Annotated in this window: 226 protein-coding genes, 5 tRNA genes and 1 pseudogene (2 of these 232 only partly in view); 102 read left to right on the top strand and 130 right to left on the bottom strand. The window is 67.2% G+C overall.

Annotated features, from left to right (window positions below; all coding sequences use genetic code 11):
* The 10 genes from A2G96_RS07890 to A2G96_RS07845 form a co-directional block, all read right to left on the bottom strand.
* A protein-coding gene (locus A2G96_RS07890; RefSeq protein ID WP_062798324.1) for a hypothetical protein crosses the window boundary here: on the bottom strand, window positions 1–468 show its 5' portion. It extends 387 nt beyond the left edge of the window; 468 of the gene's 855 nt are visible here — the first part of the coding sequence; its start codon is at window positions 466–468; its stop codon lies off the left edge, out of view.
* Window positions 465–797, bottom strand: coding sequence for a hypothetical protein (locus tag A2G96_RS07885; protein WP_062798322.1), 333 nt, complete (start codon window positions 795–797; stop codon window positions 465–467). The genes A2G96_RS07890 and A2G96_RS07885 overlap by 4 nt, the downstream gene beginning before the upstream one ends.
* Window positions 794–1,975: a phage Gp37/Gp68 family protein gene (locus A2G96_RS07880; protein WP_062798320.1), complete on the bottom strand. Its 1,182-nt coding sequence runs from the start codon at window positions 1,973–1,975 to the stop codon at window positions 794–796. The genes A2G96_RS07885 and A2G96_RS07880 overlap by 4 nt, the downstream gene beginning before the upstream one ends.
* Window positions 1,968–2,849: a hypothetical protein gene (locus A2G96_RS07875; protein WP_174549299.1), complete on the bottom strand. Its 882-nt coding sequence runs from the start codon at window positions 2,847–2,849 to the stop codon at window positions 1,968–1,970. Before A2G96_RS07875 ends, A2G96_RS07880 begins: the two co-directional genes overlap by 8 nt.
* Before the next feature lie 35 nt (window positions 2,850–2,884).
* Window positions 2,885–3,304 (bottom strand): recombination protein NinB, encoded by a 420-nt coding sequence (locus tag A2G96_RS07870; protein WP_062798318.1) that lies wholly within the window; start codon window positions 3,302–3,304, stop codon window positions 2,885–2,887.
* 2 nt (window positions 3,305–3,306) lie between these two features.
* The gene (locus A2G96_RS07865) at window positions 3,307–3,507 is read right to left on the bottom strand and encodes a hypothetical protein (protein WP_062798316.1); all 201 of its coding nucleotides are present in this window, start codon (window positions 3,505–3,507) and stop codon (window positions 3,307–3,309) included.
* Between the two features lie 94 nt (window positions 3,508–3,601).
* Window positions 3,602–4,165, bottom strand: a complete 564-nt coding sequence (locus A2G96_RS07860) for a hypothetical protein (protein WP_062798314.1) — start codon at window positions 4,163–4,165, stop codon at window positions 3,602–3,604.
* Between the two features lie 2 nt (window positions 4,166–4,167).
* Entirely contained in the window at window positions 4,168–4,713 is a 546-nt protein-coding gene (locus tag A2G96_RS07855; protein ID WP_231909626.1) for a hypothetical protein, read from the bottom strand.
* Window positions 4,714–4,720: 7 nt separating this feature from the next.
* Complete coding sequence (gene dnaB / locus A2G96_RS07850) at window positions 4,721–6,112, bottom strand: replicative DNA helicase (protein ID WP_062798312.1); 1,392 nt, start codon at window positions 6,110–6,112, stop codon at window positions 4,721–4,723.
* Entirely contained in the window at window positions 6,109–6,321 is a 213-nt protein-coding gene (locus A2G96_RS07845) for a hypothetical protein (RefSeq protein ID WP_062798310.1), read from the bottom strand. Before A2G96_RS07845 ends, dnaB begins: the two co-directional genes overlap by 4 nt.
* Between A2G96_RS07845 and A2G96_RS07840 the strand changes: the two genes are divergently transcribed.
* Window positions 6,320–6,589 carry a hypothetical protein gene (locus A2G96_RS07840; protein ID WP_150124073.1) on the top strand — a complete coding sequence of 90 codons (270 nt, stop codon included), beginning with the start codon at window positions 6,320–6,322 and terminating at the stop codon, window positions 6,587–6,589. The genes A2G96_RS07845 and A2G96_RS07840 overlap by 2 nt on opposite strands.
* Window positions 6,590–6,591: 2 nt before the next feature.
* Here the strand turns inward: A2G96_RS07840 and A2G96_RS07835 are convergent, their stop codons facing one another.
* Genes A2G96_RS07835 through A2G96_RS07830 form a run of 3 tightly spaced genes read right to left on the bottom strand, consistent with a single transcriptional unit; the run spans window position 6,592 to window position 8,068 of the window.
* Window positions 6,592–7,548 (bottom strand): hypothetical protein, encoded by a 957-nt coding sequence (locus A2G96_RS07835; protein ID WP_062798306.1) that lies wholly within the window; start codon window positions 7,546–7,548, stop codon window positions 6,592–6,594.
* Window positions 7,548–7,709 carry a hypothetical protein gene (locus tag A2G96_RS33810; RefSeq protein ID WP_167354350.1) on the bottom strand — a complete coding sequence of 54 codons (162 nt, stop codon included), beginning with the start codon at window positions 7,707–7,709 and terminating at the stop codon, window positions 7,548–7,550. The genes A2G96_RS07835 and A2G96_RS33810 overlap by 1 nt, the downstream gene beginning before the upstream one ends.
* On the bottom strand, window positions 7,706–8,068 hold the full coding sequence (locus A2G96_RS07830; RefSeq protein ID WP_150124072.1) for a hypothetical protein: 363 nt from the start codon (window positions 8,066–8,068) through the stop codon (window positions 7,706–7,708). Before A2G96_RS07830 ends, A2G96_RS33810 begins: the two co-directional genes overlap by 4 nt.
* A gap of 134 nt (window positions 8,069–8,202) precedes the next feature.
* On the opposite strand from A2G96_RS07830, the gene A2G96_RS07825 reads away from it, so the two are divergent.
* Window positions 8,203–8,412 (top strand): hypothetical protein, encoded by a 210-nt coding sequence (locus tag A2G96_RS07825; RefSeq protein WP_062798302.1) that lies wholly within the window; start codon window positions 8,203–8,205, stop codon window positions 8,410–8,412.
* 111 nt (window positions 8,413–8,523) lie between these two features.
* Here the strand turns inward: A2G96_RS07825 and A2G96_RS07820 are convergent, their stop codons facing one another.
* Window positions 8,524–8,748: a transcriptional regulator gene (locus A2G96_RS07820; protein WP_062802107.1), complete on the bottom strand. Its 225-nt coding sequence runs from the start codon at window positions 8,746–8,748 to the stop codon at window positions 8,524–8,526.
* 114 nt (window positions 8,749–8,862) lie between these two features.
* On the opposite strand from A2G96_RS07820, the gene A2G96_RS33085 reads away from it, so the two are divergent.
* The 6 genes from A2G96_RS33085 (at window position 8,863) to A2G96_RS07790 (ending at window position 14,211) form a co-directional block, all read left to right on the top strand.
* Entirely contained in the window at window positions 8,863–9,258 is a 396-nt protein-coding gene (locus A2G96_RS33085) for a hypothetical protein (RefSeq protein ID WP_150124071.1), read from the top strand.
* A 399-nt stretch (window positions 9,259–9,657) separates the two neighbouring features.
* Window positions 9,658–10,749, top strand: coding sequence for a hypothetical protein (locus A2G96_RS07815; RefSeq protein WP_062798300.1), 1,092 nt, complete (start codon window positions 9,658–9,660; stop codon window positions 10,747–10,749).
* 857 nt (window positions 10,750–11,606) lie between these two features.
* A complete protein-coding gene (locus A2G96_RS33805) occupies window positions 11,607–12,137 on the top strand; it encodes a P63C domain-containing protein (protein ID WP_167354349.1) in 531 nt (176 codons plus the stop codon).
* Window positions 12,138–12,285: 148 nt separating this feature from the next.
* Entirely contained in the window at window positions 12,286–13,275 is a 990-nt protein-coding gene (locus A2G96_RS32255; RefSeq protein WP_082818870.1) for a DUF4214 domain-containing protein, read from the top strand.
* 49 nt (window positions 13,276–13,324) lie between these two features.
* The gene (locus A2G96_RS07800) at window positions 13,325–13,513 is read left to right on the top strand and encodes a hypothetical protein (protein WP_062798297.1); all 189 of its coding nucleotides are present in this window, start codon (window positions 13,325–13,327) and stop codon (window positions 13,511–13,513) included.
* 407 nt (window positions 13,514–13,920) lie between these two features.
* Window positions 13,921–14,211, top strand: a complete 291-nt coding sequence (locus tag A2G96_RS07790; RefSeq protein WP_150124069.1) for a hypothetical protein — start codon at window positions 13,921–13,923, stop codon at window positions 14,209–14,211.
* A 126-nt stretch (window positions 14,212–14,337) separates the two neighbouring features.
* On the opposite strand, the gene A2G96_RS07785 is transcribed toward A2G96_RS07790, so the two are convergent.
* Complete coding sequence (locus A2G96_RS07785; protein WP_062798293.1) at window positions 14,338–14,550, bottom strand: hypothetical protein; 213 nt, start codon at window positions 14,548–14,550, stop codon at window positions 14,338–14,340.
* An 818-nt stretch (window positions 14,551–15,368) separates the two neighbouring features.
* Here A2G96_RS07785 and A2G96_RS07780 point away from each other — a divergent pair.
* The 20 genes from A2G96_RS07780 (at window position 15,369) to A2G96_RS07700 (ending at window position 27,627) form a co-directional block, all read left to right on the top strand.
* Window positions 15,369–15,581, top strand: coding sequence for a hypothetical protein (locus A2G96_RS07780; protein ID WP_062798292.1), 213 nt, complete (start codon window positions 15,369–15,371; stop codon window positions 15,579–15,581).
* Window positions 15,578–15,751, top strand: a complete 174-nt coding sequence (locus A2G96_RS33700; protein WP_154676080.1) for a hypothetical protein — start codon at window positions 15,578–15,580, stop codon at window positions 15,749–15,751. The genes A2G96_RS07780 and A2G96_RS33700 overlap by 4 nt, the downstream gene beginning before the upstream one ends.
* Window positions 15,748–15,981, top strand: a complete 234-nt coding sequence (locus tag A2G96_RS07775; protein ID WP_062798291.1) for a hypothetical protein — start codon at window positions 15,748–15,750, stop codon at window positions 15,979–15,981. The genes A2G96_RS33700 and A2G96_RS07775 overlap by 4 nt, the downstream gene beginning before the upstream one ends.
* Window positions 15,981–16,313: a hypothetical protein gene (locus tag A2G96_RS07770; RefSeq protein ID WP_062798290.1), complete on the top strand. Its 333-nt coding sequence runs from the start codon at window positions 15,981–15,983 to the stop codon at window positions 16,311–16,313. The genes A2G96_RS07775 and A2G96_RS07770 overlap by 1 nt, the downstream gene beginning before the upstream one ends.
* Window positions 16,310–16,546 carry a hypothetical protein gene (locus tag A2G96_RS07765; RefSeq protein WP_150124068.1) on the top strand — a complete coding sequence of 79 codons (237 nt, stop codon included), beginning with the start codon at window positions 16,310–16,312 and terminating at the stop codon, window positions 16,544–16,546. Before A2G96_RS07770 ends, A2G96_RS07765 begins: the two co-directional genes overlap by 4 nt.
* Window positions 16,543–16,677 carry a hypothetical protein gene (locus A2G96_RS34255; RefSeq protein WP_257733296.1) on the top strand — a complete coding sequence of 45 codons (135 nt, stop codon included), beginning with the start codon at window positions 16,543–16,545 and terminating at the stop codon, window positions 16,675–16,677. The genes A2G96_RS07765 and A2G96_RS34255 overlap by 4 nt, the downstream gene beginning before the upstream one ends.
* Window positions 16,674–16,820 carry a hypothetical protein gene (locus tag A2G96_RS33695; protein ID WP_154676079.1) on the top strand — a complete coding sequence of 49 codons (147 nt, stop codon included), beginning with the start codon at window positions 16,674–16,676 and terminating at the stop codon, window positions 16,818–16,820. The genes A2G96_RS34255 and A2G96_RS33695 overlap by 4 nt, the downstream gene beginning before the upstream one ends.
* Before the next feature lie 23 nt (window positions 16,821–16,843).
* Window positions 16,844–17,116 (top strand): KTSC domain-containing protein, encoded by a 273-nt coding sequence (locus A2G96_RS07760; protein WP_062798286.1) that lies wholly within the window; start codon window positions 16,844–16,846, stop codon window positions 17,114–17,116.
* 106 nt (window positions 17,117–17,222) lie between these two features.
* The gene (locus A2G96_RS07755) at window positions 17,223–18,110 is read left to right on the top strand and encodes a hypothetical protein (RefSeq protein WP_150124067.1); all 888 of its coding nucleotides are present in this window, start codon (window positions 17,223–17,225) and stop codon (window positions 18,108–18,110) included.
* Complete coding sequence (locus A2G96_RS07750; protein ID WP_062798282.1) at window positions 18,111–19,721, top strand: YqaJ viral recombinase family protein; 1,611 nt, start codon at window positions 18,111–18,113, stop codon at window positions 19,719–19,721.
* Window positions 19,722–19,755: 34 nt separating this feature from the next.
* On the top strand, window positions 19,756–20,259 hold the full coding sequence (locus A2G96_RS07745; protein ID WP_062798280.1) for a hypothetical protein: 504 nt from the start codon (window positions 19,756–19,758) through the stop codon (window positions 20,257–20,259).
* Between the two features lie 401 nt (window positions 20,260–20,660).
* A complete protein-coding gene (locus tag A2G96_RS07740; protein ID WP_062798278.1) occupies window positions 20,661–21,533 on the top strand; it encodes a hypothetical protein in 873 nt (290 codons plus the stop codon).
* Between the two features lie 2 nt (window positions 21,534–21,535).
* Window positions 21,536–21,793 carry a hypothetical protein gene (locus A2G96_RS07735; RefSeq protein ID WP_062798275.1) on the top strand — a complete coding sequence of 86 codons (258 nt, stop codon included), beginning with the start codon at window positions 21,536–21,538 and terminating at the stop codon, window positions 21,791–21,793.
* Window positions 21,794–21,798: 5 nt separating this feature from the next.
* The gene (locus A2G96_RS07730) at window positions 21,799–22,272 is read left to right on the top strand and encodes a hypothetical protein (protein ID WP_062798272.1); all 474 of its coding nucleotides are present in this window, start codon (window positions 21,799–21,801) and stop codon (window positions 22,270–22,272) included.
* A 4-nt stretch (window positions 22,273–22,276) separates the two neighbouring features.
* Window positions 22,277–22,690, top strand: coding sequence for a hypothetical protein (locus tag A2G96_RS07725; protein WP_062798270.1), 414 nt, complete (start codon window positions 22,277–22,279; stop codon window positions 22,688–22,690).
* A 4-nt stretch (window positions 22,691–22,694) separates the two neighbouring features.
* Window positions 22,695–23,027, top strand: coding sequence for a hypothetical protein (locus A2G96_RS07720; RefSeq protein WP_062798267.1), 333 nt, complete (start codon window positions 22,695–22,697; stop codon window positions 23,025–23,027).
* 1 nt (window position 23,028) lies between these two features.
* Complete coding sequence (locus A2G96_RS34015; protein WP_197672302.1) at window positions 23,029–24,687, top strand: hypothetical protein; 1,659 nt, start codon at window positions 23,029–23,031, stop codon at window positions 24,685–24,687.
* Window positions 24,684–26,477: a DNA cytosine methyltransferase gene (locus A2G96_RS07710; RefSeq protein ID WP_062798265.1), complete on the top strand. Its 1,794-nt coding sequence runs from the start codon at window positions 24,684–24,686 to the stop codon at window positions 26,475–26,477. Before A2G96_RS34015 ends, A2G96_RS07710 begins: the two co-directional genes overlap by 4 nt.
* The gene (locus tag A2G96_RS07705; RefSeq protein ID WP_062798264.1) at window positions 26,474–27,334 is read left to right on the top strand and encodes a DNA adenine methylase; all 861 of its coding nucleotides are present in this window, start codon (window positions 26,474–26,476) and stop codon (window positions 27,332–27,334) included. The genes A2G96_RS07710 and A2G96_RS07705 overlap by 4 nt, the downstream gene beginning before the upstream one ends.
* Window positions 27,331–27,627, top strand: a complete 297-nt coding sequence (locus A2G96_RS07700; RefSeq protein ID WP_231909625.1) for a hypothetical protein — start codon at window positions 27,331–27,333, stop codon at window positions 27,625–27,627. The genes A2G96_RS07705 and A2G96_RS07700 overlap by 4 nt, the downstream gene beginning before the upstream one ends.
* A gap of 21 nt (window positions 27,628–27,648) precedes the next feature.
* Here A2G96_RS07700 and A2G96_RS07695 read toward each other — a convergent pair whose 3' ends face one another.
* Entirely contained in the window at window positions 27,649–27,909 is a 261-nt protein-coding gene (locus A2G96_RS07695; RefSeq protein ID WP_150124066.1) for a hypothetical protein, read from the bottom strand.
* Between the two features lie 44 nt (window positions 27,910–27,953).
* Between A2G96_RS07695 and A2G96_RS07690 the strand changes: the two genes are divergently transcribed.
* From A2G96_RS07690 to A2G96_RS07630, 14 genes are all read left to right on the top strand, one after another.
* On the top strand, window positions 27,954–28,430 hold the full coding sequence (locus tag A2G96_RS07690; RefSeq protein ID WP_062798262.1) for an ASCH domain-containing protein: 477 nt from the start codon (window positions 27,954–27,956) through the stop codon (window positions 28,428–28,430).
* Complete coding sequence (locus A2G96_RS07685; RefSeq protein WP_062798261.1) at window positions 28,427–29,086, top strand: hypothetical protein; 660 nt, start codon at window positions 28,427–28,429, stop codon at window positions 29,084–29,086. Before A2G96_RS07690 ends, A2G96_RS07685 begins: the two co-directional genes overlap by 4 nt.
* On the top strand, window positions 29,083–29,448 hold the full coding sequence (locus A2G96_RS07680) for a hypothetical protein (RefSeq protein WP_062798259.1): 366 nt from the start codon (window positions 29,083–29,085) through the stop codon (window positions 29,446–29,448). Before A2G96_RS07685 ends, A2G96_RS07680 begins: the two co-directional genes overlap by 4 nt.
* A 14-nt stretch (window positions 29,449–29,462) precedes the next feature.
* A complete protein-coding gene (locus tag A2G96_RS07675) occupies window positions 29,463–30,020 on the top strand; it encodes a YfbR-like 5'-deoxynucleotidase (RefSeq protein WP_062798251.1) in 558 nt (185 codons plus the stop codon).
* A complete protein-coding gene (locus A2G96_RS07670) occupies window positions 30,017–30,541 on the top strand; it encodes a DUF1643 domain-containing protein (protein ID WP_062798248.1) in 525 nt (174 codons plus the stop codon). The genes A2G96_RS07675 and A2G96_RS07670 overlap by 4 nt, the downstream gene beginning before the upstream one ends.
* Window positions 30,542–30,571: 30 nt before the next feature.
* The gene (locus tag A2G96_RS33690) at window positions 30,572–30,733 is read left to right on the top strand and encodes a hypothetical protein (protein ID WP_154676078.1); all 162 of its coding nucleotides are present in this window, start codon (window positions 30,572–30,574) and stop codon (window positions 30,731–30,733) included.
* Entirely contained in the window at window positions 30,721–32,397 is a 1,677-nt protein-coding gene (locus A2G96_RS07665; protein WP_082818868.1) for a recombinase family protein, read from the top strand. Before A2G96_RS33690 ends, A2G96_RS07665 begins: the two co-directional genes overlap by 13 nt.
* A gap of 93 nt (window positions 32,398–32,490) precedes the next feature.
* Window positions 32,491–33,075: an NUDIX hydrolase gene (locus A2G96_RS07660; RefSeq protein ID WP_062798246.1), complete on the top strand. Its 585-nt coding sequence runs from the start codon at window positions 32,491–32,493 to the stop codon at window positions 33,073–33,075.
* Window positions 33,076–33,115: 40 nt separating this feature from the next.
* Window positions 33,116–33,868 carry a leucyl/phenylalanyl-tRNA--protein transferase gene (aat, locus tag A2G96_RS07655; protein ID WP_062798244.1) on the top strand — a complete coding sequence of 251 codons (753 nt, stop codon included), beginning with the start codon at window positions 33,116–33,118 and terminating at the stop codon, window positions 33,866–33,868.
* A gap of 77 nt (window positions 33,869–33,945) precedes the next feature.
* Window positions 33,946–34,743: an arginyltransferase gene (locus tag A2G96_RS07650; protein ID WP_062798242.1), complete on the top strand. Its 798-nt coding sequence runs from the start codon at window positions 33,946–33,948 to the stop codon at window positions 34,741–34,743.
* A 121-nt stretch (window positions 34,744–34,864) separates the two neighbouring features.
* Window positions 34,865–35,905, top strand: a complete 1,041-nt coding sequence (locus tag A2G96_RS07645) for a quinone-dependent dihydroorotate dehydrogenase (protein WP_062802104.1) — start codon at window positions 34,865–34,867, stop codon at window positions 35,903–35,905.
* Between the two features lie 331 nt (window positions 35,906–36,236).
* The gene (locus A2G96_RS07640; RefSeq protein ID WP_062798240.1) at window positions 36,237–37,214 is read left to right on the top strand and encodes an ABC transporter substrate-binding protein; all 978 of its coding nucleotides are present in this window, start codon (window positions 36,237–36,239) and stop codon (window positions 37,212–37,214) included.
* A 178-nt stretch (window positions 37,215–37,392) separates the two neighbouring features.
* Entirely contained in the window at window positions 37,393–38,289 is an 897-nt protein-coding gene (locus tag A2G96_RS07635; RefSeq protein WP_062798238.1) for an ABC transporter permease, read from the top strand.
* 1 nt (window position 38,290) lies between these two features.
* Window positions 38,291–39,085, top strand: coding sequence for an ABC transporter ATP-binding protein (locus A2G96_RS07630; RefSeq protein ID WP_062798235.1), 795 nt, complete (start codon window positions 38,291–38,293; stop codon window positions 39,083–39,085).
* Window positions 39,086–39,153: 68 nt separating this feature from the next.
* Here the strand turns inward: A2G96_RS07630 and A2G96_RS07625 are convergent, their stop codons facing one another.
* Genes A2G96_RS07625 through A2G96_RS07615 form a run of 3 tightly spaced genes read right to left on the bottom strand, consistent with a single transcriptional unit; the run spans window position 39,154 to window position 41,588 of the window.
* On the bottom strand, window positions 39,154–39,423 hold the full coding sequence (locus A2G96_RS07625; RefSeq protein WP_062798233.1) for a hypothetical protein: 270 nt from the start codon (window positions 39,421–39,423) through the stop codon (window positions 39,154–39,156).
* Window positions 39,420–40,832, bottom strand: a complete 1,413-nt coding sequence (locus A2G96_RS07620) for a LutB/LldF family L-lactate oxidation iron-sulfur protein (protein WP_062798231.1) — start codon at window positions 40,830–40,832, stop codon at window positions 39,420–39,422. Before A2G96_RS07620 ends, A2G96_RS07625 begins: the two co-directional genes overlap by 4 nt.
* 30 nt (window positions 40,833–40,862) lie before the next feature.
* On the bottom strand, window positions 40,863–41,588 hold the full coding sequence (locus tag A2G96_RS07615) for a (Fe-S)-binding protein (protein WP_062798222.1): 726 nt from the start codon (window positions 41,586–41,588) through the stop codon (window positions 40,863–40,865).
* Between the two features lie 236 nt (window positions 41,589–41,824).
* On the opposite strand from A2G96_RS07615, the gene A2G96_RS07610 reads away from it, so the two are divergent.
* The 3 genes from A2G96_RS07610 to A2G96_RS07600 all read left to right on the top strand — a co-directional run bounded on the left by A2G96_RS07610 (window position 41,825) and on the right by A2G96_RS07600 (window position 44,928).
* Entirely contained in the window at window positions 41,825–42,610 is a 786-nt protein-coding gene (locus A2G96_RS07610; protein ID WP_012352591.1) for an IclR family transcriptional regulator, read from the top strand.
* A 140-nt stretch (window positions 42,611–42,750) separates the two neighbouring features.
* A complete protein-coding gene (locus tag A2G96_RS07605) occupies window positions 42,751–43,500 on the top strand; it encodes a FadR/GntR family transcriptional regulator (protein ID WP_062798221.1) in 750 nt (249 codons plus the stop codon).
* A 15-nt stretch (window positions 43,501–43,515) separates the two neighbouring features.
* On the top strand, window positions 43,516–44,928 hold the full coding sequence (locus tag A2G96_RS07600; RefSeq protein WP_062798220.1) for an FAD-binding oxidoreductase: 1,413 nt from the start codon (window positions 43,516–43,518) through the stop codon (window positions 44,926–44,928).
* 67 nt (window positions 44,929–44,995) lie between these two features.
* On the opposite strand, the gene pbpG is transcribed toward A2G96_RS07600, so the two are convergent.
* The 5 genes from pbpG to A2G96_RS07575 form a co-directional block, all read right to left on the bottom strand.
* Window positions 44,996–46,231 (bottom strand): D-alanyl-D-alanine endopeptidase, encoded by a 1,236-nt coding sequence (gene pbpG / locus A2G96_RS07595; RefSeq protein WP_150124065.1) that lies wholly within the window; start codon window positions 46,229–46,231, stop codon window positions 44,996–44,998.
* 272 nt (window positions 46,232–46,503) lie between these two features.
* Window positions 46,504–47,229, bottom strand: a complete 726-nt coding sequence (locus A2G96_RS07590) for a nitroreductase (RefSeq protein ID WP_062802102.1) — start codon at window positions 47,227–47,229, stop codon at window positions 46,504–46,506.
* A 25-nt stretch (window positions 47,230–47,254) separates the two neighbouring features.
* Complete coding sequence (locus A2G96_RS07585; RefSeq protein ID WP_062798218.1) at window positions 47,255–47,737, bottom strand: acyl-CoA thioesterase; 483 nt, start codon at window positions 47,735–47,737, stop codon at window positions 47,255–47,257.
* Between the two features lie 84 nt (window positions 47,738–47,821).
* Window positions 47,822–48,748 (bottom strand): DMT family transporter, encoded by a 927-nt coding sequence (locus tag A2G96_RS07580; RefSeq protein WP_062798216.1) that lies wholly within the window; start codon window positions 48,746–48,748, stop codon window positions 47,822–47,824.
* A complete protein-coding gene (locus tag A2G96_RS07575; RefSeq protein ID WP_062798214.1) occupies window positions 48,745–49,671 on the bottom strand; it encodes a histone deacetylase family protein in 927 nt (308 codons plus the stop codon). The genes A2G96_RS07580 and A2G96_RS07575 overlap by 4 nt, the downstream gene beginning before the upstream one ends.
* A 365-nt stretch (window positions 49,672–50,036) precedes the next feature.
* On the opposite strand from A2G96_RS07575, the gene phaP1 reads away from it, so the two are divergent.
* Window positions 50,037–50,615, top strand: a complete 579-nt coding sequence (gene phaP1 / locus A2G96_RS07570) for a TIGR01841 family phasin PhaP1 (RefSeq protein ID WP_062798212.1) — start codon at window positions 50,037–50,039, stop codon at window positions 50,613–50,615.
* A gap of 361 nt (window positions 50,616–50,976) precedes the next feature.
* Here the strand turns inward: phaP1 and lpdA are convergent, their stop codons facing one another.
* The 4 genes from lpdA to aceE form a co-directional block, all read right to left on the bottom strand.
* Entirely contained in the window at window positions 50,977–52,764 is a 1,788-nt protein-coding gene (gene lpdA / locus A2G96_RS07565) for a dihydrolipoyl dehydrogenase (RefSeq protein ID WP_062798210.1), read from the bottom strand.
* 33 nt (window positions 52,765–52,797) lie between these two features.
* Entirely contained in the window at window positions 52,798–53,502 is a 705-nt protein-coding gene (locus A2G96_RS07560) for an Ntn hydrolase family protein (protein ID WP_062798208.1), read from the bottom strand.
* A gap of 72 nt (window positions 53,503–53,574) precedes the next feature.
* On the bottom strand, window positions 53,575–55,248 hold the full coding sequence (gene aceF / locus A2G96_RS07555) for a dihydrolipoyllysine-residue acetyltransferase (protein WP_062798206.1): 1,674 nt from the start codon (window positions 55,246–55,248) through the stop codon (window positions 53,575–53,577).
* A gap of 167 nt (window positions 55,249–55,415) precedes the next feature.
* A complete protein-coding gene (gene aceE, locus A2G96_RS07550) occupies window positions 55,416–58,103 on the bottom strand; it encodes a pyruvate dehydrogenase (acetyl-transferring), homodimeric type (protein WP_062798203.1) in 2,688 nt (895 codons plus the stop codon).
* 425 nt (window positions 58,104–58,528) lie between these two features.
* Here aceE and A2G96_RS07545 point away from each other — a divergent pair, with 425 nt between their 5' ends.
* Both A2G96_RS07545 and A2G96_RS07540 read left to right on the top strand, forming a co-directional pair.
* The gene (locus A2G96_RS07545; RefSeq protein WP_062798201.1) at window positions 58,529–61,141 is read left to right on the top strand and encodes a PAS domain S-box protein; all 2,613 of its coding nucleotides are present in this window, start codon (window positions 58,529–58,531) and stop codon (window positions 61,139–61,141) included.
* 159 nt (window positions 61,142–61,300) lie between these two features.
* A complete protein-coding gene (locus A2G96_RS07540) occupies window positions 61,301–61,933 on the top strand; it encodes a response regulator transcription factor (protein ID WP_012352577.1) in 633 nt (210 codons plus the stop codon).
* Window positions 61,934–62,044: 111 nt separating this feature from the next.
* On the opposite strand, the gene A2G96_RS07535 is transcribed toward A2G96_RS07540, so the two are convergent.
* Window positions 62,045–62,725 carry a hypothetical protein gene (locus A2G96_RS07535; protein ID WP_062798198.1) on the bottom strand — a complete coding sequence of 227 codons (681 nt, stop codon included), beginning with the start codon at window positions 62,723–62,725 and terminating at the stop codon, window positions 62,045–62,047.
* A gap of 161 nt (window positions 62,726–62,886) precedes the next feature.
* On the opposite strand from A2G96_RS07535, the gene folD reads away from it, so the two are divergent.
* The 5 genes from folD to A2G96_RS07510 all read left to right on the top strand — a co-directional run bounded on the left by folD (window position 62,887) and on the right by A2G96_RS07510 (window position 69,227).
* The gene (gene folD, locus A2G96_RS07530; RefSeq protein ID WP_062798196.1) at window positions 62,887–63,738 is read left to right on the top strand and encodes a bifunctional methylenetetrahydrofolate dehydrogenase/methenyltetrahydrofolate cyclohydrolase FolD; all 852 of its coding nucleotides are present in this window, start codon (window positions 62,887–62,889) and stop codon (window positions 63,736–63,738) included.
* A 139-nt stretch (window positions 63,739–63,877) separates the two neighbouring features.
* A complete protein-coding gene (locus tag A2G96_RS07525) occupies window positions 63,878–65,962 on the top strand; it encodes a M3 family metallopeptidase (protein ID WP_062798193.1) in 2,085 nt (694 codons plus the stop codon).
* Window positions 65,959–66,789 (top strand): exodeoxyribonuclease III, encoded by an 831-nt coding sequence (gene xth, locus A2G96_RS07520; protein ID WP_174549298.1) that lies wholly within the window; start codon window positions 65,959–65,961, stop codon window positions 66,787–66,789. The genes A2G96_RS07525 and xth overlap by 4 nt, the downstream gene beginning before the upstream one ends.
* Before the next feature lie 109 nt (window positions 66,790–66,898).
* Window positions 66,899–67,414, top strand: a complete 516-nt coding sequence (gene hpaR, locus A2G96_RS07515) for a homoprotocatechuate degradation operon regulator HpaR (protein WP_062798191.1) — start codon at window positions 66,899–66,901, stop codon at window positions 67,412–67,414.
* A 19-nt stretch (window positions 67,415–67,433) separates the two neighbouring features.
* Window positions 67,434–69,227 (top strand): SulP family inorganic anion transporter, encoded by a 1,794-nt coding sequence (locus A2G96_RS07510; RefSeq protein WP_062798189.1) that lies wholly within the window; start codon window positions 67,434–67,436, stop codon window positions 69,225–69,227.
* A gap of 201 nt (window positions 69,228–69,428) precedes the next feature.
* Here the strand turns inward: A2G96_RS07510 and A2G96_RS07505 are convergent, their stop codons facing one another.
* Window positions 69,429–69,692, bottom strand: a complete 264-nt coding sequence (locus tag A2G96_RS07505) for a DUF1488 family protein (protein ID WP_018006788.1) — start codon at window positions 69,690–69,692, stop codon at window positions 69,429–69,431.
* Window positions 69,693–69,919: 227 nt separating this feature from the next.
* On the opposite strand from A2G96_RS07505, the gene A2G96_RS07500 reads away from it, so the two are divergent.
* A tRNA-Lys gene (locus tag A2G96_RS07500) sits at window positions 69,920–69,995 on the top strand.
* A 113-nt stretch (window positions 69,996–70,108) separates the two neighbouring features.
* On the opposite strand, the gene A2G96_RS07495 is transcribed toward A2G96_RS07500, so the two are convergent.
* Both A2G96_RS07495 and A2G96_RS07490 read right to left on the bottom strand, forming a co-directional pair.
* Window positions 70,109–71,497, bottom strand: a complete 1,389-nt coding sequence (locus tag A2G96_RS07495) for an 8-oxoguanine deaminase (protein WP_062798187.1) — start codon at window positions 71,495–71,497, stop codon at window positions 70,109–70,111.
* Window positions 71,498–71,638: 141 nt separating this feature from the next.
* The gene (locus A2G96_RS07490; protein WP_062798185.1) at window positions 71,639–72,547 is read right to left on the bottom strand and encodes a LysR substrate-binding domain-containing protein; all 909 of its coding nucleotides are present in this window, start codon (window positions 72,545–72,547) and stop codon (window positions 71,639–71,641) included.
* Between the two features lie 141 nt (window positions 72,548–72,688).
* Here A2G96_RS07490 and A2G96_RS07485 point away from each other — a divergent pair.
* From A2G96_RS07485 to A2G96_RS07475, 3 genes are all read left to right on the top strand, one after another.
* Window positions 72,689–72,764 (top strand) — tRNA-Lys (locus tag A2G96_RS07485).
* A gap of 350 nt (window positions 72,765–73,114) precedes the next feature.
* The gene (locus A2G96_RS07480; RefSeq protein WP_062798183.1) at window positions 73,115–74,095 is read left to right on the top strand and encodes a tripartite tricarboxylate transporter substrate binding protein BugE; all 981 of its coding nucleotides are present in this window, start codon (window positions 73,115–73,117) and stop codon (window positions 74,093–74,095) included.
* Window positions 74,096–74,415: 320 nt separating this feature from the next.
* Complete coding sequence (locus A2G96_RS07475; RefSeq protein WP_062798181.1) at window positions 74,416–74,775, top strand: hypothetical protein; 360 nt, start codon at window positions 74,416–74,418, stop codon at window positions 74,773–74,775.
* Between the two features lie 67 nt (window positions 74,776–74,842).
* Here the strand turns inward: A2G96_RS07475 and A2G96_RS07470 are convergent, their stop codons facing one another.
* Entirely contained in the window at window positions 74,843–76,360 is a 1,518-nt protein-coding gene (locus tag A2G96_RS07470; protein ID WP_062798179.1) for an acetyl-CoA hydrolase/transferase family protein, read from the bottom strand.
* A 388-nt stretch (window positions 76,361–76,748) separates the two neighbouring features.
* Between A2G96_RS07470 and A2G96_RS07465 the strand changes: the two genes are divergently transcribed.
* Together A2G96_RS07465 and A2G96_RS07460 are read left to right on the top strand one after the other, a co-directional pair.
* On the top strand, window positions 76,749–77,318 hold the full coding sequence (locus A2G96_RS07465) for a hypothetical protein (RefSeq protein WP_062798177.1): 570 nt from the start codon (window positions 76,749–76,751) through the stop codon (window positions 77,316–77,318).
* 166 nt (window positions 77,319–77,484) lie between these two features.
* Entirely contained in the window at window positions 77,485–82,338 is a 4,854-nt protein-coding gene (locus A2G96_RS07460; protein WP_062798175.1) for an NAD-glutamate dehydrogenase, read from the top strand.
* 21 nt (window positions 82,339–82,359) lie between these two features.
* Here A2G96_RS07460 and A2G96_RS07455 read toward each other — a convergent pair whose 3' ends face one another.
* Window positions 82,360–82,725, bottom strand: a complete 366-nt coding sequence (locus A2G96_RS07455; RefSeq protein WP_062798173.1) for a hypothetical protein — start codon at window positions 82,723–82,725, stop codon at window positions 82,360–82,362.
* Between the two features lie 511 nt (window positions 82,726–83,236).
* Window positions 83,237–83,623: a hypothetical protein gene (locus A2G96_RS07445; protein WP_062798169.1), complete on the bottom strand. Its 387-nt coding sequence runs from the start codon at window positions 83,621–83,623 to the stop codon at window positions 83,237–83,239.
* A 163-nt stretch (window positions 83,624–83,786) separates the two neighbouring features.
* Between A2G96_RS07445 and A2G96_RS07440 the strand changes: the two genes are divergently transcribed.
* The 3 genes from A2G96_RS07440 to A2G96_RS07430 all read left to right on the top strand — a co-directional run bounded on the left by A2G96_RS07440 (window position 83,787) and on the right by A2G96_RS07430 (window position 85,091).
* On the top strand, window positions 83,787–84,047 hold the full coding sequence (locus A2G96_RS07440) for a hypothetical protein (RefSeq protein WP_062798167.1): 261 nt from the start codon (window positions 83,787–83,789) through the stop codon (window positions 84,045–84,047).
* Between the two features lie 44 nt (window positions 84,048–84,091).
* A complete protein-coding gene (locus A2G96_RS07435) occupies window positions 84,092–84,598 on the top strand; it encodes a cupin domain-containing protein (protein ID WP_062798164.1) in 507 nt (168 codons plus the stop codon).
* Between the two features lie 268 nt (window positions 84,599–84,866).
* Window positions 84,867–85,091 carry a DUF2188 domain-containing protein gene (locus A2G96_RS07430; RefSeq protein ID WP_062798162.1) on the top strand — a complete coding sequence of 75 codons (225 nt, stop codon included), beginning with the start codon at window positions 84,867–84,869 and terminating at the stop codon, window positions 85,089–85,091.
* A gap of 15 nt (window positions 85,092–85,106) precedes the next feature.
* On the opposite strand, the gene A2G96_RS33685 is transcribed toward A2G96_RS07430, so the two are convergent.
* The 14 genes from A2G96_RS33685 to A2G96_RS07365 all read right to left on the bottom strand — a co-directional run bounded on the left by A2G96_RS33685 (window position 85,107) and on the right by A2G96_RS07365 (window position 97,638).
* Window positions 85,107–85,247 (bottom strand): hypothetical protein, encoded by a 141-nt coding sequence (locus A2G96_RS33685; RefSeq protein ID WP_154676077.1) that lies wholly within the window; start codon window positions 85,245–85,247, stop codon window positions 85,107–85,109.
* A 175-nt stretch (window positions 85,248–85,422) separates the two neighbouring features.
* Window positions 85,423–85,499: transfer RNA gene (locus tag A2G96_RS07425), tRNA-Pro, on the bottom strand.
* 55 nt (window positions 85,500–85,554) lie between these two features.
* A complete protein-coding gene (locus A2G96_RS07420; protein ID WP_062798161.1) occupies window positions 85,555–85,980 on the bottom strand; it encodes a MerR family transcriptional regulator in 426 nt (141 codons plus the stop codon).
* 116 nt (window positions 85,981–86,096) lie between these two features.
* Complete coding sequence (locus A2G96_RS07415; protein ID WP_026200608.1) at window positions 86,097–86,507, bottom strand: integration host factor subunit alpha; 411 nt, start codon at window positions 86,505–86,507, stop codon at window positions 86,097–86,099.
* 89 nt (window positions 86,508–86,596) lie between these two features.
* On the bottom strand, window positions 86,597–89,044 hold the full coding sequence (pheT, locus tag A2G96_RS07410) for a phenylalanine--tRNA ligase subunit beta (protein WP_062798160.1): 2,448 nt from the start codon (window positions 89,042–89,044) through the stop codon (window positions 86,597–86,599).
* Between the two features lie 59 nt (window positions 89,045–89,103).
* Window positions 89,104–90,135 carry a phenylalanine--tRNA ligase subunit alpha gene (gene pheS, locus A2G96_RS07405; protein ID WP_062798159.1) on the bottom strand — a complete coding sequence of 344 codons (1,032 nt, stop codon included), beginning with the start codon at window positions 90,133–90,135 and terminating at the stop codon, window positions 89,104–89,106.
* Between the two features lie 250 nt (window positions 90,136–90,385).
* A complete protein-coding gene (gene rplT, locus A2G96_RS07400; RefSeq protein ID WP_008650487.1) occupies window positions 90,386–90,742 on the bottom strand; it encodes a 50S ribosomal protein L20 in 357 nt (118 codons plus the stop codon).
* A 28-nt stretch (window positions 90,743–90,770) separates the two neighbouring features.
* Entirely contained in the window at window positions 90,771–90,968 is a 198-nt protein-coding gene (gene rpmI / locus A2G96_RS07395; protein ID WP_006575466.1) for a 50S ribosomal protein L35, read from the bottom strand.
* Window positions 90,969–91,135: 167 nt separating this feature from the next.
* Window positions 91,136–91,657: a translation initiation factor IF-3 gene (gene infC / locus A2G96_RS07390; RefSeq protein WP_081479471.1), complete on the bottom strand. Its 522-nt coding sequence runs from the start codon at window positions 91,655–91,657 to the stop codon at window positions 91,136–91,138.
* Between the two features lie 47 nt (window positions 91,658–91,704).
* Window positions 91,705–93,612, bottom strand: a complete 1,908-nt coding sequence (gene thrS / locus A2G96_RS07385) for a threonine--tRNA ligase (RefSeq protein ID WP_062798158.1) — start codon at window positions 93,610–93,612, stop codon at window positions 91,705–91,707.
* A 357-nt stretch (window positions 93,613–93,969) separates the two neighbouring features.
* A tRNA-Val gene (locus A2G96_RS07380) sits at window positions 93,970–94,046 on the bottom strand.
* 21 nt (window positions 94,047–94,067) lie between these two features.
* The gene (locus A2G96_RS07375) at window positions 94,068–96,296 is read right to left on the bottom strand and encodes a RelA/SpoT family protein (protein WP_062798156.1); all 2,229 of its coding nucleotides are present in this window, start codon (window positions 96,294–96,296) and stop codon (window positions 94,068–94,070) included.
* A 15-nt stretch (window positions 96,297–96,311) separates the two neighbouring features.
* Window positions 96,312–96,674 (bottom strand): RidA family protein, encoded by a 363-nt coding sequence (locus tag A2G96_RS07370; protein WP_062798154.1) that lies wholly within the window; start codon window positions 96,672–96,674, stop codon window positions 96,312–96,314.
* Window positions 96,675–96,756: 82 nt separating this feature from the next.
* Window positions 96,757–97,638: an alpha/beta fold hydrolase gene (locus A2G96_RS07365; RefSeq protein WP_062798152.1), complete on the bottom strand. Its 882-nt coding sequence runs from the start codon at window positions 97,636–97,638 to the stop codon at window positions 96,757–96,759.
* A 206-nt stretch (window positions 97,639–97,844) separates the two neighbouring features.
* Between A2G96_RS07365 and A2G96_RS07360 the strand changes: the two genes are divergently transcribed.
* Together A2G96_RS07360 and A2G96_RS07355 are read left to right on the top strand one after the other, a co-directional pair.
* Window positions 97,845–98,621, top strand: a complete 777-nt coding sequence (locus A2G96_RS07360) for a 3-hydroxybutyrate dehydrogenase (RefSeq protein WP_062798150.1) — start codon at window positions 97,845–97,847, stop codon at window positions 98,619–98,621.
* A 52-nt stretch (window positions 98,622–98,673) separates the two neighbouring features.
* Window positions 98,674–99,165, top strand: a complete 492-nt coding sequence (locus A2G96_RS07355; protein WP_062798148.1) for a DUF411 domain-containing protein — start codon at window positions 98,674–98,676, stop codon at window positions 99,163–99,165.
* 41 nt (window positions 99,166–99,206) lie between these two features.
* On the opposite strand, the gene A2G96_RS07350 is transcribed toward A2G96_RS07355, so the two are convergent.
* The 3 genes from A2G96_RS07350 to A2G96_RS07340 all read right to left on the bottom strand — a co-directional run bounded on the left by A2G96_RS07350 (window position 99,207) and on the right by A2G96_RS07340 (window position 101,145).
* Window positions 99,207–99,587, bottom strand: a complete 381-nt coding sequence (locus A2G96_RS07350) for a putative zinc-binding protein (RefSeq protein WP_062798146.1) — start codon at window positions 99,585–99,587, stop codon at window positions 99,207–99,209.
* A 206-nt stretch (window positions 99,588–99,793) separates the two neighbouring features.
* Window positions 99,794–100,432, bottom strand: a complete 639-nt coding sequence (locus A2G96_RS07345; RefSeq protein WP_025582158.1) for a CoA transferase subunit B — start codon at window positions 100,430–100,432, stop codon at window positions 99,794–99,796.
* Between the two features lie 11 nt (window positions 100,433–100,443).
* Window positions 100,444–101,145, bottom strand: coding sequence for a CoA transferase subunit A (locus tag A2G96_RS07340; RefSeq protein WP_012352543.1), 702 nt, complete (start codon window positions 101,143–101,145; stop codon window positions 100,444–100,446).
* Between the two features lie 180 nt (window positions 101,146–101,325).
* On the opposite strand from A2G96_RS07340, the gene A2G96_RS07335 reads away from it, so the two are divergent.
* A complete protein-coding gene (locus tag A2G96_RS07335) occupies window positions 101,326–101,871 on the top strand; it encodes a PAS and helix-turn-helix domain-containing protein (RefSeq protein WP_018006818.1) in 546 nt (181 codons plus the stop codon).
* A 12-nt stretch (window positions 101,872–101,883) separates the two neighbouring features.
* Here A2G96_RS07335 and A2G96_RS07330 read toward each other — a convergent pair whose 3' ends face one another.
* From A2G96_RS07330 to A2G96_RS07310, 5 genes are all read right to left on the bottom strand, one after another.
* Window positions 101,884–102,285 carry an acyl-CoA thioesterase gene (locus tag A2G96_RS07330; protein WP_062798141.1) on the bottom strand — a complete coding sequence of 134 codons (402 nt, stop codon included), beginning with the start codon at window positions 102,283–102,285 and terminating at the stop codon, window positions 101,884–101,886.
* A 52-nt stretch (window positions 102,286–102,337) separates the two neighbouring features.
* The gene (locus A2G96_RS07325; protein WP_062798139.1) at window positions 102,338–103,366 is read right to left on the bottom strand and encodes a DctP family TRAP transporter solute-binding subunit; all 1,029 of its coding nucleotides are present in this window, start codon (window positions 103,364–103,366) and stop codon (window positions 102,338–102,340) included.
* A gap of 65 nt (window positions 103,367–103,431) precedes the next feature.
* Complete coding sequence (locus A2G96_RS07320; RefSeq protein WP_174549297.1) at window positions 103,432–104,736, bottom strand: TRAP transporter large permease; 1,305 nt, start codon at window positions 104,734–104,736, stop codon at window positions 103,432–103,434.
* On the bottom strand, window positions 104,733–105,335 hold the full coding sequence (locus tag A2G96_RS07315; RefSeq protein ID WP_062798137.1) for a TRAP transporter small permease: 603 nt from the start codon (window positions 105,333–105,335) through the stop codon (window positions 104,733–104,735). The genes A2G96_RS07320 and A2G96_RS07315 overlap by 4 nt, the downstream gene beginning before the upstream one ends.
* Window positions 105,336–105,602: 267 nt before the next feature.
* Entirely contained in the window at window positions 105,603–106,388 is a 786-nt protein-coding gene (locus A2G96_RS07310) for an SDR family oxidoreductase (protein WP_018006823.1), read from the bottom strand.
* A gap of 351 nt (window positions 106,389–106,739) precedes the next feature.
* Between A2G96_RS07310 and A2G96_RS07305 the strand changes: the two genes are divergently transcribed.
* Window positions 106,740–108,428 carry an electron transfer flavoprotein-ubiquinone oxidoreductase gene (locus A2G96_RS07305; protein ID WP_062798135.1) on the top strand — a complete coding sequence of 563 codons (1,689 nt, stop codon included), beginning with the start codon at window positions 106,740–106,742 and terminating at the stop codon, window positions 108,426–108,428.
* 190 nt (window positions 108,429–108,618) lie between these two features.
* Here the strand turns inward: A2G96_RS07305 and A2G96_RS07300 are convergent, their stop codons facing one another.
* The 4 genes from A2G96_RS07300 to A2G96_RS07285 form a co-directional block, all read right to left on the bottom strand.
* Entirely contained in the window at window positions 108,619–109,731 is a 1,113-nt protein-coding gene (locus A2G96_RS07300; RefSeq protein ID WP_062798133.1) for an IS481 family transposase, read from the bottom strand.
* 130 nt (window positions 109,732–109,861) lie between these two features.
* Entirely contained in the window at window positions 109,862–110,908 is a 1,047-nt protein-coding gene (locus A2G96_RS07295; protein WP_231909623.1) for a lipase secretion chaperone, read from the bottom strand.
* Window positions 110,895–112,016 (bottom strand): esterase/lipase family protein, encoded by a 1,122-nt coding sequence (locus A2G96_RS07290; RefSeq protein ID WP_062798130.1) that lies wholly within the window; start codon window positions 112,014–112,016, stop codon window positions 110,895–110,897. The genes A2G96_RS07295 and A2G96_RS07290 overlap by 14 nt, the downstream gene beginning before the upstream one ends.
* Before the next feature lie 89 nt (window positions 112,017–112,105).
* A complete protein-coding gene (locus A2G96_RS07285) occupies window positions 112,106–113,005 on the bottom strand; it encodes a flagellar brake protein (protein ID WP_062798128.1) in 900 nt (299 codons plus the stop codon).
* 244 nt (window positions 113,006–113,249) lie between these two features.
* On the opposite strand from A2G96_RS07285, the gene A2G96_RS07280 reads away from it, so the two are divergent.
* Together A2G96_RS07280 and A2G96_RS07275 are read left to right on the top strand one after the other, a co-directional pair.
* Window positions 113,250–113,966: a FadR/GntR family transcriptional regulator gene (locus A2G96_RS07280; RefSeq protein ID WP_062798126.1), complete on the top strand. Its 717-nt coding sequence runs from the start codon at window positions 113,250–113,252 to the stop codon at window positions 113,964–113,966.
* 45 nt (window positions 113,967–114,011) lie between these two features.
* Window positions 114,012–115,118: an NAD(P)/FAD-dependent oxidoreductase gene (locus A2G96_RS07275; protein ID WP_062798124.1), complete on the top strand. Its 1,107-nt coding sequence runs from the start codon at window positions 114,012–114,014 to the stop codon at window positions 115,116–115,118.
* On the opposite strand, the gene A2G96_RS07270 is transcribed toward A2G96_RS07275, so the two are convergent.
* The 5 genes and pseudogenes from A2G96_RS07270 to A2G96_RS07250 all read right to left on the bottom strand — a co-directional run bounded on the left by A2G96_RS07270 (window position 115,040) and on the right by A2G96_RS07250 (window position 120,794).
* Entirely contained in the window at window positions 115,040–116,311 is a 1,272-nt protein-coding gene (locus A2G96_RS07270; protein ID WP_062798122.1) for an MFS transporter, read from the bottom strand. The two genes, A2G96_RS07275 and A2G96_RS07270, sit on opposite strands and share 79 nt — an antisense overlap.
* 1 nt (window position 116,312) lies before the next feature.
* Window positions 116,313–117,422: a chorismate synthase gene (gene aroC / locus A2G96_RS07265; protein WP_062798120.1), complete on the bottom strand. Its 1,110-nt coding sequence runs from the start codon at window positions 117,420–117,422 to the stop codon at window positions 116,313–116,315.
* Window positions 117,423–117,516: 94 nt separating this feature from the next.
* Window positions 117,517–118,250, bottom strand: a pseudogene (locus A2G96_RS07260) (glutathione S-transferase family protein).
* Between the two features lie 21 nt (window positions 118,251–118,271).
* Entirely contained in the window at window positions 118,272–120,170 is a 1,899-nt protein-coding gene (locus A2G96_RS07255; RefSeq protein WP_062798118.1) for an MFS transporter, read from the bottom strand.
* A 177-nt stretch (window positions 120,171–120,347) separates the two neighbouring features.
* A complete protein-coding gene (locus A2G96_RS07250; RefSeq protein WP_012352517.1) occupies window positions 120,348–120,794 on the bottom strand; it encodes a CBS domain-containing protein in 447 nt (148 codons plus the stop codon).
* A gap of 258 nt (window positions 120,795–121,052) precedes the next feature.
* Here A2G96_RS07250 and A2G96_RS07245 point away from each other — a divergent pair, with 258 nt between their 5' ends.
* From A2G96_RS07245 to A2G96_RS07235, 3 genes are all read left to right on the top strand, one after another.
* Window positions 121,053–122,363, top strand: coding sequence for an O-acetylhomoserine aminocarboxypropyltransferase (locus A2G96_RS07245; protein WP_062798116.1), 1,311 nt, complete (start codon window positions 121,053–121,055; stop codon window positions 122,361–122,363).
* Window positions 122,363–123,187, top strand: a complete 825-nt coding sequence (locus A2G96_RS07240) for an alpha/beta fold hydrolase (RefSeq protein ID WP_062798114.1) — start codon at window positions 122,363–122,365, stop codon at window positions 123,185–123,187. Before A2G96_RS07245 ends, A2G96_RS07240 begins: the two co-directional genes overlap by 1 nt.
* Window positions 123,188–123,285: 98 nt before the next feature.
* Window positions 123,286–123,603 (top strand): Mpo1-like protein, encoded by a 318-nt coding sequence (locus A2G96_RS07235; RefSeq protein WP_062798113.1) that lies wholly within the window; start codon window positions 123,286–123,288, stop codon window positions 123,601–123,603.
* A 170-nt stretch (window positions 123,604–123,773) separates the two neighbouring features.
* Here the strand turns inward: A2G96_RS07235 and A2G96_RS07230 are convergent, their stop codons facing one another.
* Window positions 123,774–125,120, bottom strand: a complete 1,347-nt coding sequence (locus A2G96_RS07230) for a YihY family inner membrane protein (protein WP_025582191.1) — start codon at window positions 125,118–125,120, stop codon at window positions 123,774–123,776.
* A 197-nt stretch (window positions 125,121–125,317) separates the two neighbouring features.
* Between A2G96_RS07230 and wrbA the strand changes: the two genes are divergently transcribed.
* From wrbA to A2G96_RS07215, 3 genes are read left to right on the top strand one after another with little or no spacing between them, the layout of a single operon-like run.
* Window positions 125,318–125,920 carry an NAD(P)H:quinone oxidoreductase gene (wrbA, locus tag A2G96_RS07225; protein ID WP_062798111.1) on the top strand — a complete coding sequence of 201 codons (603 nt, stop codon included), beginning with the start codon at window positions 125,318–125,320 and terminating at the stop codon, window positions 125,918–125,920.
* Window positions 125,917–126,321, top strand: coding sequence for a DUF2069 domain-containing protein (locus tag A2G96_RS07220; RefSeq protein WP_062798108.1), 405 nt, complete (start codon window positions 125,917–125,919; stop codon window positions 126,319–126,321). Before wrbA ends, A2G96_RS07220 begins: the two co-directional genes overlap by 4 nt.
* Window positions 126,322–126,340: 19 nt before the next feature.
* Window positions 126,341–127,759 carry an FAD-binding oxidoreductase gene (locus A2G96_RS07215; RefSeq protein ID WP_062798107.1) on the top strand — a complete coding sequence of 473 codons (1,419 nt, stop codon included), beginning with the start codon at window positions 126,341–126,343 and terminating at the stop codon, window positions 127,757–127,759.
* Between the two features lie 12 nt (window positions 127,760–127,771).
* Here the strand turns inward: A2G96_RS07215 and A2G96_RS07210 are convergent, their stop codons facing one another.
* From A2G96_RS07210 to A2G96_RS07175, 8 genes are all read right to left on the bottom strand, one after another.
* Window positions 127,772–128,635, bottom strand: coding sequence for an N-formylglutamate amidohydrolase (locus tag A2G96_RS07210; protein WP_062798106.1), 864 nt, complete (start codon window positions 128,633–128,635; stop codon window positions 127,772–127,774).
* Window positions 128,636–128,637: 2 nt separating this feature from the next.
* On the bottom strand, window positions 128,638–129,675 hold the full coding sequence (locus A2G96_RS07205) for a porin (protein WP_062798104.1): 1,038 nt from the start codon (window positions 129,673–129,675) through the stop codon (window positions 128,638–128,640).
* A gap of 173 nt (window positions 129,676–129,848) precedes the next feature.
* The gene (locus tag A2G96_RS07200) at window positions 129,849–130,808 is read right to left on the bottom strand and encodes an ABC transporter ATP-binding protein (protein WP_062798102.1); all 960 of its coding nucleotides are present in this window, start codon (window positions 130,806–130,808) and stop codon (window positions 129,849–129,851) included.
* Window positions 130,805–131,767 (bottom strand): ABC transporter ATP-binding protein, encoded by a 963-nt coding sequence (locus A2G96_RS07195; RefSeq protein WP_062798100.1) that lies wholly within the window; start codon window positions 131,765–131,767, stop codon window positions 130,805–130,807. Before A2G96_RS07195 ends, A2G96_RS07200 begins: the two co-directional genes overlap by 4 nt.
* Before the next feature lie 10 nt (window positions 131,768–131,777).
* Entirely contained in the window at window positions 131,778–132,725 is a 948-nt protein-coding gene (locus tag A2G96_RS07190; RefSeq protein ID WP_062798098.1) for an ABC transporter permease, read from the bottom strand.
* 60 nt (window positions 132,726–132,785) lie between these two features.
* Window positions 132,786–133,757, bottom strand: a complete 972-nt coding sequence (locus A2G96_RS07185; RefSeq protein ID WP_062798096.1) for an ABC transporter permease — start codon at window positions 133,755–133,757, stop codon at window positions 132,786–132,788.
* 39 nt (window positions 133,758–133,796) lie between these two features.
* Window positions 133,797–135,443 (bottom strand): ABC transporter substrate-binding protein, encoded by a 1,647-nt coding sequence (locus A2G96_RS07180; RefSeq protein WP_062798093.1) that lies wholly within the window; start codon window positions 135,441–135,443, stop codon window positions 133,797–133,799.
* Between the two features lie 197 nt (window positions 135,444–135,640).
* The gene (locus A2G96_RS07175; protein WP_062798091.1) at window positions 135,641–136,399 is read right to left on the bottom strand and encodes an IclR family transcriptional regulator; all 759 of its coding nucleotides are present in this window, start codon (window positions 136,397–136,399) and stop codon (window positions 135,641–135,643) included.
* Window positions 136,400–136,644: 245 nt separating this feature from the next.
* Between A2G96_RS07175 and A2G96_RS07170 the strand changes: the two genes are divergently transcribed.
* Together A2G96_RS07170 and A2G96_RS07165 are read left to right on the top strand one after the other, a co-directional pair.
* Window positions 136,645–137,811, top strand: coding sequence for a thiolase domain-containing protein (locus tag A2G96_RS07170; protein WP_062798089.1), 1,167 nt, complete (start codon window positions 136,645–136,647; stop codon window positions 137,809–137,811).
* 17 nt (window positions 137,812–137,828) lie between these two features.
* Window positions 137,829–138,227, top strand: coding sequence for a Zn-ribbon domain-containing OB-fold protein (locus A2G96_RS07165; protein ID WP_062798087.1), 399 nt, complete (start codon window positions 137,829–137,831; stop codon window positions 138,225–138,227).
* A gap of 55 nt (window positions 138,228–138,282) precedes the next feature.
* On the opposite strand, the gene A2G96_RS07160 is transcribed toward A2G96_RS07165, so the two are convergent.
* The 10 genes from A2G96_RS07160 to cysS form a co-directional block, all read right to left on the bottom strand.
* Window positions 138,283–139,158: a pirin family protein gene (locus tag A2G96_RS07160; protein ID WP_062798085.1), complete on the bottom strand. Its 876-nt coding sequence runs from the start codon at window positions 139,156–139,158 to the stop codon at window positions 138,283–138,285.
* A 132-nt stretch (window positions 139,159–139,290) separates the two neighbouring features.
* Window positions 139,291–139,866 carry an acyloxyacyl hydrolase gene (locus A2G96_RS07155; RefSeq protein ID WP_062798083.1) on the bottom strand — a complete coding sequence of 192 codons (576 nt, stop codon included), beginning with the start codon at window positions 139,864–139,866 and terminating at the stop codon, window positions 139,291–139,293.
* Window positions 139,867–139,967: 101 nt separating this feature from the next.
* Window positions 139,968–140,096: a hypothetical protein gene (locus A2G96_RS34250; RefSeq protein WP_257733267.1), complete on the bottom strand. Its 129-nt coding sequence runs from the start codon at window positions 140,094–140,096 to the stop codon at window positions 139,968–139,970.
* Between the two features lie 55 nt (window positions 140,097–140,151).
* Window positions 140,152–141,081, bottom strand: coding sequence for an adenylate/guanylate cyclase domain-containing protein (locus A2G96_RS07150; RefSeq protein WP_082818867.1), 930 nt, complete (start codon window positions 141,079–141,081; stop codon window positions 140,152–140,154).
* 245 nt (window positions 141,082–141,326) lie between these two features.
* Window positions 141,327–141,420, bottom strand: a tRNA-Ser gene (locus A2G96_RS07145).
* Between the two features lie 129 nt (window positions 141,421–141,549).
* Complete coding sequence (locus tag A2G96_RS07140) at window positions 141,550–142,803, bottom strand: aspartate kinase (RefSeq protein WP_062798081.1); 1,254 nt, start codon at window positions 142,801–142,803, stop codon at window positions 141,550–141,552.
* A 77-nt stretch (window positions 142,804–142,880) separates the two neighbouring features.
* On the bottom strand, window positions 142,881–144,338 hold the full coding sequence (tilS, locus tag A2G96_RS07135; RefSeq protein ID WP_417926425.1) for a tRNA lysidine(34) synthetase TilS: 1,458 nt from the start codon (window positions 144,336–144,338) through the stop codon (window positions 142,881–142,883).
* On the bottom strand, window positions 144,304–145,275 hold the full coding sequence (locus tag A2G96_RS07130; RefSeq protein ID WP_062798076.1) for an acetyl-CoA carboxylase carboxyltransferase subunit alpha: 972 nt from the start codon (window positions 145,273–145,275) through the stop codon (window positions 144,304–144,306). Before A2G96_RS07130 ends, tilS begins: the two co-directional genes overlap by 35 nt.
* A gap of 115 nt (window positions 145,276–145,390) precedes the next feature.
* Window positions 145,391–146,218: a DNA-3-methyladenine glycosylase family protein gene (locus A2G96_RS07125; protein ID WP_062798074.1), complete on the bottom strand. Its 828-nt coding sequence runs from the start codon at window positions 146,216–146,218 to the stop codon at window positions 145,391–145,393.
* Window positions 146,215–147,603, bottom strand: coding sequence for a cysteine--tRNA ligase (gene cysS / locus A2G96_RS07120; protein ID WP_062798072.1), 1,389 nt, complete (start codon window positions 147,601–147,603; stop codon window positions 146,215–146,217). The genes A2G96_RS07125 and cysS overlap by 4 nt, the downstream gene beginning before the upstream one ends.
* A 263-nt stretch (window positions 147,604–147,866) precedes the next feature.
* Between cysS and A2G96_RS07115 the strand changes: the two genes are divergently transcribed.
* The 4 genes from A2G96_RS07115 (at window position 147,867) to A2G96_RS07100 (ending at window position 150,659) form a co-directional block, all read left to right on the top strand.
* The gene (locus tag A2G96_RS07115; protein ID WP_062798070.1) at window positions 147,867–148,592 is read left to right on the top strand and encodes a tetratricopeptide repeat protein; all 726 of its coding nucleotides are present in this window, start codon (window positions 147,867–147,869) and stop codon (window positions 148,590–148,592) included.
* 83 nt (window positions 148,593–148,675) lie between these two features.
* The gene (locus A2G96_RS07110; RefSeq protein WP_062798067.1) at window positions 148,676–149,260 is read left to right on the top strand and encodes a peptidylprolyl isomerase; all 585 of its coding nucleotides are present in this window, start codon (window positions 148,676–148,678) and stop codon (window positions 149,258–149,260) included.
* A gap of 22 nt (window positions 149,261–149,282) precedes the next feature.
* Window positions 149,283–149,783: a peptidylprolyl isomerase gene (locus A2G96_RS07105; protein WP_012352488.1), complete on the top strand. Its 501-nt coding sequence runs from the start codon at window positions 149,283–149,285 to the stop codon at window positions 149,781–149,783.
* Window positions 149,784–149,861: 78 nt separating this feature from the next.
* The gene (locus A2G96_RS07100) at window positions 149,862–150,659 is read left to right on the top strand and encodes a UDP-2,3-diacylglucosamine diphosphatase (protein WP_062798065.1); all 798 of its coding nucleotides are present in this window, start codon (window positions 149,862–149,864) and stop codon (window positions 150,657–150,659) included.
* A gap of 25 nt (window positions 150,660–150,684) precedes the next feature.
* Here the strand turns inward: A2G96_RS07100 and cysE are convergent, their stop codons facing one another.
* Window positions 150,685–151,428 carry a serine O-acetyltransferase gene (cysE, locus tag A2G96_RS07095; protein WP_062802097.1) on the bottom strand — a complete coding sequence of 248 codons (744 nt, stop codon included), beginning with the start codon at window positions 151,426–151,428 and terminating at the stop codon, window positions 150,685–150,687.
* Window positions 151,429–151,731: 303 nt separating this feature from the next.
* On the bottom strand, window positions 151,732–152,550 hold the full coding sequence (locus A2G96_RS07090; protein ID WP_062798064.1) for an RNA methyltransferase: 819 nt from the start codon (window positions 152,548–152,550) through the stop codon (window positions 151,732–151,734).
* Between the two features lie 203 nt (window positions 152,551–152,753).
* Between A2G96_RS07090 and A2G96_RS07085 the strand changes: the two genes are divergently transcribed.
* From A2G96_RS07085 to A2G96_RS07060, 6 genes are all read left to right on the top strand, one after another.
* Window positions 152,754–153,587: an inositol monophosphatase family protein gene (locus tag A2G96_RS07085; protein ID WP_062798063.1), complete on the top strand. Its 834-nt coding sequence runs from the start codon at window positions 152,754–152,756 to the stop codon at window positions 153,585–153,587.
* A 220-nt stretch (window positions 153,588–153,807) separates the two neighbouring features.
* Window positions 153,808–154,023: an HP1242/YdcH family protein gene (locus A2G96_RS07080; protein WP_062802096.1), complete on the top strand. Its 216-nt coding sequence runs from the start codon at window positions 153,808–153,810 to the stop codon at window positions 154,021–154,023.
* A gap of 14 nt (window positions 154,024–154,037) precedes the next feature.
* Window positions 154,038–155,168 carry a polyphosphate kinase 2 gene (gene ppk2 / locus A2G96_RS07075; protein WP_062798062.1) on the top strand — a complete coding sequence of 377 codons (1,131 nt, stop codon included), beginning with the start codon at window positions 154,038–154,040 and terminating at the stop codon, window positions 155,166–155,168.
* An 80-nt stretch (window positions 155,169–155,248) separates the two neighbouring features.
* Window positions 155,249–155,683 carry a universal stress protein gene (locus A2G96_RS07070; RefSeq protein ID WP_062798061.1) on the top strand — a complete coding sequence of 145 codons (435 nt, stop codon included), beginning with the start codon at window positions 155,249–155,251 and terminating at the stop codon, window positions 155,681–155,683.
* 215 nt (window positions 155,684–155,898) lie between these two features.
* Window positions 155,899–158,613: a DNA mismatch repair protein MutS gene (mutS, locus tag A2G96_RS07065; RefSeq protein ID WP_062798060.1), complete on the top strand. Its 2,715-nt coding sequence runs from the start codon at window positions 155,899–155,901 to the stop codon at window positions 158,611–158,613.
* Window positions 158,610–159,650, top strand: coding sequence for a hypothetical protein (locus tag A2G96_RS07060; RefSeq protein WP_062798058.1), 1,041 nt, complete (start codon window positions 158,610–158,612; stop codon window positions 159,648–159,650). Before mutS ends, A2G96_RS07060 begins: the two co-directional genes overlap by 4 nt.
* 109 nt (window positions 159,651–159,759) lie before the next feature.
* Here the strand turns inward: A2G96_RS07060 and A2G96_RS07055 are convergent, their stop codons facing one another.
* Entirely contained in the window at window positions 159,760–160,287 is a 528-nt protein-coding gene (locus tag A2G96_RS07055; RefSeq protein WP_025582242.1) for an FKBP-type peptidyl-prolyl cis-trans isomerase, read from the bottom strand.
* An 11-nt stretch (window positions 160,288–160,298) separates the two neighbouring features.
* Between A2G96_RS07055 and A2G96_RS07050 the strand changes: the two genes are divergently transcribed.
* Both A2G96_RS07050 and A2G96_RS34070 read left to right on the top strand, forming a co-directional pair.
* Window positions 160,299–161,504, top strand: coding sequence for a cupin domain-containing protein (locus tag A2G96_RS07050; protein WP_174549296.1), 1,206 nt, complete (start codon window positions 160,299–160,301; stop codon window positions 161,502–161,504).
* 198 nt (window positions 161,505–161,702) lie between these two features.
* On the top strand, window positions 161,703–161,948 hold the full coding sequence (locus A2G96_RS34070) for a hypothetical protein (RefSeq protein ID WP_082818866.1): 246 nt from the start codon (window positions 161,703–161,705) through the stop codon (window positions 161,946–161,948).
* A gap of 101 nt (window positions 161,949–162,049) precedes the next feature.
* Here A2G96_RS34070 and A2G96_RS07045 read toward each other — a convergent pair whose 3' ends face one another.
* The 7 genes from A2G96_RS07045 to A2G96_RS07015 all read right to left on the bottom strand — a co-directional run bounded on the left by A2G96_RS07045 (window position 162,050) and on the right by A2G96_RS07015 (window position 168,096).
* Window positions 162,050–162,838: an MBL fold metallo-hydrolase gene (locus A2G96_RS07045; protein WP_062798053.1), complete on the bottom strand. Its 789-nt coding sequence runs from the start codon at window positions 162,836–162,838 to the stop codon at window positions 162,050–162,052.
* Between the two features lie 67 nt (window positions 162,839–162,905).
* On the bottom strand, window positions 162,906–164,156 hold the full coding sequence (bamC, locus tag A2G96_RS07040) for an outer membrane protein assembly factor BamC (RefSeq protein ID WP_062798051.1): 1,251 nt from the start codon (window positions 164,154–164,156) through the stop codon (window positions 162,906–162,908).
* 49 nt (window positions 164,157–164,205) lie between these two features.
* Window positions 164,206–165,090: a 4-hydroxy-tetrahydrodipicolinate synthase gene (gene dapA, locus A2G96_RS07035; RefSeq protein WP_062798050.1), complete on the bottom strand. Its 885-nt coding sequence runs from the start codon at window positions 165,088–165,090 to the stop codon at window positions 164,206–164,208.
* Between the two features lie 137 nt (window positions 165,091–165,227).
* Window positions 165,228–165,806 (bottom strand): class I SAM-dependent methyltransferase, encoded by a 579-nt coding sequence (locus A2G96_RS07030; RefSeq protein ID WP_062798048.1) that lies wholly within the window; start codon window positions 165,804–165,806, stop codon window positions 165,228–165,230.
* Between the two features lie 11 nt (window positions 165,807–165,817).
* Complete coding sequence (locus A2G96_RS07025; RefSeq protein ID WP_012352471.1) at window positions 165,818–166,483, bottom strand: site-2 protease family protein; 666 nt, start codon at window positions 166,481–166,483, stop codon at window positions 165,818–165,820.
* 76 nt (window positions 166,484–166,559) lie between these two features.
* Window positions 166,560–167,183 carry an L-threonylcarbamoyladenylate synthase gene (locus A2G96_RS07020; RefSeq protein ID WP_062798045.1) on the bottom strand — a complete coding sequence of 208 codons (624 nt, stop codon included), beginning with the start codon at window positions 167,181–167,183 and terminating at the stop codon, window positions 166,560–166,562.
* A gap of 67 nt (window positions 167,184–167,250) precedes the next feature.
* Window positions 167,251–168,096 carry a 3',5'-nucleoside bisphosphate phosphatase gene (locus A2G96_RS07015; protein ID WP_062798043.1) on the bottom strand — a complete coding sequence of 282 codons (846 nt, stop codon included), beginning with the start codon at window positions 168,094–168,096 and terminating at the stop codon, window positions 167,251–167,253.
* Between the two features lie 169 nt (window positions 168,097–168,265).
* Here A2G96_RS07015 and A2G96_RS07010 point away from each other — a divergent pair, with 169 nt between their 5' ends.
* Window positions 168,266–169,360: an NAD(P)/FAD-dependent oxidoreductase gene (locus tag A2G96_RS07010; protein ID WP_062798041.1), complete on the top strand. Its 1,095-nt coding sequence runs from the start codon at window positions 168,266–168,268 to the stop codon at window positions 169,358–169,360.
* 26 nt (window positions 169,361–169,386) lie between these two features.
* Here A2G96_RS07010 and A2G96_RS07005 read toward each other — a convergent pair whose 3' ends face one another.
* Complete coding sequence (locus A2G96_RS07005; protein ID WP_062798040.1) at window positions 169,387–170,286, bottom strand: alpha/beta fold hydrolase; 900 nt, start codon at window positions 170,284–170,286, stop codon at window positions 169,387–169,389.
* Window positions 170,287–170,446: 160 nt separating this feature from the next.
* Here A2G96_RS07005 and A2G96_RS07000 point away from each other — a divergent pair, with 160 nt between their 5' ends.
* Window positions 170,447–172,177 (top strand): acetate--CoA ligase, encoded by a 1,731-nt coding sequence (locus A2G96_RS07000; protein WP_062798038.1) that lies wholly within the window; start codon window positions 170,447–170,449, stop codon window positions 172,175–172,177.
* Window positions 172,178–172,180: 3 nt separating this feature from the next.
* Here the strand turns inward: A2G96_RS07000 and A2G96_RS06995 are convergent, their stop codons facing one another.
* Window positions 172,181–173,083, bottom strand: a complete 903-nt coding sequence (locus A2G96_RS06995) for a LysR family transcriptional regulator (protein WP_062798036.1) — start codon at window positions 173,081–173,083, stop codon at window positions 172,181–172,183.
* 206 nt (window positions 173,084–173,289) lie between these two features.
* On the opposite strand from A2G96_RS06995, the gene A2G96_RS06990 reads away from it, so the two are divergent.
* Window positions 173,290–174,495 carry an MFS transporter gene (locus A2G96_RS06990; RefSeq protein WP_062798034.1) on the top strand — a complete coding sequence of 402 codons (1,206 nt, stop codon included), beginning with the start codon at window positions 173,290–173,292 and terminating at the stop codon, window positions 174,493–174,495.
* 17 nt (window positions 174,496–174,512) lie between these two features.
* Here the strand turns inward: A2G96_RS06990 and A2G96_RS06985 are convergent, their stop codons facing one another.
* Window positions 174,513–175,394, bottom strand: a complete 882-nt coding sequence (locus A2G96_RS06985) for a ferritin-like domain-containing protein (RefSeq protein WP_082818865.1) — start codon at window positions 175,392–175,394, stop codon at window positions 174,513–174,515.
* A gap of 129 nt (window positions 175,395–175,523) precedes the next feature.
* Here A2G96_RS06985 and A2G96_RS06980 point away from each other — a divergent pair, with 129 nt between their 5' ends.
* From A2G96_RS06980 to A2G96_RS06970, 3 genes are all read left to right on the top strand, one after another.
* Window positions 175,524–176,048 carry a gamma carbonic anhydrase family protein gene (locus A2G96_RS06980; RefSeq protein WP_018006882.1) on the top strand — a complete coding sequence of 175 codons (525 nt, stop codon included), beginning with the start codon at window positions 175,524–175,526 and terminating at the stop codon, window positions 176,046–176,048.
* Window positions 176,049–176,085: 37 nt separating this feature from the next.
* Window positions 176,086–177,087: an Hsp33 family molecular chaperone HslO gene (gene hslO, locus A2G96_RS06975; RefSeq protein WP_062798032.1), complete on the top strand. Its 1,002-nt coding sequence runs from the start codon at window positions 176,086–176,088 to the stop codon at window positions 177,085–177,087.
* 155 nt (window positions 177,088–177,242) lie between these two features.
* Complete coding sequence (locus A2G96_RS06970) at window positions 177,243–177,674, top strand: hypothetical protein (RefSeq protein ID WP_062798030.1); 432 nt, start codon at window positions 177,243–177,245, stop codon at window positions 177,672–177,674.
* 61 nt (window positions 177,675–177,735) lie between these two features.
* Here A2G96_RS06970 and ftsB read toward each other — a convergent pair whose 3' ends face one another.
* From ftsB to edd, 12 genes are all read right to left on the bottom strand, one after another.
* Complete coding sequence (gene ftsB, locus A2G96_RS06965) at window positions 177,736–178,077, bottom strand: cell division protein FtsB (RefSeq protein ID WP_062798029.1); 342 nt, start codon at window positions 178,075–178,077, stop codon at window positions 177,736–177,738.
* A gap of 231 nt (window positions 178,078–178,308) precedes the next feature.
* Window positions 178,309–179,598: a phosphopyruvate hydratase gene (gene eno / locus A2G96_RS06960; protein WP_012352460.1), complete on the bottom strand. Its 1,290-nt coding sequence runs from the start codon at window positions 179,596–179,598 to the stop codon at window positions 178,309–178,311.
* Between the two features lie 115 nt (window positions 179,599–179,713).
* Window positions 179,714–180,007 carry a DUF1330 domain-containing protein gene (locus tag A2G96_RS06955; RefSeq protein ID WP_062798027.1) on the bottom strand — a complete coding sequence of 98 codons (294 nt, stop codon included), beginning with the start codon at window positions 180,005–180,007 and terminating at the stop codon, window positions 179,714–179,716.
* Window positions 180,008–180,098: 91 nt separating this feature from the next.
* The gene (gene kdsA / locus A2G96_RS06950) at window positions 180,099–180,968 is read right to left on the bottom strand and encodes a 3-deoxy-8-phosphooctulonate synthase (RefSeq protein ID WP_062798025.1); all 870 of its coding nucleotides are present in this window, start codon (window positions 180,966–180,968) and stop codon (window positions 180,099–180,101) included.
* 27 nt (window positions 180,969–180,995) lie between these two features.
* Window positions 180,996–182,648 (bottom strand): CTP synthase, encoded by a 1,653-nt coding sequence (locus A2G96_RS06945; protein ID WP_062798022.1) that lies wholly within the window; start codon window positions 182,646–182,648, stop codon window positions 180,996–180,998.
* Between the two features lie 139 nt (window positions 182,649–182,787).
* Window positions 182,788–183,594, bottom strand: coding sequence for an alpha/beta fold hydrolase (locus tag A2G96_RS06940; RefSeq protein WP_062798019.1), 807 nt, complete (start codon window positions 183,592–183,594; stop codon window positions 182,788–182,790).
* A 12-nt stretch (window positions 183,595–183,606) separates the two neighbouring features.
* Window positions 183,607–184,428 carry a proteasome-type protease gene (locus tag A2G96_RS06935; RefSeq protein ID WP_062798017.1) on the bottom strand — a complete coding sequence of 274 codons (822 nt, stop codon included), beginning with the start codon at window positions 184,426–184,428 and terminating at the stop codon, window positions 183,607–183,609.
* A gap of 127 nt (window positions 184,429–184,555) precedes the next feature.
* Window positions 184,556–185,395, bottom strand: coding sequence for a transglutaminase family protein (locus A2G96_RS06930; RefSeq protein WP_197672301.1), 840 nt, complete (start codon window positions 185,393–185,395; stop codon window positions 184,556–184,558).
* Between the two features lie 46 nt (window positions 185,396–185,441).
* Complete coding sequence (locus A2G96_RS06925; protein ID WP_062798012.1) at window positions 185,442–186,416, bottom strand: alpha-E domain-containing protein; 975 nt, start codon at window positions 186,414–186,416, stop codon at window positions 185,442–185,444.
* Between the two features lie 22 nt (window positions 186,417–186,438).
* Window positions 186,439–187,914 carry a circularly permuted type 2 ATP-grasp protein gene (locus A2G96_RS06920; protein WP_062798009.1) on the bottom strand — a complete coding sequence of 492 codons (1,476 nt, stop codon included), beginning with the start codon at window positions 187,912–187,914 and terminating at the stop codon, window positions 186,439–186,441.
* Between the two features lie 343 nt (window positions 187,915–188,257).
* Window positions 188,258–188,764, bottom strand: a complete 507-nt coding sequence (locus A2G96_RS06915) for a gluconokinase (protein ID WP_062798006.1) — start codon at window positions 188,762–188,764, stop codon at window positions 188,258–188,260.
* Window positions 188,765–188,834: 70 nt separating this feature from the next.
* Window positions 188,835–190,739 carry a phosphogluconate dehydratase gene (gene edd / locus A2G96_RS06910; protein ID WP_062798004.1) on the bottom strand — a complete coding sequence of 635 codons (1,905 nt, stop codon included), beginning with the start codon at window positions 190,737–190,739 and terminating at the stop codon, window positions 188,835–188,837.
* 263 nt (window positions 190,740–191,002) lie between these two features.
* Here edd and A2G96_RS06905 point away from each other — a divergent pair, with 263 nt between their 5' ends.
* Window positions 191,003–191,956 carry a MurR/RpiR family transcriptional regulator gene (locus A2G96_RS06905; protein ID WP_062798001.1) on the top strand — a complete coding sequence of 318 codons (954 nt, stop codon included), beginning with the start codon at window positions 191,003–191,005 and terminating at the stop codon, window positions 191,954–191,956.
* Between the two features lie 21 nt (window positions 191,957–191,977).
* On the opposite strand, the gene A2G96_RS06900 is transcribed toward A2G96_RS06905, so the two are convergent.
* From A2G96_RS06900 to A2G96_RS06885, 4 genes are all read right to left on the bottom strand, one after another.
* A complete protein-coding gene (locus tag A2G96_RS06900; RefSeq protein ID WP_062797999.1) occupies window positions 191,978–194,410 on the bottom strand; it encodes a DNA internalization-related competence protein ComEC/Rec2 in 2,433 nt (810 codons plus the stop codon).
* 71 nt (window positions 194,411–194,481) lie between these two features.
* On the bottom strand, window positions 194,482–195,342 hold the full coding sequence (locus tag A2G96_RS06895) for a TatD family hydrolase (RefSeq protein WP_062797997.1): 861 nt from the start codon (window positions 195,340–195,342) through the stop codon (window positions 194,482–194,484).
* 13 nt (window positions 195,343–195,355) lie between these two features.
* On the bottom strand, window positions 195,356–196,096 hold the full coding sequence (gene lolD / locus A2G96_RS06890) for a lipoprotein-releasing ABC transporter ATP-binding protein LolD (RefSeq protein WP_062797995.1): 741 nt from the start codon (window positions 196,094–196,096) through the stop codon (window positions 195,356–195,358).
* Window positions 196,089–197,339, bottom strand: a complete 1,251-nt coding sequence (locus A2G96_RS06885) for a lipoprotein-releasing ABC transporter permease subunit (RefSeq protein ID WP_062797992.1) — start codon at window positions 197,337–197,339, stop codon at window positions 196,089–196,091. The genes lolD and A2G96_RS06885 overlap by 8 nt, the downstream gene beginning before the upstream one ends.
* Before the next feature lie 91 nt (window positions 197,340–197,430).
* Here A2G96_RS06885 and A2G96_RS06880 point away from each other — a divergent pair, with 91 nt between their 5' ends.
* Together A2G96_RS06880 and recJ are read left to right on the top strand one after the other, a co-directional pair.
* Complete coding sequence (locus A2G96_RS06880) at window positions 197,431–198,561, top strand: hypothetical protein (RefSeq protein ID WP_062797989.1); 1,131 nt, start codon at window positions 197,431–197,433, stop codon at window positions 198,559–198,561.
* Window positions 198,562–198,620: 59 nt separating this feature from the next.
* Window positions 198,621–200,327, top strand: a complete 1,707-nt coding sequence (gene recJ, locus A2G96_RS06875; RefSeq protein ID WP_062797986.1) for a single-stranded-DNA-specific exonuclease RecJ — start codon at window positions 198,621–198,623, stop codon at window positions 200,325–200,327.
* Window positions 200,328–200,338: 11 nt separating this feature from the next.
* Here the strand turns inward: recJ and A2G96_RS06870 are convergent, their stop codons facing one another.
* Entirely contained in the window at window positions 200,339–201,064 is a 726-nt protein-coding gene (locus A2G96_RS06870; protein WP_062797984.1) for a peptidoglycan DD-metalloendopeptidase family protein, read from the bottom strand.
* A gap of 214 nt (window positions 201,065–201,278) precedes the next feature.
* Between A2G96_RS06870 and prfB the strand changes: the two genes are divergently transcribed.
* From prfB to lysS, 3 genes are all read left to right on the top strand, one after another.
* Window positions 201,279–202,383, top strand: a protein-coding gene (prfB, locus tag A2G96_RS33075; RefSeq protein ID WP_150124062.1) for a peptide chain release factor 2 whose coding sequence is annotated in 2 segments (ribosomal slippage) — window positions 201,279–201,359 and window positions 201,361–202,383 — 1,104 coding nt in all. Because the reading frame shifts where the segments join, the coding sequence is not laid out codon by codon here.
* Between the two features lie 111 nt (window positions 202,384–202,494).
* On the top strand, window positions 202,495–203,253 hold the full coding sequence (locus tag A2G96_RS06860; protein WP_062797982.1) for an SDR family oxidoreductase: 759 nt from the start codon (window positions 202,495–202,497) through the stop codon (window positions 203,251–203,253).
* A 62-nt stretch (window positions 203,254–203,315) separates the two neighbouring features.
* On the top strand, window positions 203,316–204,869 hold the full coding sequence (lysS, locus tag A2G96_RS06855; RefSeq protein WP_062797979.1) for a lysine--tRNA ligase: 1,554 nt from the start codon (window positions 203,316–203,318) through the stop codon (window positions 204,867–204,869).
* A gap of 96 nt (window positions 204,870–204,965) precedes the next feature.
* Here lysS and iscX read toward each other — a convergent pair whose 3' ends face one another.
* From iscX to uvrB, 14 genes are all read right to left on the bottom strand, one after another.
* Window positions 204,966–205,160 (bottom strand): Fe-S cluster assembly protein IscX, encoded by a 195-nt coding sequence (gene iscX, locus A2G96_RS06850; protein WP_062797976.1) that lies wholly within the window; start codon window positions 205,158–205,160, stop codon window positions 204,966–204,968.
* Between the two features lie 34 nt (window positions 205,161–205,194).
* Window positions 205,195–205,533, bottom strand: a complete 339-nt coding sequence (gene fdx / locus A2G96_RS06845; protein ID WP_062797973.1) for an ISC system 2Fe-2S type ferredoxin — start codon at window positions 205,531–205,533, stop codon at window positions 205,195–205,197.
* Window positions 205,534–205,574: 41 nt separating this feature from the next.
* Window positions 205,575–207,440: a Fe-S protein assembly chaperone HscA gene (gene hscA, locus A2G96_RS06840; RefSeq protein WP_062797971.1), complete on the bottom strand. Its 1,866-nt coding sequence runs from the start codon at window positions 207,438–207,440 to the stop codon at window positions 205,575–205,577.
* A gap of 108 nt (window positions 207,441–207,548) precedes the next feature.
* On the bottom strand, window positions 207,549–208,067 hold the full coding sequence (hscB, locus tag A2G96_RS06835; RefSeq protein ID WP_062797969.1) for a Fe-S protein assembly co-chaperone HscB: 519 nt from the start codon (window positions 208,065–208,067) through the stop codon (window positions 207,549–207,551).
* A gap of 56 nt (window positions 208,068–208,123) precedes the next feature.
* Entirely contained in the window at window positions 208,124–208,348 is a 225-nt protein-coding gene (locus A2G96_RS06830) for a DUF3565 domain-containing protein (protein ID WP_062797967.1), read from the bottom strand.
* Between the two features lie 34 nt (window positions 208,349–208,382).
* Window positions 208,383–208,703 (bottom strand): iron-sulfur cluster assembly protein IscA, encoded by a 321-nt coding sequence (iscA, locus tag A2G96_RS06825; protein ID WP_012352433.1) that lies wholly within the window; start codon window positions 208,701–208,703, stop codon window positions 208,383–208,385.
* A 40-nt stretch (window positions 208,704–208,743) separates the two neighbouring features.
* Window positions 208,744–209,142, bottom strand: coding sequence for a Fe-S cluster assembly scaffold IscU (gene iscU, locus A2G96_RS06820; protein WP_010809025.1), 399 nt, complete (start codon window positions 209,140–209,142; stop codon window positions 208,744–208,746).
* 66 nt (window positions 209,143–209,208) lie between these two features.
* The gene (locus A2G96_RS06815) at window positions 209,209–210,432 is read right to left on the bottom strand and encodes an IscS subfamily cysteine desulfurase (RefSeq protein ID WP_269465678.1); all 1,224 of its coding nucleotides are present in this window, start codon (window positions 210,430–210,432) and stop codon (window positions 209,209–209,211) included.
* 65 nt (window positions 210,433–210,497) lie between these two features.
* Complete coding sequence (gene iscR / locus A2G96_RS06810) at window positions 210,498–211,052, bottom strand: Fe-S cluster assembly transcriptional regulator IscR (RefSeq protein WP_011614910.1); 555 nt, start codon at window positions 211,050–211,052, stop codon at window positions 210,498–210,500.
* A gap of 131 nt (window positions 211,053–211,183) precedes the next feature.
* The gene (locus tag A2G96_RS06805) at window positions 211,184–213,280 is read right to left on the bottom strand and encodes a site-specific recombinase (protein WP_062797963.1); all 2,097 of its coding nucleotides are present in this window, start codon (window positions 213,278–213,280) and stop codon (window positions 211,184–211,186) included.
* A 79-nt stretch (window positions 213,281–213,359) separates the two neighbouring features.
* Window positions 213,360–213,848, bottom strand: a complete 489-nt coding sequence (locus A2G96_RS06800) for a low molecular weight protein-tyrosine-phosphatase (RefSeq protein ID WP_062797960.1) — start codon at window positions 213,846–213,848, stop codon at window positions 213,360–213,362.
* Window positions 213,849–213,944: 96 nt separating this feature from the next.
* Window positions 213,945–214,187 (bottom strand): hypothetical protein, encoded by a 243-nt coding sequence (locus tag A2G96_RS06795; RefSeq protein ID WP_062797958.1) that lies wholly within the window; start codon window positions 214,185–214,187, stop codon window positions 213,945–213,947.
* Between the two features lie 38 nt (window positions 214,188–214,225).
* On the bottom strand, window positions 214,226–214,447 hold the full coding sequence (locus tag A2G96_RS06790) for a hypothetical protein (protein ID WP_062797957.1): 222 nt from the start codon (window positions 214,445–214,447) through the stop codon (window positions 214,226–214,228).
* A 90-nt stretch (window positions 214,448–214,537) separates the two neighbouring features.
* The gene (gene uvrB, locus A2G96_RS06785; RefSeq protein WP_062797956.1) at window positions 214,538–216,631 is read right to left on the bottom strand and encodes an excinuclease ABC subunit UvrB; all 2,094 of its coding nucleotides are present in this window, start codon (window positions 216,629–216,631) and stop codon (window positions 214,538–214,540) included.
* A 172-nt stretch (window positions 216,632–216,803) separates the two neighbouring features.
* Between uvrB and A2G96_RS06780 the strand changes: the two genes are divergently transcribed.
* Together A2G96_RS06780 and A2G96_RS06775 are read left to right on the top strand one after the other, a co-directional pair.
* Window positions 216,804–218,000 carry an amino acid aminotransferase gene (locus tag A2G96_RS06780; RefSeq protein ID WP_062797955.1) on the top strand — a complete coding sequence of 399 codons (1,197 nt, stop codon included), beginning with the start codon at window positions 216,804–216,806 and terminating at the stop codon, window positions 217,998–218,000.
* Window positions 218,001–218,309: 309 nt separating this feature from the next.
* Complete coding sequence (locus A2G96_RS06775) at window positions 218,310–219,578, top strand: polyhydroxyalkanoate depolymerase (RefSeq protein WP_062797953.1); 1,269 nt, start codon at window positions 218,310–218,312, stop codon at window positions 219,576–219,578.
* Between the two features lie 51 nt (window positions 219,579–219,629).
* On the opposite strand, the gene A2G96_RS06770 is transcribed toward A2G96_RS06775, so the two are convergent.
* Window positions 219,630–219,638, bottom strand: partial view of a TetR/AcrR family transcriptional regulator gene (locus tag A2G96_RS06770; protein WP_062797951.1) — the end only. The gene runs 627 nt beyond the window's last position; 9 of the gene's 636 nt are visible here — the last part of the coding sequence; the start codon falls outside the window, past its right edge — the gene reads right to left on this strand; its stop codon occupies window positions 219,630–219,632.

Raw genomic sequence — 219,638 nt, 5'->3', positions numbered from 1 at the left:
AATCAGGCGGTACTCGTCGCGGCGCGTCGGCAGGCTCAGCTCCACCAGCCGGCTCACGCCGTCCATCAGCAGCTTCAGCCACGCGTCCAGCGGCAGGTTATCGACGGCGCGTAGTGTCGGCGCCTTTACGGTGCGCCATCCGGTGTCGTTGCGGACCATCAGCCCGCACCCGCTGGGAATGTCATCCTTGCCGATCAGACCGGTCGGCACTGCGAAGGTGACAGCCGAGGCGTAGCGAAGGTAGCTCTGCCACTTTCCCGCCGTCACGTCGCGGCGGAAGTCCGATGTGGAGATCTTGACCTCGTAGGCCAGCGGCGTGAATCGGCTGAAGCTGAAGGCCAGACTGTAGGCATCGGGCCGCGGGGAGCCAACAGGCCCCAGCTGCATGTTGGTCCAGACCATGCGCTGGGTCTTCTCGCGCAGGTACTGGGCCAGATCCTCCTGCAGAGCGTCATGCGTCCACTTCATGGCATCACCCCCGCGCGCTGCTGCGCCTCCCGCGCCTTCTCACAGGCCTTGCAGCGCGGGTAGTTGCCCGGCAGGTGAAGCTGGGCCGGAGACGACCACACGCGCCCGCAAAGCGAACGCTTGTCTGGCGTACTATTCATCTCCAGAAACCAATGCGCCTTATTGCCGCCGAATAGCTGCAGCGCCCACTGCGGAAAGCCACGGCCGTGAGTCGCCTCGCCGCTATAGAACCCTTCCCGGACCTTGCCGTCAGGCCACAACACCGGTTGCATTTCGCCCGGCACCATGGGCGTCAGCCGCTTCAGGTGCTTCGATCCGGCGGCGCTCATACCGGGAATCCATCGTGCTGCACGCCGTCCAGCAGGCGGCCGGCGGCCTTCTTGCCGACGCGCCCCATGCACTGCAAGTCGTCGATCACGCCGTCCGCGGAATCCGCCCAGGTCGGATAGCCGACGTGCTCCCAATGGTCGTCTTGCCACTCCATGGTGCCGAATCGCGTTTGCTCGGGCGGGTCATCGATCTTGGCAACATTGAAATGCGTCCACGGCAGATACTCACCCCACTGCTTAAACAGGAGCGGCACGCCGGCCGCTGCGCACTGGTCGCGCAGGCTCCGGGCCCAGTCGGGATGCATCGGCCGCGCTCCGAGGCCACTTTCCCCACCCACGATGATCCAGTCCAATAGCTTTTTCTCGCTGTCAAACTTGAAGCCGTAGTCGCGACCCCATCCTCTGACGCTTGCGCACTTAGGGCAGGTGTCGCCAACATCGTCGGATGTACCATCGTCCTTGCTGCACTGCGCGCACCGGGCACTACCGATCGACTCGTCGTACTGCGCCTCGATGCCGCAATCGGCGCACATACAGGCGCCGCTATCGTTCTCGCTGCCGTGGTACGCGCAGTCCGAGCACGTCCAAGGCTCTAGCCATTTCGCAATATCGACGGGACCAAGCAGCGGCTCCATGGAGAGGAAGCGCACGCGCGCCGGGATCTCCACTAGCTTCGGGATGTCGCGGTCAGCCTCGGCCTGGTTGACGATGGTGGCGCCCAGCCAGACGTTGGGCAGGTAGTTATCGCGCCATCCTTCGCGCCCGTGCGTGAGCGCGCGCATGGACTGTTCGAGCATTGGCTCTGCATTGCCGATCCGCTTCGTCAGCAGAAGCCAGTCTAGATTGGGCGTGTCCATAATCAAGCGCAGCAAGTCATAGCGCCATTGGACGCTGACGGCGTTGTCAAACACGTCAGCCAGCGAGGCGCAGAAGACGCGCTGCCGGCGACCATGCTCCGCGAAGAAGGATTCGTGCCGGGCATTCCAAGCCAACGGCTTGCGCCAGTTGGCAGCGCTGGTGCGGACGCGCTCGCCGTGCGGGCCCCAGACGACCTTATGCATTCGCTTGTCCATCAGGTGCTCTGCGTAGCAATTGTCGCAGCCGGGACCGACCTTCGTGCACCCGATAAATGGATTGAACGTGTGATCGGTCCATTCGATGGTTGAGTTCTCAGCCATTTACCTTTCCCCCTTCGTTTGGCGCTGACGCATCCACGCGTCGAACGAAAGTGATGCGGTACTTCCGATACTTGCTGTTGAGCTCGTCCTCGCAGTAGCGGCGGAAGGCTTCCTCGTGCAGCTCGCCGGGCAGCATGTCGATGCCGGTGCCCATCAGTCCGCCCTTCCACGAGCCCTTCTCCGGGCCGACCTCGCTGTCGAAGTCGATGGACAGCGAGCGGCGGACTTTCGGGCGGCAGAACAGCGACAGCCACTTGAACCAGCCTTCGCCGAATCGCCATTCGCTCTCCTCGATGTGCGTGGTGGCCTGGATGCGCTTGCCGTCGTAGTCCTCGATCTCGAACACCGCCTTGGGCATCGTCTTTTCGAACTCGCGCTGCTGGGTGAATCGGTCGTAGCCGCTGCCATCGAGCTTGCGGCGCTTGGGCTCGAGCCACGTACGCAGATGCTCGCCGTCCAGTCCGAAGAGGCTGAACCGGATGAAGCGCCATTGCGTCCAGGGCAGGTGCTTGCACCAGCTCTTGGTCGTGAGGCTGTCGTGCGTCTGCGGACCGAGGTACACCTGCAGGAAGCCATCGTCGACGCTGAAGCCGTATTCGCACGGGAACACCTCGGCCCACCAGTCACGACCCATCCGCTCGATGGTGGCCGCGTCCCACGTCTCGGCCTTGTGCCGAATCTCGAACGGCTTGATGATCTGCGGCAGGCGAAGGCGAAGCGTCCAGCCAAAGGCACGCGCAATGAGAGCGCAGCCCAGGTGCTCCCCGCTCCCCGACTGCAAGACCAGGCTGATCGGGCGCCAGTCCGTGTGGCGCTGGCCAAGGTCAAAGGGGCCGAAGCGGCGATCGTTGTCGGTCAAGCGGTTGTATTGCATCGAATGGTTCCCCTATTTGATGGTCATTTGACAGGTCACTGCACGCCGTCAAACGCGACTCCAAACTCGTTGGCCGCGTGCGCCTGCACTTTGGCCACGTATTCGCTGAATTCGCCGACACTGAACTCCGACGTCGACTTCCGCCGCGTGAACAACCGGCCATCGGGCAGCGCAATCTCAACCTTCGGCGCGAACATGTCTGCGAAGTACTCGTGCCAGGTGGCGCGTTTGAACTGTTGCCCGTCGATCCAGGCCTGCTCCTCGATGTCGCGCAGCACCGGGCCGAAGTAGAAGGCGTTCTGCTCGGTCGTGCGCCGCCGTTCCTCGGCCGTCACGATGATGCGCAGCGGGCTACCCTTGTCGGCGCACGCTGCGGCATTGGCCTTGATGAACGCGAGCACCGTCGGCCAGATGCCGGGCGACTTGAGGGTGAACTCGCGGTATAGCGCTGCCATGGTCAGTCGTCCCTCGCTTCGTCCGGATCGCCCCAGCCAGACATGACCTTCGCCTGGTAGCGCGAGTGCCCTTCCTCGATCAGATCGCGGTACCGCTGGTAGCCGTCGTCGATTCCGGGGTACCAACATTCTTGGCACCAGCGCGAGCCGAACACCTGAACATCGCCCCGGCACTTCAAGCAGGTTCCGTGACCGTTGCTCATAGCGGCCTCGCCAATCGCACGCCGCGATTCCAGCGGCAGTTCTCGGGCCGGTGGCCGATCGCACCGCAGTAGCAGCATTATCCGTTCCAGTTGCTCATGTTCTGGTTCCTCCCATTCCAAAAAGCGCGCGCACTACGGCGTGCTGCGGCTTCACCTTCCCAGCCTTCAGCGCGGCGCGCGTTGTAGCCCGTGCCAGGTAGGCGCGGTATGCAATTGGGTCGTTCTCGCGGAGCCGGTCGCGGAAGCGCTTCGACACCTCAGCCGGTGTCAGCGTCGATGGCCGACGTGCGCTCCGCCCCGGTACCGGCAGCCAGTACGGCACCGGCGCCCCGTGGCCGGCCAGCCAGCGCGCCACGTGCGCCTGCTTCGACTTCTTCCGCTCCCAGAACAAGCATTCGACGGTGTGCCGCGCTGCGCCGGTGGCCATGGCTAACTCATGCACCGTGCGCGGAATCCCGTCGGCACAGATCCGCAGGATGGCGATCCAGGTGGGCGAGCGTTCGCCGGTAAGCGGCTTCGGGCCGAGCCCCATCGCCTTGGCCTTGGCAAACACCGTGTCACCGGCGCGACCCAGATGAGCCCCGATCACGCGATACGACTGGCCAGTGGCCACCAGTTCGCGCAGCTTCTGTTCCTCTTTGGGAGTCCAACGCGGCATGGTCAGGCCTCCTGCTTGCGGGCGTGCTCGAGCAGAGCCAGCGCGTCGGCGTGGTTGTCGTCGACCACTCGATAGCCGCGCGCGCGCATGGCGGCGATCATGGCGTCCTTGTCGGCGTTGCCCTTCCCCGTCGCCGCCTTTTTTATTACTGGCACCGGGACACCGACCAGGCGGATCCGGTTGCGGTCGGCCCAAGCCTGCAGGTGCGCCTCGAATCCGCCGTACACGTGCGCGGCCTGCACCGCGGTGTGGCGCAGCACCAGCTCGTAGTAGACGGCGTGGATCTCGCCGGCCTGCCGCGCGCGCTCGCCGAGCCACGCAGAGAACTTCAGCCAGCGCTGGCCGGGCCCGTCGTTGCGGCGGGGCGCGAAGGACTCGCTACCGCTGTGCAGCGCGCCGTCGTGCATGCCCAGCGCCCAGCCGGTGGTGGTGCCGATGTCGATGGCCAGGATGTTCAGGTTGCAGGCCGGCGTACCCAACGCTGCGGGGACATTCCCTTGCGAATCAGGCGCTTCCGTGGCGGTCGCGGTTTCGAAGAAGTCGCTCATGCTGTCCTCACAGATCCGCGGCGATGCCGCGCTTGCGCGCCGCCGCGCCGGCAGAAACCATCGGCAGCGGGCCCGTCCAATCCTCGAACTTGGTCACTGGCCCCTTGTAGAGCAACGGCACGTCGCAGAGCGCTCCATTCCGGTTTTTGCGAATCAGCACCTCGGCGTAACCCTTCAGCGCCTCGTTGTTCGGGTCGTACATCTCTGGCCGGTGCACGAAAAGCACCACGTCGGCGTCTTGCTCGATGTCCCCGGAGTCGCGCAGGTCCGACAGCATGGGCCGCTTGTCTGGGCGTTCCTCGTTCTTTCGGCTGAGCTGCGACAGCGCAACCACAGGAATGTCCAGTTCCTTGGCCAGCGCCTTCAGGCCGCGCGAATAGGCGCCGATCTGCTGGGTGCGCATCTTTTCTTCGCCGCCGGACATGAGGCCCAGGTAATCGACGATCAGCAGGTCCAGCCCATGCTTGCGCTTGTGGGCTTTAGCCTTGGTCTTCACCTCGAGCAGCGACATCGCGGGCGTGTCATCGATGGCAAAACGCATGTCGCCCATGTTTTGCACCGCCCAGGTCAGGCGGGGCCAGTCGCTGTCCTCCAGGCGCCCGCGCAGAAGTGCCGACAGGTTGATGCGACCGCGGTTGGCCAATGCGCGCGCAACGATCTCGGCGTCGGACATCTCCATGGAGTCCAACAGGACGCTTAGGCCGGCGTCCGCTATGTTCAGGCCGATGTCAGTGGTTAGCGCAGTCTTCCCCATTGAGGGACGCCCGGCGACGATAACCAGGTTGCCGGCATGCAGACCGCCGTTCAGCGCGCGGTCGATGGATTCGATGCCGGTTGATATGCCGGGTTCGATCCCGCTGTGGTACCGCTCGTCGACCTGCGTGATGACCGACTCCATCAGCTCGCCGATCATCTTCGGCCCACGGCGCACGCCGACCTGCGCAAGGTCCGCGAATAGCCCTTGCGCGCGATCGACGGCTTCTGCCCCTTTCGTCGGGCCCGGCGACTCGACGAGCTCAAGCACTTTGCGTGCGGCCACAGCAGTCTCGCGCAGCAGCGCGCGGTCCCGGACGATTTCGGCGTAGCGGGCAATGTTCGCCGCGCTGGGTGTGCGCTGCGCTAGGTCGGTCAGGTAACCCAGTCCGCCGCAGCGCTCGGATTTGCCCTGCGATTGCAACGCCTCGAACACGGTCACGACGTCGGCAGGACGGTTGGCCAACACCAGGCGGTAGATTGCGCCAAACACCTCCCGGTGGTCGTCGCGGTAGAAGTGCGCCGGCTCCAAGCCGTTGATGCGGTCGATTGCGCCGTTGTCGAGCATCAGACCACCCAGCACCGCCTGCTCTGCCTCGATGCTGAACAGCGCGCGGGGCTGCGGGAAATCGTCGGGGGCGTTCATACCGGCGCCCCGCTGTACTCGGCGGTGATTTCGCCAGTCTTTCCATGCCGGTTCTTGACGATCCGATCGCCCCACACCAGGAAGTGGGCAGTCAACGACGCGTCAAAAGCCTCGGGCTTCAGACGGTACTGGACCGGCGTTGATTCGTCGTGAATCAGCTCGGGCTTAAAATCGTCGTCATGCAACCAAACAACACGTCCGTCGAACATGTCAGGAATCTCCAAAAAATTGTGGGCCGTTCTGGCTGAGAACTACGAAGCGCCGTCGCGATTCGCAGTGACCGTCATCGAAGTGAAGGATCTGGTTCGCGAAAACGTGAAAGCCTTTCAGGCAATGAAGCCGCTGCCGAGCAGCACGGTGCTTGGCCTCTTCACCGACGAGATTGAAGCTCGCGATGTTGCCCGTCGCGTTCAGGACATACGCGACAGCCGAGCCGGCATCCAGGACAAGCTGTTGCGCCCACCGAGCGAGGAATAGGCTCATGGCGCGGATTCCTCGTTGTGGTAGCGCTCCTCACGGATCTTGGTGAAGTTCTCGGCCTTCACGATCCAGTCCAGGCTGGCAAGGAATGGCTTGCGGCCTTCCTGCGTCTTCGCTCGACCCGTGAGGAACTTGGACTCTGCAACGTAGGTGAAGAAGGTCCGCCAGTAGTCGAGGTTCTGCCGCTTGGGATCCTCGTTCCAACGAGTGCGCAGGTTCGCCTGACGCGCGCCTTTCCACTCGCGGATGGACGGGCACATCGGCAGAATCTCGTGGTACAGGGCGATGATTTCCTGATGCGGGCAGTCAGGGCGAGTTGCCTTTCCCCCGCCTTCGCCGAGGACGAAGTCGTCAGCGGGGTCGCTGTCGACGAGTAACCCGTCAGGGTTACTTCTTTTATCCTGCTCCTGCTCCTGCTCCTGCTCCTGTTCCTGATTAGGGCATGTCTTGCCAGTAGGCTTTGTGGAAGGCTTTTCGGAAGGCTTACCGAAAGCCTTGTCGAATGCCTTTGCGAAACCCTCTCCGAGCGCGTAGATGCTGGCTTTCAGGGCTTCGTAGGCTTCCCGCTTAAGGTCGCACTCTGGGATCAAGTCCCACTCTCCACCCCAGGACAGCACCACGTTCGGAGACTCGGGCCGATTGCAGTGGATCGCGTTCGGAATCCACACCACCTTAGCCTTCCAGTCGGCTTTCGCCATACCTTGCTGGAAGACTTCCCCGAAGGCTTCCTCGAAGGCTTCCACGTCCCAGTCCAGTTCTTCCGCCATCGCCGCGCGCCCGGCTCGGAACAGGCCGGGGATGGGCCCGGTGTGCGGGCCGGTCAACAGAAAGACCCATAGGCCCTGACCGCTAGGCTGCAACGGGGACAGGTTGCGGAACTTCTCGTCCCCCCACATGCGCACCTCGATCTTTCGGTACCGGTTCTTCTGCGGTGGCTTCGTGACATCCTTAGCCATTACTGCTTGCTCCCTACTTGCCCTTCCAGCAGCTCGGCAATTTCCCGCTTGAGTTCCGCGCACAGCTGGACACGCACGGCTTGGGTATTGGCCATGGTCATCCTGTGCAGCAGCTCGTTGATCCAGGCGCGCTGCGCCTTTTGAAGGTTGCGCGCATTCATGCCGCCCTCCCGAGGAGCTTGGCCCGCAGCGCCGCGGCCTTCTGCTCCGCATCATGCAGCTCGCGCAGGTCGTCGCTGAACATCAGGTCTCGCTGGTAGGTGATCCACTGCGTCAGCAGCGTATGGCCGACCAGGCATTCGAAGCGCGCAATGGCGGTGATGGGCAGATGCCAGACCTTCCCGGCGCCGTCACGGCCGTGCTTGATCTTGGAGAACTGAGACGGCGACAGCCCCAGGTAGCCCGCATAGGTCTTCTCCATGAACTTGAATCGACTCAGTTCGATTGCCTTGCGGATCAGGCTGGACTCGTCGGAGATGGACGAGATGACACCTTGCTCAATGGCGCGCGGCTTCTCCATCAAGCACATCAGCGGCAACTCTGTTTGAGTGGCAACACTTGACACTGGAGTTGACACTTGGTTCTCCCGTAAAAAGAAAGGCATCGAAGCGATGCCGCTAAACTGCCCAGCACAAGCCATGGACCGCTACCGCCATGCCCTCAGCCAAGAAACCACCAGACGATCGTCGCGCCTGGCACTGCTACACCTGCCTCCAGTCCAGCGAGGCCAAGGAAGGCTCGCCGTGTCCTCTCTGCGGCGGCCAGGTCATCTACGAAGATCCGTGGAAGACCATGATGCGAAAGAAGATCGCGGAGGTCCGAGCGCTGCTCGGTCAGTACATCGACCTGCCGCCGAAGGACTAAGGCACGTGCTCCCCTCGCCGCCGAATCTCCACACCCGATTTGGGCAAGAGGCGGGATCGCCAGTGCCTGCCGAAGCAATGAGCAAACGCGCTTCAGCATCGCTGGCTCCGGCTAGGCGGCCAGCTCCGGCCAGATCTCAAACCAATCGTTGCGCAGATCTCTGCGAGTGACCGCCTTACCGGATTCACGCTCCAGCGCCACGCATAGCTTTTCACCAGGGGTGCGCTGGCCGTACATGACGTTCCTTAAGAACGGCCAAGTTGTCCCACAGCGCTCCGCGAAGGGGGCGCGTTCCTCCTTGGGGATGGTCATGAGGAATGTTTTGAGCTTTTCCATTCCCTGAATCATACACCAAACGGTGAATATTGACACCATACGGTGAATTCACCGTTTGGTTGCAAAATGCTCTAATGCCTCATGAGTAAACTTCCTGAAACAAGGCGCCGAAACTTGGCCCGCCTGGTCGACCAGCACGGGCTTGCCCCTGTCTCGAGGCGGCTAGGCAAGCCCGCCAGCCAGATCAGCGATATGCTGGCTGGCAGGAAGTCATTTGGCGAAAAGATCGCGCGGGCAATGGAAGTCGCGTGGGATAGTGACCGCCCAACGGGATGGCTTGATTCCGAAGCCGCATCGGACCTGCGCTCGACTGACCTTCCTGCCAAAGAACCAGCTACCGCCAGCAACGGTGATTGGCCGTTCGTGTCGATCACCCGCGAGCAGTGGAAAAAAGCACCGAAGCGGACCAGGGAGAGGATTGAAATCTATGCTTTGGGGGCGCTGGAAAACGTTGCTGCAGACGATGAGCCGCCTCCAAAGCCAGCGCACGCAAAAAGTAACGCAGCTTGATGACTGGCGTCCGTTCTTTCGCGGATAGTGATGCCCGTCACAAGATTTGCCGCGAAAATGAACTAGGTTGACAGCCCTCCCCCCGATTTTCCTCTAGCTCGATTCCGATGCGTAATCTCGCTTGTGCGTTATTTCCCTCAGCCTATCGGCGCATCAAATAACCCCCCTCAGACGTCATGGCAAAGCTATTTGCCTAGCGTTCCTTGCAAGCCAACTACAAGAATTCGTATGGACCGTATGTTGAAAGCCACATCTATTGCAGTTGCAGGCCTCCTGTCCGCATGCGCAATAATCCCACGCCAGACTTGGCAGGACAGAGCCGAACTTGCGGTTCAGGACAAGGTTAAACAGGGAGAATATTTTGAAGCGGCTCGAGCACTAGTTGACTTGGATAGGTCGATGCCCGAGCGCACCGGTGATCTATGGACCAAAGTCGCCACGCAAGAAGGGAAAAAGGCCTTCTATACTCAGGGCTCCGAATACATGGCCAAAACTACTGAGTTCAGTGAGCCGGGCATTGAACAAACGTTCAAAACAATCTCGGCCATCGAAGTGCGTGGCCTTGTAACGACTGAGGAGGCCGAGACACTCCGAAGCAGTCTCGCAAATAGAGTGCGGCCAGAGATAGTGGCGGGGAAGTACGTTTACTCGACCACCTTAATCGGGGCGCTTTACGGTGAACAACGTCAAGGCCTAAACGCAGAGCGCTACTTTACTATCAAGAAGCGAGTCGTCGAAGCGCAATCCACCAAGCCATTCCCCCCGACCTTCTACGTCGCTGATGTCGAGGCAATGGCAGACATCGCTAGCGAAGAATCTCCCCACGGGAAAATCCACAACGACTTCACAGCCACGTTGCCGACCCTAAGATTGACTCCATCTCAAGCGAGCACCGGTTCGGTAGCTCGGAATTTCGGACCTGAAGCCGAGAAGTCACTTGCGAAGCGGCGAGGCAAGATTCACCTCCAAATTTCCCCGGAGGACCCGCTGCTCCAAACCGATCTATCAGAAGCTCTGGGAAAAAAACTGCCGCTGGCGCAGTTTGTAGACAGTTCCCCAGGCGCAATCCCAGTGGTAGTTAAAAAGCTCCGTCACGAGGAACGCGTACAGCCCGAACGGACGGAGACGGTGACGGTAGCGCAACATAACGTCAACTTCGTTGCGGCAGCACTGTTGATGCCAAGGAACGCATCCTATCTTTACGATAAGAGGACTGGCGGCATCACTCTCGAGTACGCGTATGAGATAAAGGCGGGTCCTTCCAAGGCCGAGCTCGTACGCGGCACACTCAATCGGTCATACTCCACCTGCGCGAACTCGCGAATCGTAAATGTCTTTGGCGGAGTATCTTCCGCCGACTTTATCGCTAATGACAATATGCGAGCTGATTGCAGCGGGACGCCAGTGGAAGTTTCTGAGGTGCGCAAGGAGGTCGAGGCTCTCCTCCTTGAGGCTATCGCGAAGCAGCCTGCGCTCTTCGATATGCAATAACACTACTAACCAGCAATAGCTAAGCCCGCTGCGCGCAGGCTTCTGTTATCGCGGCGAGCAGCTCGCACCAGCAACTCATGGTCGGCCCGTACCACACCGTGCGCGCACTTGCAAGAGCCGTAACTGACACAACCGTGGGTAGCTCCGCGAGGCAGATGGGCCACGGTAGTCAACGGTCCGCGTGACCATATCCTGCGGCTTGTGAGATTGGTCACTGCATCTTCGCGGTGCATCGATACGTCACAGCGGGCTAGCCCCGCCCCTCCGAGGGCTGCAACTCGTTCTTGCCATCGTGTTTGCAAGCATCCTAGCACTCTACCTTAGTATGCTTGCAAATCCACTAAATGACGGATACGATGCCAGCATCCAACCTCAAGATGACAATCATGGGTGAACCTACGGGTCGTGCGAAGGGAGCGAAAGCCAGGGCGGAAGCGTTGTCGCCGGAAGAAAGGAAGACGATTGCCCAGAAGGGAGCGGCAGCCCGATGGGGGGCTGTGCCGAAGGCAACCCACATCGGGGAATTGGCGATAGGTAACCTTCGAATTCCATGTGCCGTACTACCGGACGGCCGGCGAGTCCTTTCCCAGCGAGGCGTCGGTAAAGCCCTGGGCAGGTCATACGGTGGATCTGATTGGAGTCGACAGGAAAGTGATTCCGACGGCGGTGGGAAACTACCCTTTTTTCTATCATCAAAGGCGATAAATCCCTTTATTTCCAATGACTTGCTGCTGCTGGTAACGGATCCAATCCTTTATCGCGGAGCTGGCGGTGGGGTGGCTCACGGTGTTGAAGCAACAGCGCTACCCAAGATTTGCGATGTATGGCTCAAGGCTAGGGAAGCCGGAGCGCTACGGATGAGACCGCAACTCGCAGTTGCGCAAAGAGCTGAAATCTTGATGCGTGCGTTGGCTCAGGTCGGCGTGGTTGCGCTCGTCGATGAAGCCACCGGTTACCAAGAGGTGCGCGACCGCCTGGCTCTGCAGGCGATTCTTGACCAGTACCTCAGAAAGGAACTGGCTGCCTGGGCCAAGCGATTCCCGGACAACTTCTATCGAGAGATTTTCCGACTGCGCGGATGGAAATGGGATAGTCTTCGCCGCCCAGGCATCGTCGCAGGCTACACCAAGAATATTGTTTACGCACGCATCGCACCTGGCATCCTGGAAGAGCTCGAACGAAAGAATCCCAGGACCGAGAAAGGGTATAGGAAGGCCAAGCATCACCAATGGCTTACGGAGGAAGTTGGGCACCCCGCGCTCGAACGGCACTTGGAGGGCGTGATGCTTCTCCTGCGGATCTCCGATACCTGGCAAGATTTCAGGGTCGCTCTCGAACGAGGCTACCCGCGCCTTGACGGGAATCAGCTGAATTTGCCTTTCAACTGAGACCAAGAGTTCAGTGGCCGCCTAGAGCGGCCTTTTTGTTATCCCCCCTTGCACCAGTTCGTTATTCAACGACTTGTGAGATTCATCACTGCGCCCAGCGCCGGCCTTTGCTAGGGTTTCCCGACCTACCACAAGAGAGGAACGGGACATGCCAGCAAGCAAGCCGATTTATTTCAACCCTGAATTGCCCGTAGTATTCCCAGCTACAGACGGCCAGATCCGCATTACGCCAGATGGCTACAGGTACACACGCGACGCAGTAGTCAGCGGCACCCTCAACTATTACCGTGACACCGGTCCGACTCCGAGCAGCGACACTTACTCGGTAACTGTGAAGCCGGGGGTAAATTACGAATTTGAGTTCGCCGGGCCTGGCAACTTGGAAATGAAGATCTTTGACACTGCCACAGGAGGAGTCTATTACGATTACAAATATCAGACAGGCGATACATCTCAGGCATCTGGAAGTGGGTATCTGACATTTACAAAGGAGACAACGCTTTCGCTATCAGTTTCCACAACAAACGACTTCACGCCAACCTTCTACAACGTGCTGATATATGCTGAGCCGAATCCATTCCATCGGCCGCCCAGCAGCACTGGCCGTGATAGCTACGTCATTCTCGAGCCAATCAAAGACTGCCTGGTTACTTGGGAGGGGAGTGAACGCGTTATTTACACGCCCGCATTAAACTACTATGTGAATGGCATTGAGCGGATCATTTTTTCCGATAAGCGCCTTGCCTTCGACTTCGAGGATTCTGCCGGCGACGCATTTCGCCTCTACAAGGCAGCTTTCGACCGCTCACCCGACCAGGTTGGCCTCGGCTTCTGGATCAGCAAGCTCGATGGCGGCATGAGCACAGTTGAGGTCGCAGCCAACTTCATCAACTCCGACGAGTTCCGAGGCCTCTATGGGGCCAATCCGACGACTACCGAGTTCGTGACGGAGCTGTACGACAACATCCTGAACCGCGCGCCGGACCAAGCCGGACTCGACTTCTATGTGCAGCAGATCGACTCTGGCGCTAAGGGTCGTGATGTGGTGCTGGCCGATTTCGCGGATAGCCAGGAAAACCATGTGCAACTGCTGGGCCAGATGCAGAACGGAATTGAGTACATCACCTGGCTGGGATAACCCCGCGACAAGCCCGCTTTGGCGGGCGCACCAAACAGCTTAACGAACCATGACGATCTCGGAACTGCGCGACGCCCTGGATCAATTGATGGAAGCCGGCAAAGGCGAAATGCCAGTGACCTTTGCCGTGCGCGGTCACATGGACGATGTTTGTCTGGAATACATTGAGGTGCTGGAGATTCGGTCTAGTACCGACCTCCAGAAAGGCGCCACGGCCGATGTGCTGCTGCTCCGGTAGAGCGCTCCGTCCCTAGCTTGGAAACGTTGAAATGGCAGAGCAGAGTGCCTTCCCGTCGGCCTCGGATATAGAGGCCGCCCTTGCAAGAAGGGCCACGAAATTCGTGTGTCCGATGTGCCACCACGAGAACTGGTCAGCGATATCCGGTAAGGACTTCCGCCTGACCATAGGCTGGCAGCGCATGTTCTCGCCCGACAGCTCCCCTGAGTCGCGCCATACGCCAGTGTCTGGGCTGACATGCCTGACATGTGGCTTCGTTGCACACTTCCTACCGGAAACCTTCCGAAAGTTCATCTATGGCGGTAACTGACATGGTTACCCGCCGCGAGTTCGAAGTTCCTCCTGGCGGCGGAGAACCTCCTTATACTGAGGCTATGGAACCCCGCGTCAAAGCCCTCGAAGACACCATGGCCGCCCTCCAGCAGGACGTGGCAGTCATGCGCGCAAACTACGCCACCAAGGCAGACGTTGCGGAGATCCGCGCCGACATCAACAAGGCCATAGCCGAGAACAATCGCTGGACTCATACAGCAACGCTTGGCATGTTCGGGACCTTCGTTCTCGGTATCCTTGGCTTGATGTTCACCATCTGGAACGCGAGCAAGCCACCCTCCGCGCCTGCGGCTCAAGTGGCGACGCAGCCACCCATCATCATCAACGTGCCCGGCCAAGCGCCGCAGACACCCGCCAAGAAATAGGCCAGTCCGAACGCCCATTGATCAGCCCGCCCCTAGCGGGCTTTTTCACGCCCTCGCCCTGGTGGTTTGGTGGCCGCTTCCCCGCCAACCCTTGTAGCGAAAGGACTTGCCCGTGGTGGTCAAGTCCTACCCCTCCTCACCCACCGGCCCCATCCGCCGCTCCAACCCCACCCGGTAGAGCGTAGCACCCACCATCTCCAGCGCCACCCTAACCTCCTCCGGCATCCGCTCGTCGGCCAGGATCTGCGCCAGGCCGGCCACAGCGTCATCCACATCTAGTTCCAGTTCCTCGTCCAGCGCCAGCTGCTGGAAGGCGGCGATCACGTCTGCGGGATCCATAGCGGCTCCTGTCTATTGCGTCGAGCCAGTTTAGACGATACCGACCGTAGCTTCGCTTGTTCCGCCACTCCCCCTTCTCGGCACTAGGCACGTTGTGCGGCAGCGCCTTCTCCTTGGACGTGGGCGAACATTGTGACATTAGTCACAATTCACCATTCATTCACCGTTTGGTGTTGACGATCTATTCACCGTTTGGTGTAATAACTCCATCAACTCACCGAGCAGCACGAAGCCGTGCCAGGTGAGCGTTCTTTGACAAGTCGGGATTCAGGAGAGGGCGCGCAGGGATGCGTGCTTGTGACGACGGGCCGGTGTCGTGACCACCGGCCCGCCAGCGAGAGCCCAGCCCCAAAGGGGCCGGGGTACAACTAGCTGAAGAACAGCATGAGCAATCCGATTAGAGCTTGGAGTTGCTTGCCGCTGAGCTTCAGTTTTACCGTCAGTTCCAACATGGCGAGTGGCCCTGTCTTCGCTGGCAGCGCTGCCAACTGGTTTAGGGTTGGCTTGCGGATCGCCGCCTAGGATAGCGACCCGCAGCGGCTCACCCCTACGGCAACTGGTGCACGGGCTTGCGCCCTGCCGGACATCCATCCGGTACCGCCAGATGTTTTCGAGGATCACCGTTACGCGGCACTCAACCGCGTCCGGGAGCTGAGTGCTCGTCGGCTCGGCGAGCATAGCAGAACTGTCGCGCCCTCCCCTGAATCCCGGCTTCGTCGAAGGTAACCCCGATGGAGCTCGCAATGCCCTCCCCGATCCCACCCACTCGCATCTGCCCCCGTCGGCAGCTGCGCGCAGACGAAGTCAGCACTGTGGTCATGACCGCCGGCCTGTTCTGGTCGGTCACCGGCGAATTCAGCACGCCCGGCATCGGCCAGACGCCGATGTTCGAGGCCAGCGACATCCGGCTGATCAACGACGACGGCAGCGAGTCCGCCCCCATGCAGGACATCTTCTCCAAGGCGTTCATCGAGCAGCTCGAAGCCGACGCCGTGGAATCGCTGACTGAGGGCGGAAGGGCTGCGGCATGACCTGCGATCAATCTCTATCTCAAACCGATCGGGACAAGCTGATTCGAGAACTAGCGGAGGTGGTCGAGCGCTATGTCCAGTGCGACGACATGCGCGGCAAAGGCGTGCAGCAGACCAGCCTGTACCGCACCGCAAAAGCAGTACTCTCCCGCGCCAAGGAGCAAGCATGAACACCACGGAACTCTCTTACGGCACAGCCGCAGAGCGCGCGTTTCTCAATCAGTTGGCGCTCGGACGTAAGGCCGCCCTACTGCTGCGCAACTACATCGCTGCAGCGGAGAAGCGCGTGGCCTGGGGCTCGATCGACAAGACCCAAGTCGTTTCCTACGCCGAGCAGCTGCTCCGCGAAGTCGTGGCCGAGGAAGCCGCTGAAGTCCAACAAGTCTCGAAGGCTGCGTGATGGAAGCCAAGTTCACACCGGGGCCGTGGCAGTGGGACGGCTACAAGCTGCGGCCGACTGATCCCGACCCGAACAACAACGCGGTTCACACGATCGTCGATGCGGAATACATCGGCTGGGGATTTCTGTGCTCCGACCCTAAGAAGACCCTGGCGGAAAGCAACGCGAATCTCCTGCTGATCCAGGCCGCGCCTGATCTCGTGGACGCCGCAACGGCAGCTGAAGCGGTGTTGGCAAAGGGTGGATGGCTGGAGTCCTCCACCGATCCGGAGGCTATTGCTTTGTTCAAGTTGCGTGCCGCCCTCGCCAAAGCCTGCGGAGACCAATCGTGATGACCCCCCAAATCGCAGCAGAAAAGGCAGATCAGCTGATCGGTCAGTACGTGCGCGAATTAGGCGCCTATGGCGATCGCGACATGGTGCGGCAGGCCTTGATCATGCTGATCAGCAAAGCCGCGCTCGGCATCGAGTGCGTGGCTGGCCTGGAGCGCACCACGAAGATCCTGATGGAGACGGCACTCAACGTCGCGACCGTCGTGGAGAAGCGCAAGGAGCCGCAATCGTGATCGACATCGACGACTTCAACAAGCTGCGCGAGCGCCAGGCCCGCAACATCTCGCGCCTGCGTACCGCAACCTGGACGGCGATCGGCATCCTGCTGCTGGCCAACGCGCTTCAGGCGCTCGGACTCGTATGACCTACGACCCCAACACCAATCAGCTGCTGGCGTTGGCAAAGCGTAAGCGCTCAATCGAATACGCCTGTGCGGCCGGCTTCTGCATCGCTGCGCCCGTCGTCTGGTTTTTCGCTGTCGCCATCCGCGCCGGCGCCCTGTTCTAACCCTTTCGCACCTGGAGACCATCATGGAAACCACCGCACCCGCGATCGGCATGCAGCCGGTCGATTCGTCAAAGATTCACAGCATCGGTCACGACGCGGAGACCAACACCCTGGCCGTCCGCTTTAAGAACTACAAGGGCGAGGCCACCAGCCTCTACCACTACAGCAACTTCACCGCTGAGGACTTCGTCGCGCTGCGCGATGCCGAATCGATTGGCTCGCACTTCCACAAGCAAATCAAGCCGTACGACAAGAAATACCCGTACGTGAAGGTCGAGGCTGCCCCGGCCGTCTGATCCGTTTCAGCCATCCGCCCCACTCCAAGGAAATACCGTGAGCGAACTAGAACTCGTCACCGCCGAATCCGGCACGGCCGCGCTGCTCAACAAGAGCGAGATCGACATGCAGATCGCGACGGCACACAAGTTTCCGCGCAGCATCAAGCGCTTCCGCGATGAGGCTTTGGCGATGGTCACCTTGAACGAGAACATCGCGCAAGAGTGCATCTACGCGTTGCCGCGGGATGGCAAGACCATCGAAGGGCCGAGCGCGCGCTTCGCCGAGGTCGTCGCCTCCGCATGGGGAAACAGCCGCGCTGGCGCTCGCGTCATCAACGACCAGGGCGAGTTCGTGACCGCGCAAGGCGTATTCCATGACCTGGAGCGCAACGTCGCCATCACGTACGAAGTTCAGCGCCGCATTACCGACAAGAACGGCAAGCGCTACAAGCCCGACATGATCGGCGTGACAGCCAACGCTGCATGCTCGATCGCGCTGCGCAACGCCATCCTGAAAGGCGTTCCGAAGGCGTTCTGGTCGGACATGTACGAGCAAGCGCGTGAAACCGCGATCGGTAACGTGCAGACCCTGGCCAACCGCCGCGCGCGCGCCCTGTCGGTGTTGCAGCGCTACGGTGTCTCGCCCGAGAAGGTCTTCGCGTTCCTGGGCGTGGCTGGTCAGGAAGACATCACCGTCGAGCATCTGACCACCCTCTTCGGCATCACTACTTCGCTGAAGGAAGGCGAGGCCACTGCTGAGGACGTCTTCACCGGCGAGGTCCGAAACGCCGCGCCGGCCGCTGAAGGCCAGGCACCGCGCGCCGATGCCAAAAAGCCGGCATGCACCCCGGAGGCATTCGAAAAGAAGAAAGGCGGCTGGAAGAAGGCCATAGAGTCCGCACAGAAGACCGTCAACGAGGTCATCGCCATGATCGAAACCAAGGAAACCCTGAGCGACGACCAGAAGATGGAAATCGCATCGTGGGCCGCCCCCGCCGCAGAGGACAACTAAATGCAGATCCAGAACCTGGTGCAAGGCACCACCGAATGGCAACACTTCCGCCTCTCGTACCACGGCGCGAGCGAGGCAGCCGCCATGCTCGGCCTGTCGCCATACATGAAGCGCACCGAGCTGCTGCACATCAAGCACACTGGTACGCCGAAGGAATTCAGCGACTTCGTGCAGGAGCGCATCCTTGACCACGGCCACCAGGTCGAGGCGCTTGCCCGACCGCTGGTCGAAGAAGACCTTGGTGAGGATCTGTACCCCGTCACCTGCTCCGATGGCCGCATTTCCGCTTCGTGCGACGGCCTGACCATGGACGGCGAGACGGCATTCGAGCACAAGCAGTGGAATGCCGACCTCGCCGCCAGCGTGGCCGACGGGATCGTGCCAGACAGCCACATGCCCCAGTGCCAGCAGATCCTGATGGTGACCGGCGCCAAGCGCGTCATCTTCGTCGTGTCGGACGGCACTCGCGAGAACATGGTGGACTCCGAGGTCACGCCCGACTCGGATTGGTTCGATCGCATCCGCGCCGGCTGGGAGCAGTTCGAGAAGGATCTGGCCGAGTACGTGCCTCAGGCCGTCGAAGTGAAGCCGCTCGGCCGTACCCCCGAGACCCTGCCCGCCCTGCTGGTCGAGGTGACCGGCCACGTGACGGCCAGCAACCTCCGGGATTACCGCGAGCACGCCCTCGCCGTGTTTGCCGGCATCAACAAGGACCTGTCGAGCGATCAGGACTTTGCCGACGCCGAGAAGACGGTGAAGTGGTGCGGCATGGTCGAGGAACGTCTGGCCGCCGCCAAACAGCATGCGCTGTCGCAGACGGCGAGCATCGACGAGCTGTTCCGCACTATCGACGACATCAGCGCCGAGGCCCGCCGCGTACGTCTCGACCTGGACAAGCTGGTGACGCGTCGCAAGGTCGAAGTGAAGGAATCCATCATCCGTGGCGGCCGCGATACGTATGCCAAGCACATCCAGTCGCTGAAAGCTGAGACCGGGGGCGCCTGGGTGGATCTCGGCATACCCGACTTCGCTGGAGCGGCCAAGGGCAAGCGCTCGGTATCGAGCATTCAGGATGCCGTCGATACGCTGTTGGCCAACGCCAAGATCGAAGCCGATGCGTCGGCGAAGCGCATCCGCTCAAACGTCGCCTTCCTCGACAAGGAAATCGTCGGCTACGAGTTCCTGTTCGCCGACCGCGTTGCCCTGGCAACGAAGCAACTGGACGACCTGCGCCTGGTGGTGTCGAGCCGGATCGACAAGCACAAGGCCGACGAGGAAGCCGATCGCGAGCGCATCCGAAAGGAAGAGCAGCAGAAGCTGGAGCGCGAAGCCGCCGAGAAAGCCGCGGCAGAGAAGGCTGCTGCCCAGGCGCCCGCACCAGCGCCCGCCCCTACCCCGACTCGGCCCACCCCAACGGCTGCACGCGTCCCTATGGGTTCGGCGCAGCGCGGCGCGCCCGTTATGCAAATGGCACGCCGCCCGCAGCCACCGTCGCGCCCGACGGACGCCGAGATCATCAGCGCCCTGGTCAGCCACTTCGAGGCCACCGAGGCCGAGGTGATCGGTTGGCTCTGCGAACTCGACTTCTCGTCCTTCGACGCCGCCGCCTAATCCCCGCCCTCTCATCTTCTACGGAGCCCAAGGAATGCTCGAACTCGAAAACCAGATGGTGAAGATCCTGCACGTGAACGTGCGCAACGAGAAGCACGGCGACGAGCCAGTGCTCGGGATGGATCTTCGCCTCCGCGCCCGCGTGTCAAACGACTCGCTGGCCATGTTCTCGACGACGCTGAAGTCCAGCTTCTACCACAAGGACGACAGCGTGCAGGGCGACTTGGTCACTACCGCCGATCACCTGCCGAATCTGAAGAACCCAAAGCTGGGCATGCAGAAGTGGGAAGGCACTTGGGAACACCAACTGCTGACTATCCATCACAAGGTCAAGAAGGAAGACGACATCAAGCTCGACGATGTCCGCGTCAAGAAGCTGGTCTTTGACATGCAGGAAGGCGGCACTGTTTTCATCGATTTCACCGCGCAGGCGCACCCGGACGAGAAGGTCAGCGCCCGGCTGATCGCGCTGCTTGGTCAGGAAGTGCACATGAGCCTGACTGTAGACGAGGACGCGCAGGAAGAAGTCGAAGACTAAATGCACCCCGAGAGGGTCGCGCGGCAGAGCACCGCTGCAATCCGACTGCCGGCCGAGAACTGGTCGACAGAAGGTACGACCGCCATGAGATGCCAGAAGCCGAGCCTCCGGCAACTGGCTGGCCCCTGTACCGCTGCAGGGCACCCGGCGCAAGAAGTCCCCACCGCGGGGGAATGACGCGTCGCCGCACGAGGGTAAGCGGCAACCGATCAACGGGGGAAAGCGGATGTCCGAGCCAGGGACTAACCGTGTGGACGGCGGAACGCAGCGAGTACCCCACCCTTTCAACGGGCAGGCCGGCGACGGGACAACGCCGAGTCCCGATAAATAGCGCGCGACACCCTTACTCCTTTGGTTGGAAAGTCGCCGGCCCGCCCACCCCTTCATCGAGCGCACAAGACATGGAAGAGATCACCAAGGCAATGCCGATCGAGATGGTCGGCCACGTCGGCAAATGCCAGAGCCACCCAGGCGGCTATGAGCACGCTGCGAAGGTCGGCTACTCGAAGCCGAGCGCGTCGCAAATCGCAGCGTACGCGATGCGTGCATTGGAGGCTGCCCGCGCCAAGGACCTCGAGGCGCATGAGAAGAACCTCGCGGCGTTGGCACACAACCAGGCGCTTCGCGAGCGAGTTATTGCCTTGATGAAGGCGGCCGGCATCCCCGATACCTGGTCAGAGCGGGACCATGCCTCGCGGGCGCGCTATCCCAAGAGCAGGACAGTGTCCGCCGGATACCTGGGTGACCTCGCCAAGCATGTGGTCGTGTCCGACGGCTTTGCCTCCGCCACTTCGACCTATGAATCCCTGAAGAAGCGCTACGAGGAATATGCAGCGACCGCCGCGCAAGAAGCAAAGCGTGCCGAGCAGCTGCGCGAGGCCGAAGCAGAGCGCCAGAAGGAAGAACGGCGCAAGAACATTGCCCTGGCGTCGATCATCCTGCGCTACGGCCTCGACCAGGATTCAGATTGGCCGGATGTGCTGGAGGCCCTGTGCGCGAAGCACCAGCGCCTTGATCTGGCGGTAGCCATGCAGCAGACGCGCGGCGACTGGTCGGAAGGCCCTTATCGCGTCCGCAATGCGCTGGACCGCTTCCAGATCGAGACCACCGAAGACAAGGACATCGCGAACGACATCCTGGCCTGCCTGGAGGACTTCTGCGACGGCCGCGTCTTTCGCGACACGACCTGGAGCTATGACCGCCTCTTCGCCTCCGTCGAAGACCAGCAGCTTGCGGCGGATGTGCAGCAGGCAGCCATCAACGTGAGGGACTGACCATGCGCACCTTCTGGTTGAAGTTCAACGATTATCCTGCCGGCTGCGTCGAGGCGAAGAGCGAGTCTGACGCCAAAGAGATTGCAAAAGAGGTCACTGGCCACGAGGCGGCGTCCTGCGAGTCGCTGCCCTATCCAGCGCAGCCGCGCATCAATAAGTACGTAGACCCCAAGTACGGCGTGTGCCCTTCGTTCTGCTTCAAGCCGGAGCAATGCGCAGGACATACGGCGTGCCCTCAACCCTATTCCTGCGTGGAGTGACCAGCATGCAAGCCATCACCGAAGAATCGAAGGTTCACCAGCAGTGGTACGTCGACGCCAAGGCCATGACCGTTGAGACGCTGCCCGCTTTCATCCAGAAGCTGACCACCGAATATCACCACGACTACGGCACGATCTGCCACGCGATCGCGGCGGCCGGTATCGCTGCGATGTGGGCCGTGGAGCGTGCTCCCTGCGGCGGCATCACCGGCTTTCAAGGCGGTGCGATCACGTGGCAGGTACTTCAGCACTGGCAAGGCATCCAAGGGCCTGCCCGCATTGTCGAATTCGATCTGATGCGCTTCCCCCAGTACGAGTCGAAGTTCGCAGCGATTCCGCGTGAAGCGTGGGAACACCTGCAGAAGAAGGCGGCAGCCGACCTCGCTGGCGGCAGCGCCAACATGCATCCGAACGTGGTGGCCCATATGGAAAGCATCGTGGCCGGCAGCGTGCCATTCGGATATCGCATCGAGGACTGATGCCATGACCCAGCGACCTCTCACCCCGCGCGGCCACCAGCACGCTGAAGCCTTCTGCCTGATGCGCTACTCCTGCGGCTGCGGCCACAGCGAAATCATCTGGAACAGCCGAGACGGGGTAACGGCTTTCACGGTGCCATGCCCGAGCTGCGGCGACCGCATGGGCCTGAAGCACGTGAACTGGGGCGCGGATTTCTGCGCACCGAACCACAAGCCTCACTTTGGACAGCGAGTCTGGATCGGCATGACGGAAGAGCGCGCGACCACTTTAGCTATGCGCCGCATTGCTGAGGTAAAGACGCGCTATGGCGACGAACTCAGCGACCGTTTGGCGGGCATCGTCAAGGACATCTGGCGCGAAGGCGAAACGCCGGACCTACGCGTCCAGGGCGCCGACTACCACCACCCTGAGGCATAACACCATGGACTGGCCCATCGGAACCCCCGTCAGCAAGGCAACGCGTCGCCTGAACGAGGACATCGTTGACCTCGCAGCCGACTCGACAGCGCTCAAGCGTGAGAACGCAACACTCCGGCGAAAGCTCGATAACGCCGAGCGTGCGCTGGCACAGGCAAACGAGATCCTCAGCATCGTGCGCGATTCGAACTCCATGGCAGCGCTCCAGATCGCACAGATGGAAAAGCTGGCAGTCGAGCTCAAGCGCGCCGCAGTAAAGCACCCGCATCAGCCGCTGTCCCGCTGGGTGAAGTTCGGGCCGATGGCGATTCTTCTCGCCTCGATTAAGGACCAATGACATGAGCGAATCGATTACGCCGGCGCAATGCACTGACGCCGATTGGAAGCTGGCTCGCAAATGCGGGTTGTTCACTGCGACGCCTGGCACCAACACATGGGACGCGGCCCTTGGCCGGTTTGCCGAAAGCTTACGCGCCGGTTGGACGCAGCGCCCGCAGATCACGGCCGTCGATCTGCTGCGCGCCGTTATCCAGCGCCCGGACCTCACTGCCGACCAGCGCGAACGCTTCGTGCAGGATGTGCTGGCCGGCCGCGATGAGATCATCCTGGCTGGCAGTAACTTCCAAACCATGGCCGAACTGCTGGCAGCATCACCATCAACCATCGCAGCAACCAGTGCCAGCGAGCAACAGGCTGAGCTGGTTGCGCTGCCGTTTGCTGTGCTGGATGCCCTGCGCTTCTACGCTAATGGCAGCCACTTTACCCTGTCAGACGAAACAGCTTGGGACACGGTATCGGGTGAGCCGCAGAACTTCTGGTGCGACGATGCTGGCACCGCTACCGTTGAGGATGGCAGCATCGCTAAGGCCGTTCTTCAAGGCAAGGCTTTCGACGTTGAAGAACCTGAGCCGGCCATCGAAGGCGAGGCATTTACGGCCCCTACGGTGAGTGCATCGCCCGCGCCGTTTCAGACGCGCGTCCAACCGTGGATGATGGAATGCTTCGGTGCCCAGATCGCAGCGGACCAGCAGGAACGCAATCACCGCTTCCTCGAAGAGGCATTGGAGCTGGTGCAGGCTTGCGGCGCCACGGCCAGCGAGGCGCACCAGCTTGTCGACTACATCTACGGCCGGCCCGTTGGCGACAAGCACCAGGAAGCTGGCGGCGTGATGGTCACGCTCGCAGCGCTATGCCTGGCGCAAGGACTGGACATGGATGCGGCCGGCGAAGCAGAGCTCGCCCGCATCTGGACGAAGGTCGAGCAGATCCGCGCGAAGCAAGCGGCCAAACCGAAACACTCGCCGCTGCCTGAGCACGTGCCGAGCGCAGCGCCTGCCGCGCTGACGGATGATCAACGCGAGAAGGTATCCGAAGCAGTGGCCGGCGCGCTGGGCAATGCCTATGACTGCATGCGTGTGTGGTCGGCGTGGGGCATGGGTACGATGGGGCGGGATGACTTTGCATTGGTCGCGGAAGATTCCGACCGCGTGGCGGAAATCGCCGACGCTGCAATCGGCGCCATCCTAGCCCAAGCCGCCCCGATAGCCAGCGCGCCAGAGTGCAGCACCTGCGGCGGCTTCGTTCATGTGCATGACGCGACCGGCGAGTATCGCGGCGAGTGCCAGCACTGCGCCGTGAGCGCATCACCTTCCCTGCCCGAGCGCGACACCAGCAAGCCGGCCGAGCAGCAGGGGCTGTTCCGCAAATTCGACGTGCGCCGCACCGATGGCTGCGACGCGCCCGGTGGCAAGCACCACGGCTGCCGGTATTTTGTGCTGGACCTCGACCATGATGCGCACGCGCCGGCCGCGCTCCGAGCCTACGCCGCAAGCTGTGCCGCCACGCACCCGCAGTTGTCCACCGACCTGGTACGTGAGTTCGGCACCCCACTCCCGACGCGGGCTCTCTCCAGTCTGGAACTGAAAACTGTCATGTGCTTCGATACGCCACCCTGCGCCGGCGTCGCCAAGCCGCTGAACGGCAAGGAGCAGGCATGATCGTCCGCGAATACAAGACGTTCGGCTTCTGCTGCGGCCTCGGCGGCGGCGCCAAGGGCTTCAAGAAGGCTGCCTCGCAGGTGGGCAACATGGTGGCCACATGGAAGTGCATCGGCGGCATCGATGTCGACCCGGCAGCAGCGCGCGACTTCGAGACACTGGTCGGCGTGCCGTGCACGGTCATGGATTTGTTCACCCGTCAGCAGTACACGGCGTTCCACGGTAACGAGCCGCCGGCTGGCTGGCGAGAGGCCACGCCCGCAGACATCCGCCGCGCAGCCGGCAACGAGCGGCCGAACTGCGTGTTCATCTCGTCGCCTTGCAAGGGCGCGTCTGGGCTCCTCTCCGAGACGCTGAGCCGCACGCCCAAGTACCAGGCGCTGAACGAGCTGACGCTGCGCTGCGTCTGGCTGATGTGCGAAGCCTGGAAGGACGACCCGGTCGAGCTGATCGTCTTCGAGAACGTGCCGCGGCTGGCTACGCGCGGCCGGCATCTGCTGGACCAGATCAACCAGATCCTGCGCCACTATGGCTATGCCGTGAACGAGACGACTCACGACTGCGGCGAACTGGGTGGACTGGCGCAGAGCCGCAAGCGCTTTCTGCTGGTGGCACGCCACATGGAGAAGGTACCCGCCTTCCTGTACGAGCCAGAGTTGCGTCGCCTGCAGGGCGTCGGTACCGTGCTCGGCCGCATGCCGCAACCTGGTGACGCCGCAGGCGGGCCGATGCATCGCGTGCCGTCGCTGCAGTGGAAGACTTGGGTCCGCTTGGCATTCGTCGAGGCTGGTAGCGACTGGCGCAGCTTGAACCGCCTAGAAGTCGTCGACGGTCACCTGCGGGATTACCTGATCATGCCGGAACGCCGAAACGGCGCGCTGGGCGTACTGGACTGGAACGAGCATGCTGGCGCGGTCGCTGGCGAGTCGCTGCCCAGCAATGGAACGTTCTCGATCGCCGACCCACGCGGGCCCGCCAACGCCGCGCAGTACCAGCAATACGGCGTGTTGCGCTGGAGCGAGTCCTCGGGAACGATCACCGCGGGCACGAACCCTGGCCAGGGCACGTTCAGCGTGGCCGACCCGCGCCACGCCGGCCCGACCAAGCATAACAACGAGTTCCGGATCGTGCCGTGGCACCTGGCCGCCGGCGCCGTCACCAGCGCGCACGGCACCGGTCAGTGTGTGCAGGACCCGCGCGCGTCGACGGGCTTCGAGGGCGCAGGCAAGTACCGGATCACCGGCTACGACGAGCCGGCCGGCACCGTCATCGCGCGCAGCGACACCGGCCAGGGCGCGTACGCGGTCGCTGACCCGCGCCCTGGCATGCGGCGCGAGCGCGGCGACCACTACCTGACTGGCGGGCATTACGGCGTTGTGGGCTGGGATCAGCCCAGTGGTGCGGTGTCGGCAGCTGCTGGCCACGACAACGGCCGGTGGTCGGTGGCTGACCCACGCCTGCCGGCGGCGAACGACAAGCTCGTGGCCATCATCCGCGCCCTCGACGGTACTTGGCACCGCCCGTTCACCACGCTGGAACTGGCCGCGATCCAGTCACTGATCGAGCCGGAGGAATACCTGGAGCTAGATGGATTGAGCGATCAGGCCTGGCGCGAGCGCATCGGCAACGCGGTACCGCCGGACGCGGCCCAGGCTATCGCCGAGGTGATGGGCACCACCCTACTTCTGGCGGAGACCGGCGAGACGTTCATGCTGTCGGCCACACCCGTGTGGGTTCGCCCGGTGGCGATCGCGTTGACCGTTTCGCAACAGACGGAGGCTGCAGCGTGACCGTAAGCCGGCCAGTACTGCGCTACCACGGCAGCAAGTTCCGGCTTGCTCCATGGGTCATGGGCTTCTTCCCGACTCACACTTGCTACGTTGAGCCGTTCGGCGGCGGCGCGGGAATCCTACTGCAAAAGGACCGCGTGCCGGCCGAGTGCTACAACGACCTGGACGGCCAGGTGGTCAACGTCTTCCGCGTCCTGCGCGATCAGGACAAGGCGCTCGAGCTGCAGCGCCGCGTCGCACTGACGCCATTCTCGCGCGATGAATTCGATTGGTCGTATGAGCCGGTCGTCGACGACATTGATAGCGCGCACAAGATGATCGTGCGCTCCTTCTTCGGCCATGGCAGCGACAGCGCAACTCGCGGCTGCCGCACCGGATTCAGGTCGAAGCTGACAGAGGGACGGGGCCTGCCGTCTGCCGAATGGATGCGCTGGCCGGATGCAGTGCCCTCCTTTACTCGGCGCTTGCAGGGAGTACTGCTCGAGAACCGTGATGCGCTCGAGGTGATCGTCCGCATGGACAACCCGAACACGCTGATCTATGCGGATCCGCCGTACGCACATAGCACGCGCTCGGCAATCCAGGGGCGGTCAGCCAAGACGCACGGGTACCGCCATGAGATGACCGATGACGACCATCGCCGTTTGGCCGCAGTACTTCACAGCTCGAGCGCGATGGTGGTCCTTTCCGGTTACCCCTCCGACCTCTACGACGATGAACTGTTTCCGCAGTGGGAGCGCCACGAGCGCCGCCACATGGCGGACGGCGGACGGGCGCGCACCGAAGTGGTTTGGATTAATCCCGCATGCTCTATCGCGCTCGAGCGTCAGCGTGCACAGATGGAACTGATCGCATGATGAACACGAACCGACTCAGCGCCGCCGAGGCGAGAGAGATCGCCGGCCCAACGCCGTCCGAGCGCGTCGACGCAGCCCTGGACCGGATCCGCGCGGCCGCTGAGAACAAGAAGCGCTCGGTGTCTCTGCACGAAGACTTCTGGGTCAACGGAGGCTATGGCAGCGACCGTAGCACCCTGCTGGCCAAGCAGTACGACGAGGCCGTGAAGCAGCTAAAGGAGCTCGGCTACAAGGTTCGGTTCTTCTACGAGGAGCGGCAGTTCGTGGATATGTACACCGTCGTGGAGTGGTAACCGACCATGGTCCCCGCACAGTCACTCGCCTTCGGCATCCGGGATCTCGTCCTCAAAGAGGTCCGGGTAGTCTTCGCGCCGGGCCTCGCCTCTCGCAACCATCTGCCGCACGTAGTCTTCGGCTTCCTCCCATTCCTCATCAAGAGTGGGCATCCCATTCGCCTTTTGGAGCGCGTTGTAAGTCTCGATCCTGGCGCCCAGTTCAGCCGCCATCCCGGCGATTTGAAGGGCCGCCCCTGTGCCCAGCTCTTCCTCGAGCTTCTTGTCGAAAAACTTGGTCATGGGTGCCATATCGGCAACCAATCCGAATACCTGAGCGTGAACCAATGAATAAGCGTTCCATCCTCACTAGCCCCTTGCCGACCAAGGCGCTGTCCATCCGCCAGCCGTGGGCCTGGCTAATTGTCCAAGGGTTCAAGGACATTGAAAACCGCACTTGGTCGACCAAACATCGCGGCCCTACGCTGATCCACGCCAGCAAGGGCATAACGCGGCAGGAGTACGAGGACGTGGCGGACTTCGTGCGCAACCTGAACCGCGCAGACTTTCTGACCGGCAATGAAGCCGCTCCTATCGTGCTGCCTGCTTTAGAGGAGCTGCAGCGCGGAGGCATCGTTGGCGTCGCCACCATCACCGACTGCGTACCCTCTTGGGCGGCCCGCGTGTCGCAATGGCATATGGAAGGTCAGTTCGGCTTTCAGATCACTGATGCCAAGGCGCTCCCCTTCGTGCCGTGCAAGGGCGCACTCGGCTTCTTCGACGTACCAGCCGATGTGCTGGCTGCACTCCGGGAGCACGCGTGACGAACTACCCCTTGACCTGGCCCGCCGGCTGGCCGCGCAAAACCGACGCCCAGCGCGCGGACGCCCGCTTCGGTCGCAAGGACCGTCGCACGGTCAACTACACGAACGGCGCCAGCTCGTCGTACACCACCACCAAGGCGCTCACCGTGTCCGACGGCGTGAACCGCGTGCTCGACGAGTTAGCACGCCTCGGGGCGCGGCCGGCCTTCACCGTCATCAGCACGAACGTGGTGACCCGCCTGGACGGGCTGCCGCGCTCGGGGCAGCGCGAGCCCGCCGACCCGGGCGCCGCGGTCTACTGGCAGGACCGCACCGGCGCCCCGCGCGTGATGGCCATCGACCAGTACCGAGCGGTAGCTGACAACCTGGCCGCAATCGCTGCCACGCTGGAGGCGCTGCGCGCGATCGAGCGCCACGGCGGGGCGCAGATCCTCGACCGGGCCTTTACCGGCTTCACCGCCCTCCCGTCGCCCGCGGCGGCGCGCACCTGGCGCGAGGTGATCGGCGTCGGGCCGGCCGAACGTGACCTCACCGCTGTGCGTGCCGCGTATCGACGCCGCGCACAGGCCGCGCACCCGGACCGGCCCGGCGGCTCGCACGACGAGATGGCACAACTCACCGCCGCCATGCGGCAGGCCGAGGAGGAGTTGTCATGAGCGAATTCATGGTCGTGGCCGTCTGCCACACGACCCGCGACCACAGCTACATCACGTTCTGGCGGCCTGATGACCGCGGCTACACGCCGGTGGTGCCGCGCGCGGGCCGGTACAGCGGCGAGCAGATTGCCCAGCACCTCGCCTACTACAACACCGGCTATCACGTGGCGGTGCCTGTCGCGTTGATCGAGCGGCTGGGTACCGAGCCGCCCGTCGGCTTCTTCGACTATGGAGGCCCGGCCGTGCTCAACACGCGCGCCAACTGGAAGCTGATTCTGGCCGCGGCGCCATGGGCGACGAAGTATCCGCCCGAGCCTGAGCCGTTCCGCGGCCGTTTATCCCAAATTATTCCGAAACGCTAATTCAGGAGAAAGCCATGGAAGGCACACCTACCATCCTGTTGTCCACCGGCCGCTACTTCGACTTCACCAACCCGGGGCCGCTGACAGCTGAAGAAGTCGCCCATGCCCTGTCGAAGCTGTGCCGCTTCACCGGCCACTGCCGAGAGTTCTATAGCGTAGCGCAGCACAGCGTCGTGGTATCCCGCCTGGTACCGAAACATCTGCGTAAGCAGGCGCTCTTCCACGATGCGGTGGAGAGCGTTGTCGGCGACATGGTGAGCCCGCTGAAGCGCCTGTTTCCCGAGTACAAGGCGCTGGAAAAACGCTGCGAGGCAGCAATCCTAGCCGGTTTTGACCTTCCCTCAGAGCTTGATCCAGCCGTGAAGTATGCGGACCGCGTAGCACTCCGCACCGAGCAGCGAGACCTGATGAATAAGGACGGGGGGCTCTGGACCTCTCTGGACGGCATTGAACCGGTCCGAATGCGAATTTTTCCGCTACCGCCAGCAGCGGCCGAGATCATGTTCCTTGACACATACCGCGACCTGCTGCGGGCGCCTATTGTGCAAATCCATGGAGGCGCCCTTCAATGAAACGACTCGTTGAAACCACCCTCGACAGTGAGGCCGGCTGCATTCTCTCTGACTGCGAACAGTACCGGTACCGCCTCTGGCGCGCCTGGGACGCCAGCCGTCCGGCGCTGGGCTTCATCATGCTCAATCCGTCGACGGCCGACCACCAGGTCAACGATCCGACCATCACTAGGTGCATGCAGCGCGCCCTGGCCGGCAGGTACGGCCGACTGGAGGTGGTGAACCTATTCCCGTTGCGCTCCACTGAGCCGGACGGACTGCTGACCCATCCTGCACCGCTCGGAGATCGGCCAGACCCCAACGACGGCGCCATCATGGACGCGATCGACCAATGCTCCATGGTGATCTGCGCATGGGGCGCGCACAAGGCGGCGCCGGCGCGCGCGGCGGAAGTGCTGCGAATCGTCCGCATGTGCGGCCGTGGAAACCGGCTCTATCACCTCGGGCTGAATCAGGACGGTAGCCCGAAACATCCGCTCTACATCGCGGCCATAGTCCGGCCGCAGCCTTTCACAGCATGACGGGTAGTAGATTTCGATAGGAACCAAGCCATGAATAGACAACGACCGACGCTCGCGGCAGCGAACCCCACGGCCTGGCACCGCCTGCTGTTATTGCTTGCCGAACAAATAGCGGATGATGCGCTTTCGCTCTCCGAATCGAGCCCGCAACCATCTGCCATCGAGAATCAGGTTCCAGCATGCGCGCACTGATATACAGCCGCTTCTCGTCCGACAAACAACGAGAGTCCTCAATAGAGGATCAGGTCCGGATTTGTCGTGCACGGTGCGAAGCCGAAGGCTGCGAGGTTGTCGCCGAAATCGGAGATGAAGGAATTTCCGGCAGCACGCCGGTGTCGAATCGTCCGGCCGGCGCAAAGTTGCTGGCCGATGCCTTGGCCGAGCGCTTTGACGTGCTGGTGCTGGAAGGCCTTGATCGGCTTGCTCGGGACCAAGTTGAACAGGAGAGGATAGTCCGGCGGCTGGAGCACCGCGGCATCCGGATCATCGGCGTGAGCGATGGCTACGACAGCAAGATGGGCTCGCGCAAGATCATGCGGGGCGTACGTGGACTGATCAACGAACTGTATCTAGATGATCTGCGGCACAAGACGCACCGCGGACAGGAAGGCCAGTTCGAGCGCGGCTTCATCGTCGGCGGCAAGAGCTATGGCTATGACATCGTCCGGGACGCAGGCGGCAGCAGATATCAGGTCAACCAAGAGGAGGCCCGGCACGTCCGGTGGATTTTCGAAAAGTATGCCGCCGGCTGGAGCGCGCGCCGGATAGCGTATGCGCTCAACGAGATGAGGGTGCCATCGCCTCGCGGGCGCCTTTGGGCTGTGTCAGCGATCTTCGGGTCGGCTGCAAAGGGCTCCGGTCTGCTGAGCAACGAGCTGTACGTCGGCCGATATATCTGGAATCGATCACAGTGGATCAAGGACCCAGATACCGGGAAGCGTCAGCGCGTCGAGCGACCAGAGTCCGAATGGCACCGGGCCGAGCTGCCAGACCTCCAGATCGTGGACGACGAGACCTGGCTGGCGGTGCGGGCCCGCATGGATGCGCCGCGACTGTTGGGGGGGCGTGGGAAAGGACAAGCGCCGCGCACGCTGTTCAGCGGAATGCTGCGCTGTGCACTCTGTGGCGCCCCGGTCGTTTCCATCAACAGCACGCAGTACGGCTGCATCAACCGTAAGGACCGAGGACCGACGGTTTGCCCCGGCGTCGCGGTGGCCCGGGATCGGCTGGATACCCGACTTCTCGCCCTGGTCCGAGACGAGCTGTTCTCGCAAGCCGCGCTTGGCGAGCTGGAGCAGCTGGTACGCGCTACCATTGCTGAACGGCAGAAGGCCAGTAGCCGCGCGTCTAAGGCCACGCGTGAGAGGCTGGCCGAACTCGATGCGGAAATTGGTCGATTGGTCGACGCGATCGCCAAAGTCGGGATGTCGGATTCCCTGCAAAAGCGCCTGATGGCAGCCGAGGCGGAGAAGGCCAAGCTTGCCGTCATTCCCAGCGCCGTCGCGCCGGCGGCGCTGGCGAACGTCACCGACCTCATGGCGCTCATCAAGCGGCGGATTCTGTCGATTCAAGAGGCGTTGCGCCAGGGCGACACGGCACGGGCCCGTACAGTCCTGGCCGATATCTTCGGCCCGATCACGCTGGTGCGGCGGGATGACGCGGTGTATGCTGAGTTCGCAACTTCGGCGGAAACGATGCTATTGGCAGCAAGCGGCAAGCACTCTCTAGTGTCAACATCAGGCCCCCGCAACCAACCGCACAGATGCGCATCTGTGACGCCGTCAACGCAGACCAACCCGCCATCGGCGGGTTTTTTGTTTTTGTGCCGTCGCGCGGGGCCGCGGCACTGGCCGTGACGGTATCCGGCCCATGGTGCACCAGCACTCCTACGGCCCGTCGGTGCGCTCCGCGAGGGTGATACACTTTCGCCATTCTCCCGGACGCCCCTCATGAAATTCTGCTCGAACTGTGGTCATGCGGTCGTGTTGCGCGTGCCTGACGGCGACAACCGCCCGCGCAGTGTTTGCGACAACTGCGGCACCATCCACTACGTCAACCCCCGCAACGTGGTCGGAACGATTCCGGTCTGGGAAGACAAGATCCTGCTGTGCAAGCGCGCGATCGAGCCCCGCTACGGCTTCTGGACCCTGCCGGCGGGCTTCATGGAGATCGGCGAAACCACCGCCCAGGCGGCCTCGCGCGAAACGCTGGAAGAAGCCGGCGCGCGCGTGCAGGTGGGCGAGCTGTTTTCGATCCTGAACGTGCCGCATGTGCACCAGGTGCACCTGTTCTACCTCGCCACGCTCGACGATCTCGACATTGCGCCCGGCGAGGAAAGCCTCGAAGTGAAGCTGGTGGCAGAGGCCGATGTGCCCTGGGATGAACTGGCCTTCCCCACCGTGATCCATACCCTGCGCTGCTTCTTTGCCGACCGCGCCGCCGGCCGCCTGCAGGACGGCAGCTTCCGGCTGCACAGCCTGGATATCGACAAGCCCATGCGCCCGCTGACCAGCCGGGCCACGGTCACTCCCTGAGCGGCGGGCCCGCCGCGCACCGCCCTCCGGCGCAGCCCGCATGATTGCCTGGCTGGACCCGCAAGATCCGTTTCCCCCGGTCGAGCACGCGCTCGGGCCCGATTCCGAGGCCCCCGGCCTGCTTGCCGCCAGCCGCGAGTTGTCGCCGCAGCGGCTGCTGCTGGCGTATCGCCAGGGCATCTTCCCGTGGTATTCGAGCGGCCAGCCGGTGCTGTGGTGGAGCACCGATCCGCGCATGGTGCTGCCGCCGCCGGCATTGCGCGTCTCGGCCAACCTGCGCAAGACGCTGCGGCGCGTGCTGCGCGATGCCGACTGGGAAATCCGCGTCGACCATGATTTCGTGGCGGTGATGCGCGCCTGCGCCACCACGCCGCGCGAAGGCCAGGACGGCACCTGGATCACCGACGCCATCGTCGCCGCGTACGGCGCCCTGCACCGCAACGGCCTGGCCCACTCGGTCGAGAGCTGGTACCGCGGCGAGCGCGTGGGCGGCCTGTATGGCGTGGCGCTGGGGCGGATGTTCTTTGGCGAATCGATGTTTGCGCACCGCACCGACGCGTCCAAGATCGCGCTGGCGGCGCTGTGCGCGTTCCTCGGCAACCACGGCGTGGCGATGATAGACTGCCAGCAGGAAACCGACCACCTGGCCTCGCTGGGTGCGCGCCCCATCCCCCGCGCCGAGTTCGTGGCCCATGTGCGCGCGGCAACGGCACAGCCGGCGATCAGTCCGTGGCGGTTCGACAAATCGGTGCTGGAGCGCTGGGCCGGGACACCCGCCGCGCCGGCTGCCTGAATCCCGGCACGGGTGCCGACGCTGACGCGGCGGACCACCGTGCAGACCGCGCCGTCCCGCCCGGAGCCCCCTGAGTCATGAGCAAGCTGAAGGAACTACCGCTGTCCGCGCTGCAGTTCTATGCCACGGCGCCCTACGCTTGCAGCTATCTCGACGGCCGCATGGCGCGCTCCCAGGTGGCCACGCCGGCGCACCTGATCAACGCCGACGTCTATTCGCGGCTGGTGCGCGCGGGCTTCCGCCGCAGCGGCATCTTTACCTACCGCCCGTATTGCGACGATTGCCACGCCTGCACGCCGTGCCGCGTGCTGGTCGACCAGTTCACGCCGGACCGCTCGCAGCGCCGCGCATGGAACCGCCACCAGCACCTGCAGGCGCTGGTGGCGCCGCTGACCTACGTCGAAGAGCACTATTCGCTGTACCTGCTGTACCAGTCGCTGCGCCACGCCGGCGGCGGCATGGACCAGGACAGCCGCGACCAGTACGAGCAGTTCCTGCTGCAGAGCCGCGTCAACTCGCGCCTGGTCGAATTCCGCGATCCGCCCGGCTCGCCCGAGGCCGGCCGGCTGCGCATGGTCAGCATGATTGACGTGCTCGACGACGGGCTGTCGTCGGTCTACACCTTCTACGATCCGCTCGAGCGCAACGCCAGCTACGGCACCTACAACATCCTGTGGCAGATCCGCCAGACCCATGCGCTGGGCCTGCCGCACCTGTACCTGGGCTACTGGATCGCCGACAGCCGCAAGATGGCGTACAAGGCGCGCTTCCGGCCGCTGCAGGTGCTGACCGGCAACCACTGGCATGCGTTCGAGGACGTCGCCGCCGAGGCCACGGAAGCTGTCGCGCCGATGCCGCCCGCGACGAAGCCGTAGCCCTGCCAGGCCGCAGGCCGCCGCCGCGGCCGCCCCTGAGGCCATCCCCGCAGGCGGGCCAGCCGCTACAATGCCGCCCTGGTCCCGACTTCCGCGCCGCCCCGCCGGCCGCCTGCCCAACGTGCTCAACGCGCTCTATCCCCTGTTTCGCCCCGCCCTGTTCTCGATGGATGCCGAGGACGCCCACCATTTCACGCTGAACAACCTGCTGCGCGCCCATCGCATGGGCCTGGGCGGCTGCATCGGCAACCGCATCGCCGACGATCCGCGCACGGTCATGGGGGTGCGTTTTCCCAACCCGGTCGGCCTGGCCGCCGGGCTGGACAAGGACGGCGCCTATATCGACGGCCTCGCCGCGCTCGGCTTCGGCTTTATCGAGGTGGGCACGGTCACGCCGCGCGCGCAGCCGGGCAACCCGCGCCCGCGCATGTTCCGGCTGCCGCAGGCGGATGCGCTGATCAACCGCATGGGCTTCAACAACGGCGGCGTCGATGCCTTCGTCGCCAACGTGCAGGCGTCGCGCTGGAAGGCCGAGGGCGGCGTGCTGGGGCTGAATATCGGCAAGAACGCCGATACCCCGATCGAGCGCGCCAACGACGACTACCTGTACTGCCTGGAGCGCGTCTATCCGCACGCCAGCTATGTGACGGTCAATATCTCGTCGCCCAACACCAAGAACCTGCGCCAGCTGCAGGGCGCGAGCGAGCTCGACAGCCTGCTGTCGTCGCTGAAGGACGCGCAGCAGCGCCTGGCCGACCAGCACAAGCGCTATGTGCCGCTGGCGCTGAAGATCGCGCCCGATCTCGACGCCGACCAGATCGGCAATATCGGCGACGCGCTGGTGCGCCACCGGATCGACGGCGTGATCGCCACCAACACCACCATCTCGCGCGACGCGGTCAAGGGCCTGCCGCATGCCGACGAAGCCGGCGGCCTGTCCGGGCGCCCGGTGTTCGAAGCCTCGACCCGCGTGGTGCGTGCGCTGCACGGCGTGGTCGGCGACGCGGTGCCGATCATCGGCGTGGGCGGCATCTTTGGCGGCGCCGACGCGCGCGCCAAGACCGACGCCGGCGCCCAGCTGGTGCAGGTCTACAGCGGCCTGATCTATCGCGGCCCGGCGCTGGTGCGCGAATGCGCCGCGGCGCTGCGCGCAATTGCATGAAGATGCGGCCACCGCAATCAGGGTATTCCACAAGCAAATCCCGGTTCCCGCGCAATTAAATGCGCCTCGATGGCGGATAGCGGGCGTCTGACAGCATCGGATGCCCCACTTCCGCGTGATGACTGTGCATTTCGTGCGCGGGAAGTGGTATCCTCGCAGGCTTATCGCTGTCGCATCCGACGCGTCCGCGCACGCTCCCTCCCCGCCGCAGGAAGCCGCCGCGCCCGCCCGGACCGGCACCGTGCGCCAGCCGGCGCACGCGCCAGGACGGCGGACCGAACCATCCGCGGCCGTATCCAATCCAGAACCGAGTTTCGGGGGAGCACACATAATGAAATCCACCAAGGGTCTCGCAGCATCCAAAACCATCCTGGGCGGCGCTGTGGCGCTGGCACTGCTGTACGGCGGCGCCGTGCAGGCCCAGACCGTCAAGGTGCTGTCGATCGTCGACCATCCCGCGCTGGACGCCATCCGCGACGGCGTGCGCGCAGAACTGAAGGCGGCCGGCTATGACGCCGACAAGAGCCTGAAGTGGGAATACCAGAGCGCCCAGGGCAACACCGGCACCGCCGCGCAGATCGCCCGCAAGTTCGTCGGCGACAACCCCAACGCCATCGTCGCCATCGCCACGCCGTCGGCGCAGGCCGTAGTCGCCGCCACCAAGACGGTGCCGGTGGTGTACTCGGGCGTGACCGATCCGGTCGCGGCACAGCTGGTCAAGAGCTGGTCGGCGTCGGGCACCAACGTCACCGGCGTGTCGGACAAGCTGCCGCTGGACAAGCAGGTGGCCCTGATCAAGCGCGTGGTGCCCAAGGCCAAGACCGTGGGCATGGTCTACAACCCGGGCGAAGCCAACTCGGTGGTGGTGGTCAAGGAACTGAGCGCGCTGCTGGCCAAGGAAGGCCTGACGCTGAAGGAAGCCGCCGCGCCGCGCACGGTCGACATCGGCCCGGCTGCCAAGAGCCTGATCGGCAAGGTCGACGTGATCTACACCAACACCGACAACAACGTGGTGTCGGCGTACGAGGCCCTGGTCAAGGTCGCCAACGAATCGAAGATCCCGCTGGTCGCGGCCGATACCGACAGCGTCAAGCGCGGCGCCGTGGCGGCACTGGGGGTCAACTACGGCGACCTCGGCCACCAGACCGGCAAGGTGGTGGTGCGCATCCTGAAGGGCGAGAAGCCGGGCACGATCGCCTCGCAGACCAGCGACAACCTGGAACTGTTCGTCAACACCGGCGCGGCCGCCAAGCAAGGCGTGACGCTGTCGCCGGAGCTGGTCAAGGAAGCCAAGACGGTCATCAAGTAAGCACAGCCACGCCCTGCCATGCCGCCGCCGCAAGGCGGCGGATGCGCCGGCCAGGCCTACCCGGCCCGGCCGGACCGAACCAGGGCGAAGCGGCCGGCGGCCCCACCCGGGCATGCCGGGCGCACCGCCCCGAAACCGGCGCCAGGGCAGACGCCGGCCCCCGCAACAGGATTCCCCCATGTCCCTCTTTTCCCTTCTGGGCGCCCTGGAGATCGGCCTGATCTTCAGCCTGGTGGCGCTCGGGGTGCTGATTTCCTTCCGCATCCTCAACTTCCCCGACCTGACCGTCGACGGCAGCTTCCCGCTGGGCGGCGCCGTGGCCGCGACGCTGATCGCCGCGGGCCAGGACCCGTTCCTCGCCACCATGGTGGCCATCGCCGCCGGCGCGCTGGCCGGCTGGATCACCGGCTGGCTCAACGTGCGCCTCAAGATCATGGACCTGCTCGCCAGTATCCTGATGATGATCGCGCTGTACTCGGTCAACCTGCGCATCATGGGCCGCCCCAACGTGCCGCTGATCACCGAACCGACGCTGTTCACCGTGCTGCAGCCGGAGTGGCTGCCCGACTACGTGCTGCGCCCGCTGGTGCTGTTCGTGGTGGTAGTGGTGGCCAAGGTCGGCCTGGACTGGTTCTTCAGCTCGCAGCTGGGCCTGGCGATGCGCGCCACCGGCGCCAACCCGCGCATGGCGCGCGCGCAAGGCATCCCGACCGGCCGCGCCACGCTGGCCGGCATGGCGCTGTCCAATGCGCTGGTCGCGCTGGCCGGCGCGCTGTTCGCGCAGACCCAGGGCGGCTCGGATATCTCGATGGGCATCGGCACCATCGTGATCGGGCTGGCCGCGGTGATCATCGGCGAGACCATCCTGCCGGCACGCCGGCTGATCTGGACCACGCTGGCGGTGGTGCTGGGCGCCATCCTGTACCGCTTCTTCATCGCGCTGGCGCTGAACAGCGACTTCATCGGCCTGAAGGCGCAGGACCTGAACCTGGTCACCGCCGCGCTGGTGACGATCGCGCTGGTGCTGCCGGCGACGCGCAAGAAGCTGTTTGCCCGCAAGAACGGAGGTGCCTGAGATGCTGCGCGCACAAGACCTGAAGCTCACCTTCAACCCGGGCACCCCGATCGAGACCCGCGCGCTGCGCGGCCTCAGCCTGGAAATCCCGAGCGGCCAGTTCGTGGCCGTGATCGGTTCCAACGGCGCCGGCAAGTCGACCTTCCTGAATGCAATCAGCGGCGATCAGATGGTCGACGCCGGGCGCATTACCATCGATGACACCGACGTCACGCGCAAGCCCGCCTGGGACCGCGCCCACCTGGTGGCACGCGTGTTCCAGGACCCCATGGCCGGCACCTGCGAAGCGCTGACGATCGAGGAGAACATGGCGCTGGCGATGGCCCGTGGCAGCCGCCGCGGCTTCCGCCCGGCGCTGAACCGCGCCTCGCGCGAGCTGTTCCGCGAGAAGCTGCGGTTGCTCAACCTGGGCCTGGAAAACCGCCTGACCGACCGCATCGGCCTGCTCTCCGGCGGCCAGCGCCAGGCGGTCAGCCTGCTGATGGCCTCGCTGCAGCCGTCGCGCATCCTGCTGCTGGACGAGCACACCGCCGCGCTCGACCCCAAGACCGCCGCCTTCGTGCTCGAACTGACCGCGCGCATCGTCGAGGAAAGCAAGCTGACCACGATGATGGTGACGCACAGCATGCGCCAGGCGCTCGACTACGGCCAGCGCACGGTGATGCTGCACCAGGGCCAGGTGGTGCTGGATGTCTCGGGCGACAAGCGCAAGGGGCTCGATGTGCCGGACCTGCTCAAGATGTTCGAGCAGACCCGGCATGAGCAGCTGGATGACGATGCGCTGCTGCTAGGGTGATGCTTCGCAACGTGCCATGAACAAGGGGAGCCGGCGGCTCCCCTTTTTTTACCCGCGGTCAGCGCCCCTCAGACCGTTGCCGCCTTGTCCAGCCACCGCGCCAGCTGGTCGGTGACCGCGGTGCTGGAAAACGAGCAGCTGTCCTGCGCGAACACCGCCGCCATCTCCAGCCGGCGCAGCAGCTCCTCCATGGCCTGGCCGTAGACCGGCGGCAAGGCCAGCGCGCTGCCGGCATCGCGCCATTCGCGCACCAGCTCCTGCGCCGGCTTTGCGCCGGCCACGTGCTGCTCCAGCGCGGCGCGCATGCGCGCCAGCGCTTCCGAATTCTCGGCGCTCATGAACGCGCCCTCCTTTCCTTGTAGAGTTCGCGGAACGTGCGGCCCGATGGCGCCGGCATGTCGCGTGTTTCGGTCCAGCCCTTGCCCGCCAGCGGCAGGCTCGCAATCAGTCCGTTGCTGCCGCCCATGCGGCCCAGCAGCCAGGCGCCGATGCGTGCCGTCAGCGCGTAGAGTTCGGGCCGCTTCGCCACGTAGCCCCAGGCCTTCAGCGCAAAGCGCTCCTGCCACGGCCGCAGGCCGCGTTCCATCTGCTTTTCGCGCAGCTTGCGCAGCAGGTCGGACAACGGGATCGACGCCGGGCAGACGCGATTGCATTCGCCGCACATGGTGGCCGCCTGCGGCAGGTCGACCGTGCTGGCCAGCCCGACGTAGCTGGGCGTCAGCACGCTGCCCATCGGACCGGGATAGACCCAGCCATAGGCATGGCCGCCGATCTTCTGGTAGACCGGGCAGTGGTTCATGCAGGCGCCGCAGCGGATGCAGCGCAGCATCTCCTGGAAGTCGCCGCCGATCAGTCCGCTGCGGCCGCCGTCGACCAGCACGAAGTACATATGCTCGGGGCCATCGCGCTCGCCCTCGGCGCGCGGTCCGGTCAGCAGCGAGAAGTAGTTGGAGATCGCCTGGCCGGTGGCCGAGCGCGGCAGCAGCCGCATCACCGTGGCCAGGTCTTCCAGCGTCGGCAGCACCTTCTCGATGCCGGTCACCGCCACGTGCACGCGCGGCATCACCGTGCACATGCCTTCATTGCCCTCGTTGGTGACCACCGCCACCGAGCCGGTCTCGGCGATGATGAAGTTGCCGCCGGTGACGCCCATGTCGGCGCTGAGGAATTCCGGCCGCAGCACTTCGCGCGCTTCGCGCGTCATCTCCGGGATCTCGGTCAGCCGCGGCTTGTGGTGGACCCTGGCGAACAGGTCGGCGATCTCGTCCTTGTCCTTGTGCACCACCGGCGCAATGATGTGCGACGGCGGCTCCGAGTCGTTGATCTGCAGGATGTACTCGCCCAGGTCGGTCTCGATGCTCTGCACACCCATCTCGCCGAGCACCTGGTTCAGGCGCATTTCCTCGGTCACCATCGACTTGCTCTTGATGACCTTCTTCACGCCGTGCTTCTGCGCGATCTCCGCAACCAGCCGCGCGGCATCGGCGGTGGTTTCCGCAAACAGCACGGTGGCGCCGCGACGGGTGGCGTTCTCTTCGAACGTGGCCAGCCAGACGTCGAGGTTTTCGAGCGCGCGGTTGCGGCGCTCTTTCAGCGCCTCGCGCGTGGCGTCGAAATCGATATCGCGGATCGCATCGGCGCGCGCCGTGACGAACTTGGTCGAAAGCTTCTTCAGGTTCTGCTGCAGGCGCTGGTCGGCCAGCTTCTGCCCGGCGCGCGCCTTGAATTCCATGCTGTGGACTTGCATCGTGGCGAATTCCTGATGGTGTCGTCGCGGTCAGGCGTCGCCTGCCAGCACCTGCGCGATATGCAGCACGCGGGTGCGGCTGTCGCCGGTGCGGCGCAGGCGGCCTTCGATATTGAGCATGCAGCCCAGGTCGCCCAGCACCACGGCATCGGCGCCGGTGGCCTGGATATTGGCGCATTTCTCGTCGACGATGGCCGTGGAGATATTGCCGTACTTGACCGAGAAGGTACCGCCGAAACCGCAGCAGGCCTCGCAGTCCTTCATCTCGGTCAGCTGCACGCCGGGCAGGCGCGACAGCAACGCGCGCGGCTGCTGCTTGACCCCGAGTTCACGCAGGCCGGAACACGAATCGTGGTAGGTGACCTGGCCCGCGAACGTCGACGGCAGGGTCTCGATCCGGGCCACGCTGGCAAGGAAATCGGTCAGCTCGAACACGCGCTCGCGCAGCCGCTCGTAGCGGCCGTTCAGCTCCGGATCGTCGCGCAGCAGGTCGGCGTAGTGGTGCCGGATCATGCCGCCGCAACTGCCCGACGGCACCACGATGTAGTCGAACATCTCGAACTCGCGCAGGAATTTCTCGGCCAGGTCGCGCGACACCGCGCGCTCCCCCGAGTTGTAGGCCGGCTGGCCGCAGCAGGTCTGCGCCTCGGGCACCATGACCTCGTAGCCGGCGGCTTCCAGCAGCTTGAGCACCGAAAAACCGATCTCCGGGCGCATCAGGTCCACCAGGCAGGTGTGGAACAGACCGACTCGCATTGTTGACTTCTCCCAGACCCTGAAACCCCGCAATTATGCGCGTTCGGCGCCGCGGGTGGCGCACAAAGCGTTCATCGGCCCGATGAATGCGGTGCCATGCACGGCACTCGGCGGTGCGACATCACGGACAGACTCTTACCGTAATGTCATTTCACCTATTGAAATTTTCACGATGCGAGATAGAATCAGGCAGACGCTTAAAAATGCCGCAAGGCAACATTTCTACTTTTCCCAACATGTCCGACGCAGACAAGTCACCCGGCAAGACGTCCATCCAGGTCATCGAGCGCATGATGACCCTGCTGGACGCCCTCGCGCAGCATGCCGACCCGGTCAGCCTGAAAGAGCTGTCGCTCGCCACCGGCCTGCATCCGTCCACCGCGCACCGCATCCTCAACGACATGGTTGCGTGCCGCTTCGTCGACCGCTCCGACCCCGGCAGCTACCGGCTCGGCATGCGGCTGCTGGAGCTGGGCAACCTGGTCAAGGCGCGCCTGTCGGTGCGCGACGCGGCGCTGGCGCCGATGCGCGCGCTGCACCGCGTCACCGGCCAGACCGTCAACCTGTCGGTGCGCCAGGGCGACGAGATCGTCTATATCGAGCGCGCGTACAGCGAGCGCTCGGGCATGCAGGTGGTGCGCGCGATCGGCGGCCGCGCCCCGCTGCATTTGACCTCGGTGGGCAAGCTGTTCCTGGCCGCCGACGAGTCGGCACGCGTGCGCAACTACGCCACCCGCACCGGGCTGGCCGGCCACACCCGCACCTCGATCACCGACCTGGCCAAGCTCGAACGCGAACTCAACTGGGTCCGCACCAACGGCTATGCCCGCGACAACGAAGAGCTGGAACTGGGGGTGCGCTGCATCGCCGCCGGCATCTATGACGACTCGCGCCGGCTCGTGGCGGGCCTGTCGCTGTCGGCGCCGGCGGACCGGCTGCAGGACAGCTGGCTGCAAAACCTGAAGGACACTGCCCTGCAGATCTCGCGCGGCATGGGCTACGTGACCGAAGCCGCGGCCTGACGCCACCCGCCCCATTGCCGCCAACGCGCGGGCTGCCAGCGAGGCAGTCCGCGCGTTTTGCTTTTTGATACCGCAGATTTCCTAACCCTAACGTTTACCCTATGTTTTCAGATAACCTGCAAACCTTATAATCGACGATCATGCGAACCCGCACCGTCACCCTTACCGAACAGGTCACGCGCCAGCTGCGCGCCGATATCGAAAGCGGCGCCTACCCCGTCGGCAGCCGCCTGCCGACCGGCCGGCAGCTGGCCGAGCAATACGGCGTCAGCGCCGCCGTGATCCGTGAAGTCACCGAACACCTGCGCTCGCAGGGCTTTGTCGAGTCGCGCCAGGGCGTCGGCTGCACGGTGCGCTCGCGCACCGGCGCGGCCGGTTTCCAGCTGCCGCGCGAACCCGAGCTCGACGCCGGCGAGCTGGCCGACCTGTACGACCTGCGCATCGACCTGGAAGGCGCCGCCGCGGCGCTGGCCGCGGTGCGCCGCACCGATGACGACGTGGTCGCGCTGACGGCGCTGCTGCAGCGGCTGCAGGCCCGGCTCTATGACCCGCAGCCGGCCGCCGATCTCGACGCGGCCTTCCATATCGGCATCGCCGCCGCCACGCACAACCCGTACTACCGCCAGCTGCTGCAGTACCTGAACCTGCAACTGCACCAGGCCGTCGCCACCGCGCGCGCCAATACGCTGCGCCAGCCCGGCCTGGCCGAGACCGTGCAGGCCGAACACGAGGCCATCGTCGCGGCCATCCGCCGCCGCGATGCCGGCGCGGCGCGCGCGGCGGCGGTGGCGCACCTGCAAAGCGCCGCGCGCCGCCTGGGGCTTTCGTTACGCGCACGCGACGACGCAGCCACCGCGCCGGACGCCACCAGTTCCGCATCCCTTTCCTGACAAGACACCACCATCATGCAAAACGGATCCCTTGCCCAGCGGCTCGCCGAAGCCCTCGGCCCCGACACCGCGCTGACCCACCCCGACGACATCGCACCGTGGCTGTCGGACTGGCGCGGCATCTACCGCGGCCAGGCGCAGGCGGTGCTGCGGCCCCGTAGCGTCGACGAGGTGTCGCGCGCGCTGGCGCTGTGCCAGCAGGCCGCGGTGCCGGTGGTGCCGCGCGGCGGCAATACCGGCCTGTGCGGCGGCGCCACGCCCGACGCGCGCGCGCAGAACGTGGTGCTGAGCCTGGACCGCATGAACGCGGTGCGCTCGCTCGACACCATCGCCAATACCATGGTGGCCGAGGCCGGCTGCATCCTGGGCAACCTGCGCCGCGCGGCGCAGGACGCCAATCGCCTGCTGCCGCTGTCGCTGGCGGCGGAGGACTCGTGCCAGATCGGCGGCAACCTGGCTACCAATGCCGGCGGCGTCAACGTGGTGCGCTACGGCATGACGCGCGAACTGGTGCTCGGGGTCGAGGCGGTGCTGCCCAACGGCGAGGTCTTCAACGGGCTGCGCACGCTGCGCAAGGACAATACCGGCTACGACCTGAAACAGCTGCTGATCGGCTCCGAAGGCACGCTCGGCGTGATCACCGCCGCGGCGCTGCGCCTGTTTCCGCGCACCGATACGCGCAGCGTGGTGCTGGCGGCGGTGGCTTCGCCCGCGCAGTCGCTGGCGCTCTATGAACTGCTGTTCGAGCAATGCGGCGCACGGCTGCAGGCGTTCGAGTTCTTTACCGGCGCTTGCCTGGACCTGGTGCTCGCGCATGCGGAAGGCGTGCAGGAGCCGTTCGCGCAGCGCTATCCGGCCTACGTGCTGGTGGAACTGGCCGATACCACCGATGAAGCCGCGCTGAACGCGCTGCTGGAACGCGTCATCGGCGAGGCGCTGGAGCGCGAGCTGTGCCTCGATGCCGCGGTCTCCGCTTCGCTGGCGCAGCTGCAGGCGCTGTGGAAGCTGCGCGAGGAAATCTCCGAAGCACAGCGCGCCGACGGCCCGCACCTGAAGCACGACGTGTCGCTGCCGATCGAGCAGATCCCGGCCTTCATGGAATCGATGGAAGCCCGGCTGCGCGCGCAGGATGCCGCGATCCGGCCCTTCGTGTTCGGGCACTTCGGCGACGGCAACCTGCACTACAACCTGTCGCGTCCGGCCGGTGCTCCCAAAGACTGGGCAGCCACGCAGGGCGATGCCGTCACCGATGCGGTGCTGGACGAGGTGATGCGCTACGGCGGCAGCATCAGCGCCGAGCATGGCATCGGCCAGCTCAAGCGCCATGCCTTCCTGGCGGTGAAGGATCCGCTGGAATTGCGGCTGATGCGAGAGATCAAGGCGGTGTTCGATCCCGCCGGCATCATGAACCCCGGCAAGCTGCTCTGACGGCTGCCGCCACCAAAGCAAAACGCGCCGCAATGCGGCGCGTTTTTTTCCGGTCAGGCGTGCGGGCTCAGATGCCGCGCGATTGCTGCGAGGCCAGCACCGCGTGGGCGCTGCCCGGACCCTGCGTCAGGTTCGGCGACGACGGGAAGCCGCGCTGCGGCGACGATGGCGAATGCTCGAGCCAGTCCTTGACCCGGTTGGCATCGGCAAAGCGCGACAGCTTGCCGGCCGAATCCAGGAACACCATCACCACGTTGCGCCCGTGCACGCGCGCCTGCATCACCAGGCACTGGCCGGCCTCGGAGATAAAGCCGGTCTTCTGCAGGCCGATGTCCCAGTTGCCGCCGCGCACCAGGCGGTTGGTGCTGACGTAATGCTGGGTGCGGCCCAGCACGTTGACTTCATGCTCGGTCTGGGTCGAGTACTCGCGGATGGTCGGGTTGCGGTAGGCGGCATTGACCATGCGCACCAGGTCGGTCGCGCTCGACACGTTGCTGCTCGACAGGCCGCTGGAATCGACGAAATGGCTGTCGTTCATGCCCAGCTCGCGCGCCTTGCGGTTCATCGCCTGCACAAAGGCCGGCAGGCCGCCCGGGTAGTGGCGGCCCAGCGCCGAAGCGGCGCGGTTCTCGGAGGACATCAGCGCCAGCAGCAGCAGTTCCTGGCGCGTCAGCTGCGTGCCGAAGCGCAGCCGCGAGCTGCTGTGCTTCTCGGTGTCGCGGTCTTCCTCGGTGATGGTCAGCACCTCGTCCATCGGCAGGCGCGAGTCCATCACCACCAGCGCGGTCATCAGCTTGGTGATCGACGCAATCGGCAGCACCGCGCCGGCATTCTTCTGGAACAGCACCTCGTTGGTGTTCTGGTCCATCACCAGCGCGACGCTGGAGCGCAGCGCCAGCGCATCGTCGGTATCGCGCAGACCCATGGCTTCGCCCAGCGACGGCTTGGACGGGGTAAACGCCGCCCGCACGGGGGCGGCGCGCTGCGCCACGACGACGTGGCGCTTGCCCTTCTTCAACACCACCACCTTGCGCGAGGACCCCGAATCGCCCCGGGCAGACTTGGCGACCTTGGTGACCTTGGCGTTGCGAGCGCTTTTGGCAACCGTCTTGGATGCGCTCTTTTTGTCAGATTTAGCCGAAGATGCCTGCTTTTTGCTTGTTTTCTGGGTGGACGCGGCCTTGGTGGCCGCCTCGGCCACGGGCACCGCGACCATCGACACCGACACCAGTACCGCGGCGGCGACGGCGGACAAGGGTGTGGAGCCGAAGAATCTGGAGAAAATGGAATCAGACCGGAACATGATTCGTTCAGCGCATAGGAATGGCGCTAGTGTAGGAAAGAAAGAAATTGTTAGCAAGATTAAAGACTTACAGACGCTCCTTAAAGTTCGATTCACATACATTTCCACATTGTGGAAAAAGTACGTGATGCGTCACGTCCGCCATCGAACTCCCGTGCGCTCGACCCAAGCGCAGTCCGGCTCACCCTTGCTACCCCTTTGCAGCGACGAAGCCAATACGGAACGTCTCTTGTGATATCGGCGTCCATCGTTACATGTTGAAACAAATTTCACTATGAGAGAAAACGCGCAAACCCGCTGACCGGCTCACGTTCCGTGGTGAGGCGGTTGGCGACCGCCTCCGGATCGGCAAAACCCAGCGACATGCCGCACACCACCATTTCTTCCGGTGGCAGCCGCAGGTGGCTGGCGATGATCTTGTGGAACTGCGTAAACGCCGCCTGCGGGCAGGTATCGAGCCCGCGCGCGCGGGCGGCGACCATGATGCTTTGCAGGAACATGCCGTAGTCGAGCCAGCTGCCCTGCTCCATGATGCGGTCGATGGTAAAGATGATGCCCACCGGCGCATCGAAGAAACGGAAGTTGCGCGCATGCTGTTCGTGCATGCGCGCCTTGTCCTCGCGGCTGATCTCCAGCAGGCCATACAGGTCCCAGCCCACCTTGCGCCGCCGCGACAGATACGGATCGGCCCATTCGCGCGGATAGTACGGGTATTCCTCGCGGTACTTGCTGTCGCGCTCGGGATCTTCATAGGCGGCCAGCACGTCGGCGCACAGCTTGGCCTTGGCCTCGCCCGACAGCACATAGACGCGCCACGGCTGCGTATTGGTGCCGGACGGCGCGCGGCTGGCCACCGCCAGGATCTCTTCCACGGTGCTGCGCGGCACGGGCGTATCGAGAAAGGCCCGCACCGAACGCCGCGTCAGGATTGCACGATCGACGCAGTCAACGGCCTCCTGCGAGCCGAGTTGCGACCCTGGTTGTTTCTCGAGGGACATCTTGTTCATCTCCTGTTGCCCCGCCCTATTCCCGTGCGCCCGTCACCGCGCCCGTCACCGCCCCCGCCGCCGCGCCCGTCACCGCCAACGGCAGCAGCGCTTCGCGCAACGCGCCCGGCAACGGTACCGGCCGGCGCGTAGCGCGATCGACATAGACGTGGATGAAATGCCCTTGCGCGGCAGCGACCTCGTTGTCGCCGCTGAACAGCCCGACCTCATAGCGCACGCTCGACGTGCCCAGCCTGGCTACGCGTAAACCCGCTACCACGGTCTCGGGAAAACTGAGCGACGAGAAGTAGTTGCACTGCGTCTCGATCACCAGCCCGATGGTGTCACCCGACGTGACATCGAGCACGCCCTGCCGGATCAGGTAGGTATTCACCACGGTGTCAAAATAACTGTAGTAGACAACGTTGTTAACGTGGCCATAGACATCGTTGTCCATCCAACGCGTAGTGATCGGCTGGAAATACGGATAGGCGCTGCGGGATTCGGCTTGGGGTTTCATGGGGCGGAAAGGAGACAGGACGCGAGACGGTACGAAACACGAATATTCTGAACCAGCGGCCGACGCGATACGAACGCGCTGCCGCTAGCGACGGATGACAAGCGCGACACCCAGCGCGGCCAGCACCATGCCGGCGGCCGCCAGCGGCGGGAAACGCTCGCCGAACAAAAGCCAGGCCATCACCGCCGTGGTCGGCGGGGTCAGGTACATCAGGCTGGACACCTTGGTGGCCGCACCCTGGCGGATCAGCAGGAACAGCAGCGAGATCGCGCCGATCGACAACGCCACCACCGACCATGCCAGCGCGCCGAGCATCGCGCCAGTCCACTGCACCTCCCGGGTCTCGAACAGGAACATGAACGGCACGCAGGCCAGCGCCGCCGCGGCGAACTGGATCACCGAGCCCATGCGCAGGTCGAACACCGGGCAGAAATGCCGCTGGTAGACCGTGCCCACGGTGATGCTGAACAACGCTCCGCCAGCCAGCGCGAGACTGGCCGGCGTCAGGCCGCTGGTGCCCAGTTTGTTCGCCACCACCAGGGCCACGCCGGCGATGCCCAGCAGCAGGCCCAGCCACTGGCGCGCGCCGATGCGCTCGCCCATGCGCGTGGCAATCAGCGCGGTCAGGATCGGCTGCATGCCGACGATCAGCGCCGATACGCCTGCCGGCATGCCGAGCTTGATCGCCGCCCAGACCCCGCCCAGGTACCCCGCCTGCAGCAGCAGGCCGGCCACGGCGATATGCCCGACCGCGCGCCAGTCGGTTGCGGTCGATCCCGCCACGCGCGGCAGCGGCACGCGCGCCAGCAAGACGAACGGCACCATCAACACCAGCACGCCGGCAAAGCGCAGGAACAGGAAGGTCATCGGCTCTGCGTACGGCATGCCGTATTTGGCGACGATAAAGCCGGTGCTCCAGATCACCACGAATAACCACGGCATCGATGCCACCCACAGCGTGGCACGTGGGCTGGCTGCGTCGCCGCGGCCCGACTCGATCATCTCGCTCATGATGCAAGCTGCGCGGCAGCTTGCGCGTACCGGGCGTGATATTGCGCGGCGAGCCGCACCGTCTGCGCATGCACCGCGACGGTGTCCTCGATCTGGTTGCCATAACCGCCGGCCATGGTCACCGCCACCGGCAGGCGCCGCGCTTGCGCGGCGTCAAAGACCAGGCGGTCACGCCGTGCCAGGCCGGACATGGTCAGTTTCAACCGCCCCAGCCGGTCGCCCTCGTGCGGGTCGGCGCCGGCCAGGTAAATCAGCAGGTCCGGCTCGAAGCGGCGGAACAGCGTGTCCAGCGCGGCCTGCAGCGCCTGCGCGTAAGCTTCGTCATCGCAGCCATCCGGCAGGCCGACGTCGAGGTCGCTGGCTTCCTTGCGGAACGGATAGTTCTTCTCGCCATGCAGCGACAGCGTGAATACCGACGGGTCGCCGTGCAGGATCGATGCGGTGCCGTTGCCCTGGTGAACGTCGAGGTCGATCACCGCCACGCGGCGCACCGCGCCGTCGCGCTGCAGCACACGCGCGGCGATCGCCGCATCATTGAAGACGCAGAAGCCGCCGCCTTTGTCGGCGTACGCGTGGTGCGTGCCGCCCGCCAGGTTCACGGCTATGCCCTCACGCAGCGCACTGCGGCAGGCCTCGATGGTCGCGCCCGCCGAGCGGCGCGAGCGCTCCACCATCGCTTCGGACCAGGGAAAGCCGATCTCGCGCTGGCGTGCGGCGTCGAGGGTGCCAGCCGAGGCAGCCGCCACGTATTCAGCCGTATGTGCCAGCAACAGCGCATCGTCGCCTGCGCGCGGCGCCTCGGACAGGCGCAGTCCCGGCACCTGCGCCGACACCGCGTCGCGCAGCATGCTGTACTTGCGCATGGGGAAGCGATGTCCGGGCGGCAACGGCAGCACGAAGTGGTCGGCGTAGAAAGCGAGCATGGAATGAGGCCTGGGCGATTCTGTTCACATCTTGTTGATGTTCCGGCCTCGGCCGGCCGTGCCGGCGCGGGCAGCCTGGCATGGTAGCACCCCTGCCCGGGCATTGCCGGCGGGGCCGGGAATGGCTATGACGCCACTTGCAGCAAGCCCGGCCTGCCCGATTTTGTGCGACGCACAAAATCTCCTTGACATTGATATGGCCGCCCCTAAAATACGGCTTGTTGCGGCGCACAAACTCCAAACGGATTGGCGCCCTGACCCACCCACACGCCTGGGCTGGCCGAAACGGGCACAACACCGTCACGGCCCTGACATCTAGGCGGCTTAATTTGCTTGACCTTGAAGTTCACCACTGGAGACCAGCAATGATCCTCACCCCGGAACAAGTCGCAGCAGCACAAAAGGCTAACCTCGAAACGCTGTTCGGCCTGACCACCAAGGCGTTTGAAGGCGTCGAAAAGCTCGTCGAACTGAACCTGCAGGTCGTCAAGACCACCTTCGCCGAGAACGTCGACAACGCCAAGAAGGCGCTGTCGGCCAAGGATGCACAGGAACTGCTGGCGATCCAGGCCGCGGCCGTGCAGCCGGTCGCCGAAAAGACCCTGGCCTACACCCGTCACCTGTACGAGATCGCTTCGGAAACCCAGAGCGAATTCGCCAAGGTGGCCGAGGCCCAGCTGGCCGAAGGCTCGAAGAACGTGCAGGCCCTGGTCGAGAACTTCGCCAAGAACGCCCCGGCCGGTTCGGAATCGACCGTGGCCATCGTGAAGTCGGCGATCTCCGCTGCCAACAACGCCTACGAGTCGGTGCAGAAGGCGACCAAGCAAGCGGTCGAAATCGCTGAAACCAACTTCCAGGCCGCCGCCACGGCCGCGACCAAGGCTGCCCAGCAAGCCAGCGCCACCGCCCGCACGGCCACGGCGAAGAAGGCCGCTGCTGCCTGATAGCCAGTGTTGAAGATGGACCGGCTGCGGCCGGTCCGTTGGCAAAGCCCATCGCCATGCGATGCAGTGGGCTTTGCCAACGATGAAGGCAGTGCCCCGACCGACCGGCACGGCGCTGCCTTCTCTGCCGATGTCTCCTCGGTACCGCGGTCTCCTTGTCCAAAGGTATCGTTAAACCCGACCTCTACAGGTCGGGTTTTTTTTGGCTCTCGCCTCCCTCAGCCTGCCTATCCCGCTGCCCTTTCCCCTGTCACTGCCAGCCGCCGCGCATCGACGCCGGCAAATTATGGCGGTTAATTGCGAAACCACACAAAACAAAGCCCGCCGTCAAGGCGGGCTTGTCATTGCAGCGGACAGCGGCTCAACGCTTGCGCGGCGGCGGCACGTCGGTACACGTGCCTTCGTAGATCTCTGCCGCCATGCCGATCGACTCGCCCAGCGTCGGGTGCGGATGGATGGTCTTGCCGATATCGACCGCGTCGGCGCCCATCTCGATCGCCAGGCACACTTCGCTGATCAGGTCGCCGGCATGCGTGCCGACGATCCCGCCGCCGATCACGCGATGGGTTTCCTCGTCGAAGATCAGCTTGGTGAAGCCCTCGTCGCGGCCGTTGGCGATGGCGCGGCCCGAAGCGGCCCACGGGAACACGCCCTTGCTGTACTTGATGCCCTGCGCCTTGCACTCGTCCTCGGTCAGGCCGGCCCAGGCCACTTCCGGATCGGTAAAGGCCACCGACGGGATCTGCTTGGCATCGAAGAAGGCCTTTTCGCCATGCGCCGCTTCCGCGGCCACGTGGGCTTCGTGCACGGCCTTGTGCGCCAGCATCGGCTGGCCGACGATATCGCCGATCGCGTAGATATGCGGCACGTTGGTGCGCATCTGCTTGTCGACGTCGATAAAGCCGCGCTCGGTCACGGCAACGCCGGCCTTGTCGGCGCTGATGCGCTTGCCGTTGGGCGAGCGGCCCACCGACACCAGCACCAGGTCATAGCGCTGCGGTTCGGCCGGCGCCTGCTCGCCCTCGAACCTGACGTAGATGCCGTCCGGCTTGGCTTCCACAGCGACCGTCTTGGTGTTGAGCATCACCTTGCCGAAGCGGTCCTTGTTCTTCTTTTCCCAGACCTTGACCAGGTCGCGGTCGGCGCCGTTCATCAGGCCCGGCAGCATTTCGACGATATCGATGTCGGCGCCCAGCGTGCTGTACACCGTCGCCATTTCCAGGCCGATGATGCCGCCGCCGATGACCAGCATCTTGTTGGGCACTTCGGGCAGCTCCAGCGCACCGGTCGAGTCGACGATGCGCGGGTCTTCCGGGATAAAGGGCAGCTTCACCGCCTGGCTGCCGGCGGCGATGATGGCCTTGTCGAAGCGGATCACGGTCTTCTTGCCGGTGGTCTGCTTGCCTTCGCCTTCGGTCAGTTCCACCTCCAGGTGATGCGGGTCGAGGAAATTGCCGATGCCGCGCACCACCTGCACCTTGCGCGCCTTGGCCATGCCGGCCAGGCCGCCGGTCAGCTTGCCGACCACCTGGTTCTTGTAGTGGCGCAGGCCGTCGAGGTCGATCTTGGCTTCGCCGAACAGGATGCCGTGGGCGGCCAGCGCCTTGGCTTCGTCGATCACCGCGGCGTTGTGCAGCAGCGCCTTGGACGGGATGCAGCCCACGTTCAGGCAGACCCCGCCGAGGGTGCCGTAACGCTCCACCAGCACGGTGTTCATGCCCAGGTCGGCGGCGCGGAACGCGGCCGAATAGCCGCCGGGGCCGGCGCCCAGCACCAGCATCTCGCACTGGATATCGGCGCCGCCGGCGTGGCTGGCGGCGGCAGCAGGTGCAGGCGCTGCAGCAGGGGCCGGCGCGGCGGCCGGCGCGGGCGCCGGGGCCGGTGCGGGGGCAGGCGCGGCGGCGGCGCCGGCCTGGGCTTCGATGGTGCAGATCACCGCGCCCTGGCCCACCTTGTCGCCGACCTTGACCTTGACATCGACCACCTTGCCGGCGGCCGACGACGGCACGTCCATGCTGGCCTTGTCGGACTCCAGCACGATCAGGGACTGTTCCACCTCGACCGTGTCGCCGGCCTTGACCAGCACCTCGATCACTTCCACCGCGTCGAAATCGCCGATATCCGGCACCTTGACTTCGATCACACTCATAGTTGCTCCTCTATGCGCGCCCGCCTCTCGGCTTCAGGGCGCGCCGTCGTTGTTGGTTGCTGCGTTGCCGTTCGCCGGATGGCCGCCCGCGCCGCCGTCTGCGGCTTCGTCAGCGCCATCGTCCTGGTCCGCTGCCGCCGCGTCGTCGTGCTCGTACTCGTGCTCGTGCTCGCGCAGCCGCACGGTGTGCACCTCGATCGGCCCCGCCGAGCTCTTGTCGAACTCCACGCCGGCATCGACGCCGATGCGCGCGATCTCGCCCGCGCCGAGGTCCGGCCGGTCATAGACCGCGTGCATCGCGCCCAGCGCATAGTTGCGGCCCGAGCCGATGCCCCAGAAGCGGTCGAACGAAAACACCTCGCGATACGAGTAGACGCCGAAGATGCCCGCCGGATTGGCGATCAGGCATACGATCTGCGACGACTCGTAGGGATCGTCATCGTCTTCCTTGGTATTGACGAAGTAGTCCGCCTTCAGCTTCTCGTGCACCTTCAGGAAGGTGCGGAACACGTCGTCGCGCGAGCCCAGCCGGCACTCGTCGCCCAGCCCCGCCAGCAGCGTGCGCATCACCGGGAAGTGCGCCGTGGTCCCGGCCAGCGCGATAAAGCCGTCGCCCACCGGAAATACCTTCTGGTTGCGCTCGTACGCGCGCGACAGGCGCGTATCGCCGAAGGTCACGAGCGCGTCGGCCGCGATCGCCACCTCGGCGCCCTTCCTGACGACAACACAGGTAGTCATGGCTTGCTCCCGGTTGCGCGTGGCGCGCCGCACGGGCCGGGCCGTCGCCCCGCCCGCGCGGCGCCACCCCGCTTAGAGCAGGATGCGGCGGAAGTCCGCCAGCAGTTGCGCGAAGTAGGTGTTGAAGCGCGCGGCCTCGGCACCGTCGATGACGCGGTGGTCCCACGACAGCGACAGCGGCAGCGTCAGGCGCGGCGCGAACTGCTTGCCGTCCCACACCGGCTTCATGTACGACTTGCACACGCCCATGATGGCCACTTCGGGCGCATTGATGATCGGCGTGAAGTACGTGCCGCCGATGCCGCCCAGCGACGAGATCGAGAAGCAGCCGCCCTGCATCTGGTCGGGCTTGAGCTTGCCGTCGCGCGCCAGCTTGGCCAGCTCGCTCATTTCCTGGCTGATCTCGAGCACGCCCTTCTTGTCGGCGTCCTTGATCACCGGCACCACCAGGCCGTTCGGGGTGTCGGCGGCGAAGCCGATGTTGAAGTACTTCTTCAGCACCAGATTGTCACCGTCGAGGGACGCGTTGAAGTTCGGGAACTTCTTCAGCGCCGCGACCGTGGCCTTGATCATGAACGCCAGCATGGTCACCTTGATGCCGGCCTTCTCGTTTTCCTTGTTCAGCTGCACGCGGAAGGCTTCCAGCTCGGTGATGTCCGCTTCGTCATGGTTGGTGACGTGCGGAATCATGACCCAGTTGCGATGCAGGTTGGCACCCGAGATCTTCTTGATGCGCGACAGGGCCTTGCTTTCGACCTCGCCGAAGCGGGTGAAATCGACCTTCGGCCACGGCAGCAGGCCCAGCTCGCCACCACCGGCGCCGGCCGCGGCAGCCTGGGCCGGCGCGGCGGCCTGGCCGGTCATCACGCCCTTGACGTAGTTCTGCACGTCTTCCTGGGTGATGCGGCCCTTGGGGCCGGTGCCCGGCACGCGCGCGACATCGACGCCCAGTTCGCGCGCGAACTTGCGCACCGAGGGGCTGGCGTGGGCGGCCTTGCCGGTTGCGCCGGTTGCGCCGGCGGCGGCCGGTACGGCAGCCGCGGCAGCTGGCGCCGCGGCCGGCGCAGGCGCGGCTGCCGGCGCCGGAGCTGGTGCGCTGGCAGCCGGTGCGGGCGCCGCGGCGGCAGCGGCCGGTGCGGCGGCGGCCGCGCCTTCCAGGATCAGCAGCAGCGTGCCTTCCGACACGTTGTCGCCAACCTTGACCTTGACCTCCTTGACCACGCCGCCCTGCGGCGACGGCACGTCCATGGTGGCCTTGTCCGATTCCAGCGTCACCACTGCGTCTTCCGCGCTGATGGTATCGCCCGGCTTGACGTGGACCTCGATCACGGGAACGGCGTCGTAGTCGCCGATATCGGGCACCTTGACTTCGATGGTGCCGCCAGCCGCGGCGGGAGCTGCGGCAGGCGCCGCTGCCGGTGCGGGGGCCGGAGCCGCTGCCGCAGGTGCCGGCGCGGGAGCGGGAGCGGCCGCCGGTGCAGGCGCGGGCGCGGCTGCCGCCTGGCCGGCCGGTTCCAGCATCACCAGCACCGAGCCCTCGGCCACGTTGTCGCCGACCTTGATCTTGACGTCCTTGACCACGCCGGCCTGCGGCGAGGGCACGTCCATGGTGGCCTTGTCGGACTCCAGCGTCACCAGCGCGTCTTCCGCGTTGATGCTGTCGCCGGGTTTCACATGCACTTCAATGACGGGAACGGCGTCATAGTCGCCGATATCCGGCACCTTGATTTCAATCGCTTGACTCATTCAGTGTCTCCTGAGCAGGCCGGCACGCGCGACGTCCGCAAGCGGCGAGATTACCTTCGCCGCCCGCTTCTGTCACGCCGCCGTGCCGCAAGGCGCCCTCGGGACGATGCCCGGGGCGCCCGCGGCACGGCGCTGCCGTACTGCGGGGGTGGGTGCAGGCTGCCGGATCAGACCGACATCGGGTTGGGCTTGTTCGGGTCGAGGTTGTACTTCTTGATGGCCTCGGCGACCTTGTCGCGGCCGATCGCGCCCTCGTCGGCCAGCGCCTTGAGCGCGGCCAGCGTGACCCAGTAACGGTCCACTTCGAAGAAGTGGCGCAGTTTCTCGCGCGTGTCCGAGCGGCCGAAGCCGTCGGTGCCCAGCACCACGTAGCGGCGCGGCACGTACGGACGGATCTGCTCGGCGAAGGCGCGCACGTAGTCGGTCGATGCGATCACCGGGCCGCGCGCCGACTTCAGCTTCTGCGTGACAAAGGCTTCGCGCTGGGTCTCGGCCGGATGCAGCAGGTTGTAGCGCTCGGCGGCCTGGCCGTCGCGCGCCAGCTCGGTGAAGCTGGGGCAACCCCACAGGTCGGACTCGACGCCCCAGTCCTTCTTCAGCAGCTCGGCGGCGGCGATCACCTCGCGGAAGATCGTGCCCGAGCCCAGCAGCTGCACGCGCGGCGCGTTGCTGTTCTCGACGCCCTTGCGGAACTGGTACATGCCCTTGACGATGTCCTGCTCTACGCCAGCCGGCATTTCCGGATGCTCGTAGTTCTCGTTCATCACCGTCAGGTAGTAGTAGACGTCTTCCTGCTCGGCGTACATGCGGCGCAGGCCGTCCTGCATGATCACCGCCAGCTCGTACTGGAAGGTCGGGTCGTACGAGATGCAGTTGGGAATCACGGCGTGGAACACGTGCGAATGGCCGTCTTCATGCTGCAGGCCTTCGCCGTTCAGCGTGGTGCGGCCGGCGGTGCCGCCCAGCAGGAAGCCGCGCGAGCGCATGTCGGCGGCGGCCCAGCACAGGTCGCCGATACGCTGGATGCCGAACATCGAGTAGTAGATGTAGAACGGGATCATCTGCACGCCGTGGGTCGAGTACGACGTTGCGGCGGCGATCCAGTCGCACATGGCGCCGGCTTCGTTGATGCCTTCCTGCAGCACCTGGCCAGTCTGCGATTCCTTGTAGAACATCAGCTGGTCATGGTCTTCCGGCACGTACTTCTGGCCTTCCTGGTTCCAGATGCCGACCTGGCGGAACAGGCCTTCCATGCCGAAGGTGCGCGACTCGTCCGGGACGATGGGCACCACGTGCTTGCCGATCTGCTTGTCCTTCAGCAGCGTGTTCAGGATCCGCACGAAGGCCATGGTGGTGGACACTTCGCGGCCTTCGCCGGTGGCCTTGAGCAGCGCTTCGAACGCCTTCAGCTCGGGCACCTGCAGCGCTTCGGCCTTCTGCCGGCGCGCCGGCAGGTAGCCGCCCAGGTTCATGCGCGCCTGGCGCATGTATTCCAGTTCCTTCGAGCCTTCCTCGAAGGTGATGTACGGGACCTCTTCCAGCTTGTCGTCGGCGACCGGGATGTTGAACTGGTCGCGGAACTTGCGGATCGCGTCGACCGGCATCTTCTTCTGCTGGTGCGCGACGTTCATGGCCTGGCCGGCGTCGCCCATGCCATAGCCCTTGATGGTCTTGGCCAGGATCAGCGTGGGCTGGCCCTTGTGCTCGCTGGCGGCCTTGTAGGCGGCGTAGATCTTGTGCGGGTCGTGGCCGCCGCGGTTCAGGCGCCAGATGTCCTCGTCGGACCAGTCGGCGACCATCGCCTTGAGCTCGGGCGTGTTGAAGAAGTGCTCGCGCACGTAGGCGCCGTCCTTGGCCTTCATGGTCTGGTACTCGCCGTCCACGCATTCCATCATGCGCTTCATCAGCAGGCCCTTGGTGTCGCGCGCCAGCAGCGCGTCCCACTTGCTGCCCCACACCACCTTGATCACGTTCCAGCCGGCGCCGCGGAACTCGGATTCCAGTTCCTGGATGATCTTGCCGTTGCCGCGCACCGGGCCGTCCAGGCGCTGCAGGTTGCAGTTGATCACGAACACCAGGTTGTCGAGCTTCTCGCGCCCGGCCATGCCGATCGCGCCCAGCGATTCCGGCTCGTCGGTCTCGCCGTCGCCCAGGAAGGCCCAGACCTTGCGGTCGCCGGCCTTGGCCAGGCCGCGGCTGTCCAGGTACTTCATGAAGCGGGCCTGGTAGATGGCCATGATCGGGCCCAGGCCCATCGACACCGTCGGGAACTGCCAGAAGTCCGGCATCAGCCACGGGTGCGGATACGACGAGATGCCCTTGCCGTCGACTTCCTGGCGGAAGTTATCGAGCTGGTCGGGCGTCAGGCGGCCCAGCAGGAAGGCGCGCGAGTACACGCCCGGCGCCGAGTGGCCCTGCACGAAGACCAGGTCGCCGCCGCTCTGCTCAGACGGGGCGCGCCAGAAGTGGTTGTAGCCGACGTCGTACAGCGTGGCCGCCGAGGCAAACGACGAGATATGGCCGCCGACATTGGTGTGCTTGTTGGCGCGCAGCACCATCGCCATGGCGTTCCAGCGGGTGTACGAGCGGATCCGGTGCTCGATGTCCTGGTCGCCGGGGATGCGGGCCTGCTGCTCGACCGGGATGGTGTTGATGTACTGGGTCTCGGCGTGGAACGGCTGGGTCACGCCGTTCACGCGGGCGTATTCGATCTGCTTGTCGATCAGGAAGGCGGCACGCGCCGGGCCTTCCGCGGCCAGCACGCCCTGCAGGGCGTCGAGCCATTCATGGGTTTCCTGGGGATCGGCGTCGTTGGCGCTCGAGGCGCCGAGGATCTGCTCTGGTACGGCGGACATGACTGTCTCCTGGGTGAATTCGTGGCTTCCGCGTCCGCGCTGGCAGCGCCGGACACGACTCAACGTATGACTCGCACCGACTTGCGGAGGATCGGCGCCATTGCCGCCTTGCATCGGGGCCGCCGCCGGGAAACCTGTTCCGGTTTCTCCGCGCGGCAGGCGCATGGCTACCGCCCGCATTCTTGGGTCGGACCGATTCTATGGAAGCCCAATGTCGAGCACAAGGGAAATTTTCAAATTGCGATATCGTTTTTTATAATGTGGAATTATGCGGCAGCGCACCAAGAATCACAGCGGAACCCGCATGCCGCGTGCCACCACCCGGCCGGCGCCGGCACGCGGCGCGGGGATTTCATTGGCGCTTTCCCCAAGCGACGCACCGCAATAATCTCGGTACACTGGTCGGTCAGCCGTCAATCCCTCCCATGCCGTTTTTCAACCGCCTCGACCGTCTTTTCCGCAGCCTGCGTGCCGCCATGCTTCCCTCCGATGCGTCGGGTACAGCCAAGGCCGCCGGCGGCGAGTCCGCGCATGTCCCGCATGCGCCTTCCCCGGCGGCGGGCCTGGGGCCGATCGAGGCGCTGGGTCCGGACGACGGCGTGCCGGTGGCGCCGCCGCGCGGCCTGTGGTGGCTGCGCTGGCGCAACCTGGTCGCCACCAGCTGGTTCATGTTCATCCCGCTGGTTGCCATTGTGCTCTTCACCGTGGCCGTGGGCGTGATCCTGTGGTCGCTGCACGAGACCGAACGGCAGCAGCAGCGCGACGCGCTGTACCGCGACGCGGCGTGGGCGCAGCAACGCGTGCGCCTGTCGCTGCTGAGCAACCAGGACCAGTTGGCCTCGCTCGCGCGCGACATCGCCGCCGCGCAGCTGGAGCAAGGCGCCTACCGCACCGCGGCGCAGGAAATCCTGCGCGAGAACCCCGAGATCGTCTTTATCAACTGGCTCGACGCCACCAAGCGCGGGCGCTGGTCGCTGCCATCGACCTCCGAGTTCGCCAGCCGCCTGCGCGAGAACCAGGACCAGCCGCTCGAACCCGAAGTGCTCGACACCTTCGACGCCGCGCGCGAGACCCAGCGCGTGGTCTACTCGCGCCCGCTGGTCAACGAGCGCGGCGACAGCTTCATGCTGATGGAAGTGCCGATCGTGCGCGACAACGAGTTCCTCGGCACGCTGGGCGCGCTCTATTCGATCAACGGCATCCTGACCCACCTGCTGCCGCCCGAGCTGACCGAGCGCTACCGCTTCTCGCTGATCGACAAGAACAACCAGACCCGCGCCAGCACCTCGCTGCGGCCGGTGCCGGGCAACGCGCTGTCGTACGAGGTGCTGCTCGACCCGCCGGGTCATTCGCTGTCGCTGCGCGCCGATGCCTACCCGCCGGCATCGAACCTGCCCAACAACATGCTGCTGTGGCTGGTGGTGGGGCTGTCCTGCTTCCTGCTGTGGAGCCTGTGGAGCATGTGGCGGCACACCAGCCGCCGCTCCGAGGCGCAGCGCGCGCTGCTGGCCGAGACCTCGTTCCGGCGCGCGATGGAAAACTCGATGCTGATCGGCCTGCGCGCGCTCGACCTGAACGGCCGCATCACCTATGTCAACCCGGCCTTCTGCCGCATGACCGGCTGGCAGGAGAACGACCTGGTCGGGCGCCTGCCGCCCTTCCCCTACTGGCCGCCCAACGACCAGCAGGAGATGCAGAAGCAGATCGACCTGACGCTGCAGGGCAAGTCGCCCGCCGGCGGCTACGAGATGCGCGTGATGCGCCGCGACGGCAGCAGCTTCTATGCCCGCATGTACGTGTCGCCGCTGGTCGACAGCCGCGGCCGCCATACCGGCTGGATGAGCTCGATGACGGATATCACCGAGCCCAAGCGCGCGCGCGAGGAACTGGCCGCCGCGCACGACCGCTTCACCACCGTGCTGGAAAGCCTGGACGCCGCGGTGTCGGTACTGGCCACCGACAAGGCCGAGCTGCTGTTCGCCAACCGCTACTACCGCCAGCTGTTCGGCTGGGAAGCCGAGGGCCACGTCAAGCTGGCCGGCGACGAGCTCGACAAGGACCAGGTCTCGAGCGACAACACCGACTATGTCGATGCCTATGCCGGCCTGCCGGCCTCGGAGCTGATGCCGTACGCGTCGGATGCGCGCGAGGTGTTCGTGCCCGACATGCAGAAATGGTTCGAGGTGCGCCGCCGCTATATCCAGTGGGTCGACGGCCACCTGGCGCAGATGCAGATCGCCACCGACATCACCGTGCGCAAGGCCGCCGAGGAAATGGCGCGCCAGCATGAAGAGCGCCTGCAGTTCACCAGCCGCCTGACCACCATGGGCGAGATGGCGTCGTCGCTGGCGCACGAACTGAACCAGCCGCTGGCGGCGATCAACAACTACTGCATGGGCGCGGTGGCGCGGCTGCATTCGGGGCGCAGCACGCCCGAGGACCTGATCCCGGTGCTGGAGAAGACCTCGGCGCAGGCGGTGCGGGCCGGCACCATCATCAGCCGCATCCGCGGCTTCGTGAAGCGCAGCCAGCCGCAGCGGCGCGAGGCCGCGCTGCACGACATCGTCGCCGACGCGGTGGGCCTGGCCGACCTGGAAGCCACGCGCCGCCGCGTCACCATCCTGACCCGGCTGCCGGCGCCACCGATGACGGTCTATGTCGATCCGGTGCTGATCGAGCAGGTGCTGGTGAACCTGCTCAAGAACGCGGTCGAGGCCATGGCCGGGCTGCCGGCGATGCGCGCCGGCGGCGTGGTGCGGCTGCATGCGCGGGTCGAGTCCGGCGAGATCGGCGACAACGTCCATATCGACGTGATCGACCAGGGCCCGGGCGTCGACGAGGCCACCAAGGAGCGGCTGTTCGAGCCCTTCTTCAGCACCAAGTCCGACGGCATGGGCATGGGGCTGAACATCTGCCGCTCGATCATCGAGTCGCACCAGGGCCGGCTGTGGGTCGAGAACAATGTCGACGGCATTGGCTGTACATTCAAGATCATGCTGCCGCTGCAGTCGGCGCCGGCCGAAACCATCGCCGAATAAACCGAGCCCGCGCATGCGGGCCACGCGCATGCTTGCGCATTTTCGACTGCCCGATGCCGGCCGCGCCGCTTCCCCTCCGACGTGGGGGGCCTGTCTCGCCACAGAGGGCCGCTGCCGGTTACACTTCGCAGCAATGAATTGTTGTCCCGAGGAGACTACATGACCGCAACGCCAAACCCCACGCCCCACCGCGGCGAGACCGTGTTCATCGTCGACGACGATGAGGCCATGCGCGACTCGCTGACCTGGCTGCTGGAGGGCAATGGCTATCAGGTGCGCAGCTTTACCAGCGCCGAGCAGTTCCTCGCCGCCTACGACGCCAGCCAGGTGTCCTGCCTGATCCTGGACGTGCGCATGCCCGGCATGAGCGGGCCCGAGCTGCAGGAGCGCATGCTGGCCGAGCAGATCGACATCCCGATCGTCTTCATCACCGGCCACGGCGACGTGCCGATGGCGGTGTCGACGATGAAGCGCGGCGCGATCGACTTTATCGAAAAGCCGTTCGACGAGTCCGAGCTGCGCGCGCTGGTCGAGCGCATGCTGCAGAAGGCTCGCACCGACCACTCCACCGCGCGCGAGCAGCGCGCCGCCAAGGACCTGCTGGGCAAGCTGACCACGCGCGAGCAGCAGGTGCTGGAGCGCATCGTGGCCGGCCGCCTGAACAAGCAGATCGCCGACGACCTGGGCATTTCCATCAAGACCGTGGAGGCGCACCGCGCCAACATCATGGAAAAGCTCAACGTCAATACCGTCGCCGACCTGCTGCGCCTGGCGCTGTCGCGCAACAGCTGAGCGGCCGGCGCCCGCTCCCTTGCCCGGTGTGCGGCCCCAAGGGGCCGCACCTGCGGCCCGCTGCGCCCCTTCTCCACACCCCCTTCCGCACTTCCGGGCCGCACACACCGCTCAGCGGCGGAGGTAATCCTCGTCGCGGAAGGTCACCACCCACTGTGGCCGATAGACCACAAACACGGCGACCAGCATGCCGGTAAGGAAGGCCTCGCCAAAGGCCAGGATCACGGCACCGAGCAGGGTGTCGGCAAGGCTCAGCGGCTGTCCCGGCATCATCAGGTAGCGCCAGCCCGCCTGCGCCGCGCCCGCGCCCAGCGCGGCCAGTCCGGCGGTGAAATACCCGTGCCCGAGGATGAACACGAACGGATGGCGCGGCAACAGGCGCCGCATCGCCGCCTGCAGGCCGGCCGAGAGCAGCGCCGGCAGCAGCGCCAGCCAGACATAGCGCACCCACAGCGCGACCCAGTCGAACTGGCTCCAGCCGTGCCCGGCCAGGTACTCCAACCCCAGCAGCGAGACCACGTCGGCGGCGAACAGCGACAGCAGCGCCAGCGGCAGCCCGAACAGCGTCACCATCAGCGTGGCGCCGAGCAGCTGGATCACCATGCCGCCAGCCAGCGTCGCGCGCACCGTCCACAGCAGCGCCACCAGCAGCATCGCGCCCAGCCAGGCATTCTGCAGCGCATCGCGGCGCAGCAGCCCCCAGGGCCGGCGCGTCAGCGCCCATAGCAGTCCGCACACGGACAGCAGCACCAGCAGCGGATCGGACAGTGTCGAGGCAAGCGCGGTAGGCATGCGGCCGATGCTACCAGTGCCGGGGCGGCGCGATCGCTGCCGGCGGTCAAGCTGCGTGCGACAGGCCTCGCGCAACCTTTATAATTCCGCCTTTGGCTCCGCCGCGCGCGGGCGCCGCCACCTTCTCGCCACCTTCTCGTCATCATTCCCGCCTGCCTTCCATGCCCGCCCAACTGATCGACGGCAACGCCCTTGCCAAGCAAATCCGCTCCGAAGCCGCCCAGCGCGCCGCCCGCCTGACCGAACTCGGCCACCAGCCCGGCCTGGCCGTGGTCCTGGTCGGCGAAGACCCGGCCAGCCAGGTCTACGTGCGCAACAAGGTCAAGGCCTGCGAGGACAACGGCTTCCATTCGTCGCTGGACCGCTATCCGGCCGACCTGTCCGAGGCCGACCTGCTGGCCCGCATCGACCAACTCAATCGCGATCCGCGCATCCACGGCATCCTGGTGCAGCTGCCGCTGCCCAAGCACATCGACAGCCACAAGGTGCTCGAAGCGATCGCGCCGGAAAAGGACGTCGACGGCTTCCACGTGGCCAATGCCGGCGCGCTGATGACCGGCGCGCCGCTGTTCCGCCCGTGCACCCCCTACGGCTGCATGAAGATGCTGGAATCGATCCAGTACCCGCTGCGCGGCGCGCGCGCGGTGGTGGTGGGCGCCTCCAACATCGTCGGCAAGCCGATGGCGATGCTGCTGCTGCAGGCCGGCGCCACCGTCACCATCTGCAACAGCAAGACCCGCGATATCGGCGCCCACACCCGCGACGCCGACGTGGTGGTGGCCGCGGTCGGCAAGCGCAACCTGATCACGGCCGACATGGTCAAGCCCGGCGCGGTGGTGATCGATGTCGGCATGAACCGCGATGACCACGGCAAGCTGTGCGGCGATGTCGACTTCGCCGGCGTGCGCGAAGTCGCCGGCTACATCACGCCGGTGCCGGGCGGGGTCGGGCCGATGACCATCACCATGCTGCTGATCAATACGCTGGAAGCGGCCGAGCGCGCCGCGGGCTGAGCGCGCGACTTTGAGCGCCGCTTGCCGCCGGCGCCCGATGCGCCACCCGGGGCACTGGAAAATCCACCGCCCCGGCCCCATCTGCGGGAATATCGCCTGATCAAGACCAGCCCACCGAGCAGCCAACCGAGAACACGCCATGGACCACGCCGCCAACGCTAGCAATCCGCTGCTGGACTTTTCCGACCTGCCCCGCTTTGCCGAGATCCGGCCCGAGCACATCAGCCCCGCGCTCGACGTGCTGCTGGAACGCGCGCAACAGGCCGTCGCCCGCGCCGAGGATCCCGCCACGCCCGCTGACTGGGCCAATGCCGTGCAGGCGCTGGAAGCCGCCACCGAGCCGCTGGGCCGCGCCTGGGGCGTGGTCAGCCACCTCAGCGCCGTCGCCGACACGCCCGAGCTGCGCCAGGCGCATGCCGAAAACCTGCCGCGCATGACCGAGTTCTGGTCGTCACTGGGCCAGAGCCTGGCGCTGTATGAGAAATACAAGGCGCTGGCGGCCAGCCCCGAGTTCGCCGGCATGAGCGCGGCGCGCCACCAGCTGATCGAGAACGAGCTGCGCGGCTTCCGCCTGGGCGGCGCCGAACTGCCCGAGGACAAGAAGCCGCGCTTTGCCGAGATCCAGGAACAGCAGGCCCAGCTGTCCAAGGCCTTCTCCGACCACGTGCTCGACGCCACCAACGCGTACGCGCTGGTCATCGAGGACGAGGCGCGTCTGTCCGGCCTGCCCGACGATGCCCGTGAAGCCGCCCGCCACGCCGCGGAAAAAGACGGCAAGGCCGGCTGGAAGTTCACGCTGCACTTCCCTTCCTATTTCCCGGTGCTGCAGTACGCTGACGACCGCGCGCTGCGCCAGACCCTGTACGAAGCCAACGTCACGCGCGCGTCCGAGCTCGGGCCGCAGCACGGCCAGGGCCAGGCCGACTGGGACAACACCGCCAATATGCGCGAGCAGCTGGCGCTGCGCCGCGAAGAGGCACAGATGCTGGGCTACCAGTGCTACGGCGAAGTCTCGCTGGTGCCGAAGATGGCCGAGTCGCCCGCCGAGGTGCTCAAGTTCCTCGACGAACTGGCGGTCAAGGCGCGCCCCTACGCCGAGCAGGACTGGGCCGAGCTGAAGGCCTTCGCCGCGGCCGAGCTGGGCCTGCCGGAGCTGGCACCGTGGGACGTGGCCTATGCCTCGGAGAAGCTGCGCCAGCAGCGCTATGCGTTCTCCGAACACGAGGTCAAGCAGTACTTCCCGGAAGCCAAGGTGCTCGAGGGCCTGTTCGGCGTGGTGCAGAAGCTGTTCTCGGTGCGCATCGAGCCCGAGCAGGCGCAGACCTGGCACCCGGACGCGCGCTTCTTCCGCGTCAGCACCGCCGACGGCACGCTGCTGGCCCAGTTCTACATCGACCTGTACGCGCGCGAAGGCAAGCGCGGCGGCGCGTGGATGGACGATGCGCGCGGGCGCAAGGTGCTCGAGCACGGCGGCGTGCAGACCCCGGTGGCCTACCTGACCTGCAATTTCTCGGCGCCGGTCGGCGGCAAGCCCGCGCTGTTCACGCACGATGAGGTCATCACGCTGTTCCACGAGTTCGGCCACGGCCTGCACCATATGCTGACGCAGGTGGGCGAGCTGGGCGTGTCGGGCATCAACGGCGTGGAGTGGGATGCGGTGGAGCTGCCGTCGCAGTTCATGGAGAACTTCTGCTGGGAGTACGAAGTGCTGACCGGCATGACGCAGCATGTCGACACCGGCGCGCCGCTGCCGCGCGCGCTGTTTGACCGCATGCTGGCAGCCAAGAATTTCCAGAACGGCATGATGACGCTGCGCCAGATCGTGTTCTCGTCGTTCGACATGCACCTGCATACCGACTTCGATCCGGCCGGCGCCACCTCGGTGCTGGAGCTGTCGCGCCAGATCAACGACCGCGTGCACGTGGTGCCGCAGCATCCGCTGTCGCGCTGGCCGAACACCTTCAGCCATATCTTCGCCGGCGGCTATGCCGCGGGCTATTACAGCTACAAGTGGGCCGAAGTGCTGTCGGCCGACGTCTATGCGGCGTTCGAAGAGGCCGCGCAACTGTCGGGCACGGTGCTCGACAGCGAAACCGGCGCGCGCTACCAGCGCGAGATCCTGTCGGTGGGCGGCAGCCGCCCGGCGATGGACTCGTTCGTGGCCTTCCGCGGCCGCGCGCCGCAGATCGACGCGCTGCTGCGCCACGGCGGGATGGCGGCATGAGCGCGCTGGGACTGCCGGGCCAGGGCCCGCTGCGCATTGCCAGCTGGAACGTCAATTCGCTGAAAGTACGCTTGCCGCAGGTGCTGCAGTGGCTGGCCGAGCAGGACCAGGCCGGCGCGCCGATCGACGCGCTGTGCCTGCAGGAACTGAAGCTGCCGGACGACAAGTACCCGCTGGCCGAACTGGAGAACGCCGGTTTCCACAGCATCTACACCGGCCAGAAGACCTACAACGGCGTCGCCATCCTGGCGCGCGACGCGAGCATGCCCGGCCCCGTCGACGTGGTGCGCAACATCCCCGGCTTCGAGGACGCGCAGCAGCGCGTGATCGCCGCCACCTATGGCGACCTGCGGCTGGTCTGCGCCTATTTCCCCAACGGGCAGGCGCCCGACTCGGACAAGTTCGCCTACAAGCTGCAATGGCTGGAAGCGATGACCGCATGGCTGCGCGAGGAAATGGCGCGCCACCCGCGGCTGGCGCTGCTGGGCGACTTCAATATCGCGCCCGAGGACCGCGACGTGCACGACCCGGCCAAGTGGGAAGGCCAGAACCTGGTTTCGCCGCCCGAGCGCGCCGCCTTTGCCGCGCTGCTCGAACTGGGCCTGGCCGATGCGTTCCGCAAGTTCGACCAGCCGGAGAAGGCATTCTCGTGGTGGGACTACCGCATGCTGGCGTTCCGGCGCAATGCCGGGCTGCGCATCGACCATATCCTGCTGTCGCCGGCGCTGGCCGAGCAGTGCACCGCGTGCGTGATCGACCGGGTGCCGCGCACCTGGGAGCAGCCGTCCGACCACACCCCGGTGGTGGCGACGCTGCATTGCGGCTGAGCCGGCACGGCGTGCGCGCCTGCCGGCCGCACTGGGGCATGGCGCGGGTTCAGGCAAGCCCGGGCAAGCCCCGCTCGCCGCGCCCGGCCGTGCCCGCTACACTGCGGGCATGAGCCCTCCCGCCCAGGCCATGTTTCGCCATCGCAATCTCCCCCACCTGCTGCTGCAAGCGCGCGAAGCGTTGCTGGCCGGCTTCCGGCCGATCCTGCGGCAGTTCGGCGTGACCGAGCAGCAATGGCGTGTGCTGCGCACGCTCAACGAACGCGGGCCGATGGAGCCCAACCAGCTCGCCGAGGCCTGCCTGATCCTGAGCCCCAGCCTGACCCGCATGCTGGCGGGCATGGAAGACGCCGGGCTGGTGGCACGCACGCGCTCGGCCACCGACCAGCGCCGCCAGTTGGTCAACCTGACCAGTGCCGCGCGCGACATCATCGCGCAGATGGAACCGCTGATCGACGCGCGCTACCAGCAGCTCGCGCAGCAGCTGGGGGCCGAGCGGCTGGCCGAGGTCTATCGCGCGCTCGACGCCATGCTGGCCAGCCTGGGCCCGCAGGCCGCGCCTCAATCCACTGCGCCAGCCCCCGCTGCCTTGCCGCCCTCCGGACACGGCGGCGAAGCCGGCTAGCCCGCTCCGTTTCCCGCCGATGCATTCGCCCGCTACCGCCCCCCTGCTGCCGCGCCTGTTCCCCTGGAGCCAGCGCGTCGACCCGACCACGCTGCGCGCCGACCTGGTCGCGGGGCTGCTCGGCGCCGTGCTGGTATTGCCGCAGGGCGTCGCCTTCGCCACGCTGGCCGGCCTGCCGCCGCAGTACGGCATCTACAGCGCGGTGGTGCCGTGCATCGTCGCGGCGCTGTTCGGTTCCAGCTGGCACGTCATGTCGGGGCCGACCAACGCCAATTCGCTGGCACTGTTCGCGATGCTGAGCCCGCTCGCGTTCGCCGGCAGCCCGGCCTATATCGGCCTGGCGCTGGCCGTGACCATCGTAGTCGGCGTGATGCAGCTGGCAGTGGGCACGCTGCGGCTGGGCTCGCTGGCCAACTTTATTTCGCCGTCGGTGCTGCTCGGCTTTACTTGCGGCGCGGCGACGCTGATCGGGCTGTACGCGCTGAAGGACCTGTTCGGGCTGTCGGTGCCGACCGGCACCAGCGCCTTCGGCGTGCTGCGCCACCTGTTCGAGCATGCCGATGCCATCAACTGGGACGCGGCCATGGTGGGCGCGGTCACGCTGGCGGTGACGCTGCTGTGCAAGCGGCTGTGGCGGCGCCTGCCGTTCATGCTGCTGGGCCTGCTGGCCGGCTATGGCGTGGCGCTGCTGCTGAACCAGGCCGGCGGCCACCACGTCAACGTGGTCGGGCCGATTCCATCGGCGCTGCCGCACTTCCAGGTGCCTGACGTCGACTGGCGCAAGCTGCCCGACCTGCTCGGCATCGCCGCGGCGCTGACCATCGTCGCGCTGGGCCAGTCGATCTCGATCGCCAAGGCAGTGGCATTGCGCTCGGGCCAGCATATCGATGCCAACCGCGAGTTCATCGGCCAGGGCCTGTCGAATATCGCCGGCGGCTTCTTCTCCGGCTATATCTCCTGCGGCTCGCTCAACCGCTCGGTGCCCAACTTCGAGGCCGGCGCGCGCACGCCGCTGGCGAGCGTGTTCTCGGCGCTGTGGCTGGTGGCGCTGGTCGCGGTCAGCGCGCCGCTGCTGGCGCAGATCCCGATGGCGGCGATTGCGGCGATGCTGCTGCTGGTGGCGTGGGGCCTGCTCGACATCGCGCGGCTGCGCCGCATCTTCACACTCAGCCGTACCGAGTTCGCGATCGCCATCGGCACCTTTGCCGCCACGCTGGTGATCCGGCTGGAAATGGCGGTGCTGCTCGGCACCGTGCTGTCGCTGGTGGCCTACCTGTACCGCACCTCGCGGCCCGCGGTGCGCAGCCTGGTGCCGGATGCCGACGACCCCGGCCGGCGCTTCACGCCGCTGGACGAGCTGCGCCGGCCGCAGCCGGAATGCCCGCAGCTCAAGCTGCTGCGCATGGAGGGTGCGATCTACTTCGGCGCGGTGCAATTCGTGACCGACCGCCTGCACTGGCTGCGCACCGTCAATCCCGGCCAGACCCACCTGCTGGCGATGACCAAGAGCATGAACTTCATCGACCTCGCCGGCGCGGAAATGTGGGAATACGAGCTGAGCGAGCGCCGCGCGCTCGGCGGCGACCTGTACTTCCACCGTCCGCGCACGCAGGTGCTGCAGACCTGGGCGCAGACCGGCTTTACCGGCAAGCTCGGCGCCGACCATATATTCCCGACCAAGCGGCAGGCGCTGCACACCATCATCGGTCAGCTGTCGCCGGAAGTCTGCGCCCGCTGCAGCGTGCGCATCTTCGAGGAATGCGCGTCGCGGCCGGGCGCCACGCCGGCGACGGCCGCATCCGCGCAGCCATGAGCGTAGCGCCCGCACAGGCGCGCTTCGCCACGATCACGGGGACAAACCACGGCGGCAAAAAAAGAAAAGCGGAAAGAAGCTGGGGATTGCCTGCGCCGGCGGCGCCGGCTGGCGAGCAAGGCCGGACGGCCTATGCTGTGAAGCCTGATGCCAGATGGGCGCCCGCGGCTTGCCTGGGGCTGGCCGGGGCATCCATCCGCATCAGATTGGCGCCACGTGGGCGCGCTTGACGACGATAGGCTGCGGTGCGCCCTGCTCGATCAGCACCACGGCGGCGCGTTCGATGGTTTCGCGGCCGGCGCGGAATGCTTCTTCGAGTGACAGCACCTGGTCGGCGCTGAAACCTTCCCACAGTGCTTCGCGTGTCACCACGCAAGTCACCTTCTCGCCATTGACAAGTGCCTGGAACAACAAGCCTTCGTTATTGATGTCGTAGCGCTCTTGCTCTTGGAATTTGATATCCATCGGTGCAGCCCTCCATATGCAAGTGGAGAAACATCCTAACATGGCTCCGGCAAAATCGTATGGGTAGAACCCCATGCGACAGGGTTCATTCGGAAGACCATCGCGACCGCCGTTCGGTTCCGTCGGGCACCCCCTTCGCACGCGGGGCACGTTCGCGCGGCTTGCCATGGCAATTGCGTCAGGCAATTGACAGCGCCGGAAATCATGCTAGAATCTCGTTCTTCGTTGGGGCGTTAGCTCAGTTGGTAGAGCAGCGGACTCTTAATCCGTAGGTCGAGTGTTCGAGTCACTCACGCCCCACCAGCGAATACAAAAAAGGCCGGAAGCAGAAATGCTTCCGGCCTTTTGCTTTGCGCGGAGCGGACCGCACCGAGCCGTTGCGCAGAGGGCGCCGCCCCCGCCGCAACGGCACTGCATCACGCGCCGGCGCTGGCCCGTTCGAACAGCGTGCGCGCCAGCGCGCGATGGCGCAGCAGCACCGCGGGAAGGTCGGCCGTCAGCAGCTCGCCGTCGCGCACCACTTCCCTGCCATTGATTACGCTGGCCGCGACATTGGCCGGCGTGCAGAACACCAGCGCCGCCACCGGGTCATGGCCGGCGCCGGCAAACCCGACCGACGCCAGGTCGAAGGCGACGAAGTCCGCCGACATGCCCGGCGCCAGCGCGCCGATATCGTCGCGGTTGAGCACGCGCGCGCCACCCAGCGTGGCGATTTCCAGCGCCTCGCGCGCGCTCATCGCGGCCGGACCGTAGCCGACCCGCTGCAGCAGCATCGCCTGGCGCGCCTCGCCCAGCATATGCGCGCCGTCGTTCGACGCGCTGCCGTCCACGCCCAGGCCCACCGGCACGCCCGCGTCGCGCATCGCACGCACCGGCGCAATGCCCGATGCCAGCCGCATGTTCGAGCACGGGCAATGCGCCACCCCGGTGCCGGTCCGTGCGAACAGCGCGATGCCCTCGTGGTCCAGCTTGACGCAGTGCGCGTGCCACACATCGTGGCCGACCCAGCCGAGGTCCTCGGCATACTGTGCCGGCGTCAGGCCGAATTTCTCGCGCGAATAGGCAATGTCGTTGTCGTTCTCGGCCAGGTGCGTGTGCAGCGACACGCCATAGTGGCGCGCCATCACCGCCGATTCGCGCATCAGGTCGCGCGATACCGAGAACGGCGAGCACGGCGCCAGCACCACGCGCAGCATCGCGTGGCGCGCGCTGTCGTGGTACTGCTCCACCAGCCGCTGGCTGTCGCGCAGGATCGCAGCCTCGTCTTCGACCACCACGTCCGGCGGCAGGCCGCCCTTGCTGCGGCCCACGCTCATCGAGCCGCGCGCGGCATGGAAGCGCATGCCCATCTCCTGAGCCGCGGCGATCGAATCGTCCAGGCGCGAGCCATTGGGGAAAAGGTAGAGGTGGTCGCTGGTGGTGGTGCAGCCCGACAGCATCAGCTCGGCCATCGCGGCCTTGGTCGACACCGCGATCATTTCCGGCGTCAGGTGCGACCACAGCATGTACAGGTTGGTCAGCCACGAGAACAGCTCGGCATCCTGCGCCGCCGGCACCGCGCGCGTCAGGCTCTGGTACATGTGGTGGTGCGTGTTGACCAGCCCGGGCGTGACCACGCGGCCGCGCATGTCGAGCACCTGCGCGCTGCCGTCGTCGACCATGCGCCGGTATTGCGGCGGCAGCTCCGCGGTGGGGCCGACCCATTGCACCGCGGGACCTTCGGCGACCAGCGCGCCGTCGCGGATCTCGCGGCGCTGCGCGTCCATGGTCACCAGCACGTCGGCATTGAGGGCGATCAGGGTCATGGCGGAATTCCTTCTGTGAAGCGGATGGGATTGAGGGCAGATACGATCGCCGCCAGTCTACGGCGTCGCGCTGCCCCTTCCCAAGCATAGAATTCCGATCAGCCTGTCCACAAAAAGTGGACATCTGCCAGCAAGCCCGGCTCAGCGTGCCTGCGCGAACAGCGTCGCCAGCGCATCGCCGATGCGCTCGGCCATCAGCCCGGCCGCGGCGCTGAGCTGGCCGCCGGCGCGCGCCACCAGCGTCAGCGTCTGGCCCTGCAGGTGGCGGTCGCGCAAGGGCACGTACACCAGCGCCTGGCGCGCGCGCTCTTCCATCACGTCGAGCGGGTTCAGCAGCGCGATGCCGGTCCCCAGCAGCACCAGCTGGCGGATCAGCGCGGTCGAGGTCGATTCCGCCACCGGCGAGACCTCGATCGCATTGCGCGCAAAGGCCGCATCGAGGATGGCGCGGATCGACAAGGAAGATGCCGGCAGGATCAGCGGATAGCCGACGCACTCGCTCAGCAGCACCGATGGCCGCGCCGCCAGCGCATGGCCAGGCGGCACCACCGCGCCGATCTGCCAGTCGCTGCTGGCGAGCGCGCGGAAGGCCGGCAGTTCCGGCAGGTCATAGCCCAGGCCGAGGTCGGCATCGCCCTGCTCCACCGCCACCACGATGTCGGCGACCGGCAGGTCGTTGACGCGCACCACGATGCCCGGATAGCGCTGCCGGAAGTCATGCACCAGCGACGGCATCAGCGAGCCCGCCAGGCCCGCCGTCACCGCCACCGTGACCTCGCCCCGGCGCGCGCCCTTGAAGTCCTCGATCCGCTCGCGTAGCGCGTCGTGCTCGCGCAGCGTCTGGCGGACGTGGGCCAGCACCATCTCGCCCAGCGGCGTCAGCCGCAGGCGCTTGTTGATGCGCTCGAACAGCGGTGCGCCCAGTTCCGCCTCCAGGTCCAGGATCTGCCGGTTGACCGCGGTCGGCGCCACGTGCAGGTGCTCGGCCGCCTTGCGGATGGAACCGCGGCGGACGACCTCGTCGAGATAGCGTAGGACTCTGGCGTGCATGGATCTGGCAAACAGGTGGATGCGGTGCCGGCACGGAGACGCATGACGGCGGCCTGGCATTGTAGCGGCCAGGCACCGCAAAAAATGCCGCAAAGGCTATTGCGCCGCATCCGATACCTTGCTACAATCTTTTTCTTCGTTGGGGCGTTAGCTCAGTTGGTAGAGCAGCGGACTCTTAATCCGTAGGTCGAGTGTTCGAGTCACTCACGCCCCACCAGCGAATTCAGAAAAGCCGGAAGCCTTGCTTCCGGCTTTTTGCTTTTGCGCTGCGCTTCCTCCTGCCATCCCGGCCACGCGCGCGATCGGCAGCACAGCCCGATTCTTGATACGCGGGTTGTCACCAATTCCCCTGCAGGCGCTTTCCCGGTTGAATCGCTCCCGCGCCATTGTGGAACATAGTTCCGTATCGCGGAACTATCGCAAGGCGCCGGCCGTACCGCATCCCGGCACAGCCCGGTCATGCCAGCCCGGGAAACCCTGACAGCGCGGGCGCCGGATCCTTAGCCGATCCCCGCACACGCCTGCAGCCTGGCTGGCGAATCAGTGAAAGAAGAATGGAGGCCCTCCTTGAAAGCAGTCCTTAACGCCGGCGCAGCCGCATGCATCGCGGCCCTCGGCCTGGCCCACGCCGACCTGGCACATGCCCAGTCCTACCCTGCCAAGCCGATCCGCCTGATCGTGCCGTTCGCGGCCGGCGGCACCACCGATATCGTGGCGCGCGCGGTGTCCGACGGCCTGGGCCGTGAACTGGGCCAGCCGGTGGTGGTGGAGAACCGCGGCGGCGGCGGTGGCGCCATCGGTGCCGACGCGCTCGCCAAGTCGGCGCCGGACGGCTACACGCTGGGCATCGCCACGGTCAGCACCATGGCGACCAACCCGGCCACCAACCCCAAGAACCCGTACGATCCGCTCAAGGACTTCGCGCCGATCACCAACCTGGTCAACGTGCCCAACGTGCTGACGGTGAATCCGAAGACTCCGGCCAAGACCCTGAAGGAATTCGTGGCGATGCTGAAGGCCAACCCGGGCAAGTACAGCTACGCCTCGGCCGGCAAGGGCAGCATCTCGCACCTGGACGGGGAGCTGTTCAAGGACATCACCCAGACCGACATGGTCCATATCCCCTATCGCGGATCGGGCCCGGCGCTGAACGACACGCTGGCCGGCCAGGTCAACGCGCAGTTCGACAACCTGCCGTCGTCGATGCCGCATATCCAGGCCGGCAAGCTGCGCGCGCTGGCGGTGGCGGCGCCCAAGCGCGTCGAAGGCCTGCCCGACGTGCCGACCTTTGCCGAAGCCGGCATGAAGGACATGAACAACATGGCCTGGTACGGCCTGGTGGCCCCGGCCGGCACGCCGGCGGCGATCATCACGCGCGTGCATGACGCCGCGGTCAAGGCGCTGCAGGATCCCAACGTCAAGCGCCGCCTGGCCGACAGCGGTGCCTACACCGACGGCAACACGCCGCAGCAATACGCCGCGCAGATCAAGCGCGAACTGGACCTGCGCAAGAAGATCGCGCGCGACCAGAACATCACGCTGGAATAAGCCGGCCAGGCGGCGCGAGCCGTCTGCCGACCCGGAAACCGGCTGCCACGGCAGCCGGTTTTTTTATGCGCGGCATCCGAAAAGGCCCGGCGCGCCACTCAGATTATTCCTATTGCTGGCGCGTTTGATCCCGCGCAGCATGCGGGCCGCGTCGGTAACGTTCAATACGTCTAGAAGAAACTTTCACTTTGCGGACACGCGCCGACCCGGTACATTTTCCGGGTGCTCCGCCACACTCGCCGGCAGTCGACCGGCCAACGTCCGGCCCCAAACCGGTTTCGCGCAGGCGCTGCGCGACCGACATTCGCGAGGATAACAAGATGCTGAAGAAGTCCGTTCCGACCCTGATCGTTGCAGCACTGGCCGCCCTCGGCGCGACGCAGGTCTATGCGCAGAAGAACTACACCGACGGCGGCGACCTCTACGGCGGCAGCCACACCAAGAAGGCCGGCCCCAACCAGGGCGCGGCCAAGTCCGGCAAGTTCGACCCGTACACCGACGGCGCCAAGCAATCGACCAAGTCGGAACTGACCAACTCCGGCAAGAAGTTCGATCCCAACACCGATGGCGCCAGGGCCGGCAAGTTCGATCCGTACACCGAAGGCGCCAAGGCCGGCAAGGCCGATCCCTACACCGACGGCGCCAAGGCGCCCGCCAGCCAGGGCACCAAGGCGCAGTAAGGCTGCCCCCGCCCGCTCGCACAGCCCGCTTGCGCGGGCTGTTTTGTTTTCGGTGGTAGCCCGTGCCTCAGGCGGCCAGCGCCGGTGCCGGCCGCGCCGGCTGCATGGTGCCGCGGTCGCGGAAGTCGGCATGCCAGGACAGCGCCTCTTCCACTAGGTGCGGGGTCTGCCCGCCATGCGCGCAGGCGCGGCGGAAGTAGTCGCCCAGCAGCTCGCGGTACTGCGGGTCGGCGCAGTTGGCGATGACGGTGCGCGCACGCTCGCGCGGCGCCAGGCCGCGCAGGTCGGCCAGTCCGTGCTCGGTGACGATGATGTCGACGTCGTGCTCGGTATGGTCGACGTGCGCCACCATCGGCACGATGCTGGAGATATCGCCGCCCTTCGCCACTGACTTGGTCACGAACACCGACAAGTGCGCATTGCGGGCAAAGTCACCCGAGCCGCCGATGCCGTTCATCATGTGCGTGCCGCCCACATGGGTCGAGTTGACGTTGCCGTAGATATCGCACTCGAGCGCCGTGTTGATGGTGATCAGCCCCAGCCGGCGCAGGATCTCCGGATGGTTGCTGATCTCCTGCGGCCGCAGCAGCAGCCGCGAGCGGTAACGGTCCAGGTTCGACAGGAAGCGCTGGTACACCGCACGCGTCAGCGTCACCGACGAGGCCGAGGCAAAGGCCAGGCGCCCCGCATCGAGCAGCTCGATGGTGCTGTCCTGCAGCACCTCGGAATACATCTGCAGCTCGCGGAACGGCGACTCGACCATGCCGTGCAGCACCGCGTTGGCAATGGTGCCGATGCCGGCCTGCAGCGGCTGCAGCGACGGCGACAGCCGCCCGGCGCGTACCTCGCGCAGCAGGAAGTCATTGAGATGGCCGGCGATCTGGCTGGTCTCGGCATCCGGCGGCAGCGCATTGGACGGGCTGTCGTCCTTGGCCGTGAACACAATGGCCGCGATCTTCTCGGGATCGATCGGGATATACGGCAGGCCGATGCGCTGCGCGGGCGCGATCAGCGGGATCGGCTGCCGGTACGGACGCTGCACCGGGAAATAGATGTCGTGCAGTCCTTCCAGCTCCAGCGGCATGTTCAGGTTGATCTCTACGATCACCTTGCGCGCCAGCATGGCAAAGCTGGCCGAGTTGCCGACCGAGGTGCTGGGGATGATGCCGCCCTGCTCGGTGATCGCCACCGCTTCCACCACCGCGACATCCACCGGCGCGAGCTGGCCCGAGCGCAGCTGCTCGACGGTCTCGGACAGATGCTGGTCGATGAACATCACTTCGCCCGCATTGATCTTGCGGCGCAGCGTGGCATCGGACTGGAACGGCAGGCGGCGCGCGATCACGTCGGCCTCCGCCAGCACCCGGTCGATGTCGTTGCCGAGCGAGGCGCCGGTCATCAGCGTGATGCGCAGCGGCTCGGTGGCGGCGCGCCGCGCCAGCGCGAACGGCACTTCCTTGCAGTCGCCCGCGCGAGTGAATCCGCTCATGCCTACCGTCATGCCGTCGCGGATCAGCGCGGCGGCTTCGTCGGCCGAGACTACCTTGTCATGCAGCCTGGCCAGGCGAATGCGTTCCTTGTCCATCTTGATCTCCGGTCTGACGGCCGGCCCGTGCCTGCGCCGTTCGCCCCGTGCTGGCCTGGCGGCTGGGTGCGGGGTTTCCGGCAGGCAGTGTAGCCAGCCATGTCCATTCCAGCGATGATTTAAAGTCATCCATCCAAGTCGCTTTTCTCATAGCCAGGCGCAAGGCACGCGCCGCAGCCGCCACTATCGGGCACTGCCGGCTCAGGACATTCCCGCAGTTGTCACAAATGTGGCAAAGGTTTCTGTTAGTCTCGCCGTTCGGTCGACCCAGCCCACCCCAGAGGCTGCGGCGGCCGTGCCGCCCGGGCCGGCCATGCTCCGGCCCCTTGCACCCTTGCGGGTGCCTGTGCATTGCGGTGGCGGCAAACCACAACAGGAGACGCCATTCATGCAGCCAAGACCCCTCGAACCCAGCGAGCCGGTTGTCCTTGCCCTGATTGACGCAGTCACCGCCTGGCAAGGTGCGTTGGACCAGACCCTGCGCGCCTCGGGCCTTAACTATTCCCAGTGGCTGCTGCTGCGGGCCATCCGCCAGGGTGGCTTCAAGCGCGGCTTGCCGCTGGCCGGTCCGATGCCGCTCGACGCGGCGCAATCGGAAATCATGCTCGACGAACTGCGCCGCGACGGCTGGATCGAGTACACCGCGACGCAGGCGCCCCGCATCGCGGAAGGCGCCAGCGCGCGGATGCAACGTACCGCGCAGGCGCTGAGCGCCCTGCACAGCGTCTCGGTCGCGGCCTTCAACTCGCAGGAGCGCGCCGCGCTGAGCAGCCTGCTGGACCGGATGAAAGCCACGCTGGACGGCCACACCTCGCGCCAGGCCAGGGCCGTCTCCGAAGCCCGCCGGCAGGAACGGCACAACCAGCACAACCAGCACGCCCAGCCGCTGCCCTGCCCCGGCCTGCCGCCGGTCGCGCACCGACCGTCTTCCTGCCCCAGCCTCGCCACGCGCTTCTGAGCGCTGCCCGGGTCCCGCGGCTCGCCGTCGGGACCCGTCCTTGCCCCTTCCCTCGCCATCGCCGGTACCCGCCACTTTGTTGCGCCGGGCACTCGGATTTTTCCTAAAGTATGAGCATGCCCCGGCACATGCCCCGGCGGCCCATCGACACCGCGAGGAGGGGAACATGCCGCAGGAGAACGAAGACAAGGTCGCGCACCTGCTGGACGAACTGGCCACCTTCGCGCGCGGGCGGCTGCCGGCGGCGATGTTCAGCGTGGTCGAGCCTTTCCTGCTGCATTACTACGACCAGGCCGACGCCGAAGACCTGCTGCGGCGCGAAGTGGCCGACCTGTACGGCGCCGTGATGGCGCACTGGCAGACCGCACAGAAGTTCACCCCCGGCAGCGCCCGCATCCGCGTCTACAACCCCAACCTGGAAGAGCACGGCTGGCACTCCGACCACACCGTGGTCGAGATCGTCAACGACGACATGCCGTTCCTGGTCGACTCCGTGACCATGGAGATCAACCGCCAGGGCCTGGCGCTGCATTCGGCCATCCATCCAGTGTTCCGGGTCTGGCGCGGCGGCAGCGGCATCGAGCGGATCGCCCCCGCCGGCGCCGGCGAGGCCGGCGACGGCTCGCGCCTGGAGTCCTTTATCCATTTCGAGATCGACCGCACCGGCGAGTCGTCGCGCCTCGACGCCTTGCGCAACGGCATCTCGCAGGTGCTGGTCGATGTGCGCGCCGCGGTGGAAGACTGGCCGAAGATGTGCGACATCACGCGCGCCACCATCGGCGCGATGGCGCAAGCGCCGGACGCTGCTTCAGCGGAGATCGTCGAGGCGCGCGCCTTCCTGGAATGGATGATGGACGACCATTTCTCCTTCCTGGGACAGCGCGACTATCAGCTGGTGGTGCGCGACGGGCGCTACTTCCTGCGCGGCGTGGCGGGCTCGGGCGCCGGCATCCTGCGTGAAAGCCTGCGCGAGCCCGACGCCGACGACCTGACGCCGCTGCCCGCGGCGGCCACCGCGATCATCGAAGGCAGCTCGCCGATCTTCCTGACCAAGGCCAATTCGCGCGCCACCGTGCACCGGCCCGGCTATCTCGACTACGTCGGGGTCAAGCTGCTCGACCAAAACGGTCAGCTGTTCGGCGAGCGGCGCTTTGTCGGCCTGTACACCTCGACCGCCTACATGGCGCCGATCGCCGACATCCCGCTGGTGCGGCGCAAGTGCGCCAACATCCTGGCGCGCGCCGGCTTCCTCGCCAAGGGCCACCTGTACAAGTCGCTGGTCACGATCCTGGAGCAATATCCGCGCGACGAGCTGTTCCAGGCGACCGAGGATGAGTTGTTCGACATCACCACCGGCATCCTGCGGCTGCAGGAGCACCAGCGTACGCGTCTGTTCGTGCGGCGCGACCGCTTCGACCGCTTTGTCTCGTGCCTGGTGTTCGTGCCGCGTGACAAGTACAACACCGACCTGCGCCAGAAGATCCAGAAGCTGCTGACCAGCGCTTTCCACGGCACCAGTTGCGAATTCACGCCGTTGCTGTCGGAATCGCCGCTGGCGCGCATCCAGCTGACCGTGCGCGGCGAGCCCGGCACCATGCCCAAGGTCGACACGCAGGAACTGGAAGCGCGCATCGTGCATGCCAGCCGCCGCTGGCAGGACGACCTTGCCGAAGCGCTGCACGAAAGCCACGGCGAAGAGCACGGCAACCGGCTGCTGCAGCGCTATGGCGGTTCGTTCCCCGCCGGCTACCGCGAAGACTATCCGGCGCGCACTGCGGTGCGCGATATCGAGCTGATGGAACATGCGCGGCGCGGCAACGGCATGGCGATGAACCTGTACCGGCCGATCGAGGCCGCGCCGGGTGCGTTCCGCTTCAAGGTGTACCGCGCCGGCGAACCGATCGCGCTGTCGCTGAGCCTGCCGATGCTCGAGCACCTGGGCGTGCGCGTCGATGAAGAGCGCCCCTACCTGATCGAGCCCGACAGCGGCGCACCGCTATGGGTGCACGACTTCGGACTCGAAATCGCCGATGGCAGCAGCGCCGCGGAGTTCGACATCGCGCGCGTCAAGGCGCTGTTCGAGGATGCCTTTGCGCGCGCATGGCACGGCGAGATCGAAAACGACGACCTCAACCGCCTGGTGCTGCGCGCCGAGCTGGCCGCGCGCGACGTGACCATCCTGCGCGCCTACGCGCGCTACCTGCGGCAGGTGGGCTCGACCTTCAGCGACGCCTATATCGAACGCGCGCTGACCGGCAATGCCAGCATTGCCGCGATGCTGGTGGCGCTGTTCGTGGCGCGCTTCGACACCTTCAGCCAGGTCGCCGCCGACACCGCGCGCCAGGCGCGCTGCGACAAGCTGCTGGCCGATATCGGCACGGCTTTGGACAAGGTCCCCAACCTCGACGAAGACCGCATCCTGCGGCTCTTCCTCGGCGTGATCAACGCCACCGTGCGCACCAATTACTTCCATCGCGGCGAGGACGGCCAGCCGCGTCCGTACCTGTCGTTCAAGTTCAATCCCGCGCTGGTACCGGGCTTGCCGGAACCGCGACCGATGTTCGAGATCTGGGTCTACTCGCCGCGCGTGGAAGGAGTGCACCTGCGCGGCGGACGCGTGGCGCGCGGGGGGCTGCGCTGGTCGGACCGGCGCGAAGACTTCCGCACCGAAGTGCTGGGCCTGATGAAGGCGCAGATGGTCAAGAACACGGTGATCGTGCCGGTCGGCTCCAAGGGCGGTTTCGTGGTCAAGCGCCCGCCGCCGCCCACCGACCGCGACGCCTTCCTGCGCGAAGGCATTGCCTGCTACCAGACCTTCCTGCGCGGGCTGCTCGACCTGACCGACAACCTCGTCGGCGGCGAACTGGTGCCGCCGCCCGACGTGGTGCGCCACGACGACAACGACCCCTACCTGGTGGTAGCCGCGGACAAGGGCACGGCCACGTTCTCGGATTTCGCCAATGCGATCTCGGGCGAGTACGGGTTCTGGCTGGGCGATGCGTTCGCCTCCGGCGGCTCGGTCGGCTACGACCACAAGAAGATGGGGATCACCGCGCGCGGCGCGTGGGAATCGGTCAAGCGGCATTTCCGCGAGATGGGCGTCGACATCCAGTCCACCGACTTCACCGTGGCCGGCATCGGCGACATGTCGGGCGACGTGTTCGGCAACGGCATGCTGCTGTCGCCGCATATCCGGCTGGTGGCCGCGTTCGACCATCGCCACATCTTCCTCGACCCCGATCCGGATCCGGCGCGCAGCCTGCAGGAACGCGCCCGGCTGTTCGGGCTGCCGCGCTCGAGCTGGGCCGACTACGACGCCACGCTGATTTCCACCGGCGGAGGGATCTATCCGCGCACCGCCAAGACCATCCCGCTGTCGGCGCAGGTGCAGGCGGTGCTCGGCATCACCGCAAGCGCGCTGTCGCCGGCCGAACTGATCCACGCCATCCTGATGGCGCCGGTGGACCTGCTCTACAACGGCGGCATCGGCACCTACGTCAAGTCGAGCCAGGAGACGCACCTGCAGGCGGGCGATCGCACCAACGATGCGGTGCGCGTCAATGGCAACGAACTGCGCTGCAAGGTGGTCGGCGAAGGCGGCAACCTCGGCTTTACGCAACTGGGCCGCATCGAGTTTGCGCGCAAGGGCGGTCGCATCAATACCGATGCCATCGACAACTCGGCCGGCGTCGACTGCTCCGACCACGAGGTCAACATCAAGATCCTGCTGGGACTGGTGGTCGCCGACGGCGAGATGACCGAGAAGCAGCGCAACAAGCTGCTGGCCGAGATGACCGACGAAGTCGGCCTGCTGGTGCTGCAGGACAACTACTACCAGACCCAGGCGCTGTCGGTGGCCGGCCGCAGCAGCGGCGCGCTGCTCGACGGCGAGGCGCGCCTGGTGCGCTGGCTGGAACGCGCCGGGCGGCTGAATCGCGCGCTGGAGTTCCTGCCGTCGGACGAGGACATTGCCGAGCGCAAGCTGGCCGGCGAAGGGCTGACCTCGCCCGAGCGCGCGGTGCTGCTGGCCTACAGCAAGATGTGGCTGTACGACGAACTGCTCGGCTCGGACGTACCGGAAGATGCGCTGGTTGCGGGCCTGCTTGCCGATTATTTCCCGGTGCCGCTGCGCCAGCGCTACGGCGAAGCGATGCAGCGCCATCCGCTGCGGCGCGAGATCCTGTCGACGCACCTGACCAATATGCTGGTCAACCGCATCGGTGCCACCTTCGTGCACCGGATCATGGAGGAAACCGATGCGCGCCCCGCCGATATCGTGCGCGCCTGCCTGATCGCGCGCGATGTGTTCGGGCTGACTGCGCTGTGGCAAGAGATCGACGCGCTCGACAATCGCGTCGCCGACGCCGAGCAGGCGCGCATGTTCGGCGCGGTGGCGCTGCTGCTGGAGCGCGCGTGCCTGTGGTTCATCCGCTATCTGCGCAGCGGCAGCAGCGCCAGCGAAGAGCTGGCGCGCTTTGCGCAGGCGGCACAGTGGCTGGGCCCCCGCCTGCCGCAACTCTTGCCGCAAGCCGATGCCGCGGCGTTGACCGGGCATACGCGTGCACTGATCGAGGCAGGGGTGGGCGAGACGCTGGCCGCACGCGTGGCTGGCAGCGAGATCTCCGCCGCGGCGCTCGACATCGCCGAAGTGGCCGCGGCGTGCGAGCGCAGCCTGGACCTGGTCGCCGGCGTCTATTTCGCGCTGGACAGCCACCTGAGCTTCAGCTGGCTGCGCGAACGCGCGCTGGCGCTGCCATCGGACACCCACTGGGACTTGCTGGCACGCACTACCACGCTGGAAGACCTGGGACGGCTCAAGCGCGCGCTGACGGTCAGCGTGCTGTCGCAGGCGGGCGACCAGGCCTCGCCGGAAGCGATGATCGACGCCTGGCGGGCCAGCCGCCACGGCGCGCTCGAACGCTTTACGCGCATGCTGGCGGACCAGCGCGCCTCGGGCGCCGCGGGACTGTCGATGCTGTCGGTCGCAGTGCGCGAGATCGGCATGCTGGAGCGAAGCTAGCCGCGCCGGATGCCTGGCGGCTTATTCTTCGGTGTCGGCGTCGGCGTCGGTGTCGGTGTCGGCGTCGAGGTCCGCATCGGCATCGTCGCTGCGCGGACGCAGCTCCAGGCCGAGCAGGATCAGCAGCTCGAAGGCATCGGACAGCAGGTGCTTCTGCCGCGGCAACAGGCTGGCGTACGGCATGTCGTAGATCGACTGGTGTGCCGCGCGCTCGCCCTTCAGGCCGCGGTCGCGTGCGATGTCCGACAGCAGCGCGGCAAACCCGGACAGGTCCTGCGCCGCCAGCGCCGAGTTCAACACCTTCGCGATGACTTCGGGCGAAGCGTTGGCCCAGCCCATGCGCTCGGCATTGGAAGCGGGGTCGTTGGGGAGGTCGGCAAAGTCCATGTTGTGTTTAACGGTCCTGCCTAAACTAGCTTAAGCCGCCAACGATGTGAATTTGACCCCACACAGGTGGGGTAACTTTGCCCTCCGCCGGTGCCCGATCAGCGCGATGCGGACTTGGCGCGGCCCTGGCCTGGTCCCTTCCCCGGCGCCTTCGGCCGCGCTCCGGCGGGCCGCTTCGCCGCTGCCTGCGGCGCTGCGCTGGCGGGTACCTGGCGATAGCTCGTGCTGCCATCCCTGGCCGTGCGCGCCACGACATGATTGCGCGCGCCGCACTGCGGGCAGCGGAAAATCAGTCCCTGCCCTTCATCGCGGATCTGCACCTCGTCCGGCTGCCAGCTGGCGCCGCACGCCTGGTTCCCACAAACAAACATGAGTTCTCCTGGAGGATCGTGCCGATCGACTGGCGGCACGGACGCGATTATCAGGCCTGGCGCGCGCCAGCGGGTCGATTTGCCGCCGATTGTGCCGAATTGCGCCGAATTGCGCCGGCCAGCCGGCATGGCGTCGGGCGTCAACCATTGCGCTGCACCCATTGCTGCGCCCACGCAATCGCCGCGGCGCGCGCCTCGTCCGGCGTCGCATGCGTGGTCGGCGGCGCCCCGCCCTCGAGCACCACGGCGCCCGATTCCCAGATATCGCACAGCGCCTTGAACCGCCCCATCCCCAGCGCATGGCAGAACACGTGGATGACGAAGCCGCGGTACTCGACCACATCGGTGGCGGCATCGGTCAGCACCTGGTCCGCGGTGACATCGGCAGGCAGCAGGGGTGCATCGGGCTGGCGCAAATCGCGCCGACCAGCAGTCGTGCGCGCCGACCGCGCCAACGCGCCCCCGGCCACCGCACCCAGCAGCACGCCCAGGCCGAACCAGCAGGCTTTGCTTGCGCTCCCAGCCATGGCATCTCCTGTAGCGGCAAGACGGTCTTGCAAGGACTGTCACCGGTTTCAGGTTATACCAGGCACCGAATCACGTACCCACGCCCGAAATTGAGAATCGGGAGGATGACCCAACGTCATGCCGCGGCTATACTGTACATCCATACAGTATCAGGACACTGCCATGCCCTTGTACCAGTCTGATTTCATCCTGCTCGAAGCCTATTACTTCGGCGACGACGCCGAATCCGTACGCCTGCGCTGCGGCAGCGTCTGCGTCAACGCCGGCGCCATCCTGGTCGACGGCATCGAGCCGCGCCAGCTGCAATCGCTGCGCTGGACCCCTGACTTCCTGTCGTTCGAGGCGCAAGGCAAGCGCCACCGCTATCCGGTGAGCCGCCCGGCGCTGGTCGGCCCGGCGCAGGCACGCTTCGCCCTGCTTTAAGCTACGCCTTCCGATTCCGCCAATGCGCCGCGCGCCATGCCCCCATGCCAGACCTGAGCCCGACCGCCCGCCAGCTGATCCACGCACTCGACCTGCGGCCGCATCCGGAAGGCGGCTACTACCGCGAAACCTATCGCAGCGAGGAACGCGTCACGTGCCAGGACGGACGCACCCGCGAGGCCTGCACCGCCATCCACTACATGCTTTGCGGCAACGACTATTCGGCCTGGCATCGCATCCGCTCCGACGAGCTGTGGCACTACCACGCCGGCTCGCCGCTGGACGTGCACCGCATCGTCGACGGCACCATCGTCACCCAGCGCCTGGGCGACCCGCTGCGGCATCCCGGCGCGGCGTTCCAGGCGCTGGTGCCGGGTGGCCAGTGGTTTGCCGCCGAACGCGTGGACGCTGGCGGCCCCGAGGACTTTACGCTGGTCGGCTGCACCGTCGCGCCGGCCTTCCAGTTCAGCGAATTCGAACTGGCCAGCGCGGCGACGCTTGCCAGGCTCGTGCGCGGACATGACCTGCGGTGGCAGCGGCTGCTCCGATAGCGCCGCACAAAAAAACAGCCCGCCACGGCGGGGTGCGGGCGGGCTGGTGAGTACAGCCCCGCCAGTCTACGTGCACCGCCGCCGGCGCCATGCCACGAGCATCCCGGTATCCGGGCGCCTTTTCTGATTTCCGGCCCGAGGGGTCACATGGCCCAGGCCGCGACCGGCAACTGCGCCGCAAAAGACACCGGCGCTGTCAGACGGTCACTGATACCGGCCGCGGGAAGCAGCGTGGAGACTAGGGCATCTTCCACCACGGAGGTGCGCCATGCCGGCCAAGAACATCCACGTCGTACCGCTCGACAACGGCTGGGCCATTGAATCCGAAGACGGCGCTGGCGGGCGCCAGCTCTACGCGACGCAAGAAGACGCGATCGCCGCGGGGACGGAAAAGGCCCGGCAGCTGCAGGCAGAACTGCTCGTCCACGGCCGCGACGGCCGCATCCGGATGCGCAACAGCTTCGGCAACGATCCTCGCGATATCCAAGGCTGAACAGTCCGCAGCGCGTCAGCCGCCGCTGGCGCGCTGCCCTTCCACACGCGCGCGCGTCGCGTAATAAGCAAGCACCAGCGATGCGGTCAGTGCCAGCCCGGCTACTGCCAAAGCGATGCATGTGGTGCCGACGATCCCGTTGCCCTTGTCGCTCATTACAGCCTCCGTCGCGATGAAGTTCACTGTGCCACCACTATAGGTGCAACGGGCTGAATCGAAAAACGGGCAGGCTGCGCTCACGCGTGACGACGCGCGAAATAGCACACGCTCAATAGCGGGAGACGGAAATAAAAAAACCCGCTTGGCGATTTACCAAGCGGGTTTTTTTGTCTGGTCGGGGCGAGAGGATTTGAACCTCCGACCACCTGCACCCCATGCAGGTACGCTACCAGGCTGCGCTACGCCCCGAAGCAAAAGATTATAACAGAAGCATTTCTCGTATGACTAGCTCCTGACGTGGAAATTATCCGTGCTTCGCGATCTCTCGAAGCTGCGCCAGCAGGTGCTGCACGTCGACCAGCGCATTGCGCAGGCCGGCGATGTCGACCGACAATGCCGGCGCTTTTTCCACGCTTGCTTCCATCGATTCCTGCGTTGCCGTGGCGGCGCTGTGATGACGGCCCTCGTCGAGGCGGTTGCGCGCGCCGTTGATAGTGAAGCCCTGCTCGTAGAGCAGCTCGCGGATTCGGCGGATCAACAGGACTTCATGATGCTGGTAGTAGCGGCGGTTGCCGCGGCGCTTGACCGGCTTGAGCTGCGTGAACTCCTGTTCCCAGTAGCGCAGCACGTGCGGCTTGACGGCGCACAGCTCGCTCACCTCACCGATGGTGAAGTAGCGCTTGGCCGGGATCGGCGGCAACGCGATGCGGTCGCTGGGTTTGTCCGACATGCAGTGTGTAGACGAGCGTCAGGCCATGCCGGCCAGGAGGTTGGCGCGCGTCACGCGCGCGCCCAGAAGAATACCGATGCCGGCCTCGGGAAGCAATCCGCCGTTCGGGTGACGGGTCAGCCGGCGATGCCGGCGCGTTCTTCGACCAGGCCCTTGAGCTTCTGGCTGGCGTGGAACGTCACCACGCGGCGCGCGGTGATGGGGATGACTTCGCCGGTCTTGGGATTGCGGCCGGGCCGCTGCGGCTTGTCGCGCAACTGGAAGTTGCCGAAGCCGGATAGCTTGACGCTGTCGCCCTGCTCCAGCGCTTCGCGAATGACATCGAAGAAGGCCTCGACCATGTCCTTCGACTCACGCTTGTTCAGGCCCACCTGGTCGAACAGCATCTCGGCAAGCTCAGCCTTGGTCAGCGTGGGAACTTCGGTCGCGCGGGCGTCCGGCATTGCATCGTCAAGGGAGGATGCCTGCCGGTCGCTCATCTCACCCAGTGCTGCAGCGGTCATGGAATTCGCGTCTCGATCATTCATGTCGATCGCTCGAGTGTCTGTCTGGCGATCCGCCCGGGGCGAGCCCGGGCGCCCTTTTTTATCGTGCTCCGTCGGTCGGTGGCGACGGATCAGCCGCGCAGCCGCGCCTGGAAGGCTTCGGCCAGCGCGTCGACCATGCAGCGCACCGCGCTGTCGACGGTTTCGTCCTGGAGGGTCGACCCAGTATCTTGCAAGGTCACCCGGAACGCAAGGCTTTTCTCGTCCGCGCCGATGGCCGTGGAAGCCCCCTTGGGACGGAACTCGTCGAACAGCACCAGGCTCTGGCAGAAGCGGCCGTAAGCCTGTTTTTCCAGGGCCGCGCGCATGGTGTCGAGCAGGTCCTGCACGCGTACCGATTGCTTCACGACCACGGCCAGGTCGCGCACGGCCGCAGGGAACTTGGAGATCTCGGTGTATGCCGGCAGGCCGGTAGCGCGCAGCGCGTCGAGCTGCAGTTCGAACAGCACCGGCGCATGCGCCAGCTCATATTCCTGCAGCCAGCGCGGATGCAGTTCGCCGACCACGCCCACCGGCTTGCCGTCGAGCAGCACGCGCGCGGCGCGGCCCGGATGCAGCGCCGGGTGCGAGACCGGCTCGAAGCGCGGCACGCGCGGATGGAACAGCGCCTCGACATCGCCCTTGATGTCGAAGAAGTCGACATTGCGCGTGGCGACGCCCCACTGCTCTTCGAACGCCGGGCCGTAGGCGATGCCCGCGGCCATCATCGGCTGGTCATAGCCGGCGACGGTGAGGCCGCCGTCCTTGATCCCGCCATCGCGATGGAACACGCGGCCGACCTCGAACAGGCGCACGCGCGCGGCCTTGCGGTTCAGGTTGTAGCGCACCTTGTCGACCAGCCCGCCGATCAGCGTCGAGCGCATCACCGCCAGCTGGCTGGCGATCGGGTTGAGCAGGCGGATCGGCTTGTCATTGGCGGCGAAGTCGCGCTCCCACTTCTCTTCGACGAAGGCGAAGTTGATCACTTCCTGGTAGTCGCGCGCGGCCACGGCGTGGCGCACCACGTGGGTCGAGCGACGGGCTTCGTTGGTCGGCCGCATTTCGCTTTCGGCAACCGGCGGGCGCGCGGGGATGCGCTCGAAACCGTAGATGCGCGCGACTTCCTCGATCAGGTCTTCCTCGATCTCGATATCGAAGCGGTAGCTCGGCGGCGTGACTTCGAATACTTCGCCTTCAGCGCCCTGCGCACGCGTGAACGGCAGCTGCAGGCGCTGGAACACGTCGGCGATGGCCGCCGGCGACAGTTCGATGCCGAGCACGCGCTCGGCGCGCGCCACACGCAGGCTGACCGGCTTGCGCACCGGCAGGTTGACCACGTGGTCGTCGACCGGGCCGGCCTGGCCGCCGCAGATGTCGAGGATCAGCGCGGTGATGCGCTCGATATGCTCGACCGTGGTGGCGTAGTCGACGCCGCGCTCGAAACGATGCCCGGCGTCGGTCGAGAAGTTATAGCGGCGGCTGCGGCCCTGGATCGCGGCCGGCCACCAGAATGCGGCTTCAAGATAGATGTCGGTGGTGTCCAGCGTCACCGCAGTGCTGTCGCCGCCCATGATGCCGGCCAGGCTTTCGATTTCCTTGTCGTCGGCGATCACGCCGACCTGCTCGTCGACCTCGATGGTATTGCCGTTCAGCAGCTTGATCTGCTCGCCCTTGCGGCCCCAGCGCACGTCCAGGCCGCCATGGATCTTGTGCAGGTCGAACACGTGCGACGGACGGCCCAGCTCCAGCATCACGTAGTTGGAGATATCGACCAGCGCCGACACGCTGCGCTGGCCCGAGCGCTCCAGCCGCTGCACCATCCACAGCGGGGTGGCGGCACGCGCGTTGACGCCGCGGATGATACGACCGGAGAAACGGCCGCAAAGATCGGGGGCCGACACCTTGACCGGCAGCTTGTCCTCGATCGTCACCGGCACCGGCTTCATGTCGGGCAGGTTCAGCGCGGCACCGGTCAGCGCCGACACTTCGCGTGCCACGCCATGGATCGACAGGCAGTCAGCCTTGTTCGGCGTCAGCTTGATGACGAAGACCTGGTCGTCGAGGTCCAGGTACTGGCGGATGCTCTGGCCGACCGGCGCGTCTTCCGGCAGCACCATCAGGCCGCCGTGGTCTTCCGACAGCTTCAGTTCGCGCGCCGAGCACAGCATGCCGTAGCTGTCGACGCCACGCAGCTTGCCGACCTTGATCTCGAACGGCTTGCCGCCGTCCTCTGCGGGCGGCAGTACCGCGCCGACCAGCGCGCACGGCACCTTGATGCCGGGCTTGACGTTGGGCGCGCCGCAGACGATCTGCAGGGTCTCGCCGGTGCCGGCGTCGACCTGGCACACGTTGAGGCGGTCGGCGTTGGGATGGCGCTCGGTCGACAGCACGTGCGCGACCACCACCTTGTCGAACGGCGGCGCGACCGGGCCCACCTCTTCCACTTCCAGGCCGGCCATGGTCAGGCTGTGCGACAGCGCGTCGGTGGAGATCTTTTCAGGGTTGGCGAAGGTGCGAAGCCAGGATTCCGAGAATTGCATGGCGCTTCTGATCCGGTAAGTATTCTGTGTAGTCGGTGACGAGTTTGACGTTGCGCCGATCAGGCGAACTGGCGCAGGAAGCGCACGTCGCCCTCGAAGAACAGGCGCAGGTCGTTGATGCCATAGCGCAGCATGGTCAGGCGCTCGAGGCCGGAGCCGAACGCGAAACCGATATAGCGCTCGGGATCGAGGCCCATGTTGCGCAGCACGTTCGGATGCACCTGGCCCGAACCGGAGATTTCGAGCCATTTCCCATTGCCGAAGGCCATGTCGATTTCCGCCGACGGCTCGGTGAACGGGAAGTACGACGGACGGAAGCGCACCTGGATGTCGTCGCGCTCGAAGAACTTGCGCAGGAAATCGGTATACACGCCCTTCAGGTCGGCGAAGCTGACGTCCTCGCCGATCCACAGGCCTTCGACCTGGTTGAACATCGGCGAATGGGTGGCGTCGCTGTCGACGCGATAGGTGCGGCCCGGGCAGATCACCTTGATCGGCGGCATCGCCTTGCCGGCGTACTTCTCCACGTGCATCTTCGCGTAGCGCACCTGCATCGGGCTGGTGTGGGTGCGCAACAGCAGCAGCTTGTCTTCGCTGTCGCGGCCGTCCACGTAGAAGGTGTCCTGCATCGAACGCGCCGGGTGGTTGTCCGGGTTGTTCAGCGCGGTGAAGTTCATCCAGTCGGTTTCGATCTCGGGGCCGTCGGCCACGTCGAAGCCGATCGAGCCGAAGATCTGCTCGACGCGCTCCCAGGTGCGCATCACCGGATGCAGGCTGCCGCGCGCCACCGCGCGGCCGGGCAGCGTGACGTCGATGGCCTCGGCGGCCAGGCGCGCGTTCATCAGCGCGTCGGCCAGCGCCTGGCGGCGCGCCTGCAGCGCGGCTTCGACCTGCTGCTTGACCTGGTTGATGCGCGCGCCCTCGCTCTTGCGGGTCTCCGGGTCGAGCTTGCCGAGGCCCTTGAGCAGTTCGGTCAGCGCGCCGGTCTTGCCGAGGAAGCGGGCTTTTTCGTTTTCCAGCGTGGCGTTGTCATTGGCGGCGGCGAAAGCGGCCTGGGCGTCGGCGACGATTTGGTCCAGATCCTGAGACATGGCGGCGGTCGTGGAGTGTTCTGGCGTCGGCGCAACCCTGTCATGCGACAGGGCCGGCCCGACGTGGGTTGGCACTTCGTGCGGTATGCGTTTCCGGATGCCGTCTCGCCAGGCAGCGCAAGACGGTATGCGGAACCGCAAATAAAAACGGGGCTCGGTGAGGAGCCCCGTTTCAGCAGACCTTGCGGTCAGCGGTCGACCATGCGGTCGGTGCTTGCCCGGCAGCGCTTGCGCGCTACCGGAGCCGGCATCAAGCAACGGTGGCTTTCACCTGGTTGACGATGGCGGCAAAGGCAGGCTTGTCGTGAATAGCCATGTCCGACAGCACCTTGCGGTCCAGTTCAATCGAGGCCTTCTTCAGACCGTTCATGAACACGCTGTAGGTCATGCCATGCTCACGCGTCGCGGCATTGATACGCGCAATCCACAGCGCGCGGAACACGCGCTTCTTGTTGCGGCGATCGCGGTACGCGTACTGGCCAGCACGCATGACCGCCTGCTTGGCGATGCGATAGACATTATTGCGACGGCCGCGGTAACCCTTGGCAGCGTCGATAACCTTCTTGTGACGGGCCCGTGCAGTGACCCCACGCTTTACTCGAGGCATGTAATTCTCCTTTCGTTGTCGTCAGGGGTTATGCGTAAGGCATCATCGCGCGCACCGACTTCAGGTTCGTCTCATGGACGTCCTGAGTACCGCGCAGTTGACGCTTGTTCTTGGTGGTCTTCTTGGTCAGGATGTGACGCTTGAAGGCCTGGCCACGCTTGAACGAACCGTTCGGACGGGCAGTAAAGCGCTTGGAAGCGCTTTTCTTCGTCTTCATCTTCGGCATGAAAAACTCCAGCTCATATGACATGCATGCAGGTGGACGGCTGACGCCGACGCTTGCAAGACCCGCATCCACTTGTTGTTGCACGACACCCCTTGCAGGGCGCGCGCGACTTCCGCACAAAGCAACGCCGGGATGACTGGCATCCCGGCCGCCGCACCGCGCAGGAATTACTTCTTCTTCTTGGGGGCGAGCACCATCACCATCTGGCGCCCTTCCATCTTCGGCATCTGCTCGACCTGGCCGATCTCTTCCAGGTCCGCCTTCAGGCGTTCGAGCATGCGCGCGCCGATTTCCTGGTGGGCCATCTCGCGACCACGGAACCGCAGCGTGATCTTGGTCTTGTCGCCATCTTCCAGGAAGCGCTTCAGGTTGCGCAGCTTGACGTTGTAGTCGCCATCATCCGTACCCGGCCGGAACTTGACTTCCTTGACCTGGATGATCTTCTGCTTCAGCTTGGCCTCGTGGGCGCGCTTGGCTTCCTCGTACTTGAACTTCCCGTAATCCATGATCCGGGCGACGGGCGGAGTCGCGTTGGGGGCGATCTCCACCAGGTCCAAGTCCTTGTCCTCAGCCAGCCGCAGAGCGTCCATGAACTTGACGATGCCGAGCTGCTCGTTATCAACCCCTACCAGGCGCAGTTCAGGCGCGCTGATTTCCCGGTTGATGCGATGACCTTTGTCCGTAGCGATGTTGCGTTACCTCAAGAAGACAAAAAAACAAGCCGTGCTCACCACCCTCAGGCTTTGCTGGCGACGTCGTGTTGCAGACGCTCAACAAACGCGGAGACGGGCATCACACCCAGATCCACGTTGCCACGGGCACGCACGGCCACTTGATTGGCATCCCGCTCCTTGTCGCCCACCACCAGCAGGTAGGGGACCTTTTGAAGCGAATGCTCGCGGATTTTATACGTAATTTTCTCGTTACGCAAATCGGCCTTGGCCCTAAACCCTTGTTTTTGCAGCAATTGCACGACGCTTTCGGCGTATTCTGCCTGCGAATCCGCAATATTCATCACCACCACCTGGTCTGGGGCCAGCCAGGCCGGCAGCGCGCCGGCATGGTTTTCCAGCAGGATGCCCAGGAAGCGCTCGAACGAGCCCAGGATCGCACGATGGAGCATCACCGGGCGCTTGCGCGAGTTGTCTTCCGAGACGTACTCGGCACCCAGGCGCTCGGGCAGCACCAGGTCCAGCTGCAGCGTGCCGCACTGCCATGAGCGGCCGATGGCGTCCTTGATGTGGTATTCGACCTTGGGGCCATAGAAGGCGCCCTCGCCCGGCAGTTCTTCCCAGTCCACGCCGCAGGCGCGCAGCGCCAGGCGCAGGCCTTCCTCGGCGTGGTCCCAGATCTCGTCCGAGCCGGCGCGCTGGTCCGGGCGCAGCGACAGCTTGACCTTCACATCCTTGAAGCCGAAGTCGTCATAAACGGAGAAAGCCAGTTCGTTGAAGGCCTTGGCCTCGGCGACGATCTGCTCTTCCGTGCAGAAGATATGCGCATCGTCCTGCACAAAGCCGCGCACGCGCATCAGCCCGTGCAGCGCGCCGGACGGCTCGTTGCGATGGCAGGCGCCGAACTCGGCCAGGCGCAGCGGAAGGTCGCGGTACGAGCGCAAGCCGTGGTTGAAGATCTGGACATGGCCCGGGCAGTTCATCGGCTTGATCGCGTAGTCGCGCTTCTCCGACTCCGTGACGAACATGTTCTCCTTGTAGTTTTGCCAGTGGCCCGACTTCTCCCACAGCGAACGGTCCATCACCTGCGGCGTGCGCACCTCGTCGTAGCCGGCGTCCGTCAGGCGGCCGCGCATGTACTGCTCGACGGCCTGCCACACGTGCCAGCCCTTCGGGTGCCAGAACACCATGCCGGGCGCCTCTTCCTGCAGGTGGAACAGGTCGAGCGTCTTGCCCAGCTTGCGGTGGTCGCGCTTCTCGGCCTCTTCCAGCATGTGCAGGTAGGCTTCCTGGTCTTCCTTTTTCGCCCATGCCGTGCCGTAGATGCGCTGGAGCATCTCGTTGTTGGCATCGCCGCGCCAGTAGGCGCCGGCCACCTTCATCAGCTTGAAGACCTTGAGCTTGCCCGTCGACGGCACGTGCGGACCGCGGCACAGGTCGACGAAATTGCCTTCGCGGTACAGGCCGATTTCCTGGTCGGCCGGAATCGAGCCGATGATCTCGGCCTTGTACTTCTCGCCCATCGACTCGAACAGCGCCACCGCCTCGTCGCGGTTCCACACCTCGCGCGTGACCTTTTCGTCCTTGCGCGCCAGCTCCGTCATCTTTTTCTCGATGGCGGCGAGGTCTTCCGGCGTGAAGGGCCGCTTGTAGGCAAAGTCGTAGTAGAAGCCGTTCTCGATCACCGGCCCGATCGTCACCTGCGCGTCCGGATACAGCTCCTTGACGGCATAGGCCAGCAAGTGCGCCGTGGAGTGGCGGATCACATCGACGCCGTCGGCATCCTTGTCCGTGACGATGGCCAGTTGCGCATCGCGCTCGATCCGGTAGCTGGTGTCAACCAGCTGGCCGTCGACCTTGCCGGCCAGCGCGGCCTTGGCCAGGCCCGCGCCGATGCTCTGCGCCACTTCGGCAACCGTCACCGGGCCGGGAAACTCGCGGCGGGACCCGTCCGGCAGCGTGATTGCGATCATTTCGACTCTCCAGGTTCCGCCGGCGGCGTCTTGCGCCTCGCCTGAGCGGATCAAACTGCATCTTGTGGCACCGGCCCGCATGCCTGCGCGCCGGCGATTGGTTCTTGGCTGCCCCGCCCTGCCGCACGGGAAGGCGGCAGCTTATCAGGGCGGCTGGCAAGCGACGGACGAAAAAAAACGCGGCCAAGGCCGCGTTTCTCTTTGTCAAACCCGATCCAACCGGGTCGAAGGCGCACCTCGACTACTGTCGCTTGCCAGCGGTAGTAGTTCGCGGTGTCATAACCATGATGCCTTCCGTTCCGTATGGGGTTGAATCGGACTTGCCGCACTTCTTGTTACTGCTTTACTGCAATTCGTTGGTAGGCTCGATTGGACTCGAACCAACGACCCCCACCATGTCAAGGTGGTGCTCTAACCAGCTGAGCTACGAGCCTAGCGAAGCCGCAAGTATAGCATCACTTTCTTTTTGCCTGCAACACCCCCTGGACCTCTTCGATCATCAGCAGTGCCCGCTGCAGCTGCGTGGCCTCGGACACCTCGGCGGTGAACTGCATGCGCGCCACGCCCTTGCTCGACAGCGTCTTGACCCCGGTGACGTTGATCTTCTCGCGCGACAGCACTTCGGAGATGTCGCGCAGCAGGCCCTGCCGGTCGATCGCCTCGACCTGGATATCGACCGGGTAGACCGCGGCGTGGCTCTTCTTGCCCCATTCGGTCTGGATCACGCGCTCGGGCGCGCGCGCTGACAGCTGCTGGAAGGTATGGCAGTTGCGGCGATGGATCGACACCCCGCGCCCGCGCGTGACAAAGCCGACGATCTCGTCGGGTGGCGCCGGCTTGCAGCAGCGCGACATCTGCGTCATCAGCGAATCGACGCCCACCACCAGCACGCCGCTCTTGGCGCCGCGCGCCACGCTGGTGGCGCGGCTCTTCTTGGTGACGGCGTCTTCCTCGCTCAGCGGCGCCTGGACTTCGCCTTCCGGGTGGCGCAGCGCGTGCTCCACATGGCGCAGGCTGAACTCGTCCTTGGCCACCGCGGCGAACAGCTCGTCGGGAGTCTTGAAGCCCAGCCGCGTCGCCAGGTCTTCCAGCTTGACCGCGGTCTTGCCTTCGCGCTGCAGGGTCTTGTCGATCAGCGCGCGGCCCTGCGCAATGGTTTCCTGCGAATCCATCGCGTTGAACCACGCACGCACCTTGGCCCGGGCGCGGCTGCTGGCCAGGTAGCCCAAGTCGGCATTGAGCCAGTCGCGCGACGGCCCGCCCTGCTTGACCGCGATGATCTCGACGGTCTGACCGTTCTTGAGCGGCGTGTTCAGCGGCACCATGGTGCCGTCCACGCGCGCGCCGCGGCAGCGGTGGCCGAGGTCGCTGTGCAGGTAGTAGGCGAAGTCCACCGCGGTCGCGCCCTGCGGCAGCGCCACCACGCGCGCCTGCGGCGTCAGCACGTAGATGTGGTCGTCGATCGCGGCGTGCTTGATCTGCTCCCACGATTCGTCGTGCGCCACGCTGTGATCGGCATCGTCCTTCCACGCCAGCAGCTGGCGCAGCCAGGCGATCTTCTCGTCGTAGCGCTCGCTGGCGGAGAACTGCCCGGCATAGCCGCGGCTGCCCGCCTCCTTGTAGCGCCAGTGCGCGGCCACGCCGTACTCGGCGAAGTGGTGCATCTCGTGGGTGCGGATCTGCACCTCGAAGGCGCGCCCGTCGTCGCCGATCACCACCGTGTGCAGCGACTTGTAGCCGTTGGCCTTGGGCCGCGAGATGTAGTCGTCGAACTCGCGCGGGATCGGCTGCCAGATATGGTGGACGATGCCGAGCACCGTATAGCAGTCCTTGATATCGTCGACGATCACGCGGAACGCGCGCACATCGTACAGGTCGGCAAAATCCAGCTCCTTGCCGCGCATCTTCTTCCAGATGCTGTAGATGTGCTTCGGGCGTCCGCTCACCTCGGCGCGGATGCCGGCGGTGGCCAGCTCGGACTGCAGCCGCGCGATCGCGCCGGCGATATAGCCTTCGCGCTCGATGCGCTTTTCATCCAGCAGGCGGGCGATGCGCTTGTAGGTATCGGGCTGCTCGAAGCGGAAGGCCAGGTCTTCCAGCTCCCACTTCATCTGCCAGATGCCCAGGCGGTTGGCCAGCGGCGCGTAGATGTCGAGCGTTTCGCGCGCCACGCCGGGCAGCGGTGCCTGCTTGGTCTCGGCCAGCCAGCGCAGCGTCTGCAGCCGCGACGCCAGCCGCACCAGCACCACGCGGATGTCCTGCGCGAACGCCAGCAGCATCTTGCGCAGCGCCTCGACCTGCTCGTGGCGGGCCTGGGCCTCGTTCTTCGACGGCGCGGCCGACTCCACGCCGGGGCGGTTGCCGGCGATCGCGCCGATGCGCAGCAGCTGCCGCACGCCATTGACCAGCCGCGCCACTTCCTCGCCGAAGCGCGGTTCGATCTCGGCCTCGGTCTCGGGCACGAATGCCGCCAGCCCAAACAGGCACGCGGCCGCGCGCGCGGAATCGTCCACGCGCAGGCCGTCGAGGATGCGCAGCATCCCTTCCGCGTGCGACTGCACGGTCTCGCCGGTGGGCAGCGCAACGCCGGCGCCGTGCTCGCGCACATACGCCAGTGCGCGCTCGACCAGCTCGGTATCCGGAATGCCCGCGACCCGGCCAGCCAGGTCGGTCGACGTCACCATGTCACAGCGCCTGCATCAGTTGAGCGCAGCGGTCACCACCACTTCGATCAGGTAATCGGGATTGGCCAGGCGGGCCTCGACGGTGGCGCGCGGCGGCGTGTTGCCTTGCGGCACCCAGGCGTCCCAGACCTCGTTCATTGCGCCGATCAGGTCGATGTTGGTCAGGAAGATCTGGCACGACAGGATGCGGGTCTTGTCGCTGCCGGCCTCGGCCAGCAGGCGGTCGATATGGCCCAGCACCTCGCGCGTCTGGCCGCGGATATCGGCCTTGGGATCGACCTCGGGCACCTGGCCGGCCAGATAGACCACACCGTTGTAGACCGCGTATTCGGACAGGCGCTTGCCCACGTGGGCGCGCTTCAGTTCAGGAAGACTCATGGCAATGCGTAACTCGATAAAAACAGCCGGATCACAAACTGGCCGGCAACCCGGGCCGGCAACCTTCCGGCCGCGGGCGCGCTCAGGCGCCGGTAAAGAACTGGCGCACGATCGCGATCTGCGCCGGATCGACAAAGGTCGGGGCGTGGCCCACATCGGGCACTTCCACCGAGCTCACATGCTGGCCGCGCGCCACCATCTCGGCGACGGTCTCGCGCAGCAGCAGGTCGGACTGCGCGCCGCGCACCACCAGCACCGGCGCCTCGATCGCTTCGAAGCTGCGCCACAGCGCGGCTTCGCCGGCGGCGATGGCCTCGGGCGTCGACTTGCGGAACGGCAGCGCCAGCTGCGGATCGTAATGCAAGCCCCATTCCAGCCCGTCGGCGCCCTGCATCGGTTTCAGGATGGCGGCGTTGAGCTCGCGCCACTGCTCGGGGCTGTGGCGCCCGAACGAGGCGCTGATGGTCTGCAGGTACGCCAGCCCTTCCTCGAAGGTCTTGAAGCGCACCGGCAAGCCAAGGTAGGCACCGATACGCTCGACCGCCGACGGCGCGATGCGGGGGCCGACGTCATTGAGCAGCAGCCTGCGCACCGGCGACTTGGGCAGCCCGGCCAGGCCCATGCCGATCAGCCCGCCCATCGAGGTGCCGAACCAGTCCACCTTCTCCACATTGAGCCGCGCGATCAGCGTGACCATGTCGGAGACATACTGCGGCACCACGTAGCCGTTGGCATCGGCCAGCCATTCGGAACGGCCGCGGCCGACCACGTCGGGGCACACCACGCGGTAGTCGCCGCACAGCGCGCGCGCCACGGCGTCGAAGTCGCGCCCGGTGCGCGTCAGGCCGTGCGCGCACACCAGCACGCGCGGATTGGCGGGGTCGCCCCACTCGTGGTAGGCCATGCGGTGCAGGCCCGCCGGACTGATGCACTGGACGAAACCGAGACGCGGACTGGCAGACATCTGGACTCCCTGACAAACCGGACCGCACAGCGCCATGAGGCGCCGCCGCCGGAGGTTGAGCAAAGCTGGATTGTACGCCGCAGCGGGTACAATGCCACAGCACAGTGTCCGCGCCCTCGCGCGCGGAGCGCGCACCGCCACGGCGCGCGCCGCCCATCCGGCGGCTGTACTGCCGTGGCATCCCCTTTCTCTCGACGGAGGCTTACATGCTCAACGGCAAGACCGCACTGGTGACTGGCTCGACCAGCGGCATCGGGCTCGGCATCGCAAAGGCGCTGGCGGCGCAGGGCGCTCACATCATCGTCAACGGCTTCGGTGACGCGGACGCCGCAAAGAGCGAGATCGCGCAGGCCGGACAGGGCATCCGCGTCGGCTACCACGGCGCCGACATGAGCAAGGCGGCCGAGATCGAAGACATGATGCGCTACGCGCAGGCCGAGTTCGGCGGCGCCGACATCCTGGTCAACAACGCCGGCATCCAGCACGTCGCCACCATCGAGGATTTCCCGCCCGAGCGCTGGGACGCGATCATCGCCATCAACCTGACCTCGGCCTTCCATACCACGCGCCTGGCGCTGCCCGGCATGAAGCAGAAGAACTGGGGCCGCATCATCAACGTCGCCTCCACTCACGGGCTGGTGGCGTCGGCACAGAAATCCGCCTACGTCGCGGCCAAGCACGGCATCGTCGGCTTTACCAAGGTGACCGCGCTGGAAACCGCGCAGACCGGCGTGACCGCCAACGCGATCTGCCCCGGCTGGGTGCTGACGCCGCTGGTGCAGAAGCAGGTCGAAGCCCGCGCGCAGAAGGAAGGCATCCCGGTCGAGCAGGCCAAGCGCGAACTGGTGCTGGAAAAGCAGCCCTCGGGGCAGTTCGTCACGCCCGACGAGCTGGGCGCGCTGGCCGTGTTCCTGTCGTCCGAAGCGGCACGCCAGGTGCGCGGCGCGATCTGGAACATGGATGGCGGCTGGGTGGCGCAGTAAGGTGGAGCAGTAAGGTGCCGCATCAGGGCACCGCAGCAAGGAGCAACAAGCAATGATGGCACGACGACGTTTTCTCGGGACCCTGGGCGCGCTCGCGCTCGGCACGCTTGCAGTGGGCGTGCTGGGCCCCGCGGCCGATGCCTTCGCGCAGGCGAAGCCGCTCGCGATCGACGTCTACAAGAGCCCGCTGTGCGGCTGCTGCGAGGAATGGGTCAAGCACCTGCGCGCCAACGGCTTCACCGTGACGGTGCATGACGTCGAGGATACCGGCGCATACCGCAAGCGTTTCGGCATGCCCGAGCGCTTCGGCTCCTGCCATACCGGCCATATCGCCGGCTATGCGATCGAGGGCCATGTGCCCGCCGCCGATATCCGCAAGCTGCTGGCGGCCAAGCCCAAGGCAGTCGGGCTGGCGGTGCCGGGCATGCCGGTCGGCTCGCCGGGCATGGAACAGGGACCGCGCAAGGATCCGTTCGACGTGCTGCTGGTCAAGGCCGACGGCGCCGCGTCGGTGTTCAGCCGCCACAACAAGCCGGCGGCCTGAGTTGCCGCCGCGCCGGATGCGCCGCGGCGCATCCGGCAGCCCTACCCCACCGCGAGGCGCTGCAGCGCCGCCTCGACCTCCCGCCACACCGCCTCGGTCTCGCCCTCGGTGCATGCGCCGTGCTGGCGCTTGACCGCGCCCAGCCGGTTCAGCACCAGGTGCTGGTCCGGCACCACGCCCACGTTGGCCAGGCACGCCTGCACGCAAGCCAGCGGACACCCGTCCAGCGCCAGGATCGGCCGGCCCGACCGCGCCACCCGCGTCAGCGCCGGCACGCCGCCGCCCACGCCGCTGATGCACGACATTTCCGCGCGGCCGCCGCGGTCCAGCCGCACCGCGCAGGCATTGGCCAGCTGCGCCACGCTGGAGCAGCCGGAGCAGGCGTAGACCAGGGGCAGGGATGGGGTGGGGGAAGCGGGCATCGCGCACCTTGCGTAGAGCATTGACTTGGCAGGCACACGCCTGCGCGGAAGCGGCCAGCATAGCGACACGTGCGGGGACAGGCCATTCGCCGATAGAGCTAGCTGGCCCAGCCGACCGACCTAATCGGTTATCCGGACACCTCAAGAAAAAAGCCCTGTGGCGCAGTGCGCCACAGGGCTCGTCAGGCCTTGACCGAAGGGCTGGCTTACAGCAGCGGCGCCCCCGTCTTCGCCTGGATTTCCTCGCGGCTGACGCCCGGCGCGGTTTCCACCAGCTTGAGGCCGTCCGCGGTCACGTCGATCACGCCCAGGTCGGTGATGATGCGGTTGACCACGCCCACGCCGGTCAGCGGCAGGTTGCACTGCTTCAGGATCTTGAGGTCCTCGGTGCCGTCCTTCTTCTTGGCGGTGTGTTCCATCAGCACCACCACGCGGCCGACGCCGGCGACCAGGTCCATCGCGCCGCCCATGCCCTTGACCATCTTGCCGGGAATCATCCAGTTGGCCAGGTCGCCCTTCTCGCTGACCTGCATCGCGCCCAGGATGGCCAGGTTGATGTGGCCGCCGCGGATCATCGCGAACGAGTCGGCCGACGAGAAGATCGACGAGCCCGGCAGCGTGGTCACGGTCTGCTTGCCGGCGTTGATCATGTCGGCGTCGACCTCTTCCTCGGTCGGGAACGGGCCGATGCCGAGCAGGCCGTTCTCGGATTGCAGCCAGACTTCCATGCCTTCCGGCACCCAGTTGGCCACCAGCGTCGGCAGCCCGATGCCCAGGTTGACGTAGAAACCGTCCTGCAGCTCGGCCGCGGCGCGCGCGGCCATTTCGTCACGTGTCCATGCCATGATGGGTCTCCTTAGCTGGCCGCGCGCACGGTGCGCTGCTCGATGCGTTTCTCGGGGTTGGCGTTGAGCACCAGGCGCTGCACGAAGATGCCGGCCAGGTGGATCTCGTCGGGATCGAGCTCGCCGGTCTCGACGATCTGCTCGACCTCGGCCACGGTGACCTTGCCCGCCATCGCGCACATCGGGTTGAAGTTGCGCGCGGTGCGGCGGAACACCAGGTTGCCGGCCTTGTCGGCCTTCCAGGCCTTGACCAGCGCGACGTCGGCGGTCAGCGAACGCTCCATCACATACTTTTCGCCGTCGAATTCGCGGATTTCCTTGCCTTCGGCGACGATGGTGCCGACCCCGGTCTTGGTGAAGAAGGCCGGGATGCCCGAGCCGCCGGCGCGCAGCTTTTCGGCCAGCGTGCCCTGCGGGGTGAATTCCAGTTCCAGTTCGCCGGCCAGGTACTGGCGTTCGAACTCCTTGTTCTCGCCCACGTAGGACGAGATCATCTTCTTGATCTGGCGCGTGGCCAGCAGCAAGCCCAGGCCGAAGCCGTCGACGCCGGCGTTGTTGGAGATGCAGGTCAGCTGCTTGGCACCGCTGTCGCGCAGCGCGCCGATCAGCGCCTCGGGGATGCCGCACAGGCCGAAACCGCCCACAGCGATCGTCTGGCCGTCGCGGACGACGCCTGCAAGCGCTTCTGCGGCGCTGGCGTAGACCTTGTTCATGCTTCGCTCCTTCCTCGGTAGTCCCTGTCGATCTCCCCGCCGGCGGGTAGTGCGGCGGGCGACGCAGGGAAATTGTAACGGTACAATCGGCAGCGGCGGTCGGCCGTCGCCGTAACGCGTCCGACCGACAGCATACGCAAGCACAGCCGGCTACGCCATTACGTAAAAATACATAAGCAGATGCCCGCCATCGACTACCAGACCGCCTTCCAGCTCGCTCCCGTGGGCCTGGTGCTTTCACGCGAGCGCGTGATCGAAGACTGCAACGAAGAGGTCTGCCGCATCTTCGGCACCACGCGCGAGGCGCTGCTGGGCCAGTCGTTCCAGGTTCTCTACCCCACCGCCGACGAATTCGAGCGCACCGGCGCGCGCATCGCGCCGATCATGGGAAAGCGCGGCATGTATTCGGACGAACGCATCATGAAGCGCGCCGGCGGGGAACTGTTCTGGTGCCACGTCACCGGCCGCGCGCTGGACCGCAGCCAGCCGCTTGGCGCAGGGATCTGGACCTTCGAGGACTTGTCGCAAAAGCGCCAGGTCACCGCCGAACTGACCGCGCGCGAACGCGAGATCGCGGCGCAGCTGGTGGAAGGCAAGACCAGCAAGCAGATCGGCAAGCTGCTGGCGATCAGCCCGCGCACGGTCGATATCTACCGGGCGCGGCTGATGAAGAAGTATGGGGCGAGCACGTCGGTGGATCTGGTGCAGCGGCTGGTGGCGCACTGACGCCGAAAACCATCACCCTTCGATGATCGCCCGGATCTCCGCCGGCACCGGCACCGACTTCTCCTGCGCATAGTCGCACCACACTACCTTGGCCCCACCTTCTGCCCACACCACCTCGGGCAGATCGGTGCGCCGGATCTCCATGCGCGTCTCGAAACTGGTGCGGCCCAGCTGCCCGGCATAGACCCGGCATTCGATCTCGCCCGGATAACGCAGCTGCTTCAGGAAGGTCATATGCGCATTGATGATGACCGGCCCCTGCCCTTGCGCATCCTTGCCGCCGCGGCCCAGCGAGGCGAACCATTCGATGCGCGCCTGTTCCAGGTACTGGAAATAGACGGTGTTGTTGACATGGCCCATGGCGTCCATGTCGCCCCAGCGGATCGGCATCACCACGGTATAGACGTGCTTCATCTCAGCCTCCAATGCAACAGGCCCGCCGATGCCGGCGGGCCTGCTTCATGACTTAGCGCTTGGCGATCGCGCCTTCGGCCTTGGTGACAAGGTCGGCGCCGATCTGCTTCTTCCACTTGTCGTAGACCTTGGCGGTGGCCTTGCGGAAGGCGTCGTGCTCGGCCGGGGTCAGGTGCGTGACCTTGACGCCGTGGGCTTCCATGTCCTTCCACGCGGGCGTGCCGGCCTCGGCCAAACCCTTGCGCGCCAGTGCGATCTCCTGCTTGCCGGCGTCGATGGCGGCCTGCCTGACGATCTCGCGGTCGGCCGGGGTCCAGCTTTCCCAGATCTGCTTGTTGACCACGAAGATCAGCGGATCGGCGACGTAGCCCCAGGTGGTGACGTACTTCTGGCCGACCGTGTACAGCTTGGCGGCGGCGAACACCGACTGCGGGTTCTCCTGGCCATCGACCGCACCCGACGCCATCGCCGGCTGCGCGTCGGCCCAGCTCATCTGGGTCGGGTTGGCACCCAGCGCGTTGAAGGTCTCGATGTACAGCGGCGAGCCCACCACGCGCAGCTTCAGGCCCTTCAGGTCTTCCGGCTTGCGGATCTCGCGCTTGGAGTTCGACACTTCGCGGAAGCCGTTCTCGCCCCACGCCAGCGGCACCACGCCGGCCTTCTCCAGGGTAGTGAAGATCGACTTGCCGACCTCGCCCTGCGTCAGCGCGTCGAGCGCCTTGTAGTCGGGCATCAGGAACGGCAGCGAGAACAGGTTCAGTTCCTTGACCTGCGGCGACCAGTTGATGGTCGAGCCCACCGCCATGTCGATCACGCCCTGGCGGATCGCCGAGAACTCGCGGGTCTGGTCGCCGGCCACCAGCGAGGTGCCCGGGTACAGCTTGATGTTGATGCGGCCGTTGGTGCGCTGCTTGACCAGGTCGGCCCAGATCTCGCCGCCCTTGCCCCACGGGAAGGCCGGGCCGAGCACCAGCGACATCTTGTACTCGGACTTGTAGGTCTGGGCCATCGCACCGGCGGGGGCGAAGGCGGAAGCGGCCAGGGCGGCGGCCGTTGCAAGCATCAGGGCACGACGTTTCATTTCATCTCCTCAGGGGAAAAGCGTCAGGTTCTTGTTGGTGAATGCAAACACGACATCGACAGCGATCAATAGCCCAGGTACTCCGGCAGCCACGTCGCCAGCGGCGGATAGGCCAGCACCATCAGCATGGCGATAAACATCGCCAGCAGCATCCAGATCACCCAGGGCACGGTTTCTTCCATGCGCACGCGCGCGATCCGGCACGACACCATCAGGTTCACGGCCAGCGGCGGCGTGAACTGGCCCAGCGCCACCTTCAGCGTCAGCACCACGCCGAACCACACCGGGTTCCACTGGAAGGCATTGGCGATCGGCAGCAGCAGCGGCACGAAGATCAGGAAGATCGAGATGCCGTCGAGGAACATGCCCACCGTCATCAGCAGCAGCACGATCAGCGCCAGCACGCCGTACTCGCCCAGGCCGGAGGTGGCAATCGCCTGCGCCAGAGGGTCGATCACGCCCAGCGTCGACAGCGCATAGGCGAAGATGCCGGCCAGCGCCACCACCAGCAGGATCACCGCCGAGGTCTCGGCCGCTTCCTGGAAGATCGTGAACAGGTCGCGCATGCCGATGCTGCGGTACACCACCATGCCGACGAACAGGCCATAGACCACCGCCACCACGGCGGCCTCGGTCGGCGTGAACCAGCCGGCGCGCATGCCGCCCAGGATCAGGAACGGCGCCACCAGGCCCCACGCGGCCTCGCGCAGGCTCTTCCAGAACGGCGGGCGTGGCAGCGCGGCTTCGGCGGCGCCCATATTGTGCTTGCGCGCCAGCCACACCGCCGGCACGATCAGCGCGATGCCGGCGAGCACGCCCGGGATCATGCCGGCCGCGAACAGCGCCGGCACCGATGCGCCCGGCACCAGCACGCTGTAGATGATGAACGCCACCGACGGCGGGATCAGGATGTCGGTCGCGGCCGCCGCGCCGACCACCGCCGCGCTGTACGAGCCGGGATAGCCCGCGCGCGACATCGCCGCGATCATCACGCCGCCGACCGCGGCCGCGTTGGCCGGGCCCGAGCCCGAAATGCCGCCGAGGAACATCGCCACCAGGATCGCCACCAGCGGCAGCATGCCCGGGCCGCGCCCGACCACGGCGATGGCAAAGGTCACCAGCCGCTGCGCCACGCCGGAGCGGTCGAAGATCGAGCCCACCAGCACGAACATCGGGATCGCCAGCAGCGGATACTTGGCCAGGCCGGCGTAGAAGTTCTGCGGCACCGCCAGCAGGCCGAACATCTGCGTATCGAGATTGGACAGGCCGATCGCAACCAGGCCGCCCAGGCCCAAAGACACGCCGATCGGCACGCCCAGCAGCATCAGGCCGATAAAGACCACGAACAGGATGATGGCAACCAGCGTCATTGCGCACGCTCCGTCGCCGCCTGGCTCTGTTGATGCAGCGCCTTGAGCGCCCGCACGTTGCGCACCATCAGCGCCAGCGCGCGCAGCGCGATGCCGGCCGACAGCACCGGCAGCCAGATCGAGTACCACCAGCTCGGCACGCCGATGCCGGGCGAGGTCTCGCCGAAAGTGTATTCGTCCCAGGTAATGCGCGCGCCCAGCACCGCCAGCGCGATAAACATCACCGCCACCGCCAGCGCCGACAGGATTGCCAGGCGTCGCTGCCGCGCGGCGCTGCCGCGTTCGAAGAAGAACTCGATGCGGATATTGCGGTCGCGCGCCACCGCGGCGCTGCCAGCCACCAGCGCCAGCACGATCATCAGGAACACCGAGAATTCCTCGGTCCAGGCGAACGACTCGTCGGTGAAATAACGGACCACCACGTTGGCAAAGGTGATGCCGACCAGCAGCACCATCACGATCACGCCAATCCAGTCCTCGAGGCGGGGCGATACCCGGAATTCAGCGTCCTGCGCTTCGTCGGCGGCCTGCGGAATCACCGCGGAATCGACGACGTGTTGCGGCACGGCGTTGCGCCGTGCCTCTGGTTGTTGCTCCATCTCCCCGGCCTCCGGTCCAGGGCCGCTCGGGCCATGCGGCCACCGCGGCGTTCTCGCTTTGTATGTAAAGACTTAATCTGCAGACATGGCGGATTATGCCAAGACTGGCCTGCCACGCACGAAATTTCTGAATATTGATGCTTGCTGACGACGGCGCGCCCAAGGGGACCGGATAAGCCCTGGGCTGGCGCTCGGGCATCCCGCGGCGCTTGTGGCGCATGGGCGGGATGCGGGGGACTGGCGCCCCCGGTGTCAGCGCGCGGGCGCTCAGACCATGCCGTCGTCGGCGGTGATCACCGCGCCGTTGATGAACTGCGACTGGTCCGATGCCAGCAGCAGCAACAGGCCGTCGAGGTCTTCCGGCTTGCCCAGGCGCTTGCGCGGCAGCATCTGGATCAGCTTCTGCCCGGCGTCGGAATCCCAGTGGTGGTGGTTGATATCGGTGTCGATATAGCCGGGGCAGATGGCGTTGGAATTGATGCCATGGCGCGCCCACTCCAGCGCCATGGCCTTGGTCATATGCACCACCGCCGCCTTGCTCATGCAATAGACGCCGATCTGCGACAGCACCTTCAGCCCCGCCACCGACGCGATATTGACGATGCGCGCCTGCGGCAGCGGGCTGCCGTTGCGCTCGGCGCCCTTGGCGCGCGCGATCATGCGCTTGGCGACTTCCTGCGCGACGAAAAACGCGCCGCGGGTATTGGTGTCGAAGACGAAATCGAAGTCTTCCGGGGCCACCTCGGTCAGCTTCTGCGTGGTCGACACGCCCGAATTGTTGACCAGGATATCGATGGCGCCGGCTTCGGTCTCGGCGTGCGCCACCGCGGCGCGGATGCTGTCCGGGTCGGTCACGTCCAGCCGCACCACATGCGCGCTGCCGCCCTCGGCCTCGATCGCGGCGCGCAGTTCCTTGAGCCGCTCGGTGCGGCGCGAGGCCAGCACCACCTTGGCGCCGGCGGCTGCCAGCACCGTGGCGAAACGCGAGCCCAGCCCGCTCGAGGCGCCGGTTACCAGCGCCACCTTCCCTTCCAGATTGATCGACAAACCCATGATTACCTCTTGCGCGGGAGCCCCTCCGGCCTGAGCAGGAGCAGAAGGCAGCATATCAAAAAAAAGAACGACCGTTCCAAAAAAATCCTTGCCTGTGGGTGGCGAGTCCCGGACAATGCCGGAGATTCTAAGAACTTGGCCCGCAAAGGGAAAGAGGGAAAACGCGCGATCCGCCGTGTCCGGACGCCGTTCGGGCGCTGATCGAACGCGAAACAGCACCGATTTCACCGCCGCGCCCGCGCGGCTCCCCGGCGGCCCATGCGCCGCGCCCGGGCCGGGTTCTCAGCACAACGATCACCGCATTTCCCACAATTGCCAGCTAGCAGCAAAGAAACAGAGGGTTAGAGACAAATGGATCAGCAACAGCTCCTGGAGCAGTTCGGCCCGCGCGAAGCCATGGAATATGACGTGGTCATCGTCGGCGGCGGCCCCGCCGGCCTGGCCACGGCCATCCGCCTGAAGCAACTCGCGCAGGAGAAAGGCGCCGACGTCAACGTGTGCGTGCTGGAAAAGGGCTCCGAGCCCGGCGCGCATATCCTGTCGGGCGCCATCATGGACCCGCGCGCCCTGAACGAGCTGATCCCCAACTGGAAGGAGCTGGGCGCGCCGCTGAACCAGGCCGTGACCGAGGACAAGTTCCTGTTCCTGAACGAGACCGGCTCCAAGGGCACGCCCCCGGCGCTGCTGCCCGAGTGCTTCCACAACGAAGGCAACTACATCGTCAGCCTGTCGAACTTCGTGCGCTGGCTGGGCCAGCAGGCCGAGGCGCTCGGCGTCGAGATCTTCCCGGGCTTCCCGGCCGCCGAGGTGCTGTACAACGAAGACGGCTCGGTCAAGGGCGTGGCTACCGGCAACATGGGCATCAACAAGGAAGGTGAGCCCACCGACAACTTCCAGCTGGGCATGGAGCTGCATGCCAAGTACACCATCTTCGCCGAAGGCGCGCGCGGCCACCTGGGCAAGCAGCTGATCGCCAAGTTCGGCCTCGATGCCGGCAAGGATCCGCAGAGCTACGGCATCGGCCTGAAGGAGCTGTGGGAGATCGACCCGGCCAAGCACAAGCCCGGCCTGGTGGTGCACACCGCCGGCTGGCCGCTGGACCCGGCCACCTACGGCGGCTCGTTCCTGTACCACATGGAAGACAACAAGGTCGCGGTCGGCTTCGTGGTCGGCCTGGACTACACCAACCCGTGGCTGTCGCCGTTCGAGGAATTCCAGCGCTTCAAGACCCATCCGGAAATCCGCCAGTACTTCGAAGGCGGCAAGCGCCTGTCGTACGGCGCGCGCGCCATTACCGCCGGCGGCCTGCTGTCGCTGCCCAAGACCGTGTTCCCGGGCGGCGCGCTGGTCGGCTGCGATGCTGGCTACCTGAACGCCTCGCGCATCAAGGGCAGCCATGCCGCGATCAAGACCGGCATGCTCGCCGCCGAGGCCGCCTATGACGCGCTGCAGGCCGGCCGCCAGCATGACGAGCTGAGCGCCTACCCGGCCGCGTTCGAGCAGAGCTGGCTGTACAAGGAATTGCTGCAGGCCAAGAACTTCAAGCAGTGGTTCAAGAAGGGCCGCACCACCGCCACGCTGATGACCGGCATCGAGCAATGGCTGCTACCCAAGCTGGGCGTGCGCAACCCGCCCTGGACCCTGCACCGCGAGAAGCCGGACCATGTCTACCTGAAGCCGGCCGCCGAGTGCCAGAAGATCGAATACCCGAAGCCGGACGGCAAGCTGACCTTCGACCGCCTCAGCTCCGTCTTCATCAGCAACACCAACCATGAAGAAAACCAGCCGGCGCACCTGACGCTGAAGGATGCCAGCGTGCCGGTCGACATCAACCTGGACAAGTACGCCGGCCCCGAGTCGCGCTACTGCCCGGCGGGGGTGTACGAGTTCGTGCAGGACGAGACCTCGGGCAAGGAACGGCTGCAGATCAACGCGCAGAACTGCGTGCACTGCAAGACCTGCGACATCAAGGACCCGACGCAGAATATTGTGTGGGTGACCCCGGAGGGTGGTGGCGGGCCGAACTACGTTGGGATGTAAGACGCTGCCGGTTTGCTCCCCTCTCCCGCTTGCGGGAGAGGGGCCGGGGGTGAGGGCAGGCACTGGCATACCACGGGTCTTTACTTCGTGGATCTGCTGGCCCTCACCCCAGCCCTCTCCCGCACGCTGTATGGACCGGGGACATGGGTAACACATGTGCCGGGACATGGGTAACAGTCCAGTCTCCAGTTTAATAGACCTGCTGTAGGTCTATTGTGGCCACCTTTTGATGGCAGAAGTAGACGTCAAAGGTGCCGTCCAGGTCCACGCGAGGGCGCAATGCTACGGGCGTTCCGATCAAGGCTCGTCCGACCCGGAACGTCTTTCCCCGGAAGCAGATGCGCCCACCGTCGCCTACCTTTCGCACGATGTCATCGCTGTCGTACTCGATAGGCGGGAGTTCGCGCGGCATCGCCCGTGGACTAGGCGCATAGCGGCTTGCGGGTGTCTCCATATCCAGCGCGTGGTGTGGGCGCTTGAAGTTGTACACGTGGCGCCAATGGCTGAAGTGATGCTGCGCATCATCCAGATCCCGGAAGCGCTGGTTGGCCAGCAGCTCTGCCTGCATGGTTCGATGGAAGCGCTCGTCCTTGCCGTTGGTCTGAGGATGGCCAGGTCGGCTATGACTGAGCCGCACGCCCAGGCGAATCAGCCAGGCGCCCAGCGTGGTTAACGCACGAGGCACTGGAGAACCCCAGGGCGGGCCGTTGTCTGCATTGATCCGCTCGGGCAGCCCATAGCGCGCAAAAGCCTTCGCTAACGCTTCTTGTACGGATTCAAACTGTTCGTTGCCCAAGGCCCTGAGCAGCACATTGAACCGGGAGTGATCGTCCAAGACCGTGAGCGGGTGGCACCTCTGCGTGTCGGTCGCGAAGTGACCTTTGAAGTCAATTTGCCATAGTGCATTGGGCCGGTCGTGCTCGAAGCGCTGCCATGCTGTCGCGGCCGCGCTGGCGGCCGGATCGATCAAGCCATGGCGGCGCAGCACCCAATTGACTGTACTCGGGGCGATCTGGAGGCGGTGGTCGCGCTCCAGCACGTGTGCGATCTTGCGGGCGCCCCAGGCCGAATGTTCGGCTCGAATCGCTAGCACGCGCTCTTCGACGGCAGCTGGAGTTCGACCGGGAGAGCTATGTGGACGCCGAGTTCGGTCGTCCAGATCCTCTCGATTCAACCACTTGTAACCGGTCTTGCGACTGATGCAGAAGCGGCGGCAAAGCTCCGCAATGTTGGCGTCCGCCTGGCGTGCCAGGCGGACGAACTCTTCTCTTTGCTGCTTCACGGTGGTTTGGCTCCAGGGCAACGTTATCCTCCCGCTGACTAAGCGGGAAAAGTGTTACCCATGTCCTGGCACACCTGTTACCTATGTCCCCGGTCTATACAGCACGCGGGAGAGGGAGCACACAATCAGCTGACGCAATGACGGCACCGATTTACGGTGCCGTTTTTCTTGCAGCCATCGCACTATCCACCACTTCCGCCTGCAGCGCCTCGCTCGGATTGTCGAAAGCCTGCCTGCGCAGCGCGTCAAGTTGCTGCCGCCGATCCTGCTCCGACAACCCCGCGAACGCCTCGATCTGCGCGCGCCGCGCCGCGTAGTCGTGGTAACGCTGCTGCCATGACTGCTCGGCCTGCGCCTGCTGCTGGTAGCGCTGCGCCACCTCGGGGCCGTAGGCCTGTGCCAGCGCGGCGCCGATGTCCTGCGTGGTGCGTCCGGCCGCCTGCAGCTCTGAGATGGTCTGGCTGATGGCCTGCGGGCGCGCGCTGGCTGCGCTTGCGGCGCGCAAGGGTTCAGGCAGCGTGGCGTCGAGGTCGGCCAGCCGCTGCCGCCGCTGCGCGTCGTCCAGGCCCGCCTGCGCCATGATCTCCAGCCGCGCCAGCATGGCCTCGTCATAGGCCTGCTCTTCGCCGAACCAAGCCTGCGCGACTTCAGGCAGCCAGCGCTGGCGCGCCGCGTTGCGCTGCGCCAGCAGCGCGCGCAATTGCTGCACCTGCTGCGCATCGAGCGTGCCGTCCGCGTCCGCCAGCGGCTTGCGCACGGCCTCGGGCTGGATCTCGGCCAGGTAGGCCACGTAGCGGCGCCACAGCTGCCACGCCTGTCCGGCCGCGGGCTGCGGCACGTGGCGGCGAATATCGTCATGCACCAGCGCGTCGAGCGCATCGATGCCGCCGGCGTCGTTGCGCGCGCTCAGGAAATAATCGAAATAGGTCCGCAGCGCGCGCGTCAGCCGCAGGTTGCCCGCGGCATCGGCCTCGGGACCTGCGGGCATCTCCACGCCGGCCAGCGATGGCCAGGCGGCGGCGCCAGCGGGTGCCGGCGCCGCCGATGACGCAAGCGGAGCCGCGGCGACCGCCACCGCCGCCTGCTGCGACACGGGCGCCGCAGCCGGCGGCATGGTCAGCCAGTACACCGCTGCGGCCGCGGCGCCGGCCGGTAGCAAGGCCAGCCAGAACCGCGGCGCTCGCTCAGAGCTGGTCATTGCGCAGCCGGTTGGCGTGGTTCAGGATCACCGTGCGCGGATCGGCATCCTGGTACAGGCCGGCCATCTGGTTGACCTCGTCGAGATGGTTCCAGTAATAGCCGGTGGCCAGCACCCGCCCCCACTTGCTGCTGCACACCGAGACCAGCCCGTCATTGGCGCCGGCGCCCTTCAGCGCCATCAGCCCCGCCGAGGTCGACATCATCACCGTGGACGGATCCAGCAGGTTGGAGCGCAGCAGGCTCAGTGGCCCGCCCTGACCGGTCCACGAATACGCGGCCTGGGTATGGGTGACGAGATTGCCCGCGGCGTCGCGCGCCTGGCGCTGCTCGGACACGGCGCCGGCGCTGTCGCAGTCCGCGCCCAGCGCCGACTTCGTGCCCGGCACCAGCGTGGCGTCGAGCCGCGCATTCTGTTCGGCGGCACCGCGCGTGGTCAGGCTCTTGAGCGAAGCCAGCGCATCCTGGTCCAGCGCCTGGCCGTTGCTGATGCCGTTGAACCAGCCGACCGTATCGAACACGCCCTGGATCAGGCTGACCAGCACCGGTCCGGCAATCGGGATGGCGCCGATGCCCTGGATCAGGTCGAGCACGGTGTCGGCCACTTCGCTGCCGCGGTGCGGGCTGCCGATGGTGGTGACCGAGGCCACGTCCTGCGGCGACATCGCCGCCAGCACGCGCGAGGTCGGCCCGCCCTGGCTGTGGCCAATCAGGTTGACCTTGTCGGCGCCGCTTTCCAGCTTGACCGCGCGCACATAGGCCTGCAGCGCCAGCGCGCGCTCGGCATCGCTGTTGAACGACGGCACCGTCGCGACATAGACCTGCGCGCCGTGGGCCCGCAGCATTTCAGGAATGCCATACCAGTAGTCGAGCACGCCGGCCATCTTCGCCGCGCCGGTCAGGCCGTGGACCAGCACGATCGGGTAGCGCGTCTTGGCGTAGTCGCCATTGGCGGTGGCCGCGGCGACGGGTACCGGCAGCGCCAGCATGGCTGCGGCGGCCAGCGCCGCGGCCGTGCCTGCCAGCCTGCCTCGGGAATTGCGGGACTGCTGCTGCGTGCGCGCTACGGGCGTGCGTTGCCCGCACGCGTGGGATTCGCCGTGCTCCATCTGGTCTCCTCGGTGGTGGGTCTTTTTATGTTGGAAGCAGTAAAGACGGCCCGCCCCGGGGAGACAATCAAAACATTAGCGGATTCCCTCTAAACGGCCGCTACAGCTGCGGGTTGCACCGGCATGCGGGTACTGGAGAGCAGCTGTTCGTAGATGTAGCACTGCAGCAGCGTCAGTTCGCGCTCGGCCAGCACATCGAAGGCCACGCCGAAGGCGGGGAAGTCGGCATCGTCGCCAGCGGCCCTGGCAGGCGCGATGCGGACCCAGCCATCGATCACCACCTCGCTGTCCAGCGACGCGGTACGCAGCTTGAAGCGCAGCCGCACGCGGCTGCCCGGCGCGGGGGCCGGCGAGGTGGTCTGCACCAGCGCGCCGCCGGTGCTGAGGTCCGACAGCAGCGACAGGCGCGCGGCGCTGCCGTCGCTACCCTCGTCATCGCCGGGTTCGGTCAGGTAAGCGGCCAGGCGGGTCGGCACGCGCGCCGCCTTGCGCACCGGCGTCGCGTGCTGCTGCACCGGCGCCGACAGCACCAGATAGCGGAACGGGCTGCGACACACCGCGGTAATGGTCGAAGTGAAGCTGTGGATGGCGTGTCCCGAGAAGCCGCGCAGCAGCACGCCGTCGCCAGCCTGCAGCGGCAGGTCGCGCCCGCCCAGTTGCGGCCAGGTGACAAAGAGGCCCTGCTCGATAAAGCCGATCAGGCGGCTCGCGGCCGGGCGCGCGGCCTCGCCGTCCAGCTTGATATGCAGCAGCGTGCCGACCTGCAGGCCGAGCGGCCCGGTGGCAGGTCGCAGCTCGTCGGCGGCCTTGTTGCCGGCTTCATCGCCGACATCGTCGCGGCACACCGTGCCGTGGCGGAACACCAGCGCCAGGTCGCGCGCATCGGGGATGATGTTGCCGCTGCCGAGCACCAGGTTGCCATCGCCATCGAGCAATGACCAGGGCAGCGGGTGGCCGACGGGAAGATCGTTAGGGGTGAGCTGGATCATGGCTGTTTGCAGTTGGCCCCGGCGTGGGCGTGCTGGGACGCGCCGAGCCCTGGGCAGCACTGACGCACGGGACTCCGCCGCCTGTATTGGGCTTCTATCGGCGTCCGCGCGGCGAAATTAAGTGCCGGGCAATGGACACCAAGGCCGCATGTGTAGCATCGGTTACCTGCTGCAAGCTTGACGCGCCGCAAAGTTGAGGCCAGAATCGCGAAAAGCTGTCAGACAGCCTGACACATCGAGCGCCATGAACACTCTCCTGCCCCGCCCCGCATCGCTTGCCACCCGCATCGCGCAGACCCTGCATGACGACATCCTTGCCGGCCGCTACGGCGCGGGCGCGCGCCTGCCGGCCGAGTCCGCGCTGGCCGACGCCTTCGGCGTCAGCCGCCCGATCGTGCGCGAGGCCATTGCCCAGCTGAAGGCCGACGGCGTGCTGGTCACGCGCAAGGGCTCCGGCGCCTATGTGTCCGACACCCCGGGCGGCCAGGCCTGGCGCGTGGCCAGCGCGCCCGACGGCGGCCCGACGCTGGCCCAGCTGTTCGAGCTGCGCCGCGTGGTGGAAACCGCCTGCGCCGAAATGGCGGCGCAGCGGCGCACCGAGGCCGACCTCGACGCCATCCGCGCCGCGCTGGCGGCAATGCAGGCGCAGGCCGACGGCCACGGCGACATGGCCAGCGCCGCCGCGGCCGACATGGCGTTCCACCATGCCATTGCCGAGGCCGCGCACAACCCCTGCTTTACCGGGCTGACGGATTTCGTAAGCCAGCAGATGCTGGCCGCGCGCCAGCGCGCGTGGGAGAACACCGCGCGGCTGGCCAGCGCCACCGGCGCGCCGCGCGCCGCCGACCAGGAGCACGCGGCCCTGGCCGAAGCGATTGCCGCCGGCGATGCCGCGGCCGCGCGCAACGCCGCGCAGCAGCACCTGGCGGCCGCCGCCGCGCGCCTGGGCCTGCCCGCCTGAACCCGGATATATCGAGACCCCTGAACCCTGAAGCAAGGAACAACCATGGAAACAGTGGATTGCGTCGTGATCGGCGCCGGCGTGGTGGGACTGGCGGTGGCGCGCGCACTGGCGCTGCAAGGCCGCGAAGTGATCATCCTGGAAGCCGAGAACGCCTTCGGCACCATCACCAGCGCGCGCAACAGCGAGGTCATCCATGCCGGCATCTACTATCCGGCGGGCTCGCTCAAGGCGCAGCTGTGCGTGCGCGGCAAGGCCATGCTGTACGACTACTGCGCCAGCCGCCACGTCGCGCACCAGCGCTGCGGCAAGCTGATCGTCGCCACCAGCGCGGCCCAGGTGGCGACGCTCGAAAGCATCCGCGCCAGGGCCGCCGCCAACGGCGTGGACGACCTGCGCCTGATCGACCGGGCCGAAGCGCAGGCACTGGAGCCGCAACTCCAGTGCGAGGCGGCACTGCTGTCGCCGTCGACCGGCATCGTCGACAGCCACGGCCTGATGACGGCGCTGCTGGGCGATGCGGAAAACGTCGGCGCGATGCTGGCGGTGCAGTCGCCGGTGCTGGGCGGCGCGGTCACGGCGGACGGCATCCGCCTGGAGATCGGCGCGGAAGACGGCAGCACCACCACGCTGCTGGCGCGCACGGTGGTCAATTCGGCCGGGCTCACGGCACCCGAGCTGGCACGCCGCCTCGATGGCATGCCCGAAGCCCATATCCCGCCGCAGTACTACGCCAAGGGCTGCTATTTCACGCTGGCCGGCCGCGCGCCGTTCTCACGGCTGATCTATCCCGTGCCCGAGGCCGCCGGACTTGGCGTGCACCTGACCATCGACCTGGGCGGCCAGGCGCGCTTCGGCCCCAATGTGCGCTGGATCGACGAGATCGAATACGGGGTGGATGCGGCCGACGCCGACGCCTTCTATGACGAGGTGCGCCGCTACTGGCCGGGACTGGCCGACGGCGCGCTGCAGCCCGGCTACGCCGGCATCCGCCCCAAGATCAGCGGCCCGCACGAAGCCGCGGCCGACTTCCGCATCGACGGCCCCGCCGTGCACGGCGTGCCGGGGCTGGTTCACCTGTTCGGCATCGAATCGCCGGGGCTGACCTCGTCGCTGGCGATTGCGGAGCGGGTCTGCGCGGTGCTGGACTGAAGCGCACCGTCGCCCTCCGCGCGAAAGCTCATCACCGCGCAGAAGGCGCCCGCCGCCGCGGCCACGGCGGCGAGCCCGAAGGTGTGCGCCGGCGCCAGCGCGTTCCAGGTCCAGCCCATCGCCAGCCCGCCGAGCGTGCCGCCGACGCCGTAGGAAATGCCTGTGTACAGCGCCTGCCCGCGCCCCTGCAGCGGCCCGGCAAACCAGGCCTGCAGGCGCTTCAGGCTGGCGCTGTGGTGCGCGGCGAAGGTCGCCGCGTGCAGCACCTGCACCAGCGCCATCAGCCACGCCAGTTGCGCGAAGTAGCCGGTCAGCCCGAAGCGCAGTGCCGCCAGCACGAAGGTGCCGGCCAGGATGGTGCGCAGCGCCAGGCGCGCGAACAGCAGCCCCTGGTAGTAGAAGAAGACGATCTCGGCGACCACGCCGATGGTCCACATCATGCCGATGGCGAACTTGCTGTAGCCCAGTGTCTCCAGCCACAGCGAGTAGAACACGTAGAGCGCGGCGTGCGCGAACATCATCAGGAAGGCCGACGCCAGGAACCAGGCCACGTCCGGGCGGCGCAGCAGCGGCAAGGCGCGCGGCGGCGTCGTGCGCGGGCCTTCGTCGGCGGCGTCGCGCATGGTCAGCACCACCCCGGCCAGGATTGCCAGCACCGCGCTTGCCACCCACGGGAACGCGCGCATGCCGACCGCCTCGAACAGCGCCCCGCCGGCCAGCACCGCGCCGATAAAGCCGAGCGAGCCGAACATGCGGATGCGGCCGTAGCTGTGGTCGAAGGCGCCGTAGCGGCGCAGCGTGGAAATGGTCAGGGCATCGCCGAGCGGCGACATCGCGCTGGTCAAGAGGCTCAGCGTCAGCATCATCGCCATCATGCCGCCGTAGCTGCCGACGCCCGGCAGCACCAGGAACGCCAGCAGCGAGGTGAACGCGCTCACGCGCAGGATGCGCACGCGCGTGTGCATCATGTCGGAGAGCCAGCCCCACAGGTAGGGCCCGGCGATGCGGCTGACCTGGAAGCTCGCCATCAGCACGCCGATCTGCACCGGGTCGAAGCCGCGGTCGGCGAAGTACAGGCTGACGTAGGGCGAGATCAGGCCGACGTAGCCGTAATAGCCCAGGTAGAAGAGCCCGAAGCGGGCATGGTCGGGGCCGCCGGCCCCGCCTTGGCCGCCCGCGCGCTGCGGCGTCAAGTCAGCGGGTCTGGCCGGCCTGCGCGGGGATGCGCGGCGTGTCGACGCGGACGTCGCCGCACTGGGCGCGGTGGCGCAGCGCGTGGTCGATCAGCACCAGCGCCAGCATGGCCTCGGCGATCGGCGTGGCGCGGATGCCCACGCACGGGTCGTGGCGGCCGAAGGTCTCGACGGTGGCGGCGTTGCCGGCCTTGTCGATCGATTCGCGCGGGGTGCGGATCGACGAGGTCGGCTTGATCGCCAGCGACACGGTGATGTCCTGCCCGGTGGAGATGCCGCCCAGCACGCCGCCGGCGTTGTTGGTGCGGAAGCCCGCGGCGGTCAGCTCGTCGCCATGCACGCTGCCGCGCTGCGCGACGCTGTCGAAGCCGGCGCCGATCTCGACGCCCTTGACCGCGTTGATGCCCATCATCGCGTGCGCGATATCGGCGTCGAGCTTGTCGAAAAGCGGCTCGCCCAGGCCCACCGGCACGTGGCTGGCCACCACCTCGATGCGCGCGCCGACCGAGTCGCCGTCGCGGCGCAGCGCGTCCATATAGGTTTCGAGCTCGGGGATGATGTCGGCATTGGCGGCGAAGAACGGGTTCTCCGGCACATGCGACCAGTCGGTGAACGGCACCGCGATCTCGCCCAGCTGCGACATATAGCCCCGGATCTCGGTGCCGTACTGCTCGCGCAGCCATTTCTTGGCCACCGCGCCCGCCGCCACCACCGGCGCGGTCAGGCGCGCCGACGAACGGCCGCCGCCGCGATGGTCGCGGATGCCGTACTTCTGCCAGTAGGTGTAGTCGGCATGGCCCGGGCGGAAGGTCTCGACGATATTGCCGTAGTCCTTGCTGCGCTGGTCGGTGTTGCGGATCAGCAGGCAGATCGGGGTGCCGGTGGTCTTGCCCTCGAACACGCCGGACAGGATCTCGACCTGGTCGGGCTCCTTGCGCTGGGTCACGTGGCGCGAGGTGCCGGGCTTGCGGCGGTCCAGGTCGCCCTGGATATCGGCCTCGGTCAGCGCCAGGCCCGGCGGGCAGCCGTCCACCACCGCGCCGATGGCCGGCCCGTGCGATTCGCCGAAGGTGGTGACAGTGAAAAGCAGGCCAAGGGTGTTGCCGGACATGATGGAAACCGCACAGGAATTGGGGACGGCCTCCATTGTAAGGCCAATGGCCGGGCTCGGGCGGGCCTGGGCGGACCCAGCCGGCGGCGTCAGGTCAGGCGGCGACGCCCTGCGCCACCGGCGCGGCGGCCAGCTCCGGGTAGAACTCGGCGCGCATCCGCTCCATATAGGCCACCAGGTTGGCATGGCCCTCGGCCGCGGTGCGGATCGGGGTGTCGAATACGGGGCACAGCAGGCTGCCGGCGAAGGCAAACAGCGTGGCATCGGCCCCGCACGGCTGGTCGCCCATCAGGTAGCGCTTGTCGCCCAGGATGTCGGCAATCGAGGTCACGCCCTTGCTCGCCAGCGCCACCAGCTCTTCCTCGCTATGCCGCCCCAGGCCCTGCCCCCACAGCGTCTTGCGCACCTTGTAGCGCACCAGCCGCTCGGCCAGCCCGCGCACCGGCGCCGGCACGCTGCGGAAGAACTGGGCCGGGCCCTTGTCGAAATTGGCCTGGTCGAGCCAGCGCACGCGCGCCACCGCCCAGTAGAGATGGTCCTCCATCAGCTTCTCGGCGGCCCAGGCGATGCCGCGCTCGGCCGCGCTCAGGCCCGCGTCGAAATCGATGTGGTAGGTCTTCTCGATATGCCAGCGGATCATGGTGGAATCGGCCACGATCCGGCCCATGTCGTCCAGGTACGGCGCTTGCCCTTGGGCGCGCGCCGCAGGCTGCCGGGGCGCGCGGTGTACGGCAGGCCGGCCAGCTTGAGCAGCATCTCGGCCTTGGTGACGAAGGGGCTGGCGTCGGGCAGCCCGAAGGCGGGGCCGAAGGTGTAGAGGGTAATCATCGGGGATCGCCTTTGCGTCGGCTAGCGCCAGTCGCCGCGCAGGGCCTGCACCATCTGCTGCAGGCCTTCGGGGGTTGCGGATTCCGGCGGCACCGGCTCGCCCACCACCAGCTCGAGCCGGTTCAGGATGCCGCGCCGGAACGGCCGCGACATCGCCGGCGCGCCCTTGCGCGAGAAAAAGCTGCCCCACAGCCCGCGCAGTGCCATCGGCACCACCGGCACCGGCGTGCGGCGGATGATCTGCTGCACGCCCTGCTTGAACGGATTGATGTCGCCGGTGGCGGTGATCTTGCCTTCCGGGAAGATGCAGACCAGGTCGCCGTCTTCGAGCGCCTGGGCCACGCTGTCGTAGGCGCGCCTGAGCATCTCGGGGTCCTGGTGCGCCGGCGCGATCGGGATCGCGCGCGCCTGGCGGAAGAACCACGACAGCAGCGGCACCCTGAAGATGTTGTGGTCCATCACGAAGCGCACCGGGCGCGGGCTGCACGCCATCAGCACCACCGCATCGGCAAAGCTGACGTGGTTGCACACCAGCACCGCCGGCCCCTCGGCGGGAATGCGCTCGGCGTTGATGCGGCGCAGGCGATAGAGGGTATGGACCAGGATCCACGCGATAAAGCGCAGCAGGAACTCCGGCACCAGCGAATAGATGTAGACCGCGACCACCGCATTGAGCAGCCCCACCACCAGGAACAGCTGCGGGATGGTATAGCCCGCCTGCGTCAGCGCCACGCCCAGCAGCGAGGCCGCGATCATGAAGAAGCTGTTCAGGATGTTGTTGGCGGCGATGATGCGGGCGCGGTGCGTGGGCGCGCTGCGGCTCTGGATCAGCGCGTACAGCGGCACGCTGTAGAAGCCGCCGAACATCGCCAGCAGGAACAGGTCGGCCAGCACGCGCCAGTGGTGCGGCGCGGCCAGGAAGGCACCGATGCCGCTCAGCGCGGCCGGCGCCTGCCCCTGGCTGGCAAAGTACAGGTCGACCGCGAACACGGTCATGCCGATCGAGCCGAACGGCACCAGCCCGATCTCGACATGGCGCCCGGACAGGCGCTCGCACAGCAGCGAACCGGTGCCAATGCCGAGCGAGAACACCGCCAGCAGCAGCGTCACCACGTTCTGGTCGCCGCCCAGCACATCCTTGGCATAGCTGAAGAACGAGGTCAGGAAGGTCGCGCCAAGGAACCACAGCCACGAAATGCCGAGCAGGCTCAGGAACACGGTGCGGTTGCCGCGCGCCAGCACCAGGTTGCGCCAGGTCTCGGAAAACGGGTTCCAGTTGATGCGCAGGTCCGGTTGCGGCGCCGGCGACGCCGGGATCCGGCCCGCCACCAGGCGCCCGGCGACGGCGATGATCACGCAGGCCGCGCCGACGTACAGCGGCCCGACCATGGCGCCGCCGTGCTGCAGCCCGGCCAGCTCGCCGCCGATCAGCGTGCCGATCAGGATCGCGACGAAGGTGCCCATCTCGACCAGCCCGTTGCCGCCGACCAGTTCGCTCTCGTCCAGGTGCTGCGGCAGGTAGGCAAACTTGACCGGCCCGAACAGCGTGGAATGCAAACCCATCAGGAAGGTGCCGGCGTACAGCAGCGGCGCGCTGTGCCAGGCAAAGCCGGCCAGGCCCAGCACCATGATGGCGATCTCCAGCGACTTGACCAGCCGGATCAGGCGCGACTTCTCCAGCTTGTCGGCAATCTGCCCGCTGGTGGCCGAGAACAGCACGAACGGCGCAATGAAGATGGCCGAGATCAGGAACGCCGCGCTGCGCGCGTCGACGCCGTCGAACAGCGCCGTGTGGTACGTCACCAGCGAGGTGAAGGCGACCTTGAACACGTTGTCGTTCATCGCCCCCAGGAACTGGGTCCAGAAGAACGGCGCGAAACGGCGCAGGCCGAGCAGTCGGAACTGGCTGTGTTGGCTCATGGAGGGGCCGGTCGGGGGCGACCGCCAACGGAAATGGAAACGCCGGCTAGTGTGCCGCAGCCGCGGCCTTGCCGCCACCTTGCCGCGGCCGGGTGGCGCCAACCGAGGGTATTTCCGCAGGCGGCTTCAGTAAGCCTGGGGGCTTCCGGCAGACACAGCCGGCGCGGCCCGGCGCCCTCACTCGGCGCGCTCTTCCGGCCAGTCGCGGATATAGGCCTTGAGCATCTTGTTCTCGAAGCTCTGGTCCTCGACCACGGCCTTGGCGACGTCGTAGAACGAGATCACGCCCATCAGCGTGCGGTTGTCGAGCACGGGCAGGTAGCGGGTGTGACGCTCCAGCATCATGCGGCGGACCTCGTTGACGTCGGTTTCCATGGTGCAGGTCAGCGGCGCATCGTCCATCACCTTGCGGATGCTGCTGGTGCCGACGTTGCCGTTGTTGCGGGCCAGGGTCTCGATGATCTCGCGGAAGGTCAGCATGCCGACCAGGTCGCCGTACTCCATCACCACCAGCGAGCCGATATCGTGCTCGGCCATGGTGTGCACGGCAACCAGCAATGAGGTGTCAGGCGTCACGGTATAGAGCGTATTGCCCTTGATCTGGAGGATGTCGCTGACTTTCATGTTGGTCTCCGCTGCCTGCGCTCACACTGAGCTGAAACTGAGGGTATCGCGCCGGCCGTGGCACCGGGGGCGATACCGGTCACATTGTTATCTGTCTATGGGTGTGCGGGCACCGCGTGCCCGTTGGCCGATGCTAGCCCAAACCCGCCGCCAAAGTAAAGCGGGAGGCCGGTTTGCGGGCGGGTGGCCGTGTGAGCGCGCGTGGGCGGGCGCACGATGCTACGATGCTGGCCGGAGACAACTCAAGGCCGACCGACCATGTCCGGAACCCGCTTCGACACGCTGGCGCTGCACGCCGGCGCCGCGCCCGACCCCGCCACCGGGGCCCGCGCCACCCCCATCCACCTGACCACGTCCTTCGTGTTCCGCGACAGCGAGCACGCCGCGTCGCTGTTCAACATGGAACGCGCGGGGCACGTCTACTCGCGCATTTCCAACCCCACCGTGGCCGTGCTCGAGGAACGCATCGCCGCGCTCGAGAACGGCGCCGGCGCCATCGCCACGGCCTCGGGCCAGGCCGCGCTGCACCTGGCGGTGGCCACGCTGATGGGCGCGGGCTCGCATATCGTCGCGTCGTCGGCGCTGTACGGCGGCTCGCACAACCTGCTGCACTACACGCTGCGCCGCTTCGGCATCGAGACCACCTTCGTCAAGGCGCGCGATATCGACGCCTGGCGCGCCGCGATCCGGCCCGAGACCCGGCTGCTGTTCGGCGAGACGCTCGGCAACCCCGGCCTCGACGTGCTCGACATCCCGACCCTGGCGCAGCTGGGCCAGGACCATGGCATCCCGCTGCTGGTCGATTCCACCTTCACCACGCCCTACCTGCTGCGCCCGTTCGACCATGGCGCCGGGCTGCTCTACCACTCGGCCACCAAGTTCCTGGGCGGCCACGGCACCACCATCGGCGGCGTGCTGGCCGAGGGCGGCACCTTCGACTTCGAGGCCTCGGGGCGCTTCCCGGAGCTGTCCGAGCCCTACGAGGGCTTCCACAACATGGTGTTCACCGAGGAAAGCACGGTGGCGCCGTTCCTGCTGCGCGCGCGCCGCGAAGGGCTGCGCGATTTCGGCGCCTGCATGAACCCGATGGCGGCGTGGCAGCTGCTGCAGGGCGTCGAGACGCTGCCGCTGCGCATGAGCCGCCATGTCGACAACACCCGCAAGGTGGTGCAGTTCCTGGTGTCGCACCCGATGGTCGAGTCGGTGTCGTATCCGGAGCTGGAATCGCACCCCGACTACGAACTCGCCAAGCGCCTGCTGCCGCGCGGCTGCGGTGCGGTGTTCAGCTTCAACCTGAAGGGCAACCGGCTGGCCGGCCAGCGCTTTATCGAAAGCCTGGCGCTGTTCTCGCACCTGGCCAATGTCGGCGACGCGCGCTCGCTGGTGATCCATCCGGCCTCGACCACGCACTTCCGCATGGACGCAGCCGCGCTGCAGTCGGCGGGCATTACCGAAGGCACGATCCGGCTGTCGGTCGGCCTGGAAGACCCGGATGACCTGATCGACGACCTCAAGCGCGGCCTGAAGGCGGCCGAGAAGGCCATGAGTGGCAAGGGAGGACAAGCCTGATGGAACTGAACCTCGCCGGCCAGCCGGCCTACGCCTATACCGGCGGCAAACCGTTCGATCCCGCCCTGCCCTGCGCCGTCTTCGTCCACGGCGCGCAGAACGACCATAGCGTCTGGGCGCTGCAGACGCGCTGGTTCGCCAACCATGGCTTCTCGGTGCTGGCGGTGGACCTGCCCGGCCACAACCGCAGCCAGGGCGCGCCGCTGGCCACGGTCGAAGCCATGGCGGACTGGGTCATGGCGCTGGTGGCCGCCGCCGGCGTCACCGCGCCGGCCTTCGTGTTCGGCCACAGCATGGGCTCGCTGATCGCGCTGGAATGTGCGGCGCGGCATCCGCAGGCGGTGCGCGGCATCGGCCTGCTGGCCACGGCCTATCCGATGAAGGTCTCGGACGCGCTGCTCGACGCCTCGCTCAACCACGAGGGCGACGCCATCGCCATGGTCAATGCCTGGTCGCACTCGAGCCTCGCCAACAAGCCGTCGTCGCCGGGCCCCGGCGCGTGGATGCACGGCGGCAGCCAGCGGCTGATGGAACGGGTGTCGCGCAACAACCCGCAGGCGCATGTGTTCCACAACGACTTCTCGGCCTGCAACGCCTATGCCCATGGCGAGGAAGCCGCCGCGGCGGCGGCGTGCCCGGCGCTGTTCATCACCGGCAGCAAGGACATGATGACCTCGCCCAAGGCGGCGCAGGCGCTGGCCGGCAAGATGCGCAGCGCGAGCGTGGTAACGGTGCCGTGCGGCCATGCGCTGATGGGCGAGCGTCCGGATGAAGTGCTGGATGCGCTGGCGGCGTTTGCGCGCAAGGTGGTAGCAGCGGGCTGACGCTGGTCCCGGACGGCTGGCCACGCCGGCGGCCGTCCGCATTACATCCCGGCGCCGAAGGTCTACACTGCAGCAAACAAGACCTGCCGGAGACAGCCATGGCCCACACCAGCGCGCGCGAGTTCGAGAATTTTGCAGCCTTTTATCCGTACTACCTGAGCGAGCACCAGAACCGGACCTGCCGGCGGCTGCATTTTGCCGGCTCGACGGTGGCGCTGCTGTGCCTGGTGGCGCTGGTCGTGACCGGCAATTGGTGGTGGCTGCTCGCTGCGATGGTGGCGGGCTATGCGTTTGCCTGGGTCGGGCACTTCGGGTTCGAGAAGAACCGGCCGGCTACGTTCCGGCATCCCGTTTATAGCCTGATGGGGGATTGGGTGATGTATGCCGATATCTGGCGGGGGAGGATTCCGTTTTGAAGGGGGCGGGGCTTGGCCCTTGTTGGGGTGGTCGCTGTTGGTGACATGCTGTCGGCGCTTGAACCGCGTGGTTCCGCCCAGGAGGGCGGAACAATGCATTTCAACAGCCGACAGCATGTCACAAACAGCGACCACTCAACAACGCCAACGTCTGACGTCTAACCAATCATTCAAACCTGTCCATGCCACCCCGGCGGCACCACCTCCAGCGCACGCCGCGGTCGCTGCCCGTCGCCATCGCCGGCCGTCGGCGGCAAATCCACCGGCTGCTGCCGGAACACCGCCTCCAGCGTCTGATCCAGCTGCGGATTGTCCAATATCGACTTGAGCGCCTCGGCCCCGCGCAAATGCTGCGCCAGCGCAGTGCGCGGCAGCCGCGGCAGGTTCAGCACCAGCCGGTCATGCAGCGTGCGCAGCGTCACCTGCGACGGGTCGCACAGCAGTGCCCAGTGGGCCTGGCCGCGCTCCTGCTGCAGCCGGCCAACCAGGTGCATGGCCTTGAGCTTGTCCAGCAGGCTCGACAGGTAGTCGGCCTCGACCCGCAGCTTGCGGCTCAGGTCCAGTTCGCCGACGCTGCGCGGCACTTCGTCGCGGGCGCGGTAGAGCAGCAGCAGCACGCCCAGCGCGTCGAAGAACTCGCTGCCGGCAAAGCTGCGGCGGCGCCAGTAGCCCTGCCGGATCACCGGCAGGTTGGCGGCGATGGTCGCGCCCAGCAGCGTCACCAGCCAGCTCAGGTAGATCCACAGCAGAAACAGCGGCAGCGCGGCGAAGGTGCCGTAGACCGCGGTGTAGGCCGGGATCTCGGTGATGAAATAGCCGAAGCCGCGCTTGGCGAATTCGAACGCCACCGCCGCGACCAGCCCGGCCACGATGGCATCGCGCCACTCGACATAGGCGTTGGGCACCGCCGTGTACAGGAAGGCAAAGGCCAGCGCCGACAGCAGCACCGGCGCCGCGCCCACCAGCAGTCCCAGCCCCACCGGCATGGTGCCGACATAGCCGGCCGAGATCGAGATCAGGTAGGAGCTGATCGACAGGCTCGCGCCGATCAGCACCGGGCCGAAGGTCAGCACCGCCCAGAACACCAGCACCCGCTGCGCCAGCGGGCGGCGCTGCTTGACGCGCCAGATCGCGTTGAGCGCGTCTTCCACCGTCAGCATGGTCAGCACCGAGGTCACCATCAGCCCGGCCAGGCCCATCGCGGTCAGTCCGCGCGCGCTCTTGGCGAACATGCCGAGATAGCGCTGGATCGATTCGCTGACGTTGCCGGGAATCAGGTTCTGGAACAGGAATGCCTCGATGGCATTGCGGAAGTCGCGGAACACCGGGAACGCGGCCAGCAGCGCGAAGGCCACGGTCAGCACCGGCACCACCGCCAGCACGGTGGTGAAGGTCAGGCTGGCCGAGACCTGCGGCAGCCGGTCTTCGGCGGCGCGGCGCAGCGCGTAGCGCGCCAGGGCACGCACCTTTTGCAGGTTCCATTCCCGGCGCAGGCGGGCGACGCGGGCTCCAATCATGCGCAAGCAAGCTCCTGGATCGGGTTGGTCGGATGGTTGGTCGAGCGTTGAGGGTTCGACGTGCGGGCCCCGCAGCGCACGCGGCACGAGGCCATCGGCAGATGGCGTGGGGGGCGCATCTATAATACGCGCATTGTTGCCGGCATCCTCCGCGCACCGCCCTTTCACCATCCTCTCAGCGCCGGCCGTCCCGCTCCATGATCGAGATCCTCGTCCTGTACTACAGCCGCCACGGCAGCACCCGCAAGCTCGCCGAACTGATCGCCACCGGCATCGACAGCGTCCCCGGCGCGCAGGCCCGCCTGCGCACGGTGCCGCCGGTTTCCACCGTGTGCGAGGCCACCGCGCCGGACATCCCCGCCGACGGCCCGCCCTATGCCGAGCTGCGCGATCTGGAGGAATGCGCCGGGCTGGCGCTGGGCAGCCCCACCCGCTTCGGCAACATGGCCGCGCCGGTGAAGTACTTCCTCGACGGCACCGTGGCCCAGTGGCTGTCGGGCGCCCTCGCCGGCAAGCCCGCCTGCGTGTTCACCGCCACCGGCAGCCTGCACGGCGGGCAGGAGACCACGCTGCTGTCGATGATGCTGCCGCTGCTGCACCACGGCATGCTGATCCTGGGCCTGCCCTATTCCGAGAAGGGCCTGATGACGACGGCCTCCGGCGGCACGCCCTACGGTCCCAGCCACCATGCCCACGGCGACAACCGCGGCCCCGTCACCGAAGACGAATCCGCGCTGGCCATGGCGATGGGCCGCCGGCTGGCGCAGACCGCGCTGCGCCTGGCCGGAGCGCAGGCATGACCGCCGCCGCGGACAGCGACCAGGCCCTGCACAGCCCGTGGCTGTACCGGCTCAGCGTGGGCAGCCTGCTAGCGCTGCTGGTGCTGTGCATTGCCTGGGAATGGTTCCTCGCGCCGCTGCGGCCCGGCGGCTCGTGGCTGATCCTCAAGTTCCTGCCGCTGCTGCTGCCGCTGCGCGGCGTGCTCTCGCGCAACCGCTACACCATGCAGTGGTCGTCGATGCTGATCCTGCTGTTCTTCACCGAGGGCATCGTGCGCGCCACCAGCGACCGCGCGCCCTCGTCCACGCTGGCGTGGGTAGAGGTGGCGCTGACGCTGGTGTTCTTCACCAGCACCATCCTCTACCTGCGCCCGTACAAGCGCCGCGCCCGCGCCGCCGCCAAGGCCGCGCCCAAGTCCTGAACCGCGTCCACCCATCGCCATGACCTCGCCTCAAGACTCCTTCCTCGCACTGTGCCGCGCCGCGCTGGGCCCGCAGCACGTGCTGACCGATGCGGCCGACCAGGCGCCGTACCTGACCGACTGGCGCAAGCGTTATCGCGGCGAGGCGCTGGCGGTGCTGCGCCCCGGCAACACCGCGGAAGTCGCCGAGGTAGTCCATGCCTGCCACGCGCACCGGATCGCGGTGGTGCCGCAGGGCGGCAACACCGGCCTGTGCGGCGGCGCCACGCCGGTGGCGGGGGCGCCGCAGGTGGTGATCTCGCTGCAGCGGCTCAACCGCATCCGCCAGGTCGATCCGCTCAACAACACCATCACGGTCGAGGCCGGCGTGGTGCTGCAGCAGCTGCAAGAGGTCGCGCGCGAGCACGGCCGGCTGTTTCCGCTGAGCCTGGCGGCCGAGGGCAGCTGCACCATCGGCGGCAACCTGTCGACCAATGCCGGCGGCACCGCGGTGCTGCGCTACGGCAACACGCGCGAACTGTGCCTGGGGCTGGAAGTGGTGACGCCCTCCGGCGAAACCTGGCACGGGCTGCGCGGCCTGCGCAAGGACAATACCGGCTACGACCTGCGCGACCTGTTTATCGGCGCCGAGGGCACGCTGGGCATCATCACCGCCGCGGTGATGAAGCTGTTCCCGCTGCCGCGTGCGTCGGTCACGGCGCTGGCCGCGGTGCAGAGCCCGCGCGCCGCGCTGGCGCTGCTGGCCATCGCCCAGTCGCACGCCGGCGCCATGCTGACCGGCTTCGAGCTGATGTCCGCGCTCAGCATGACGCTGGTGACGCGGCACTTCCCGCAGCTGCGCTATCCGTTCGCGGAGATGCATCCGCAGCTGGTGCTGCTGGAGCTGTCCGACAGCGAAAGCGAAGCCCATGCGCGCGGCATCTTCGAGACCATGATGTCGGCCGCGTTCGACGCCGGCGTGGTCGCCGACGCGGTGGTGGCCGAATCGGTGCAGCAGTCGCGCGACTTCTGGAACCTGCGCGAGCATATTCCGCTGGCGCAGGTGGAAGACGGCAAGAACATCAAGCACGATATCGCCGTGCCGGTCTCGCGCGTCGCGGACTTTATCGAGTGTACCGACGCGCTGCTGCAGAACGCCTTTCCCGGCGCGCGCATGGTCACCTTCGGCCATCTCGGCGACGGCAACCTGCACTACAACGTGGCGCCGCCCGAAGGCGTCGACCACGATGACTTCCTGGCGCACCAGGACCAGGTCAACCGCATCGTGCACGACAGCGTGCGCTCGCATAACGGCTCGATCTCGGCCGAGCACGGCCTGGGCCAGCTCAAGCGCGAGGAAAACCGGCACTACAAGAGCGAAGTCGAGCTCGCCATGATGCGGGCGATCAAGGGCGCGCTGGACCCGCTCGGGCTGATGAATCCCGGCAAGGTGGTGTAAGCGCGCCTGCGCTCAGCGGCGCAGTTCGGTGTGGCGCAGTTCGGTCTGGATATACGCAGCGACGTGCTCGAGCAGTTCGTCGAGATGGCCGCGCAGCACGGCAAAGCCTTCATGCTGCGCCAGCGTGGCCTCGTCCATGTACAGCGCCCGGTTGATCTCGATCTGCAGGCTGTGGCGCTGCCGCGCCGGATCGGCATAGGCACGGATCAGCTGCGCGCCCTTGTACGGCCAGTTGACCGCCACCTCATAGCCCAGGCTGCGCAGGCACTCCGCCACCAGTTCGACGAATCCCGCCGAGCAAGTCGCGCCGTCGCCGTTGCTGACGACGAAATCTGGCCGCGCCGCGCCGTTGTCGATGTTCATCGCATTGCCGCGCGACTTCATCGAATGGCAGTCGAGGTGCCAGACCGCGCCACAGCGCGCATGGTGCTGCGCCAGCAGGCCGGACAGCGCGGCGTGGTACGGATCGTAGTAGGTCCTGAGCAGGTATTCCGCCATATGCGGCGACAGCGTCGCGGCATAGACCGGCACGCCCGGCAGCGCCAGCCGGCGCAGCACGCCCATGCCGCGGCCGGACTTGTCGCTGGGGCGCACTTCGTAAGGCATGGCGCCGTCGATCAGGTCGGGATCGATATCGTCGCGGGCGCGGTTGACGTCGACCAGCCAGCGCGGGAAGTCCGCGCACAGCAAGGTGCCGCCCACCCGCGGCACATGCGCGAAGAGCTGGTCGACATAGGCGTCCCAGCCCGACAGCAGGGCCTCGGGCGGTGCCGCCAGCGGCAGGGTCTCGGCATGCAGCAGGCCGCTGTGCGGGGAATCCACCACCAGCGGCAGCGCCGGCCCGGCCGGTTCAGTCAGCGAATACGGAAGCGTCATGGTCAGAATTTGTGCTGGATGCCGACGCCCACCGTGGTCACGGTGTCGCCGGACTTGTGCGAGTTGGGATCCTCGCGGTCGAAGAAGACATAGGGCATGGTGCGCTTGCTCAGGCTGTAGCCGTAGCCGGCCTGCACCTTGCTCAGCCGGCCTTGCGGGTCGCGCTGCACCGCGCGCTGCATGTAGTTGACGGTAAGCTTGTGCGCGCCGTACGGCACCGAGAAGCCGACCAGCCAGTACGGCACGTCGGTACGCGTGGTCGCGGTGCCGGCGTAGCGGTCGCGCCCGACGATGCCGTAGAGGTTGACCACGGTAAAGTCGTACGAAGCCACCGCCTGCACCTTGTCGCGGAAATCGTTGGCCACCAGGCCGCCGCTCTTGGCATCGCGCGAATAGCCCAGGCCTGCGGCGAACTTGCCGGCGGCGTAGTTCAGGCCCAGGTCGAACTGGCGGAAATCGTCCTCCGCCTGCAGCGGCGGCCGGGTATTGGGCGTGCTCGCATCCGGCCCCGCCAGGTTCATGCGCGCGCGCAGCGAGAAGCCGCCGAAGCTCGGCGTCATATACCCCAGCGCATTCGACACGCGGTTGCGCGCATTCAGCACTTTGGTGCCGATCGCGGTGGCGCCCGCATCGTGGATGGCGAAGTCGATGTTCTGCGTCACCTGCGAATAGATCGGCGAACCGACGATCGTCGCCGAATCGAGCCGGCCCAGCGCGATCGCGCCGAAGCCGCCCTGCAGGCCGACGAAGGCATGGCGGAACTGCGGGTTGGTGGCGACGCCGTTGTCGGCGCCAAAGCCCTGCTCCAGGCCGAATGCCGCGCGCAGGCCGCCGCCCAGCTCTTCGCTGCCGCGCAGGCCCCAGCGCGAGGCGTTGTCGGCGATCTGCGTGGCGCGGCCATCGGGCCCCTTCTGGTATTCGATGTCGGTGTCGATGCGGCCGTACAGCGTCACCGTGGCGCCGGCCGCGGCCGACAACAGCGCCAGCGCGCCGCCGAGGCAGGCGCGTGCGAGTGCGCGCCGGGTGTGGATACCGTTCATGCTGTTGCTCCCCTGTCGTGGTCTGTCATGCAAGAAATCCCCCTCTGTGGTCCGACTGCCGCGTGTGCTGCCCGCGCAGCGCGCACGCACCCGCCCATCCCGCGCGGGCGGGATGGGACCGTTCGATCGGGTTCGACCGGGAGCGTGAGCGCGCCGCGCCGGGCCGCGGCTATCTAGTCATTCAAATGGCAGGCGGACAGGCGTCCGCCGATATCGCGCAGCAGCGGCACTTGTGTCTTGCAACGCGCGCTCGCGTGCGGGCAGCGCGGATGGAAGGCGCAGCCACCAGGCGGCGCCAGCGGGCTGGGCAGCTCGCCGCGGATGGGCTGGTGCGCGGGCGGACTGGCGCCCAGGCGCGGCGCGTCGGCCAGCAACGCGCGGGTATAGGGATGGTTGGGCGCGGCGAACACCTCGCGCGCGGGGCCGCTTTCGACGATGCGGCCCAGGTACATGATCACCACGCGGTCGGACATATGCTCCACCACCGCCAGGTTGTGGCTGATGAAGACATAGGTCAGCGCGTGCTCGCGCCGCAGCTGCATAAACAGGTTGATGATCTGCGCCTGCACCGAGACATCGAGCGCGGACACCGCCTCGTCGCAGATCAGCAGGCGCGGGTGCAGCGCCAGCGCGCGCGCGATCGCCACGCGCTGGCGCTGGCCGCCGGAGAACTCGTGCGGATAGCGCTCGGCATAGCCGCGATCGAGCCCGACCTGCTGCAGCAGCTCGCCGGCGGCCGCGGCGGCGCGCGCACGCTTGATCAGGCCGTGGTAGACCGCGCCTTCGGTGATGGCCTGGCCGATGCGCAGGCGCGGGTTCAGCGACGCATAAGGATTCTGGAACACCATCTGCACCGCGCGGTGATAGGCTGCCGAAGCGATGTCGGCGCGCTGGCCTTGCCACGCGATCTCGCCGCCGGTCTGCGGCAGCAGGCCGGCCAGCATGCGTCCCAGCGTGGACTTGCCGCAGCCGGACTCGCCGACCACGCCCAGCACCTCGCCCTGGCGCACCTGCAGCGAGACATCGTTGACCGCATGCACCGCCTGCGCCGGCTTGCCGGCCATGCGCGCGAGCAGGCCGGGCTTGAGCAGAAAGCGTTTCTGCAGGTTGTGCGCTTCGAGCATGACCGTCATGCCGCCTCCAGGGGATAAAAGCAGCGCAGCGTGCGGCCGCGCACAGTGGTTTCGACAGGGATCTGCGCACACGCCGGGCGTGCGCGCGGGCAGCGCGGCGCGAAGGCGCAGCCTGGCGGCAGCGCGGCCAGTGCCGGCGCCGCGCCCGGAATCGCGCGCAGCGTGGCGCCGCGCATCGCCGGCGTCGGCAGCGAATCGAGCAGGCCGCGCGTGTACGGATGCAGCGGCCGCCTGATCAGTTCATCGACCGGGCCCTGCTCCACCACCCGGCCCGCGTACATCACGCAGACACGGTCGACCAGGTCCTTGACCACGGCAAGGTCGTGGCTGATCCAGATCGCGGCGGCGCCGGTCTCGCGCACCAGTTGCTTCATCTCGTAGAGGATCTGCGCCTGGATGGTGACGTCGAGCGCGGTGGTCGGCTCGTCGGCGATGATCAGGTCGGGCCGGTTGATCAGCGCATTGGCGATCGCCACGCGCTGGCGCATGCCGCCGGACAGCTCGTGCGGATAGGCGCGCATGCGCTCCTGCGGCGCCGGGATGCCGACCCGCGCCAGCGCATCGAGCGCCTGCGCATGCGCCTGCGCACGGGTGCGGCGGTGATGCACCAGCACGGTCTCGGCGAGCTGGTCGCCCACGCGCATGACCGGGTTGAGCGACATCATCGGGTCCTGGAACACCATGGCGATGCGGTCGCCGCGCAGCGCCTGCCACTGGCGCGGCGAGCACGCCAGCAGCTCCTGCCCCTTGAAGCGCACCGAGCCGCCGGTAACGCGCCCGGGCGGATCGAGCAGGTTCATCAGCGAGAACGCCGTCACCGACTTGCCCGAGCCCGATTCGCCCACGATCCCCAGGATCTCGCCCGGCTCCAGCGTGAACGACACGCCGTCGACCGCCTTCACCGCGCCGTGCGCGAACGCGAAGCTGGTGCTCAGTCCGGAAACTTCCAGTAGTGCCATGCCGGGCTCCTTACGCTTCCAGCCGCGGGTTGAGCACGCGGCGCAGGCGGTCGCCCACCAGGTTGATCGAGCCGATCAGCAGCACCAGGGCCACGCCCGGGAACACGCTGATCCAGTACTTGTTCGACAGCATGTATTCGAAGCCGTTGGCGATCAGCATGCCCAGCGACGGCTGCGTGCGCGGCAGGCCGATGCCGAGGAAGCTCATGGTGGCCTCGAGCGTGATCGCATGCGCGATCTGCAGCGTGCCGGTCACCACCAGCGGCGCCATGCAGTTGGGCAGGATATGGCGGAACATCACGCGCAGCGCCGGCAGCCCCTGGCCCAGCGCGGCCTCGACATACTCCTTGCGCCGCTCCACCTGCGCCGCGCCGCGCACGGTGCGGGCAAAATAGGCCCATTGCACGATCACCAGCGCCAGCAGGGTCTTGTCGACGCCCTGCCCCAGCACCGCCAGCAGGATCAGCGCCACCAGCACCGCCGGCAGGCTCAGCTGCAGGTCGACCACGCGCATGATCGCGGCATCGGCCACGCCGCCGAAGTACGCCGCGGCCAGCCCGACCGCGCTGCCTACCATCAGCGCCACCACCGCGCTGATCACGCCCACGCCCACGCTGATGCGGATGCCGTAGAAGATGGCGCTGAGCAGGTCGCGCCCGGCGCCGTCGGTGCCGAGCCAGTAGTGCGGCCGGCCTTCATAGCCGGTGCTGCCGGGCGGCAGCTCGGAATCGATCACCGACACCGTGGCCAGGTCATACGGGTTCTGCGGGCTGAGCGCATGGGCCAGCACGGCCACCAGCAGCAGCACCAGCAGCAAGGCCAGCGCGGCGGCGGCGACGCGGTTGGCGCAGAAGCGCCGCAGCAGCGAAGGCCGTGCCGGCGGCGCGGCGGCCGGCGCCGGCGCGAGCGTGGGGAGCGCGGGCACGGCGTCATCGTTTTCGGATAGAGGCAGGGACATCGGTTCGGTCTCGGTCTTCGGTATTCAATCTTCGATAGCGGGGAATGGAGGCGGCAAGGGCTAGGCCGCCTTGTGCCGCAGGCGCGGGTCGAGCACCACGTACAGCAGGTCGACCACCAGGTTCAGCACCACGAACAGCAGCAGCGTGACCAGCAGGTAGGCCACCACCACCGGGCGGTCCAGCGCCAGCACGGAATCGATGATCAGCTTGCCCATGCCGGGCCACGAGAACACCGACTCGGTCACCACCGAGAACGCGATCAGGTGGCCGAACTCGAGCCCGACCACGGTCACGATCGGGATCAGCACATTGGGCACCACGTGGCGCAGCACGAGCCGCGCGCCGCCCACGCCCTTGGCGCGGGCGAACTTGATGTACTCCTGCCCCGCCACCTCGCGCGTGCCGGCCTCGGTCAGCCGCGCCACCAGCGAGATCTTGAACAGCGACAGCGTCAGCGCCGGCAGCAGCAGGAAGCGGATGCCCTCCCAGCTGGTCACCGACAGCGGCACGCCCAGCACCGTGCTGACCGGCCCGCGCCCGCCCGACGGCAGCCAGCCCAGGTTCACCGAGAACACCAGGATGCCGATCATGCCGATCCAGAAAGTGGGCATGATCACGCCGCCGAGCGAGGCCGCCATCAGCATCCGCGCCAGCCGGCTGTGCGGCTTCAGGCCGGCATAGACGCCCATCGGGATGCCGATGCCCAGCGACAGCAGCAGCGCCGTCACCGCCAGTTCCAGCGTCGCCGGCACGCGGCTGACGATCAGCTCGATCGCGGGCCGGTTGTAGACGAAGGAGTCGCCGAGGTCGCCGTGCAGCGCGCCCTTCAGAAAGCGCAGGTACTGCTGCGGCACGGGCAGGTCCAGGCCGAGCGCATGGCGCGCCTCGGTGATCTCCTGCTCGGTGGCGGTCGGGCTGACCAGCAGGTGCACCGGGTCGCCGATCAGGTTGACCGCGCAGAACGTCAGCACCGACATGATCCAGAGCACCGCGATGCTCTGCAGCAGCCGTTTGAGTAAGGTTTCAAGCATGGTAGGAAGCCGGTGGGATGCGGATACGTAGGGGCGCGGTCAACGTTGCGGCAGCGCCGGCGGCGCCGGGCGGATATTGCCGGCATAGGTGAAGCCGTCGCTGCGCGGCTGCACCGCGAGCCCGTCGCGATAGGCCCAGGCGGCGCGCAGGTGGTGCAGCGGCACGATGCCGGCGTCGGCCGCCAGCCGTTGCGCCGCGCCCTGCTGCGCCAGCTCGCGCGGGGCCGGCGCCATGGTGTGCATGGCCTGCCCGATCAGTTCGTCGACGGCCGCGTTGGCATAGCCGCTGCGGTTGTTGGCGCCCAGGCCGGCAGCCTTGTCCTGCGAGTGCGCCACCGCCACCAGCGGCTCCAGCGAATCGCCGCTGACCGCGCCGATGCCGAGCAGGAAGGCGCTGAACTCTGGCTTGCCGCCGGCGCCGCCCGAGGTGGCGCGGGTGATATAGACCGAATACGGCAGCGTGCGCACCTCGGTGCGGATGCCGGCGCGGGTCAGCATCTGCCCCACCGCCTCGCAGGTCTTGGCGTCGTTCAGGTAGCGGTCGTTGGGGCAGTGCAGCGTCAGGCGGAAGCCCTGCGGATAGCCGGCCTGCGCCAGCAGCCGGCGCGCCTGCTCCACATCGGCGCGCGGCGCCGGCACCGCCGGGGCGAAGCCGAAGAAGCCCTGCGGCACCATCTGCCCGGCCGGCACGGAATCGCCCTTGGTCACGCGCGCGGCGATCAGGTCGCGGTCGATCGCCAGGCTGAGCGCCTGCCGCACCCGCACGTCGCGCAACGGGTTGGCCGCCAGCGGCTGGCCCGCATGGTCCTGCACATAGGGCGAGACCGCACGCGCCTGGTCCAGCTGCAGGTAGTTCAGCATGTACGAGGTGGCGGAGACCACGCGGATGCGGCCGTTGGTGCGTGCAAAGGCCTCGGCGATGCTGGCCGACGAGGCGTCGATCACGTCGACCAGCCCCGACAGCAGCGCCGAGGCCCGCGCCGGCTCCTTCGGGATGAACTGGAACACCACCCGCTGCCACGGCTGCGGCCCGCCCCAGTAGCCCGGATTGCGCGACAGCGTCAGCTGCTGGCCATGCTCCCACGCCACCAGCCGGTACGGGCCGGTGCCGATCGCGGCATTGCCGTGGGCGAAATCGGCCTCGCGCACGCCCGCGCCCAGCGAGCGCGGCAGCATCGCCACCATGCCCACGTTCTGCGGCAGCACCGGGTTGGGCGAGCGCGTGCGCACGCGCAGGGTCAGCGGGCCGGTGACCTCGACCGCCGCCACCGACTTCAGGTAGGTGCGGAAGGTGCGCGCGCCCGGCAGCTTCAGCGCGCGCTCGATCGAGTAGCGCGCATCGTCGGCGGTAAACGGCTCGCCATTGCTGAAGCGCACGCCGGGGCGCAGCTGGAACTCCCAGGTGCGGTCGTCGAGCTGGCGCCAGGCGGTGGCCAGCAGCGGCACCGGGCGCAGCGCGTTGTCCAGGCCAACCAGGGTTTCGTAGACATGGCCCCACAGGTTGCGCCCGGCGGCGTCGAGCACATGGGGATCGGCGGCGCTGATCTCGGCCTTGTAGCCGATGCGCAGATCGGCGGCGTTCGCGGCGTTCGCAGCGTTCGCGGTGTTCGCGCCGGCGAGCAGCGTTGCGGCAGCAAGGATGGCGACGGAAAGGCGCGACGCCAGGTTGACGGCAGGGTTGGGCATGGTGGGGTGGTTCGTTTGCCGAAACTTTGTTTCATTCAGTGATACCGTGTATCGAAGAATAAGACATCGACACCCATGTCGTTAAGCAGGGTTTACCCCCGAGGCGCGCACAAGGCAAAAAAAAACGGCGCCGAAGCGCCGTTTGGGACGGGAAGTGCGCGGGACGTGGCCGCGCTTGGGTCGCACTCGTATCGGGCTCAGCCACCGGTGTAGCCGAGTGCCCGCGACAGGTTGGCGGCCTCGGCCACCACCATCGCCACATGGCTGTCCAGCGCCTCTTGCGTGGTGCGGCTGGCCGGGCTGGCGATGCTCAGCGACGCCACCGCCGCGCCGCTGTGGTCGCGCAGCGGCGCGGCGGCGGAGACGGCGTCGACGTCGCGCTCGCCGACCGAGACCGCATAGCCGGCGGCACGGATCGCCGCCAGTTCCTCGCGCAGCGCCTGCGGCTCGACGATGGTCTTGGCGGTGAAGCGTTCCAGCTGCTGCGCCAGCACGGCATCCACCAGCTCGGGTGCGGCGAAGGCCAGCAGCAGCTTGCCGGAGGCCCCCACATGCAGCGGCCGGCGGTTGCCGATCTCGGTATGCACGCGCACCGACTGGGTCGACTCGTGCCGCGCCACGCAGACCGACTCGAGCCCGTCGCGCACGCGCACGATCACGTTTTCGCCGCAGGCCGCGCCGATCGCCGCCAGCCGCGGGCCCACCAGCTTGACCAGGTCGAACTGTTCGCGCGCGGCATTGCCCACCAGCAGCGCGTTGTAGCTGAGCTTGTAGACCGCCGCCGGCGACTCGCGCGCGATCAGGCCGCGGTGCTCGAGCGTGGTCAGCAGGCGGAACGCGCGCGCCTTGGTCAGTCCCGCGCGCCGTGCCAGCTCGGTCACGCCCAGCGATGGGTGCTCGGCCACCAGCATCAGCAGGCCCAGGGCCTCGTCCACCGCTTCAACGATGTAGGTCATCGATCCTTTTCGTCCAGATTCAGGAATATCCAGCGCAGATTGTAGCGGTCGCTGCAATCGTTCGCGCTGCAAGTGCCTTGCGCCCGGCCTGGATGCAGGGCTCCCTGCCGTACCGAATACACCCTTCGGCACTTCCGAATACAACGCAGCGGGCAAGCTACGCAATACTCTCGGGATCGCCGTGCCAGCATCGCCGCGCCTGCCCCGCCCCACGCTGGCACCCCTGACGCACCGAAGGAGAACAGATGAGCATCAACGGCAAGGCCTACATCGTCGGGGCCTACGAGCACCCGACCCGCAAGGCACCCGACAAGACCGTGGCACAGCTGCACGCCGAGAGCGCCAAGGGCGCGCTGCAGGATGCCGGCCTGACGCTGGCCGACGTCGACGGCTATTTCTGCGCCGGCGACGCGCCCGGGCTGGGCGCGGTCAACATGGTCGACTACCTCGGCCTGAAGGTGCGCCATGTCGATTCCACCGATACCGGCGGTTCGGCCTACCTGGTCCATGTCTCGCACGCCGCGCAGGCGATCGCCGCGGGCAAGTGCAACGTCGCGCTGATCACGCTGGCGGGCCGGCCGCGCTCGGAAGGCTCGACCGGCACGCAGGCGCGCAACTGGGGCGCCAACCTGCCCGACCAGCCGTTCGAGAGCCCGTTCAGCCCGGTCACGGTCAACCTGTACGCGATGGCAGCGATGCGCCATATGCACGAGTACGGCACCACTGCCGAGCAGCTGGCGTGGGTCAAGGTGGCGGCGTCGCACCACGCCCAGCACAACCCGCACGCCATGCTGCGCGACGTGGTCACGGTCGAAGACGTGCTGAACTCGCCGATGATCTCGGACCCGCTGCACAAGCTCGACTGCTGCGTGGTCTCTGACGGCGGCGGCGCGCTGGTGGTGGCGCGCCCCGAGATCGCCGCCACGCTGCGGCGGCCGAAGGTGAAGATCCGCGGCGCCGGCGAATACATCAAGGGCCAGCTCGGCGGCGAAGTCGACCTGACTTGGTCCGGCGCGCGCTTCTCGGGTGCGAGCGCGTTTGCCGAAGCCGGCGTGACCCCGGCCGACATCAAGTACGCGTCGATCTACGACAGCTTCACCATCACCGTGCTGATGCAGCTGGAAGACCTGGGCTTCTGCAAGAAAGGCGAAGGCGGCAGGTTCGTCGCCGACGGCAACCTGATCTCGGGCGTCGGCAAGCTGCCGTTCAATACCGATGGCGGCGGACTGTGCAACAACCACCCGGCCAACCGCGGCGGCATCACCAAGGTCATCGAAGCCGTGCGCCAGCTGCGCGGCGAGGCCCACCCCGCGGTGCAGGTCGCCAACTGCGACCTCGCGCTGGCGCAGGGCACCGGCGGCTACCTGGGCTCGCGCCACGGCAGCGCCACCCTGATCCTTGAACGTGAATAAAGCGCGGGAGCACTGACATGACGACCCCACACATCCCCGCCGTCTACAAGGCGCCCGACGAACAGCCCGACAACCTGCCGTTCTGGCAGGCCGCGCGCGAGGGCAAGCTGCTGGTCAAGGTCTGCGACGACTGCGGCAAGCCGCACTGGTATCCGCGCGTGCTGTGCCCGTTCTGCATGGGCACCACCTCGTGGCAGCAGGCCAGCGGCCGCGGCACCATCTACACCTACAGCGTGACGCGCCGCGCCGGCCCCAACCCGTTCTGCATCGCCTACGTCAAGCTGGACGAAGGCGTCACCATGATGACCCATATCGTCGACTGCGATCTCGACACGGTGCGGATCGGCCAGAAGGTGCAGGTCAGGTTCTCGCCCAGCGACGGCGGCGCGCCGGTGCCGACCTTCACGCTCGCCTGAGGCGGCCCGGCGGTAGCGGGCGTTGCGCCCGCTACCGCGTGCTTGCTGCAGCTTCCTACTGCCGGCCCGCGGCCATGCTGCCGAAGCGGCCGCTGCTGAAGTCGCGGAACGCCTCGGCAATCTCCGCCTCGGTGTTCATCACGAACGGGCCGTGGCCGACGATGGGCTCGTCGATCGGCTCGCCGCTGAGCAGCAGCACCACCGCATCGGTGCCGGCCTCGATGCTGACCGCATCGCCGGCGCCATCCAGCACCACCATCTCGGCATCGCGCACGGTGGCCTCGGCGTTGACCGTGACCTTGCCGCGCAGCACCACCAGCGCGGTATGCCAGCCGTCGGGCAGCGCCACGCGCGTGCCCGCGCCCTGGTTCAGGCGCATGTCCCACACATGCATCGGCGTAAAGGTGCGTGCCGGGCCGCGCTTGCCTGCGTACTCGCCCGCGATCACGCGTACCGTGCCGGCGCCGTCGGGCATCGGCACCGCCGGGATATCGCGGTCGACGATGGCCTGGTAGCCGGGCGCGGCCATCTTGTCGCGCGCCGGCAGGTTGACCCACAGCTGCACCATCTCCAGCGCGCCGCCGCTTTGCGTAAACGCGGGCGAGTGGAACTCTTCATGCAGGATGCCGGCGCCCGCCGTCATCCATTGCACGTCGCCCGGGCCGATGACCCCGCCCTGCCCGGTCGAGTCGCGATGCGCGACCTCGCCCTTGTAGACGATGGTAACGGTCTCGAAACCGCGGTGCGGATGCTGGCCCACGCCGCGCGGACGCTGCGTCGGCGTAAATTCGGCCGGGCCGGCGTAGTCCAGGAGCAGAAACGGGCTGAGCTGCTTGCCGTGGCTGGTGTACGAAAACATCGACCGCACCGGGAAACCATCCCCGACCCAGTGCGGACGCGGTGCGCTGTAGACACCCAGAATGCGCTTCATGTCGATCTCCGAGAATGCCGGCCACGCCGGCCGGCAATGATCCATGCAGCGATGATAGGTGCCGCCGCGGGTGCGCGGTAGGCGGCGGGATTGCGATGCAGCGTCCTGCGGCTGGAACGATGCCGCCAACGGTCAGAAGCGGTAGCGCACGTAGCCCATGCTGAAGTTGGTGCCGGGGTTCGGGTCCTTGATGCCGGCGTTGGACAGGTGCTGGAAGCGGTAGCCGATGGTGAGCCGCTGCGCCTTGCCGAAGGCGACGCCCACGCCGATCATGTCGGAGAACTGGAACGCCGAGCCCATGCGGTGGCCGCCGGCGATCTCGGTGTGGCTCAGCACGCGCAGGCCCACCGAGGCCTCGACGAACGGCGTGACATGTTCGCCCGCATAGCTGAGCCGGAAGATCGGCGACACGCCGAACTCGGTCAGCTGGCTCGACGGCCGCGACGACAGCGCGCGCCAGTTGGCAACGTTGACCTCGCCGTCCAGCGCCAGCGCCAGCCGGTTCGACAGCTGCCACTGCACGATCTCGTCCCAGCGCGCCGACACTTCGTATTTCTCCACGCCGTGCCGGTTGTCGCGTCCATAGCCCGCCTGCATCGAGAATCCCGCCGCGCCGGCCGCGGACGGCAGCGCCAGCAGGCCAGCCGCAATCGATACCAGAGCCGCGCGCGGCAGCCCCCCTGACAATGTGTTTTTCTTCACTGACATCCGTCTATGTCGGGCAGCGCCTGCGGAACTGGCGGCACCACCGCTTTGTTTTGATCACGGCACAAGACGATAGCAGCGCTTCGAGATTGCAGAAGCCTGTTTCAGGCAAACACAGTGTTCCAGAGCCGGAACAATGCTGCGAGACGCGTTACCAACAGGCATGGCCGCCCGATGCAGGCGCCGCCAAAAACAAAAACCCCGGAAAAACCGTGGTCTTCCGGGGTGTTCATTCGTGGCTCACACTGCCGCTGTAGTCTGTCCCGGCCGTTTCCATGCGAATTCCGGCTATCGCGCCGCACCGGTCTTGTCGACCTGCAGGGCGAACTCGATGCACTCCGCGCCCGGCCCCGTCCACTGGCCAAACCCGATCCAGCCATGCCCCCTCAGCGTGACCTCATCGCGGCGCAATATGAATGGCTCGGCACCGTCCATGCAGACATGGGTGCCGTTCGAGCTCCTGTCGATCAGTACATAGCGGCCGGCGCGCGGCTCGGCCATGGCCTGGAACCGCGACGCGAGACGGTCCGACACCACGATGGTCATGCCGGCGTCCCGGCCGATGGTGACAGGCGCCGAGACCGCGTTCATCTCGACCACGGTGTCCCGGTAGCGCAAGGTCAGAAAGGCGGCATGCGCCGGCGGCTCCTTGAATCCCGCAATCAGCGTCAAGTCGGTGGCCTGCTGCCAGATTGCCTCGTACAACTCGACCGGCTGCGCCCTGCCGCGCACGTGGATCGGGTACAGGTAGCGCGTCATCTGGCGCAGCGGCGCGGGCAGGTCCGCGACCGCGTCCTTGCTGGTGATGATCTGGCCGCGCGCGGCAAGGCCGGACAGCCGCGCGGCCAGGTTCACGGCATCGCCGAAGACATCGCCGGACGCGTCGGACAGGATCGGGCCATGGTGGAAGCCGATGTGGGACGACATGGTGAAGCCGGCCACGGGCGGCAACTCGGCAACCGCCCGCTGGATGTCCAATGCCGCCTGCAACGCCTGCTCGGCGCAGGGAAACAGCACCATCACCTCGTCGCCGATGGTCTTGACCAGCCGGCCTTGCGAGGCCTCGGAACAGGACTTCATCGCACCGATGCAACGGCCGACCGCGGCAAGGGCGGCGGCGTTGCCCGCGCGCTCATAGAGCCGCGTACTGCCGCTGACATCCGCGAACAGTACCGAACCCTCCGACGCCTGGTGCAGCAGTTCCCGGTCCATGTGCATCCCGCTCCGTCCTGCCATCGCCGCGCGGCGCTCCGGCCAGCTGCCGGCGCCACGTCCCGCATGCAGGGAATTCTGGCACCGGCAAAGCCGATGCTCAATATGAATCTGGAGCGCGCCGGGGCGACGGAATGAAGGGAATCAACGGACGGATAACCGACGGTGCGCGAGGCGCAGCGCGGGCCCAAAAAACAAAACCCCGGAAGACCGCGATCTTCCGGGGTTCCGCCGCCAAGGACGGTTGTCATTGGCGGAGACGGAGGGATTCGAACCCTCGATCCAGGTTTTGGCCCGGATGCTCCCTTAGCAGGGGAGTGCCTTCGACCTCTCGGCCACGTCTCCCAAACTTGCGTTGTGTGAGGGAGCCACACAACGAAGCGCGTATTCTAGCGATGCCGCCCGTGTTGGTCAATGAAAAATCGATGACTCAACACAAATTTTGCGGCCTCGCCAGAAATGCTTACGAACGGATCACGCCTGTTCCAGTTCGAAGGCCTTGTGCAGCGCGCGCACGGCCAGTTCCATGTACTTCTCGTCGATCAGCACCGAGATCTTGATTTCCGAGGTGGAGATCATCTGGATGTTGATGCCCTCTTCCGACAGCGTGCGGAACATCTTGCTGGCGATGCCGACGTGCGAGCGCATGCCCACGCCCACCACCGACACCTTCGACACCTTGGGGTCGCCCGACACGCTGCCGGCGCCGATGTGCGCCTTCACGCCATCGTTCAGGATGGCCAGCGCGCGCTGGTACTCGCCGCGCGGCACGGTGAAGGTGAAGTCGGTCTTGCCGTCGACGGACTGGTTCTGGATGATCATGTCGACGTCGATATTGGCGTCGGCGACCGGGCCCAGGATCTGGTAGGCGATGCCGGGCTTGTCGGGCACGCCCAGGACGGTGATCTTGGCTTCGTCGCGGGCAAAGGCGATGCCGGAGATGACAGCGGCTTCCATGGTGGAGTCTTCTTCCTCAAAAGTGATCAGCGTGCCCGAGTGCATTTCCTGCTCGAGCGGCATAAGCGGGTCGGTCAGCGACGACAGCACGCGGGTCTTGACGCGGTACTTGCCGGCGAACTCGACCGAGCGGATCTGCAGCACCTTGGAGCCGAGGCTGGCCATTTCCAGCATTTCCTCGAAGGTGATCTGGTCCAGGCGGCGGGCGTCCTCGACCACGCGCGGGTCGGTGGTGTAGACGCCGTCGACGTCGGTGTAGATCAGGCACTCGTCGGCCTCGATCGCGGCGGCGATCGCCACCGCCGAGGTGTCCGAGCCGCCGCGGCCCAGCGTGGTGATGTTGCCCTCGTCGTCGATGCCCTGGAAGCCGGTGATCACCACCACGCGGCCGGCGTCGAGGTCGGCCAGGATGCGCTCGTCGTCGATCGATTCGATGCGGGCCTTGGTGTACGACGAATCGGTCTTCACCGGGACCTGCCAGCCGGTGTAGCTGACGGCGTCGATGTCCTCGCCGTGCAGCGCGATCGCCAGCAGCGCCACGCTGGCCTGCTCGCCGGTGGAGGCGAGCATGTCCAGTTCACGCGGATCGGGCTGGGGCGAAATTTCCTTGGCGAGTCCCAGCAGGCGATTGGTCTCGCCCGACATGGCCGAAGGCACCACGACTACGCGGTGACCGGCGCGGTGCCACTTGGCCACGCGCTTGGCGACATTCTTGATGCGTTCCGTGGAACCCATCGAAGTGCCGCCGTATTTGTGAACGATGAGAGCCATCTTCTTGTCGACGCCAGCGATTGTGCAAAGCCCTTGAAAATACACGAAGCGGCCCGGTCAGGCAAGGCGCGCGGGGACTATGGGCGGCAGATCGGATGTGATGCCGGCGCCTGCGGCTGCCATGCCACGCGCCAGCGCGGCGCCGGCGCGGCATCTGGCCAGCGGCGATGCATGCCCAGCCCGGCGGCCAGCACCAGCGTGTCGCCGGCCCACAGCAGCGGCAGCCAGGCCCGGCGCCAGGCCGGAATGCCGGCCTCCTGGCACGCCTGCTTCAGCGCCCGCGCGGGGCCGCCGGGGCGCAGCACGATGCGCTCGCCGCCGCGCCGCGCGGCCAGGCGCAAGGGCTGGCGCAACACCGCTTCGGGCACGCCGAAGGTGTCGTCACGGAAGAAATGGAGTTCGCCGCGCCAAGCCGGCACGACGATGCGGGCCTCGCCGCGCCAGTCCAGCAGCACCGGCTCGGGCGCCTGCGCCGGCGGCGGCACGCAGGCCAGCACGCGCTCGCGGAAGCGGCGCAGCACCAGGCCTTCATGCGCGATGGCCGGCTCGCCGCCGGCATGCGCAATCAGTTGCTCGCGCATCGCCGCCAGCCGCGCGGTGGACGGGGCGCGCACGCCGAGGTCGCGCAGCCACAGGCGCAGCACCGCATCGGCCTGCGCCGCCGGCAGCGCGCGCAGGCCGGGCAGGTCGAGTTCAGACAGCGTGTCGGGGTCGCGGCCGGCACGCGCCAGCGTCGCCAGCGCGGTGGCGGCAAGCTGGTCGATCAGCGCGCCGGCCTGGGCGAAATGCGCGGCCGCCTGCACCACATTGACCGCCAGCGCCGGAAACGCCGCCTGCAGCGCCGGCAGGTGCTGGCGCAACGCGTTGCGCGCATAGCGGTCGTCGGCATTGGACGGATCGTCGACCCACTGCAGCGCGTTGGCAGCGCAGTAGGCCTCGATGCCGGCGCGCGGAACATCGAGCCACGGGCGCAGCAGCATCACGCCGCTGCGCGGATCCAGCGGGCGCATCGCCGGCATGCCGGCCATGCCGGCCACGCCGGCGCCGCGGAACAGCCGCAGCAGCACGGTCTCGACCTGGTCGTCCTGGTGATGGGCAAACAGCAGCAGGCGCGCGCCGCTGTCGGTGCACATCGCCGCCAGCGCGGCATAGCGCGCGCGGCGCGCGGCGGCCTCGACGCCCTCGCCCGCCGCCGGCCGCACCGACACGCGCCTCACGAAATAACCGACCTGCCACTGCGCGCACAGTGCGGCGCAGAAGCGATCCCAGTCGTCGGCCTCGGCCTGCAGGCCATGGTGGACATGCAGCGCCACCACGCGCGCGCTGTCGCCCGCCCGCGCCACCGCCGCGCATGCGGCATGCAGCAGCGCGACCGAGTCGCGCCCGCCCGACAGCGCCACCGCGACCGTCGGCGCGGCCGCCGCGGCAGCGCCAGAAACAACAAAGGCCGCACCGGCCTGCAGGGCCTGTGCGACCTTGTCGGTCAGCCGGGAGGACGGGTCAGTCCTGGGCGCCGGTTTCCTTGAACTTGCCATAGGCCAGCAGGCGCTCGTAGCGGCGCGCCTGCAATTCCTTCACGCTCATGCCCTGGAACTGGCGCAGCGACTCGGCCAGCGAGCGCTTGAGCATTGCCGCCATGCCCTTGTAGTCGCGATGCGCGCCGCCCAGCGGCTCGCTCACGATCTTGTCGATCAGGCCCAGTGCCTTCAGCCGGTGCGCAGTCAGGCCCAGCGCCTCGGCGGCTTCCGGCGCCTTCTCGGCGGTCTTCCACAGGATCGAGGCGCAGCCTTCCGGCGAGATCACCGCGTAGGTGGCGAACTGCAGCATCTGCACCACGTCGCCCACGGCAATCGCCAGCGCGCCGCCCGAACCGCCCTCGCCGATGATGGTGGCGATCAGCGGCACCTTCAGGCCGGCCATCACATACAGGTTGTGGCCGATGGCCTCGGACTGGCCGCGCTCTTCGGCATCGATGCCGGGGAACGCGCCCGGGGTGTCGACGAAGGTGAAGATCGGCAGCCCGAACTTGTCGGCCAGCTCCATCAGGCGCTTGGCCTTGCGGTAGCCCTCGGGCTTGGGCATGCCGAAATTGCGCATGGCGCGCTCTTTCGTATCACGGCCCTTCTGGTGCCCGATCACCATGCACGACTGGCCATTGAAGCGCGCCAGGCCGCCGATTATCGACAGGTCGTCGGCAAAGGTGCGGTCGCCGTGCAGCTCGTGGAAATCGGTAAAGATCTCGCGCACGTAGTCCAGCGTATAGGGACGCTGGGGGTGGCGGGCGATTTGCGCAACCTGCCACGGGGTCAGGTTGGCATAGATGTCTTTGGTCAGCTGCTGGCTCTTGCCGGCCAGCCGCGAAATCTCTTCGGAAATATCGACAGCCGAATCGTCCTGCACGAAGCGCAGTTCTTCGATCTTTGCCTCGAGTTCGGCAATGGGCTGCTCAAAATCCAGGAAGGTGGTTTTCATAAAATCACACGTACCTGTCTGTGAAGGGGCGCATTCTACCGGAAATTGGCCGCTATCTTAGCGCCTGCCAGATAGCCCGGACTGCACCCGCCGTTAAATTTTGTTGTTGCGATGCTTAATACGTCACAGGCAACGGGTCGAGGCTGCGCCACATATACCAGGTGGCCACGGTGCGCCACGGTTCCCAGTTGGCCGCCACCTCGCGCGCCTCGCTGCGCGTGACCGGTTCGCCGCTGAAATAGTTGGTCGAGATGGCGTTGATCAGGCCGACATCGTCGAGCGGCAGCACATTGGGCCGCATCAGGTTGAACATCAGGAACATCTCGGCGGTCCAGCGGCCGATGCCGCGGATCTGCGTCAGCTCGGCGATCACGGCCTCGTCGTCCATCTGCGCCCACTGCGCGACATGCACGGTACCGGCCTTGAAGTGCCCGGCCAGGTCGATCAGGTATTCGGCCTTGCGCCTGGACACGCCGCAGCCCGCCAGCTTCTCCGGACCGGCGCGCAGGAACTGCGCCGGCGCCAGCCGCGGGCACACCGCGTGCAGGCGTTCCCACACCGATTGCGCCGCCTTGACCGAGATCTGCTGGCCCACCACCGCGCGCGCCAGCGTGACGAACGGGTCGCCGCGCGAGACCAGGTGCGCCGGGCCATAGGTCGGGATCATCTTGCGCAGGATGCGGTCGCGCTTCATCAGGTCCGCGCAGGCCTCGTCCCAGTAGGCGGGTCGGACCGTGTCGGCCACGGTCTCGACCGGCAGCGGCACCGCCTGCGCCTCGGGCAGCACCGACCTGGCGTTGCGCGCGGGCATGCTGGTGTCCTTGCCGTCGGGCAGCGGCGCCTCCCTGGCGCCGGCCTTGGCCGGGCGCGGGCCGGCCGCCTTCGCCCGGCCCGCGGCGGCGGGCGGCGAGGCGGTGGCGGGCTTGCGCGCGGCAGCGTTCAAGCACGCCTCCACTCGGTGGCACCGCCCGGCTTGTCTTCCAGCACGATGCCCGCTTCCAGCAGCTGCGCGCGGATGCGGTCCGCCTCGGCGAAGTTGCGCTCGGCCTTGGCGGCCTTGCGCGCCGCGATCAGCTTCTCGATCTCGTCCGGCGACGGGCCGTCGTCGGACTTGCCGCCCTGCAGGAAGGTATGCGGGTCACGCTCGAGCAGGCCCAGCGTGCCGGCCAGCCCCTTGAGCTGGCGCGCCGCCGCGGTCGAGCCGGTGCGGTTGATCTCGCTGGCCAGGTCGAACAGCACCGACATCGCGATCGGCGTGTTGAAGTCGTCGCCCATGGCCTCGGCAAAGCGCTTCGCGTGCGGCTCGTCCCAGTCCACCGCGCAGCCGCCAGGCTGGCTGTCCTTGAGCGCCGTGTACAGGCGCGTCAGCGCGTGGCGCGCATCGTCCAGGTGCGCGTCGCTGTAGTTCAGCGGACTGCGGTAGTGCGCGCGCAGGATGAAGAAGCGCACGACCTCGGCGTCGTACGCCTTCAGCACCTCGCGGATGGTAAAAAAATTGCCAAGCGACTTGGACATTTTCTCGTCGTTGATGCGCACGAAGCCGTTGTGCATCCACAGGTTGACGAAGGGCTTGCCGCTGGCGCCTTCGGACTGCGCGATCTCGTTCTCGTGGTGCGGGAACTGCAGGTCGGCGCCGCCGCCATGAATGTCGAAATGCTCGCCCAGCAGTGCGCAGCTCATCGCAGAGCATTCAATGTGCCAGCCCGGGCGGCCGGCGCCCCACTTCGAGTCCCACTTGCTCTCGGGCGGCTCGCTAGCCTTGGCGGATTTCCACAGCACGAAGTCGAGCGGGTCCTGCTTGGCATCGTTGGCGCTGACGCGCTCGCCGGCACGCAGGTCTTCCAGCGACTTGCCGGACAGCTTGCCGTAGCCGTCGAACTTGCGCACCGAGTAGTTCACGTCGCCGTCGCTGGCCTGGTAGGCCAGGCCCCTGGCCTCGAGCTTGCCGATCATGTCGAGCATCTGCGGCACGTAGTCGGTAGCGCGCGGCTCGTGGTCGGGACGGATCACGCCCAGCGCGGCGGCGTCCTCGTGCATGTACTGGATGAAGCGCGTGGTCAGCTCGCCGATGGTCTCGCCGTTTTCGGCAGCGCGGCGGATGATCTTGTCGTCGATATCGGTGATGTTCTGCACATAGGTCACCTCGTAGCCGGCGGCGCGCAGCCACCGGTGCACCATGTCGAACACCACCATCACGCGCGCATGGCCGACGTGACAATAGTCGTACACGGTCATGCCGCAGACATACATGCGGACCTTGCCGGGTTCGATTGGCACGAATGGCTGTTTCTCACGCGCGAGCGTGTTGTAGATGTTGAGGGGCTGCATGAAACGAAGTGAGTGGTGAGAGGAGTCTGCCGGTTCCACACGGCAGGCAGCGCGAACGCCGCTGCTGGCGCAATGCCGTCGCGCCCCATATCTTACCGGAAGGCGGTGCGCGAGTCGGACCCGCGGCCCGGCCGGCCGGCGCGCATGCACGTGCCCACGCACGTCAGCGCATGAACACCGCAAGCCTGGCCGCCGCGGCATCGCCTTCGTGCCGCACTTGCCGCTTTGCTAGAATGCCGCGGAGTATAACGGACCCGTCCTCAATGAGCCTGCCGCTGCCCTCCCCGCTTTCCGCCGCCCCTGCCGTCTGCGCTGCGCGCACGCGCCGGCGCGGATCCCGCACCGTCCTGCCGCTGCTGGCCCTGGCCGCTGCGCTGGCAGGCCCCGCGTCCGCGCAGAACGGCCCGCTGTCGCTGGCAGTGCCGACCTCGCCGGTCGGCGGCATCCAGTCGACCGACCCGGGCATGGGCGAGGCCCAGCAAGCCGCCAATGCGCGCCGCTACGAGGACGCCATCAAGGGCTTCGACCGCGTGCTCGCTGCCAACCCGCGCAATGCGCAGGCCCGCTTCCAGCGCGCCTGGGCGCTGGCCCAGTCGGGCCGCGAGGACGAAGCGATCCAGGCCTTCAGCGAGATGGCGCAGGACTTTCCCGAACTGCCCGAGCCGCACAACAACCTCGCGCTGCTCTATGCCAAGCGCGGCGACCTGAAGCGCGCCGAAGCCGAATTGCTGCTGGCCACCGAGGTCAAGCCCGCCTTCGCGGTCGGCTATACCAACCTGGGCGACGTCTACCGCCGCCTGGCCGAGCAGGCCTACACCGAAGCGCTGCGCCGCAATCCCGGCGATGCCCGCGCCAGTGCCGGCCTGCGCCAGCTGGCCCCGGCTTCCGCCGTGGCAGCGCCACCGAAGCCGGCCGCCCCCGCTGCCACCGGCCGCAAGGCGGCGCCGGGCGGGCGCCAGTCGCCGGCCAGCGCGCCCGCGGCCAACTGACCGCATCGATCCGACCACATCCATCCGCAGGCCCGGCGCGGCACGCCCGGGCCGCGTCCATCCCGACTTACCGGAGTTCCTTCATGATCCGTTCCCGTCGCATCGTCATTGCCGGCCTGGCCGCAGGCGCCCTGGCGCTGTCTTCGTTCAGCGCGCTGGCCCAGCAGAAGGCCGCCGAGCGCGTCCAGTTCGTCACCAGCGCCGGCAAGTTCACGGTCGAGCTCTATCCCGAGGCCGCACCCAGGACCGTCGCGAACTTCCTGGAATATGTGAAGAGCGGCTTCTACAGTGGCACCATCTTCCACCGCGTGATCAACGGCTTCATGGTGCAGGGCGGCGGCTTCGACCGCGACATGAAGGAAAAGCCCACACGCGCGCCGATCCCGCTGGAAGCCCGCAACGGCCTGAAGAACAAGGCCGGCACGGTTGCCATGGCGCGCACCAGCAACCCGGATTCGGCCACCGCGCAGTTCTTCGTCAATGTGGTGGATAATCCGAATCTCGACTACCCGCAGCCGGACGGCAATGGCTATGCCGTCTTCGGCAAGGTGGTGGAAGGCATGGACACGATCGACAAGATCAAGGCCGTGCCGACCACGGCCTACGGCCCGATGCGCAATGTGCCGGCCGCGCCGATCGTGATCGAGTCGGCCACCGTCGTCAAATAATTACCGAACAGAGGAAACCGCCATGTCCAAGGTACAGCTGCAGACCAACAAGGGTGTGATCACCCTGGAACTCGACGCCGAAAAGGCCCCGAAAACGGTGGAGAACTTCCTGTCGTATGTCCGCAAGGGCCACTACGACAACACCATCTTCCACCGCGTGATCAAGAACTTCATGATCCAGGGCGGCGGCTTCGAGCCCGGCATGAAGCAGAAGGACACCGACGCCCCGATCGAGAACGAAGCCGGCAACGGCCTGAAGAACGACCGCTACACCGTGGCGATGGCGCGCACCAATGCGCCGCACTCGGCCACCGCGCAGTTCTTCATCAACGTGGTCGACAACGACTTCCTCAACTTCTCGTCCCCCACCCCGCAGGGCTTCGGCTATGCCGTGTTCGGCAAGGTGGTCGACGGCACCGACGTGGTCGAGCAGATCAAGGGCGTGCGCACCGGCAGCTCGGGCTTCCACCAGGACGTGCCGCTGGAAGACGTCGTGATCGAGAAGGCCGTCGTCGTCGAATAAGCCTATGCCTGCCGATTGCGGTACCGTGTGCGCGCGCGTGCCGGCCTGCGTGTCGGTCTTCTTCTCCCGACACCACGCATGACCGCAATCTCCCACACGCCGGTGGCCGGTCCCCTCGAGGTACAGGCGCCGGCGTGGTTCATTTCAGACCTGCATCTGACGCCCGGCATGCCACGCACGCTGGCGGCCTTCGAGCGCACGCTCGCGCGCGCCGCGACGCACGCGCGCACGCTGTTTATCCTGGGCGACTTCTTTGAATTCTGGGTCGGCGACGAAGAAACCGAGACGCCGTTCGCGCAACGCGTGGCGCTGGCGCTGCGCGCACTGGCCGCGCGCGGCGTGGCGGTGTACCTGATGCACGGCAACCGCGACTTCCTGCTGGGACAGCGCTTCGCCGACGCCGCCGGCGCCACGCTGCTGCCCGACCCCACCATGATCGATTGCGCCGGCCAGCGCGTGGTGCTGAGCCACGGCGACATGCTGTGCATCGACGACGAACGCTACAACCGCTTTCGCCGCTGGACCCGCAAGCGCTGGGTGCAGCGCGTGTTCCTGGCGCTGCCGCTGCGCGCGCGCCTGGCCGTCGCCCGCAAGCTGCGCGCGGACAGCGAAGGCAACCGCGCCCGGCAACGCAGTGCGGGCGCGGCGGTTCCGGTGGTCTACGGTGATGTGGCCCCCGCTGCGGCGGCCGAGTTGCTCGGCGCAGCCGGCGCGTCGCTGCTGGTCCATGGCCATACCCATCGCCCGGCTCGCCACGAGGAAGGTGCAGGCGTGCGCTGGGTGCTGACCGACTGGGACCTGGATGGCGCGCATCCGCGCGCCGCGGTGCTGCAGCTGGACCAGGACGGCTTCCGGCTGCTGCCGCAGACAGACTGAACCGCGCCAGCCGTCGCTCGCGCCGTTACTTCATCAGCTTGCGCAGCTCGCTGGCATCGAACGGATCGTTCGGCGTGTTCTCCAGGTGTTCGCCAAGCCGGTCGAGCGCGGCCAGCACGGCCTCGATGCGGTCATGCTGGAGCGCGGCATTGTCGATCAGGCTCTTGAGCGCCAGCGATACCGGATCGTCGGCATTCGGCGTGATGCCGTAGGCCGAGAACTCCTGCCTGGCCCCCTGCTGCACCGACGGCGCATCCGGCAGGATGATGCGGGCCGGAATGCCGACCGCGGTCGCGCCCGGCGGCACCGGCTTGAGCACCACCGCGTTGGAGCCCACGCGCGCGCCGTCGCCTACTTCGAATCCGCCCAGCACCTTGGCGCCCGCGCTGACCACCACGCCGACGCCGAGGGTCGGATGCCGCTTCTGGCCCTTGTACAGCGACGTGCCGCCCAGCGTCACGCCCTGGTAGATGGTGCAGTCGTCGCCGATCTGCGCGGTTTCGCCGATGACCACGCCCATGCCGTGGTCGATAAACACGCGCCGGCCCAGCGTCGCCGCCGGATGGATCTCGATGCCGGTGAAGAAGCGCGACCAGTGCGAGATCCAGCGGCCCAGCCAGTGCCAGCCCGCGCGCCAGCACGCGTGCGCCAGCCGGTGCAGCAGCACCGCATGCAGGCCCGGATAGCAGGTCAGGACTTCCAGGCGGCTGCGCGCGGCGGGATCGCGCAGCATGATGGTGTCGATATCTTCCTTCAGGCGAGAGAACATCTTGGTCGTGTCGTGGTGCCGCGCCGTGCGCCATGCCACGCGGGCCAGCGCCCGGGGCGGGGTCACCGGCGCGGTCGGGGGCCGGTGAAGAGGATCAGGAGTGTACGGGATTTGCCGGCCCGCCTTGCGGCGCCGGCGTTTGGCCCCTGATCCGCCAGGGACATTGCTGCGATGCTGCGATCAACATCGACCGGGCATGCGCCCACCCGCGGCGGCAGGACGCCCGGCCACGCCGCCTCGGCATGCACCGTTCCGGTCCCACATCGCGTCGCTACGGGTTGCGGCCACAGTCCTTTGCTCCTGTCACCGGTCGGCCTGCGGGCCCGACGGGTTCTGCGCGGCAATCAGCATGTGCTTGGCGATGCCGCGCAGGATGTTCACTTCCTCGCGCTCGAGGCCGCTGCGCGCCAGCAGACGGCGCAGCCGGGTCATCAGCTTGCGCGGATTGGACGGATCGAGAAAGCCGATCGCCTCGAGTCCGGCCTGCAGGTGGCCGAACATGGCCTCGACCTGTTCGGCCGTGGCCGGCTCGCCAGCATAGCCGATATTGGCGCCCGCGTCCGGGGCGGCCTCCAGCAGCGCCAGCCGCATCTCGTAGGCCACCAGCTGCACCGCCTGCGCCAGGTTCAGCGAGGCATAGGCGGGATTGGCCGGGATATGGGTCACCGCGTTGCAGCGCTCCACCACCTCGTTGGGCAGGCCATAGCGCTCGTTGCCGAACACGAACGCCACGCCGTCGCTGCCGGACAGCGTCTGCCGCGCACGCGCGGCGGCGGCGCGCGGCAGCAGCCGCGGCGGTCCGAACTCGCGCTGGCGCGCGGTCATGGCGACGGTCAGCGCGGCGCCGGCCAGGGCCGCATCGACGTGGTCGACGATCGCGGCGGCGGCCAGCACGTCGTCGGCGCCGCTGGCCATGGCGACGGCGTCGGGATGCCGCAGCACCTCGGGCTCGCGCGGCGAAACCAGCACCAGGCTGCCGAAGCCCATGGTCTTGATCGCCCGCGCCACCGAGCCGACGTTGCCGGGATGGCTGGTTTCCACCAGCACGAAGCGCACGCGGCCGAAGGCATCCCCGCCGGAGGTGGGGGTAGCGGGCTGGCTCGTATCAATTGCCGGGTTCATATACAATTCGGGGTTCTTCTTTGGCGCGGCGCCAGGTTTATCCATGCCCGCGAGACGTTCGCGACACATTTGCGAAGCGTCCTGCAGCAAGGCCGGCGACGCCCCACGTTCTTCTACAATCCGTTGTGTTGTCAGCTGCCCATGAGCGGGCGAGCGGCGCCTTGGCGCCCCGCCGCGCGGTCGTGGCCGGCCTGGAGAGATTCATGCATCCGATGCTCAATATCGCCATCAAGGCGGCCCGCAAGGCGGGATCCATCATCAACCGCGCGTCGCTCGACGTCGATCTGGTGCGCGTCTCGCGCAAGCAACACAACGATTTCGTTACCGAGGTCGACCGCGCCGCCGAAGCCGCGATCATCGAGATCCTGCGCACGGCCTACCCGGAACACGGCATTCTAGCGGAAGAGTCCGGCCAGTCCTGGACCGAAGAAGAAGCCACCCACGAATACACCTGGGTCATCGACCCGCTCGACGGCACCACAAACTTCATCCACGGCTTCCCGCAATACGCGGTCTCGATCGCCCAGCTGCACCGCGGCACGCCGGTGCAGGCGGTGGTCTACGACCCCACCCGCGACGAGCTGTTCACCGCCACCAAGGGCGCCGGCGCCTTCCTCAACAACCGTCGCATCCGCGTCACCCGCCGCGACAAGCTGGCCGACTGCCTGATCGGCACCGGCTTCCCCTTCCGCGACCTGGAAGGCGTGGACGAGTACCTCGAGATCTTCGCGCTGATGACGCGCAGCTGCGCCGGCCTGCGCCGCCCGGGCGCCGCCGCGCTGGACCTGGCCTACGTCGCCTGCGGCCGCCTCGACGGCTTCTTCGAGCGCGGCCTGCAGCCGTGGGACATGGCCGCCGGCATGCTGCTGATCACCGAGTCGGGCGGCCTGGTCGGCAACTACGCCGGCGAGCCGCGCCAGCTGGAACAAGGCGAAGTGCTGGCCGGCAACCCCAAGGCCTTTGCCCAGATGGTGCGCCTGTTGTCGCCGTATTCGCTGGACAACACCACACCCAGCGCCAAGCCGAGCGCCGCCTGAGACTGGCAGATGGCCCGAGCGGCCATGCCAGCAAGCACGCCCGCCGCACCCCGGCGGGCGTTTGTTTTTCCGGGGCCGCATGCCAGTGCGTCCCGCCTTGCGGCCTCGTCTCATTCCCCGGCGAGCCATGATCCTGGTCAAGGCCGCGACGCCCTGCGCTCACCAGAATGAATCCATGCGCCACGCCATGTGCGCGCGGATCCAGCCACAGGAGAGCAGCATGTTTCCCGAATACCGCGACCAGATCACCGCCCTCAAGACGCAGGACGCCCGCTTTGCGCGGCTGTTCCACCGCCACAATTCGCTCGACCAGGAAATCCACAACATGGAGGCGGGCCTGGTACCGGCATCCACCTTCGAGATCGAGCGGCTGAAAAAGGAGAAGCTGCTGCTCAAGGACCAGCTCTACCAGATCCTGCGCCGCACCACCGCCTGACCGGAGGCGCGCAGATGACCGATCGCGACACCCTCCCTACCCGTATCCCCACCCGTACCGCAACCCGTACCACCACCACACGGCCCCGCGCCACCGCCAGGGGCGATGTGCTGCCCACCCGTTCGGCGCTGTCGGCCCAGCGCAATGAGGTCGACAGCGCCGTCGAAGCCGCGGTGCAACTGGCGGCAAGCGGCATGCAGGACATCCTTGCCAGCCAGGCCGGCGATGGCCGCGGCATGCTGGGCGCCGTCCGCACCCTGCTCGACGGTCTGGCGCCGGACGAGGCCGCGCAACTGCGCAGCCTCATTCTCGAGGGCGACCCCGCCGCCTGGCAGGCCGGCCGCCAGCGCCACCCGGACGATGAGCTGTCCGCCGGCTGGCGCGAAGGCGCGTACCCGTACCAGAACCTGATGTCGCGGCGCAATTACGAGAAGCAGAAGTACCGCCTGCAGGTGGAACTGCTCAAGTTCCAGGTCTGGGTGCGCGAGACCGGCCAGCGCGTGGTGATCCTGTTCGAAGGCCGCGACGCCGCCGGCAAGGGCGGCACCATCAAACGCTTCATGGAACATATGAACCCGCGCGGCGCCCGCGTGGTGGCGCTGGAAAAGCCCACCGAAGTGGAACGCGGCCAATGGTATTTCCAGCGCTACGTGCAGCACCTGCCGTCCGCTGGCGAGATCGTGCTGTTCGACCGCTCCTGGTACAACCGCGCCGGCGTCGAGCACGTGATGGGCTTCTGCTCGACCCGCGAATACCAGGACTTCCTGCAGCAGGCGCCCGATTTCGAGCGCCACCTCGTGCGCAGCGGCATCCACCTGTTCAAGTTCTGGTTCTCGGTCAGCCAGAAGGAGCAGCGCCGCCGCTTCCGCGAGCGCGAAATCCATCCGCTCAAGCAATGGAAGCTCAGCCCGGTCGACGTCGCCTCGCTCGACAAATGGGACGAGTACACCCGCGCCAAGGAGGCGATGTTCGCGCATACCGATACCGCCGACGCGCCCTGGACCGTGATCCGTTCCGATTGCAAGAAGCGCGCGCGGCTCAACGCGCTGCGCTACATCCTGTCGCGCTTTCCCTATGCCAACCGCGACACCACCGCCATCGGCCAGCCGGATCCGCTGATCGTCGGGCGCGCGCTGGCCAACTGAGCACCGGGGCGGCAGCGCAAGGCACCGCCCTCTTCTTGCCCGATTTACGCCATTCGTGTCACACAACGAGAAAGGATTCCATGTTCAAGCACATCCTGCTTCCCGTCGACGGCTCGGAGCTGTCGCACCAGGCCGTCTCCGCCGGCATCCAGTTCGCCCGCACCGCCGGCGCCCGGCTCACGCCCTACATGTGCGTGGAGAGCTATCCCTATGTGCTGACCAGCGACAGCTCGCACGAAAAGCGCGACGCCTACCAGCAGCGCGTCGAAGCCGAGGCGCGCCAGGAACTGTCCAGGGTCGAGTCCGCGGCCGCGCTGGCCGGCGTGCCATGCAGCGGCCACGTCTCCAGCGCTTCGGCGCCGTACCAGGGCATCATCCATGCCGCCAAGGACCTGGGCTGCGATGTCATCTTCATGGCCTCGCACGGCCGCCGCGGACTCAGCAGCCTGCTGCTCGGCAGCGAAACGCAGAAAGTGCTGACCCATAGCGACATCCCGGTGCTGGTGTTCCGCTGATCCGGGGCTGGCGCAGCGCGCTGCTGCACTTCGGCGGCGGCACCGTGCTGTACCATATCGCCCATATTCGAAAACGCCCCTTCGTGCCGCGGCCACAGGCCGCCGGACCAGCGCCCGGCCCGCCCCCGCGGGGGCGCTTTTCCTGGCACGCAAGGTGCGCTCGGCGCGGATCGGGCGGCACGACGCAGGCCCACCGCCAGACAGGCTAAATGGCAATGGGATTGCAGAAGAAAATCGACCCTGAACCGGCACAGGCAGACGCCGCAGGCAGCCGCCACACGCCCATGATGCAGCAATATCTGCGCATCAAAGCGGACCACCCCGACACCCTGCTGTTCTACCGCATGGGTGACTTCTACGAACTCTTTCATGACGATGCCGAGAAGGCCGCGCGCCTGCTCGACATCACGCTGACCGCGCGCGGCGCGTCCAATGGCGTGCCGATCCGCATGGCCGGCATCCCCTTCCATTCGGCCGACCAGTACCTGGCGCGGCTGGTAAAGCTGGGCGAGTCGGTGGCGATCTGCGAGCAGATCGGCGACCCCGCCACCAGCAAGGGGCCGGTGGAGCGCAAGGTGGTGCGCATCGTCACCCCCGGCACGCTGACCGACGCCGCGCTGCTGCCTGACAAGGCCGATACCTTCCTGATGGCGGTGCACCAGCAGACCACGCGCCGCGGCGTCAGCAAGACCGGGCTGGCATGGCTGAACCTGGCCAGCGGCGAGCTGCGCCTGATGGAATGCGAGGCGGCGCTGCTGGGCCGCGAGCTGGAGCGCATCCGCCCGGCCGAGCTGCTGTATGCCGATGGCATCGAACTGCCGGCGCTGGCGTGCGCACGCACGCGCCTGCCGGAATGGCATTTCGACCAGGACGCCGGCACGCGCCGGCTGCGCGAGCAGCTGGGCGTGGCCAGCCTGGACCCGTTCGGCTGTGCCGGGCTGGGCGCCGCGCTGGGCGCGGCGGGCGCGCTGCTGAACTACGCCGCCACCACGCAGGGCCAGTCGCTGCGCCATGTGCAGGGCGTCAAGGTCGAACGCGAATCCGAATATGTCGGACTGGATTCCGCCACGCGGCGCAACCTGGAACTGACCGAAACCCTGCGCGGCGGCGAGTCGCCGACGCTGTTCTCGCTGCTGGACACCTGCTGCACCGCCATGGGCAGCCGCGCGCTGCGCCACTGGCTGCACCACCCGCTGCGCGACCCGGCGCTGCCGCAGGCGCGCCAGCAGGCCATCGGCGTGCTGATCGACCAGGGCACCGACGCGCTGCGCGGGGCGCTGCGCCGGCTCGCCGACGTCGAGCGCATCACCTCGCGCCTCGCGCTGCTCAATGCGCGCCCGCGCGACCTGTCGTCGCTGCGCGACACGCTGCGCGCGCTGCCCGAGGTGCAGGCCTGCCTGCACGGCGACCAGGGCAGCCTGCTGCTGGCGCAGACCGTGCAGGACCTGGCCGTGCCGCATGACTGCCTGGACCTGCTGGTGCGCGCGGTGGCCGAAGAGCCCGCCACCGTGGTGCGCGACGGCGGCGTGATCGCGCGCGGCTTCGATACCGAGCTCGACGAGCTGCGCGATATCTCCGAGAACTGCGGCCAGTTCCTGATCGACCTGGAAGCGCGCGAGCGCGCGCGCACCGGCATTGCCAACCTGCGCGTCGAGTTCAACCGCGTGCACGGCTTCTATATCGAGGTCACCAACGGCCAGGCCGACAAGGTGCCCGACGACTACCGCCGCCGCCAGACCCTGAAGAACGCCGAGCGCTACATCACACCCGAGCTCAAGGCCTTCGAGGACAAGGCGCTGTCGGCGCAGGACCGCGCGCTGGCGCGCGAGAAGCAGCTCTACGATGGCCTGCTGCAGGCACTGCTGCCGCATATCGGCGAACTGCAGCGCGTCGCCGCCGCGCTGGCGCGGCTGGACGTGCTGGCGGCACTGGCCGAGCGCGCGCAGACGCTGGACTGGTCGGCGCCCGAGCGCGTCGCCGAGAACGTGGTCGATATCGTGCAGGGCCGCCATCCGGTGGTCGAGGGCCAGCTCGCGGCGGAGTCGGTGGCGTTTATCGCCAACGACTGCCAGCTCAACGAGGCGCGCAAGCTGTTGCTGATCACCGGCCCGAACATGGGCGGCAAATCGACCTTCATGCGCCAGACCGCGCTGATCGTGCTGCTGGCCTGTGTCGGCGCCTATGTGCCGGCGCGGCGGGCGGTGATCGGGCCGATCGACCGCATTTTCACCCGCATCGGCGCCGCCGACGACCTGGCCGGCGGGCGCTCGACCTTCATGGTCGAGATGACCGAGGCCGCCGGCATCCTGCATCACGCCACCCCGGCATCGCTGGTGCTGATGGACGAGATCGGCCGCGGCACCTCGACCTTCGACGGCCTGGCGCTGGCGTGGGCGATCGCGCGCCACCTGCTGTCGCACAACCGCAGCCATACCCTGTTCGCCACGCATTACTTCGAACTGACGCAGCTGCCGCAGGAGTTCCCGCAGGCGGCCAACGTGCACCTGTCGGCGGTCGAGCATGGCGATGGCATCGTGTTCCTGCACGCGGTGCAGGACGGCCCGGCCAGCCAGAGCTACGGCCTGCAGGTGGCGCAACTGGCCGGCGTGCCGCAGCCGGTGATCCGCGCCGCGCGCAAGCACCTGGCCTGGCTGGAGCAGCAATCCGCCGACGCCACGCCCACGCCGCAGCTCGACCTGTTCGCCGCGCCGCCGACGCCCGACGGCGACGAGGCCTGGGACGACGCCGCCGCGACGGCCGCCGCCCCTGCAATGGCGCCCGAGCAGGAGGCCGTGATCGACGCGCTTGCCGATCTCGATCCGGACACGCTGACGCCGCGCGCGGCGCTGGAGGCGCTGTACCGGCTCAAGGCATTGGCTGGCGCGGTGGTCGATACGGTCGATACGGTCGATACAGCCGATACAGCATGAAGGCGCTGCGCCGGGCCCTGCCGACCCTGCTGCTGCCATGGCTGTGCCTGGCCGCGATGGCGGCTGCCGCGCCGCACGCGCTGGCGGCGCGGGCACCGGCCAGGCCGCAGGTAGTGCGCGTCGCGCTGATCGCGGACCTGCCGCAATGGCCCGCCGCGGAAGCCAATCTGGCGACGCTGCTCGACCACTTCGCCGAGCGCAAGCTGAACCTGGTGATCCATGCCGGCGGCATCAAGGGCGATACGGAGTCATGCAGCGACGCCGTGCTCAGCAGCCGCCAGCAGCTGCTGAGCCAGTCGCCGCTGCCGCTGGTCTATGTGCCGGGCGAAACCGACTGGTCCGAATGCCGGCTGTCGGTCAACGGCAGCTTCGACCCGGTCGAGCGGCTGAGCCGGCTGCGCGAACTGTTCTTTCCGGAAGATGCCACGCTCGGCCGTCAGACGCGGCCGCTGGTGCGGCAATCGGACCAGGCGCTGTTCCGCAGCTTCCGCGAGAACATGCGCCTCAGTGTCGGCGACGTGCTGATCGTCGGCCTGAACGTGCCGGGCGACAACAACCACTACCGCGACGAAGGCGGCCGCAACAGCGAATTCGAGGACCGGCGCGAAGCCAACCGGCAGTGGCTGGCGCGGGCGTTCTCGGTGGCGCGCCAGCGCGACCTGAATGGCATCGTGGTGGTGGCCCATGCCGATCCGCATTTCGCCAACGGCTGGGAAAAGAAGGGACGGCCCACGCTGCTCGACGGCTTCATGCGTCACCGCACGCGCGACGGCTACCTGGAATTCAAGCGGCAGCTGCGCGACCTGAGCGCGCGCTTCAACGGCCAGGTGCTGCTGGTGCACGCCGCCGGCAGCGGCGCCGACAGCGGCTTCGGCATCGACAAGCCGCTGCGCGACGCGGGGGGCAAGGTGCTGCAGAACTTCACGCGCGTGTCGCTGCCGGCCAGCTCGATCTCGCAATGGGCCGAGCTGGTGATCACGCCCGCCGCGGCGTCGCCGTTCGCGGTGGTGCTGAAGGATGCCCCGGCGCCGAACTGACGGGCGCGCCCAAAGCAACGCACCCAAAGCAACGCACCCAAAGCAACGCACCCAAAGCAAAGAAGCCGGCAACGGCCGGCTTCCTGGTGACAGCACTGCAAGCGAAAGCTCAGTGCAGCGTGCGCGGGGTATCGTCGTCCTCGTCTTCGTCCACCACTTCAACGCCCGAGGCGCCGTGGGCGTGGCCGTGCTCGACTTCCTCGGCGGTGGCTTCGCGCACTTCGGAGACCTTCAGCCAGAAGCGCAGCGCCATGCCGGCCAGCGGATGGTTGCCGTCCAGCACGACCTTGTCCTCGGCCACGTCGGTCACGGTGTAGATGACGGAGTCTTCTTCGTCGCCGTCCTCGGGCATGCCTTCGAACTGCATGCCGACTTCGAGCGGCTCGGGGAAGCGGTTGCGCGGCTCGACCTTCACCAGGTCGGCATCGTAATCGCCGAACGCGTCTTCCGGCTCCAGCTGCAGCTGGGTCTCGAAGCCGGTGTCATGGCCGTCGAGCGCTTCCTCGATCTTGGGGAACGTGCCATCATAGCCGCCGTGCAAATAGACCATGGCTTCATCTGACTCCTCGATCAGATTGCCTTGCGCGTCCGATAGCTTGTACATCACGGACACCACCGTGTTCTTAGCGATTTTCAATTCTTGACTCCATGAACGATTCCGCATTATACGCGCAGGCCCTGCCCCCTGGCCCCGTCGATCCAGACACTCCGCTCGACCTGCTTGGTGGCATGACGCCTGCTGCATTCATGCGGGATGTCTGGCATCGCAAGCCCTTGCTCATTCGACAGGCGGTGCCGGGAATTGTGCCGCCGGTGTCGCGCGATGCGCTTTTCGATCTCGCCGATCGCGACGATGTCGAATCGCGCCTGGTGACGCACTTCCGCAACCGCTGGAAGCTCGCGCATGGTCCATTTGCGCGCGAAAACCTGCCCGGCGTCAAGACCCGCCAGTGGACCCTGCTGGTGCAGGGCGTCAACCTGCACGATGCCGCCGCCGCGGAACTGATGGGCCGCTTCCGCTTCGTGCCCGACGCGCGCCTCGACGACGTGATGATCAGCTATGCCACCGACGGCGGCGGCGTGGGCCCGCACTTCGACTCGTATGACGTGTTCCTGCTGCAAGTCTCGGGCCGGCGCCGCTGGCGCATTTCGTCACAGACCAGCCTCGAGCTGATCCCCGACATGCCGCTGAAGATTCTTGCCAACTTCAGCGCGGAACAGGAATGGGTGCTGGAACCCGGCGACATGCTGTACCTGCCGCCGCAATATGCGCACGATGGTATTGCCGAGGGCGAATGCATGACCTGCTCGATCGGTTTCCGCGCGCCCGCGTATCGCGAATTGGCCGGGCACTTCCTGGCGTGGCTGTCGGAAACGGTGGAAGACAACGAAGAGCTCGGCGGCCGTTATGCCGAGGCCGGCGAGCGCGCCGCCACGCGTCCCGCGCAATTGCCGGCCGGCATGGCCAAGGCAGTGGCGGAACGGCTCAAGGCACTGCAATGGAACAGCCAGATGGTGTCGGAATTCCTCGGCAGCCATCTGTCCGAGCCCAAGCCTGGCGTTGAATTTGCAGAGATCGCTGACCTGCCGTTGCGCCGTTATGCGACACTGGCGTCCCGGCATGGGGTGGTGCTGGCGCCGGCGTCGATTGCGCTTTACGACCGCGCCAATTTCTTCCTGAATGGAGAAGCCTACGAGCCGCCGGCCGAATTGATGCCGTGGCTGAAGAAGTTGGCCGATAATCGGCAGCTCAGCGCGCAGGAGGTTGGAAACTGTGCCGAACTGCCCGATCTGATGGAAACATTCCATCACTGGACCCTGGAAGGATGGTTGCAATTGGGGCCGCGGCTGTAATAATGCGTAACATTGCGAATCAGCAAATTTCGGCGCTACACAAGCCGGGAAAACGCGGATATAATTGTTGGCTGGCTAGTACTGTGGACCACTGCATATGTCGGCACCCGGGAGGGCCTAATTTTGCAGTTCAAGAGCGATAATTACCGGTAATTATTCATCGCCTGTTTTTCGTTATTACAAGTTAAAGGACGAACAATGAAGAAGTCTCTCCTGATCGCATCGCTGCTGGCCGCTGTTGCTCTCGCTGCTTGCGGCAAGAAGGAAGAAGCTGCCGCCCCGGCCGCTGACACGGCTGCTCCGGCTGCTACCGCTCCGGCTGCTGAAGCTTCGGCTCCGGCTGCTGAAGCCCCGGCCGCTCCGGCTGCTGACGCTGCTTCGGCCCCGGCTGCTGACGCCTCGGCTCCGGCTGCTGACGCTTCGGCTCCGGCCGCCAAGCAGTAATCGGTTCCTGACCGATAAAAAAACCGGCCTTCGGGCCGGTTTTTGTTTTTGGGGCGCGCCCTCGCGCGGCCCCGTACCCCCCTGCCTCCGTTCGGCCGGGCTCAGGCCCGCACCGCCTGCCACGCCAGGCCTTCTTCCTGATCCGCCACCAGCACTTCGCTCGGCCTGGCGCCCAGCGCCGCCGCCAGCGCACCGGTGGCCAGCTCGCGCGTGTTGTTCTGCTTGCTCAGGTGGGCCGCCACCACGCGGTTCAGCCGGTCATGGGCGACCTGCGCCAGGATGCTGGCCGCCACTTCATTGGCCAGGTGGCCGAAGTCGCCGCCGATGCGCCGCTTGAGCGAGGCCGGATAGACCGAATTGCGCAGCATCTCGCGGTCATGGTTGCATTCGAGCACCAGCGCATCGACGCCCGCCAGGCGCGCGGTCACGTAAGGCGTTTCCATGCCCGCATCGGTCAGCACGCCCAGACGCGCCTGCCCGTCCGACAGCACGAACTGCACCGGCTCGCGCGCATCGTGCGGCACGGTGTAGGGCAGCACCTGCAGGCCGCCGATGGCGAAGCCGTGGTCGGCACAGCAAACCCGCACGTCGGCCACGTCGGCGCCGCGCAGGCGCGAGGTGGCCAGCCAGGTGCCGTGGCTGGTATAGACCGTCAGGCGATGGCGCGCGGCAAAGGCATAGGCCGAACCGACATGGTCGCCATGCTCGTGCGTGACCAGCACGGCGTCGAGCTGGTCCGGCGTGACGCCCAGGCGCTCCAGGCGCCGGGCGGTCTCGCGGATGCCGAAGCCGCAGTCCAGCAGCACGCGGGTGGTGGTGGTGTGTTCGCGGGATTCGATCAGCAGCGAGTTGCCCTCGCTGCCGCTGCCGAGGAAGGCGAAGCGCATCATGGCCGCGCCCTCCCCGCCAGGCACCGGCCAGGACGGCCGGCTGGCAAGCCAGCACTCATGCGCCGGCTCAGTGCAGTTGCTCGTCGAGCAGCGACAGGATGCGTTTGCCGACTTCGCCGTTCTCGGGCTGGCCGGCGTCGTTGAGCACCGTCACCAGCGTGCCGCTGCCCGTGCCCTTGAGCGAGACGCGGTACTTCTTGGCGGTCTTGGGATCGTCCGGCTTGGTGAACAGCTTGGAGAAGAAGCCGCGGTTGTCGACCGTGTTGCGCGGGTCGACATAGCGCACGTAGTACAGCCCTTGCGCGCGGTCGCGGTCTTCGACGGTAAAGTTGACGCGGTCCAGCGACAACCCTACCGAGCGCCAGGCGCGATCGAACGGCTCGGGCAGCTGCAGCGCCGGGGCGCCGTTGACCTGGGCCAGGTACGACTTGTTCGGCGCGGCACCTTCAGCGCCGGCGGCGGCGCCGGCAGCGGCACCAGCGGCGGCCGCGGTGCCGGCGGCAGCGCCCGCCGCCGCGGCGGAATTGCCGGCCGGCGTCGGGTTCTTGGCCATGCGGTCGGCCTGCTCCTTCTGCACGCCCAGGCGCTGCGCCAGGCGCGACAGGAATTCGGCTTCCAGTTCGGGATCGGCCGGGCGCGGGGTCCACACCGTGCTCGACTTGTCGATGCCGGTCAGCTGTTCCTGCGCGCCGCGGTGGCTGATGAAGACTTCCAGCGTGCCGTTCTGCGCGCGCTCGACGCGGGTACGGAACTTGTCGCGCTCGGAGGTCGAGTACAGGCCGTCGAACACCTTGCCGATGGTGTTGCGGATGATGTCCTGCGGGATCTTGGCGCGGTTCTCGGCCCAGTCGGTTTCCATGATGCCGGTCTCGGGCGAGTCCTGCACCAGCAGGAAACCGCTTTCCTGCCAGAAGCCGCGCAGTTGCTGCCACAGCTGGTCGCCGCGCATGCCGTTGCTGATCACCAGCCAGCGCTGGTTGCCGTCGCGCTCCATGCGGATGCCCTGCGCCGACGGCAGCACGTTCTCGGTCGGCGATTGCTCGCGCACCTTGGTGGCCTGGCTGTAGGTCGACAGCGTCGAGGTGCCGTTGGCATCGGGCACCGAATAACGGCGGTCGCCTTCCAGCTTGGTCAGGTCGGGCGGCACGTCCAGCGTGGGCGTGCGCTTCGACGCCGACGATTTGTAGTCGATCTTGTCGGGCTGCATGGCCTCGTTGATGCTGCTGCAGCCAGTCAGTACACCAGCAGCAAGCACGGGCACGACCAGGGCGGCGCGGCGGACTTGCGTCGCGCCGCGGCGGTTAAGCTTCAGTTTCATTGACACGCAATCCTAGTAGATTAGGCGGACAGCAGGACGCCGCGGAGAATCAGGCCAGCAGGCCGGCGGCGGCCAGTGCCTTGCGTACGTAGTCGTGGTTGCCCTCGGACAGCGGGGTCAGCGGCAGGCGGATACCGCCTGCCATCTTGCCCATCTGCTGGAGCGCCCACTTGACCGGGATCGGATTGGCTTCGATGAACATGGCCTGGTTCAGCCCGATCAGTTCCATATGCAGGCGGCGCGCGGTCACGACGTCGCCCTTCAGTGCCGCCGCGCACATCTCGTGCATCTTGCGCGGCGCCACGTTCGCGGTCACCGAGATATTGCCGTGGCCGCCCAGCAGGATCAGCGCCACCGCGGTGGGATCGTCGCCGCTGTAGATGGCGAAGCCTTCCGGCGCGCCCTTGATCAGCTGGGCGGCACGGTCGATGTTGCCGGTCGCTTCCTTGACGCCGACGATGCCCGGCACCTGCGCCAGGCGCAGGATGGTCTCGTTGCTCATGTCCGCGACCGTGCGGCCGGGGACGTTATACAGCAGCACCGGCAGGTCCACCGCCTCGGCGATGGTGCGGAAATGCCGGTACATGCCTTCCTGGGTCGGCTTGTTGTAGTACGGCACGACCTGCAGCGAGGCATCGGCGCCGACCTTCTTGGCGAAGGCGGTCAGCTCGATCGCTTCCTTGGTGGAATTGCCGCCGGTCCCGGCGATGATCGGGATGCGCTTGCCGGCCTGCTCAACGGCAACGCGGATCAGTTCGCAGTGCTCCTCGACGGTCACCGTCGGGGACTCGCCGGTGGTGCCCACGATCACGATGGCGTCGGTGCCTTCGGCAACGTGCCAGTCGACCAGTGCGCGCAGGGCCGGGAAGTCCAGGCTGCCGTCCTCTTGCATCGGGGTGACGATGGCAACGATGCTGCCGGTAATCTGTGTCATAACGTTAGGGAATTCGGGATGCGAATAACGGGATTGTACCGGAACCGCAGGCCGCTTCGACCGCTGCCCGGACAGGGGTTGATACCAACTGTTTCAACGCATGCGGCGCCGTTTGCGCGGACAGCGCAGCGCCCCGCTCAGGGATCGAGCCGGTAGCGTGGCGGCCCGGCCGCACCGGCCGCCGGCGCCGCCTCGCGCACCGCACATAGGCGCTGCACGAAGGCTGTTTTCGGCACTTCGACCACGCCATCCTCGTAGGCCACCACGCGCAGGCCATGGGCGCGCGCGACCTCGAGCAGCTCGCCGGGGCGCAGCAGGAAATCCGGCCGCGACGGCTTGCCCACGGTCTCGTTGCCGGCGGCGAAGGTCTCATAGATCCAGCACCCGCCCGGCGCCAGCGCGGCCGCCAGGTGCGGCCACAGCGGCCGGTGCAGGTAGTTGGTGACGACGATGGCGTCGAACGGCGCTTCGCCGGCCAGCGGCCAGTCCCCCTGCTCCAGGTCGGCCACGCGCGCGGTGACTTCGGCGGGCAGGCCGGCGATGGCATCGGCATCGCGGTCGACCGCCAGCACCTGGTGGCCGCGCGCGGCCAGCCAGGCGGCATGGCGGCCGCCGCCGCAGGCCAGGTCCAGCACCCGCGCGCCCGGGCGCAGCAGATGGGCCCAGCGCGTGACCCAGGCCGAGGGCGCGGCAAGGCCGGCATGCGACAGCGTCATGGCAGCCCCCGTCAATTGAGCAGCAGCACGATCGGGCGCAGCAGCAGCTCGATCAGCGACATCAGCACATTGACCACCGGCGTCATCCAGATGGTGGTGATCACCCCCGCGGCCACCAGCGCCAGCACCACGAAAATGCCGTACGGCTCGATGCGCGACACCGCGCGTGCAATGCCCTGCGGCAGCAGTGCGGTCAGCACGCGGCCGCCATCCAGCGGCGGCACCGGGAACAGGTTGAAGGCCGCCACCACCAGGTTGACGCGTACGCCGGCCAAGGCCATCTCGCCGAAAAACGGCTCGCGCACGCCGCCCCAGGTCAGGCCGATCGCCAGCAGCACCCACACGAAGGCCTGCACCACGTTGCTGGCCGGGCCCGCCAGCGCCACCCACATGCCGTGCCAGCGCGGGTTGCGCAGGCGCTCGAACACCACCGGCACCGGCTTGGCGTAGCCGAACACGAACTGGCCGCTGGTCATGATGTACAGCAGCAGCGGCACGGCGATGGTGCCGATCGGGTCGATATGGCGGATCGGGTTCAGGCTGACGCGCCCGAGCGCATAGGCGGTGCTGTCGCCGAACAGCTTGGCCACATAGCCGTGCGAGGCCTCGTGCAGCGTGATGGCGAACAGCACCGGCAGGGCATAGACCGCGAAGGTCTGGATAAGGGAGGAATCCATGAGCGCTATTGTAGCGGCCCGCCGGCGCCCGGGCGCACGCTGGTGCACCCGGCCGAAGCCCCGGCGGCGCCGCGGGTCAGAGGCCGAAGCGGGCGATGTCGCCGCGGCCGGCGCGCACCAGTTCCGGCTCGCCGCCGGTCAGGTCGATCACCGTGGTCGGCTGCGCGGGGGCCGGCCCGCCGTCCACCACCAGGTCGAGCTGTTTCTCCAGCCGCGCCCGGATCTGCGCCGGGTCGTTGAGCGGTTCGTCGTCGCCCGGCAGCTGCAGCGTCGCCGAGATCAGCGGCTCGCCGGTTTCGCCCAGCAGCGCAAGCGGGATGGCGTGGTCGGGCACGCGCACCCCGATGGTCTTGCGCGCCGGGTGCGACAGCCGCCGCGGCACTTCCTTGGTCGCCTCCAGGATGAACACGTACGGGCCCGGCGTGGCGCCCTTGAGCCAGCGGTACTGGCGGTTGTCGACGCGGGCAAAGTTGCCGAGCTCGGACAGGTCGCGGCACATCAGCGTCAGGTGGTGGCGGTCGTCGATGCCGCGCAGCCGGCGCAGGCGCTCGACCGCGGCCTTGTCGTCGAGCCGGCACGCCAGCGCATAGCTGGAGTCGGTGGGCAGCGCGACCAGCCCGCCCTTCTGCAGGATCTGGGCGGCCTGCTTGAGCAGGCGCGACTGCGGGTTGAGCGGATGGATCTCGAAGTACTGGGACATGGGCCAGGGGGCGGAGTCGGATGGAACGGAGCGGCATCCGGGGGCTGGCCCCGGCCAGGCGAGGTGCCTACCAGTCGTGCCAGACCGGCGTGACCGTGGGCGGCAGCGGCGGCAGCGTGCCGAGTTCCACCCGGCCCTCGCCGGGCCCGTGGAAATCCGTGCCGCGCGAAGCCAGCAGCCCGTAGTGCCGCGCCACCTCGGCGTAGCGGCGGTACTGGTCCGGGGTATGGCTGCCGGTCACCACCTCGACCGCGCCGCCGCCCAGCGCCGTGAATTCATCGAACAGCGCGTCGTGCTGGGTGTCGGTGTAGTGGTAGCGGCCCGGGTGCGCCATCACCGCGATGCCGCCGGCGGTGCGGATCCAGCCCACCGCTTCGGCCAGGCTGGCCCAGCGGTGGCCGACATAGCCCGGGCGCCCCTCCGACAGGTACTCGCTGAAGACATCGCCGATGCTGGCGCAGCGGCCCTGGTCGACCAGCCAGCGCGCGAAATGCGTGCGCGAGATCAGGTCCGGGTTGCCCACGTATTGCAGCGCGCCTTCATAGGCACCATCGATGCCCACCCTGGCCAGCGCCTCGGCGATATCGCGCGCGCGTCGCGCGCGGCCCGAACGGGTCTCGGTCAGGCCATCGATCAGTTCCGGACAGAACGGGTCGATCTGCAGCCCGACGATATGCACGGTCTGCCCGGCCCAGGTCACCGAGATCTCGACGCCCGGCACATAGCGCATGCCGAATTCCTCGGCGGCGGCGCGTGCCTCGGCCTGCCCGCCCAGCTCGTCGTGGTCGGTCAGCGCCCAGAACGCAACCCCCGCGTCGCGGGCGAGTTGCGCCACGGCGCGCGGCGCGAGCGTGCCGTCGGAAACGGTGGAATGGCAATGCAGGTCGGCATTGATGGCGTGGGCGTTTTGCATGGTGGCAATTCTACTCCCGTCGCCCCTCGCCTGCGCGGCGTCGGCGCCCGCGGCCTACCGCGCATAGCCATGCCGGCAACGCTGGCGTCGGCGGAAAGGCGGCGGCCGCGGGGTATAGTCGGGCTTTGCATCGTCGATTCGCGGGCACCTGGCGTGCCTGCCCTGCCCCATGTCCACCGCTACCCCAGCCACCGCTCCCGCCGCCGCCCCGGTCACCACGACCGATGTCCTGATCGTCGGTGCCGGCCCGGTCGGCCTGTTCGCCGCGTTCCAGGCCGGCGTGCTCGGCCTGAAATGTGAACTGATCGATGTGCTCGACCGCGCCGGCGGCCAGTGCACCGAGCTGTATCCGGAAAAGCCGATCTACGACATTCCCGCCGTGCCGGGATGCCTGGCGCAGGACCTGGTAGACCGGTTGCTGGAGCAATGCGCGCCGTTCGACTTCCCGATGCACTTCGGCCAGCGCGCCGAAAGCGTCGCCGAAATCCCGGCGCCGGCAGCGCCGCAAGGCCATGCCGGGCACGAGCGCCTGCTGGTGACGACCGACGGCGGCAAGCGCTTCGATGTCGCCGCGGTGCTGGTCTGCGCCGGCGCGGGCGCGTTCGCGCCGCAGCGCGTGTCGCTGCCCGAGGCGCCGGCGCTGGAGGGCCGCCACGTGCACTACGCGGTGCGCGATGTCTCGCACTTCGCCGGCAAGCGGGTGGTGGTCGCCGGCGGCGGCGACTCGGCGCTGGACTGGGCGCTGGCGCTGCGCAAGGTCGCCGCGCGCGTGACGCTGCTGCACCGGCGCGAGGGCTTCCGCGCCGCCGACGGCACCGTCGCCGAGATGCGCCGCGCGGTGGCCGCGGGCGAGATGGATTTCGTGGTCGGCATGCTGGGCGCACTGCGCACCGAAGGCCCGGATGGCGGGCTCAGCGAAGTCGAAGTCCGTACCCGCGACGGCAGCACCGTGCTGCCCGCCGAGGAACTGGTGGCGCTGTACGGCCTGGTGTCCGAGCCCGGCCCGATCGCGCAGTGGGATATGGATATGCGCGCCGGCCGCATCCTGGTCGACACCACCACCTACGAAAGCTCGCGCCGCGGCATCTTCGCCGCCGGCGATATCGCGTTCTACCCCAACAAGCAGAAGCTGATCCTGTCAGGTTTCCACGAGGCCGCGCTGGCATTGCGCCGCGCCTACCACTACGCGTTCCCGGAAAAGGCGCTGGTGCACTTGCACACCAGCAACAACGCCGCGCTGAAGGAAAAGCTCACCCACGCCTGAAGCCTGCACTGCCGCAGGCGCGGGCATCACCTGCCGGCGCAGAACGATTCCACCAGCTCCGCCACGGCCGCGGGCTGGTCGTGGTGCAGCATGTGGCCGGCGTCCTCGACCACCGCCTCGCGGAAGTCGCGGAAGGCGCGGAAGCGCTGCCTGAATTCGTCGATGGCCTGCTTGTGGGCGATATGCCGCAGCGTCTCCGAATCGCGCGCTTCCACGTGCAGCACCGGCGCGGTGACCTGCTCCCACACCGCCATCACTTCATCGAGCCGGTACAGCATCGGGTTGACCAGCTTGTGGGCGGGATCGCCCAGGATCTCCCAGCGGCCCTCGGCGTTGCGGCGCGACCAGTGCGCGGCCAGGAACGCGGCGCGCTCGTCCGGCAGGCGCGGGTTGGTCTTCTGCAGGCGCGCGGCCACGCCGTCGAGGCTGTCGTAGGTCTTCAGCTCGGTGCCGGCGCGCACTTCGTCGAGCCAGCGCGCGTAGCGCCGGGGTGCCTGCTCCGGCCGCGTCGCGGTCATGCCGAAGCCCTCCAGGTCCACCACGCGGCGCACGCGCTGCGGGCGGATGCCGGCATACAGGCAGATCACGTTGGCGCCCATGCTGTGGCCGACCAGGTCGACCTGCCCGTCAGGCGCATAGTGGTCGAGCAGGGCCTCTAGGTCGGCGAGGTAATCGGCAAACCAGTACGACTGCGTGCCGGGGTAGCGCGTGGGCCAGTCGGTCGCGCCGAAGCCGCGCCAGTCGGGTGCGATCACATGCCAGCCGCCGCGCAGGTGGTCGACCAGGAACTGGAACGACGCGGCCACGTCCATCCACCCATGCAGCATGAACAGCTTGCGCGCGCCGGGCGTGCCCCAGTGGCGCACGTGGTAGCGCAGCCCGCGCACCGTGATAAATTCAGACCGCGAGGTTTCCTTGATTGTCATTGTCTCCACCCTTGCGTCGGGGTCTTGCCCGCCGCGGGGGTTGGCGGGGAAGCCACGACAAAATAGAACGATCGTTCGCTTGTGCGCATTATAGCGGCAGCGGCCGCCAGCGCCGCTGGCCGTTTGCGGGTGCACGGGCGGATCCCAACGGAGACCCTGAATGGCCGCAGCTGCCTTGCCGGCAAGCCGGCGCGACGACTACCGCGCCCTGTACGAATCGTTCCGCTGGGAGATTCCGGCGCAGTTCAACATCGCCGAAGCCTGCTGCGGCCGCTGGGCCCGCGACCCCGCCAGCATGGACCGCATCGCGGTCTATACCGAGCACGAGGACGGCCGCCGCAACGCGCACAGCTTTGCCTATATCCAGGCCGAGGCCAACCGCTTGTCGGCGGCGCTGCGCGCGCTGGGCGTGGCCCGCGGCGACCGCGTCGCGATCGTGATGCCGCAGCGCATCGAGACCGTGATCGCACATATGGCGATCTACCAGCTGGGCGCCATCGCCATGCCGCTGTCGATGCTGTTCGGGCCCGAGGCGCTGGCCTACCGCATCGCGCACAGCGAAGCCGGCGTGGCGATCGCCGACGAGACCTCGATCGACAACCTGCTGGCGGCGCGCCCCGAATGCCCGACGCTGGCCACCGTGATCGCCGCCGGCGACGCCCGCGGCCGCGGCGACCATGACTGGGACCTGCTGCTCGCGGCGCAGCTGCCCACCTTCGTCGCCGAGCAGACCAAGGCCGACGAGGCCGCGGTGCTGATCTATACCAGCGGCACCACCGGCCCGCCCAAGGGCGCACTGATCCCGCACCGCGCGCTGATCGGCAACCTGACCGGCTTCGTCTGCTCGCAGAACTGGTATCCGCAGCACGACGACGTGTTCTGGAGCCCGGCCGACTGGGCCTGGACCGGCGGCCTGTGGGACGCGCTGATGCCGGCGCTGTATTTCGGCAAGCCGATCGTCGGCTACCAGGGGCGCTTTTCCGCCGAGCGTGCCTTCGAGCTGCTGGAGCGCTATGCCGTCACCAACACCTTCCTGTTCCCGACCGCGCTCAAGCAGATGATGAAGGCCTGCCCCGAGCCGCGCCGGCACTACGACATCCGCCTGCGCGCGCTGATGAGCGCCGGCGAGGCGGTGGGCGAGACCGTGTTCGGCTGGTGCCGCGACGCGCTCGGCGTGCTGGTCAACGAGATGTTCGGCCAGACCGAGATCAACTACATCGTCGGCAACTGCACCGCGCAGAACGACGACGCACGGCTGGGCTGGCCGGCCCGGCCAGGTTCGATGGGACGCCCCTACCCCGGCCACCGCGTGCAGGTGATCGACGACGAAGGCCGCCCCTGCGCGCCGGGCGAGGACGGCGAGGTGGCGGTGTGCGCCACCGACAGCGCCGGGCATCCGGACCCGGTGTTCTTCCTCGGCTACTGGAAGAACGACGCCGCCACCGCGGGCAAGTACACCGAGCGCGACGGCCTGCGCTGGTGCCGCACCGGCGACCTGGCGCGCGTCGATGCCGACGGCTACCTGTGGTACCAGGGGCGCGCCGACGACGTGTTCAAGTCCTCGGGCTACCGCATCGGGCCGAGCGAGATCGAGAACTGCCTGCTCAAGCATCCGGCGGTGTCCAACTGCGCCGTGGTGCCGTCGCCCGATCCGGAGCGCGGCGCGGTGGTCAAGGCCTTCGTGGTGCTGACGCCGTCGGTGGCGCGTTCGTTCGACGGCGACGCGGCGCTGGTCGCGGAACTGCAGGCGCATGTGCGCGGCCAGCTGGCACCGTACGAATACCCGAAGGCGATCGAATTCATCGACCAGCTGCCGATGACGACCACGGGCAAGATCCAGCGGCGGGTATTGCGGCTGCTGGAGCAGGAGCGCGCGGGCAAGCGCGCCTAGCCGCTAGGCGCGGCCCTGGTCGGCAGGAAAGAGCCGCGCGCTCAGGAAATCGACCAGCGCCCGCACCTTGGGCGAGGGATGCCTGCTCGCCGGCCAGAGCACATGAAAGGCCTTGGCCGGCCCCACGTGGCCGGCCAGTACCTGGCACAGGCTGCCATCGGCCAGTTGCTGCTGGATGGCGAAATCCGGCAGGCAGGCAATGCCCAGGCCGCGCAGCGCAAAACACAGGCGCGTCTCGATGTTGTTGCAGATCATCGATGTCGGCAGCGCCGGCTCGGGCTCGCCTGGCGCGCGCCGCAGCGGCCATGGCTCGAGCTTGCCGGTGTGGGGAAAGCGGTAATGCAGGCAAGCATGCCGCGCCAGCTCGGCAGGCACCTTCGGCGTGCCACGCTGCGCCAGGTATTCGGGCGATGCCACCAGCATCGCCTGGAACGCGCCCAGCCTGCGCGCCGACAGGCGCGAGTCGGCGGGCTCGCCGGTCCGGACCACGGCATCGAAGCCCTCCTCGATCACGTCCACCAGTTGGTCGGTGAAATCCAGGTCCAGCGCGATATCCGGATACGCGCGCATAAAGTCGCCGAGCACGGGCAACACCAGTGAACTGACCAGCGGCAGGCTCACCCGCAGGCGGCCGCGCGGCGCTGCGGTGGCCTCGGCCAGTTCCAGCTCCGCCGCTTCGATCTCGGCCAGCACGCGGCGGCTGCGCTCCAGGAACAGCGCCCCTTCGGCGGTCAGCGCGACGCTGCGCGTGCTGCGGTGGAACAGCCGTACGCCGAGCCGTTGTTCCAGCCGCGCGATGCTCTTGCCGACGGCGGAAGCCGACACCCCCAGCAGGCGCCCCGCCGCGACAAAACTGCGGCTCTCGGCCACCTGCACAAACACCGCGAAGCCACTGAGGCTGTCCATGATGCCCCCCGATTACGGACACAAAGTTCCGGAGAAAAAGGAACTGTAGCCCACTTTTTCTTTAATGGCGGCCTCCTTATCGTGGGCGGGTCGGTACGAGCGCACGTCAGGCCAGTTTGCCGCCGACCTGCGTGACGCCGTCCATGGTCGCTCGCGGCTGCGTCGCGGCCGTCGACCCGTTCATAACCTTCCGCCATTGCGCCAACATGACCACAGCCACCAACCCGCTTGCCGGCGATACCCGCCAGGGCGCGCAACCCGCGCCGCTACCGCTTCCGGCCCTGCTTGCGCTTGCCGTCGCCGGCTTTATCACCGTCCTGACCGAGGCCTTGCCGGCGGGACTGCTGCCCCAGATCGGCAAGGGCCTCGCCATCTCCGAGCCGCTTGCCGGCCAGCTCGTCACGATCTACGCCTTCGGCTCGCTGGTGGCCGCCATGCCGCTGACGGCGGCCACGCAAGGGTTGCGGCGACGGCCGCTGCTGCTGCTTGCCATCGCCGGCTTTGCCGTCGCCAATGCCGTGACGGCCTGGTCCGGCAACTATGTCCTGACGATGGCTGCACGCTTTGTTGCGGGGGTATCGGCCGGCTTGCTGTGGGCGCTGCTGGCCGGCTATGCCGCGCGCATGGTTCCCGATCACATGAAGGGCCGTGCCATTGCCGTCGCCATGGTCGGCATCCCCCTGGCCCTGTCGCTGGGTGTGCCATCGGGGACCTTCCTCGGTGCCGTTCTGGGCTGGCGGGCATGCTTCGGCATCATCAGCGCGATGACGTTGGGCCTGATTGCCTGGGTGCTGGCCAGCGTGCCGGATTTTGCCGGCCAGCCTGCCGGCCAGCGGCTGCCGCTCGCGCGCGTGTTCACGCTGCCGGGCGTCCGTCCCGTGCTGTTCGTGACGCTCGCCTTCGTGCTGGCGCACAACGTCCTCTACACCTATATCGCGCCGTTCCTGCGCGCGGCGAACGCCGGGGCACGGCTCGATCTGGTCCTGTTCGGGTTCGGCGTGGCCTCGCTCGGCGGCATCTGGATTACCGGCGTGCTGATCGACAAGTGGCTGCGGCTGCTGACGCTGGCCAGCACGCTGCTGTTCGGGCTGTCAGTGCTGGCGCTTGCGGCCGCGGGCGCGCACCCTGCGGTGGTCTATGCCGCCGCGGCTACCTGGGGCCTGGGCTTTGGCGGCGTCGCCACGCTGTTCCAGACGGCGCTGGCGGCGACCGCCGGCAAATCCGCGGACGTGGCGCAGTCGATGCTGGTCACGGCCTGGAACATCGCCATCGCCGGCGGCGGTGTCGTCGGAGGGCTGCTGCTCGATGGCTTCGGCATCGGCGCATTCCCGCCCGTGCTGGTGGCGCTGCTCGCGGCAGCATGGCTGGCGGTCTGGTCGGCGCGCAAGCATGGCTTCCCGTCGCACCGCTGAATCGGTGGACGGCAGGCCTAGCCGGCCGATGCCTCGAGCCAGGCCAGCTCGTCCTCGTCGAAGCCCGCGGCGCGGCGCGCCTCGAGGTTGAAGGGGCCGCGCAGCTTCGGCGCGCGGTACTGATCGGCCAGCTGCGCATAGGTGGCGACGGGATCGAGCCCGCGCTGCGCGCACAGCCAGCGGTACCAATGGTTGCCGATGGCGACGTGGCCGACCTCGTCGCGCAGGATGATGTCGATGATGGCCGCGGCGGCGTGGTCGCCGGCGCCCGCCAGCCGCGCGCGCACCGGCGGCGAGGCGTCGAGCCCGCGCGCCTCGAGCGTGCGCGGCACCAGCGCCATGCGCGCGAGCACGTCGCCGGCGGTCTTGTCGGTCATCTCCCACAGGCTGTTGTGGGCCGGGAAATCGCCGTAGGCGGCGCCGAGCGTGCCGAGGTGGTCGGCCAGCAGCGTGAAGTGGTAGGCCTCTTCATCGGCCACGCGCAGCCAGTCGCGGTAATACGCGGGCGGCATGCCGGCAAAGCGCCAGGCCGCGTCCAGCGCCAGGTTGATGGCATTGAACTCGATATGGCACAGCGCGTGGATCATCGCCGCGCGTCCGGCCGGAGTCTGCAGCGAGCGGCGCCGCTCGACGTGCTGGGGCGCCACCAGCACCGGCCGCGCCGGCCGCCCCGGGATCGCGTGGGTGGCCTCGGCATGGATCGCCTCGCCCGCTGCCAGGGCGGCATCGGGCAACGTCATCACGTGGCGATAAAGTGCGCGCGCCGCCACGGCCTTGTCGCGCGGATCCGTCAGGCACAGCACCGCCAGCGCCTGCCGGCGTGGCGAAAGTGACGGGTCAGGCGGCGCGGCGTCGGGTGTTTTTTCTGGCATGGGCGTAAAATCCGGGTCTGCCGCCATTGTAGGGCCTGGCCGGCGCCCGCCTGCCGCGCCAGCCGCGCAGTGGCGCCGCCCCGTTCCCCCGCGCCGGCCCTTTAAAGTCCGGCGGCAACCCCCACTTCAACAAAAGCCATTCGTGCAGGAGACCTCATGGCGCTTTACCAGCTCGGCGACGTCAAGCCCAGTATCGACAGCGAAGCCTACGTGGCCCCGGAAGCCACCATCATCGGCAACGTGACCCTCAAGTCCCGCGCCAGTGCCTGGCCCGGTGTCGTGATCCGCGGCGACAACGAGCCGATCGTGGTCGGCGCGGACACCAACATCCAGGAGGGTTCGGTGCTGCATACCGACCCGGGTTGCCCGCTGACGCTGGGCGACAAGGTCTCGATCGGCCACCAGGCCATGCTGCACGGCTGCACCGTGGGCGAAGGCTCGCTGATCGGGATCCAGGCCGTGGTGCTGAACCGCGCCGTGATCGGCAAGGAATGCCTGGTGGGTGCCGGCGCCGTGGTGACCGAGGGCAAGGTGTTCCCGGACCGTTCGCTGATCCTGGGCGCGCCCGCCAAGGTGGTGCGCCAGCTGACCGATGCCGACGTCGCCAACCTGTACCGCAACGCCGAGACCTACGCCACGCGGCAGGCCCTGTACAAGCAACAGCTCAAGCGGATCGGCTGACGACCGCCGAGCCTCTACCGAAACCCGACCGATTATTGTGACCGATACCACCACCCCCGACACCCTGCAGAAGTTCCTGTTCGACGCGGCCCCCGTGCGCGGCGAGCTGGTGCGCATGGAAGCCACCTGGCAAGAAGTGCTCGGCCGCCACAGCTACCCTGCCCCGGTGCGCCGGCTGCTGGGCGAGATGATGGCCGCCGCGGCGCTGCTGTCGGCCAACCTGAAGTTCAACGGGGCGCTGGTGATGCAGCTGCACGGCGACGGCCCGGTGCGCATGCTGGTGGTGGAATGCCTGTCCGACCTGTCGATGCGCGCCACCGCCAAGCTGGCCGAAGACGCGCAGCTGGCCGACGATGCCACGCTGGCGCAGATGGTCAACGCCCACGGCCACGGCCGCTTTGCCATCACGCTGGACCCGAAGGACAAGCTGCCGGGCCAGCAGCCGTACCAGGGCATCGTACCGCTGGCCGACGCGCATGGCCCGCTGGGCTCGATCAGCGCCGTGCTTGAGCACTACATGCAGGCTTCTGAGCAGCTCGACACGCGCCTGTGGCTGGCCGCCGACGACCATGTCGCCGCCGGCATGCTGCTGCAGAAGCTGCCGGCCTACGGCGGCACCGCCGAAGTCGGCGAGACCGGCGCGCCGCTGGCCGGCCACGCCCGGGCGCAGGACCTCGACACCTGGGACCGCGCGGTGCAGCTCGGCACCACGCTGAAGGCCGAGGAACTGCTGGCCGAGACGCCCGACACGCTGCTGCGCCGCCTGTTCTGGGAAGACCTGCAGGACACCGGCCTGCGCGTGTTTGAGCCGATGACGCCGCATTTCTACTGCAGCTGCTCGCGCCCGAAAGTGGCCGGCATGCTGCAGTCGCTGGGCCAGGCCGAGATCGAAAGCATCATCGCCGAGCGCGGCCATGTCGAGATCCACTGCGACTTCTGCGGCCAGCGCTATGAGTTCGACCCGGTCGACTGCGCGCAGCTGTTCTCGGCCACGCCGGTCGCCACCGGCGCAGGCGCCGGCGCAACCCAGCACCACTGATCCGCCTTCGGCAGCGCCTGCGTGCGCTGCCGCACCGGCGCGGACGATGCGGGAATGCCGGCGCGCGGCGCGATGGAAACATCGATGTTGCCGCCCGGTCCAACGGCTGTACGATGGCAGCATCCAGCTGCCGGTCAGCGAGCCTGAGAACCGCCATGTCCGCCCGAGCCAACCCTCCCCTGCCTGAATTCGCCTGCCGTGCCCGCCGCGCCCGTTATGCGTGGCGCGGCGCCGCAACGTGCGCCGCGCTCGGCGCGCTGCTGCTGGCCGCCGGCTGCGCGCAGATCCCGCGCGATGCCAATGGCTCGCCGCCCACCGCGCGGCTGGCGCCCAACGCGGTGCCGCCGGCACCGCTGAGCGCCGAAGACAAGCAGAAGCTCGACGCGCTCAACCAGCAGGTGCTGCGCGACCAGGCCGCGGCGATCGCGCTGGACCAGCAGGTCGAGGCCGCGCGCGCGGCCTATGCCTATCCCAACACCAGCTGGAACCTGTATTACGGGGGATGGGGAGGCGGCCGCTGGGGCGGCGGCGTCAGCGTCGGCATGCCCGGCTGGGGCTGGGGCGGCTATCCGTACGGCTGGTGGTGAGGGAGCTACGGGCTGGCTTGAAGCAAGTTGAAGCTAGCCGCCGGCAGTCACGGTGAACGCCTTAGTGGCCGCCCCGGCCGGCGACCGAATTCGACGGCGGCGGCAGCGGCGGCGTGGCGCTGACCTTGGGCGCCGGCGCGACGAACTGCACGAAGACCTCGCCTTCGCGCACCATGCCCAGCTCATAGCGGGCGCGTTCCTCGATGGCGCCGGTGCCGTCCTGCAGGTCGGCGACTTCGCCTTCGAGCTTGGCGTTGCGCAGCTTGAGCGTCTGGTTGCGGGCGCCCTGCTCGGTCAGCTGGCGGTTCAGGTCCCACACGCGCAGCCAGCCGCCCTTGCCGAGCCAGAGCGGATACTGGATGGCGAGCAGCAGCACGAACAACAGCAGCGAAATCAGGCGCATGAAAGGTGGCGGACAGGAATTTCCGCACAATGATCTGCGAACTCCGCCGGGAAGGCAATTGCCAGGCAGATTTCGATACAAAAACGGCGGCGGCCGGACCTTCTCCGTGCCACCGCCATTCTTGAATCCAGCACGTCATTCCCGCGGAGGCGGGAATCCAGCGTCTTTCATGTTCCCTTCGGGGATAAAGACACTGGGTCCCCGCCTTCGCGGGGACGACAACCGTTGGGCTCAGCGCAGGTTGTAGAACGCGCCCTTGCCCGGGTAGCTGGCGATATCGCCCAGGTCTTCCTCGATGCGCAGCAGCTGGTTGTACTTGGCCATGCGGTCCGAGCGCGACAGCGAGCCGGTCTTGATCTGGCCGGCGTTGGTGCCGACGGCGATGTCGGCGATGGTGCTGTCCTCGGTTTCGCCCGAGCGGTGCGAGATCACGGCGGTGTAGCCGGCGCGCTTGGCCATCTCGATCGCGGCGAAGGTCTCGGTCAGGGTGCCGATCTGGTTGATCTTGATCAGGATCGAGTTGCCGATGCCCTTCTCGATGCCTTCCTTCAGGATCTTGGTGTTGGTGACGAACAGGTCGTCGCCGACCAGCTGCACGCGCTTGCCGAGCTTGTCGGTCAGGGTCTTCCAGCCGTCCCAGTCGCCTTCGGCCATGCCGTCCTCGATCGACACGATCGGGAACTTGTCGCACAGGTTGGCCAGGTAGTCGGCGAACTGGGTCGAGCTCAGCTTCAGGCCTTCGCCTTCCAGCTGGTACACGCCTTCGGCCTCGTGGTAGAACTCGCTGGCGGCGCAGTCCAGCGCCAGCAGCACGTCCTCGCCGGCGCGGTAGCCGGCCTTCTCGATGGCCTGCACGATGGTGTTCAGGCACTCTTCATTCGAAGAGAAATTCGGGGCAAAGCCGCCTTCGTCGCCCACCGCGGTGGACATGCCCTTGTCGGCCAGGATCTTCTTCAGCGCGTGGAAGATCTCGGCGCCGCAGCGCAGCGCTTCGCGGAAGCTGGTCTGCGACACCGGCATGACCATGAATTCCTGGATGTCCAGGCTGTTGTTGGCATGCGCGCCGCCGTTGACGATGTTCATCATCGGCACCGGCAGCTGCATCGCACCCGAACCGCCGAAGTAGCGGTACAGCGGCAGGCCGGCTTCCTCGGCGGCGGCCTTGGCCACCGCCATCGACACTGCCAGCATGGCGTTGGCGCCCAGGCGGCCCTTGTTCTCGGTGCCGTCGAGGTCGATCAGGGTGCGGTCCAGGAAGGCCTGCTCGGAGGCGTCCAGGCCCATGATGGCTTCGGAGATCTCGGTGTTGATGTGCTCGACCGCCTTCAGCACGCCCTTGCCCAGGTAGCGGCCCTTGTCGCCGTCGCGCAGCTCGATGGCTTCGCGCGAACCGGTCGACGCGCCCGACGGCACCGCGGCGCGGCCCATCACGCCGGATTCCAGCAGCACGTCGCACTCGACCGTGGGATTGCCGCGCGAGTCGAGAACCTCGCGACCGATGATATCTACGATTGCACTCATGAATTCCTCTCTGACTGTTGATTCTTGCTGCTGATCACTTCAACCTGCGCACGTGTCAGGCGCATGTCATGGGCGCAGGCGCTGCGCGCATGACGGCTGCCTGGCGCCTGCCGGCTCAGGCGGCGCCTTCGACCACGATCATATTCATCTTCGCCGCATGCTCGCGCGACTTGCGCGCGGCGCGGTAGGCCTCGCCATCGTGGAAGGCCTTGGCGGCGTCATAGCTGGGGAATTTCAGCACCACCACGCGCGTCGGCGCCCAGTCGCCCTCGAGCGGCTCGGTCTTGCCGCCGCGCACCAGCACCTCGGCGCCATGGATCTGCATGGCCTTGCTCGAAAGCACCTTGTACTCTTCGTACTGCTGGGGGTCGGTCACGTCGACGTAGGCGATGATAAAGCCCGCGGCCATGGAGAATCTCCCGATTTTTTGTATTGTCTTTCGATATGCTTTGTCACCGCCGGCGTCCGTGAGCGGCGCGGCGGCGACCAACGGAGCGGGCTCAGGCGCAGGCCGGCCAGCCGAAGTTGTCTTCCAGGAAGCCGGCGCGCTTGACCAGCGTGTCGAGTTCCTTGAGCACGGACAGCAGTTCCTTCATGCGCGACAGCGGCACCGCGTTGGGGCCGTCGGACATGGCCTTGCTCGGGTCCGGATGCGTCTCCATGAACAGGCCCGCGACGCCGGTGGCGACCGCGGCACGCGACAGCACCGGCACGAATTCGCGCTGGCCGCCCGAGCTGGTGCCCTGCCCGCCCGGCAGCTGCACCGAGTGGGTGGCGTCGAACACCACCGGGGCGCCGGTCTCGCGCATGATCGCCAGCGAGCGCATGTCCGACACCAGGTTGTTGTAGCCGAACGAAACGCCACGCTCGCAGGCCATGAAGACATCGTCGGGCAGACCGGCTTCGCGCGCGGCATCGCGCGCCTTGTCGATCACGTTCTTCATGTCGTGCGGCGCCAGGAACTGGCCCTTCTTGATATTCACCGGCTTGCCGCTCTGCGCGCAGGCACGGATGAAATCGGTCTGGCGACACAGGAACGCCGGCGTCTGCAGCACGTCGACCACAGCGGCGACCGGCTTGATCTCGTCGATCTCGTGGATGTCGGTCAGCACCGGCACGCCGATCTCGCGCTTGACGTGGGCCAGGATCTCGAGGCCCTTCTCCATGCCGAGGCCGCGGAACGACTTGCCCGACGAGCGGTTGGCCTTGTCGAACGACGACTTGTAGATGAACGGGATGCCGAGCCCGGTGGTGATGGCCTTGAGTTCGCCCGCGGTATCCAGCGCCATCTGCTCGGACTCGATCACGCACGGACCGGCGATCAGGAAGAACGGCTGGTCGAGGCCGGCCTCGAATCCACAGAGTTTCATGACTGTCTCTCCTGCTTGCGCCGGGCCTTACGCGCCCTTGCGCTGCTGGCTGGCCAGCGCGGCTTCGACGTAGGCCTTGAACAGCGGGTGGCCGTCGCGCGGGGTCGAGGTGAATTCCGGGTGGAACTGCACGCCGACGAACCACGGGTGCATCGACTCGGGCAGCTCCATCATTTCCGGCAGGTTCTCGGTCGGGGTGCGCGCGGAGATCACCATGCCGGCCTTTTCCAGCGTCGGCACGTAGTGGTTGTTGACCTCGTAGCGGTGGCGGTGGCGCTCGTTGACCTCGGCGCCGTAGATGGCGTGGGCCTTGGTGCCTTCCTTGACCGGCACGCGCTGCGCGCCCAGGCGCATGGTGCCGCCCAGGTCGGAATCGGCCGAGCGCTGCTCGACCTTGCCTTCGCGGTCGACCCACTCGGTGATCAGCGCGACCACCGGGTGCTCGGTTTCCAGGTTGAACTCGGTCGAGTTGGCATCGGCCATGCCGGCCAGGTGGCGCGCAAACTCGATCACCGCCAGCTGCATGCCCAGGCAGATGCCCAGGTAGGGAATCTTGTTCTCGCGCGCGTACTGGATCGCGCGGATCTTGCCTTCGGTGCCGCGCTTGCCGAAGCCGCCCGGCACCAGGATCGCGTCCAGCGGCGCCAGCACTTCGAGGTGGCCCGATTCCAGTTCCTCGGAATCGATGTACTCGATGTTGACGCGCGTGGCGGTATGCATGCCGGCGTGGCGCAGCGCCTCGATCAGCGACTTGTACGACTCGGTCAGGTCGACATACTTGCCGACCATGCCGATGGTGATTTCGTGCTCGGGATTTTCCTGGGCGTTGACCAGCTTCTGCCACATCGACAGGTCGGCCGGCTTCGGATCCAGGCGCAGTTCCTCGCAGATCAGGCGGTCCAGGCCCTGCTCGTTGAGCATCTGCGGGATCTTGTAGATGCTGTCGGCATCCCACACCGAGATCACGGCGTCCTGCGGGATATTGGCGAACAGCGAGATCTTGGCGCGCTCGTCGTCCGGGATCGGGCGGTCGGCGCGGCACAGCAGCGCGGTCGGCGAGATACCGATTTCGCGCAGCTTCTGCACCGAGTGCTGGGTCGGCTTGGTCTTCAGCTCACCGGCGCTGGCAATGAACGGCACCAGCGTCAGGTGCACGAAGGCGCAGTGGTTGCGGCCCATGCGCAGGCTCATCTGGCGCGCGGCTTCGAGGAACGGCAGCGACTCGATGTCACCCACGGTGCCGCCGATTTCGACCAGCGCCACGTCGGCCTTGCCGTCGTGCGACGCGGCCGCGCCCTTCTCGATGAACGCCTGGATCTCGTTGGTGATATGCGGGATCACCTGCACGGTCTTGCCCAGGTATTCGCCGCGGCGCTCCTTGCGGATCACCGATTCGTAGATCTGGCCGGTGGTGAAGTTGTTCGACTTGCGCATCTTGGCCGAGACGAAACGCTCGTAGTGGCCGAGATCGAGGTCGGTTTCCGCACCGTCTTCCGTGACAAACACCTCGCCATGCTGGAAGGGGCTCATCGTGCCGGGATCGACGTTGATGTAGGGATCGAGCTTGAGGAGGGTGACTTTGAGGCCGCGCGACTCAAGAATGGCCGCGAGCGAGGCAGCAGCGATGCCCTTGCCGAGAGAAGAGACGACGCCACCGGTGACGAAGACGAATTTGGTCATAAACCGAGCTTGCCGGGGAAATCGGGATTATACATGAGAGCCCGTTCCCCGCCGACCCGGAAATTGTGACAGCAGCCCGGCTCCAACGCGCTGCAGGCCTTGCTGCGGCCACGCTGCGGCGCATGCGCCGCACGCCGGCTCAGCGCCCCTGCTCGCGCATCGCGCCGATCAGTTCGCGCACCAGTTGCGCGGTCTGCTGCGGGCGCTCCATCGGGTACAGGTGGCCGCCCTCGATAAAGCGCAGGTTGGGCCCGACCAGCCGGCGCGTCGCGCCCAGGCCGCACTGCCGCACCTCGCGCGAGCGCGTGCCGGCGACGAAGCCGACCGGCACCGGCGCGCCGCGCGCGACCTTGCGCCCGAGGCCGGTCGGCAGCGTGCGGTAGATCCAGTATTCGACCTCGCGGTCGAAGCGCAGCCGGCGCTCGTTGTCCTTGCCGGTGGGCTCGGTGCCGTGGATGGCGTAGTCGCGCAGCACTTCCTGGTCCCACACCGCGAAATTGGGCTTGGCGCGGAAGTGTTGCCACACCGCCTCGGCGTCCGGCCAGTGCGTGCGCCGGTTCTTCGTCACCGCGGCCGGACTCGGCTTTTCATCGATGCCGAGCATCTGGGCGGTCTTCAGCAGGGAAGCACGCCAGCCGGCGATGATCGGCGAGTCCAGCATGACCACGCCGCGCACCCGTTCCGGGCGGCGCAACGCCGCCATCAGCGACAGGAAGCCGCCCAGCGAATGGCCCACCAGCCACACCGGCTGGCGGTACTGTCGGTCAATATCACCCAGCAGCTCTTCCACCAGGTGCGGCCAGCCGCGTGTCACCGGGAACTCCGGCTTGTGGCCGTAGCGGTCCACGGCGCGGAACTCGAACTCGCCGTCCAGCTCGCCGAACAGCTTGCGGTAGGTCGTCACCGGGAAGCCGTTGGCGTGGGAAAAATGGATGATCTCGCGCATGCCCACCGCCCCTCAGTCCGGCTTGCGCGGATGCACGCGCCTGGCCCGCACCGGCTGGGCCCAGCGGTCGGCCTCGCCGGAGCGCGCCAGCGAGAATTCCGCGGGCGCGGCCGGATCCCACTCCGGGTTATGGATCTCGCCGAAGACCTGGCGCAGGCGATGGCCCCAGGTGTCGCGGATCATGCGGAAGTAGGCGTTGCGCTCGTCGATATTGACGAAGTGATTCACCTGCAGCGAATCGGCTTCATAGACCAGCAGGTCCAGCGGCAGGCCCACCGAGATATTCGACTTCAGCGTCGAGTCCATCGAGATCAGCGCGCACTTGGCCCCTTCGGCCAGCGGCAGCGACGGATGCACGACCCGGTCGACGATGGGCTTGCCGTACTTGGCCTCGCCGATCTGGAAGTAGCAGTTCTCGGGCGTGGCCTCGACGAAATTGCCGGCCGCATAGATATTGAACAGCCGCACCCGCTCGCCGCGCACCTGGCCGCCGAAGATCAGGCTGACATTGAACTCGATGCCGGCGTCGCGCAGCGCGTTGGCGTCGCGCCGGTGCACCTGCCGCACCGCCTCGCCGACGATCGACGCGGCCTCGAACATGTCGCGCGCCGTCCACAGCGAGCGCTTCTCGTCGTGATCTTCAATCAGGATCTGGCGCACCGACTGGCTGATCGCCAGGTTGCCCGCGGTCATCAGCACCATCACCCGGTCGCCGGGCTCCTCGAACACGGTCATCTTGCGCGCGGTCGAGATGGCGTCTACCCCGGCATTGGTGCGGGAATCGGACAGGAATACCAGGCCGGCATCCAGCCGCATGGCTACGCAATACGTCATGGTTTGTCTTGGTGTTCTTGGTGGCGGCCGGCCCGGGCCGGTGGTGGCCTGCGGCAATGGCCTGCATCACTCCGGATTCTAGCGCCCGTGCACCGGCACCGCGCCGCGTCTGGAAGCAAGCACCTAATCAGTTCGAAAGTGGCGTGATGGTTACATTGACTTCCAGCGTCTCGCCGCCGCCGCCGTCGCGGATGCCCCGCACTGGTGCGGCCGACGCATAGTCGCGCCCCACCGCCAGCCGGATATGGCGCTCGTCGGTCAGGCAGCCGTGCGTGATGTCGATGCTGCACCAGATCTGGCCGGCCGGGTCCAGGCATATGTCGGCCCAGGCATGGCTGGCCAGTTCGGTGGCGGCCGGGTCGTAGAAATATCCGCTGACATAACGCGCCGGAATGCCCAGCGCGCGGCACGCCGCCACCATCACCTGCGCCTGGTCCTGGCACACCCCGCTGCCCAGCGCAAAAGCCTCGGCGGCCGAGGTGCCGACATCGGTGGTATTGGGCTTGTAGCGCACGCGCTCGCCGATGCCGCGCGCCAGCGCCAGCAGCGCATCGATATCGTGCCCCGCCGCCAGGAACGGCGCGGCAAAGGCCCGCATCGGCGCCGGCGCCGTGGTCAGCGGCGTGCTGCCGAGGAAATACAGCGGCGAGACCCGCGCCTCGCCGTCCGGAGGCGCATCGCAGAACGCATGGTGCCCGTCGCGGTCGAGCTCGCCATGCGGCGGCAGCACTTCGACCTCGCCGCTGGCTTCGATGGCGATGGTGCTGGCGGGCCCGGCCACCGTGAAGTTGTGCACGATGTTGCCGAAGCCGTCGCGGGCCGCCGACGGGTTGCCGGGTGTCGACAGTTGCCAGTAGTCCACGGTCTGCAGCGGACCCGAGCGCGGCTGCAGATGCACTTCGTGCACGCTGCGCCGCACCGGTTCGGTGTAGCGGTAGACGGTATGGTGGTGGATCTTGTATTTCACGGTATCAGGGCGCGGCGGCGGCACGGGGGGCTGCCGGCGGCCCGGCTCAGGCGGCCTGCAGCGGCACCAGGAAGTCCCTGCTGATGCCGTTGCCGAGGTCGCCGATGCGCTCCAGGAAGCTGGTCAGGTACGCATGCAGGCCGACGGCAAAGATATCGTCGATGCGCGCGTACTTCAGGTCGGCGTGGAGTTTACCAGCCTGCCGCTCGGTTTCCGCCGAATGCTGGTTGCGCACCGTATGCAGGATCGCCACCACCTCGTCCATGCTCGACACCAGCGAACGCGGCATGTCAGGGCGCAGGATCAGCAGTTCGGCCACGCGCTGCGGCGTGATCACCGCGCGATAGACCTTGCGGTAGACCTCGAAGCCCGACACCGAGCGCAGGATCGCCGCCCAGTGGTAGAAGTCATTGTGGCCACCGCCCTGGTCGGGGTTGGCCTCGGGCTGCTCGCCCTCCCGGCCGTTGGACGCCTGGAACTTGACGTCGAGAATGCGCGCGGTATTGTCGGCGCGCTCCAGGAAGGTGCCCAGCCGCATGAAATGAAAGGCATCGTCCTTGAGCATGGTGCCGAACTGGACCCCGCGCGCCAGGTGCGAGCGGAACTTGACCCATTCGAAGAAGCGCGCCGGGTCTTCCTTCAGCACGCCGTCGGCAATCAGGCGCTGCACCTCCAGCCAGGTGGTGTTGACGGTTTCCCAGACCTCGGTGGTGAGCGAGCCGCGCACCGCGCGCGCGTTCTCGCGCGCCGCGCGCAGGCAGCTCATGATCGACGAGGCATTGGTCATGTCGCGTACCATGAAGTCGATCACGTCGTCGCGCGACAGCAGGCCGTACTTGTGGTCGAACACCTCGGTCAGCTCCGAGATATCGAGCATGGCCCACCAGCCCTGCTCGGCCACTTCGGCCGATTGCGGCAGCAGCGAGGTCTGGTAGTTGACGTCGAGCATGCGCGCGGTGTTCTCCGCGCGCTCGGTGTAGCGGGCCATCCAGAACAGGTGGTCGGCGGTGCGGCTCAGCATGCGGGCTCTCCCGAATCGGCGTTCATCGTTCCAGCACCCAGGTGTCCTTGGTGCCGCCACCCTGCGAGGAATTCACCACCAGCGAACCCTCGCGCAGCGCCACGCGCGTCAGCCCGCCCGGCACCATCCGCACCTCCTTGCCCGACAGCACGAACGGGCGCAGGTCGATATGGCGCGGGGCGATGCCGGCCTCGACATAGGTCGGGCAGGTCGACAGCGCCAGCGTGGGCTGCGCGATGTACTGCTCCGGCCTGGAGCGGACCACCTCGCGGAAGGCATCGATCTCGGCGCGCGTCGCCGCCGGCCCGACCAGCATGCCGTAGCCGCCGGCGCCGTGGGTTTCCTTGACCACCAGTTCGGCCATATGGTCCAGCACGTACTGCAGGTCATCGGCGCGCCGGCACATATAGGTCGGCACGTTGCTCAGGATCGCCTCTTCGCCCAGGTAGAAGCGGATCATGTCGGGCACATACGGGTAGATCGACTTGTCGTCGGCGACGCCGGTGCCGATGGCATTGCAGATGGTCACGTTGCCGGCGCGGTAGACCGACAGCAACCCGGCGGCGCCCAGCGCGGAATCGGGGCGGAACGCGAGCGGGTCGAGGAAGTCGTCGTCGACGCGCCGGTAGATCACGTCGATGCGCTGCGGCCCCTGCGTGGTGCGCATGAACAGGTGGTTGTCCTCGACGAAGAGGTCGCTGCCCTCGACCAGCTCCACCCCCATCTGCTGCGCCAGGAAGGCGTGCTCGAAGTAGGCCGAGTTGTACATGCCCGGCGTCAGCACCACCACGGTGGGATCGGCGATGGCCTGCGGCGAGACCCCGCGCAGCATGTCGAGCAGCAGGTCGGGATAGTGCGCCACCGGCGCCACGCGGTTGCGCGCGAACAGGTCCGGGAACAGGCGCATCATCATCTTGCGGTTCTCGAGCATGTACGACACGCCCGACGGCACGCGCAGGTTGTCTTCCAGCACGTAGAACTCGCCCTCGCCGGCACGCACCACGTCGATGCCGGCGACATGCGCATAGACATCGTGCGGCACGCTGACGCCCAGCATCTCGGGCCGGTACTGGGCGTTGTTGTAGATCTGGTCGGGCGGGATCACGCCGGCGCGGATGATGTCCTGGCCGTGGTAGATGTCGTGGATGAAGCGGTTCAGCGCGGCCACGCGCTGGCGCAAGCCCTTTTCCAGCAGCGTCCATTCGCTCGCGGGGAAAATGCGCGGGACCACGTCGAACGGAATGGTACGCTCGGTGCCGCTGTTGGCTTCGTCCTTGTCGCCGTAGACGGCGAAGGTGATGCCCACGCGCCGGAACACCAGGTCGGCCTCGGCGCGCTTGTTGGCCATGGTGCTTTCGGTCTGGCGCGCCAGCCATTCGGCGAAATGCCGGTAGTGCGGGCGTACCGCCCCTTCAGGCAAGGCCTGGCCTGCGTGGATCAGCGCCGGCGCATTGTCCTCGCGCCAGTCCAGCATCTCGTCGAAGTACCGCGCCGCCATGATGGCCGCTCCTCCATGTCGCGGGCGCCGCTGCTATGCCGCACCGGCCGCCCTGGTTGCCCTGGCTGTCCTGCCCTGCCGCGCGGCCGCGCCGGTTGGCGCAAGCCGTGGTGATGCCGTCGAGTCACTGGCCCTTCCAGCATACCCGTGCCGGCGAAAGCTGCAAGGTGGTGCGGCGGGCTGCCCGTGCCATCGCACCCGCGCGGCACCGGCATCGAAGCGAAGCTAGCAAGATGCCTGCCAGCGCACGCAAGAAAACGGCCGCCGGTGAGGCCGGCGGCCGTGGTTTGCGTTGCCTTCGGGAATCCGAGGCCATGCCTACCAGAGGCACGGCCGCGTCAGTTCAGCGCGCAGCGCTGGCGCCCTGCCGCACGGTGGCCTTCAGGATGGTGTCGACCAGCGCCTCGGGTGGCTGGCGGATGTCGAGCGCCAGCGCGTCGCCAGGTTCCTCGAGCGTATCGAACTGGCTTTGCAGCAGCTCGGGGTTGAAGAAGTGCTCGGTGCGCGCGGACAGCCGCTGGCCGATCAGCGCGGCATCCCCCTTCATGAAGACGAAGGTCACGCCGCCATCGGGCGGGCTCAGCCGGTCGCGGTAAGCCTGGCGCAGCGCCGAGCAGGTGAACACATGGGTGCGACCCTCGGCGCGGGCGGTGTCGATGGCCGCGCGCATCGCGGCCAGCCACGGCCAGCGGTCTTCGTCGGTCAGCGGGATGCCGGCGTGCATCTTGGCCTTGTTGGCGTCGCTGTGGAAGTCGTCGGCGTCATGGAAGCCGCAGCCCAGCCGCTGCGCCAGCAGCTGGCCGACCGTGGTCTTGCCGCTGCCGGAAACGCCCATCAGGATATAGATCATGTCTGCTCCGTCGGTCTTGGTATCGGATGGTGGGACCATCCTTGTCGGTTGCCTGCCTGTCCTGGTCCGGTTATTGTGCGACGGATCGCAACTCGGCGGTACGGCCGTCGGCGCCGGCCACTGCGGCATCCAGTTCGGACAGGTCGAGTGCGCTGCCGCCCTCTTCCGCGATCCGCGCATGGCGCCGGAACAGGCCGAACAGGCCACGCCCCAGGCTGAACTGCGCGAACGGATCGGCCGGCGCGCGCGCCGGCGCCCGCGCCGCGAATTCGGCCTCGTCGCCCAACCATTGCAGCGTGCCGGCGACGGCGTCGACGCGGATGCGATCGCCGTCACGCACGCGCGCCAGCGCGCCGCCGGCCAGCGCCTCGGGACCGACGTGGATCACCGCCGGCACCTTGCCCGAGGCGCCGGACATGCGCCCGTCGGTCACCAGCGCCACCTTGTGGCCGGCGTCCTGCAGCGCCCCCAGCACCGGGGTCAGCCGGTGCAGTTCGGGCATGCCGTTGGCATTCGGCCCCTGGAAACGCACCACCGCGACCAGGTCGCCGCCGAGTTGGCCGCCCAGTTCGCCAGCGTCGAACGCCGCCTGCAGCGCCTCCTGCGAATCGAACACGCGCACCGGGGCTTCGACCACGCGGTGCTCCGGCGCCACCGCCGAGACCTTGATCACGCCGCGACCCAGGTTGCCCTGCATCAGCCGCAGCCCGCCCTCGGTGGAGAACGGCGCGGCGGCGGTCGCCAGCACCTGCGGGTCGCCGCTCTGGGCGGCGCCGTCGCGCCAGTGCAGCACGCCGTCCGTCATCACCGGTTCCTGCGCATAACGGGCCAGGCCCGGGCCGGCCACGGTCTGCACGTCCTCGTGCAGCAGGCCGGCCTGCAGCAGCTCGCGGATCACGAAGCCGGCGCCGCCGGCGGCATGGAAGTGGTTCACATCGGCCGAGCCGTTGGGATAGACCCGCGCCAGCAGCGGCGTGATGCGCGACAGCAAGTCGAAATCGTTCCAGTCGATGACGATGCCGGCGGCGCGCGCCATCGCCACCAGGTGGATGGTGTGGTTGGTCGAGCCGCCGGTGGCGAGCAGGCCGACCATGGCGTTGGCGATGGCGCGTTCGTCGACGATGCGCGCCAGCGGCAGGTAATCGTCGCCGCGCGCGCGCAGCGCGATCGCGCGCTGCGCCGCAGCGGCCGTCAGCGCATCGCGCAGGCCGCTGTCGGGATGGACGAAGGCCGCGCCCGGCAGGTGCAGGCCCATGATTTCCATCAGGAACTGGTTGCTGTTGGCGGTGCCGTAGAACGTGCAGGTGCCGGCGCCGTGATACGCCTGGCATTCGGCTTCCAGCAGCGCATCGCGCCCGACCTGGCCGGTGGCGTAGAGCTGGCGCACGCGCGCCTTTTCCTTGTTGGGCAGCCCGCTGGCCATTGGGCCCGCCGGCACGAACACCATCGGCAGGTGGCCGAACTGCAGCGCGCCCATCAGCAGGCCCGGCACGATCTTGTCGCACACCCCCAGCATCAGCGCGGCATCGAAGGTGTTGTGCGACAGCGCCACCGCGGTGCCCATGGCAATCGCATCGCGCGAGAACAGCGACAGCTCCATGCCGGCGTTGCCCTGCGTAATGCCGTCGCACATCGCCGGCACGCCGCCGGCCACCTGCGCCACCGCGCCGACCGCGCGCGCGGCCTCGCGGATCACGGCGGGATAGCGCTCGTAGGGCTGGTGCGCCGACAGCATGTCGTTGTACGCGGTAACGATGCCCAGGTTGGGCGCATGGTCGACGCGCAGCATGAGCTTGTCGCTGGCGGGCAGTGCGGCAAAGCCGTGCGCCAGGTTGGCGCAGGACATGCCGCGCAGCGGCGCCAGCTCCGCCTGCGCGCGCTCGCAGCGGGCAAGGTAGGCGGCACGGCTGGCGCGGCTGCGCGCAACGATGCGATCGGTAACGGCCTGAAGCTCGGCATGGACGGCGGAAGGCATGGCGTGACGGTCCTTGTGGGCGGAATGGACGTGGCGAGCGGCGCCGCAGCGACGCTATCGCCTGTAGATTTTCTACAGATCGGGCGCCATTATACCGGGCGCGCGCCGGGCGTCGACCCATCAAGGCAGACAATTCCCGCAGAAAAATCCGGAATCAGGGCAAACCCGAAGAGCACGACACGTAGCCCTTAAGGCAAGATGCGGCGCCAACCGATGTAGAATCTCTACATATTCTTCCAATACCGACACCGCCGCCTGCCGCCATGCGCGACCGCATCCTTGCCGTCTACGACACCCTTCGTCCTTCAGAACGCCGCCTGGCCGACTATGTCGCCCGCCACGGCGCCGCCGTGATCCGGCTGTCGATGCCGGAACTGGCCGAGCGCGCCGGCGTGTCGCAACCCACCATCGCGCGCTTCTGCGCGGCACTGGGCTACGACGGCTTCCGCGAATTCAAGCTGCAGTTCGCGCAGAACGTCGGCGGCGGCACCCCTTTCGTGCACCAGGATGTCGCCGCCGACGACCGCCCGGCTGACATCGCCGGCAAGGTGTTCGACCGCACCATTGCCACGCTGATGAGTGTGCGCAACGCACTGTCGGCCGACCAGATCGAGCATGGCATCCGGCTGCTCGCCGGCGCGCGCCGCATCGAGTTCTATGGCTGTGGCAACTCCGGCATCGTCGCGCTAGACCTGCAGCACAAGTTCTTCCGCCTGGGCATGCCGACCGTCGCCTATGCCGACCCGCACGTGTTCAGCATGTCGGCGGCGCTGCTGGCGCCGGGCGACGTGGCCGTGCTGGTCTCCAACAGCGGCCGCACCTGGGACATGCTGACCGCCGCCACGCTGGCGCGCAGCAGCGGCGCCAGCGTGCTGGCGCTGACCCATAGCGGCTCGCCGCTGGCCCGGCTGGCCGATGTCTGCGTGTTCTCGGACGTCGAGGAAGACAGCGAGGTCTACACGCCGATGACCTCGCGCATCAGCCACCTGGTGCTGGGCGACGTGCTAGCCGCCGGCGTCGCGCTGGCGCGCGCCGACACCGTCGCGCCGCGCCTGCAGCGCGCCAAGGCGCATCTGCGCGAGCGGCGCATCGCCGGGGCCGAGCCGGCACCGGCTCGCAGCCGCGGGCGCGCCGCGGCGGCCGAGTCTGCCATGCCGTCTACGCCCGCCAAGCCCACACCGCCCGCCGCACGCCCCGGCCGCCGCAAGGCCGGCTGACCGCTGGCGGCATCCCGCGCGCTAGCGTGGCGCCGGCGGCCGTTCCCGCCAGTAGCGCAGCTCCGCCTGTCGGAACATCGACAGCGTGTAATCCGCGCGCGCCGTGTCCATGGTCACGGCGCCGGTTTCGTCGGTGCGATAGCGCAGGATGCCCGCGCGGCCAAAGCGCTCCCAGACTTCGGCGTTCGGATGGCGATAGCGGTTGCCATAGCCCAGCTGAAACACTGCGGCCGCGGGCCCGACCGCCTCGATCCAGTCCGCGCCGGACGACGTAGCGCTGCCGTGATGCGCCACCACCAGCACGTCGGCACGCAACGCCCCTGTCGGCAAGCGCCCGATCAACGCCCGCTCCTGCGCCACGCCGATATCGCCGGTCAGCAGCAGGCTGTGCGCGGCGGCGTCCACGCGCAGCACGCAACTGCGCGCGTTGCTGGCGATGGCGGCCTGCTGCGACTGCTCCGGCAGCGGGTGCAGCACGGCAAAGCGCACGCCGTCCCACTGCCATTGCTGTCCCGCTGCGCATGGACTCCATTCGGCTGGACCAGCCTCAGGATGGTGAGCTCCCAGCAGCGGGTGGCCGGCAGGCGCACCAGTGCTGCGTGCCACCACGTCAACCGTTCCCACAATGTCCGCGACGCCGCCGGCATGGTCGATGTCTTCATGGCTGACCATCAGGTGATCGAGCCGCGTCACTCCCTCGGCGCGCAATAGCGGCACCACTACCTGCGCGCCCGCGCTGGATCCGCTGGCATAGCCCGGCCCGGTGTCATACAGCAGCGCATGCGTGCGCGTGCGCACCAGCACCGCCGTGCCCTGCCCGACGTCGAACATCACCGCGCGGAACTGGCCGTCGGCCACCGGCGGGCCGCGCGCCACCAGCATCGGCAGCATCAGCAGTGCGCCATGCCGGCGCAGGCGAGCCGAAGCCACGGGCGCCACCTGCAGCGCCACGCCAAGCGCGGCCAGCAGCAGCGCCACCGGTCCCGCGCTGGCGGCCTCCCACATCGCCCCGGGCAGCATCGAAAACCATTGCAGCACGGCAGCCAGTCCCTGCATGGCAAAGTGGGCGACCGCCATCACCGGCACGGCCAGCCACAGCGGCAGCGCGGCGCCCAGCAGCGCCAGCGGCGTCACCAGCAGGCTGACCACCGGGATCGCCAGCGCATTGGCGAACGGCGATACCACCGACACCTGGCCGAACAGCAGCAGCGTCAGCGGCACCAGCCCGATGGTCACAGCCCACTGGGTACGCGCTGCCGCGGCAAGCGCGGCCCGCAGCCGTTGCCAGCGCCCTGCGATCGCGGCGTCGCGTCCCGGCCGGGCAGCGAAGAAGATCACCGCGACGGCACCGAAGGACAGCCAGAAGCCGGGCAGCATCACCGCCCACGGATCCAGCAGCAACGCCACCAGCGCCGCCCACGCCAGCACCACCGACGCCGGCGGCGCCCGCGCCCCCCACACCGCAACCGCCGCGACGCAGAGCATGGCAACGGTGCGCAGCGCCGGGATCTGCATGCCGGCCAGCATGCCGTAGCCCAGCGCGGTGGCCACCGCCATCGCCAGCGCGGCTTGCCGCGCCGGCAGCCACAGCGGCAGCGGCCGGCGCAGGTAGCCGCCAAGGCCGAACGAATGGCGCCACAGCAATCCGGTGAACGCTGCCGCCATGCCGGCCACCATGGTGATATGCAGCCCCGAAATGGCGACCAGGTGGCTCACGCCCGTGCGCCGGAACAACTGCCAGTCGCTCGCCTCGATGCCGCGCTGGTCGCCGATCACCAGCGCGACCAGCACCGCGCCATAGCGCGCCCCGGCCGGCAGCGCGGCGCGCAGGTGGTCGCGCACGGCGGCACGCCGGGCCTCGATGCGCCAGGCCAGCCGCTCGCCGGCGGCATCCTGCGGCGGACCGAGGGCGCGGCGCACGTAGCCGGTCGCGCCATAGCCTTGTGCCAGCAGCCAGTAGGCGTAATCGAAGCCGAAGGGATTGGCGAGACCGCGCGGGCGCCGCAGCCGCAGCGTCAGCGTGAAGCGCTGTCCCGGCCTCAACTCAGGCGGCGCGTCGCGCCAGTTGAGGATGACCCGGCGCGGCAGCGGCGGGTCGGAACCGGCTGACGCTTCGACAGTGAACGCGAAGCGTGTGCCGGTGGCGGTTTGGCTGGGCAGCCCGGATACCACGCCGCGCACGTCGAGGTCGCGCGCTTCCAGCACCACCGGCAGCCATTCGCGCAGGCGCAGCTCGGCGCGCCAGGCGGCCCAGCAGAACGCGATGGCAAAGGCCAGCGCGGCCAGCGCCAGGGCCTGCAGCATGACCGGCAGGCGCCTGCCCCGCAGGGCCATGCCGATGGCGCACAAGGCCAGCAGCATGGCGCCCAGGCGCAGGCCGTGCGGCTGCGGCAGCGTCGACTGCTGCTGCAGGGTCCAGCATCCGGCCACGAATGCCACCACGAAGCGACGCATCGCACCTCTCCAGTTGATCTTGCATGACCGGAGTTGTACCCGCGCGCAGCCGCGGCAAGCTTGTCAGCCTGTCAAGAAGGCGTGGAAGTTGTGTGACCGCCAGCGAGCGGAGGCGCCATGGTGTCGGCAAACGCCGCCAGCCGCGGCAGCGCCGCCACGGCATTGCGCCAGGTCGCCTGCGCCAGCGTCAGGGCGTCGATGCCGCGCAGTTCCGCCAGCACGCGCGCCACGCCCGCCACCTGCGCCGGCGTGTTGCGGGCCTTGTGCTGTTCGCCGAACTGGTCGTCCGACAGCCAGGCCGGCGCGATGTCCGGCGCATCGGTTTCCAGCACCAGCGCCTCCAGCGGCAGCTCGGTCGCCAGCCGACGGATCTGGCGCGCGCGGCTGAAGGTGACGTTGCCGCCGAAGCCCAGCTTCAGGCCCTGCTCGACGAAGCGCCGCGCCTGCTCGTGGCTGCCGTTGAAGGCGTGGGCGATGCCGCGCTTGACGCCGAGCTTGCGCAGCTGCGCGCCGACCTGGTCCTGCGACTTGCGCACATGCAGCAGCACCGGCAGGTCGAACTCGCGTGCGATCTTCAGCTGTTCGACGTAGAGCCAGGTCTGATGGTCCGCATCCAGCCCGGCGACGAAGAAGTCGAGCCCGATCTCGCCGATGCCGACGAAGCGCGGGTCGCCCATGCTGGCGGCGACCTGGCGCCGCAGCGCGTCGAGCTCGGGCTGGCCCGCGCCGGGCGAGCACAGCGGGTGGATGCCCAGCGCATAGACGCAGCGCGGATCGCGCTGCGCCAGCGCGCGCACGGTGTCGAAATTCCACGCGGCCACCGCCGGCACCACGATGCCGCGCACGCCGGCGGCCTCGGCCGCGTCGGCAACCTGCCCGCGGTCCGCGTCGAACTCGCCGGCATCGAGGTGGCAATGGGTGTCGATCCACATGGCCGCGGCCGCGTCAGCGTTCCTGGTGCAGGTGGCCGTCGCGCAGCCGCAGCACGCGGTCGCAGCGGCCGGCGAGGTCGAGGTCGTGGGTGACGATGACGAAGCTGGTGCCGAGCGTGCGCGACAGCTCCAGCATCAGGTCGTAGACGCCGCCGGCGGTGTGGTCGTCGAGATTGCCGGTGGGCTCGTCGGCCAGCACGCAGGCCGGCTGGCCCACCAGCGCGCGCGCAATCGCGACGCGCTGGCGCTCGCCGCCGGACAGCTCGCCCGGCCGGTGGCGCGAGCGCCCGCCCAGCCCGACGCGCTCCAGCATCGCCTGCGCAACCTCGCGCGCCGCGGGCTGGGTCAGGCCGCGGATGCGCAGCGGCATCGCCACGTTGTCGAGCGCGGTGAATTCCGGCAGCAGGTGGTGGAACTGGTAGACAAAGCCCAGCGAGCGGTTGCGCACCACGTTGCGCTCGCGCTCGCGCAGCGCCGTGAAGGGCTTGCCGAGCAGCGCGACGCGGCCGGAATCGGGCTCGTCGAGCCCGCCCAGCACATGCAGCAGCGTGCTCTTGCCCGAGCCCGAGGCACCGACGATGGCCACCTTCTCGCCCGCGTTGACGCGCACGTCGACGCCGCGCAGCACCTCGACGTCGAGCTCGCCCTGGCGGAAGCGCTTGGTCAGGCCCTCGGCCACCAGCACCGGTGCACCGGTGCGCGGCAGGCCCGGAGCGGGCGTGGAAGTATCGGCTTGCAGCACGGCTTCACTCATAGCGCAGCGCCTCCGCCGGGTTGACGCGGGCGGCGCGCCAGCTGGGATAGAGCGTGGCCAGCGTGGCCAGCACGAAAGAGATGATGCCGATGGTGGCGATGTCGTTCACGCGGGGATCGGAAGGCAGTTGGCTGATGAAATAGATGTCGCGCGGCAGGAACTGCACGTGCAGCACCCGCTCGATAAAGGGCACGATCACATCGATATTGGTGGCGATCAGCGTGCCGCCGGCCACCCCCAGCAGCGTGCCGATAAAGCCGATGGCCACGCCCTGCACGATGAAGATCTTCATGATCGAGCCTGGCTGCGCGCCCATGGTGCGCAGGATGGCGATATCGGCCTGCTTGTCGGTGACGGTCATCACCAGCGTCGACACCAGGTTGAACGCGGCCACCGCGATGATCAGCGTCAGGATGATGAACATCATCCGCTTCTCGGTCTGCACCGCGGCAAACCAGTTGCGGTTCTGCTTCGACCAGTCGCGCAGGTAAAGCTCGCCCGACATGGTGCCGGCCAGTTCCTGCGCCACCAGCGGCGCGCGCTGCATGTCCTGCAGCTTCAGGCGCACGCCGGTGGGGCCGCTCAGGCGGAACAGGGTCTCGGCGTCCTGCAGGTTGACCAGCGCCAGCGCGCTGTCGAACTCGAAGTGCCCGGACGAGAACACGCCCACCACGGTGAACTGCTTGAGCCGCGGCAGCACGCCCGCCGGCGTGATGGTGCCCTGCGGCGCCAGCAGCGTGACCTTGTCGCCGACCTGGACGCCCATGGCATTGGCCAGTTCGTTGCCCAGCGCGATGCCGAAGCTGCCCGGCACCAGCGCCGCCATGCTGCCGGCGCGGAACTGGCTGCCGATCTCCGATACCTTGGGCTCCTGCGATGGCTCCACGCCGCGCAGCAGCACGCCGCGCACGGCATCGTCGCGGGTCAGCATGGCCTGCGCCGCCACGTAGGGGGCGGCACCGACCACCTCCTTGTTCTGCAGCGCCTCGGCCGCAGTCTTCTGCCAGTCCGGCAGCGCCGACGGGCCGATCACCTCGATATGCGCCAGCACCGACAGCATGCGGTCGCGCACTTCCTTCTGGAACCCGTTCATCACCGACAGCACCACGATCAGCGCGGCCACGCCGAGCGCGATGCCCAGCATCGAGATCATCGAGATAAACGAAATGAAGGTGTTGCGGCTGGCGCGCTTGCTTGCGCGGGTGTAACGCCAGCCGATCTGCCACTCGTAGGGAAATTTCAAGAGGATTCCTGTTGTTTCGGAAAAACGCCTGTGCCCGTCGGGGCGCTGCCGGCGGCACGCAGGGCAGCCGGGAGTTTACAATCTCGCCACCATGATGACGCACCTGACCCTGATTGTGCCCTTTTCCGTCCCGCCCGGCGCCGGCGACGACGGCCGCGACGATGTCGTCCCTGGCGCGCTGCTGCGGCAATTGGAGCTGCCGGCGCTCGGAAAGTTGCTGACCCGGGCCGCGCCCGGCCCGCGCGAGCGGCACGACGACCCCTTCCTGCGCAGCCTGCCGCAGGAACGCTGGCTGGCCGGCAAGGCCGGACTGGACACGGTGCGGGTGCCGCTGGCGCCCTATATGCGGCTGGCCGACAGCGCCGGCGCGGCCACCGGCACGCCGGCGGGCACCCCGGCCACCGCCGACGGCCAATCCTGGGCCTGCCTGCAGCCGGTGCACATCCATGCCGCGCGCGATCACCTGGTGCTGATGCCGCCGGGCCAGCTCGGCCTGCGCCCGCAGGAAGCCACCGCGCTGCGCGAGGCCATCGACGCGCTGCTGCAGGAATCCGGCATCGCGCTGGAAACGCCCTGCCCGCAGCGCTGGTACCTGCCCGAGGCCGTGTTCGGCCCGCTCGAGGCGACCACGCCGCTGCGCGCGGCGGGCCGCAATATCGACATCTGGATGCAGGCCGGCGAGCGCGCGCGCGACTGGCGCCGGCTGCAGAACGAAATCCAGATGACGTGGTTCGACCACCGCGTCAACCAGGCGCGCGAGGCCGCCGGCGAGGTGCCGGTCAACTCGGTCTGGCTGTACGGCGGCGGCGCGCTGCAGCCGGTGCCGCGGCTGGCCGACACGGTGCTCAGCAACGACCCCTTCCTGAGCGGCCTGGCACTGGCCGCCGGCAGCCGCGTGCTGCCGGCGCCGGCCGGGCTGGCCGGGGCAGCGGGGCTCGAAGGGTCGGTGCTGGCCATGCTCGACAGCGCCACCGAGGCGCATGTCGCCGAGGACTGGGGGCTGTGGCTGGACCGCATGCATGCACTTGATGCCGACTGGTTCGGTCCGGCGCTGGAAGCGCTGGCGGCGGGCCGGATCGGCGCCATCACGCTGGTGCTGGGGGGCGAGAACCATTTTGCCGAGTTCACCGTGCGGCGCGCCGACCTGCGCAAGTTCTGGCGCGGCATGGGCCAGCGCGGCGACTGGCGCGCGCTGCTGTCCGACCTCGCCCTCGCCGCCTGAACCGATCGCCTGAACCGATCGCCTGAACCAATCGCCCGACGCCCACTGCCGCCCCGCCCATGACCCGGATCGCCATCCGCCAGTATTCCCCCGAACACGCCAGCGCGCTGGCCGCCACCGGCCTGCACCCGACGCTGGCGCGCATCCTGGCCGCGCGCGGCGTGGCCCGTGCCGCCGAGCTGGCCACCGATTTGCCCGAACTGGTGCCGCCCGCGGCCATGAAGGGGATCGACCACGCCGCAGCCTACCTGGCCGACGCCATCGCCGCCGGCAAGCGCCTGCTGATCGTCGCCGACTATGACTGCGACGGCGCCACCGCCTGCGCGGTGGGCGTGCGCGGGCTGCGCATGCTGGGCGCGCGGGTCGAGTACATCGTGCCCAACCGCTTCGAGTACGGCTATGGCCTGACGCCGGAAATCGTCGCGCTGGCGGCGCAGCAGAATCCGGACGTGATCGTCACGGTCGACAACGGCATCGCCAGCGTCGACGGCGTCGCCGCGGCCAATGCGCTCGGCATCGACGTGGTGGTGACCGACCACCACCTGCCGGGTTCGGAGTTGCCGCAGGCCGCGGTGATCGTCAACCCGAACCAGCCGGGCTGCGAATTCCCCAGCAAGAACCTGGCGGGCGTGGGGGTGATGTTCTACGTGCTGCTGGCGCTGCGCGCCGAGCTGCGCCGCCGCGGCGTCTACACCCAGCAGACCCAGCCGCCGCTGCAGACGCTGCTGGACCTGGTGGCGCTGGGCACGGTGGCCGATGTGGTCAAGCTGGACACCAACAACCGCATCCTGGTGGCGCAGGGCCTGCGCCGCATGCGCGCCGGCCGGATGCAGCCCGGCGTCGCCGCGCTGTTCCGCGCCGCCGGGCGCGAGGCGGCGCGCGCCAATACCTTTGACCTGGGCTTCGGCCTCGGCCCGCGCCTGAATGCGGCGGGCCGGCTGGCAGACATGTCGCTGGGCATCGAGTGCCTGCTGACCGACGATGCCAACCGCGCCTGGGAAATCGCCCAGGAGCTGGACAGCATGAACCGCGAGCGGCGCGACATCGAGGCCGGCATGCAGCAGGAGGCGCTGCAGCTCCTGGAGCAGCCCATGGCCGGACTGGCGGGGCCGGATCCGTCGGCGCGCTTTACCGTCAGCGTGTTCAACGATACCTGGCACCAGGGCGTGATCGGCATCGTGGCGTCGCGGCTGAAGGACAAGTTCCACCGCCCGACCATCACCTTCGCGCCGGGCGACGACACCACCGTCAAGGGCTCGGGCCGCTCGATCCCGGGCTTCCACCTGCGCGATGCGCTCGACCTGGTGTCCAAGCGCCATCCCGGCATGCTGCTCAAGTTCGGCGGCCACGCCATGGCGGCGGGGCTGACCGTGCGCGCCGAGCGCTTTGCCGAATTCCAGGACGCGTTCGAGGCGGTCGGGCGCGAATGGCTGACCGACGACCAGCTGGCGCGCGTGATCGAGACCGACGGCGATATCGAGGACCAGTGCTTCAGCCCGGAGTTCGTCACCCTGCTGGAGCAGCAGGTGTGGGGCCAGGGCTTTCCGGCGCCGACCTTCTGCGGCGAGTTCGACGTGCTGCGCCAGAGCGTGCTCAAGGGCAAGCACCTGAAGCTGCAGCTGGGGCGCGGCAGCCAGCGCTTCGACGCGATCTGGTTCAACCACGCCGACTCGCTCGGCGCCAGCGCGCAGGTGGCCTACCGGCTCGACAACAACACCTTCAACGGCGTCACGCGCGTGCAGCTGGTGATCGAGCACGCGCAGTAGCCGGCCCCGGCTCAACCCCTCGACGGCAGGTAGCTGGCCGGATTCACCGGCTTGCCGTTGCCGCGCACCTCGAAGTGCAGCTCGCTCGGGCTCGCGCCCATGCGGCCCACGTCCTGCCCCGCCGACACCTGCGCGCCTTCGCTGACCAGCGGCTGGTCCAGGTTGCCGTACACCGTGAGCCAGTCGTCGTTGTGCTTGACGATCACCAGCATGCCGTAGCCGCGCAGGTTGCCGACGTGGATGGCGCGGCCGGCGGCGGCGGCGCGCACCGTGCCGTTGGCCGGCACGGCGATGCTCAGGCCCTTGCTGGCGGGCGGGGAGAACCCGGCCGTGACGCGGCCGTCGGCCGGCCATTGCAGGCGGATGCTGCTGGCCGGCGGGCGGGATGCCGCCCCGCTGTCGACGCGCGGCGTATCGGTCACGGCCTGGCCGGTGCCGGTCGACGCGGTTGCGCTGCCGGCCGCGGCGCCGGGCGGCCGCACCCGGATCAGCTGCCCCACCTCGATCTGGCTCGGGCTGGTGATGTCGCTGTTCCAGCGGGTCAGCTCGCGCACGCTGCGGCGGTGCTTGCGCGCGATCGAATACAGCGTGTCGCCGCGCTCGACGCGGTAGTAGCCGTCCGGCACTGGCCCGCCCGTGGTACCGCAAGCGGCCGTGAGCGCCGCCGTGGTGGCCGCCAGCAGCAGGCCCAGCGCGCGGCGCCGGCCTGGCTCGATGTCATGTCTGGTTTTCGTCATGCGTCCTGTTCTTGGTCTGTGCCGGGGGCGGCTTGCGACCCGTATTATCGCCGCGCCCGACGCGGCAGTAGCGCCCGGCACCGCCGGATAGACCGCGCCGGCGCCGTTGCGTTCGGTTCGCGGCGCCGCCGCGACGCCCCAGACCTCGCGGAACCGCGCCCGATCCGGCGCGCCGATCCGCTATAATTCGAGGTTTTCGAAGCGCAGGAACATCATGGAAGCAGAACGCCTCAACGCCATCTCCGGTGCCATCTCCGATCTCCGTTCCCGGACGGAAGATCTACGGGGGTATCTTTGACTACGATGTCAAAGTAGGAAGGCTGGACGAAGTCAACGGCCTGCTGGAAGACCCCGACGTCTGGAACAACCCCAAGCGGGCCCAGGACCTCGGCAAGGAAAAGAAGATGCTCGAGGGCGTGGTCGGCGTCCTGGGCAAGCTCACCGATGACCTCGTCGGTGCCGAAGAGCTGTTCGAACTCGCCAGGGAAGAAGGCGACGACGATACCCTCGAGTCGATCGAGGCCGACGTCAAGGGCTTCGAGGCGGTGGTGGCGGACATGGAATTCCGCCGCATGTTCGCCGGCGAGATGGACCAGGCCAACGCCTTTATCGACATCCAGGCCGGCGCCGGCGGCACCGAAGCGTGCGACTGGGCCTCGATGTTGCTGCGCCAGTACCTGAAGTACTGCGAGCGCAAGGGCTTCAAGGCCGAGGTGCTGGAAGAGTCCGAAGGCGACGTCGCCGGCATCAAGAGCGCGACCATCAAGATCGAGGGCGAATACGCCTTCGGCTACCTGCGCACCGAAACCGGCGTACACCGCCTGGTGCGCAAGTCGCCGTTCGATTCGTCGGGCGGGCGCCATACGTCGTTCTCGTCGGTGTTCGTCTACCCCGAGGTGGACGACTCGTTCGAGGTCGAGATCAACCCGGCGGACCTGCGCGTGGATACTTACCGCGCCTCGGGCGCGGGCGGCCAGCACATCAACAAGACCGATTCGGCCGTGCGTATCACGCACATCCCGACCGGCATTGTGGTGCAGTGCCAGAACGACCGCTCGCAGCACCGCAACCGCGCCGAAGCCATGTCGATGCTGAAGTCGCGCCTGTACGAGCACGAGATGCGCAAGCGCCAGGCCGAGGCCGATAAGCTCGAGGCCGGCAAGACCGACGTGGGCTGGGGCCACCAGATCCGCTCCTACGTGCTGGACCAGAGCCGCATCAAGGACCTGCGCACCAACGTGGAAATGTCCAACACCCAGAAGGTGCTGGACGGCGACCTGGACCCGTTCATCGAGGCCAGCCTCAAGCAGGGACTTTAAGGCGACTGCAAGACCGTACCCGCCGCCGGCCGGCGGCGGCACAGCAACCCATCCATCGCTGTACCGCCGCCCGCGCCATGCCGGCACGACGGCCTTTCCGACCGGGGCACCATGAGCGAAGCCAATCACCTGTACATCATCACCGGCGCCTCGCGCGGGCTGGGCGCGGCACTGACCAACGCCCTGCTGGTGCCGGGCAACCGCCTGATCTGCGTCGCGCGCAGCCGCAACACCGAGCTCGAACGCATCGCCACGCTCAGCGGCGTGCCGGTGGCCTGGCACCTGCAGGACCTGGCGCAGGCCGGCCCCGCGGCCACCTGGCTGGCCAGCGTGCTCGACACGCTCGACCTGCCGCCGACCAGCGCCACGCTGATCCTGAACGCCGGCGTGGTCGAGCCGATCGGGCCGGTCGCGGCGCTGCAGGAAAAATCGCTGGTGCCGCACCTGCTGACCAACCTGGCGGCGCCGATGACCATGACCGCGGCGTTCCTCGAGCGCACCGAGAAATTCGGCTGCCCGCGCAAGGTGCTGGCGATTTCCTCCGGCGCGGCACGGCGCCCGATCGAAGGCTGGAGTGCCTACTGCGCCGGCAAGGCCGGGCTCGACATGTTCATGCGCTCGGTCAATGCCGAATACGCCCAGGCCAAGGCGCCGCGCACCGTGCGCGCGGTGGCGCTGGCACCGGGCGTGATCGATACCGGCATGCAGGCGACCATCCGCAATGCCGATTTTGCCCAGGTGCAGCGCTTCCGCGAGCTCAAGGCCAACCAGCAGCTTGCCTCGGCCGAGGAAACCGCCGGCCGCATCGTCGCCTACCTGCACCGCCCGGATTTCGGCAGCACCGAGCTGGACGATCTCCGCAACTACTGAAGCCGCAACACTGAAGCCATACTGAACCCGCGCGCTGCCCGGCGCGCGACCGACACGACATCATGACCGAACCGAACCGCGCCCAGGCCCAGGCGCAGACCAAGGCCGCCGCCGACACGCCCGCCGTCGACGAAAACAAGATCATCGCGGAGCGGCGCGAGAAACTGGCCGCGTTGCGCCAGCAAGGCGTGGCCTTCCCCAACGATTTCCGCCCCACCCACCAGGCCGCCGCGCTGCAGGCACAGTACGCCGACACCGAGCAGGCCACGCTCGAGGCCGCGCCGGTCGAGGTCGCCATCGCCGGGCGCATGATGCTCAAGCGCGTGATGGGCAAGGCCAGCTTTGCCACGGTGCAGGACGGCAGCGGCCAGATCCAGTTCTACATCACCCGCGACAAGGTCGGCGAAGAGGTCTACGCGGCCTTCAAGCACTGGGACCTGGGCGACATCATCAGCGCGCGCGGCGAGCTGTTCCGCACAAACAAGGGCGAGCTGTCGGTGCAGGTGCGCGAGCTGCGCCTGCTGTCCAAGTCGCTGCGCCCGCTGCCGGACAAGTTCCACGGCCTGGCCGACCAGGAAATGAAGTACCGCCAGCGCTATGTCGACCTGATCGTGTCGCCGGAAACGCGCAACACCTTCCGCGCACGCACCGACGCGATCTCGTCGCTGCGCCGCCATATGGCCGATGCCGGCTTCATGGAAGTCGAAACGCCGATGCTGCACCCGATCCCGGGCGGCGCCGCGGCCAAGCCCTTCATCACGCACCACAACGCGCTCGACATGCAGATGTTCCTGCGCATCGCGCCCGAGCTGTACCTGAAGCGCCTGATCGTCGGCGGCTTCGAGCGCGTGTTCGAGATCAACCGCAACTTCCGCAACGAGGGGGTGAGCCCGCGCCACAACCCCGAGTTCACCATGATGGAGTTCTACGCGGCGTACACCGACTACCGCTGGCTGATGGACTTCACCGAGGACCTGATCCGCAAGGCCGCGATCGACGCGCGCGGCAGCGCGGTGCTGACCTACCAGGACCGCGAGCTGGACCTGTCGAAGCCGTTCCACCGCCTGACCATCTGCCAGGCGATCCAGAAGTTCGCGCCGCAGTACACCGACGCGCAGCTGGCCGATGCCGAGTTCCTGCGCACCGAGCTGAAGAAGTTCGGCGTCAACACCAACGCGCCGCAGTTCCTCAATGCCGGCCTGGGCACGCTGCAGCTGGTGCTGTTCGAGGAAACCGCCGAGAGCCAGCTGTGGGAGCCGACCTTTATCGTCGATTACCCGGTCGAGGTCTCGCCGCTGGCACGCGCGTCGGACACGGTGCCGGGCATCACCGAGCGCTTCGAGCTGTTCATCACCGGCCGCGAGATTGCCAACGGCTTCTCCGAGCTGAACGACGCCGAGGACCAGGCCGACCGCTTCCGCAAGCAGGTCGAGCAGAAGGACGCCGGCGACGAGGAGGCGATGTACTTCGACGCCGACTATATCCGCGCGCTGGAATATGGCATGCCGCCGACGGGCGGCTGCGGCATCGGTATCGACCGGCTGGTGATGCTGCTGACGGACAGCCCGAATATCCGTGACGTGATCCTGTTCCCGCATCTGCGGCGGGAGGACTGATGGCAATCGGGCGATCGATCATTTCGCATCGCTCGGTTCCAAAGCAAAAAGGCCGGCATCAAGCCGGCCTTTTTGCTTCTTCCTGATATCAGGAATTCATTCCGCTTCCTCGATCCACGCCTGCTGGATCGCTTCCAGGATCTTCTCGCCCGAGCGCGCCGGGTCGTCGGCAAAGCCGTCGAGTTCCAGCACCCAGCGGTGCAGGTCGGTAAAGCGCACGCCGGCCGGATCGACATCCGGGTACTTGTCGTACAGGGCTTCGGCGATGGCGTAGGTATCGGTCCACTTCATGGGCTTGTTCTCCGCTGAGGTCTGTGCCGGCCGCTCAGTGGCCTTCCTTGGCGTGGTTGATGGTGTACTTGGGAATCTCGACGGTCAGGTCTTCCTCGTCGACGATGGCCTGGCACGACAGGCGCGAATTGGGCTCCAGGCCCCAGGCCTTGTCGAGCAGATCCTCTTCCTTCTCCTCGGCCTCGTTGAGCGAGTCGAAGCCCTCGCGCACGATCACGTGGCACGTGGTGCAGGCACAGGACTTCTCGCACGCGTGCTCGAGCTCGATGCCGTTGGCGAGCAGCGAGTCCAGCACGCTGACACCCTTCTCGGCCTCGATCACCTTCCCTTCCGGGCAGTATTCGACGTGGGGCAAAACAATGATCTGTGGCATGTCGTTTCCTGGGTTCTGTAGTGCGGTGCAAGGCGCGGTGATCAGCCCAGCTCCTGCACCTTGCGCCCCGCCAGTGCGCTTTTGATCGAGCGGTCCATGCGGCGCGCCGCAAATTCGTCGGTACCGTGCGAGAGCTTTTCCACTGCGGCGCGGATGGCGAGATGGTCTTCGCCGGCAGCGATCTCGCGCACCGTCGCCATCAGCGCTTCCACCGCGGCGCGCTCGTCGGCGGACAGCAGGTCGCCGTCGGTTTCCAGCGCACGCTGCGTGGCCTCGACCAGGCGGTCAGCTTCCACGCGTTCCTCGGCCAGCGCGCGGCTCTTCATGTCGTGCTCGGCCTCGCGGAAGCTGTCCTGCAGCATGCGCGCGATATCGTCGTCGGCCAGCCCGTACGACGGCTTGACCGTCACCGAGGCTTCCACGCCCGAGTGCGTTTCGCGCGCGGTTACCGACAGCAGCCCGTCGGCATCGACCTGGTAGGTCACGCGGATGCGCGCCGCACCCGCCACCATCGGCGGGATGCCGCGCAGCTCGAAGCGCGCCAGCGAACGGCAGTCGCTGGCCAGCTCGCGCTCGCCCTGCAGCACGTGGATCGCCATCGCGGTCTGGCCGTCCTTGAAGGTGGTGAATTCCTGCGCGCGCGCCACCGGGATGGTGCTGTTGCGCGGGATGATCTTCTCGACCAGGCCGCCCATGGTCTCGACGCCCAGCGACAGCGGGATCACGTCGAGCAGCAGCCAGTCCTCGCCGGGAGCATGGTTGCCGGCCAGCAGGTTGGCCTGCATCGCCGCGCCCAGCGCCACCACGCGGTCCGGGTCGAGGTTGGTCAGCGGAGTCTGGCCGAAGAAGTCGCCCACCGCCTTGCGGATCGACGGCATGCGCGTGGCGCCGCCGACCAGCACCACGCCCTTGACGTCTTCGGGCGTCACGCCGGCGTCGCGCAGCGCCTTGCGCACCGGCGCCAGCGTCTTCTGCACCAGGTGGGCGGTGATCTGCTCGAAGGTCTCGTCGGTCAGCGTCAGGTGCACGATCTCGCCGGATTCCAGCACCGCGTCGATCACGGTGCTGTCCGCTTCCGACAGTGCCTCCTTGGCGGCGCGCGCACGCACCATCAGCAGGCGCATGTCCTGCGCCGACAGCGGCTGCAGGCCGGCCTGCTCGACGATCCAGCACAGCAGGCGCTGGTCGAAGTCATCGCCGCCCAGCGCGGAGTCGCCGCCGGTGGCCATCACCTCGAACACGCCCTGGGTCAGCTTGAGCACCGAGATATCGAAGGTGCCGCCGCCGAGGTCATAGACGGCGTAGATGCCTTCGGCGGCATTGTCGAGGCCATAGGCAATGGCCGCGGCGGTGGGCTCGTTGAGCAGGCGCAGCACTTCCAGCCCGGCCAGGCGCGCGGCGTCCTTGGTCGCCTGGCGCTGGGCCTCGTCGAAATACGCCGGCACCGTGATGACGGCGCCGACCAGGTCATCGCCGAGGCTGTCTTCGGCGCGCTGACGCAGCGTGGCCAGGATCTCGGCCGAGATCTCGACCGGGCTCTTCACGCCGGCCGCGGTCTTGATCTGCACCATGCCGGGCGCATCGACGAAGTCGTACGGGCTGTGCTCGATATTGGCGACGTCGCGCAGGCCGCGGCCCATGAAGCGCTTGACCGAGACGATGGTGTTCTTCGGGTCGCGCACCGCTTCTTCCTGGGCCCGGTAGCCGATATGCGCGGTACGGTCAGGCAGGTAGCGCACCACCGACGGCAGCAGCGCGCGGCCGCGCTCGTCGGCCAGCACTTCGGGAATGCTGCTGCGTACCGCGGCCACCAGCGAGTTGGTGGTGCCGAGGTCGATGCCGACGGCGAGACGGCGTTGGTGGGGCGCCGGCGACATGCCGGGTTCGGAAATCTGGAGCAGTGCCATGGTAATTCTTCGCTGTCTTGTACGGCAGGGGAAACCGCCATGCGGGGCGGCATGCGTGCGGTTTTCAGGCCGGGCGCCATTGTGTCATGGCCCCGGCGATCTTGCCGGTCAGTCTTCCAGCCGGTCGATGGCCTCGCTGGTATCGTGCTCGATCTTCTCGATAAACATCAGTTGCCGCACCGCGCCGCCGGCCGCGTCGTTGTCGCCGGCATCGAGCAGCGCGCCCAGCGCTGCGTGGCGTTCGCGCTTTTCCTGGCGCAGCTCGCGCAGCAGCGCATCGAGGCGGTCCACGTCGCGCGCTTCCACCGCGTCCTGCAGCGCCTCGCGCCATTCCATCTGCTGCATCAGGAACGCGGGCGACATCGCGGTGTTGTTCTCCGCCTGCACGTCGACGCCGCGCAGCCTGAGCAGGTAGGTCGCGCGCCGCAGCGGCTGGCGCAGCGTGCGGTAGGCTTCGTTGGCATGCGCGGCCCACTGCATCGCCACGCGGCGCTCGGCATCGCCGGCCTTGGCAAAGCGGTCCGGATGCGCCTGCGACTGTACGGTGCGGTACGCCGCGTCCAGCGCGGCCTCGTCGACGCCGTACTGCACCGGCAGGCCGAACAGCGCAAAAAAATCGTCTTTCAACTGCTTCCCCAAGAAAAAAGAGCGGCCGCGCCGCCCTTCGTCCGTGCTGCCACGCACTACCGCGCGGGCTGGCTGGCCCACGTGGCCGGCGGCTCGTTGCGGTCGCACTTCAGGCAATTCACCCGCGTGCCGATCATGGCGGCGCGGCCCGCCTCGCTCTGTGTCCACGGCCGCGACTGCCATGGCGGATCGTGCCGCACATGCTGGCCATGGCCGCAGTCGAGTTCGGCCACCCAGTGGCCTTCCTCGTCCCGGCGGAAGCCGACGATGCTGCGCTCCACCGGAACCGACCGCGTCAGCCCGCGCCCGCTGGCGTCAGACCGTGAACGACTCGCCGCAGCCGCACTCGTCCTTGACGTTAGGGTTGTTGAAGCGGAAGCCTTCGTTCAACCCTTCGCGCGCGTAGTCGAGTTCGGTGCCGTCGATATACGGCAGGCTCTTGGCATCGACGATGACCTTGATCCCGTGCGATTCGAACACGTTGTCTTCCGGCAGCAGTTCGTCGACGTATTCCAGCTTGTAGGCCAGGCCCGAGCAGCCGGTGGTCTTCACGCCCAGGCGCAGGCCCACGCCCTTGCCGCGGCGTTCCAGATAGCGCGCCACATGCTTGGCGGCCTTCTCGGTCATGGTGATCATCGTTGCGTTCCTTCGTCGGTGCCGTGGTCAGTGCGACAGGTCAGGCGGCCTTCTGCTCGGCGCCGTGCTTCTTCTTGTAGTCTTCGACGGCGGCCTTGATCGCGTCTTCGGCCAGGATCGAGCAGTGGATCTTCACCGGCGGCAGCGCCAGTTCCTCGGCGATCTGGGTGTTCTTGATCTCCAGCGCCTGGTCCACGGTCTTGCCCTTGACCCATTCGGTCACCAGCGACGACGAAGCGATGGCCGAGCCGCAGCCGTAGGTCTTGAACTTGGCGTCTTCGATCACGCCAGCCTCGTTGACCTTGATCTGCAGCTTCATCACGTCGCCGCAAGCCGGGGCGCCGACCATGCCGGTGCCGACCGCATCGTCGTTCTTGTCGAACGAGCCGACGTTGCGGGGGTTTTCATAGTGGTCGAGAACCTTCGTGCTGTATGACATTTGGCTTACCTCTTGCGTATCTTTTACGGGGGTCTTGCTGTTATTTTCGCGGGATCCGGCGGGGGCTCAGTGCGCGGCCCACTGGATCGAATTCAGGTCGACGCCGTCCTTGAACATTTCCCACAGCGGCGACAGGTCGCGCAGCTTGCCGATCTTGCTCTTGAGCAGCTCGACGGTGTAGTCGATCTCCTGCTCGGTGGTGAAGCGGCCGACCGTGAAGCGGATCGAGCTGTGCGCCAGTTCGTCGTTGCGGCCCAGCGCGCGCAGCACATACGACGGCTCCAGCGAGGCCGAGGTGCAGGCCGAGCCCGACGACACCGCCACGTCCTTGATCGCCATGATCAGCGACTCGCCTTCGACGAAGTTGAAGCTGACGTTCAGGTTGTGCGGCACGCGGTGCTCCAGGTCACCGTTCAGGTAGACCTCTTCCATGTCCGACAGGCCGTTCCACAGGCGGTCGCGCAGCATGCGGATGCGCTCGTTCTCGGTCGCCATCTCTTCGCGGGCGATGCGGAAGGCTTCGCCCATGCCGACGATCTGGTGCGTGGCCAGCGTGCCCGAGCGCATGCCGCGCTCATGGCCGCCGCCGTGCATCTGCGCCTCGATGCGCACGCGCGGCTTGCGGCGCACGTACAGCGCGCCGATGCCCTTGGGGCCGTAGGTCTTGTGGGCCGAGAACGACATCAGGTCGCACTTCAGCTTGCCCAGGTCGATCGCCACCTTGCCGGTCGCCTGCGCGGCGTCGCAATGGAAGATGATGCCCTTCTCGCGGCAGATCTCGCCGATCTGCTCGACGTCCTGGATCACGCCGATCTCGTTGTTGACCAGCATCACCGACACCAGGATGGTGTCCGGGCGCAGCGCCTGCTTGAACACCTCCATGTCGAGCAGGCCGTTGTCCTTCACGTCCAGGTAGGTCACTTCAAAGCCCTGGCGTTCCAGCTCGCGCGTGGTGTCGAGCACGGCCTTGTGCTCGGTCTTCACGGTGATGATGTGCTTGCCCTTGCCAGAATAGAAGTTGGCGGCGCCCTTGATCGCCAGGTTGTCCGACTCGGTCGCCCCCGAGGTCCACACGATTTCGCGCGGGTCGGCGCCGACCAGTGCGGCCACCTGCTCGCGCGCCTCTTCCACCGCGCGTTCCGCTTCCCAGCCGTACGCATGGCTGCGCGACGCGGGATTGCCGAACTGCTCGCGCAGGTACGGAATCATCTTGTCCGCCACGCGCGGGTCCACCGGCGTGGTGGCCGAGTAATCCATGTAGATGGGGAAATGTGGGGTGCTCATCGTTATGACTGCCTTGTAAGGGACCGCTGATCGCTGTGTTGCTGCGCTGTGTTGCTGTCTTGCCGGCGCGCTCAGGACTGCGCCAGGCTGAAAACTGAATTCACCATCCTGGCCCGGACCGGTTTTTCCTGCTTGTCGGCCTTGCCGCGCGCGGCGGCGGCGACCGGCTGCGCGGCGTCTTCGCGCATGTCGTGCAGCACGGCGGGCTGGCGCTCGCGCTGCTGGTCCACCAGGTTCTTGAGGGAAACGGAATCGAGGTACTCGACCATCTTCTGGTTCAGCGTGGCCCACAGTTCGTGGGTCATGCAGCGCCCCGAGCCGTCATCTCCGTTACAATTGCCCTTGCCGCCGCACTGGGTGGCATCCAGCGGCTCGTCCACGGCGATGATGATGTCCGCCACGGTGACGTCCTCGGCCTTGCGCGCCAGGCTGTAGCCGCCGCCCGGGCCGCGCACGCTTTCGACGATCTCGTGCCGGCGCAGCTTGCCGAACAGCTGCTCCAGGTACGACAGCGAGATTTTCTGCCGCTGGCTGATGCCGGCGAGCGTGACCGGTCCCTGGTCCTGGCGCATCGCCAGGTCGATCATCGCAGTGACCGCGAAGCGGCCTTTGGTGGTCAGTCTCATGGTGCAGGGCTCTGGGGTGATGCGTGGGGGTGAAGCTAATACTTGATCGTTTCCGTCAAGTATAAAGGTACCCGACTAATTCAGTCAACTACCCCTGCCGCACCGCACCACTTCCCGCCCCACCCTTCCCCTCAGGCCTGGCGCCCGCCTGCAGCCGCGTGCGCGGGTGCCGCGCGCGGCGGCACCAGCAGCGACAGCGGGTGTTTCAGGATGCGCCGCCGCACGGCCGCGCTCAGCTCGGCGCGATCGATGCGCCGCAAATTGCGTGACCGCAGCGCCATATTGAATGCCAGCGCAAAGCTGACCGCCACGTTGAGCATGCCCATCAGTGCAATGCCCGCCACCGCCAGCCACAGCGCCGGCATGCGCAGCGCATCCCACCCCAGCACGCCGAGCGCCGCGCCCACCGACCCGGTCGACAGCGTCACATGGCGCACTTCCATATGCGGACCGAAGAAGCTCAGGATCTCCGGCCCCAGCCCCAGCAGCAACCCCAGCGACACGTTGGCGACGATGCCCGACAGGTTGCGTTTGCAGAAGTCCGCCACCCGGGTGGCGCCGTGCGCGCCCAGCACGTACTGCAGGCGGCGGTGGTAGGCCATCACGTCGTGCACGCGGTGCAGCGCAAACCAGTTGTCGGCCCAGCCCGCGAACAGGCTCGACAGCCACAGCAGCACGCCGGTGAAGGCGGCGTACAGCGGCGTCGGCCCCAGGATCGAGAACGATTCGATGGTGGCGATCGCCTTGGCCGGCGTGATCAGGTTGGTGCCCAGCAGCCGGTGCGCCAGCCACTGCACGCCCAGCGCCACCGGGAACACCACCGCCAGGTTGCCGGCAATGGCCGCCGCGTTGGAGCGGATCATGGCAACGGTGTCGTCGACGAAGATCTCGCGCCCCTCCGGCCGCCCCGCGTTATCGAGCCGGTGCGCCAGCGCCGGCCCGGTCATGGCTGGCTGCTTGGTCGCCAGCGTGAAGTGGGCGAAATGGATGGCGAGGAAGCTGCCGGCATAGTTGAGCGACGCCAGCACGCCTTCGCTGAACTTGTCCAGGTGCAGCCCGTAGATCAGGAACTTCAGGTACACCGTGGCCACCGAGACCAGGCCGCCACCCGCCGCGGCGCGCACCAGCTCGGCATATTCGCGGCGGTCGCGCGTGATGTAGTGCTCGCCGGTCTCGGCCGAGCGCTCCACCACCTTGCGCGCCAGCTGGGCGAACGAGGTGCCGGCGAGATGCGCAATGCTGCGCCGCGCCTGGGTCGAGCGGATCAGCTCGGCCACCAGGTGCGCCGGCATGCCGGGACGGCCCGGCTCGACCCACGCCGCCAGCAGCAGCTCGATGCGGCTGAGCTGCACCTTCATGCGCTCGATCTGGAACACCACCTCGACCGACACGCCGTTTTCCTCCAGGTCTTCGTAGACATGGCGGGCGGCGGCGTGGCAACCGTCGAGCAGCGCGCGGAAGTAGTTCAGGCGATGGCCGAAGCTGTCGTCGTCGCGGCGCAGGCCGTCCTCGCGCAGGGCCTGGATGGCCTCGTCCAGGCGAAAGAACGGGGTGTCCTCGACCCGCCCCGCCAGGCGCGAGCGGATCGCCTGGCTCAGCCCGGTGGCGCGCACCTGGCTGACCAGCACCGCGATGCTGGTGGCCAGGGTCTGGCCCAGCGCCTCGCGATAGCGCGCCAGGCCCGGCGCCGCGCCGTCGGCGCGGCCGCTTTCCAGCACGCGCGCCAGCCGCGCCATCAGCGCATCGTCGATGGCCTCGACCCAGTCGGCATCGTCGTCGCCGACGAACACCAGCGCAAACAGCGCCGCCATGTCGCTGCGGTTCGGCGGCGGCGGCAGGAAGCGGCTCTGCAGCCGGCTCACCATCTCGCTGAAGAAGCCGGGATGCTGCGCCACGCCGGTATCGCAGAACAGGCCGGTGGGATCGTTCTCGCGCAGCAGGCTGCGCACCGTCTGCGCAAAGCGCGCGGCCCAGTCCGGATGCCGCTCCAGCACCTGCAGCAGGTAGCGCAGGCGCACGTGCTCCGGATGGCGGCGCGGCGCGCCGTCTTGCTGGCTGTCGGCATCGGCGCCGAGGCCGCCGTCACGGCGGATCCAGAAGGCCAGTTCGATCAGCCAGCCGTTGCGCTCGGCCAGCGGCGCCTCCGGATCGGCCGCGGCCAGGATGGCGTCGAGCTGCAGGCTGGCATTGCGCGACTCGCGCCATTTGCGGAACAGTTTGCGAAGCATGGATTCTTGTCAGGATCGAGCCACCGGCCGCGGGCGCGGGACGCCGCGGCGGGGTCAGGTAGGCTGGGAGCGGGCCGGCTCAGCCGGCCGGATGCTGCAGGCGCTGGCGCAGCTCGGCCACCAGGCCGTCGCAGGCATCCTCGATGTAGTCGAGCACGCGCTCGAAGCCGTCGCCTTCGCCGTAATACGGGTCCGGCACCTCGTCGGCATCGTGGCGGGTGGCGAAGCTCATCAGCAGCCGCACCTTGTCGCCGGCATCCGGGCGCAGTTTCAGCAGGCCGGCCAGGTTCTCGCGGTCCATCGCCAGGATCAGGTCGAAGCGGTCGAAGTCCGGCACGCCGACCTTGCGCGCGCGCAGCGCCGACAGGTCATAGCCGCGCTGCAGCGCATGGCGCTGGGTGCGCGGATCGGGAGCGCGGCCGAGGTGGTATTCATGGGTGCCGGCCGAATCCAGCTCCACCAGCGCCGCCAGGCCGGCGGCATCGAGCTTGGCGCGCAGCACGCCCTCGGCCGTGGGGGAACGGCAGATATTCCCCATGCAACACATCAGGATGGCGTATGGCTTCATCGGATCAAGGCTTGGCAAGGTGGCATGGAGGCGCGATTCTACCTGCCGCCCTTGCCGCCGGCCCGGGCGTGTGGTGGCGCCAGGCGGCTCGCGACGCTAGGCGAGCTGCTTGGCCAGCCGCTCGCCGTGCGCAAACCCGGCCACCTGCGCGGCCTCGGCCGACTTGTAGTGGTCGGTGATGCGCGAGCTGTCGGTCAGCGTGCCGGCGGCCCGGATGTTGGTGCCGGGCCGGCACACGCGCACCGTGTACGACCATTCGCTCTGCGAACGCTGCCTGACCTGCACTTGCACTTCGTGGGTTTCATAAACCTTCTTCTTCCATTCGCCGATGTCGGTCATTGTGATTTCTCCACGGAAAAAGGGCACCCGCCGGCGCGCTAGCTGACCTCGCCAGCGTCGATCGCGCGCATCGCGCCGGCCTCCGCCATCGCGATGGCGGCCTCCGGCGTGGGCGCGTCGCCGGCAATGGCCTCGAAGCTCGGGCCGGTCGGTTCGCCGAAGGCGTCGGCGATGCGCATCTGCGCGGCAAAGCCGCCGGCGGCATTCGGAACCGCGGTGACCACCACCGCGTAGCCGCCGTAGTCGAACTGGCGTTCCATCGTGCCCTCCTTCACTGCGGTCACTGGCCTGCCCCGCTGGCGCCGCCGAGGATTTCACTATAGGCGAAGCGCGCCCGGCGTTGCGGCGTATCAGGCAGGCGAGGCAGGCGGCAGTGAGCCCTCGCCGCTGGCGCCGAACACCTGCGCCTTGAGCTTGGCGAGCTGGTCGCGCACCTGCGCCGCCTGTTCGAACTCCAGGTTGCGCGCATGCTCGAGCATGAGCTTCTCCAGCCGCTTGATCTCCTTCGAGACCTGCTTCTCGCTCATCTCCTCGTAGCGGGCCTGCTCCTGCGCGGCCTGCAGCTCGGCGCGGGCGTCGCTGACGTTGTAGACGCCGTCGATGATGTCCTTGATGCGCTTGACCACGCCGCGCGGCGTGATGCCGTTGGCTTCGTTGAAGGCGATCTGCTTGGCGCGGCGGCGCTCGGTCTCGTCGATGGCCTTCTTCATCGAGTCGGTCATGCGGTCCGCGTACAGGATCGCGGTGCCGTTGACGTTGCGCGCGGCGCGGCCGATGGTCTGGATCAGCGAGCGCTCGGCGCGCAGGAAGCCTTCCTTGTCGGCGTCGAGAATCGCGACCAGCGAGACCTCGGGAATGTCCAGCCCCTCGCGCAGCAGGTTGATCCCCACCAGCACATCGAAAGTGCCCAGGCGCAGGTCGCGGATGATCTCGACGCGCTCGACGGTATCGATGTCCGAGTGCAGGTAGCGCACCTTGACGCCGTTCTCGGTCAGGAACTCGGTCAGCTGCTCAGCCATGCGCTTGGTCAGCGTGGTCACCAGCACGCGCTCGCCGGCCTCGACCCGGACATGGATCTCGGACAGCAGGTCATCCACCTGCGTGGTCGCCGGGCGCACCATGATGACCGGGTCGACCAGCCCGGTCGGCCGCACCACCTGCTCCACCACCTGGCCGGCGTGCTCCTGCTCGAACTGTGCCGGCGTCGCGGAGACGAACATCACCTGGCGCATCTTGCGCTCAAACTCATCGAACTTGAGCGGCCGGTTGTCCAGCGCCGACGGCAGCCGGAAGCCATATTCGACCAGCGTGGTCTTGCGCGCGCGGTCGCCGTTGTACATGCCGTTGAGCTGGCCGATCAGCACGTGCGACTCGTCCAGGAACATCAGCGCGTCGGGCGGCAGGTAGTCGACCAGCGTCGGCGGCGGGTCGCCGGGGCGCGCGCCGGACAGGTGCCGCGAATAGTTCTCGATGCCCTTGCAGAAGCCGAGCTCGGACAGCATCTCGAGATCGAAGCGCGTGCGCTGCTCGAGCCGCTGCGCTTCCACCAGCCGGTTTTCCTTGTGGAAGAACTCGAGCCGCTCGCGCAGTTCGTCCTTGATCGCCTCGATCGCGCGCAGCACGGTCTCGCGCGGGGTCACGTAGTGGCTCGACGGGTAGACCGTGAAGCGCGGGATCTTCTGCCGCACCCGCCCGGTCAGCGGATCGAAGAAATGCAGCGACTCGACTTCGTCGTCGAACATCTCCAGCCGCACCGCCATCTCGGCGTGTTCGGCCGGGAAGATGTCGATGGTGTCGCCGCGCACGCGGAAGGTGCCGCGCTGGAAGTCGGTCTCGTTGCGGGTGTACTGCATCGCGATCAGCCGCGCGATCACGTCGCGCTGGCTGATCTTGTCGCCGGCCCGCAGCGTCAGGATCATCTGGTGGTATTCGGTCGGGTTACCGATACCGTAGATCGCCGACACGGTCGCGACGATGACGGTGTCGCGGCGCTCCAGCAGGCTCTTGGTCGCCGACAGCCGCATCTGCTCGATATGCTCGTTGATCGACGAGTCCTTCTCGATAAACAGGTCGCGCTGCGGGACGTAGGCCTCGGGCTGGTAGTAGTCGTAGTAGCTGACGAAGTACTCGACCGCATTGCGCGGGAAGAACTCGCGGAATTCCGCGTAGAGCTGCGCCGCCAGCGTCTTGTTGGGCGCGAACACGATGGCCGGCCGCCCCATGCGGGCGATCACGTTGGCCATGGTGAAGGTCTTGCCCGAACCGGTGACGCCCAGCAGGGTCTGGAACGACAGGCCGTCTTCCACCCCCTCCACCAGCTGCCGGATTGCCTCGGGCTGGTCGCCGGCGGGCGGGAACGGCTGGTACAGCTGGAACGGGGAGCCGGGAAATGTGACGAATTTGTCTTCGTCCAGGGCCGGCGCGGCTTCGGCAAGGTTCGTCATAGGGGCGTGACTAGGGAAATACCTGAGGAAAACGGGCGGATTACGCTAGAATCTTGGGGTTGTCAGCCCCCGCTTCAAGCCAAGAAGAGCGCGGCCGGGCCTGCCAGCCTCCAGCGCAGTACGGAGCATTCTACGCCTTCCGTTTTTCACATAGCCGACCACGAGATTCCAAATGAGTTTGTTTTCTGCCGTCGAGATGGCCCCGCGCGACCCGATCCTGGGCCTCAACGAAGCCTTCAATGCCGACACCCGCGCGACCAAGGTCAACCTGGGCGTTGGCGTGTACTTCACCGACGAAGGGAAAATCCCGCTGCTGCGCGCCGTCCAGGAGGCAGAAAAAGCCCGTCTGACCACCGCCACCCCGCGCGGCTACCTGCCGATCGAAGGCATCGCGGCCTATGACCAGGCAGTGCAGACGCTGCTGTTCGGCAAGGAATCGCCGCTGATCACGGAAGGCCGCGTGGTGACGGCCCAGGCACTTGGCGGCACCGGCGCGCTGAAGATCGGCGCCGACTTCCTGAAGCGCCTGTACCCGGACGCCAAGGTCGCGATCAGCGACCCGAGCTGGGAAAACCACCGCGCGCTGTTCGAATCCGCCGGCTTTCCTGTGGTCAACTACGCCTACTACGACGCCCCCAGCCACGGCCTGAATTTCGCCGGCATGGTGGAATCGCTGAAGTCGTTCCCGGCCAACACCATCGTCGTGCTGCACGCCTGCTGCCACAACCCGACCGGCGTCGACCTGTCGCCCGAGCAATGGAAGCAGGTGGTGGAACTGGTCAAGGAACGCAACCTGATCCCGTTCCTGGACATGGCCTACCAGGGCTTTGCCGACGGCATCGACGCCGACGGCGCCGCGGTGCGCCTGTTCGCGGACTCGGGCCTGCCGTTCTTCGTGTCGAGCTCGTTCTCGAAGAGCTTCTCGCTGTACGGCGAGCGCGTCGGCGCGCTGTCGATCGTCACCACCAGCAAGGAAGAAGCGCAGCGCGTGATGTCGCAGGTCAAGCGCGTGATCCGCACCAACTATTCCAACCCGCCGACCCACGGCGGCACCGTGGTCGCGACCGTGCTGAACAGCCCGGAACTGCGCGCCATGTGGGAAGAAGAACTGGCCGAAATGCGCGACCGCATCAAGCTGATGCGCCACGCGCTGGTGGACAAGCTGGCCGCCAAGGGCGTGCCGGGCGACTTCTCCTTCGTCAAGGCCCAGCGCGGCATGTTCTCGTACTCGGGCCTGACCTCGGCCCAGGTCGACCGCCTGCGCAACGAGCACGGCATCTACGCCGTCAGCACCGGCCGCATCTGCGTGGCGGCGCTGAACAGCCGCAACATCGATGCGGTGGTCGACGCAATCGCGGCCGTGATGTAACCCCGCCATCAGTTGCCGCGCCGCAACGGCGGGCAACTGGCGTGCGCATCACAAAGCAATAGCAAAAAAGCGGCTTCGGCCGCTTTTTGCATTTGTTTGCGATGTTGTAGGACGTTGTCACCGAAAAATCAGGCCTATGCCTTATTGTGTTCCGCGCATACGGAAGTACTTTAAGGTATATGCTGCAAAGCAAGATCGTTAGCACGGTCGTTCGATTCAGGCATAATCGGCGCCACGCGATCCAAGGTGTATTGTCAGTACATTGTTACTTGGTGGTACGCATCCTCAGTAAGACCAGGCAGAAACGGCATGCTCTATCAATTGCATGAGTTCCAGCGCTCGATCCTGCACCCGCTGACCGCGTGGGCCCAGGCGACCGCCAAGACCTTCACCAACCCCCTCAGCCCGATGTCGCTGGTACCTGGCGCACCCCGCCTGGCCGCCGGCTACGAACTGCTGTACCGGCTCGGCAAGGAATACGAAAAACCGGCGTTCGATATCAAGTCGGTGCGCTCCAACGGGCGCGACATCCCCATCGTCGAGCAGACCGTGCTGGAAAAGCCCTTCTGCAAGCTGCTGCGCTTCAAGCGCTATGCCGACGACCCCGAGACCATCAAGCTGCTCAAGGACGAGCCGGTGGTGCTGGTGGCCGCGCCGCTGTCGGGCCACCACGCCACGCTGCTGCGCGACACCGTGCGCACGCTGCTGCAGGACCACAAGGTCTACGTCACCGACTGGATCGACGCGCGCATGGTGCCGGTCGAGGAAGGCGCCTTCCACCTGTCGGACTACATTTACTACATCCAGGAATTCATCCGCCATATCGGCGCCGAGAATCTGCACGTGATCTCGGTGTGCCAGCCCACGGTACCGGTGCTGGCGGCGATTTCGCTGATGGCGTCGGCGGGCGAGAAGACGCCGCGCACCATGACCATGATGGGCGGCCCGATCGACGCGCGCAAAAGCCCGACCGCGGTCAACTCGCTGGCGACCAACAAGTCCTACGAGTGGTTCGAGAACAACGTCATCTACACCGTGCCGGCCAACTACCCCGGCCACGGCCGCCGCGTCTACCCGGGCTTTTTGCAGCATGCCGGCTTTGTCGCGATGAACCCGGACCGGCACCTGTCGTCGCACTATGACTACTACCTGAGCCTGGTCGAGGGCGATGCCGACGACGCCGAGGCGCACGTGCGCTTCTACGACGAATACAACGCGGTGCTCGACATGGCCGCCGAGTACTACCTCGACACCATCCGCGAGGTGTTCCAGGAATTCCGCCTGGCCAACGGCACCTGGGCCATCGACGGCAAGCCGGTGCGTCCGCAGGACATCAAGGGCACCGCGCTGATGACGATCGAGGGCGAGCTCGACGATATCTCCGGCGCGGGCCAGACCGCCGCCGCGCACGACCTGTGCGCCGGCATCCCGAAAAACCGCAAGCAGCACCTGAACGCCGAGCGTTGCGGCCACTACGGGATCTTCTCGGGCCGGCGCTGGCGCGAGGACATCTACCCGCAGCTGCGCGACTTTATCCGCAAGTACCACCAGGCCCCGGTGGCCGTGGCCAGCAAGTAAGAAGAACGCCCGCGCAAGCGGGCGTTTCTGCATGGCCGCGCTGCCGGCGGCTCAAGGCTT

Origin of the sequence: Cupriavidus nantongensis (genome assembly GCF_001598055.1) — a bacterium.
In the GTDB taxonomy this organism is placed as follows: Bacteria; Pseudomonadota; Gammaproteobacteria; order Burkholderiales; family Burkholderiaceae; genus Cupriavidus; species Cupriavidus nantongensis.
This window is presented reverse-complemented; position numbering and strand designations above follow the sequence as displayed.

What these genes read in the sequence shown, in the direction of transcription:
- A2G96_RS07885 (WP_062798322.1), bottom strand. Translation starts at nt 797, where the DNA reads ATGAGCGCCGCCGGATCGAAGCACCTGAAGCGGCTGACGCCCATGGTG.
- A2G96_RS07880 (WP_062798320.1), bottom strand. Translation starts at nt 1,975, where the DNA reads ATGGCTGAGAACTCAACCATCGAATGGACCGATCACACGTTCAATCCA.
- A2G96_RS07875 (WP_174549299.1), bottom strand. Translation starts at nt 2,849, where the DNA reads ATGCAATACAACCGCTTGACCGACAACGATCGCCGCTTCGGCCCCTTT.
- A2G96_RS07870 (WP_062798318.1), bottom strand. Translation starts at nt 3,304, where the DNA reads ATGGCAGCGCTATACCGCGAGTTCACCCTCAAGTCGCCCGGCATCTGG.
- A2G96_RS07865 (WP_062798316.1), bottom strand. Translation starts at nt 3,507, where the DNA reads ATGAGCAACGGTCACGGAACCTGCTTGAAGTGCCGGGGCGATGTTCAG.
- A2G96_RS07860 (WP_062798314.1), bottom strand. Translation starts at nt 4,165, where the DNA reads ATGCCGCGTTGGACTCCCAAAGAGGAACAGAAGCTGCGCGAACTGGTG.
- A2G96_RS07855 (WP_231909626.1), bottom strand. Translation starts at nt 4,713, where the DNA reads ATGAGCGACTTCTTCGAAACCGCGACCGCCACGGAAGCGCCTGATTCG.
- dnaB (WP_062798312.1), bottom strand. Translation starts at nt 6,112, where the DNA reads ATGAACGCCCCCGACGATTTCCCGCAGCCCCGCGCGCTGTTCAGCATC.
- A2G96_RS07840 (WP_150124073.1), top strand. Translation starts at nt 6,320, where the DNA reads ATGTCAGGAATCTCCAAAAAATTGTGGGCCGTTCTGGCTGAGAACTAC.
- A2G96_RS07845 (WP_062798310.1), bottom strand. Translation starts at nt 6,321, where the DNA reads ATGTTCGACGGACGTGTTGTTTGGTTGCATGACGACGATTTTAAGCCC.
- A2G96_RS07835 (WP_062798306.1), bottom strand. Translation starts at nt 7,548, where the DNA reads ATGGCTAAGGATGTCACGAAGCCACCGCAGAAGAACCGGTACCGAAAG.
- A2G96_RS33810 (WP_167354350.1), bottom strand. Translation starts at nt 7,709, where the DNA reads ATGAATGCGCGCAACCTTCAAAAGGCGCAGCGCGCCTGGATCAACGAG.
- A2G96_RS07830 (WP_150124072.1), bottom strand. Translation starts at nt 8,068, where the DNA reads ATGGAGAAGCCGCGCGCCATTGAGCAAGGTGTCATCTCGTCCATCTCC.
- A2G96_RS07825 (WP_062798302.1), top strand. Translation starts at nt 8,203, where the DNA reads ATGCCCTCAGCCAAGAAACCACCAGACGATCGTCGCGCCTGGCACTGC.
- A2G96_RS07820 (WP_062802107.1), bottom strand. Translation starts at nt 8,748, where the DNA reads ATGGAAAAGCTCAAAACATTCCTCATGACCATCCCCAAGGAGGAACGC.
- A2G96_RS07815 (WP_062798300.1), top strand. Translation starts at nt 9,658, where the DNA reads ATGCCCGAGCGCACCGGTGATCTATGGACCAAAGTCGCCACGCAAGAA.
- A2G96_RS33805 (WP_167354349.1), top strand. Translation starts at nt 11,607, where the DNA reads ATGAGACCGCAACTCGCAGTTGCGCAAAGAGCTGAAATCTTGATGCGT.
- A2G96_RS32255 (WP_082818870.1), top strand. Translation starts at nt 12,286, where the DNA reads ATGCCAGCAAGCAAGCCGATTTATTTCAACCCTGAATTGCCCGTAGTA.
- A2G96_RS07800 (WP_062798297.1), top strand. Translation starts at nt 13,325, where the DNA reads ATGACGATCTCGGAACTGCGCGACGCCCTGGATCAATTGATGGAAGCC.
- A2G96_RS07790 (WP_150124069.1), top strand. Translation starts at nt 13,921, where the DNA reads ATGGCCGCCCTCCAGCAGGACGTGGCAGTCATGCGCGCAAACTACGCC.
- A2G96_RS07785 (WP_062798293.1), bottom strand. Translation starts at nt 14,550, where the DNA reads ATGGATCCCGCAGACGTGATCGCCGCCTTCCAGCAGCTGGCGCTGGAC.
- A2G96_RS07780 (WP_062798292.1), top strand. Translation starts at nt 15,369, where the DNA reads ATGACCGCCGGCCTGTTCTGGTCGGTCACCGGCGAATTCAGCACGCCC.
- A2G96_RS33700 (WP_154676080.1), top strand. Translation starts at nt 15,578, where the DNA reads ATGACCTGCGATCAATCTCTATCTCAAACCGATCGGGACAAGCTGATT.
- A2G96_RS07775 (WP_062798291.1), top strand. Translation starts at nt 15,748, where the DNA reads ATGAACACCACGGAACTCTCTTACGGCACAGCCGCAGAGCGCGCGTTT.
- A2G96_RS07770 (WP_062798290.1), top strand. Translation starts at nt 15,981, where the DNA reads ATGGAAGCCAAGTTCACACCGGGGCCGTGGCAGTGGGACGGCTACAAG.
- A2G96_RS33695 (WP_154676079.1), top strand. Translation starts at nt 16,674, where the DNA reads ATGACCTACGACCCCAACACCAATCAGCTGCTGGCGTTGGCAAAGCGT.
- A2G96_RS07760 (WP_062798286.1), top strand. Translation starts at nt 16,844, where the DNA reads ATGGAAACCACCGCACCCGCGATCGGCATGCAGCCGGTCGATTCGTCA.
- A2G96_RS07755 (WP_150124067.1), top strand. Translation starts at nt 17,223, where the DNA reads ATGCAGATCGCGACGGCACACAAGTTTCCGCGCAGCATCAAGCGCTTC.
- A2G96_RS07750 (WP_062798282.1), top strand. Translation starts at nt 18,111, where the DNA reads ATGCAGATCCAGAACCTGGTGCAAGGCACCACCGAATGGCAACACTTC.
- A2G96_RS07745 (WP_062798280.1), top strand. Translation starts at nt 19,756, where the DNA reads ATGCTCGAACTCGAAAACCAGATGGTGAAGATCCTGCACGTGAACGTG.
- A2G96_RS07740 (WP_062798278.1), top strand. Translation starts at nt 20,661, where the DNA reads ATGGAAGAGATCACCAAGGCAATGCCGATCGAGATGGTCGGCCACGTC.
- A2G96_RS07735 (WP_062798275.1), top strand. Translation starts at nt 21,536, where the DNA reads ATGCGCACCTTCTGGTTGAAGTTCAACGATTATCCTGCCGGCTGCGTC.
- A2G96_RS07730 (WP_062798272.1), top strand. Translation starts at nt 21,799, where the DNA reads ATGCAAGCCATCACCGAAGAATCGAAGGTTCACCAGCAGTGGTACGTC.
- A2G96_RS07725 (WP_062798270.1), top strand. Translation starts at nt 22,277, where the DNA reads ATGACCCAGCGACCTCTCACCCCGCGCGGCCACCAGCACGCTGAAGCC.
- A2G96_RS07720 (WP_062798267.1), top strand. Translation starts at nt 22,695, where the DNA reads ATGGACTGGCCCATCGGAACCCCCGTCAGCAAGGCAACGCGTCGCCTG.
- A2G96_RS34015 (WP_197672302.1), top strand. Translation starts at nt 23,029, where the DNA reads ATGAGCGAATCGATTACGCCGGCGCAATGCACTGACGCCGATTGGAAG.
- A2G96_RS07710 (WP_062798265.1), top strand. Translation starts at nt 24,684, where the DNA reads ATGATCGTCCGCGAATACAAGACGTTCGGCTTCTGCTGCGGCCTCGGC.
- A2G96_RS07700 (WP_231909625.1), top strand. Translation starts at nt 27,331, where the DNA reads ATGATGAACACGAACCGACTCAGCGCCGCCGAGGCGAGAGAGATCGCC.
- A2G96_RS07695 (WP_150124066.1), bottom strand. Translation starts at nt 27,909, where the DNA reads ATGACCAAGTTTTTCGACAAGAAGCTCGAGGAAGAGCTGGGCACAGGG.
- A2G96_RS07690 (WP_062798262.1), top strand. Translation starts at nt 27,954, where the DNA reads ATGAATAAGCGTTCCATCCTCACTAGCCCCTTGCCGACCAAGGCGCTG.
- A2G96_RS07680 (WP_062798259.1), top strand. Translation starts at nt 29,083, where the DNA reads ATGAGCGAATTCATGGTCGTGGCCGTCTGCCACACGACCCGCGACCAC.
- A2G96_RS07675 (WP_062798251.1), top strand. Translation starts at nt 29,463, where the DNA reads ATGGAAGGCACACCTACCATCCTGTTGTCCACCGGCCGCTACTTCGAC.
- A2G96_RS07670 (WP_062798248.1), top strand. Translation starts at nt 30,017, where the DNA reads ATGAAACGACTCGTTGAAACCACCCTCGACAGTGAGGCCGGCTGCATT.
- A2G96_RS33690 (WP_154676078.1), top strand. Translation starts at nt 30,572, where the DNA reads ATGAATAGACAACGACCGACGCTCGCGGCAGCGAACCCCACGGCCTGG.
- A2G96_RS07665 (WP_082818868.1), top strand. Translation starts at nt 30,721, where the DNA reads ATGCGCGCACTGATATACAGCCGCTTCTCGTCCGACAAACAACGAGAG.
- A2G96_RS07660 (WP_062798246.1), top strand. Translation starts at nt 32,491, where the DNA reads ATGAAATTCTGCTCGAACTGTGGTCATGCGGTCGTGTTGCGCGTGCCT.
- aat (WP_062798244.1), top strand. Translation starts at nt 33,116, where the DNA reads ATGATTGCCTGGCTGGACCCGCAAGATCCGTTTCCCCCGGTCGAGCAC.
- A2G96_RS07650 (WP_062798242.1), top strand. Translation starts at nt 33,946, where the DNA reads ATGAGCAAGCTGAAGGAACTACCGCTGTCCGCGCTGCAGTTCTATGCC.
- A2G96_RS07640 (WP_062798240.1), top strand. Translation starts at nt 36,237, where the DNA reads ATGAAATCCACCAAGGGTCTCGCAGCATCCAAAACCATCCTGGGCGGC.
- A2G96_RS07635 (WP_062798238.1), top strand. Translation starts at nt 37,393, where the DNA reads ATGTCCCTCTTTTCCCTTCTGGGCGCCCTGGAGATCGGCCTGATCTTC.
- A2G96_RS07630 (WP_062798235.1), top strand. Translation starts at nt 38,291, where the DNA reads ATGCTGCGCGCACAAGACCTGAAGCTCACCTTCAACCCGGGCACCCCG.
- A2G96_RS07625 (WP_062798233.1), bottom strand. Translation starts at nt 39,423, where the DNA reads ATGAGCGCCGAGAATTCGGAAGCGCTGGCGCGCATGCGCGCCGCGCTG.
- A2G96_RS07620 (WP_062798231.1), bottom strand. Translation starts at nt 40,832, where the DNA reads ATGCAAGTCCACAGCATGGAATTCAAGGCGCGCGCCGGGCAGAAGCTG.
- A2G96_RS07615 (WP_062798222.1), bottom strand. Translation starts at nt 41,588, where the DNA reads ATGCGAGTCGGTCTGTTCCACACCTGCCTGGTGGACCTGATGCGCCCG.
- A2G96_RS07610 (WP_012352591.1), top strand. Translation starts at nt 41,825, where the DNA reads ATGTCCGACGCAGACAAGTCACCCGGCAAGACGTCCATCCAGGTCATC.
- A2G96_RS07605 (WP_062798221.1), top strand. Translation starts at nt 42,751, where the DNA reads ATGCGAACCCGCACCGTCACCCTTACCGAACAGGTCACGCGCCAGCTG.
- A2G96_RS07600 (WP_062798220.1), top strand. Translation starts at nt 43,516, where the DNA reads ATGCAAAACGGATCCCTTGCCCAGCGGCTCGCCGAAGCCCTCGGCCCC.
- pbpG (WP_150124065.1), bottom strand. Translation starts at nt 46,231, where the DNA reads ATGTTCCGGTCTGATTCCATTTTCTCCAGATTCTTCGGCTCCACACCC.
- A2G96_RS07590 (WP_062802102.1), bottom strand. Translation starts at nt 47,229, where the DNA reads ATGTCCCTCGAGAAACAACCAGGGTCGCAACTCGGCTCGCAGGAGGCC.
- A2G96_RS07585 (WP_062798218.1), bottom strand. Translation starts at nt 47,737, where the DNA reads ATGAAACCCCAAGCCGAATCCCGCAGCGCCTATCCGTATTTCCAGCCG.
- A2G96_RS07580 (WP_062798216.1), bottom strand. Translation starts at nt 48,748, where the DNA reads ATGAGCGAGATGATCGAGTCGGGCCGCGGCGACGCAGCCAGCCCACGT.
- A2G96_RS07575 (WP_062798214.1), bottom strand. Translation starts at nt 49,671, where the DNA reads ATGCTCGCTTTCTACGCCGACCACTTCGTGCTGCCGTTGCCGCCCGGA.
- phaP1 (WP_062798212.1), top strand. Translation starts at nt 50,037, where the DNA reads ATGATCCTCACCCCGGAACAAGTCGCAGCAGCACAAAAGGCTAACCTC.
- lpdA (WP_062798210.1), bottom strand. Translation starts at nt 52,764, where the DNA reads ATGAGTGTGATCGAAGTCAAGGTGCCGGATATCGGCGATTTCGACGCG.
- A2G96_RS07560 (WP_062798208.1), bottom strand. Translation starts at nt 53,502, where the DNA reads ATGACTACCTGTGTTGTCGTCAGGAAGGGCGCCGAGGTGGCGATCGCG.
- aceF (WP_062798206.1), bottom strand. Translation starts at nt 55,248, where the DNA reads ATGAGTCAAGCGATTGAAATCAAGGTGCCGGATATCGGCGACTATGAC.
- aceE (WP_062798203.1), bottom strand. Translation starts at nt 58,103, where the DNA reads ATGTCCGCCGTACCAGAGCAGATCCTCGGCGCCTCGAGCGCCAACGAC.
- A2G96_RS07545 (WP_062798201.1), top strand. Translation starts at nt 58,529, where the DNA reads ATGCCGTTTTTCAACCGCCTCGACCGTCTTTTCCGCAGCCTGCGTGCC.
- A2G96_RS07540 (WP_012352577.1), top strand. Translation starts at nt 61,301, where the DNA reads ATGACCGCAACGCCAAACCCCACGCCCCACCGCGGCGAGACCGTGTTC.
- A2G96_RS07535 (WP_062798198.1), bottom strand. Translation starts at nt 62,725, where the DNA reads ATGCCTACCGCGCTTGCCTCGACACTGTCCGATCCGCTGCTGGTGCTG.
- folD (WP_062798196.1), top strand. Translation starts at nt 62,887, where the DNA reads ATGCCCGCCCAACTGATCGACGGCAACGCCCTTGCCAAGCAAATCCGC.
- A2G96_RS07525 (WP_062798193.1), top strand. Translation starts at nt 63,878, where the DNA reads ATGGACCACGCCGCCAACGCTAGCAATCCGCTGCTGGACTTTTCCGAC.
- xth (WP_174549298.1), top strand. Translation starts at nt 65,959, where the DNA reads ATGAGCGCGCTGGGACTGCCGGGCCAGGGCCCGCTGCGCATTGCCAGC.
- hpaR (WP_062798191.1), top strand. Translation starts at nt 66,899, where the DNA reads ATGAGCCCTCCCGCCCAGGCCATGTTTCGCCATCGCAATCTCCCCCAC.
- A2G96_RS07510 (WP_062798189.1), top strand. Translation starts at nt 67,434, where the DNA reads ATGCATTCGCCCGCTACCGCCCCCCTGCTGCCGCGCCTGTTCCCCTGG.
- A2G96_RS07505 (WP_018006788.1), bottom strand. Translation starts at nt 69,692, where the DNA reads ATGGATATCAAATTCCAAGAGCAAGAGCGCTACGACATCAATAACGAA.
- A2G96_RS07495 (WP_062798187.1), bottom strand. Translation starts at nt 71,497, where the DNA reads ATGACCCTGATCGCCCTCAATGCCGACGTGCTGGTGACCATGGACGCG.
- A2G96_RS07490 (WP_062798185.1), bottom strand. Translation starts at nt 72,547, where the DNA reads ATGCACGCCAGAGTCCTACGCTATCTCGACGAGGTCGTCCGCCGCGGT.
- A2G96_RS07475 (WP_062798181.1), top strand. Translation starts at nt 74,416, where the DNA reads ATGCTGAAGAAGTCCGTTCCGACCCTGATCGTTGCAGCACTGGCCGCC.
- A2G96_RS07470 (WP_062798179.1), bottom strand. Translation starts at nt 76,360, where the DNA reads ATGGACAAGGAACGCATTCGCCTGGCCAGGCTGCATGACAAGGTAGTC.
- A2G96_RS07465 (WP_062798177.1), top strand. Translation starts at nt 76,749, where the DNA reads ATGCAGCCAAGACCCCTCGAACCCAGCGAGCCGGTTGTCCTTGCCCTG.
- A2G96_RS07460 (WP_062798175.1), top strand. Translation starts at nt 77,485, where the DNA reads ATGCCGCAGGAGAACGAAGACAAGGTCGCGCACCTGCTGGACGAACTG.
- A2G96_RS07455 (WP_062798173.1), bottom strand. Translation starts at nt 82,725, where the DNA reads ATGGACTTTGCCGACCTCCCCAACGACCCCGCTTCCAATGCCGAGCGC.
- A2G96_RS07445 (WP_062798169.1), bottom strand. Translation starts at nt 83,623, where the DNA reads ATGGCTGGGAGCGCAAGCAAAGCCTGCTGGTTCGGCCTGGGCGTGCTG.
- A2G96_RS07440 (WP_062798167.1), top strand. Translation starts at nt 83,787, where the DNA reads ATGCCCTTGTACCAGTCTGATTTCATCCTGCTCGAAGCCTATTACTTC.
- A2G96_RS07435 (WP_062798164.1), top strand. Translation starts at nt 84,092, where the DNA reads ATGCCAGACCTGAGCCCGACCGCCCGCCAGCTGATCCACGCACTCGAC.
- A2G96_RS07430 (WP_062798162.1), top strand. Translation starts at nt 84,867, where the DNA reads ATGCCGGCCAAGAACATCCACGTCGTACCGCTCGACAACGGCTGGGCC.
- A2G96_RS33685 (WP_154676077.1), bottom strand. Translation starts at nt 85,247, where the DNA reads ATGAGCGACAAGGGCAACGGGATCGTCGGCACCACATGCATCGCTTTG.
- A2G96_RS07420 (WP_062798161.1), bottom strand. Translation starts at nt 85,980, where the DNA reads ATGTCGGACAAACCCAGCGACCGCATCGCGTTGCCGCCGATCCCGGCC.
- A2G96_RS07415 (WP_026200608.1), bottom strand. Translation starts at nt 86,507, where the DNA reads ATGAATGATCGAGACGCGAATTCCATGACCGCTGCAGCACTGGGTGAG.
- pheT (WP_062798160.1), bottom strand. Translation starts at nt 89,044, where the DNA reads ATGCAATTCTCGGAATCCTGGCTTCGCACCTTCGCCAACCCTGAAAAG.
- pheS (WP_062798159.1), bottom strand. Translation starts at nt 90,135, where the DNA reads ATGTCTCAGGATCTGGACCAAATCGTCGCCGACGCCCAGGCCGCTTTC.
- rplT (WP_008650487.1), bottom strand. Translation starts at nt 90,742, where the DNA reads ATGCCTCGAGTAAAGCGTGGGGTCACTGCACGGGCCCGTCACAAGAAG.
- rpmI (WP_006575466.1), bottom strand. Translation starts at nt 90,968, where the DNA reads ATGCCGAAGATGAAGACGAAGAAAAGCGCTTCCAAGCGCTTTACTGCC.
- thrS (WP_062798158.1), bottom strand. Translation starts at nt 93,612, where the DNA reads ATGATCGCAATCACGCTGCCGGACGGGTCCCGCCGCGAGTTTCCCGGC.
- A2G96_RS07375 (WP_062798156.1), bottom strand. Translation starts at nt 96,296, where the DNA reads ATGGTGACGTCGACCGACCTGGCTGGCCGGGTCGCGGGCATTCCGGAT.
- A2G96_RS07370 (WP_062798154.1), bottom strand. Translation starts at nt 96,674, where the DNA reads ATGAGTCTTCCTGAACTGAAGCGCGCCCACGTGGGCAAGCGCCTGTCC.
- A2G96_RS07365 (WP_062798152.1), bottom strand. Translation starts at nt 97,638, where the DNA reads ATGTCTGCCAGTCCGCGTCTCGGTTTCGTCCAGTGCATCAGTCCGGCG.
- A2G96_RS07360 (WP_062798150.1), top strand. Translation starts at nt 97,845, where the DNA reads ATGCTCAACGGCAAGACCGCACTGGTGACTGGCTCGACCAGCGGCATC.
- A2G96_RS07355 (WP_062798148.1), top strand. Translation starts at nt 98,674, where the DNA reads ATGATGGCACGACGACGTTTTCTCGGGACCCTGGGCGCGCTCGCGCTC.
- A2G96_RS07350 (WP_062798146.1), bottom strand. Translation starts at nt 99,587, where the DNA reads ATGCCCGCTTCCCCCACCCCATCCCTGCCCCTGGTCTACGCCTGCTCC.
- A2G96_RS07345 (WP_025582158.1), bottom strand. Translation starts at nt 100,432, where the DNA reads ATGGCATGGACACGTGACGAAATGGCCGCGCGCGCCGCGGCCGAGCTG.
- A2G96_RS07340 (WP_012352543.1), bottom strand. Translation starts at nt 101,145, where the DNA reads ATGAACAAGGTCTACGCCAGCGCCGCAGAAGCGCTTGCAGGCGTCGTC.
- A2G96_RS07335 (WP_018006818.1), top strand. Translation starts at nt 101,326, where the DNA reads ATGCCCGCCATCGACTACCAGACCGCCTTCCAGCTCGCTCCCGTGGGC.
- A2G96_RS07330 (WP_062798141.1), bottom strand. Translation starts at nt 102,285, where the DNA reads ATGAAGCACGTCTATACCGTGGTGATGCCGATCCGCTGGGGCGACATG.
- A2G96_RS07325 (WP_062798139.1), bottom strand. Translation starts at nt 103,366, where the DNA reads ATGAAACGTCGTGCCCTGATGCTTGCAACGGCCGCCGCCCTGGCCGCT.
- A2G96_RS07320 (WP_174549297.1), bottom strand. Translation starts at nt 104,736, where the DNA reads ATGACGCTGGTTGCCATCATCCTGTTCGTGGTCTTTATCGGCCTGATG.
- A2G96_RS07315 (WP_062798137.1), bottom strand. Translation starts at nt 105,335, where the DNA reads ATGGAGCAACAACCAGAGGCACGGCGCAACGCCGTGCCGCAACACGTC.
- A2G96_RS07310 (WP_018006823.1), bottom strand. Translation starts at nt 106,388, where the DNA reads ATGGGTTTGTCGATCAATCTGGAAGGGAAGGTGGCGCTGGTAACCGGC.
- A2G96_RS07305 (WP_062798135.1), top strand. Translation starts at nt 106,740, where the DNA reads ATGGATCAGCAACAGCTCCTGGAGCAGTTCGGCCCGCGCGAAGCCATG.
- A2G96_RS07295 (WP_231909623.1), bottom strand. Translation starts at nt 110,908, where the DNA reads ATGACCAGCTCTGAGCGAGCGCCGCGGTTCTGGCTGGCCTTGCTACCG.
- A2G96_RS07290 (WP_062798130.1), bottom strand. Translation starts at nt 112,016, where the DNA reads ATGGAGCACGGCGAATCCCACGCGTGCGGGCAACGCACGCCCGTAGCG.
- A2G96_RS07285 (WP_062798128.1), bottom strand. Translation starts at nt 113,005, where the DNA reads ATGATCCAGCTCACCCCTAACGATCTTCCCGTCGGCCACCCGCTGCCC.
- A2G96_RS07280 (WP_062798126.1), top strand. Translation starts at nt 113,250, where the DNA reads ATGAACACTCTCCTGCCCCGCCCCGCATCGCTTGCCACCCGCATCGCG.
- A2G96_RS07275 (WP_062798124.1), top strand. Translation starts at nt 114,012, where the DNA reads ATGGAAACAGTGGATTGCGTCGTGATCGGCGCCGGCGTGGTGGGACTG.
- aroC (WP_062798120.1), bottom strand. Translation starts at nt 117,422, where the DNA reads ATGTCCGGCAACACCCTTGGCCTGCTTTTCACTGTCACCACCTTCGGC.
- A2G96_RS07255 (WP_062798118.1), bottom strand. Translation starts at nt 120,170, where the DNA reads ATGAGCCAACACAGCCAGTTCCGACTGCTCGGCCTGCGCCGTTTCGCG.
- A2G96_RS07250 (WP_012352517.1), bottom strand. Translation starts at nt 120,794, where the DNA reads ATGAAAGTCAGCGACATCCTCCAGATCAAGGGCAATACGCTCTATACC.
- A2G96_RS07245 (WP_062798116.1), top strand. Translation starts at nt 121,053, where the DNA reads ATGTCCGGAACCCGCTTCGACACGCTGGCGCTGCACGCCGGCGCCGCG.
- A2G96_RS07240 (WP_062798114.1), top strand. Translation starts at nt 122,363, where the DNA reads ATGGAACTGAACCTCGCCGGCCAGCCGGCCTACGCCTATACCGGCGGC.
- A2G96_RS07235 (WP_062798113.1), top strand. Translation starts at nt 123,286, where the DNA reads ATGGCCCACACCAGCGCGCGCGAGTTCGAGAATTTTGCAGCCTTTTAT.
- A2G96_RS07230 (WP_025582191.1), bottom strand. Translation starts at nt 125,120, where the DNA reads ATGATTGGAGCCCGCGTCGCCCGCCTGCGCCGGGAATGGAACCTGCAA.
- wrbA (WP_062798111.1), top strand. Translation starts at nt 125,318, where the DNA reads ATGATCGAGATCCTCGTCCTGTACTACAGCCGCCACGGCAGCACCCGC.
- A2G96_RS07220 (WP_062798108.1), top strand. Translation starts at nt 125,917, where the DNA reads ATGACCGCCGCCGCGGACAGCGACCAGGCCCTGCACAGCCCGTGGCTG.
- A2G96_RS07215 (WP_062798107.1), top strand. Translation starts at nt 126,341, where the DNA reads ATGACCTCGCCTCAAGACTCCTTCCTCGCACTGTGCCGCGCCGCGCTG.
- A2G96_RS07210 (WP_062798106.1), bottom strand. Translation starts at nt 128,635, where the DNA reads ATGACGCTTCCGTATTCGCTGACTGAACCGGCCGGGCCGGCGCTGCCG.
- A2G96_RS07205 (WP_062798104.1), bottom strand. Translation starts at nt 129,675, where the DNA reads ATGAACGGTATCCACACCCGGCGCGCACTCGCACGCGCCTGCCTCGGC.
- A2G96_RS07200 (WP_062798102.1), bottom strand. Translation starts at nt 130,808, where the DNA reads ATGACGGTCATGCTCGAAGCGCACAACCTGCAGAAACGCTTTCTGCTC.
- A2G96_RS07195 (WP_062798100.1), bottom strand. Translation starts at nt 131,767, where the DNA reads ATGGCACTACTGGAAGTTTCCGGACTGAGCACCAGCTTCGCGTTCGCG.
- A2G96_RS07190 (WP_062798098.1), bottom strand. Translation starts at nt 132,725, where the DNA reads ATGTCCCTGCCTCTATCCGAAAACGATGACGCCGTGCCCGCGCTCCCC.
- A2G96_RS07185 (WP_062798096.1), bottom strand. Translation starts at nt 133,757, where the DNA reads ATGCTTGAAACCTTACTCAAACGGCTGCTGCAGAGCATCGCGGTGCTC.
- A2G96_RS07180 (WP_062798093.1), bottom strand. Translation starts at nt 135,443, where the DNA reads ATGCCCAACCCTGCCGTCAACCTGGCGTCGCGCCTTTCCGTCGCCATC.
- A2G96_RS07175 (WP_062798091.1), bottom strand. Translation starts at nt 136,399, where the DNA reads ATGACCTACATCGTTGAAGCGGTGGACGAGGCCCTGGGCCTGCTGATG.
- A2G96_RS07170 (WP_062798089.1), top strand. Translation starts at nt 136,645, where the DNA reads ATGAGCATCAACGGCAAGGCCTACATCGTCGGGGCCTACGAGCACCCG.
- A2G96_RS07165 (WP_062798087.1), top strand. Translation starts at nt 137,829, where the DNA reads ATGACGACCCCACACATCCCCGCCGTCTACAAGGCGCCCGACGAACAG.
- A2G96_RS07160 (WP_062798085.1), bottom strand. Translation starts at nt 139,158, where the DNA reads ATGAAGCGCATTCTGGGTGTCTACAGCGCACCGCGTCCGCACTGGGTC.
- A2G96_RS07155 (WP_062798083.1), bottom strand. Translation starts at nt 139,866, where the DNA reads ATGTCAGTGAAGAAAAACACATTGTCAGGGGGGCTGCCGCGCGCGGCT.
- A2G96_RS34250 (WP_257733267.1), bottom strand. Translation starts at nt 140,096, where the DNA reads ATGAACACCCCGGAAGACCACGGTTTTTCCGGGGTTTTTGTTTTTGGC.
- A2G96_RS07150 (WP_082818867.1), bottom strand. Translation starts at nt 141,081, where the DNA reads ATGCACATGGACCGGGAACTGCTGCACCAGGCGTCGGAGGGTTCGGTA.
- A2G96_RS07140 (WP_062798081.1), bottom strand. Translation starts at nt 142,803, where the DNA reads ATGGCTCTCATCGTTCACAAATACGGCGGCACTTCGATGGGTTCCACG.
- tilS (WP_417926425.1), bottom strand. Translation starts at nt 144,338, where the DNA reads ATGGCAAGTTCAAGGAAACCGGCGCCCAGGACTGACCCGTCCTCCCGG.
- A2G96_RS07130 (WP_062798076.1), bottom strand. Translation starts at nt 145,275, where the DNA reads ATGAAAACCACCTTCCTGGATTTTGAGCAGCCCATTGCCGAACTCGAG.
- cysS (WP_062798072.1), bottom strand. Translation starts at nt 147,603, where the DNA reads ATGCAGCCCCTCAACATCTACAACACGCTCGCGCGTGAGAAACAGCCA.
- A2G96_RS07115 (WP_062798070.1), top strand. Translation starts at nt 147,867, where the DNA reads ATGAGCCTGCCGCTGCCCTCCCCGCTTTCCGCCGCCCCTGCCGTCTGC.
- A2G96_RS07110 (WP_062798067.1), top strand. Translation starts at nt 148,676, where the DNA reads ATGATCCGTTCCCGTCGCATCGTCATTGCCGGCCTGGCCGCAGGCGCC.
- A2G96_RS07105 (WP_012352488.1), top strand. Translation starts at nt 149,283, where the DNA reads ATGTCCAAGGTACAGCTGCAGACCAACAAGGGTGTGATCACCCTGGAA.
- A2G96_RS07100 (WP_062798065.1), top strand. Translation starts at nt 149,862, where the DNA reads ATGACCGCAATCTCCCACACGCCGGTGGCCGGTCCCCTCGAGGTACAG.
- cysE (WP_062802097.1), bottom strand. Translation starts at nt 151,428, where the DNA reads ATGTTCTCTCGCCTGAAGGAAGATATCGACACCATCATGCTGCGCGAT.
- A2G96_RS07090 (WP_062798064.1), bottom strand. Translation starts at nt 152,550, where the DNA reads ATGAACCCGGCAATTGATACGAGCCAGCCCGCTACCCCCACCTCCGGC.
- A2G96_RS07085 (WP_062798063.1), top strand. Translation starts at nt 152,754, where the DNA reads ATGCATCCGATGCTCAATATCGCCATCAAGGCGGCCCGCAAGGCGGGA.
- A2G96_RS07080 (WP_062802096.1), top strand. Translation starts at nt 153,808, where the DNA reads ATGTTTCCCGAATACCGCGACCAGATCACCGCCCTCAAGACGCAGGAC.
- ppk2 (WP_062798062.1), top strand. Translation starts at nt 154,038, where the DNA reads ATGACCGATCGCGACACCCTCCCTACCCGTATCCCCACCCGTACCGCA.
- A2G96_RS07070 (WP_062798061.1), top strand. Translation starts at nt 155,249, where the DNA reads ATGTTCAAGCACATCCTGCTTCCCGTCGACGGCTCGGAGCTGTCGCAC.
- mutS (WP_062798060.1), top strand. Translation starts at nt 155,899, where the DNA reads ATGGGATTGCAGAAGAAAATCGACCCTGAACCGGCACAGGCAGACGCC.
- A2G96_RS07060 (WP_062798058.1), top strand. Translation starts at nt 158,610, where the DNA reads ATGAAGGCGCTGCGCCGGGCCCTGCCGACCCTGCTGCTGCCATGGCTG.
- A2G96_RS07050 (WP_174549296.1), top strand. Translation starts at nt 160,299, where the DNA reads ATGAACGATTCCGCATTATACGCGCAGGCCCTGCCCCCTGGCCCCGTC.
- A2G96_RS34070 (WP_082818866.1), top strand. Translation starts at nt 161,703, where the DNA reads ATGAAGAAGTCTCTCCTGATCGCATCGCTGCTGGCCGCTGTTGCTCTC.
- A2G96_RS07045 (WP_062798053.1), bottom strand. Translation starts at nt 162,838, where the DNA reads ATGATGCGCTTCGCCTTCCTCGGCAGCGGCAGCGAGGGCAACTCGCTG.
- bamC (WP_062798051.1), bottom strand. Translation starts at nt 164,156, where the DNA reads ATGAAACTGAAGCTTAACCGCCGCGGCGCGACGCAAGTCCGCCGCGCC.
- dapA (WP_062798050.1), bottom strand. Translation starts at nt 165,090, where the DNA reads ATGACACAGATTACCGGCAGCATCGTTGCCATCGTCACCCCGATGCAA.
- A2G96_RS07030 (WP_062798048.1), bottom strand. Translation starts at nt 165,806, where the DNA reads ATGACGCTGTCGCATGCCGGCCTTGCCGCGCCCTCGGCCTGGGTCACG.
- A2G96_RS07025 (WP_012352471.1), bottom strand. Translation starts at nt 166,483, where the DNA reads ATGGATTCCTCCCTTATCCAGACCTTCGCGGTCTATGCCCTGCCGGTG.
- A2G96_RS07020 (WP_062798045.1), bottom strand. Translation starts at nt 167,183, where the DNA reads ATGTCCCAGTACTTCGAGATCCATCCGCTCAACCCGCAGTCGCGCCTG.
- A2G96_RS07015 (WP_062798043.1), bottom strand. Translation starts at nt 168,096, where the DNA reads ATGCAAAACGCCCACGCCATCAATGCCGACCTGCATTGCCATTCCACC.
- A2G96_RS07010 (WP_062798041.1), top strand. Translation starts at nt 168,266, where the DNA reads ATGTCCACCGCTACCCCAGCCACCGCTCCCGCCGCCGCCCCGGTCACC.
- A2G96_RS07005 (WP_062798040.1), bottom strand. Translation starts at nt 170,286, where the DNA reads ATGACAATCAAGGAAACCTCGCGGTCTGAATTTATCACGGTGCGCGGG.
- A2G96_RS07000 (WP_062798038.1), top strand. Translation starts at nt 170,447, where the DNA reads ATGGCCGCAGCTGCCTTGCCGGCAAGCCGGCGCGACGACTACCGCGCC.
- A2G96_RS06995 (WP_062798036.1), bottom strand. Translation starts at nt 173,083, where the DNA reads ATGGACAGCCTCAGTGGCTTCGCGGTGTTTGTGCAGGTGGCCGAGAGC.
- A2G96_RS06990 (WP_062798034.1), top strand. Translation starts at nt 173,290, where the DNA reads ATGACCACAGCCACCAACCCGCTTGCCGGCGATACCCGCCAGGGCGCG.
- A2G96_RS06985 (WP_082818865.1), bottom strand. Translation starts at nt 175,394, where the DNA reads ATGGCGGCAGACCCGGATTTTACGCCCATGCCAGAAAAAACACCCGAC.
- A2G96_RS06980 (WP_018006882.1), top strand. Translation starts at nt 175,524, where the DNA reads ATGGCGCTTTACCAGCTCGGCGACGTCAAGCCCAGTATCGACAGCGAA.
- A2G96_RS06970 (WP_062798030.1), top strand. Translation starts at nt 177,243, where the DNA reads ATGTCCGCCCGAGCCAACCCTCCCCTGCCTGAATTCGCCTGCCGTGCC.
- ftsB (WP_062798029.1), bottom strand. Translation starts at nt 178,077, where the DNA reads ATGCGCCTGATTTCGCTGCTGTTGTTCGTGCTGCTGCTCGCCATCCAG.
- eno (WP_012352460.1), bottom strand. Translation starts at nt 179,598, where the DNA reads ATGAGTGCAATCGTAGATATCATCGGTCGCGAGGTTCTCGACTCGCGC.
- A2G96_RS06955 (WP_062798027.1), bottom strand. Translation starts at nt 180,007, where the DNA reads ATGGCCGCGGGCTTTATCATCGCCTACGTCGACGTGACCGACCCCCAG.
- kdsA (WP_062798025.1), bottom strand. Translation starts at nt 180,968, where the DNA reads ATGAAACTCTGTGGATTCGAGGCCGGCCTCGACCAGCCGTTCTTCCTG.
- A2G96_RS06945 (WP_062798022.1), bottom strand. Translation starts at nt 182,648, where the DNA reads ATGACCAAATTCGTCTTCGTCACCGGTGGCGTCGTCTCTTCTCTCGGC.
- A2G96_RS06940 (WP_062798019.1), bottom strand. Translation starts at nt 183,594, where the DNA reads ATGCGCGAGATCATCCATTTTTCCCACGCCAACGGCTTCCCGGTGACG.
- A2G96_RS06935 (WP_062798017.1), bottom strand. Translation starts at nt 184,428, where the DNA reads ATGACGTATTGCGTAGCCATGCGGCTGGATGCCGGCCTGGTATTCCTG.
- A2G96_RS06925 (WP_062798012.1), bottom strand. Translation starts at nt 186,416, where the DNA reads ATGCTGAGCCGCACCGCCGACCACCTGTTCTGGATGGCCCGCTACACC.
- A2G96_RS06920 (WP_062798009.1), bottom strand. Translation starts at nt 187,914, where the DNA reads ATGGCGGCGCGGTACTTCGACGAGATGCTGGACTGGCGCGAGGACAAT.
- A2G96_RS06915 (WP_062798006.1), bottom strand. Translation starts at nt 188,764, where the DNA reads ATGATCTATATCCTGATGGGCGTTTCCGGCAGCGGCAAGACCACGGTC.
- edd (WP_062798004.1), bottom strand. Translation starts at nt 190,739, where the DNA reads ATGCCTTCCGCCGTCCATGCCGAGCTTCAGGCCGTTACCGATCGCATC.
- A2G96_RS06905 (WP_062798001.1), top strand. Translation starts at nt 191,003, where the DNA reads ATGCGCGACCGCATCCTTGCCGTCTACGACACCCTTCGTCCTTCAGAA.
- A2G96_RS06900 (WP_062797999.1), bottom strand. Translation starts at nt 194,410, where the DNA reads ATGCGTCGCTTCGTGGTGGCATTCGTGGCCGGATGCTGGACCCTGCAG.
- A2G96_RS06895 (WP_062797997.1), bottom strand. Translation starts at nt 195,342, where the DNA reads ATGTGGATCGACACCCATTGCCACCTCGATGCCGGCGAGTTCGACGCG.
- lolD (WP_062797995.1), bottom strand. Translation starts at nt 196,096, where the DNA reads ATGAGTGAAGCCGTGCTGCAAGCCGATACTTCCACGCCCGCTCCGGGC.
- A2G96_RS06880 (WP_062797989.1), top strand. Translation starts at nt 197,431, where the DNA reads ATGATGACGCACCTGACCCTGATTGTGCCCTTTTCCGTCCCGCCCGGC.
- recJ (WP_062797986.1), top strand. Translation starts at nt 198,621, where the DNA reads ATGACCCGGATCGCCATCCGCCAGTATTCCCCCGAACACGCCAGCGCG.
- A2G96_RS06870 (WP_062797984.1), bottom strand. Translation starts at nt 201,064, where the DNA reads ATGACGAAAACCAGACATGACATCGAGCCAGGCCGGCGCCGCGCGCTG.
- A2G96_RS06860 (WP_062797982.1), top strand. Translation starts at nt 202,495, where the DNA reads ATGAGCGAAGCCAATCACCTGTACATCATCACCGGCGCCTCGCGCGGG.
- lysS (WP_062797979.1), top strand. Translation starts at nt 203,316, where the DNA reads ATGACCGAACCGAACCGCGCCCAGGCCCAGGCGCAGACCAAGGCCGCC.
- iscX (WP_062797976.1), bottom strand. Translation starts at nt 205,160, where the DNA reads ATGAAGTGGACCGATACCTACGCCATCGCCGAAGCCCTGTACGACAAG.
- fdx (WP_062797973.1), bottom strand. Translation starts at nt 205,533, where the DNA reads ATGCCACAGATCATTGTTTTGCCCCACGTCGAATACTGCCCGGAAGGG.
- hscA (WP_062797971.1), bottom strand. Translation starts at nt 207,440, where the DNA reads ATGGCACTGCTCCAGATTTCCGAACCCGGCATGTCGCCGGCGCCCCAC.
- iscA (WP_012352433.1), bottom strand. Translation starts at nt 208,703, where the DNA reads ATGATCACCATGACCGAGAAGGCCGCCAAGCATGTGGCGCGCTATCTG.
- iscU (WP_010809025.1), bottom strand. Translation starts at nt 209,142, where the DNA reads ATGTCATACAGCACGAAGGTTCTCGACCACTATGAAAACCCCCGCAAC.
- iscR (WP_011614910.1), bottom strand. Translation starts at nt 211,052, where the DNA reads ATGAGACTGACCACCAAAGGCCGCTTCGCGGTCACTGCGATGATCGAC.
- A2G96_RS06805 (WP_062797963.1), bottom strand. Translation starts at nt 213,280, where the DNA reads ATGCTTCGCAAACTGTTCCGCAAATGGCGCGAGTCGCGCAATGCCAGC.
- A2G96_RS06800 (WP_062797960.1), bottom strand. Translation starts at nt 213,848, where the DNA reads ATGAAGCCATACGCCATCCTGATGTGTTGCATGGGGAATATCTGCCGT.
- A2G96_RS06795 (WP_062797958.1), bottom strand. Translation starts at nt 214,187, where the DNA reads ATGACCGACATCGGCGAATGGAAGAAGAAGGTTTATGAAACCCACGAA.
- A2G96_RS06790 (WP_062797957.1), bottom strand. Translation starts at nt 214,447, where the DNA reads ATGGAACGCCAGTTCGACTACGGCGGCTACGCGGTGGTGGTCACCGCG.
- uvrB (WP_062797956.1), bottom strand. Translation starts at nt 216,631, where the DNA reads ATGACGAACCTTGCCGAAGCCGCGCCGGCCCTGGACGAAGACAAATTC.
- A2G96_RS06780 (WP_062797955.1), top strand. Translation starts at nt 216,804, where the DNA reads ATGAGTTTGTTTTCTGCCGTCGAGATGGCCCCGCGCGACCCGATCCTG.
- A2G96_RS06775 (WP_062797953.1), top strand. Translation starts at nt 218,310, where the DNA reads ATGCTCTATCAATTGCATGAGTTCCAGCGCTCGATCCTGCACCCGCTG.